This is a genomic window from Proteus hauseri ATCC 700826 (assembly GCF_001654965.1).
GTDB lineage: Bacteria > Pseudomonadota > Gammaproteobacteria > Enterobacterales > Enterobacteriaceae > Proteus > Proteus hauseri.
In genome coordinates this window covers 1-230,686 of record NZ_LXEV01000016.1, presented here as the reverse complement: position 1 = coordinate 230,686, position 230,686 = coordinate 1, and the positions used below count along the sequence as shown (strand labels likewise).

The 230,686-nt window shown below is 37.2% G+C and carries 190 protein-coding genes, 1 other RNA gene and 4 pseudogenes (1 of these 195 cut by a window edge); 88 read left to right on the top strand and 107 right to left on the bottom strand.

The features are described from left to right. The 3 genes from gluQRS to folK all read left to right on the top strand — a co-directional run. Positions 1 to 33 carry the end of a tRNA glutamyl-Q(34) synthetase GluQRS gene (gluQRS, locus tag M997_RS05610; protein WP_064719130.1) on the top strand. The gene continues 882 nt to the left of window position 1, outside the view, so only the last 33 of its 915 coding nucleotides appear in the window; its start codon lies off the left edge, out of view; its stop codon occupies positions 31 to 33. Positions 34 to 125: 92 nt separating this feature from the next. After that, the gene (gene pcnB / locus M997_RS05605) at positions 126 to 1,685 is read left to right on the top strand and encodes a polynucleotide adenylyltransferase PcnB (RefSeq protein WP_420874842.1); all 1,560 of its coding nucleotides are present in this window, start codon (positions 126 to 128) and stop codon (positions 1,683 to 1,685) included. After that, on the top strand, positions 1,678 to 2,172 hold the full coding sequence (folK, locus tag M997_RS05600) for a 2-amino-4-hydroxy-6-hydroxymethyldihydropteridine diphosphokinase (RefSeq protein ID WP_064719128.1): 495 nt from the start codon (positions 1,678 to 1,680) through the stop codon (positions 2,170 to 2,172). Before pcnB ends, folK begins: the two co-directional genes overlap by 8 nt. A 7-nt stretch (positions 2,173 to 2,179) precedes the next feature. Here folK and M997_RS05595 read toward each other — a convergent pair whose 3' ends face one another. Continuing rightward, entirely contained in the window at positions 2,180 to 2,401 is a 222-nt protein-coding gene (locus tag M997_RS05595) for a hypothetical protein (protein WP_064719127.1), read from the bottom strand. A gap of 153 nt (positions 2,402 to 2,554) precedes the next feature. Here M997_RS05595 and panB point away from each other — a divergent pair, with 153 nt between their 5' ends. From panB to fbpC, 9 genes are all read left to right on the top strand, one after another. After that, complete coding sequence (panB, locus tag M997_RS05590) at positions 2,555 to 3,346, top strand: 3-methyl-2-oxobutanoate hydroxymethyltransferase (RefSeq protein WP_064719126.1); 792 nt, start codon at positions 2,555 to 2,557, stop codon at positions 3,344 to 3,346. Positions 3,347 to 3,388: 42 nt separating this feature from the next. Beyond that, positions 3,389 to 4,240, top strand: coding sequence for a pantoate--beta-alanine ligase (panC, locus tag M997_RS05585; protein WP_064719125.1), 852 nt, complete (start codon positions 3,389 to 3,391; stop codon positions 4,238 to 4,240). Between the two features lie 43 nt (positions 4,241 to 4,283). Further along, a complete protein-coding gene (gene panD / locus M997_RS05580) occupies positions 4,284 to 4,664 on the top strand; it encodes an aspartate 1-decarboxylase (protein WP_064719124.1) in 381 nt (126 codons plus the stop codon). A gap of 238 nt (positions 4,665 to 4,902) precedes the next feature. Continuing rightward, on the top strand, positions 4,903 to 5,535 hold the full coding sequence (locus tag M997_RS05575; RefSeq protein WP_064719123.1) for a response regulator transcription factor: 633 nt from the start codon (positions 4,903 to 4,905) through the stop codon (positions 5,533 to 5,535). 1 nt (position 5,536) lies between these two features. After that, positions 5,537 to 7,081, top strand: a complete 1,545-nt coding sequence (locus M997_RS05570; protein WP_064719122.1) for an MASE1 domain-containing sensor histidine kinase — start codon at positions 5,537 to 5,539, stop codon at positions 7,079 to 7,081. A gap of 67 nt (positions 7,082 to 7,148) precedes the next feature. Continuing rightward, a complete protein-coding gene (gene uhpC, locus M997_RS05565) occupies positions 7,149 to 8,501 on the top strand; it encodes an MFS transporter family glucose-6-phosphate receptor UhpC (RefSeq protein WP_275658110.1) in 1,353 nt (450 codons plus the stop codon). A 2-nt stretch (positions 8,502 to 8,503) separates the two neighbouring features. Beyond that, positions 8,504 to 9,535: an ABC transporter substrate-binding protein gene (locus tag M997_RS05560; protein ID WP_064719120.1), complete on the top strand. Its 1,032-nt coding sequence runs from the start codon at positions 8,504 to 8,506 to the stop codon at positions 9,533 to 9,535. Positions 9,536 to 9,607: 72 nt separating this feature from the next. Next, entirely contained in the window at positions 9,608 to 11,686 is a 2,079-nt protein-coding gene (locus M997_RS05555; protein WP_064719119.1) for an ABC transporter permease, read from the top strand. A gap of 15 nt (positions 11,687 to 11,701) precedes the next feature. Next, complete coding sequence (fbpC, locus tag M997_RS05550; RefSeq protein ID WP_064719118.1) at positions 11,702 to 12,742, top strand: ferric ABC transporter ATP-binding protein; 1,041 nt, start codon at positions 11,702 to 11,704, stop codon at positions 12,740 to 12,742. Positions 12,743 to 13,017: 275 nt separating this feature from the next. On the opposite strand, the gene dsdA is transcribed toward fbpC, so the two are convergent. Together dsdA and dsdX are read right to left on the bottom strand one after the other, a co-directional pair. Continuing rightward, on the bottom strand, positions 13,018 to 14,346 hold the full coding sequence (dsdA, locus tag M997_RS05545) for a D-serine ammonia-lyase (protein WP_064719117.1): 1,329 nt from the start codon (positions 14,344 to 14,346) through the stop codon (positions 13,018 to 13,020). 12 nt (positions 14,347 to 14,358) lie between these two features. Continuing rightward, positions 14,359 to 15,696 carry a D-serine transporter DsdX gene (gene dsdX / locus M997_RS05540; RefSeq protein WP_064719116.1) on the bottom strand — a complete coding sequence of 446 codons (1,338 nt, stop codon included), beginning with the start codon at positions 15,694 to 15,696 and terminating at the stop codon, positions 14,359 to 14,361. Positions 15,697 to 15,918: 222 nt separating this feature from the next. On the opposite strand from dsdX, the gene dsdC reads away from it, so the two are divergent. Beyond that, positions 15,919 to 16,863: a DNA-binding transcriptional regulator DsdC gene (gene dsdC, locus M997_RS05535; protein ID WP_064719115.1), complete on the top strand. Its 945-nt coding sequence runs from the start codon at positions 15,919 to 15,921 to the stop codon at positions 16,861 to 16,863. Between the two features lie 86 nt (positions 16,864 to 16,949). Here dsdC and M997_RS05530 read toward each other — a convergent pair whose 3' ends face one another. Together M997_RS05530 and gss are read right to left on the bottom strand one after the other, a co-directional pair. Then, positions 16,950 to 17,381 (bottom strand): hypothetical protein, encoded by a 432-nt coding sequence (locus tag M997_RS05530; RefSeq protein WP_064719114.1) that lies wholly within the window; start codon positions 17,379 to 17,381, stop codon positions 16,950 to 16,952. Positions 17,382 to 17,402: 21 nt separating this feature from the next. Then, the gene (gene gss, locus M997_RS05525) at positions 17,403 to 19,280 is read right to left on the bottom strand and encodes a bifunctional glutathionylspermidine amidase/synthase (RefSeq protein ID WP_064719113.1); all 1,878 of its coding nucleotides are present in this window, start codon (positions 19,278 to 19,280) and stop codon (positions 17,403 to 17,405) included. 601 nt (positions 19,281 to 19,881) lie between these two features. Between gss and M997_RS05520 the strand changes: the two genes are divergently transcribed. From M997_RS05520 to htpX, 8 genes are all read left to right on the top strand, one after another. Beyond that, the gene (locus M997_RS05520; RefSeq protein WP_064719112.1) at positions 19,882 to 20,169 is read left to right on the top strand and encodes a helix-turn-helix domain-containing protein; all 288 of its coding nucleotides are present in this window, start codon (positions 19,882 to 19,884) and stop codon (positions 20,167 to 20,169) included. Positions 20,170 to 20,488: 319 nt separating this feature from the next. After that, the gene (locus M997_RS05515) at positions 20,489 to 21,046 is read left to right on the top strand and encodes an iron transporter (protein ID WP_064719111.1); all 558 of its coding nucleotides are present in this window, start codon (positions 20,489 to 20,491) and stop codon (positions 21,044 to 21,046) included. 68 nt (positions 21,047 to 21,114) lie between these two features. Then, complete coding sequence (locus tag M997_RS05510) at positions 21,115 to 21,462, top strand: cupredoxin domain-containing protein (RefSeq protein WP_064719110.1); 348 nt, start codon at positions 21,115 to 21,117, stop codon at positions 21,460 to 21,462. A 2-nt stretch (positions 21,463 to 21,464) separates the two neighbouring features. Continuing rightward, a complete protein-coding gene (locus M997_RS05505) occupies positions 21,465 to 22,301 on the top strand; it encodes an FTR1 family iron permease (protein ID WP_064719109.1) in 837 nt (278 codons plus the stop codon). Beyond that, positions 22,291 to 23,208 (top strand): EfeM/EfeO family lipoprotein, encoded by a 918-nt coding sequence (locus M997_RS05500; RefSeq protein ID WP_064719108.1) that lies wholly within the window; start codon positions 22,291 to 22,293, stop codon positions 23,206 to 23,208. The genes M997_RS05505 and M997_RS05500 overlap by 11 nt, the downstream gene beginning before the upstream one ends. Further along, positions 23,198 to 24,457 (top strand): iron uptake transporter deferrochelatase/peroxidase subunit, encoded by a 1,260-nt coding sequence (gene efeB / locus M997_RS05495; RefSeq protein ID WP_064719107.1) that lies wholly within the window; start codon positions 23,198 to 23,200, stop codon positions 24,455 to 24,457. Before M997_RS05500 ends, efeB begins: the two co-directional genes overlap by 11 nt. Positions 24,458 to 24,891: 434 nt before the next feature. Beyond that, entirely contained in the window at positions 24,892 to 25,452 is a 561-nt protein-coding gene (locus tag M997_RS05490; protein WP_064719106.1) for a LemA family protein, read from the top strand. A gap of 78 nt (positions 25,453 to 25,530) precedes the next feature. Beyond that, positions 25,531 to 26,493, top strand: coding sequence for a zinc metalloprotease HtpX (gene htpX / locus M997_RS05485; RefSeq protein WP_064719105.1), 963 nt, complete (start codon positions 25,531 to 25,533; stop codon positions 26,491 to 26,493). 90 nt (positions 26,494 to 26,583) lie between these two features. Here the strand turns inward: htpX and M997_RS05480 are convergent, their stop codons facing one another. The 4 genes from M997_RS05480 to M997_RS05465 all read right to left on the bottom strand — a co-directional run bounded on the left by M997_RS05480 (position 26,584) and on the right by M997_RS05465 (position 29,988). After that, on the bottom strand, positions 26,584 to 26,766 hold the full coding sequence (locus M997_RS05480) for a DUF2526 family protein (RefSeq protein ID WP_064719104.1): 183 nt from the start codon (positions 26,764 to 26,766) through the stop codon (positions 26,584 to 26,586). Between the two features lie 88 nt (positions 26,767 to 26,854). Beyond that, positions 26,855 to 28,087: an MFS transporter gene (locus M997_RS05475; protein WP_064719103.1), complete on the bottom strand. Its 1,233-nt coding sequence runs from the start codon at positions 28,085 to 28,087 to the stop codon at positions 26,855 to 26,857. 198 nt (positions 28,088 to 28,285) lie between these two features. Continuing rightward, positions 28,286 to 29,056 carry an ABC transporter permease gene (locus M997_RS05470; RefSeq protein WP_064719102.1) on the bottom strand — a complete coding sequence of 257 codons (771 nt, stop codon included), beginning with the start codon at positions 29,054 to 29,056 and terminating at the stop codon, positions 28,286 to 28,288. Next, on the bottom strand, positions 29,053 to 29,988 hold the full coding sequence (locus tag M997_RS05465) for an ABC transporter ATP-binding protein (protein WP_064719101.1): 936 nt from the start codon (positions 29,986 to 29,988) through the stop codon (positions 29,053 to 29,055). The genes M997_RS05470 and M997_RS05465 overlap by 4 nt, the downstream gene beginning before the upstream one ends. Before the next feature lie 836 nt (positions 29,989 to 30,824). Here M997_RS05465 and can point away from each other — a divergent pair. The 3 genes and pseudogenes from can (at position 30,825) to M997_RS05455 (ending at position 32,112) form a co-directional block, all read left to right on the top strand. Continuing rightward, complete coding sequence (gene can, locus M997_RS05460; RefSeq protein WP_064719100.1) at positions 30,825 to 31,478, top strand: carbonate dehydratase; 654 nt, start codon at positions 30,825 to 30,827, stop codon at positions 31,476 to 31,478. Positions 31,479 to 31,664: 186 nt separating this feature from the next. Beyond that, positions 31,665 to 31,793, top strand: a pseudogene (locus M997_RS17920) (type II toxin-antitoxin system HigB family toxin); the annotation flags it as partial. Next, positions 31,780 to 32,112: a transcriptional regulator gene (locus M997_RS05455; protein ID WP_338066115.1), complete on the top strand. Its 333-nt coding sequence runs from the start codon at positions 31,780 to 31,782 to the stop codon at positions 32,110 to 32,112. The pseudogene M997_RS17920 and the gene M997_RS05455, both read left to right, overlap by 14 nt. A gap of 172 nt (positions 32,113 to 32,284) precedes the next feature. On the opposite strand, the gene hpt is transcribed toward M997_RS05455, so the two are convergent. Next, positions 32,285 to 32,827, bottom strand: a complete 543-nt coding sequence (gene hpt / locus M997_RS05450; protein WP_064719099.1) for a hypoxanthine phosphoribosyltransferase — start codon at positions 32,825 to 32,827, stop codon at positions 32,285 to 32,287. Positions 32,828 to 32,986: 159 nt separating this feature from the next. After that, positions 32,987 to 34,573: a multicopper oxidase CueO gene (cueO, locus tag M997_RS05445; RefSeq protein ID WP_064719098.1), complete on the bottom strand. Its 1,587-nt coding sequence runs from the start codon at positions 34,571 to 34,573 to the stop codon at positions 32,987 to 32,989. A gap of 214 nt (positions 34,574 to 34,787) precedes the next feature. On the opposite strand from cueO, the gene M997_RS05440 reads away from it, so the two are divergent. After that, positions 34,788 to 35,138 carry a YacC family pilotin-like protein gene (locus tag M997_RS05440; RefSeq protein ID WP_064719097.1) on the top strand — a complete coding sequence of 117 codons (351 nt, stop codon included), beginning with the start codon at positions 34,788 to 34,790 and terminating at the stop codon, positions 35,136 to 35,138. 153 nt (positions 35,139 to 35,291) lie between these two features. On the opposite strand, the gene M997_RS05435 is transcribed toward M997_RS05440, so the two are convergent. Then, entirely contained in the window at positions 35,292 to 36,341 is a 1,050-nt protein-coding gene (locus M997_RS05435; RefSeq protein WP_064719096.1) for an AbrB family transcriptional regulator, read from the bottom strand. 116 nt (positions 36,342 to 36,457) lie between these two features. Between M997_RS05435 and M997_RS05430 the strand changes: the two genes are divergently transcribed. Next, positions 36,458 to 36,868, top strand: a complete 411-nt coding sequence (locus M997_RS05430; RefSeq protein ID WP_064719095.1) for a GNAT family N-acetyltransferase — start codon at positions 36,458 to 36,460, stop codon at positions 36,866 to 36,868. Positions 36,869 to 36,887: 19 nt separating this feature from the next. Here the strand turns inward: M997_RS05430 and M997_RS05425 are convergent, their stop codons facing one another. The 4 genes from M997_RS05425 to M997_RS05410 all read right to left on the bottom strand — a co-directional run bounded on the left by M997_RS05425 (position 36,888) and on the right by M997_RS05410 (position 40,719). Then, positions 36,888 to 37,412, bottom strand: a complete 525-nt coding sequence (locus M997_RS05425; RefSeq protein ID WP_064719094.1) for a hypothetical protein — start codon at positions 37,410 to 37,412, stop codon at positions 36,888 to 36,890. A 33-nt stretch (positions 37,413 to 37,445) separates the two neighbouring features. After that, positions 37,446 to 39,182 (bottom strand): hypothetical protein, encoded by a 1,737-nt coding sequence (locus tag M997_RS05420; RefSeq protein WP_064719093.1) that lies wholly within the window; start codon positions 39,180 to 39,182, stop codon positions 37,446 to 37,448. Between the two features lie 208 nt (positions 39,183 to 39,390). Further along, positions 39,391 to 40,023, bottom strand: a complete 633-nt coding sequence (locus M997_RS05415; RefSeq protein ID WP_064719092.1) for a helix-turn-helix transcriptional regulator — start codon at positions 40,021 to 40,023, stop codon at positions 39,391 to 39,393. 63 nt (positions 40,024 to 40,086) lie between these two features. Next, the gene (locus tag M997_RS05410) at positions 40,087 to 40,719 is read right to left on the bottom strand and encodes a TetR/AcrR family transcriptional regulator (protein WP_064719091.1); all 633 of its coding nucleotides are present in this window, start codon (positions 40,717 to 40,719) and stop codon (positions 40,087 to 40,089) included. Between the two features lie 232 nt (positions 40,720 to 40,951). On the opposite strand from M997_RS05410, the gene M997_RS05405 reads away from it, so the two are divergent. Then, a complete protein-coding gene (locus tag M997_RS05405) occupies positions 40,952 to 42,163 on the top strand; it encodes a Tm-1-like ATP-binding domain-containing protein (RefSeq protein WP_064719090.1) in 1,212 nt (403 codons plus the stop codon). A gap of 15 nt (positions 42,164 to 42,178) precedes the next feature. Beyond that, positions 42,179 to 43,006 carry a phosphoenolpyruvate hydrolase family protein gene (locus M997_RS05400; RefSeq protein WP_064719089.1) on the top strand — a complete coding sequence of 276 codons (828 nt, stop codon included), beginning with the start codon at positions 42,179 to 42,181 and terminating at the stop codon, positions 43,004 to 43,006. 86 nt (positions 43,007 to 43,092) lie between these two features. Here M997_RS05400 and M997_RS05395 read toward each other — a convergent pair whose 3' ends face one another. Further along, positions 43,093 to 43,992 carry a diaminopimelate dehydrogenase gene (locus tag M997_RS05395; RefSeq protein ID WP_064719088.1) on the bottom strand — a complete coding sequence of 300 codons (900 nt, stop codon included), beginning with the start codon at positions 43,990 to 43,992 and terminating at the stop codon, positions 43,093 to 43,095. 201 nt (positions 43,993 to 44,193) lie between these two features. Here M997_RS05395 and M997_RS05390 point away from each other — a divergent pair, with 201 nt between their 5' ends. Further along, on the top strand, positions 44,194 to 45,534 hold the full coding sequence (locus M997_RS05390) for an MATE family efflux transporter (protein WP_064719087.1): 1,341 nt from the start codon (positions 44,194 to 44,196) through the stop codon (positions 45,532 to 45,534). A gap of 58 nt (positions 45,535 to 45,592) precedes the next feature. Here M997_RS05390 and M997_RS05385 read toward each other — a convergent pair whose 3' ends face one another. From M997_RS05385 to M997_RS05375, 3 genes are all read right to left on the bottom strand, one after another. Next, the gene (locus M997_RS05385; RefSeq protein ID WP_064719086.1) at positions 45,593 to 46,444 is read right to left on the bottom strand and encodes a hypothetical protein; all 852 of its coding nucleotides are present in this window, start codon (positions 46,442 to 46,444) and stop codon (positions 45,593 to 45,595) included. A gap of 340 nt (positions 46,445 to 46,784) precedes the next feature. Beyond that, positions 46,785 to 47,153 carry a hypothetical protein gene (locus tag M997_RS05380; RefSeq protein WP_064719085.1) on the bottom strand — a complete coding sequence of 123 codons (369 nt, stop codon included), beginning with the start codon at positions 47,151 to 47,153 and terminating at the stop codon, positions 46,785 to 46,787. Between the two features lie 5 nt (positions 47,154 to 47,158). Further along, positions 47,159 to 48,268 (bottom strand): hypothetical protein, encoded by a 1,110-nt coding sequence (locus M997_RS05375; RefSeq protein WP_064719084.1) that lies wholly within the window; start codon positions 48,266 to 48,268, stop codon positions 47,159 to 47,161. A 455-nt stretch (positions 48,269 to 48,723) separates the two neighbouring features. On the opposite strand from M997_RS05375, the gene pepT reads away from it, so the two are divergent. From pepT to M997_RS05360, 3 genes are all read left to right on the top strand, one after another. Next, the gene (gene pepT, locus M997_RS05370; RefSeq protein ID WP_064719083.1) at positions 48,724 to 49,977 is read left to right on the top strand and encodes a peptidase T; all 1,254 of its coding nucleotides are present in this window, start codon (positions 48,724 to 48,726) and stop codon (positions 49,975 to 49,977) included. Continuing rightward, on the top strand, positions 49,974 to 51,341 hold the full coding sequence (gene dcuC / locus M997_RS05365) for a C4-dicarboxylate transporter DcuC (protein WP_064719082.1): 1,368 nt from the start codon (positions 49,974 to 49,976) through the stop codon (positions 51,339 to 51,341). Before pepT ends, dcuC begins: the two co-directional genes overlap by 4 nt. 708 nt (positions 51,342 to 52,049) lie before the next feature. Beyond that, positions 52,050 to 53,372 carry an L-cysteine desulfidase family protein gene (locus M997_RS05360; RefSeq protein ID WP_064719081.1) on the top strand — a complete coding sequence of 441 codons (1,323 nt, stop codon included), beginning with the start codon at positions 52,050 to 52,052 and terminating at the stop codon, positions 53,370 to 53,372. Between the two features lie 185 nt (positions 53,373 to 53,557). On the opposite strand, the gene yjiA is transcribed toward M997_RS05360, so the two are convergent. From yjiA to apt, 11 genes are all read right to left on the bottom strand, one after another. Beyond that, on the bottom strand, positions 53,558 to 54,532 hold the full coding sequence (yjiA, locus tag M997_RS05355; protein WP_064719080.1) for a GTPase: 975 nt from the start codon (positions 54,530 to 54,532) through the stop codon (positions 53,558 to 53,560). Positions 54,533 to 54,554: 22 nt separating this feature from the next. Then, positions 54,555 to 54,761, bottom strand: a complete 207-nt coding sequence (locus M997_RS05350; RefSeq protein ID WP_064719079.1) for a YbdD/YjiX family protein — start codon at positions 54,759 to 54,761, stop codon at positions 54,555 to 54,557. Positions 54,762 to 54,829: 68 nt separating this feature from the next. After that, complete coding sequence (locus M997_RS05345; RefSeq protein ID WP_064719078.1) at positions 54,830 to 56,980, bottom strand: carbon starvation CstA family protein; 2,151 nt, start codon at positions 56,978 to 56,980, stop codon at positions 54,830 to 54,832. Positions 56,981 to 57,331: 351 nt separating this feature from the next. Beyond that, a complete protein-coding gene (locus M997_RS05340) occupies positions 57,332 to 59,824 on the bottom strand; it encodes a TonB family protein (protein WP_064719077.1) in 2,493 nt (830 codons plus the stop codon). A 16-nt stretch (positions 59,825 to 59,840) separates the two neighbouring features. Further along, positions 59,841 to 61,355, bottom strand: a complete 1,515-nt coding sequence (locus tag M997_RS05335) for a protein kinase domain-containing protein (RefSeq protein WP_156510807.1) — start codon at positions 61,353 to 61,355, stop codon at positions 59,841 to 59,843. Positions 61,356 to 61,363: 8 nt separating this feature from the next. After that, complete coding sequence (locus tag M997_RS05330) at positions 61,364 to 62,113, bottom strand: PP2C family serine/threonine-protein phosphatase (protein ID WP_064719075.1); 750 nt, start codon at positions 62,111 to 62,113, stop codon at positions 61,364 to 61,366. After that, positions 62,113 to 62,796 (bottom strand): vWA domain-containing protein, encoded by a 684-nt coding sequence (locus tag M997_RS05325; RefSeq protein WP_082918390.1) that lies wholly within the window; start codon positions 62,794 to 62,796, stop codon positions 62,113 to 62,115. Before M997_RS05325 ends, M997_RS05330 begins: the two co-directional genes overlap by 1 nt. Before the next feature lie 254 nt (positions 62,797 to 63,050). Beyond that, positions 63,051 to 63,656, bottom strand: a complete 606-nt coding sequence (gene recR / locus M997_RS05320; protein ID WP_064719074.1) for a recombination mediator RecR — start codon at positions 63,654 to 63,656, stop codon at positions 63,051 to 63,053. Next, positions 63,656 to 63,985, bottom strand: coding sequence for a YbaB/EbfC family nucleoid-associated protein (locus tag M997_RS05315; protein WP_064719073.1), 330 nt, complete (start codon positions 63,983 to 63,985; stop codon positions 63,656 to 63,658). Before M997_RS05315 ends, recR begins: the two co-directional genes overlap by 1 nt. Before the next feature lie 54 nt (positions 63,986 to 64,039). After that, the gene (gene dnaX / locus M997_RS05310; protein ID WP_064719072.1) at positions 64,040 to 66,019 is read right to left on the bottom strand and encodes a DNA polymerase III subunit gamma/tau; all 1,980 of its coding nucleotides are present in this window, start codon (positions 66,017 to 66,019) and stop codon (positions 64,040 to 64,042) included. A 313-nt stretch (positions 66,020 to 66,332) separates the two neighbouring features. Next, positions 66,333 to 66,884: an adenine phosphoribosyltransferase gene (gene apt, locus M997_RS05305; RefSeq protein WP_064719071.1), complete on the bottom strand. Its 552-nt coding sequence runs from the start codon at positions 66,882 to 66,884 to the stop codon at positions 66,333 to 66,335. 136 nt (positions 66,885 to 67,020) lie between these two features. Between apt and priC the strand changes: the two genes are divergently transcribed. Then, on the top strand, positions 67,021 to 67,563 hold the full coding sequence (gene priC / locus M997_RS05300; RefSeq protein WP_064719070.1) for a primosomal replication protein PriC: 543 nt from the start codon (positions 67,021 to 67,023) through the stop codon (positions 67,561 to 67,563). Positions 67,564 to 67,574: 11 nt separating this feature from the next. Continuing rightward, complete coding sequence (gene rsmS, locus M997_RS05295) at positions 67,575 to 67,730, top strand: pleiotropic regulatory protein RsmS (protein ID WP_064719069.1); 156 nt, start codon at positions 67,575 to 67,577, stop codon at positions 67,728 to 67,730. Between the two features lie 11 nt (positions 67,731 to 67,741). Here rsmS and mscK read toward each other — a convergent pair whose 3' ends face one another. From mscK to acrR, 3 genes are all read right to left on the bottom strand, one after another. After that, positions 67,742 to 71,161: a mechanosensitive channel MscK gene (gene mscK / locus M997_RS05290; protein WP_064719068.1), complete on the bottom strand. Its 3,420-nt coding sequence runs from the start codon at positions 71,159 to 71,161 to the stop codon at positions 67,742 to 67,744. Positions 71,162 to 71,285: 124 nt separating this feature from the next. After that, positions 71,286 to 71,639, bottom strand: a complete 354-nt coding sequence (locus M997_RS05285; RefSeq protein ID WP_064719067.1) for a DsrE/DsrF/TusD sulfur relay family protein — start codon at positions 71,637 to 71,639, stop codon at positions 71,286 to 71,288. A 28-nt stretch (positions 71,640 to 71,667) separates the two neighbouring features. Next, entirely contained in the window at positions 71,668 to 72,312 is a 645-nt protein-coding gene (gene acrR, locus M997_RS05280) for a multidrug efflux transporter transcriptional repressor AcrR (protein WP_064719066.1), read from the bottom strand. Positions 72,313 to 72,436: 124 nt separating this feature from the next. Here acrR and M997_RS05275 point away from each other — a divergent pair, with 124 nt between their 5' ends. From M997_RS05275 to M997_RS17155, 4 genes and pseudogenes are all read left to right on the top strand, one after another. Beyond that, positions 72,437 to 73,630, top strand: a complete 1,194-nt coding sequence (locus M997_RS05275; protein ID WP_064719065.1) for an efflux RND transporter periplasmic adaptor subunit — start codon at positions 72,437 to 72,439, stop codon at positions 73,628 to 73,630. A 14-nt stretch (positions 73,631 to 73,644) separates the two neighbouring features. Continuing rightward, on the top strand, positions 73,645 to 76,794 hold the full coding sequence (locus M997_RS05270) for an efflux RND transporter permease subunit (protein WP_064719064.1): 3,150 nt from the start codon (positions 73,645 to 73,647) through the stop codon (positions 76,792 to 76,794). Positions 76,795 to 77,409: 615 nt separating this feature from the next. Then, entirely contained in the window at positions 77,410 to 77,772 is a 363-nt protein-coding gene (gene tomB, locus M997_RS05265) for an Hha toxicity modulator TomB (RefSeq protein ID WP_064719063.1), read from the top strand. 46 nt (positions 77,773 to 77,818) lie between these two features. Beyond that, a pseudogene (locus M997_RS17155) lies at positions 77,819 to 78,021 on the top strand (HHA domain-containing protein). A gap of 378 nt (positions 78,022 to 78,399) precedes the next feature. Here the strand turns inward: M997_RS17155 and ffs are convergent. Next, an RNA gene (gene ffs / locus M997_RS05260) (signal recognition particle sRNA small type) lies at positions 78,400 to 78,496 on the bottom strand. A gap of 317 nt (positions 78,497 to 78,813) precedes the next feature. On the opposite strand from ffs, the gene tesB reads away from it, so the two are divergent. Further along, on the top strand, positions 78,814 to 79,689 hold the full coding sequence (gene tesB / locus M997_RS05255) for an acyl-CoA thioesterase II (RefSeq protein WP_064719062.1): 876 nt from the start codon (positions 78,814 to 78,816) through the stop codon (positions 79,687 to 79,689). A gap of 47 nt (positions 79,690 to 79,736) precedes the next feature. On the opposite strand, the gene amtB is transcribed toward tesB, so the two are convergent. The 5 genes from amtB to M997_RS05230 all read right to left on the bottom strand — a co-directional run bounded on the left by amtB (position 79,737) and on the right by M997_RS05230 (position 85,668). Beyond that, positions 79,737 to 81,029, bottom strand: coding sequence for an ammonium transporter AmtB (amtB, locus tag M997_RS05250; protein ID WP_064719061.1), 1,293 nt, complete (start codon positions 81,027 to 81,029; stop codon positions 79,737 to 79,739). A 10-nt stretch (positions 81,030 to 81,039) separates the two neighbouring features. Next, the gene (locus M997_RS05245; protein ID WP_064719060.1) at positions 81,040 to 81,378 is read right to left on the bottom strand and encodes a P-II family nitrogen regulator; all 339 of its coding nucleotides are present in this window, start codon (positions 81,376 to 81,378) and stop codon (positions 81,040 to 81,042) included. Between the two features lie 247 nt (positions 81,379 to 81,625). After that, entirely contained in the window at positions 81,626 to 83,416 is a 1,791-nt protein-coding gene (locus M997_RS05240) for a SmdB family multidrug efflux ABC transporter permease/ATP-binding protein (RefSeq protein WP_064719059.1), read from the bottom strand. Then, positions 83,403 to 85,148 (bottom strand): SmdA family multidrug ABC transporter permease/ATP-binding protein, encoded by a 1,746-nt coding sequence (locus M997_RS05235; protein ID WP_064719058.1) that lies wholly within the window; start codon positions 85,146 to 85,148, stop codon positions 83,403 to 83,405. The genes M997_RS05240 and M997_RS05235 overlap by 14 nt, the downstream gene beginning before the upstream one ends. A gap of 58 nt (positions 85,149 to 85,206) precedes the next feature. Beyond that, on the bottom strand, positions 85,207 to 85,668 hold the full coding sequence (locus M997_RS05230; RefSeq protein WP_064719057.1) for an Lrp/AsnC family transcriptional regulator: 462 nt from the start codon (positions 85,666 to 85,668) through the stop codon (positions 85,207 to 85,209). 159 nt (positions 85,669 to 85,827) lie between these two features. Between M997_RS05230 and queC the strand changes: the two genes are divergently transcribed. Then, positions 85,828 to 86,526, top strand: coding sequence for a 7-cyano-7-deazaguanine synthase QueC (gene queC / locus M997_RS05225; RefSeq protein ID WP_064719056.1), 699 nt, complete (start codon positions 85,828 to 85,830; stop codon positions 86,524 to 86,526). A 133-nt stretch (positions 86,527 to 86,659) separates the two neighbouring features. Here the strand turns inward: queC and M997_RS05220 are convergent, their stop codons facing one another. The 9 genes from M997_RS05220 to bolA form a co-directional block, all read right to left on the bottom strand. Beyond that, positions 86,660 to 87,067 (bottom strand): acyl-CoA thioesterase, encoded by a 408-nt coding sequence (locus M997_RS05220; RefSeq protein WP_064719055.1) that lies wholly within the window; start codon positions 87,065 to 87,067, stop codon positions 86,660 to 86,662. Positions 87,068 to 87,334: 267 nt separating this feature from the next. Next, a complete protein-coding gene (locus M997_RS05215) occupies positions 87,335 to 87,703 on the bottom strand; it encodes a ComEA family DNA-binding protein (protein WP_239994676.1) in 369 nt (122 codons plus the stop codon). Positions 87,704 to 87,977: 274 nt separating this feature from the next. Beyond that, positions 87,978 to 89,855: a peptidylprolyl isomerase gene (ppiD, locus tag M997_RS05210; protein WP_064719053.1), complete on the bottom strand. Its 1,878-nt coding sequence runs from the start codon at positions 89,853 to 89,855 to the stop codon at positions 87,978 to 87,980. A gap of 479 nt (positions 89,856 to 90,334) precedes the next feature. Beyond that, a complete protein-coding gene (hupB, locus tag M997_RS05205; RefSeq protein ID WP_036911695.1) occupies positions 90,335 to 90,610 on the bottom strand; it encodes a nucleoid-associated protein HU-beta in 276 nt (91 codons plus the stop codon). A 214-nt stretch (positions 90,611 to 90,824) separates the two neighbouring features. Then, positions 90,825 to 93,185, bottom strand: a complete 2,361-nt coding sequence (lon, locus tag M997_RS05200) for an endopeptidase La (protein WP_064719052.1) — start codon at positions 93,183 to 93,185, stop codon at positions 90,825 to 90,827. A gap of 260 nt (positions 93,186 to 93,445) precedes the next feature. After that, complete coding sequence (gene clpX / locus M997_RS05195; RefSeq protein ID WP_064719051.1) at positions 93,446 to 94,717, bottom strand: ATP-dependent protease ATP-binding subunit ClpX; 1,272 nt, start codon at positions 94,715 to 94,717, stop codon at positions 93,446 to 93,448. 122 nt (positions 94,718 to 94,839) lie between these two features. Continuing rightward, entirely contained in the window at positions 94,840 to 95,463 is a 624-nt protein-coding gene (gene clpP / locus M997_RS05190; RefSeq protein WP_064719050.1) for an ATP-dependent Clp endopeptidase proteolytic subunit ClpP, read from the bottom strand. A gap of 257 nt (positions 95,464 to 95,720) precedes the next feature. Further along, the gene (tig, locus tag M997_RS05185) at positions 95,721 to 97,025 is read right to left on the bottom strand and encodes a trigger factor (protein ID WP_064719049.1); all 1,305 of its coding nucleotides are present in this window, start codon (positions 97,023 to 97,025) and stop codon (positions 95,721 to 95,723) included. Between the two features lie 321 nt (positions 97,026 to 97,346). Beyond that, on the bottom strand, positions 97,347 to 97,661 hold the full coding sequence (gene bolA, locus M997_RS05180) for a transcriptional regulator BolA (RefSeq protein WP_064719048.1): 315 nt from the start codon (positions 97,659 to 97,661) through the stop codon (positions 97,347 to 97,349). Positions 97,662 to 97,929: 268 nt separating this feature from the next. Here bolA and M997_RS05175 point away from each other — a divergent pair, with 268 nt between their 5' ends. Both M997_RS05175 and ampG read left to right on the top strand, forming a co-directional pair. Continuing rightward, the gene (locus tag M997_RS05175; RefSeq protein ID WP_064719047.1) at positions 97,930 to 98,508 is read left to right on the top strand and encodes a YajG family lipoprotein; all 579 of its coding nucleotides are present in this window, start codon (positions 97,930 to 97,932) and stop codon (positions 98,506 to 98,508) included. A 53-nt stretch (positions 98,509 to 98,561) separates the two neighbouring features. After that, positions 98,562 to 100,082, top strand: a complete 1,521-nt coding sequence (ampG, locus tag M997_RS05170) for a muropeptide MFS transporter AmpG (RefSeq protein WP_064719046.1) — start codon at positions 98,562 to 98,564, stop codon at positions 100,080 to 100,082. Between the two features lie 98 nt (positions 100,083 to 100,180). On the opposite strand, the gene dbpA is transcribed toward ampG, so the two are convergent. Further along, positions 100,181 to 101,554, bottom strand: a complete 1,374-nt coding sequence (gene dbpA / locus M997_RS05165; RefSeq protein WP_064719045.1) for an ATP-dependent RNA helicase DbpA — start codon at positions 101,552 to 101,554, stop codon at positions 100,181 to 100,183. Positions 101,555 to 101,933: 379 nt separating this feature from the next. Here dbpA and M997_RS05160 point away from each other — a divergent pair, with 379 nt between their 5' ends. From M997_RS05160 to M997_RS05130, 7 genes are all read left to right on the top strand, one after another. Next, positions 101,934 to 102,695: a nucleoside-specific channel-forming Tsx family protein gene (locus M997_RS05160; RefSeq protein WP_064719044.1), complete on the top strand. Its 762-nt coding sequence runs from the start codon at positions 101,934 to 101,936 to the stop codon at positions 102,693 to 102,695. Positions 102,696 to 103,190: 495 nt separating this feature from the next. Then, positions 103,191 to 104,147, top strand: a complete 957-nt coding sequence (gene cyoA / locus M997_RS05155) for a cytochrome o ubiquinol oxidase subunit II (protein WP_064719043.1) — start codon at positions 103,191 to 103,193, stop codon at positions 104,145 to 104,147. Positions 104,148 to 104,151: 4 nt separating this feature from the next. Then, on the top strand, positions 104,152 to 106,134 hold the full coding sequence (cyoB, locus tag M997_RS05150) for a cytochrome o ubiquinol oxidase subunit I (RefSeq protein ID WP_064719042.1): 1,983 nt from the start codon (positions 104,152 to 104,154) through the stop codon (positions 106,132 to 106,134). After that, positions 106,134 to 106,745 (top strand): cytochrome o ubiquinol oxidase subunit III, encoded by a 612-nt coding sequence (locus M997_RS05145; protein WP_064719041.1) that lies wholly within the window; start codon positions 106,134 to 106,136, stop codon positions 106,743 to 106,745. The genes cyoB and M997_RS05145 overlap by 1 nt, the downstream gene beginning before the upstream one ends. Continuing rightward, positions 106,745 to 107,077 (top strand): cytochrome o ubiquinol oxidase subunit IV, encoded by a 333-nt coding sequence (locus M997_RS05140; protein WP_064719040.1) that lies wholly within the window; start codon positions 106,745 to 106,747, stop codon positions 107,075 to 107,077. Before M997_RS05145 ends, M997_RS05140 begins: the two co-directional genes overlap by 1 nt. A gap of 11 nt (positions 107,078 to 107,088) precedes the next feature. After that, positions 107,089 to 107,973: a heme o synthase gene (gene cyoE, locus M997_RS05135; RefSeq protein WP_064719039.1), complete on the top strand. Its 885-nt coding sequence runs from the start codon at positions 107,089 to 107,091 to the stop codon at positions 107,971 to 107,973. A gap of 177 nt (positions 107,974 to 108,150) precedes the next feature. After that, on the top strand, positions 108,151 to 109,521 hold the full coding sequence (locus M997_RS05130; protein ID WP_064719038.1) for an MFS transporter: 1,371 nt from the start codon (positions 108,151 to 108,153) through the stop codon (positions 109,519 to 109,521). A gap of 75 nt (positions 109,522 to 109,596) precedes the next feature. On the opposite strand, the gene M997_RS05125 is transcribed toward M997_RS05130, so the two are convergent. After that, a complete protein-coding gene (locus M997_RS05125; protein WP_064719037.1) occupies positions 109,597 to 110,088 on the bottom strand; it encodes a YajQ family cyclic di-GMP-binding protein in 492 nt (163 codons plus the stop codon). A gap of 214 nt (positions 110,089 to 110,302) precedes the next feature. Between M997_RS05125 and panE the strand changes: the two genes are divergently transcribed. Continuing rightward, the gene (panE, locus tag M997_RS05120) at positions 110,303 to 111,223 is read left to right on the top strand and encodes a 2-dehydropantoate 2-reductase (protein ID WP_064719036.1); all 921 of its coding nucleotides are present in this window, start codon (positions 110,303 to 110,305) and stop codon (positions 111,221 to 111,223) included. Beyond that, positions 111,192 to 111,809: a protein deglycase YajL gene (yajL, locus tag M997_RS05115; RefSeq protein ID WP_064719035.1), complete on the top strand. Its 618-nt coding sequence runs from the start codon at positions 111,192 to 111,194 to the stop codon at positions 111,807 to 111,809. The genes panE and yajL overlap by 32 nt, the downstream gene beginning before the upstream one ends. 49 nt (positions 111,810 to 111,858) lie before the next feature. Here the strand turns inward: yajL and M997_RS05110 are convergent, their stop codons facing one another. From M997_RS05110 to thiI, 4 genes are all read right to left on the bottom strand, one after another. Continuing rightward, a complete protein-coding gene (locus M997_RS05110) occupies positions 111,859 to 112,218 on the bottom strand; it encodes a hypothetical protein (protein ID WP_082918389.1) in 360 nt (119 codons plus the stop codon). A 7-nt stretch (positions 112,219 to 112,225) separates the two neighbouring features. Further along, the gene (locus M997_RS05105; protein ID WP_064719034.1) at positions 112,226 to 112,579 is read right to left on the bottom strand and encodes a hypothetical protein; all 354 of its coding nucleotides are present in this window, start codon (positions 112,577 to 112,579) and stop codon (positions 112,226 to 112,228) included. Then, a complete protein-coding gene (locus tag M997_RS05100) occupies positions 112,576 to 113,622 on the bottom strand; it encodes a hypothetical protein (RefSeq protein ID WP_064719033.1) in 1,047 nt (348 codons plus the stop codon). Before M997_RS05100 ends, M997_RS05105 begins: the two co-directional genes overlap by 4 nt. A gap of 161 nt (positions 113,623 to 113,783) precedes the next feature. Next, positions 113,784 to 115,235 carry a tRNA uracil 4-sulfurtransferase ThiI gene (thiI, locus tag M997_RS05095; RefSeq protein ID WP_064719032.1) on the bottom strand — a complete coding sequence of 484 codons (1,452 nt, stop codon included), beginning with the start codon at positions 115,233 to 115,235 and terminating at the stop codon, positions 113,784 to 113,786. Between the two features lie 200 nt (positions 115,236 to 115,435). Here thiI and xseB point away from each other — a divergent pair, with 200 nt between their 5' ends. From xseB to M997_RS05045, 10 genes are all read left to right on the top strand, one after another. Then, positions 115,436 to 115,699 (top strand): exodeoxyribonuclease VII small subunit, encoded by a 264-nt coding sequence (gene xseB, locus M997_RS05090; RefSeq protein ID WP_064719171.1) that lies wholly within the window; start codon positions 115,436 to 115,438, stop codon positions 115,697 to 115,699. Next, entirely contained in the window at positions 115,700 to 116,623 is a 924-nt protein-coding gene (gene ispA, locus M997_RS05085; RefSeq protein ID WP_064719031.1) for a (2E,6E)-farnesyl diphosphate synthase, read from the top strand. A 65-nt stretch (positions 116,624 to 116,688) separates the two neighbouring features. Next, complete coding sequence (dxs, locus tag M997_RS05080) at positions 116,689 to 118,557, top strand: 1-deoxy-D-xylulose-5-phosphate synthase (RefSeq protein ID WP_064719030.1); 1,869 nt, start codon at positions 116,689 to 116,691, stop codon at positions 118,555 to 118,557. 347 nt (positions 118,558 to 118,904) lie between these two features. Beyond that, on the top strand, positions 118,905 to 119,324 hold the full coding sequence (gene rbsD, locus M997_RS05075) for a D-ribose pyranase (protein ID WP_064719029.1): 420 nt from the start codon (positions 118,905 to 118,907) through the stop codon (positions 119,322 to 119,324). 7 nt (positions 119,325 to 119,331) lie between these two features. Then, positions 119,332 to 120,840 (top strand): ribose ABC transporter ATP-binding protein RbsA, encoded by a 1,509-nt coding sequence (gene rbsA / locus M997_RS05070; protein WP_064719028.1) that lies wholly within the window; start codon positions 119,332 to 119,334, stop codon positions 120,838 to 120,840. A gap of 1 nt (position 120,841) precedes the next feature. Next, positions 120,842 to 121,807, top strand: coding sequence for a ribose ABC transporter permease (gene rbsC / locus M997_RS05065; protein ID WP_064719027.1), 966 nt, complete (start codon positions 120,842 to 120,844; stop codon positions 121,805 to 121,807). A 41-nt stretch (positions 121,808 to 121,848) separates the two neighbouring features. After that, the gene (gene rbsB / locus M997_RS05060; protein ID WP_064719026.1) at positions 121,849 to 122,739 is read left to right on the top strand and encodes a ribose ABC transporter substrate-binding protein RbsB; all 891 of its coding nucleotides are present in this window, start codon (positions 121,849 to 121,851) and stop codon (positions 122,737 to 122,739) included. 77 nt (positions 122,740 to 122,816) lie between these two features. Continuing rightward, the gene (gene rbsK, locus M997_RS05055; RefSeq protein ID WP_064719025.1) at positions 122,817 to 123,743 is read left to right on the top strand and encodes a ribokinase; all 927 of its coding nucleotides are present in this window, start codon (positions 122,817 to 122,819) and stop codon (positions 123,741 to 123,743) included. Between the two features lie 4 nt (positions 123,744 to 123,747). Next, complete coding sequence (gene rbsR, locus M997_RS05050; RefSeq protein WP_169816676.1) at positions 123,748 to 124,755, top strand: ribose operon transcriptional repressor RbsR; 1,008 nt, start codon at positions 123,748 to 123,750, stop codon at positions 124,753 to 124,755. 386 nt (positions 124,756 to 125,141) lie between these two features. Beyond that, positions 125,142 to 125,477, top strand: coding sequence for a zinc ribbon domain-containing protein YjdM (locus M997_RS05045; RefSeq protein ID WP_064719023.1), 336 nt, complete (start codon positions 125,142 to 125,144; stop codon positions 125,475 to 125,477). Between the two features lie 125 nt (positions 125,478 to 125,602). Here M997_RS05045 and thiL read toward each other — a convergent pair whose 3' ends face one another. The 10 genes from thiL to queA all read right to left on the bottom strand — a co-directional run bounded on the left by thiL (position 125,603) and on the right by queA (position 135,284). Then, positions 125,603 to 126,589: a thiamine-phosphate kinase gene (gene thiL / locus M997_RS05040; RefSeq protein ID WP_064719022.1), complete on the bottom strand. Its 987-nt coding sequence runs from the start codon at positions 126,587 to 126,589 to the stop codon at positions 125,603 to 125,605. A 93-nt stretch (positions 126,590 to 126,682) separates the two neighbouring features. Beyond that, the gene (gene nusB / locus M997_RS05035) at positions 126,683 to 127,096 is read right to left on the bottom strand and encodes a transcription antitermination factor NusB (RefSeq protein WP_064719021.1); all 414 of its coding nucleotides are present in this window, start codon (positions 127,094 to 127,096) and stop codon (positions 126,683 to 126,685) included. Between the two features lie 28 nt (positions 127,097 to 127,124). Further along, on the bottom strand, positions 127,125 to 127,595 hold the full coding sequence (gene ribH, locus M997_RS05030; RefSeq protein ID WP_064719020.1) for a 6,7-dimethyl-8-ribityllumazine synthase: 471 nt from the start codon (positions 127,593 to 127,595) through the stop codon (positions 127,125 to 127,127). A gap of 212 nt (positions 127,596 to 127,807) precedes the next feature. Next, complete coding sequence (ribD, locus tag M997_RS05025; protein ID WP_064719019.1) at positions 127,808 to 128,959, bottom strand: bifunctional diaminohydroxyphosphoribosylaminopyrimidine deaminase/5-amino-6-(5-phosphoribosylamino)uracil reductase RibD; 1,152 nt, start codon at positions 128,957 to 128,959, stop codon at positions 127,808 to 127,810. 64 nt (positions 128,960 to 129,023) lie between these two features. Further along, positions 129,024 to 129,473: a transcriptional regulator NrdR gene (gene nrdR, locus M997_RS05020; RefSeq protein ID WP_064719018.1), complete on the bottom strand. Its 450-nt coding sequence runs from the start codon at positions 129,471 to 129,473 to the stop codon at positions 129,024 to 129,026. Positions 129,474 to 129,591: 118 nt separating this feature from the next. Continuing rightward, complete coding sequence (secF, locus tag M997_RS05015) at positions 129,592 to 130,560, bottom strand: protein translocase subunit SecF (RefSeq protein ID WP_064719017.1); 969 nt, start codon at positions 130,558 to 130,560, stop codon at positions 129,592 to 129,594. 10 nt (positions 130,561 to 130,570) lie between these two features. Further along, positions 130,571 to 132,418: a protein translocase subunit SecD gene (gene secD, locus M997_RS05010; RefSeq protein ID WP_074379334.1), complete on the bottom strand. Its 1,848-nt coding sequence runs from the start codon at positions 132,416 to 132,418 to the stop codon at positions 130,571 to 130,573. A gap of 32 nt (positions 132,419 to 132,450) precedes the next feature. Continuing rightward, positions 132,451 to 132,786 carry a preprotein translocase subunit YajC gene (gene yajC / locus M997_RS05005; RefSeq protein ID WP_064719015.1) on the bottom strand — a complete coding sequence of 112 codons (336 nt, stop codon included), beginning with the start codon at positions 132,784 to 132,786 and terminating at the stop codon, positions 132,451 to 132,453. An 85-nt stretch (positions 132,787 to 132,871) separates the two neighbouring features. After that, entirely contained in the window at positions 132,872 to 134,014 is a 1,143-nt protein-coding gene (gene tgt, locus M997_RS05000; protein WP_064719014.1) for a tRNA guanosine(34) transglycosylase Tgt, read from the bottom strand. A gap of 199 nt (positions 134,015 to 134,213) precedes the next feature. Further along, a complete protein-coding gene (gene queA / locus M997_RS04995) occupies positions 134,214 to 135,284 on the bottom strand; it encodes a tRNA preQ1(34) S-adenosylmethionine ribosyltransferase-isomerase QueA (RefSeq protein ID WP_064719013.1) in 1,071 nt (356 codons plus the stop codon). A gap of 107 nt (positions 135,285 to 135,391) precedes the next feature. Here queA and M997_RS04990 point away from each other — a divergent pair, with 107 nt between their 5' ends. The 14 genes and pseudogenes from M997_RS04990 to ydhT all read left to right on the top strand — a co-directional run bounded on the left by M997_RS04990 (position 135,392) and on the right by ydhT (position 151,030). Then, positions 135,392 to 135,979 (top strand): acyl carrier protein phosphodiesterase, encoded by a 588-nt coding sequence (locus M997_RS04990; protein ID WP_064719170.1) that lies wholly within the window; start codon positions 135,392 to 135,394, stop codon positions 135,977 to 135,979. A 449-nt stretch (positions 135,980 to 136,428) separates the two neighbouring features. Beyond that, a complete protein-coding gene (locus M997_RS04985; RefSeq protein WP_064719012.1) occupies positions 136,429 to 137,031 on the top strand; it encodes a peroxiredoxin C in 603 nt (200 codons plus the stop codon). 769 nt (positions 137,032 to 137,800) lie between these two features. Beyond that, positions 137,801 to 137,968, top strand: a pseudogene (locus tag M997_RS17150) (helix-turn-helix domain-containing protein); the annotation flags it as partial. A 21-nt stretch (positions 137,969 to 137,989) separates the two neighbouring features. Further along, complete coding sequence (locus tag M997_RS04980) at positions 137,990 to 138,754, top strand: fimbrial biogenesis chaperone (RefSeq protein ID WP_064719011.1); 765 nt, start codon at positions 137,990 to 137,992, stop codon at positions 138,752 to 138,754. A 31-nt stretch (positions 138,755 to 138,785) separates the two neighbouring features. Beyond that, on the top strand, positions 138,786 to 141,224 hold the full coding sequence (locus tag M997_RS04975) for a fimbria/pilus outer membrane usher protein (RefSeq protein ID WP_064719010.1): 2,439 nt from the start codon (positions 138,786 to 138,788) through the stop codon (positions 141,222 to 141,224). Between the two features lie 14 nt (positions 141,225 to 141,238). Further along, the gene (afaD, locus tag M997_RS04970; RefSeq protein ID WP_064719009.1) at positions 141,239 to 141,694 is read left to right on the top strand and encodes an AfaD family invasin; all 456 of its coding nucleotides are present in this window, start codon (positions 141,239 to 141,241) and stop codon (positions 141,692 to 141,694) included. 165 nt (positions 141,695 to 141,859) lie between these two features. Further along, positions 141,860 to 142,375 carry a hypothetical protein gene (locus tag M997_RS04965; protein WP_064719008.1) on the top strand — a complete coding sequence of 172 codons (516 nt, stop codon included), beginning with the start codon at positions 141,860 to 141,862 and terminating at the stop codon, positions 142,373 to 142,375. Positions 142,376 to 142,613: 238 nt separating this feature from the next. After that, positions 142,614 to 144,374, top strand: coding sequence for a gamma-glutamyltransferase (gene ggt, locus M997_RS04960; protein WP_192876368.1), 1,761 nt, complete (start codon positions 142,614 to 142,616; stop codon positions 144,372 to 144,374). A gap of 618 nt (positions 144,375 to 144,992) precedes the next feature. After that, positions 144,993 to 145,622: a ferredoxin-like protein gene (locus M997_RS04955; protein ID WP_064719006.1), complete on the top strand. Its 630-nt coding sequence runs from the start codon at positions 144,993 to 144,995 to the stop codon at positions 145,620 to 145,622. Between the two features lie 55 nt (positions 145,623 to 145,677). Next, on the top strand, positions 145,678 to 147,780 hold the full coding sequence (locus M997_RS04950; RefSeq protein WP_064719005.1) for an aldehyde ferredoxin oxidoreductase: 2,103 nt from the start codon (positions 145,678 to 145,680) through the stop codon (positions 147,778 to 147,780). Between the two features lie 22 nt (positions 147,781 to 147,802). After that, on the top strand, positions 147,803 to 148,513 hold the full coding sequence (locus tag M997_RS04945) for a YdhW family putative oxidoreductase system protein (protein ID WP_239994677.1): 711 nt from the start codon (positions 147,803 to 147,805) through the stop codon (positions 148,511 to 148,513). A 69-nt stretch (positions 148,514 to 148,582) separates the two neighbouring features. Further along, on the top strand, positions 148,583 to 149,254 hold the full coding sequence (locus tag M997_RS04940) for a 4Fe-4S dicluster domain-containing protein (protein WP_064719002.1): 672 nt from the start codon (positions 148,583 to 148,585) through the stop codon (positions 149,252 to 149,254). Further along, positions 149,251 to 150,048 (top strand): thiosulfate reductase cytochrome B subunit, encoded by a 798-nt coding sequence (phsC, locus tag M997_RS04935; protein ID WP_064719000.1) that lies wholly within the window; start codon positions 149,251 to 149,253, stop codon positions 150,046 to 150,048. The genes M997_RS04940 and phsC overlap by 4 nt, the downstream gene beginning before the upstream one ends. Positions 150,049 to 150,061: 13 nt before the next feature. After that, positions 150,062 to 151,030, top strand: a complete 969-nt coding sequence (gene ydhT / locus M997_RS04930) for a protein YdhT (protein ID WP_064718998.1) — start codon at positions 150,062 to 150,064, stop codon at positions 151,028 to 151,030. Between the two features lie 87 nt (positions 151,031 to 151,117). On the opposite strand, the gene brnQ is transcribed toward ydhT, so the two are convergent. The 3 genes from brnQ to phoB all read right to left on the bottom strand — a co-directional run bounded on the left by brnQ (position 151,118) and on the right by phoB (position 154,978). Further along, complete coding sequence (brnQ, locus tag M997_RS04925; protein ID WP_064718996.1) at positions 151,118 to 152,455, bottom strand: branched-chain amino acid transport system II carrier protein; 1,338 nt, start codon at positions 152,453 to 152,455, stop codon at positions 151,118 to 151,120. Between the two features lie 502 nt (positions 152,456 to 152,957). Beyond that, a complete protein-coding gene (phoR, locus tag M997_RS04920) occupies positions 152,958 to 154,265 on the bottom strand; it encodes a phosphate regulon sensor histidine kinase PhoR (RefSeq protein WP_064718995.1) in 1,308 nt (435 codons plus the stop codon). A gap of 23 nt (positions 154,266 to 154,288) precedes the next feature. After that, positions 154,289 to 154,978, bottom strand: a complete 690-nt coding sequence (phoB, locus tag M997_RS04915; protein ID WP_064718994.1) for a phosphate regulon transcriptional regulator PhoB — start codon at positions 154,976 to 154,978, stop codon at positions 154,289 to 154,291. Between the two features lie 221 nt (positions 154,979 to 155,199). Between phoB and sbcD the strand changes: the two genes are divergently transcribed. From sbcD to M997_RS04900, 3 genes are all read left to right on the top strand, one after another. After that, positions 155,200 to 156,432: an exonuclease subunit SbcD gene (gene sbcD, locus M997_RS04910; protein ID WP_064718993.1), complete on the top strand. Its 1,233-nt coding sequence runs from the start codon at positions 155,200 to 155,202 to the stop codon at positions 156,430 to 156,432. Continuing rightward, positions 156,432 to 160,133 carry an AAA family ATPase gene (locus tag M997_RS04905; protein ID WP_064718992.1) on the top strand — a complete coding sequence of 1,234 codons (3,702 nt, stop codon included), beginning with the start codon at positions 156,432 to 156,434 and terminating at the stop codon, positions 160,131 to 160,133. The genes sbcD and M997_RS04905 overlap by 1 nt, the downstream gene beginning before the upstream one ends. A 158-nt stretch (positions 160,134 to 160,291) precedes the next feature. Further along, positions 160,292 to 160,891 carry a nitroreductase family protein gene (locus M997_RS04900; protein WP_064718991.1) on the top strand — a complete coding sequence of 200 codons (600 nt, stop codon included), beginning with the start codon at positions 160,292 to 160,294 and terminating at the stop codon, positions 160,889 to 160,891. A 124-nt stretch (positions 160,892 to 161,015) separates the two neighbouring features. Here the strand turns inward: M997_RS04900 and M997_RS04895 are convergent. From M997_RS04895 to M997_RS04870, 6 genes and pseudogenes are all read right to left on the bottom strand, one after another. After that, positions 161,016 to 161,286: pseudogene (locus M997_RS04895) on the bottom strand (type II toxin-antitoxin system RelE/ParE family toxin). A gap of 31 nt (positions 161,287 to 161,317) precedes the next feature. Next, a complete protein-coding gene (locus M997_RS04890; RefSeq protein ID WP_064718990.1) occupies positions 161,318 to 161,548 on the bottom strand; it encodes a ParD-like family protein in 231 nt (76 codons plus the stop codon). A gap of 376 nt (positions 161,549 to 161,924) precedes the next feature. Further along, positions 161,925 to 163,547 (bottom strand): bifunctional metallophosphatase/5'-nucleotidase, encoded by a 1,623-nt coding sequence (locus M997_RS04885; protein ID WP_064718989.1) that lies wholly within the window; start codon positions 163,545 to 163,547, stop codon positions 161,925 to 161,927. A gap of 18 nt (positions 163,548 to 163,565) precedes the next feature. Continuing rightward, positions 163,566 to 164,342, bottom strand: a complete 777-nt coding sequence (locus tag M997_RS04880) for a ribonuclease T2 family protein (RefSeq protein WP_064718988.1) — start codon at positions 164,340 to 164,342, stop codon at positions 163,566 to 163,568. Between the two features lie 84 nt (positions 164,343 to 164,426). Next, complete coding sequence (locus tag M997_RS04875) at positions 164,427 to 166,382, bottom strand: bifunctional 2',3'-cyclic-nucleotide 2'-phosphodiesterase/3'-nucleotidase (RefSeq protein ID WP_064718987.1); 1,956 nt, start codon at positions 166,380 to 166,382, stop codon at positions 164,427 to 164,429. Positions 166,383 to 166,466: 84 nt separating this feature from the next. Continuing rightward, positions 166,467 to 167,660, bottom strand: a complete 1,194-nt coding sequence (locus tag M997_RS04870) for a porin (protein WP_239994678.1) — start codon at positions 167,658 to 167,660, stop codon at positions 166,467 to 166,469. A gap of 1,354 nt (positions 167,661 to 169,014) precedes the next feature. On the opposite strand from M997_RS04870, the gene rdgC reads away from it, so the two are divergent. Continuing rightward, positions 169,015 to 169,923: a recombination-associated protein RdgC gene (gene rdgC / locus M997_RS04865; RefSeq protein ID WP_064718985.1), complete on the top strand. Its 909-nt coding sequence runs from the start codon at positions 169,015 to 169,017 to the stop codon at positions 169,921 to 169,923. Between the two features lie 253 nt (positions 169,924 to 170,176). On the opposite strand, the gene M997_RS04860 is transcribed toward rdgC, so the two are convergent. Further along, positions 170,177 to 170,878: a DAPG hydrolase family protein gene (locus M997_RS04860; RefSeq protein WP_064718984.1), complete on the bottom strand. Its 702-nt coding sequence runs from the start codon at positions 170,876 to 170,878 to the stop codon at positions 170,177 to 170,179. Between the two features lie 91 nt (positions 170,879 to 170,969). Between M997_RS04860 and M997_RS04855 the strand changes: the two genes are divergently transcribed. Then, the gene (locus M997_RS04855; RefSeq protein WP_064718983.1) at positions 170,970 to 171,608 is read left to right on the top strand and encodes a TetR/AcrR family transcriptional regulator; all 639 of its coding nucleotides are present in this window, start codon (positions 170,970 to 170,972) and stop codon (positions 171,606 to 171,608) included. A 67-nt stretch (positions 171,609 to 171,675) separates the two neighbouring features. Here the strand turns inward: M997_RS04855 and yedF are convergent, their stop codons facing one another. The 14 genes from yedF to exbB form a co-directional block, all read right to left on the bottom strand. After that, on the bottom strand, positions 171,676 to 171,918 hold the full coding sequence (gene yedF, locus M997_RS04850; RefSeq protein WP_064718982.1) for a sulfurtransferase-like selenium metabolism protein YedF: 243 nt from the start codon (positions 171,916 to 171,918) through the stop codon (positions 171,676 to 171,678). After that, a complete protein-coding gene (yedE, locus tag M997_RS04845; RefSeq protein ID WP_064718981.1) occupies positions 171,915 to 173,141 on the bottom strand; it encodes a selenium metabolism membrane protein YedE/FdhT in 1,227 nt (408 codons plus the stop codon). Before yedE ends, yedF begins: the two co-directional genes overlap by 4 nt. Positions 173,142 to 173,349: 208 nt before the next feature. Then, the gene (gene hypE, locus M997_RS04840; RefSeq protein WP_064718980.1) at positions 173,350 to 174,369 is read right to left on the bottom strand and encodes a hydrogenase expression/formation protein HypE; all 1,020 of its coding nucleotides are present in this window, start codon (positions 174,367 to 174,369) and stop codon (positions 173,350 to 173,352) included. Beyond that, positions 174,366 to 175,502 carry a hydrogenase formation protein HypD gene (hypD, locus tag M997_RS04835; RefSeq protein ID WP_064718979.1) on the bottom strand — a complete coding sequence of 379 codons (1,137 nt, stop codon included), beginning with the start codon at positions 175,500 to 175,502 and terminating at the stop codon, positions 174,366 to 174,368. Before hypD ends, hypE begins: the two co-directional genes overlap by 4 nt. Further along, positions 175,489 to 175,755 (bottom strand): hydrogenase maturation factor HybG, encoded by a 267-nt coding sequence (hybG, locus tag M997_RS04830; protein ID WP_064718978.1) that lies wholly within the window; start codon positions 175,753 to 175,755, stop codon positions 175,489 to 175,491. The genes hypD and hybG overlap by 14 nt, the downstream gene beginning before the upstream one ends. Further along, the gene (hypB, locus tag M997_RS04825) at positions 175,746 to 176,954 is read right to left on the bottom strand and encodes a hydrogenase nickel incorporation protein HypB (RefSeq protein WP_064718977.1); all 1,209 of its coding nucleotides are present in this window, start codon (positions 176,952 to 176,954) and stop codon (positions 175,746 to 175,748) included. The genes hybG and hypB overlap by 10 nt, the downstream gene beginning before the upstream one ends. 61 nt (positions 176,955 to 177,015) lie before the next feature. Beyond that, complete coding sequence (hybE, locus tag M997_RS04820) at positions 177,016 to 177,516, bottom strand: hydrogenase-2 assembly chaperone (protein ID WP_064718976.1); 501 nt, start codon at positions 177,514 to 177,516, stop codon at positions 177,016 to 177,018. Next, the gene (locus tag M997_RS04815) at positions 177,513 to 178,001 is read right to left on the bottom strand and encodes a HyaD/HybD family hydrogenase maturation endopeptidase (RefSeq protein WP_064718975.1); all 489 of its coding nucleotides are present in this window, start codon (positions 177,999 to 178,001) and stop codon (positions 177,513 to 177,515) included. The genes hybE and M997_RS04815 overlap by 4 nt, the downstream gene beginning before the upstream one ends. Then, on the bottom strand, positions 178,001 to 179,704 hold the full coding sequence (gene hybC, locus M997_RS04810) for a hydrogenase 2 large subunit (RefSeq protein WP_064718974.1): 1,704 nt from the start codon (positions 179,702 to 179,704) through the stop codon (positions 178,001 to 178,003). The genes M997_RS04815 and hybC overlap by 1 nt, the downstream gene beginning before the upstream one ends. Then, complete coding sequence (gene hybB, locus M997_RS04805; protein WP_064718973.1) at positions 179,701 to 180,882, bottom strand: Ni/Fe-hydrogenase cytochrome b subunit; 1,182 nt, start codon at positions 180,880 to 180,882, stop codon at positions 179,701 to 179,703. Before hybB ends, hybC begins: the two co-directional genes overlap by 4 nt. Continuing rightward, positions 180,869 to 181,882, bottom strand: a complete 1,014-nt coding sequence (gene hybA / locus M997_RS04800; protein WP_064718972.1) for a hydrogenase 2 operon protein HybA — start codon at positions 181,880 to 181,882, stop codon at positions 180,869 to 180,871. Before hybA ends, hybB begins: the two co-directional genes overlap by 14 nt. Next, complete coding sequence (gene hybO / locus M997_RS04795) at positions 181,879 to 183,006, bottom strand: hydrogenase 2 small subunit (protein WP_064718971.1); 1,128 nt, start codon at positions 183,004 to 183,006, stop codon at positions 181,879 to 181,881. The genes hybA and hybO overlap by 4 nt, the downstream gene beginning before the upstream one ends. A gap of 1,893 nt (positions 183,007 to 184,899) precedes the next feature. Further along, entirely contained in the window at positions 184,900 to 185,328 is a 429-nt protein-coding gene (gene exbD / locus M997_RS04790) for a TonB system transport protein ExbD (protein ID WP_064718970.1), read from the bottom strand. Between the two features lie 6 nt (positions 185,329 to 185,334). After that, entirely contained in the window at positions 185,335 to 186,336 is a 1,002-nt protein-coding gene (exbB, locus tag M997_RS04785; RefSeq protein WP_064718969.1) for a tonB-system energizer ExbB, read from the bottom strand. Between the two features lie 331 nt (positions 186,337 to 186,667). Between exbB and metC the strand changes: the two genes are divergently transcribed. Then, the gene (gene metC, locus M997_RS04780; RefSeq protein ID WP_064718968.1) at positions 186,668 to 187,861 is read left to right on the top strand and encodes a cystathionine beta-lyase; all 1,194 of its coding nucleotides are present in this window, start codon (positions 186,668 to 186,670) and stop codon (positions 187,859 to 187,861) included. A gap of 121 nt (positions 187,862 to 187,982) precedes the next feature. Continuing rightward, the gene (locus tag M997_RS04775) at positions 187,983 to 188,648 is read left to right on the top strand and encodes a DedA family protein (RefSeq protein WP_064718967.1); all 666 of its coding nucleotides are present in this window, start codon (positions 187,983 to 187,985) and stop codon (positions 188,646 to 188,648) included. Positions 188,649 to 188,782: 134 nt separating this feature from the next. Here M997_RS04775 and M997_RS04770 read toward each other — a convergent pair whose 3' ends face one another. Then, complete coding sequence (locus M997_RS04770) at positions 188,783 to 189,565, bottom strand: class I SAM-dependent methyltransferase (protein WP_064718966.1); 783 nt, start codon at positions 189,563 to 189,565, stop codon at positions 188,783 to 188,785. A gap of 181 nt (positions 189,566 to 189,746) precedes the next feature. Here M997_RS04770 and M997_RS04765 point away from each other — a divergent pair, with 181 nt between their 5' ends. The 3 genes from M997_RS04765 to M997_RS04755 all read left to right on the top strand — a co-directional run bounded on the left by M997_RS04765 (position 189,747) and on the right by M997_RS04755 (position 199,098). Beyond that, positions 189,747 to 190,904: an iron-containing alcohol dehydrogenase gene (locus M997_RS04765; RefSeq protein WP_064718965.1), complete on the top strand. Its 1,158-nt coding sequence runs from the start codon at positions 189,747 to 189,749 to the stop codon at positions 190,902 to 190,904. 26 nt (positions 190,905 to 190,930) lie between these two features. Continuing rightward, complete coding sequence (dkgA, locus tag M997_RS04760; RefSeq protein WP_064718964.1) at positions 190,931 to 191,761, top strand: 2,5-didehydrogluconate reductase DkgA; 831 nt, start codon at positions 190,931 to 190,933, stop codon at positions 191,759 to 191,761. A 233-nt stretch (positions 191,762 to 191,994) separates the two neighbouring features. Then, positions 191,995 to 199,098, top strand: a complete 7,104-nt coding sequence (locus tag M997_RS04755) for an Ig-like domain-containing protein (RefSeq protein WP_064718963.1) — start codon at positions 191,995 to 191,997, stop codon at positions 199,096 to 199,098. Positions 199,099 to 199,278: 180 nt separating this feature from the next. Here the strand turns inward: M997_RS04755 and M997_RS04750 are convergent, their stop codons facing one another. The 9 genes from M997_RS04750 to ribF all read right to left on the bottom strand — a co-directional run bounded on the left by M997_RS04750 (position 199,279) and on the right by ribF (position 211,548). Continuing rightward, positions 199,279 to 199,605, bottom strand: coding sequence for an ABC transporter ATP-binding protein/permease (locus M997_RS04750; RefSeq protein ID WP_064718962.1), 327 nt, complete (start codon positions 199,603 to 199,605; stop codon positions 199,279 to 199,281). Positions 199,606 to 199,865: 260 nt separating this feature from the next. Beyond that, positions 199,866 to 203,093 (bottom strand): carbamoyl-phosphate synthase large subunit, encoded by a 3,228-nt coding sequence (carB, locus tag M997_RS04745; RefSeq protein ID WP_064718961.1) that lies wholly within the window; start codon positions 203,091 to 203,093, stop codon positions 199,866 to 199,868. 17 nt (positions 203,094 to 203,110) lie between these two features. Then, complete coding sequence (gene carA, locus M997_RS04740) at positions 203,111 to 204,274, bottom strand: glutamine-hydrolyzing carbamoyl-phosphate synthase small subunit (protein WP_064718960.1); 1,164 nt, start codon at positions 204,272 to 204,274, stop codon at positions 203,111 to 203,113. Positions 204,275 to 204,707: 433 nt separating this feature from the next. Further along, the gene (gene dapB / locus M997_RS04730) at positions 204,708 to 205,529 is read right to left on the bottom strand and encodes a 4-hydroxy-tetrahydrodipicolinate reductase (protein ID WP_064718958.1); all 822 of its coding nucleotides are present in this window, start codon (positions 205,527 to 205,529) and stop codon (positions 204,708 to 204,710) included. 244 nt (positions 205,530 to 205,773) lie between these two features. Then, positions 205,774 to 206,727, bottom strand: coding sequence for a 4-hydroxy-3-methylbut-2-enyl diphosphate reductase (gene ispH, locus M997_RS04725; RefSeq protein WP_064718957.1), 954 nt, complete (start codon positions 206,725 to 206,727; stop codon positions 205,774 to 205,776). Beyond that, entirely contained in the window at positions 206,708 to 207,178 is a 471-nt protein-coding gene (gene fkpB / locus M997_RS04720; protein WP_064718956.1) for an FKBP-type peptidyl-prolyl cis-trans isomerase, read from the bottom strand. Before fkpB ends, ispH begins: the two co-directional genes overlap by 20 nt. A 72-nt stretch (positions 207,179 to 207,250) precedes the next feature. Next, positions 207,251 to 207,763, bottom strand: coding sequence for a signal peptidase II (gene lspA / locus M997_RS04715; RefSeq protein ID WP_064718955.1), 513 nt, complete (start codon positions 207,761 to 207,763; stop codon positions 207,251 to 207,253). Between the two features lie 3 nt (positions 207,764 to 207,766). Next, a complete protein-coding gene (gene ileS / locus M997_RS04710) occupies positions 207,767 to 210,577 on the bottom strand; it encodes an isoleucine--tRNA ligase (protein WP_064718954.1) in 2,811 nt (936 codons plus the stop codon). Between the two features lie 29 nt (positions 210,578 to 210,606). After that, a complete protein-coding gene (ribF, locus tag M997_RS04705; RefSeq protein ID WP_064718953.1) occupies positions 210,607 to 211,548 on the bottom strand; it encodes a bifunctional riboflavin kinase/FAD synthetase in 942 nt (313 codons plus the stop codon). A gap of 452 nt (positions 211,549 to 212,000) precedes the next feature. Between ribF and rpsT the strand changes: the two genes are divergently transcribed. Then, the gene (rpsT, locus tag M997_RS04700; RefSeq protein WP_004248964.1) at positions 212,001 to 212,261 is read left to right on the top strand and encodes a 30S ribosomal protein S20; all 261 of its coding nucleotides are present in this window, start codon (positions 212,001 to 212,003) and stop codon (positions 212,259 to 212,261) included. 79 nt (positions 212,262 to 212,340) lie between these two features. Here the strand turns inward: rpsT and nhaR are convergent, their stop codons facing one another. Together nhaR and nhaA are read right to left on the bottom strand one after the other, a co-directional pair. Beyond that, entirely contained in the window at positions 212,341 to 213,261 is a 921-nt protein-coding gene (gene nhaR / locus M997_RS04695) for a transcriptional activator NhaR (RefSeq protein WP_064718952.1), read from the bottom strand. A 198-nt stretch (positions 213,262 to 213,459) separates the two neighbouring features. Further along, positions 213,460 to 214,632, bottom strand: a complete 1,173-nt coding sequence (gene nhaA / locus M997_RS04690; protein WP_064718951.1) for a Na+/H+ antiporter NhaA — start codon at positions 214,630 to 214,632, stop codon at positions 213,460 to 213,462. A gap of 451 nt (positions 214,633 to 215,083) precedes the next feature. Between nhaA and M997_RS04685 the strand changes: the two genes are divergently transcribed. Beyond that, a complete protein-coding gene (locus M997_RS04685) occupies positions 215,084 to 215,929 on the top strand; it encodes a DMT family transporter (RefSeq protein ID WP_064718950.1) in 846 nt (281 codons plus the stop codon). Positions 215,930 to 215,994: 65 nt separating this feature from the next. Here the strand turns inward: M997_RS04685 and dnaJ are convergent, their stop codons facing one another. The 5 genes from dnaJ to tal form a co-directional block, all read right to left on the bottom strand. Further along, entirely contained in the window at positions 215,995 to 217,134 is a 1,140-nt protein-coding gene (gene dnaJ, locus M997_RS04680) for a molecular chaperone DnaJ (RefSeq protein WP_064718949.1), read from the bottom strand. Between the two features lie 105 nt (positions 217,135 to 217,239). Then, positions 217,240 to 219,162, bottom strand: coding sequence for a molecular chaperone DnaK (dnaK, locus tag M997_RS04675; RefSeq protein ID WP_064718948.1), 1,923 nt, complete (start codon positions 219,160 to 219,162; stop codon positions 217,240 to 217,242). A 494-nt stretch (positions 219,163 to 219,656) separates the two neighbouring features. Next, on the bottom strand, positions 219,657 to 220,238 hold the full coding sequence (mog, locus tag M997_RS04670; protein ID WP_064718947.1) for a molybdopterin adenylyltransferase: 582 nt from the start codon (positions 220,236 to 220,238) through the stop codon (positions 219,657 to 219,659). 150 nt (positions 220,239 to 220,388) lie between these two features. Beyond that, positions 220,389 to 221,372 carry a tetratricopeptide repeat protein gene (locus M997_RS04665; protein ID WP_064718946.1) on the bottom strand — a complete coding sequence of 328 codons (984 nt, stop codon included), beginning with the start codon at positions 221,370 to 221,372 and terminating at the stop codon, positions 220,389 to 220,391. 183 nt (positions 221,373 to 221,555) lie between these two features. Continuing rightward, positions 221,556 to 222,509, bottom strand: coding sequence for a transaldolase (tal, locus tag M997_RS04660; protein WP_064718945.1), 954 nt, complete (start codon positions 222,507 to 222,509; stop codon positions 221,556 to 221,558). 304 nt (positions 222,510 to 222,813) lie between these two features. On the opposite strand from tal, the gene yaaA reads away from it, so the two are divergent. After that, complete coding sequence (gene yaaA / locus M997_RS04655; RefSeq protein WP_064718944.1) at positions 222,814 to 223,596, top strand: peroxide stress protein YaaA; 783 nt, start codon at positions 222,814 to 222,816, stop codon at positions 223,594 to 223,596. 91 nt (positions 223,597 to 223,687) lie between these two features. Here yaaA and M997_RS17555 read toward each other — a convergent pair whose 3' ends face one another. Next, the gene (locus M997_RS17555) at positions 223,688 to 230,608 is read right to left on the bottom strand and encodes a calcium-binding protein (protein ID WP_211267748.1); all 6,921 of its coding nucleotides are present in this window, start codon (positions 230,606 to 230,608) and stop codon (positions 223,688 to 223,690) included. Positions 230,609 to 230,686: the final 78 nt, after the last annotated feature.

The window sequence follows — 230,686 nt, the reverse complement described above, 5'->3', positions numbered from 1 at the left end:
CAGCAAGGTAATCAACAACAAGGGTATGAATAAACTACACAAAGCATTCTCAAAAAATGTTCAGTAGGCTATGATTAGCCGCTTAATTTTTTTTAATTATCAGAATTTATTATTCGAGGTGTCATATTTTTAACCGAGTAGCGCATTTCTGCCGTAATCTGCTAGGGCGACAAACTAAGTCGTCAGACACACAACAACCGGTAGCAAGTGAAAGGCGAGTCACTACATCTGACCAACCTAAACAAGAAACACACAAACCTGTGCGTCGGCGTCCTGCCCCATCTGCAGACCGTCCCCGTAAAAAAAGTAGTAACAAAGAAAAGGCGAACGGGAGTGATTTGCCAATGACTGTGATCCCAAGAGATCAACACCCTATATCGCGTAAAGATATCAGTGATAATGCATTGAAAGTTCTTTATCGTCTAAATAACTCAGGCTTTCAAGCCTATTTAGTAGGCGGTGGTGTACGCGATTTATTACTGGGAAAAAAACCAAAAGATTTTGACATTGCCACTAATGCCACACCAGAAGAAGTTCGCCGACTATTTCGCAATAGCCGTTTAGTCGGTCGTCGCTTTCGTTTGGCGCATATTATGTTTGGCCCTGAAGTGATTGAAGTCGCAACATTCCGTGGCTCTCATGAAGACCATGTCATATCTGACAACAACCAATCTCAACAAGCACAAAGTGGTATGTTGCTGCGTGATAATATCTTCGGCTCTATTGAAGAAGATGCCATTCGCCGAGACTTTACTCTAAATAGTCTCTATTACGGTGTTGATGATTTTGCTGTACGCGATTATGTGGGTGGCTTAGCCGATCTTAAAGCAGGAATTATTCGTTTAATCGGCTCACCTGAAACACGTTACCGTGAAGATCCGGTAAGAATGCTTAGAGCCATTCGTTTTGCCAGTAAGCTTGATATGCGCATTGAGCCAGAAACGGCAGCGCCTATTAGCGAATTGGCCCCATTACTGCGAAATATTCCTTCTGCGCGCCTATTTGAAGAGTCGTTAAAACTACTGCAAACAGGGCAAGGTTATAAAACCTATAAATTGATGCGCCACTTTAAGTTACTTGAGCCACTGTTCCCACAAATTGCCTCAAGAATAACAGAGCAACAAGACACACCAATGGAGAGAATGTTAGAACAAGTTCTCAAAAACACCGACTACCGTTTAAGTAAAGATATGCGTGTTAACCCTGCATTCTTATTTGCGGCGATGTTGTGGTATCCATTAATAGAACATGCAGAAAAACTCACACAAGAAAGTGGGCTTTCTTACTACGATGCCTTTGCAATGGCAATGAATGATGTTTTAGATGAGCAGTGTCGTACTATTGCCCTTCCTAAACGTATCACCACTATGATGCGCGATATTTGGCAATTACAACAACGTTTACCTAAACGCCAAGGCCGTCGTGCCAATAAATTACTTGAGCACCCTAAATTCCGTGCAGCATTTGATTTACTTGAGTTACGTGCAAATGTGCAAAGAAACCCAGAACTTGAAGCGCTGGCGACATGGTGGGCTGATTTTCAGGCATCAAATAATACTCAGCAACGTTCAATGGTTTCTGAGCTTGGCCAAGCACCAATGCGTAGACGCCCACGCCAACATAAACGCCCACGTAATCCTAATGCAAAAAATAACTCAGTGAGACAAGAAAACAGCAATGAGTAAGCAAAAACAACGGGTTTATATTATTCTTGGTAGTAATTTAAACTCGCCAGATGAACAGGTTAAATCAGCGATTAAAGCGATTAGCGAAATACCACAAACGGAGCTTATCGCCCAATCGTCATGGTATCGTTCGCGCCCTATGGGTCCACAAGATCAACCTGATTACTTAAATGTTGCTGTTGCTGTTGATACTGAATTAGCCCCAGAAGTCTTACTTGATAATACCCAAGCCATTGAGCTCGCTCACGGCCGAGTAAGAAAAGAAGGTCATCGCTGGGGGCCGAGAACATTAGATCTCGATATTATGTTGTTTGGTAATGAGGTTATACAAACGCAACGCCTAACTGTTCCTCATTACGGGCTAAAAGTGCGTGAATTTATGCTCTATCCATTAGCAGAATTAGCACCAAACCTGCGTTTCCCTGATGGTGAATTATTAACAGACAGATTAGCGCTCGTACCTGAAAACGGTATGGAAAAGTGGTAGTTTTACTTTAAATGCCTAACTGATGTTTAAGGTTGGTACTGTTGAAAATCAACGCAGTATCAACCCACTTCACCACTAACTCTTTATTTTCATTATTTCTTCTCTCTTTATTACTCCCGTTATTTGTATTTTTCCCTTCTCTTTTTTTTATAATTAATTTAATACTTTCATTTTTAATTAATTGATAAACATAAAAATATTTTATTATTTTTAATTTTTTATTGTCCATCTAATTACTTTTTCTTCGTTTTTACGTCTTAAATGCTACAATCTGAGATTGTCATATATTATTTATGTCATATTTTCTTTAATAAACAAATAATTAAATGAAATAAATAATTTCATCCACACGCAAAAAACACACATCTCGGAGTTTGTTATAATGAAACCAACTACGCTTTCAACGCTCAATCGCTATAAGCAAGAAAAGAAAAAATTTGCCACTATCACAGCTTATGATGCGAGTTTTGCCCGTCTGTTTGCACAAGAAGGCATTCAAGCAATGCTAATTGGTGATTCATTAGGTATGACACTACAAGGTCATAACAGCACGCTGCCTGTGACCATAGAGCAAATTGCTTATCACACACGTTGCGTAAGAGCAGGCGCCCCAAATGCCTTCCTTATTGCGGATATGCCTTTTATGTCTTACGCAACGCCAAAACAAGCTTGCCTTAATGCCGCTATCTTGATGCAAGCAGGTGCCAATATGGTCAAAATTGAAGGTGGAAGCTGGTTAATTTCAACAGTAAAAATGCTCACCGAGCGTGCTGTTCCGGTCTGTATTCATTTAGGATTAACACCGCAATCCGTTAATGTTTTTGGTGGTTATAAAATACAAGGTAGAGAACTTGCAGCAGCAGAACAATTAAAACAAGATGCAATGTCACTTGAAAGTGCAGGTGCTCAACTGGCTGTTTTAGAGTGTGTTCCGGTTTCACTAGCAAAAGCAGTCACTGATGTGCTAACAATGCCTGTCATTGGTATTGGGGCTGGTAATGTAACTGATGGCCAAATTCTCGTTATGCATGATTTATTAGGATTAACACCTCAACCTCCAAAATTTTCTAAAAATTTTTTACAAGAAGCGGGTTCTTTGCAAGGTGCAGTCAGCCTTTATGTTCAACAAGTTGAACAGGGATTATTCCCACAAGAACAGCATACATTTAACTAATTACTCTCTGAATTAACTTATATTATTTAAAGGAGTCGCGCCGTGCTAATTATTGAAACTACGCTTATCTTACGCAGAGAAATCAAGCGATTGAAGCAAGAAGGTAAACGCATTGCACTGGTTCCAACAATGGGTAATCTTCACCAAGGTCACCTAAAACTAATTGAAGAAGCTCGCATTCATGCGGATGTCGTTATCGCCTCTATTTTTGTTAATCCACTCCAATTTGATAGAGAAGCCGATTTAGCTAACTACCCACGCACGCTACAAGAAGATTGCGAATTATTACGTGATAAAAATGTCGATATCATTTTTGCACCTTCTGCCAAAGAGATGTACCCAAATGGGATGGAAAATCAGACCACTGTTGATGTGCCTGTGCTTTCGACTATTTTAGAAGGAGCCAGTCGTCCGGGGCATTTCCGTGGTGTAACCACAGTGGTTAGCAAACTATTTAATTTAGTTCAGCCTGATGTTGCAATGTTTGGTGAAAAAGATTATCAGCAATTGCAAGTCATCAAAAAAATGGTGCATGATTTATGTATCGATATCAGCATCATTCCTGTTGCTATTGTGCGTGATAAAAATGGCCTTGCATTAAGCTCTCGTAATCGTTTGTTAACAGATAACGAGAAACAACAAGCGCCTGCACTTTATCAAGCAATGCAAGAAATTGCTGAGCAATTAAAATCGGGTAATCACGACGTCAATCAGATATTACAAACAGCAAAACACACTCTTGAACAGCAAGGTTTTCGTGCTGATGAGTGTTTTATTTGCGATGCTGATACCCTTACACCATTAAATGACGAGAGCCAACGCGCGGTAATTTTAATGGCGGCATGGTTAGGCAATACCCGCTTAATTGATAATCGACAAGTCAATCTTGTGTAATTAATCAGCTGTATTGGTCATTAGAAAATTAGGAAACACAACAATGCTACGCACAATGTTACAAGGCAAGTTACACCGCGTTAAAGTCACACAAGCTGATCTTCATTACGAGGGCTCTTGCGCTATTGATCAAGACTTTATGGATGCTGCGGGCATATTGGAAAACGAAGCTATCGATATTTATAACGTCGATAATGGCGAGCGTTTCTCAACCTATGCTATTTGCGCTGAAAGAGGATCTCGCATTATTTCTGTTAATGGCGCTGCTGCTCGTCGTGCAGCCGTAGGTGATCGCTTAATTATTTGCTCTTATGTGCAAATTCCTGATAGTGATGCGCGTAGCCATAAACCTAATATTGCTTATTTTGAAGACAATAATGAAATGAAGCGTATCGCAAAAGCAGTACCCGTTCAGGTTGCTTAATTCGTCTTTTTATTATTATCTTCCTTAATGACCCACAAGTGGATGTTCCCTACTTGTGGGTCATATCCTTTAGTAACAAATAACTCTAGGTTATTATTCTCTTGTCTCGATTCACCTAATTCAAAATGAGATATAACGTTCAAAACCGTGTTTCTTCTCCCTTTTTACTCGCATATCTCCTTATAGCTTGTTATAAATCGGATAAGTATTATCTGACGACTCTTTACTAATAAAAATTATGATAAAAGTTGCTTTAGTTGATGATCACATTGTTGTGCGATCAGGGTTTGCACAGCTGCTAATGTTAGAATCCGATATTCATATCGTTGGTGAATATGCTAATGGACAAGAAGCGTGGCCCGATTTATTGCATAACGACATCGATGTTGCCGTTATGGATCTCTCTATGCCAGGAGAAAGTGGGCTTCAACTACAGAGTCGTTTAAAACAAAAACGCCCTGATTTTCGTACTATTATTTTAAGCATTTACGATACCCCCGCTTTTGTTCAAAGTGCGCTAGATTCTGGTGCTCGCGGCTATTTAACCAAACGCTGTGGTCCTGAGGAGTTGGTGCAAGCTGTACGAGCAGTCTATCAAGGAGGATGCTATCTCTGCACTGATGCGATGAAGGCACTGCGTCATACACCAGAAAAAGAAGATGCCTTACAAGCTTTAACGCCACGAGAAAGAGAAGTGTTTAATCTTTTGGTACAAGGTGTCAATGTCAAAACTATTGCACTACAACTCAATCTGAGCCATAAAACAGTGCATGTCCACCGCGCTAATGTGTTAGGTAAACTGGCCTGTGAAACAACAATTGATTTAGTCCACTTCGCATTAAAACATCAATTAATTGCTGGAACACTTTAATATGAAAAGAGGAATGCGTTTTCTTTTGCAATCCATCTTTTTATTACTCACCTACTCTTTACTCTGGCTTTCGCTGTGGATTATTGGCTTTTATTTGAGTAAAAATGGCCAGCAGGCTGCGCTATTTTTACCTCAAGGTTTACGCCTTGCATTGGTTATTTTGCTCTGGCGACGATTTTGGTTACCCATGTTATTTGCCGAATGGGGGCTTTATTATTGGTTAGCACAAGAGCAATTAATTACTCACTCTATTATTTATCTCTCTCCCGTATTAAGCCTAATTATCGCATTAGAAGTTCAGCGCATTTGGTGGCGATATCCTCTTTATTGGCAACGTTTAACACTATTAATTGGCGCTGTAGGTTTTAATAGTTTATTACAAGCCTTTATGCTTGGTTTTTATCTGAATACCACTAGCGGTATTTTCCTCACTTCAGTCACCGGTGGAATATTACTCGCACCCTTTGTATTTTTACTTTATGAATATCTACGGGAATTACAAAACCGAATTTTAATTCCAGACGGTACACCTGATCCGCCATTAAGAACTTCATTATTAATGTGGGGATTTCTATTTTGCATTATTGGATTAAGCGCCCAGTTTTTTTTAACACCTGAAATAGAGCGCTTATTAGTTATTTTGGTCTTTATTCCTAATGTCTTTATGGCTTACCGCTATGGCTGGCAAGGCGGCGTATTATCCGCCCTTTTAGGAAGTTTAATTATTACTTTTGCTCGCCAATTTAATGGTGCATTTGATGATTTGCGTGAGTTAGAAATGTTTTTAACTACGCAAGCCATTATTGGCATCGGTTTAGGTATCGCCATTAGTCGGCAACAACAGTTAGCTCATAATTTACGCCATTATCGCCATCGATTAGAACAAGAACTGCAAGCAAGACGCGTATTAATGGAAAAATTAGTTCATACCGAAGAAGATGTAAAAAAAGCGATAGCGAGAGAGTTGCATGATGAAATTGGGCAGAATATTACAGCGATTCAAATTCAATCGATGCTAATGAAAAAAACCGCTACTAACGATAAAACACGCCAAACAGGCGAGCAAATTGAGCGATTAGCTCAGCAAATTCATCAATCAACGCGCCAACTTTTGCGCCAATTACGCCCCCCTGTTTTAGAAGAGATGTCGCTCGAAAAAGCACTACATCATTTAATTAATGAATTCTCATTTGCTGAAAATAATATCAGCTGTCATTTCAATTACTCTCTTGATAAAGAGCCTGAAAATGAAACCGTTATTTTCACACTTTACCGTTTAGTACAAGAGCTGCTTAATAATATTAGTAAACATGCTGATGCGACACATATTCAAATTTCATTGACCCAAACGCAAAACCAATTGCGGTTAGTGATTAGTGATAACGGTATCGGTATGTTACCAATACAACAAAATAGCGGATTTGGCTTGCGCGGTATTGAAGAACGTATTCGTGCTTTAGGGGGAGATTGGAGTGTGACAAGTCATAACGGTACGAAAATAATTGTTAACTTACCCACAAATTCAGAAGAAAACAGTGAAAACTAAGACTTTTTCTTAGTCATCTACAACCTTCTCTCATTCTTTTACTCGACATTTTTTTTACATTTGTAGCATCAGAGAGGATGTTATGGCAGGTAAAAACTCGGCATCAATTAATAAGACCTATGATTTTTGGCGCAAAAACTTAATGCTGTCGATGATCATTGGCTATGCCACCTTCTATCTCACACGTAAAAGCGTCAATTTTGTTATGCCTGTTATGCAGATTGAATTAAATCTGGATAAAGGAGATATCGGCTGGATAGCTAGCTTATTTTATCTGACTTATGGCTTATCAAAATTCTTTTCTGGTATTTTCCATGATCAGACGGGATACCGCTGGTTTATGGGCGCAGGATTAGTGATGACAGGAGTGATGAATATTATTTTCGCCTACTGTTTGTCTTTTCCTGCACTACTTTTGGTCTGGGCACTTAATGGTTTCTTTCAAGGATGGGGATGGCCCCCTTGTGCAAGGTTATTAACTCACTGGTATTCACGTAATGAACGTGGTTTTTGGTGGGGATTGTGGAATATATCAATCAACCTTGGTGGTATGAGCCTTCCCATTTTAGCGGCATGGTTAGCAACACATTATAGCTGGCAAATTGCACTGCTTATTCCCGGAATTATTGGCATTGTAATGGGCTTTTGGTTATGTGTACGATTAACAGGAACCCCCGCTGAAGAAGGGCTTCCAACCGTAGGTGTGTGGCGACGCGATATATTAGAATTACGCCAAGAACAAGCTTCGCCAGCTAAACCTATGCTAAATATCTTGAAAGAGAGCATTTTATTTAACCGAATGATTTGGTTGCTAGGTTTTTCTTATATTTTAGTTTATCTGATACGGATGGCGATAAATGATTGGGGAAATATCTGGTTATCAGAAACACATGGCGCAAACTTACTAAGTGCAAATGCTATTCTCTCTTTATTTGAAGTGGGGGGCTTATTAGGCGCGTTATGTTCAGGCTGGGGCTCGGATTTATTATTCCGAGGTCAACGAGCACCGATGATATTGCTGTTTTCACTGGGACTTTTTACCGCAGTAACAGCACTTTGGTTAATACCTATTCATCATTATGCCCTGCTCGCAGCCTGTTTTTTCAGTATCGGTTTTTTTGTGTTTGGACCTCAGATGTTAATCGGACTTGCTGCTACAGAATATTGTCATAAAAATGCAGCAGGAACGGTAACAGGCTACTTGGGATTGTACGCCTATTTAGGGGCGGCAATGGCAGGTTGGCCGTTAAGTCAGGTCATGGCGCATTATGGTTGGACTGGGATGTTTGCATTATTAACCAGTGCTGCGGCCTTAATGGGACTACTACTTATGCCTTTACTGATTGCTGATGTCAGTAAACGAGAACATTCGGTAGGCCCACTTTCATTTTCCGATGACGACACATTTAAAAGGTTCTGAACATGAAACTGAAAACCCTCTCTACGCTCGTTGCGGCAGGACTTGCCCTTTCTGCCGTTAGTTTGTCATCTCATGCTGCGGGTCGCTTAGTGGTCTATTGTAGTGCGACTAATGCTATGTGCGAGGCTGAAACTAAAGCCTTTGCTGATAAGTATGATGTTAAAACCACCTTCGTTCGTAATGGTTCTGGTAGTACGCTGGCTAAAATTGAAGCTGAAAAACGTAATCCTCAAGCTGACGTTTGGTATGGCGGTACAATGGATCCTCACTCACAAGCAGGTGAAATGGATCTATTAGAGCCTTATGTCTCGCCGAATCTTGATCAGATCATGCCGCAATTCCGTGATCCGGCTAAACGCAAAGGAAACTACTCTTCTGCGGTTTATGTCGGTATTTTAGGTTTTGGCGTCAATAAAGATCGCTTAAAAGAAAAAGGTATTGCTGTTCCAACCTGTTGGAAAGATTTGATCAAACCTGAATATAAAGGCGAAATTCAAATTGCCGATCCACAAAGCTCAGGTACTGCTTACACTGCCCTTGCCACTTTTGATCAACTATGGGGAAGAGAACAAGCCTTTGATTATCTAAAAAAATTAAACACTAACATCTCCCAATATACTAAATCGGGTATTGCCCCAGCACGAAATGCAGCCCGTGGCGAAGCTGCAATTGGTATTGGTTTCTTACACGATTACTCATTAGAAGTTGAAAATGGCGCACCACTTGAACTGATTTCACCTTGCGAAGGTACTGGTTATGAAATCGGTGGTGTGAGTATTATCAAAAATGCCCGTAATATGGATAACGCCAAATTATTCGTAGATTGGACACTCTCTAAAGAAGCTCAGGAAATTAGTTGGAAAGAGGGTAAATCTTACCAAATTCTCACTAATACCTCGGCTGAATCCTCACCAATGGCACTGAAATTAGCTGACCTAAAACTGATTAACTACGACATGGATAAATATGGCGATAGTGATGTACGTAAGGAGCTAATTAATAAGTGGGTTACCGAAGTAAAAATGGGTAAATAGCCATTATGAGGGCGAGAGATCTTCTCGCTCTCTTTTTTCATAATAATAAATAGATTTGCTATCGGGGGATTTATGTCTCACACACTCGCTATACCTGAAAAAAAGAGGCGGGATCCCATATTTTTATGGATCCTGATTGCATGGGCTGCATTTGCACTGCTGCCATCATGGAGCCTAGATTATGGTCTTTTTGATTCTACACCAGACGAACTGCTCACGGCTTATGGCTGGAGCAATCTAAATATCAGTTTACTTTGGTTTTTATTACCAAGCTTGCTGCTCTTTCGTCCATTTACGGCTGCAAAACGAGAAAACCGTTCTCGCCACTATTTTGATGCTGGTTTTGCTCTATTTTGCGCATTTATCACAATAGTCACTGCCACGCTAGAAGGCCGAGGGCTAGGTTATTCAGCCATTGTGCTATTTATCTCATTAGGCATGATAGCAAAACACGCTTTAACACGTTTAGAGTGGTTAGGGGGTGATAGCTTTGTTATCGGCTCACTCATCACCGTTGTTGCACTGATTGGCGCATTTATTATCTTCCCAAGTATCGCTATCTTTATTCCAATGTTTAAAGATAGCGCGGGTAATTTTGCACCTTTTGAGTTTATCGCTATTTTAAGCCAAGCACATATTGTGCAGGTGATGATTAACTCTATTTTTCTCTCAATGGCTGTCGGTGTTGGCTGTACTTTCTTTGGGCTTATTCTTGCCATTTATACCTCGCGCATTGCGGTACGCTCAGCGATTATTGGCCGTATTTTCTCTATTTTACCTATCGTTACACCACCTTTTGTTGTTGGTTTAGGTGTTACGCTGATGATGGGGCGTTCTGGCTATATCACCGAATTTCTCGCGACTTATGCTGGGCTTGAAAATACCAACTGGTTATATGGTTTTACGGGGATTTGGCTAGCTCAAGTCTTAGCGTTTACGCCAATGTCTTTTATGATTTTAGATGGTGCAATTAAAACCATTCATCCATCATTAGAAGAAGCTTCTTACACTCTAAGAGCAAATCGTTATCAGACCTTCTTTAACGTTTTTATGCCATTACTAAAACCGGCGCTTGCTAACGCATTTTTAATTGTCGTAGTGCAATCTCTTGCTGACTTTAGTAACCCATTAGTGTTAGGTGGCAACTTCGACGTTATCGCCACACAAATTTATTTTTACATCACCGGCTCTCAGCTTGATTATCAATCGGCCAGTACATTAGGCGCATCACTATTAGTGTTCTCATTATTGGTGTTCTGCATACAGTATATGTGGATTGGTAAACGCTCTTATGTCACCGTTTCAGGTAAATCCTATCGTGGTGATGTTCAACCATTACCTTCTTCACTGATTGCTTTTGTTACTTCTGTACTGGGTATTTGGGTTGTCTTTAACATCTTGCTTTATGGCAGTATTTTCTACGGTAGCTTTACAGTTAACTGGGGGGTGGATTACACCTTAACACTGGATAATTTTATTAAATTATTTGGTCAAGGAATGAGTGATGGTGCATGGCCTTCGTTACTTGATACCTTGTTATATGCAGGTATTGCTGCACCAATTACGGCAATTCTTGGACTGCTAATTGCTTATATTGTTGTTCGCCAAGATTTTAAAGGTAAAAAAAGCATCGAATTTACCACCATGCTCTGTTTTGCCGTACCAGGAACCGTAGCGGGGGTTTCTTATATTCTTGCCTTTAATGACTCACCGTTCTATTTAACGGGTACAGCAGCCATTGTGATTATTTCAATGACGATGCGTAACGTCCCCGTTGGTATTCGCGCGGGGATCGCGGGTCTTGGGCAAATTGATAAATCCCTTGATGAAGCCTCTTTAAGTTTAAGAGCCAACTCGATGCGAACCATCTTCTATGTGCTATTACCGTTATTGCGCCCAGCAATTTTATCGGCACTGATTTATAGCTTTGTTCGTGCCATTACAACGGTTAGTGCCATCGTCTTCCTTGTAACACCGGACACCCGAGTAGCGACAGCCTATATTTTAAACCGTGTTGAAGATGGTGAATACGGTGTTGCAATTGCCTACGGTTCTATCTTAATTGTAGTAATGCTGGCAATTATCTTCTTATTTGACTATTTGATTGGCGAAGCCCGTGTTTCACGCTCTAAAGCCAAAAATGCACAGTAATACGGAGTATAAATCATGACACAACAACATTTCGTTGAACTGAAACATATCGTTAAGCGTTTTGGCACTAATACAGTGATTGAAGATCTGAGCCTTTCCATTCCACAAGGTCAAATGGTCTCGCTATTAGGGCCATCTGGTTGCGGTAAAACCACCGTATTACGCCTTGTTGCTGGTTTAGAAAAACCGACTGAAGGTAAGATTTTTATCGATGGTGAAGATGTTACTGATAGATCAATCCAGCAACGCGATATTTGTATGGTATTTCAGTCCTATGCGCTATTTCCGCATATGTCTTTAGGAGAAAACATTGGTTATGGTTTAAAAATGCTGGGTCGCCCTAAAGCAGAAATTAAACAGCGTGTTTCTGAAGCCTTAGAGCTGGTGGATTTAGCCGGTTTTGAAGACCGTTTTGTTGACCAAATTTCAGGAGGTCAGCAACAACGAGTGGCATTAGCGCGAGCATTAATTTTAAAACCTAAAGTACTGTTATTTGATGAGCCACTCAGTAACCTTGATGCGAACTTGCGTCGTAGTATGAGAGAGAAAATTCGTGAGTTACAACAGCAGTTTAATATCACTTCTCTTTATGTTACCCATGACCAAAGTGAAGCCTTTGCGGTATCTGATAGGGTGTTGGTAATGAATAAAGGTAAGATCATGCAATTAGGATCACCACAAAACCTTTATCGCCAACCCGCCTCTGAATTTATGGCAAGTTTTATGGGAGATGCCAACTTATTCCCAGCAACATTGGGGGCGGATTATGTTGAAATTTTTCAATATCGCTTACCTCGCCCAGAGACCTTTACGACAAGTAAAACACAAGTAAGAGTAGGCGTTAGGCCTGAAGCCATTACCCTATCGACACAAGGTGAGCTTTGTCAGCAATGCCAAATTGTGCATGTTGCTTATATGGGGCCACAATACGAAGTTACAGTGCAATGGCAAGGACAAACACTTTTACTCCAAGTCAATGCAACCCAGCTACAACCAGATGTTGGTGACACTTATTACTTACAAATTCATCCTTATGGGATGTTTATTTTAGAATAACAACAATCTGCTGATCACAAAATAGTTGAGGCACCCAGTGGGTGCCTCTGTTTTAGTTATAATACACAACATTGTTTCCCTGGTGTGGGACATTCTGGTGTTAATACTGATGAGACACACAGTATTTTATTACTGTATTACTCTATTATTATTTTATAAAACTTATTTATTTAGATACTTAGCACTACTTTTTTATTGCTACTTTATCTTGTCGCTTTATCTTCTTTCTTTATTTTAGCGCTATACAAAAGAGCAATATAACGCCATCTCATGCTCTATTTTCCTTGAGCGAGATATTTTTGCATTTCATCTGCTGGCACCATACCACCGCCCGTTGCCCAGACTAAATGCGTCGCATTTTTCAATTTTTGGCTATCTAGAGAGAAACGTTGCAGATATTCTTTAGCTTGAGTGACATGAATCACGCCCGTCATTCCTGCTAATGCTGAAGGTTCTAACTTAATTCCCTCTTCTTTATTTAAGAGGCTTAATAAGTTATATAACTCTTGGTCATCAATGGTGTAATACCCATCAATTAAGCGTTCCATTGCTCGACCAACAAAACCAGAAGCACGACCTACAGCTAAACCATCAGCCGCAGTGATATTATCGATACCAATCTCTTGTACTGAAATACCATCATGTAATCCGGTATACACCCCTAATAACATACAAGGTGAATGCGTGGGTTCTGCAAACAAACAGTGAACTGCATCACCAAAGGCGAGTTTCAGCCCAAATGCAACACCACCGGGGCCACCACCAACACCACAAGGCAAATAAACAAAGAGTGGATGCTCACTATCAACACGAACACCTTGGGCATCAAATTGAGCTTTTAAACGTAGCCCTGCAACCGCATAGCCAAGGAATAAGGTTGTTGAGTTTTCATCATCAATGAAAAAGCAATTAGGATCTTTTTCTGCTTCTTTACGACCTTCTTCCACGGCAATACTGTAATCTTGCTCATATTCAACAACATTCACCCCATGAGCACGCAGTTTATCTTTCTTCCATTGGCGAGCATCAGCCGACATATGCACACTGACACTAAAACCTAGTTTTGCACTCATGATGCCAATAGACATACCTAAGTTGCCTGTTGAACCTACAGCAATACTGTATTGAGCAAAAAAGTCGCGAAATTTATCAGAATATAATTTTTCATAATTATCTTCAGTGGTCAGAAGTCCTGCTTCAATAGCTAATTTTTCAGCATGAGCGAGCACTTCATAAATACCACCTCGCGCTTTAATTGAACCCGAAATAGGCAGATGACTGTCTTTTTTCAAGCGCAATTGCCCTGCAATCGAGGTGTGATAACGCTGTTCAAGCGCTAATTTCATTTTAGGAATATCGATAACTTCTGATTCAATAATACCTTGAGTTACTGCTGTTTCTGGAAAGGCTTTGACTAAATAAGGTGCAAAACGCTGTAATCGAGCCTGAGCATCTATAACATCATCTTGCGTTAATCCTACGTGAGAAAGTCCCTGGGTTGTTGTTGTAACGGCGGAGTTAAACCACACCACCTTTTTTAAGTCCACTAAATCACGAACCAGTGGAAAGTTATTTGCTAATTTATTTATATCAATATTAGTCATAGTCGTTCTCTTCTACATGACAAAAGAAAGCATAAATGTGCTGCCTAAAGCCACAAATGAGGCAATAAAAGTCGCGATACTATAAAAACGGAAGGTTTCACTTAAAGTGGCATTACAATACTGTTTAACTAACCAGAACAATGAGTCAGTCACGATAGTACAACCAATAGCACCTGAACCAATTGCCAGCGTAATAATTTCAGGACTAATATCTGGATACATTGGCATTAATGGTGCAACAATCGCCGTAGCCCCCATCATGGCCACAGTGGCAGAACCTACCGCAGCATGAAGAATAATCGCGACTAACCAAGCCAATAAAATAGGATGCATATCCAAATTAGAAAGAATTAAAGCTAAAGCATCACTTAAACCACTGCCTTTTAAAATTCCATTAAATGCACCACCCGCACCAATAATCAGTAAAATATTAGCGATAGAACTAAAGCTGTCTTCTGTTTTAGTTAATAAAGTGCTCATACCCATATTGCGGCGAATACCTAAAATGTAATAAGCCACAAACGCTGCAATAAACATCGCTGTAATTGGGTTACCAATAAATTGCAGCGCAGTATAAAGAGATGTACCCTTTTCCATATTTAGCTCTGCTGCTGTTTTGATCAACATAAGAGCAATAGGTAATAATACAGTGAAGAGTGTCGCCCCTAATGAAGGCAAATCTTTTTCTTCACGCACTTCCATATCTGAAAATTCTTCAGGTACTGTTTTAAACGGTAAGCGGTCGCCTAATACTTTTAAAAATACAGGACCACCTACTAATGATGCCGCTAAGCCAACAGCAAGACCGGCAACAATAACAGTACCCATATCTGCACCTAATTCATTAGTAACAAACAAGGCTGCTGGGTGAGGAGGAACAATACAGTGCACCGCCATTAACGCAGTACATAAAGGAATAGCCAGTTTTAATAATGATGTATTAGTTTTTTTAGCAATCGAGAATGCTAAAGGAATAAGTAAGACCACACCGACTTCGACAAAAAGTGTAATACCACAAATTAAACCAACAAGAACCATAATAACATCTGGAGATAACCAACGGCATTTTTGTAATGTAATCCCAATGCGTTCAGCCGCACCAGAAATCTCCATCATCTTGCCAAGAATAGTCCCTAAACCAATAATTGCTGCTAAAAATCCGAGAGTGCCACCAATACCGCCTTCAATGGCGTTCACCATTTCTAGTGGATTCATCTGCATAGCAGTACCCACAAAGAAGCTAGCTAAAAGTAAAGCAAGAAAGGGGTGAAACTTAAGTTTTACTATAGTAAAGACAATGAGCAAAATACTAATAATGAGAGTACTTAGTACCCATAGAGTCGAAGCCATACATCCATCCCAAATATTTTATTTATTGTTAATCTTATTGAATATTAATCATTCCACACTTACAAATGATGAAAGTTTGCACTAAGATGAATTCAATTAATTCAAATACGTGATCAAACCGGCATAACATCACAATATAATGATCCGGATCACGGTATTTCATCTTAATATTAGCTTGATTATTAACTTGCGTTACTATTTAAATAATATAGGAAAAAAGGAATGTTTGAGTCATCTGGCGTTATTTTACGGAATAAACGATTATCGAGTTATCAATTAGCGCGACTTCACACTTTTGAAGCAACAGGCCGGCATTTATCCTTTGCTTTAGCGGCAGAAGAACTTTCATTAACGCCCAGTGCCATTAGCCATCGCATTAATACACTTGAAGAAGAGCTAGATATTAAACTCTTTACTCGCTATCACCGCCGTATTGAACTTACAGAAGAAGGTGAACGTATTTATTGGGCATTAAAAAAAACGCTTGAAGATATTAACCAAGAAATATTAGATATTCATAATCAAGAAGTCTCTGGCATATTAACCGTTTATTCGCGCCCTTCTATTGCACAATGTTGGTTAGTACCTCGTATTGCTGATTTCACTCAACGCTATCCTTCGATTGAATTAAATTTACTTACTGGCAATGATGATATTAATTTCCGAGGTTATGGTGTTGATCTTGCAATTTATTTTGATGATAAACATCTGCAAAATCTTTATTGTGAAGATTTGATTTCGGAATCTATTATTCCTGTTTGTAGCCCTGAATATGCCAAGCGTTTTGAATTAGTGGGTAATTTGCACCACCTTACTCATTGTACTCTCTTACATGATAGGCAAGCCTGGAGTAATAACTCGGACTTTGATGAGTGGCGGGCATGGAGCGAACATATGGGTATCGCTTTATTTCCTAACCGTAGTAATATCTGTTTTGATCGCTCAGATTTAGCGGTAATAGCGGCAGTTAATCACTCGGGTATCGCGATGGGAAGAAAACGCTTAATAAAAAATAGATTAGCGAATAAAGAGCTTATCGCACCTTTTACTAATAGCGAACTATTTTGTGAACAACGCTATTACCTAGTCACTCGTAATGAAAAAAATAATGTAAAAGTACAATTATTTATTCAGTGGTTAAAAAAACAGATTAAAGAAGGAATGTAGTTTATTAAGAAAAATAGATAAAAAAGATATAACTAAAAATAAACTATGACTGAATGAAGAGCTATAAATAATTTATAGCTTTAGATTTAATCTGAATTAAATAAACAACGATAGGCGTCGTATTCCCTATAATAGTTAATTTCATCAATCGTCCATGATAAATCTTTTCGTCGCTCTTGTTGCGTTTGATATAAAAAAGATAAATCACAAATAAGCATCCAGCCTCGTAAGTTCTTACCCTCGACAATTTTTGGCATTTCCATATCCTCATCATCAAGATAAATCTCATCATCAGGTAATTCTTGGATGTAATCCCAAGGAATATAATAAAAAATCGCCTGATCAGGATGACTATTCCAAGTTACTATTTCAGTATAAATCCATTCATTTGATTCTAGTGTTGAGCATGATGCTAACAAATCACTAAGAGTTTGAAATTTTTTTATGATTTTCTTTTCCCTCAAAATTATACTTATATTAAAAATAAACCCGCAAATTGCGACGGGTTTATTTTTCATTAATTCTAAAAAACGATTGTATTATTTTGCCAGAAAATATTTATCTTCCACTACAATTAACGGCTCAATATCACTTTCTTTTTTAATCACTAATGTTGGGTCTGAGCGTAAACAACAACCGCCATAATGCCCACCGACAGTAAATGTACAAACTTGTATATAGCGATTAGCAACTTTAGGTAAACACCACAACTCTTGATAAATATTTTCTTGATGAGAAAATTGACCATGAGTTTCATCTAATATTTTTTCTTTGTGATCCACTAATCCAATATTACTACCACAACGCCCTGCAATGGGTTTAATCGCATAACCATGCTGCGTTAAATGTGGTGTAATTTCAAAATCAGTATCCAGCAAATAAGGATGATTAGGAAATAGTTGCCATAAAATCGGCAAAATTGCCTTATTACTTGGAATTAATGTCCAAAGCGGTTCAAATACAGTTACTTCAGGACGCAATAATACATCAACTAAACGGACTTCATTTTCAAAATGGCCAGTACGAATTGGAATAAGTGCTTGCTGCTCACTCTCTTCTCTTAGTTGATCTAATGCCGTTTCCCATGCCCATGTTTTCCACACACAAACGACATTACGATTATCAGCATCAATAAGTTGTCCTTGGTTATTCCAATGAAGCTCATCTAATCCACGTAAAATTTTGCTTTCATAGCCCGCTGTTGTAAGGGCTTGCTGCATAAAGAGTGCATGATAATCTTCTTCGCAATCATCATCTTGAAGAATGTGTACAAAAGGTTTAACGTCGCTATGCTTCCAAGCATCGGCCAGCGCATCTAATAAACGTTCGCCGGGGTTAAAACCATGAGTAATCCCACCTTGTTTTGCCCATTTTTCAATAACTAATCCTGCCTCGGTGTGGCAAGATGCAGAGTCTGCATTATATTCATAAACTTTCAGACCACGCTCATCCATACAAAAATCTAATCTTCCCGTGATCATTTGATGTCGTCGATGTTGCCATGACAAACGAATTCGAGGCCAAAGCACCTCAGGGATATCAAAAAGTCGCAGTAAATTATCATCTTTTAGTACTTTTTCAGTCGCATGCAAATACATCAAATGCAATTCATTACTTGCACGGATTAGCTCTTGTTCTGCACTTTCTGAAATCGTGAAATATTCATAACTATTTTGGTTGATGATATGACCATGCTGCGCTAATACATACGCTTTTTCTAATTTATTACTTTCATCTAACCATTTACCCGCAAATTGGCCTTTATCTTCAATCTGTGCGGCATGAATAGCCAAGTATTCAGGGGAGACTTTGGGTTGAGGCAAACTATAAGCATTAGGTTCTGTTTGGATCATCCAACCTAAAAGAGTCGTGTCATCAAAAGTATCTTGGATAAAATACCCATTATCATTGATTTGAAGTGGCAACTCTCGAGTCCACTGCTGCCCTGTAGGTAAACGTGTGTGAATAACATTTTGCTCTGCAACACGAATTTTATCTACTAAAACTTCAGTAATAACAGACACATGTCCAGTAGTCTTAAACTCACCGCCCTCTTGCCAAATTAACAATGCACCCACTGTAGGCGCTTGCTTACTTCCATTTGCAAAAGCTTGTAATGGTAAAATATCATCATCGATGGTTTTACGTAAAAAACGTAATGAGAAAATCTCATAAGCCATGCCCACATCAGTAAAAACCATACCATAATGTAAATAGAGAAAACGCCTAGCAAATTCAACACATTGCCATTTGTGCCCCATATATTCATTGCCAATATAACTACGGAATGAATCATTGGCTGCGTAGTCTTCTTTATCAATACTGCTGTAATCTGAGGAATAAATCGCAACACCACCAGGAGCATAACCTAGTAATGTTCCAAATGGCTCATGACGAATAATCTCTTTTACATTCATAATCTCGACCTTGACGATAAATAAATTATTACCCTGCAATGCTTATAGCTAAGATAAGTATTGTCGATAATAATATTAACGCCATAAACAATAAGAAGTGAATGCTATTTTATCAATTTCAATAAAGTAAAAATTTTCTATTCCATTAAAGACAAAATAAGGAGGGTTTTGAAAAAAAATGAAAAAAAAGCTCAAAAATAGCCAGTTATAAAAAGAATATAAAAGGTATTTTTAAGCGCAATCAGTCAAAGAGGGTTTTCTTATTGTTGTTATACGGTAACTATTTACTCTTTATTAATCATAAATGCGAGCCCAAATAATCAAAAAATAGGATATTTGTCAATATATCGCACTGTTAATCAAAATTTTATCGATTATCATGCTGACAATTATCTCATTTAAAAAATAGTAAATAAGAAAAATAGTATTAAACCACAACCAAGTGACTATAAATAATTCAGTTAATTAACCGATAATACAAAGGTATGGATTTTACTCATTCAAGCAGGAAAGCTTGTCTACATTAAAATTCCATCTCTGAAGCATGGGTATTCAGCTAGCTGAATATTCTTGGAGGTTGATAGAAAGGATGAGGTCACTAATGTCAAAGGTTTATCCCATTTCTCAAATTATCGGGCAGAAAATTCGTAAACAACGCCAACAATTACGCTTATCAGCAAAAGCTGTCGCTGAACGTGTCGGTATCAGCCAACAACAATTTTCACGTTATGAGAATGGGCTTTGTAAAATTGACGTTGATATGCTGTTTCATATTGCTCAAGAGCTAAAAGTCACACCCGCATTCTTTCTTCCACCAAATGATGAACAAATTTCTGTTTCTGCACTGACACAATCGAAGCAATTTTGGAATGCTCAAAGCCAGATTTAGTGCGCCTTGATATGGAGATCCGCTTCTTTATAATCAACAAGTTGGATTTCCATGTTTATTTTTTTTCCTCCACATTAGCTTACCATCTCACTATAACGCCCTTGTTGTAATATGCGTATTCTCTCGCATCTTTTAATTTTTTTATTTTATATAAACAAAAAGTTTTTCATTAAAAAATAGTGACTTATGATTAATAATCATCATAACCCCTTATTCTTAAGCGATATTTTTCTTAAATATTACCTCTTCTTAGTAATAGAAAATGTGTTAATCTTATCGAGAATAATAACAATTATCATTCGAGTTATAAGGATTAATCATGAAATATCGCTATGCTCTTCCACTTACCGCATTAACTTTTTTATCAACATCTGCACTTGCTTTAGAGTACCCCGTTGGTCAGCCAATTCTTAAAAATGGTATGGAAATTCAAGGCGTTTATCTGCAACCTATTACGATGGACACAGAAGAAGGCCATCATGCAATGAACCATCTGCCTGCAGATAAAGCAGATATTCATCTAGAAGCCGATATTCATGCCACAGAAGATAATCCAAATGGATTTGCTGAAGGCGATTGGATCCCTTATCTCACCGTAGAATACACTGTCACCAAAACAGACTCGCCAGAGAAGAAACAACAAGGGACATTTATGGCAATGGTTGCCAACGATGGCGCGCATTATGGCGAGAATCTTAAATTAGATGGTAACGGAAAATATAACGTTACCTATAAAATTTATCCGCCGTCATACAATAAAGATATTGCTTTTGGTCGCCATATCGATAAAGAAACTGGGGTTGCTCCTTGGTTTGAACCCTTTGAAGTTTCGTGGGATTTCACTTATAGCGGAACAGGCCGTAAAGGTAGCTATTAATTAAATAATGACGGATAAGCTCACCTCCTGAGCTTATCCTATTTATCTCTCTTTCCAGTGAAACACTTATGATTAAACACCTCTCTAAGTACATATTATTGCTATTACTAATGGTCAGCAGCACTCTGTTTGCCGCAGAAAAATATACCGTTGAATTAGAAATGAGAGATGGCGAACTCATTCCTCAATTATTAGAAGTTCCCGCCAAAACTCCCATTAGAATAAAAATTCGCAATACCGGGACTAGCCCAGTTGAATTTGAAAGCACGCAATTACGCAAAGAGAAAGTTTTAGCACCAGGAGCAAGTTCTGTTGTGGTTATTGCACCACTAAAGCCGGGGCGTTATACCTTTTTTGATGATTTTCATCTCTCTCACCCTCAAGGTGAAATCATTGCTAAAGAGAAGGAAGAATAAAAATGGGACAAGTGCTATTTGTCGTTTGGCGAGAAAGCTTTGAAGCGCTATTAGTGATTGGCATCATTTATTCTTGGATAAAACGTTCTCCTGCGCCAAAACAAGGCATAAAATATCTTTGGGGAGGCGTCGGTTTTGGTGTTGTGTTGGCTTGCCTGCTCGCCTTAAGTATCTATGGCGTATTTAGTTCTTTAGAAGATATTTGGCAGTCGCTATTTATGATTGTAATGGAACTTCTTGCCTGTATATTAATTGTGCAAATGGTTTATTGGATGAGTGGCCAAGGTAAATCATTAAAAAGCAATATTGAAAGCGAATTGGCACAGAAAACACAACAACAAAGTGCATGGGGTATTTTGTTAATTATTGCTATTGCGATAGCTCGTGAAGGCAGTGAAGTTGTGGTATTTCTCTCTAGCCATATTATGGCACTTAATGCACAAACCGCCCTTCCATTCTTTACTGAAGTTGTTATTGGATTACTTATTGCAGCATTAACCCTTTGGCTATTTTTACTGACCTCAAAAGTCGTTTCATGGCGTTATTTTTTCACAATCACCGGCTTTTTATTATTATTCCTTGCTGTTTCATTGCTTTTAAAAGCGGTAGAAGAGACTGTTAATTTACTGGTTGAATTAGATATTGAATTACCTGATTTCTTTATTTACCCATTGTGGGATATTAGCCATATTCTTGATGATTCTAGTGTCTTTGGTAATTTCTTAGTTTCTTTCTTTGCTTACCGCTCTCAGCCAATTGGCTTAAGTATAATAACCTTTGTCATTTATTGGGTTATTGTTGCACTGCTATTTAAGCGAGGCCATCGCAATGAAAAGTAGTCATCATTATAAAAAATATACCCTTTTTTTATTGATATTCTTTTTTGCACTCCCTGTTTTAGCAAAGAAAATTATTCAAGGTAGTGTGCAAGAAGGCGATAATATTATTGCTTCGAAAGGGGATATTCCAACACCGGAAAAATTTAGCACCAATATTCTAAATTATCGCCAAGCAGCGGTTAATCAATTAGCAAAAACAGAAACAGCGCTTAATAAACTTATTATTAATAGTGAAAATAAGCAGCTAATTGATGCTCAAAATAACTATCAACAAGCACACTATCATTATGAAATAATCCGACCAATTATCGCTCTGTTTGGTAGTAGCGAACGCCAACTCAATAATCGCGCAAGTTTTTTTCTTGAAAAAGAAAATGATGCGCGTTTTTCTGGTTTTCATTTAGTCGAATATCAACTCTTTGTATTAAAAGATCTACAAAAGTCAGCGAATTCAGCAAAAACATTACTTAAAAATATTAGTGATCTTAAAAAACGTTTAGCAATAGAAGACATTCCTATTCCTAAATTAGTTCAAGCTGCGGGTGATGGATTAGAACTGATCTTAATGGATAAACTTGCTGGCATTGAAAATCAATACTCACAGGCTGATCTCACCGATAGCTATGCTAATTTACAAGGATCACGCTTAATTATAACGATCTTGTCTGAACATATTCCCGCTGATGAATATCATTCATTAATACAGCAATATGACAAAATTGGTTCTGTCTTATTAAAATACCAACTTGATGAAGGCGTCTTTCAACCATTAAATAAACTACCTGAAACTGAAAAAAGTTGGCTTTTTTCTCAAATAACACAATTAGCAGAGCAAGTTGCGACTTTACGCGCCACGCTCAATATTGATGTTTACTATCACTATAAAGAAGAAAGTGATGAAAAATAAACGACTATTAAAACCGCAATCGCCAATTAATCTAAATAAGCGTAATACCTTAAAATGGTTAGGTGGCAGTTTATTGCTTGCCAGTGTTGGTGTAAAAGCACAACAAAATAGTGATTGTGTATCTAATCTAAGCTATCGACGTGCTATTCCTTATTTAGGCAAGCATCAAGCTGGTGTTATTACCCCAGAGCAAAAACATGCCTCTTTTATTGCGTTAAATTTGACTGTTTCTAGTGCAACAGAAGTTAAACAACTGCTAACTACATTAACGCAGCGGATCTCGTTTCTCACCCAACCGAGGGAATTACCGCAAATAGAAAATCCGCATCTTCCCCCCGCTGAATCAGGTATTTTAGGCACCCAATTACAACCTGATGAATTAACAATTACCGTTTCTTTAGGCGATTCTTTCTTTGATAATCGCTTTGGTTTTGAGTCTCAAAAACCTAAACATTTAGTCCCCATGAAACCTTTTCCTAATGATCGATTAGACGATAATTGGTGTGGTGGCGATCTATTATTACAACTGTGCGCAAATAGCCAAGAAAGTGTTATTTACGCACTTCGTGATATCTTAAAATATCTTTCAGGTCAGCTTCATCCCGTATGGAAAATCGATGGATTTTTACCTGCTCGTGATATTGATAAAAAACAAACACCAATTAATTTATTTGGCTTTAAAGATGGTTCGGGTAATGCCCCTGCTACAGATAATACATTAATGGATAATATGGTTTGGATAACAGAGAAAGAAAAAGAGCCGCAATGGTGTATTGGCGGAAGTTATCAAGCCGTTCGTCTGATTCGTTTTGCTTTGGAGTTTTGGGATAGAACCCCTCTGGAAGATCAAGAAAACAATTTTGGGCGACATCGCTCAACAGGTGCGCCAATTGGTATGAAACGCGAAATGGATGATCCAGATTTCAAACACGACCCTCATGGTGACAGAGTTTTATTTGATTCGCATATGAGACGCGCAGAACCGAGAAATCCAGAACGTTATAGTGCCAAACTACGCCGCCGTAGTTACAGCTATTCACTAGGATTAACACCATCAGGGCAATTAGATATGGGACTTATTTTTATCTCTTATCAAAATAATCTGAAAAAAGGTTTTATTGATACACAAAAGCGCTTAAATGGTGAGCCATTAGAGCGCTATATAAAACCATTTGGTGGCGGTTACTATTTCACACTTGCGGGTATTCAAAAAGAAGGTGATATTCTTGCCCAAGCACTTTTTACCTAAGATTAAACATCGCCCTTTTAGGTACTTTGTTATTAATACCAAAGTACCTAAATATATCGATTCACTATCAGATAAACAGCACTTAACGCGTTAATTGAGCCAGCTTCTCTTTTAGCGCTATTCCAAGCGGAATTAGCTTTTCTTTACAATAAATCCCATCGTTAACGCAGCTGCAACCGGTTCCCCTTTTTGATTAAACACTGGGCGTGAAATAGATTATGCGCCAGAAATTATTTCAGGGCTTTTTTATTGGCGTAATATAAATAATAAAAAATAGAATAAAAGATAAAGTAAAAACGACAACTTCTCTTATTTTTATCTGTCACTTTTTATGGTGGAATAATCGTCTGGCTATATTGCTAAATAGTAGGCAAAATTAGCCCTTATGGATCAACGGATTTTCCTGTTTACTATTAAAAAGAGAGCGTTTCACCATGACTGGATTAATTATTACCATCGCTGTATTAGGTCTAATTTTTTATTACTACAACCGAATTATCACTATGCGTGAAGCGGTTATCTCTAGTGAAACAGAAATTTCGGTACAACTTGATCGTCGAGGAAAAGTTTTTGATAGCTTATTAGCCACCGTAAAAAAATACCTCAGCCATGAATCTGACGTTTTTACTCGAATTACTCAATTGCGGACACAGGCACAAAGTGCAAATAGCCAAGAAGCAAAAGCAGCAGAAGATGAATTATCAAAAATCGTTTCTAGCGGCGCTATTAATGTCGCAGTGGAAAATTATCCTGAATTAAAATCAGATACCATTATGGCAAATCTACAAGAAGAGATTGTTTCAACTGAAAATAAACTCTCTTTTGCTAAGCGTGGTTATAATCGTACCTTAGAACAATATCGTGCATTTATTGCCTCTATTCCGGCAGTATTTATCGTCAAAATATTCCCAAGCTTAGTCATTAACAAAGAATACTGGCGCCTTGATGAAGCAACTATTAAATCTGAAGAGAACCGCCGTATTAATTTTGATTAATTCTGTTATTAAGGTAAGCCACTTTTTACAAATAGATTGATAAAAACAGCACTTAACAGTGCTGTTTGGAGTCACTAAATGGATTTCAGAAATGTTCTACGTAAAAACACAATCCGCACTCGTTTTGTTATTGCCACTTATTTATTACTGATGTTAATTATTGGCCTATTAGTCGATACCGCGATAGGCGCAGATCCTCGATTAGATTTAGTCGATAATATGCTGGCATTTCTGACATTCCAATCACTCCCTATTGCCTCATTTATTATTTTAGCTATCTCTATTATTTTATTGATTATCATCCATTTTAAAGGGCATAAGATCATGTTAACGGGAATGAATGCCCGTTTAATTAGCCCTGATGAAACCCATAATGCACAAGAGCGACAGCTACTTAATATTGTTGAAGAACTCAGTTTAAGCGCAACATTAGGTTATATTCCTAAGCTTTATATTATTGATACATCAGAAGCTAATGCATTTGCTGCTGGTTGGTCTGCTAAAAATGCCATTATTGGCGTTACAACAGGTTTATTAAATCGCCTTAACCGCCAAGAAATACAAGCGGTATTAGCTCATGAAACTGGACATATTATTCATGGTGACTCACGCTTAACCCTCTATGTGGGCATATTAGCTAACGTTATTCTTACTGTAACCAATATCTTTGGTAGCCGTTTTTATATTGCGTCTAATAGCCGTGGTAAAAGTAACGATGCCGCAAGTAAAGCACGATTAATACTGATTATTCTAAATCTGGTATTACCGATTATTACTCAAGTGCTCTATTTTTATTTATCTCGTACACGTGAATATATGGCAGATGCTGCCGCAGTCGATTTAACTCAAGATAACCAAGCAATGATTAATGCGCTAAAGAAAATTTCAGCACAACATGAAACTGAAAATTTTGAAGATGGCTCAACAGGTCGTGCTTATCGTAAAGCAGCCTTTATTTTTAATAAAGGAGATTCAATATTTTCGACTCACCCATCAATTGAAAATAGAATTGCAGCACTTGAAGGTAGAAAAACCTTTTAAATATATTTGCGTTAACTCGACAGAATACAAATAAAAAAGCGTTTACCCTCTATAAGCAAACGCTTTTTTTATCAATTTAATTAATGCCAATTAACGTTGTTTTTCACCATGATGAAAAATAGCATTGCGTAAACGTTCTTGCTGTTCATAGCGTTGTGGAAATTCAATTGTCTTGTCTTTACCCAACTCAACTAAAAGCTCGTTCATGGTTTGAATACTAGTTGTGGCAATAGCTTCATCAACTTGTTTAACCACATCATCGTAATGAGACATTTTAATCCTCTTTTCTCATAAAATTCTTAAGCACTATGATATTACAACAACGGTGGTTATGTATTTTTTAGTATCAAAAAAAACGTGATTAAATGGTATTTAGTGGCTGATCCTTTGTCTCTTTACCTAATAGCATCACGGCTAATATTCCTATCACTATCGAAATACTAAAAATAAGGAAAATAGAACTTATTTCAAATTGATATTGCACTAAATATCCCACCAGCAATGGTCCTAAAATACCACCAATTCGCCCTATTGCGGTTGCGGTTCCTGTGCCTGTTGCTCGTATTCCATCAGGATATTGCTCTGGAGTATAAGCATATAAAGCGCCCCAAGCCCCTAAATTAAAAAACGAAAGCAACATACCAAAAACAAGCAATGTCGTCGTTGAATCTGCACAACTAAAGTAATAAGCACTCACCGCAGTACCTGCAAGGTAACTCACTAAAACGAACTTTCGGCCATAACGCTCAATTAACCACGCCGCGGTAAAATAGCCCGGTAATTGCGCCAGTGTCATGATCAATACATATTGAAAACTTTTAATTAAACTAAAACCTTTAAGCATCGCCACACTTGGTAACCAAAGGAAAATACCGTAATAAGAAAATACTACGCAAAACCATAAAATCCACAGCATTAAGGTTGAGCGACGATATTGAGGCGACCAGATCAGCGCCATTGATTGGCGAATAGATAAACGTGTTTTCTTTTGTGATACATAAGTAGAGGTAGGCTCAGGCAATTTTGCGCGTAAATAAATAGCATAAACAGCAGGTAATGCACTGAGTAGCATCGCTATACGCCAGCCATAATCAGGAATAATAAAATATGCAATTAACGCCGCTATTAGCCATCCAACAGCCCAAAAGCTTTCGAGTAGTACCACAATTCGTCCACGCTCATGGGTTTCAACACTTTCACTGACTAAGGTTGAAGCAACGGGCAATTCTCCACCTAGCCCCATTCCAATAAAAAAGCGCAAAATCAACACGATCATAAGTGAACTTGCCATTGCGGTTAAGCCACATCCCAAACTAAACAGTAGTAGCGTAAAGATAAAAACGGGTTTTCTACCTTTTCTGTCAGCCATGATGCCAAAAACAAAAGCGCCGACAGCCATCCCTATTGAGTTTACACTGCCAATCCACCCTAATTGAGATGCTGTTAGCCCCCAATCTTCTTTTAACGCTGTTAATAAAAAAGCTAATAACCCCACATCCATTGCATCAAAAGTCCAGCCCATACCTGCAATACACAAAAGTTTATTACGAGAAAGTGGTGCTGATACCTTTTCTGTTTGACTTGCCGTTGTCATTTCAGTTTCCTACTTTACCCTGTCAAAGTGTTTAGTATACTAAACAACAAAAGTGATTTTGTTAATAGCAAAAATGAAATTTAAAGAAAAATTAACATTAACAACAGAAAAAGGGTAAAAAAAAATCGATATCTGAATAAAAGATATCGATTTTATATTTTTTAGCTTTTTTATAAGTTATTTAATTAAACCGTTTGATTAGCTTCTTAAACCACGGCCTTTTTCAATTAAATACCAAGCAAGAGCGTAAAATATGGCAATAAATAAACACAATACACTAATGGTGATCGTTAAAGAGACATCTGTAATACCGAGGAAACCATAACGGAACCCACTGATCATATAAACTATTGGGTTTAATTTAGAAACGCCCTGCCAAAATTCAGGAAGCAGTGTTAATGAATAAAATACCCCACCTAAATAGGTTAACGGCGTTAATACAAAAGTAGGAATGATGCTAATATCATCAAAAGTTTTAGCAAAAATCGCATTTAATAGCCCCGCAAGAGAAAACACTATCGAGGTCATTAATAATGTCACTACCACCATTGTCCATGAATGAATTTCTAATGGGACAAAAAAGAGTGAAATTAAAGTAACTAATATTCCGACACAAACACCACGAGCAACACCGCCACCAACAAATCCAGCAATAACAACATGAGTAGGGACTGGTGATACTAATAATTCCTCAATACTACGCTGGAATTTAGCGCCAAAAAATGAAGAAGAGACATTAGCATATGAGTTTGTTATTACTGCCATCATAATCAGGCCAGGAACAATAAACTGCATATAATCCACTCCCCCCATATCGCCAATTCGTTTACCAATTAAATTGCCGAAAATAACGAAATAAAGTGACATCGTAATAACAGGTGGAATTAATGTTTGCACCCAAATACGACCAAAACGAGTCACTTCTTTTATCCAAATAGTTTTGAGGGCTACCCAATAAAGCTGAATCATTCCCTCTCTCCTTCTTGTGTATGATCTTCATTCACTAAATGCACAAATAACTCTTCAAGACGATTAGCTTTATTTCGCATACTTAATACTTGAATACCTTGCGCATTTAATTGAGCAAAAACACTGCTTAATCCCTGTTCTCTTTTTACATCAACTTCTAAAGTTGAAGTATCCATTAAACGATATTGATAGTTCTGTAATTCAGGTAGTGGGCTTTTAGGTGCCAAGTCTAAAATAAAGGTTTCAGACTCTAATTTACCTAATAAATTTTTCATGCTGGTATTTTCAACCAGCTCACCACGTTGAATAATACCAATATTCCGACAGAGCATTTCTGCTTCTTCAAGATAGTGAGTGGTTAAAATAATCGTAGTACCTTCAGCATTAAGCTGTTTTAAAAACGTCCACATAGAACGACGCAATTCAATATCAACACCAGCTGTTGGTTCATCGAGAATAAGCAATTTAGGTTGATGCATAAGCGCACGAGCAATCATTAAGCGGCGCTTCATCCCCCCAGATAAAAAACGTGCTCGGTCGTCTTTTTTCTCCCATAAATCAAGTTGGGTTAAATAAATTTCGGCACGTTCTAAAGCAAGCTTACGCGGCACACCGTAATAACCCGCTTGGTTTATTACAATTTGCAAAACGGTTTCAAAAGGATTGAAATTGAATTCTTGTGGCACTAATCCGAGTTGGCGTTTAGCATTTACCATATCGGTATCCGTATCGTAACCAAATACTTTTACCTTACCGCTACTTTTATTAACGAGTGAGCTGATGATACCAATTGTGGTTGATTTACCCGCACCATTAGGGCCCAACAGTGCGTAAAAATCACCCGCTTCAACAGTAAGATTAATACCTTTTAACGCTTTTACACCATTGTGGTAAGTTTTCGTTAATTCGGCTAACTCCAATGCATAAGTCATAAGTGGAAATTACCTTTTATCAACTGCATTATTCAGCATTTACTGAGCTGAAATCAGAAAATAGCTATTCAACTAAGCACGACAAAAATCGATTAACTTAGAAAAGTTGCTTAGTTCAATAGGATCAAAATGGAATAAGTTATTCTAGAGAAAAATCAGTACCAAATAAACTGTTTTACGACTTATGACACAAATGAATAAATAAACAAATATTAACAATTCACTTGTAAAACAAGGTCGTTAAACCCAAAGAAGATAGACCTAATCGTGCTATTTTACATCTATTTCTTGCTATTATTCCTAACATAAGAACAAATAGTTTCACTTTGTTACCATTTAATTTATTTGATATCAATAAATTTGTTGCCTTTATTGCTCAATCTTACTGAAAGATATTATTTTAATCTTTATTATCGTCACCTACTCTTTGATTAAATTATTTTAAAACAGACTTTATTGATTAATAATCAAAAAGATAATTAAACACATAAGATTTTTTTATAAAAAAACACATAAAATACTTATGAAAAACATAGAATAACAATATTAACAAACAGTTATCTTTTAGCGCATTTGATTTACATCAAATAATGTATTGATAAATTCATTAAACAAATGCTATAAAAAGATCTATCTTATTTTAAAGGAATAAAACATAGGTAGTTATCTGTCATTAGGCGCTAAAAAAGCCCTCTGATTAATTCACAAGTAATGGTATAAAAATACCCTTTCTTAACGGATCTTTCGCATCCAATAATAATACCAAAGCTATTTCGTGTTGGCGTACTGTGTCAGCGCAAATGGTTGGAAACCGAATTTACAGGCAGTCATACGACATGATGAGAAAAATTGAAGAGCTGTTATCTAATAACAAGCAATGGTCAGAATCTGTTACTGAAGAAAATCCTCAGTTTTTTAAAGATCTCTGTAAAGGCCAAAAACCACACTTTTTATGGATAGGTTGCTCTGACAGCCGAGTTCCCGCTGAAAAATTAATTAACGCAGCCCCTGGTGATTTATTTGTTCACCGTAATGTTGCCAACCTCGTTATTCATACAGATTTAAACTGTCTTTCTGTGATCCAATATGCAGTTGATGTGCTGCAAGTTGAACACATTATTGTTTGTGGTCACTATGGCTGCGGCGGTATTGAGGCAGCAATTGAAGGCACTGAACTTGGTCTAATCAATAACTGGTTACTTCATATTCGTGATATTTGGTATAAGCATAGCTCAATGTTAGGCGAACTAGCACCGCAAGATAGACTCAATCTACTCTGTGAGCTAAATGTAATTGAACAAGTTTATAATCTTGGTCACTCAACTATCATGCAAGCAGCATGGAAGCGTGGGCAAAAAGTGATGATCCACGGTTGGGTTTATGGTTTAAATAATGGTGAATTACACGATTTAGATGTGACTTCAGACAGCCGCGAAAAACTAGAGCTCTCTTATCGCCAATCAATGGCTAAGTTAAGCCATCCACGTTAATCTTAAAATATCAAAATTATAATTAAGGCCCTAAAAGCTGATATTTAGCTTTGGGTCTTCTCACTTAATTTTCATCCTCCTTCTTTCTTTTACATAAAATAATCCCACCATTGTTGCCAAAATTATGCGCAAGCACTTGCTGATACTTATAGAACATTAAAATGCGATACCTATCCAACGCCAACAGAGTTAAAAAAAGTATTCCCAAGCTTAGATAGGATGAAATCTAGAGAAAAATGGTGGGTCATTGATATTGGTGGGAATACAATAAACTTACGGACTACTATCGAAGAACAAAAGAATGATAATTATTGATGCTATTAAGGCTGCAAATAGCCTAGTGAATATAGTTCCTATTCTTGGTGGTAGCCATTTTCGTAAAGACTATGAAGATAGTATCAAACTGGTTGAATATTTGGTTGAACACGACCCTGATAATCCTTTAATTGATATGCTTTGTACTAAAATTGATGAATATAAAAACAACGCACCCAAATTCAACATTTTCAACGAAAAAATCAATAAATGTGATGATGCTATTGCCGTTTTGCGTACGTTAATAGATCAATACAATCTTAATACAACAGATTTTCAAAATGAGTTAGACTCCCGTTCTTATATTAGTCGTATTTAAAATGGTGAGCGTAATTAACACCAGAGCACATCCAAAAGCTGGCATCTCGCTTTAATTTATCTGTATCTCTATTTATCAAATAATATAATTTTCAAATCGATATCAAACAAAAATCCGCTTATGCGGATCCTTGTTTAGTCTAATAAGTCGGTACTTATGGCGCTAAATAAAATTATTCATCTAGTAAAGTTACATGGCCAATATAAGGCAGATGACGATAACGTTGCGCATAATCGATGCCATAACCGATAACAAACTTATCTTCTATAGAATAGCCAATCCACTCAACTGGCACATCAACTTCACGACGAGAAGGTTTATCCAGTAAAGTGCAAATAGAAATAGAAGCCGGCTCACGTAGGCTTAAGATCTCACTAACACGATTTAAGGTATTACCTGAGTCAATAATATCTTCAACAATCAGAACATCTTTACCACGAATATCTTCATCAAGATCTTTAATGATTTTAACGTCACGCGTTGACGTCATACCATTACCGTAACTTGAAACTGTCATAAAATCGACTTCATGAGGTGTTTCAATTTCACGGCATAAATCGGCCATAAAAATAAAAGAACCTTTAAGTAAACCGATTAAGACCAGATCATGTTTCTCTTGACGAGGAGTGTAATGTTCGGTGATTTCACGACCTAATTCAGCAATACGCTGTTTGATCTCTTCTTCAGAGATCATGACATCAACAATATGTTTCATGATTTATTTCGATTGGGTTAACGTGGAAAGCAACCGATTGTACCAGAACTTCCTTCATCATGCGACGATCTGATTTGATGAAAATAAGGGCATAAAATATCAATCTTATGCCCTTATTTAATTTATCTTGCTGATATTGCAGGCTATTACAGTGAAATACTACTTACTTACAGTAAAACCTAACATCATGCCAGTATCTTCATGTTCTAATAAATGACAGTGCGCCATAAATGGATGTGCTTGTGTCGCTAAATGGTCAAACTTCACTAATATTTCGCTAATTTGCCCCTCTACTTTCACAATATCTTTCCAACCTTGTCGATGTTTTTCTGGGGCTCTACCATTTTCAGTTAAAATACGAAATTGCGTACCATGAACATGGAAAGGATGTAACATCATATCACCACGCCCTGAAACAACCCAACGCTCGTAAACACCTTGTTTTACATCAAAAGCAGGTTCTGTCATGGAAAAAGGAATGCCATTAATACTGTTTGCATTGTGAAGATCAAAATCACCATTAGAATGACCACAACCCTTCATCATGCCGCCGCCCATCATGCCATTTCCATTACCTTGACGCATATGACTCATTCCATGATGCAGCCCAGCTAATGCCTTATCACCGTAACGCTCTGTTAATGCCATCATTCCTTGCATATCTAATCGCATATCCATACGTAAATGTAATGGACGAGTTGCTAGGTTACTTAATGAAGGCAATGCGGGTATAAGCGCGAGCTTATCAGGCAATACACCTTGTGCTTTTTCTGCTGAAGGCAATAAACGTAACACCGGCAATACGTTATCAAATGGCGCTAATACCATTCCCATTTGACGCACGGGTAAAGTGACAATATCAAAATCACGTCCATCCGAAGTATCCACTAATACTTCAAAGCGCTCGCCCATCAAAATAGGTAATTCAGTCACTTTTACTGGTTCTGCCAATAATCCACCATCACTGGCGATAACATACATCGGTCGGCCATCACTGGTGGCTAAATTTAGGCTACGCGCATTACAACCATTTAAGAAACGTAATCTTACCCAACCTTTTGGTACAATATGTTGTGGCTGAATAGCGCCATTAGTTAGCATCATATCGCCAAACCAACCAATGGCAGCACTCATTACATCAAGCTGATAATCAATTTGCCCTTCGCTGTTTAAACGTTTGTCTTGCAAAATTACGGGTAAATCATCAACTCCCCAGCGTTTAGGTAATTTATGCTTTGGTGTTTCATCATCTTCAATGATCACCAAACCACCTAATCCCATGGCGACTTGTTGGCCTGTAATTCCATGAGTATGAGGGTGGAACCAACATGTCGATTCTGCTTGGTTTGGTGTAAAAGTGACAGTACGAGACTGCCCTGGTGCGATGGTCGCTTGCGGGCCACCATCTTGCTCACCGCTGATTTCTAAGCCATGCCAGTGAACCGTTGTGGTTTCAGGTAATTGGTTATGAATGTCAATTGTGACAGGCTGGCCGCGCTTAAGTTTTAATGCAGGACCAAGTAAATTACCGTTATATCCCCACGTTGTGGTGCTTGCTGAGGGAATAAACTGTGAAATACCTTGTTGAATATTCAGAACAATCTTTTGTTGTGCATCGGGACTAATTTGAGGTGGAATAGCCAATGAAGGCGTGTTACTTTGGGCGAATGCAAGACGACTCCAGCTTGGTAATAGTGTTACTGCACTTAATGTGGCGCCTAATTTTAAAAATTCGCGACGTTGCATGATGTATTCCTTTGAATTAAAACAAGCTACTCTGTTTTTGTCGTAATAAAATCAATAAAGCAGTTCTGTAAACTAATTACAGATGCTAAAGTTTCCCCTTACTGGAAGGTCAATTTAAAACCAGACAAAACAGAAGGTCTTTGCAAAACTTTTAACTTAATTAAGTCAAATAACAAAACTTACGAAATCATCACACTGAGGAATGTCGTAACCAATGAAGAAAATGTTCGCCTTGCTCTGCAGCGTTACACTCTCTTTCGCCACACTTTTTTCTTCGAGTGCAACCGCGTTAACTTATACACAAGCAGAAGACTTGGCTGATTTAACAGCGATCTACCTCTTTTTAAACAAAGATTGTGGTTATGAGCAGGTATCAAAGCAAAAAATAGAAAGAGCCATTTTTATCTTCTCTCGCTCTCAGCAATGGGATGTCACCAACTATTCTTCTTTACCAATGAGCCAATTAAATGAAGATAGTTATCGTGATTTGAAAGGAATAGAAGTGCCACATAATAAGAAATGCCAATTACTCGCCAATAAGTCACTGAGTTTATTAGACTATTAATCGGTAATTTTAAAATAAAATTGCTTAAAGATAACCTCTTATAACTTAATATGTTAATAGAGGTTATCATAAATTTTGTCACTGCACTTTGCGATAATCTTACGTAATTACGTATAAATCCCCAACATTTAAATATCCTAATTGCGACCAGTTTTACTCTTTATTAATATTCGACTTCTTTTGCTTACGCTCATTCCAAAAAAGTGCAACTGAAGGAATACTTTGAATAATCAACATTCTAAAAATATGATTAGACATAACAAAGGCCGCATCGACATTCATCGTAATTGCAGCGAATGTCATCGCTTCCATACTACCTGGCGCCCATGCTAAAACTAAAGTTTCCCAAGGAACACCTGTCAGATAAGCTGCAGAAAATGCGACAATCACTGTTAAAATCACATTAATAATCACGACTTGAACAGAAGAAAAAGCATTTTTAATTAATGATGAAAGAGGAAAAACTACAAAATGAGCACCGATATTCATACCAATTAATACCATGCTCAATTCATTAAGTAGCATAGGAAACGCAATAGGCTCACTGACAAAAGATTGAATTAAAACCGCACTGCCTAAAGAAGTCAGCATAAATGGAGCTGGAAATCGGATTTTCTGTAGCAATAATCCAGAAAACAAACCAACTGCAACAATCAATAAAAGCCAAGTAAAAGAAAGCATCGTCATTTGAGGAAGAGCAAATTCCGGCATATTAGCTTTGTCACCCCCCACTATTATCCCGGCCATAATAATTAGCACCATTAAACGGATAGTGTGAGAAATAACAATTTTTTGTGGTGGTGTTTTAGTGTGATCGGTTAATGCAAGAATAGCTGCCATTGCCCCTGGCACAGCACCAAGCATTGCTTCTTCTTTTGTCCAACCAATATGGCGATAAAACCAAAAATAACTAACAAAAAATTGAATCGCTAAACAAATAACTAAAGTCAGCAGTAAAATAATTAAATTATCTGCGCTGCCTAAATGCACTTGATTAAACATTAAGCCAACAGAAGTTCCTAACGTAAGCTGAATAAAGGTTAGTGTATGTTTAGGAACTGACAATTCAATACCAAACCGAAAAGCAATAATAACCACAATAATAGGCCCAAACATCAGCGCCATAGGTAAGCCTAAAAACGTGAGCCCAGCGCCAATTAATGAGCAAAAAAGAATACCCGGTATAGTTTTTAAGAACGACATTGTTGTGTTATCCAATTTTTTTATTTATTGTTTCTCATCCTAGCATTAGTAAGTTCAATTAATAACTAAATAGTTATAATGAAAGTATCGCTTTTTCTTAATATTAAGAGCCAATTATGCCTCTAAAAATAACTACTAGCCCAACAGCGAATGAAATAAATGAAATTTATGAAGGATTACTTACCCATAATCTTCAATTTATTAGTTTTGATCAATATACTCCTCTAGCTGTATTTAAAGAGGAAAACGGTAAAAAGATCGGTGGAATTAGTGGTGATATATTAGGCAATTGGTTGCGTATTCGTTATTTGTGGGTTGATAGTGCTTATCGTGGACAAAAAATCGGCACAGAATTACTGCAAACAATAGAAAAAGTTGCTAAAGAAAAAGGAGCCAAATATGCAGAAGTGGATACCTTTAGCTTTCAAGCCCTGCCTTTTTATCAAAAGCAGGGATTTGAAATATTTGGCACGTTAGAGAATTATCCGATTAGTGATAAAAAATATTACCTAAGGAAGATATTATGATGTTTTCTGCTTAAAATATTTATTCATTTTTTTCTAAAGTTGTTAATTTATAATAATCGTTATTCATTTTTAAATTATCTTCATTTAATGTACTACCTTCCAAATCATTACCTAAGTCTTTCATGTTAAGTTCCGTTCTTTTTAATTCCATCTCAATTTTATTTTTTTCTAAAGATTGATCAAGTTTCATTATCGATTTTATTAAAGGTGATAATATCTCTTTATCAAGATTATCCGGATAAAAATACAAACTAATATCTTCCCATTCTAAATTATTATTAGAATAATCAAATTTAATCACATCACTATCTGTTATATTATTATTTTTTGTTTTATCAACTATTTTTTTATTATTCTCTCCTATGCTTTTATTAGAATCACCAATAAAACGAGTCATTAATTCCATAATATTATCTAGTAGTTCTTTTTTTCCAACAAGCATAGAGTAATTAATCTCACCAAAAATATTTTTTAATGTATTTTCTATTTTCCCTCTTATAAAAGAAAGGTTAGTATTATTAGAATTCTCAATTAAATCGGCCATTGAACTAAATGTGATAGCAATATTCTCCGTAGATCATTTTATTTTAGAATAAAAATTATTACTCTCACCTAATTCTACTGAATAATCTGATTCAATATTCTTTAATTGTTCTTGAATATTATGAGTTATATTAGATATGGCTGTTATTTTCTCTAATGAAATCATTAACTCATTTTTTTCAGATTGTGGCGAAGACAAGCTTTCGGTCACTATACTGCTTAAATCATAAAGCTTAGACAGTATATTTCTAATTGCCGTTTGAATAATTGGAGTATCTTTTCTTAGGAGATTAGAATACTCGGCTTTTAAAATTTCATCTAATTCATCTGTATTGCTAATGTATTCTTTTTTTCTCAATTCAGAATCATTGTGACTAATATCTGCATTGTAATCACTACTATAAATACTGGAATAACTACTATGAATACTGGAATAACTACTATGAATACTGGAATAATCTTCACTAAGTGTACTAACAGACGTTATATCACTTATTGAATCAGAGACATTATCATCCACATCGCCTCTGTAACCGCTGCTATTAACACTTATAGTATCATCATCTCTATTTTGAACTTCTATATTACTATCTGTATTTATCCCTATGCTTTGGGTTGTTATTTTTTTCTCGCCCTCATAGTACTCATTCATGTACTCTTTAATCCACCTGTTCTTAGTATCACGATAAGAAATACTTTTTCCAGAGTCATGATATTCTTCATTAAGTATTGTGTGCATTATCTCATGCAATTTATCAGGTATGTTTTTATCAAAAATATTATTCAATGCATCGAGAGGGCTCTCTGAGATGGAAACTAAGAAATTAACTTTAGAAAGGAATTTTTCTTTCTCATTATTGGAAGAAAAATTAGCTAAAGTACTCTTATTTTCTTTTAATAAAAAAGTTTCATAATGATAGGTGTATATTACTTCACTATATATTTTTTTAATATCACTTTCTTTTACTCTTGAAATTCTTTCTTCAAAGATATTTTTAAATACGTAGGAAAGTTGCTCATCACTAATATCACTCGATTGTCGACAAAAATATTCAGCTCTTTTTAACTCATTTAAATAGTTAAAGAAACTATATCTATCTTTGAAACTTACATTCTCATTTTCTATTAGAGATAGAAAGTGGTCTATTTTTTTTCCTTCTACTATTAATTTATTTTTTAATTCAATGCCTCTTTGTAGACATACTTCTATTTCTGTTCTGTTGCTATTAAAAAATTTATTTATTACCACTTTTAGGATTTCATTCTTATCTATTGAATTTTTCAATTTTTCATTATTATTTATTAATTCTTTCAACTTATCAGGATTATTTACCATTAATTCAGCATCTTGCCTATCATGTATAAAGTCTTTAAAAACATTATTTTTAAGCAATATTATTTTCAACTTATCTCTATTCTCAATCAATGATTTTAATGCATTATCTTTACTTCTTAATTCTTCTTTGTTTTTATTTTCATTTTCAAAACATTCATTATATCTGCCATTTAATATATTCACTTCATCTTTATACCTAACAATATTTCCTTTTCTATTTTCTATTCCCATCCTCTCACTTTGACTCATCATTAATAATGTTGATAATTTTTTCATTGCATTAAATGCTTTTTTCACAAAACTAAACTTTGTCGTTGTATTTGATATATTTTTTATATTTTCTGCAATAACCAATTTATCGTTATCCAAAACAACACGTCTAGTTGAAAACGAAATTTTTTTATCAAAAACACTCAATCCATTTATATTCAACATTTCTCACCTCGATATCTAATTAAATTATTCATCACTTATTTTACTCTTTCCAATATTTTTTATTTATAGAAATCGCACAAGAATAATCGGTTTATTACTTTAAATAAAAATACGGTATATTATTGAAAATAAAAAATATAAATAAAAAAAGATATCAACTAGTGATATCTTTTTTTTAGTTTAGCGCTATTTAAATGACGTCTATCTTTTATTCTTTTAAATCGTTATAAACAGTTGCCCTTGAAACCCCTAGGTATTGTGCAGTTATCTCCATTGCTTTACGTAATGAAAGGTAACCTTCATCTTGTAAGCAAAGCAGTAATTCACGGCGTTGATGTGGTTTAAGTGCTCTTGGTGTGACTGAATAAGTTGCAGAAAATTCATCAATACGTTTTTTCAGCGAATCTTCCGTCACTGAGCTAAAGGTTTCAATAATGTCATTACCTTCTTCAAGGGTTGCAAATTGATTAAGTACCATTTGCAAACCTTTGATCATTGAAATATCAATATTTAAACATAAAGCTGCAACATAATTGCCCTGTTTGTCTTTAATACCGATAGAGGTACTTTTCGCGGTTCTTCCATCAGGGAATTGATTCGGATAATTTGCAACAATTTGTGGAAAGTCGGAAGACTCAATACGCGCCATTCCTAATTCTGTTGCTCTATCTCCTACTTTTCGCCCTGATAGATTATTTTCAATAACCATAATGGTATTTTCACTATCGGTTAGATCATGAAGTACAACTTCACAAAAAGGCGATAATGTTTTACCAATGCCCTGTGCAATGTATTCTAGTTGTTCTACCAGCCACTCTTGGTCTACTGTTTTGTGTGACATAACGATCCTGCAATAGCTAAAACGTAAATGATTGATACAATTTTAACTGATTTATTCAAATAATTAATCGTTATCTGTAGGAAAATCTGACTTTGCCTGATTTAGAATAGCTTTTGCCATCCATTGAGTCATGTCAATGACCTGTTGATCGTCCATTTTCCAGATATCTTTCATTACTAAGAACACTTCTGAGCCATAAATCAGCGAAAATGCTTTAATGACTTTATCCCACATTTCTTCTGGATATTGAGCTTTTAATGGTTCAATAACCTTAAGAAGTATCTCTTTACGGTGGCCGCGAATAAACCGTTTTTCTGTGTATTCACTTGATTGTCTCTCTTTTGCCCACTGCTGTAATGATACTTGCAGCGCTCCGCGTAATGCTCCTTCGTGTTTGAACATTTGTGGATAAGCAAGATTAAGTAATTTTTGTATACGCTGTTGCGTATTATCTTCAGCGACGGGTTTCCAAGCAATGATAGGCGCTAAACTGGCATCAACCGTAGCACTAATCAAATCGCTTTGGGTTGGAAAATAGCGATATGCAGTTGCTCTAGAAACACCCGCATGTGCCGCTAATTCTGATACTGTCGGTAACATTCCCTGCTCAAAAAGCCCCAACGCTGTAGTAACTAATAAATGGTAGGTTCTTTTTCGTGTACCGGACATTGCATCCGTTTCATCACTGTAACTCATAGTAAATCCTTCGCCATTACCATATTTTTGTATGGTTTACTGATTTTATGATAAATCCATAACACTATTAAAGTTTACTTTAGGTGATTAACGCTACCTAATCGATATCTAAAATAGAAAAAATAAAAATAATGAGACACTAGTCTCAAAACGGTGCTATTATAAATGAAACTCAAGTCTCATTATGATTATAATCTATTCGTCAATAATCATAAAAGGTAAGGGAAGGCTAATGAAACAGTATTCTGGCTCTATTTATATTGCGACGACGCTTGATACTAAAAGCGCTGAAATTTTTTATGTCAGTGAATTAATTAGAAAAGCAGGCCTTCCTGTAAAAACCGTCGATTTGACAACTAAGCCCACAGCATTAGAAAGAGAAGCCGATATCACCGCAGCGCAAGTTGCAAGCTTCCACCCTGAGGGCAAAGACGCTGTATTTTGTGGTGATCGAGGAAAAGCTATTGCCGCTATGTCGGTCGCCTTTGAACACTATTTAGCCCACTGCGATGATGTCTTAGCCATTCTTGGGCTAGGCGGCTCAGGGGGAACGGCTCTGATTACACCAGCAATGCAATCTTTGCCAATTGGAATACCTAAATTGATGGTCTCTACGATGGCTTCGGGTGATATTTCCGGATATATCGGTGCCAGTGATATCTCAATGATGTACTCCGTAACTGATGTATCCGGCTTAAACCGCATTTCTCGTAAAGTTTTAAGAAATGCGGCTAATCAAATAGCTGGCGCTGTTTATTTTTACCAAGAAGAACAAGTTGTTGATAGACCAGCGGTAGCGTTAACCATGTTTGGGGTAACAACACCTTGCGTGCAACAACTGACTAAAAAACTTGAAAATAATTATGACTGCCTTGTTTTTCACGCAACAGGAAGTGGCGGAAAAGCGATGGAAAAACTGGCAGACAGTCACTTACTTCATAGTGTGCTCGACCTTACAACAACAGAAGTCTGTGATTATTTGTTTGACGGTGTACTTGCTTGTGATGAAGACCGTTTTGGCGCTATCGCCCGCGCTAAAACCCCTTATATAGGTTCTTGTGGTGCTTTAGATATGGTGAATTTTGGTCGCCCATCTAGCGTACCTGAGAAATATAAAGGGCGTCAGTTTTATCATCATAATGCGCAAGTCACTTTAATGCGTACAACACCAGAGGAAAACCACCAGTTGGGTATTTGGATCGCTGAAAAATTAAATCAGTGTGAAGGACCATTGCGGTTTGTATTACCACAGGGCGGTTTTTCAGCTCTGGATATTGAAGGGGGACCTTTCTGGAACCCTGCTGCTAATCAAGCATTTTTTGATGCATTTATAACAACATTTAAAGAGACAGAGACCCGTAAATTGGTCATCAGTCCTTATCACATAAACTCAGCTGAATTTAGTCAGCAAATTTATGATTTACACCAGGAACTTATTTGTTAACCACGGAGAAGAAGAATGACTCATTCACGTGAAGCGTTACTAAAAAAATTCAATGAAATGATTGCTCGCCATGAACCTATAATTGGTGGTGGCGCAGGTACCGGGCTTTCAGCTAAATGCGAAGAAGCCGGTGGCATTGATCTTATTGTGATTTACAACTCAGGTCGTTATCGCATGGCTGGCCGTGGCTCTTTAGCCGGTTTACTTGCCTATGGTAATGCCAATGAAATCGTTATGGATATGGCAAAAGAGGTCTTGCCTGTCGTGAAACACACCCCTGTACTTGCGGGTGTTAATGGCACAGATCCATTCTGTAATTTTGATAAATTTTTAGATGATGTTAAAGCAACAGGCTTTGCGGGTGTGCAAAACTTTCCAACGGTGGGATTAATCGACGGTAATTTTCGCGCTAACTTAGAAGAAACTGGCATGGGTTACGGACTTGAAGTAGAGATGATCCGTAAAGCTCACGAAAAAGACTTACTAACAACACCTTATGTGTTTAGTCGTGAAGATGCCATTGCTATGGCACAAGCTGGTGCTGATATTATCGTTCCGCATATGGGATTAACCACGGGTGGTAATATTGGGGCTGAAACGGCATTAACCTTAGCCGATTGCGTACCCTTAATTAATGATTGGGCAAAAGCCGCGAAAGCAGTACGTGCTGATGTGATTGTGCTTTGTCATGGCGGCCCTATTGCAACGCCAGAAGATGCTCAATATATTCTTGATAACTGCCCAGATTGCCATGGTTTCTATGGTGCAAGTTCAATGGAACGTTTACCAACCGAAGTGGCATTAACCGCAACAACGAAAGAATTTAAAAGTATTAAACGCTAATCCTAAATCATCAAGTTTGCCTAAGCGTTAATCTATATTGCCCACTGTAATGTGGGCAATATTTTATGCAGAGATCCTTAATTAAATTACACTAATTTAGCTATTAATGTATTTAAATCACCCGCTAAAAAGTTTACTGGTGGAATTTCAATAACGGTATAAGCACCTGCTTGCTGCTTCATACTCGCTCTTGCTGCTGAAACCATAAATTGAGATGTTAATGCCGGATTGTTAATTCTCATTGAATATTCAAATAACTGATTATGTGTCTTGCCTGAAACACCTTTATGCGTCATTTGTACACCATGACCAATATCTTTTAAGCTATCAACACTATCGACTTGTTTAATATGTGTTTCATCTGAAGAGAAATAACTATCTGCCTTAATAGCCTTTTCTACAGCATTAAAATCAGCACCTGCTTTTAATTCAACATAAACCATACGGCGGTGAACACCCGTACCTAATGGAATTGTCATAGAAAGCGCATCTTTTACACCTTCAATTGTTTTAGCTGCAACACTATGACCCATACTCATTCCTGGGCCAAAGTTAGTATAAGTAATTCCTTTTGGTGCCATAGCTAACATTAATGTGCGAATAATAGAATCAGAACCCGGATCCCACCCTGCTGAAATAACAGCAACACGGTCGTGTTTTTTAGCTACGCTATCAAGCTCTGTTTTTAATGCAACGATTTCGCTATGAACATCAAAACTATCTACCGTATTAATACCTAATGCTAAAATAGATTTTGCTAATTCTTTAATTGCCCGTGTTGGTGAACAAAGCAGTGCAACATCAACCTGTCCTAACGTTTTTATATCATTGGTAACAGTAATATTTTGCAGTTCTTCTGGAATATTTGTGCAATCACGACGAACCACACCTACTAATTCAAAATCTTGTGCCGCTTTTACTGCTTCTAAAGCAAATTGGCCAATATTGCCATAACCAACAATAGCAACTTTTATTTTCGTATTCATTTCTTCCCCTGTGCTAGATATTAATCATCTCTTAATAAGAATAGTGATTAAGATCCAACGAATAAACCATATAATAATTTTTTTTGCCAGATATTAATTAATTACGCTATTCCCCTATAAATAAACCATGTAGAATCCCCACTCTTCCCGCTGATTATATTTACAACACTTTTTCACTCTGTTTTTTTAAGAAGGTTTTCAATGCATCAGTCTGATGTAGCGGATCGTTCGCTTTATTCTCTTAGCTGGCCGATATTTATTGATATTTTTCTTCATCTCGCCACGCTATTAATCAATACTTACATGATAAGCCATGTTTCTACAGCTTATTTAGCTGCAATGGGCGTGGGTAACCAAGTTTTTGACCTTTTTATCACTATATTTAACTTTATTAGTGTCGGGTGTAGCGTCGTTATTGCCCAATACCTAGGCGCTGGAAAGCGAGAAAAAGCCAGCCAAGCAATTCATATTTCTATCGCATTTAACTTCTTACTTGGTTTTATTAGTGCTGCTGTGATCCTGTTTTTTGGCTACCGTATTCTTAATGTTATGAATACGCCAGAGCATTTAGTGCAAGATGGTTACAATTACCTGCATATTCTTGGTATTTGCCTTATTCCAGAGGCTATTTCAATCATTTTAGCGGCATGTTTACGTGTTTACGGTAAATCAAAAGCAGCTATGTATGTCACGTTGATTGCCAATATTGTTACCGTAATCGGTAATATGATTGTGCTATACGGCTTCTTTGGATTACCGCAATATGGCTTAGTGGGTGTTGCTTGGTCAACGGTTGTTGGTCGTATTATCGCCGTTATCTTACTTTGTGGATTACTGTTCTATGGCTTGCGTATTAAATTTGAAATTAGGCTATTAGTTATTTGGTCTAAAAATATGTTAGCAAAAATCCTACATATCGGTTTACCTGCTGCGGGTGAAAATCTGGTGTGGATTTTACACTATATGACAGCATCAGCATTTATCGGGTTAATGGGGGAAGTTCCGTTAGCGGCCCAAACGCTCTATTTCCAGTTGTCACTCTTTTTAATGCTATTCGGCATCGCTATTAGTATTGGTAACGAAATACTTGTAGGGCATTTAGTCGGTGCTAAACGCTTTGATGATGCTTATATTCGCGGTGTTAAAAGTCTTAAAATGGGGGTTATTTTCACGATAGTCGTCGTGATTATCTATTGGTTTATGCGTGACCCGATCCTTTATTCAATTACTGACGATCAGCGTATTATCGACCAACTATTACCGCTATTTATTTTGTCGGTATTTTTAGAGCCAGGTCGTACATTTAATATTGTAATGGTTAATGCCCTACGTGCCGCTGGCGATGCAAAATTTCCGCTAATTACCGCGGTTTGCTTTATGTGGGGTGTGGCAATTCCAGTCGGCTATTTCCTTGGTATTAAAATGGAGATGGGCTTAATTGGTATTTGGATTGGTTTTCTGTGTGATGAGTGGCTACGCGGCTTAACTAATGCATGGCGTTGGTATTCACGTAAATGGCAAACTAAGCGTTTGGATATTTAATCTTAAAAAGTCTGATAAATCATTATCAGGCTTTAACAAGAGATCTCTACTTGAAAATTTAAATAACACCTTCTTTATCATATTTAGCTAAAACCAAACTAATTATCGAATTTGAAGCATCCTTATTTCTTTTTATATCATAAAGTTTGGAACGATTTATATATTTATAGTACTTCTTTAATGTTTCAGAAAAAATATTAGTCAAATAATAGTTTTCTTTATCTTTTCTAAAAAGAAGATCTTTTAATGTCATTCCTTTTGTTTTCTGAAGTAACTCTTCTTTAAAATTACAATTTTCAACTAGCTCTGATAATTTTTCCACCATTTTCATTTTTATATTTAAAATTTCAATTTCAATAAAACCTTCTAAAAAAACAATTTCTTTTTGAAGCAGAAACTGTATTTTTGATGATATAATTCTTTCATCTTCGTTGGTTAACTGAATGAAAGAAAAATATTTATCAATCTGACTTGTATATATTTCCTTTAATCTTTCTTTATTATCAGAATTCATTTTACCTTCATCATCAATTATTGATTTATTATCATAATTCATGGCATCTTCATCATCAATTAATTCATTCATTATTGATTTATTAACCATAACCTCATCCGTTATCATTTCATTTTCAGAAAAATTAATCTTTTCATTAGTATCAATGAAATATGAATCAGAAGTATATTTTTCTTTTTTCAAGTAAGCTATTTTATCTCTCTCATCCATATAAATGGATCCTTCTACCTCACTTATATATTCCCCTGTAGAACATTTGACATCAAGGAATTTATTTGATGAATTTACTATTGATAATACTGAGTCTCGATTAATAAAGAGAACAATCTCTGATATCTTCTTTTGTAAAACTGAAGACATTCCTTGTGGCATTATCTTCATATTGTCAACATTCATAATTATCATCCTATTAATTTAATAGAGACAATATTCTATATTTTCTTTTCTCCCCATCTATCATTTATCCACCATCTATACAACCAATTATTTTCATAAATAAAAACATAAAATTAATTTTTATAGAGAATAATATTAACAGTATTATTGACACTCTCTTATAGAAAGTATTTATAACCATCAATATTTTATTTTATCATCTGAGTTTAACAGGGTATTTATTATTGATGCTAAAAAACCATTTTGTGTATTTTTACTTTTAAACATTATCAATTTCATCATTAAAATTGAAATTGAAAATATAGCCAAAATAAAAATCATGGGCACCACCATCATAATTTTAGTTTTTTTTAACTTTTTCCAGTAATTCTTTTAATGTAAGATGCTTATTTTCATTCGATATTTTAAGCTGTTCGTCTATTTCACCGAAAAGATCACTCATTAAATCATTCTCTTTTATTAAATTAAGTGCATCTTTATGCTGCTCCTCTATCAATGAGAGATTTCTTTCATTTGTCTTATCCATTCTAGCTAGAATTTCTTTTTGTTCCTCTTTTTCTTTTAACTTCTCCTCTTCACTAGGCTGCTTAAGAATAATTTCTTCTACAACACCATTTTCATGCTTGCTTTGCTCATTTTTTAAATATTGCAAAGAAATAACATCATTAACTTTTTTATTTAATTTGAAAAAATAATCTGATTTAACCAATTTATTTAAATACTTTTTTTATTAAAATAATTTGAGTTTTCTTTACTTTTAATCCCATTGTAATCTTCTAAAAAATTAGAGACTTTAGCAAGAAAAGTATAGCCATAACTATTCTTACCATTTGATAATCTATCTAATAATGATATGTCTTTTGTTGTTTCAATCAAGAAAGATTTAAATTTATCCCTTTCAATAGCTAATTCTTTTTCATTAGAATGAAATTGAACTTTATTATCATTAGATTCTATCGGTGTATCATCATTATTTAAATTAGATAGCGTTGATGCTCCTTTTTCATCATATCCACTTATTTCATAAGGATGAAAAATTACAGATTCATATCTTGTATCATCAAATTCAATTTCTTTTAAATAATTAGAATTGGATTTCTCTAGTAATTCAACATTATTATTCATTAGAGGTTTAAACTGCATATCTGTAATATAATCAATTAATAACATCTTACTCTTCAACAAACTATCTTGTTTACATGAATGAAGAGCGTTAATAGCTTCATCAATTGGTATCAAATCTTTATTTGGAAGTTCGATAAATTCCAAAACGCTCTGCCCTTTATTTAAAACTATTTTCTTTTCATCTGTAAGGTTATATTCTGGCATTTCTTTTTTTATCTCAAGTTTTAAAAACTCACTTTCAAATTTAATAATTTTAGATCCATTCATCTCATTATCTATATTATTTCTTTCTTCATCACTAATAATTAATTTATTAATTTTTAAAGATTCACTCTTTGAATTAATAATATTAGATTCCATCATTTCATTATCCACATTATTCTTCTCCTCATCACTAATAATTAATTTATTAATTTTTAAAGATTCACTCTTTGAATTAACAATATTAGATTCCTTCATCTCATTATCTATATTACTTTTTTCTTTATTACTGACAATTAATTTCCCAGCCTTTGAAAAAGTAGCTTTTGAATCAAAATTCACTTTACTATCATAGCGATTATGATGAATAAATTCATTTATTGTGTTTCTTACTTTAATAGATAGACTAGAAATAGATAATTTTATTCTTTTACCTATAGAGACTATTTTATTATTAATAGATAGTGGTTTTTTGCTAACTTCATTGATGCTACTCATTATTGTAAATACTCATATTATTTATATATAAATAATATTTTAAGCTCATTTTTTTCTTCATCTATCACTTCTCTTTTCTCTTTTTTAAAAAATAGCATTAATTTTCAGAAAAAATATTAATCATTTTTAAAAAACACACATTAATTATAATAAAGAGAAAAACTAAAAGTTACTAAAAACCACTAAAAATCTATGATTAATTTCACAAAAACAGGACCAATAAAGTAAATAAAAATAACCACACATACAAAAAACACCATTTTATTTAATAAAGAAAAAACCAAAAATTAAATTTTATTTAACCTTAAAAAAATCCTGCAAAAAAAATTATTTCTCACTAATTCCTAATTGTTTTTTTTATGATACAAGTAGGTGTTGGCTTTTTCTTATCAAAGAAGACGACTTAGATTAAATAAAGAGAGAATACAAAAAATCAAATATAATGGAGTCTTATAATGAATCTCGTTGATCGGTTTATTTCTTATACAAAAGTTAACACCACTACAAATAGGGAAAATGGCGCCGCAGGTATTATGCCTTCATCAGAAGGTCAGCGAGTGCTTGCTTTACAACTGGTTGAAGAATTAAAAGCATTAGGTGTTGAAGATATCAAAATTCGCGATACTGCAATTGTAACAGCGACTCTGCCTTCAAATCTTGATTACGATGTCCCAACCGTTGCCTTCTTTGGTCATTTAGATACCAGTGCAGAGCAAACTAATGATACTAAAGCGCAAATTCTTCCTTATAAAGGTGGTGACCTCTGCTTAAATAAAGAGTTAGATATTTATTTGCGCCAAAGCGAGTTTCCTGAATTAGAAAACTATATTGGTGATGACATTATTGTCACCGATGGTACTAGCCTATTAGGCGCTGATGATAAAGCCGCTATCGCCTCCATTATGGATATGTTGCAATACTTTAAACAAAATCCAGATATAAAGCATGGTACGGTAAAAATTGGTTTTGTACCGGATGAAGAACAAGGTTTACGCGGTGCTAAAGCCTTTGATGTTAAAGAATTTGGTGCTGATTTTGCTTATACCCTCGATTGCTGTGGTATTGGTGAATTAGTGTATGAAAACTGGAATGCGGGTGATGTAGAAATTACCTTTACGGGTGCTTCAGCGCACCCAATGTCTGCAAAAGGTAAACTGAAAAACTCACTCTTAATGGCACATAAATTTGTGGCTATGTTGCCAGGTGGAGAAGCACCTGAATATACCGAAGGCCGTGAAGGTTATTATTGGGTAAAACAATTAGCCGGTAATAGTGCGCGTACTGTATTAAAAATGGATGTACGCGATTTCACCGAAAAAGGCTACGCACATCGTATGGCATTTTTAAAACAGCTTTCAGAATATTGTGAAGGTTTATGGGGTGAGGGATCTGTGACTTGTAAATTAGCAGACCGTTACGCTAACGTCTTTAATAGCCTACAAGGTGATAATCGTTATCCAATTGATATTGCTGTTGCCGCTTATAAAACCAATGGCATTACACCTCGCCCAATTCCAATGCGTGGCGGTTATGATGGTGCAGCACTTTCTCAAAATGGCTTACCTTGCCCTAATATCTTTACTGGTGCTCATAACTTCCACTCAATTTATGAATATCTACCAGTTAAATCGCTTTACGCCGCAAGTGATGTTTTAAAATCAGTAGTTAAAATTACTGCTGAGCGCTTTGCACCTGGAGTTAAAGCATGATCCAAATTCTTGCGGTCTTAGTTGTCGTTATTATTGTCGCTAGGATGATCTTGAAAGGATATAAAGCCGAACCGGTTTTATTAGTTGCAGGTTTAGTGCTTATGGCACTGACAATGACATTTGGCTGGGGGGATATTTTACCCAAAAATGTCAAAACTACAGGTATTAGCTGGTTAGATCCTTTTGAAGTAATACGTGATCTATTCAGTAGCAGAGCCGCAGATTTAGGTCTGATGATTATGGCACTGATGGGATTTGCGCATTATATGGATCATATTGGTGCAAATGAGGCCGTTGTCCGCGTTGCAACTCGCCCATTAAAAAATATGCGCTCACCTTATGTGTTGCTATTTTTCTCTTTTTTACTCGCGAGTATTTTACAACTAGCAATACCTTCAGCAACGGGATTAGCGGTTCTATTAATGGGAACAATGTTCCCGATAATGATTGGACTTGGTTTATCCCCTGCTTCCGCGGCAGGCGTGATTGCAACATCATTGGGCGTTGCTTATACTCCAACAGCCATTGATGCTATTCGTGGTGCAAAAGCGGTTGATTTAGGTGTAGTAGAATATGTGCTTTACTATCAAGGCCCGGCGGCAATTGCAACCGTATTGGCGGTAGGTATTACCCATATATTTTGGCAACGTCACTGCGACCGTAAATCAGGATTTATTCCTCAGTTAGGAAAAATCTCAGAAGAAGTTAAAAGCGATAAGAACGTACCCGGGTTTTATGCCCTACTGCCAATGTTACCTATTATTATGGCAGTCAGTTCATCAAGCCTGTTTGTTGTTGGCATCCACCTAGATGTTGTTACTATTGTATTAATTTCAATGGCAGTTTGTATGTTAATTGAGACTTTACGTTTACGTGACTTCAAATTAGTTTGTGCTGGCTTTCAACATTTTCTAAAAGGTATGGGCTCAGCGTTTAGTAATGTGGTGGGATTATTAGTTGCTGCGGGTGTTTTTGCCCATGGTATTAAAGTGAGTGGTGCAATAGATAGCTTAATTATAATGGCTGAATCGGTTGGATTACCGCCTTTTGCGATGGCATTAGTGTTTGCTATTGTTACCTTAGCAGCAGCAATTATTATGGGTTCTGGTAATGCACCTTTCCTCGCATTCGTTGAACTTATTCCACAAATTGCCCACAGTATGGGTGTTAACCCAATTGCAATGATTTTACCAATGCAACAAGCGTCACATATGGGACGCGGTATGTCTCCTGTTGCTGGTGTTATTATTGCTGTATCAAGTGGAGCCAAGTTACAGCCTTTTGATGTAGTGAAAAGAACCGCAGTGCCGTTAATGGTGGGATTTGTTTTCCACTGTGCTGTTATTGCTATTTTCTATTATTAATTAAATCAGTCTGGGGCAATATGGTTGCCTCAGACTATTTTCAAATAATAGACATATTAAAAATAAATAAACATAATTTATTGCAAATTCTATAAATACAAATAGTAGAAAGTAATTTAAATATTAAGCAGTTACTACATTTGTAATCTTTATTCTTAATAACATAAATATAATAATATTAACAAAATAATAAGAATTTATTCTTATACTCACTAAAAAAAACAGCATAGTATTCATTGTGTTAAAAGATGACATTTAGTAAAATTTTACCCACTCATTGCCATTTATTTTAACTATTCTGAGTTAGCCCACATTAAGTATGATAATTATACTAACAATAGAATGATCTATTCATTCTATTGTTTTTTTATTTTAATTATTATTAAAATATTATTTATAATAAATATTGTTATAAATATATTTATTATTTAAGATAATCATCAATTATTACTAATCGCTATTGATAGCTATCCATTGGCGTTACTGGTCATTTTCTGTATTGTTCTGACAGCTCAAGTTCAAATCTCTCCTCAACCTTATAAATAAAAAATTCTCCTAATTTCTCTAATCAAAATAGTATTATTTTCTCAAAATTTACAAGAAAGTAGGAAATTCAGAAAAAACTTTCTCTGATAAATTCAGTATGATGAGAACATTAAAAAAAGAATAACCCTTTGAATTTTCATATAGTTTATTGGATGCAATGCAATGAAAGAACAATTATCCTCTCGTTGGAACACATTAATAGCTGCGGTTAAACAACAAGTAAAACCTGCTTTAGGTTGTACTGAACCTATTTCTCTTGCATTAGCAGCAGCCAAAGCCGCTAGCTATTTGCAGCACAATATCACACGTATTACAGCAGAAGTTTCTCCTAATCTCATGAAAAACGGTATGGGTGTCACTGTGCCAGGTACCGGAATGGTAGGATTAGCTATTGCTGCAAGTTTAGGTGCTATTGGCGGAGATAGTGAAGCAGATTTAGAAGTACTAAAAAATGCTACACTTGAAGATGTAAAGGCCAGTAAAGCGTTATTGGCATCCGGTATTGTTAGTGTATCTATTAAAAAAGAATGCCAAGAAGTTCTTTACTCTGAAGTCACTATTGAAGATGGCGAAAATAAAGCGACGGTTATTATTGCAGGTAATCACACTAACATCGTTAAAATTATCCATAATGATAAAGTGCTTCTTGATAAAACTAACAACGATTCACAACAAACCGCATCTCCGTGCCAAATAAAAGAAGCGTTAACAAACACCAATACTCAAGAAATTTATGAGTTCATTACCCAAGTACCTGCTGAAGAGATCCTGTTTATTCTTGACTCAGCACATTTAAATGATGCCTTATCAAAAGAAGGTTTGAACAATACTTACGGCTTACATATTGGTCAAACATTACAACGCCAGCAGCAACGCGGATTGCTCGCTAAAGATTTGTTATCAGAGATAATGATCCGTACTTCAGCAGCTTCTGATGCTCGTATGGGGGGAGCTGTTTTACCTGCAATGAGTAACTCTGGTTCCGGTAACCAAGGGATTGCAGCAACAATGCCTGTTGTGGTCGTTGCTGAATATCTGAAGGCAGATGCCGCCAAAACAGCTAGAGCATTAATACTTTCTCATCTGCTAGCTATTTATATTCATCATAAATTCCCTGCTTTATCTGCATTATGTGCAGCAACTACAGCATCTATGGGTGCTGCTGGTGCCATAGCATGGTTGATGGAAGAACGCTATGAACCTATGGCAATGGCAATTAGTAGTATGATTGGGGATATTAGTGGTGTGATTTGCGATGGCGCATCTAATAGCTGTGCGATGAAAGTCTCAACGGGGGCAAGCGCTGCTTATAAAGCTGTACTTATGGCATTGGATAATACTTATGTCACTGGTAACGATGGTATTGTTGCTCACGATGTTGATACCACCATTGAAAATCTTTGTGCATTAGCCAGCCGAGCAATGCAGCATACTGATGTTCAAATTATTGAGATTATGGAATATAAAGCTGTTGCTAACGGTTAATTAAAATATCATAAAAAAGCACCCCATAATGTTGGTTATTATGGGGTGAAATATAAGATCCTAGGAACAGGATCCTCCTCAAGTCAGGAGCTTCTTCAATATTCGTTTACTGCTATTACTACTTACTACTGCATTACTACGGTTACTACTACTTCTCTTTCTAACACTCACTACAGGGTATTTAATTAGCAGTTTTCAGCACTGTGCATAAGCGCATCAAAACTTGCTCTGATTTCATCTTCTGGCAGTTGAATACCAATAAAAACGAGGATACTTTCACGATGCTCATCGTCACGCCAAGGGCGATCCCAATCTGCACTATAAAGTCTTTGTACGCCTTGGAATAACAAGCGATTAGGTTGCTCTTTAATATTTAATATACCTTTGTAGCGCAACAAGTTATCCGCAAAGCTAAGTAATAGTTTTTCCATCACATCAGAGACTTGATGTAGTTCAACAGGATAATCAAATTTCAGTACAATAGAACTGATATCATCTTGTTTTTCCGCCTGAAAACGAAATAAAGGCTGTTTTACTTCTAAGGTATCGCTCAACATAAAACCTTTTACGTTAAACAATAATCCTAAATCTATTTGCCCATTAATCACGGTATAAACAGGTGCTCTAGCATTAATGCGTCTTAACCGCGAAAGAAGTTCTTGAGATGCAGGCTGAACATCCGTTTTCGTTAGTAAAATACGATCCGCATAACCAATTTGTGATTGCGCAATAGTAAATTGATCAAGCTGTTGCTGGGCATGAACATTATCCACCAAAGTAATAATGCCATCTAATAAATAGCGCTGGCAGATTATGTCGTGAGAGAAAAAAGTCTGCGTTATTGGCCCCGGATCTGCCATTCCTGTACATTCGATAACGAGTCTGTCGAACTCAATTTCACCACGATCAAGACTGTCACAAAGATCAAGTAGAGTGTCTTCCAATTCATTGGATTTACTACAACAGATGCAACCATTGGTCAGTGTTTTGATTTGAGTCGCTCTATCACCAATTATCTCATCATCAATAGGCACTTCACCAAACTCATTTTCAATCACTGCAATTTTGTAACCATGCTCTTCGTTAAGCATATGGCGCAAAAGCGTTGTTTTACCTGATCCTAGAAAACCCGTCAGTATTGTGACTGCAATTGGTTCCATCATTCGTCTCCTTTACAGATTATTAGCAACAACGAAAACCACCTTTACCATCGCCACCACCATAACGCGCTTCTTGGCGCTCACGGAAAAACTCGTTATAAGTCATAAAGGGTTTATCCGGGTGATTATCTTTCATGTGCTGAACATAGTTATCGTAGTCAGGAATTCCCACCAGCATACGCGCAGCTTGTCCGAGATATTTTCCAGCTTGTCCTAAATTACCAAACATACGTTTCTCCTGAGATAAGACCCCGTACCAGCTAGCCAGTACGGGGTGAAATAACCTTTTACCTTAGATTAGTGACCTGAGGACACTTTAACGTCTTTTGGCATAGGTACATATGGTGTTTCTTCATCTGATTTCTCTGGGTTTTTACGTGCATTCATCGCAGTACGGAAACCGTAGAAGATAATGCTATAAACAACCACTAAGAACAGAATACTTAAGCCAGCATTGGTGTAGTTATTAATTACAATATGATTCATGTTTGTAATTTCTGTTGCTGTTAAATCAGCACCACCAGCTAAAATCTTCGCTTTGTATTCATTTGCTAGATAGAAGAAGCCTTCCATTTGTGGATCATTACTAAAGAGTTTCAGTCCTAATGCCCATGTAGTACAGATTAATAACCATACTGCTGGAACAACGGTAACCCAGATGTATTTAGTACGTTTCATCTTAATTAAGATAACTGTACCTAATACCAGCGCCACTGCGGCTAACATTTGATTAGAGATACCGAACAGTGGCCACAAGCTCTTAACACCACCTAATGGATCCACAACGCCTTGATACAGTAAATAACCCCATAAGCCTACGCAACCTGCAGTACCGATGATCCCTGCAATTAAAGAATCGGTTTTTTTCAGGAATGGAACAAAGTTACCTAACAAGTCTTGTAGCATAAAGCGACCAGAACGTGTTCCTGCATCAAGAGCGGTTAGGATAAAGAGCGCTTCAAACAAGATACCAAAGTGATACCAGAAGCCCATATCAGCGGCAGGAATAATTTTGTGGAATACCATCGCGATACCAACAGCTAAGGTAGGCGCACCGCCCGCACGGTTTAGTACAGAAGGCTCTCCGATATCTTTAGCTGTTTGTAAAATCTCGTCTGGTGATATCACAAAACCCCATGAACTTACTGTAGCAGCAGCATGTACAGTTGCTTCTCTTAGCTGCTCCATAATAACGGCTGTATTTTCGCCACCTAATTCATGCAGATTTGGCATTGTAATACCTAATCCTGCAGGTGGTGTATTCATTGCGAAATATAAACCTGGTTCAATGATAGATGCAGCAACTAATGCCATGATTGCAACGAATGATTCCATTAACATTGCACCATAACCGATAAAGCGAGCATCCATTTCGTTTGCGATAAGTTTAGGCGTTGTACCTGAGGCAATCAGGGCATGGAAGCCAGAAACCGCACCACAAGCGATGGTGATAAATAAGAATGGGAATAACGCACCTTTCCATAATGGGCCAGTACCATCGATATACTGAGTAACAGCAGGCATTTTCAATTCAGGATTCAGAATAACAATACCAACAGCTAAACCAACGATAACCCCAATTTTTAGGAAAGTCGCTAAGTAGTCACGAGGGGCTAGGATCAGCCACACCGGTAATAATGCAGAAACAAATGCATAACCAATCAGACCAAAGGTAATAGTGGTATCTTTAAAGGTTAACGCTGGACCCCAGTATGGGTCGTGAGCAATAACACCACCGAACCAAATCGCTGCAATCAACAATACAATACCAATAACTGACACTTCACCGACACGACCAGGACGGATATAGCGCATATAGATACCCATAAATAGGGCAATAGGTACTGTTGAACAAACGGTAAATACACCCCAAGGGCTTTCTGCTAATGCTTTAACAACGATAAGCGCAAGTACTGCAAGGATGATTATCATGATAAGGAAACAACCAAACAAAGCGATAGTACCCGGAATAGGCCCCATCTCTTTCTTTATCATCTCACCTAAAGAGTTACCATTACGGCGCGTTGAAATAAACAACACCATAAAGTCTTGTACAGCACCAGCAAGCACAACCCCAGCCAATAACCAGAGCGTACCAGGCAAATAACCCATTTGTGCAGCAAGAACAGGCCCCACTAACGGCCCTGCGCCTGCAATAGCCGCAAAGTGGTGACCGAATAAAACATAGCGGTTGGTTGGAACATAGTTCAAACCATCATTATTGATAACTGAAGGTGTTGCTCTTGTTGGATCCAACTTCATCACTTTTTGAGCGATATAAAGACTGTAGTAGCGATAAGCCACTAGATAAACAGCAACAGAAGCAACAACTATCCATAATGCACTGACGTGTTCACCACGACGTAGTGCAACAACGGAGAGACAAAAAGCACCAATAATCCCTAGGATCACCCAAGGTACGTGCTTTAGAAATGCATTTTTGTTCATGAGACATCTTTTTTTCAGGCAAGACCGAACAGCCAAAGAGTAATGCGGAACAGCCGAGAATATTTGAACGAATGTGAAAGTCGACTGTCCACGGCTACATAATAAGAAGAATGGCCTATGAATAGAGCGATTAAATCCCTTAGCGGTTGTATAACGAATTAAGCGGTCTATTTTCTTCTTTGAGTGGTTATCGCGTTTTGGAAAGTGTATTTTTTTGTGATCTACATAACAATATTATGGCTTTCAATAAGTTAGTAAATGATTAATTACAAAAAAATCTACCATTCCGTGACACAGAAAGGTATGTCACAGAAAAGGTAGATTCTATAAAAAAACAAAGATTAATTGAGATTACAGACTAAATTGGACAGAAATAAGTGTAGTACTTCCCTTTTTAGTGTTACTAAATCGCCATTGATAAGCCGCATCAATCACCGCATTATCGATTTGCAAATTACCACTACCTGATTTAATCATAACCACCGTTGGTATTCCCTCAGCATCAAGATCAAGTTGTAATATTATATCGCCCATTTTAGGCGCATTTTCAGGAACAGTGACTTGAGGAAGTTTTTGTGAGTTTTCTTTGATGTTAGCGCCAGAAAAATCGATGCTAAATAGGCGATTAGATTGTTCAATATTGTTTTTATTTAACGGCTTACGTACAACTTTGCTATTAGGATCTGTTTTAGGAATAGGTCTTTGAGCTAATTGAATCTGTGTTAAATCATCGCTGAGATAATCGTGTATCAGATTAGTTTCAATTCCTTCTGGCAAATAGCGCATATCCATACGTGCACGTAATGTTTGATAACGTTCTAGTCTTACCCCTTCTAGGGTATTCATCGCCATTCTCATTTCTAACATTTGTAAAGTAGAGGCTAGACTGTCTTCCGTTTTTAGCTGAGCAGCTTTAGCAAAAGCACCTGCGGCTATTTCAGGATCTTCATCTAACCATGTAATTCCCCATCCTAACCAAACATCACTTTTAGTTGGGTCTAAACCTATTGCTAATTCAAAGTGATTACGGGCCTTTAATAGCAGATCTTGCCAATAGGTTTCATCTTGAGGATAAATATCTGGCGATTGAGCAAGATTATTTACGCCTACGTTGTAATATTGCAGTTCAAAGCGAGCAATCATTCTTACAACATCGTCATTACTTTGGTTAAGCGATAATTGCTCATTTAAAAAATGCAAACTATTGTCCCAATCTTCGTGGTTATTTTTCCCTTTTGGTAAGGTTTGCAGCTCTTTTAAGATACTTTGCAACTTCGTTTTATTCTGTTGCTGCAACTTGTATTCTCTTTGATAAGAAGAGTAAGGGTCATAACCTGTAGAAACCACTGCGGATTCTTTTTCTGGCGCTCTGGTTAAAATTTCTTCTAATTTATTTTCACCTAAAATAATACTTTTAGGATCTTGCCTTGCATAACCTTTGGCTAGCGCCACGAGCAAAGGCTGCTGCTCAATCATGTATTGATTCCAACCCAGTCGAGTACTGTCAAAATTGACTATTACACGCTGCCTATATCCTTCAGAAGTTGGCATAAATCGCCAAGGAAGCGCAATTTTCAATGCTTCATGATCAAAACTTTCAATTCCGCTACTTTTTTGGATCCATAACCCAGAAACCCGACCTTGAGCATCAACATCAACAGATAAAACCACATCAGCATGAGGAATATATTGCTTAATTATTGGATAATTTACATCTGTAAAATTTTGTATTTCATTAGGTGAGTCAATAGTAACAATACCGGGATACTCTTTTCTCGTCGCTGAATGCATTGTTACATACGTGGTATATCCACGATTAACGATATAATTCAACATTAGTCGTTGATTAGCTAAATCTGTGATTTCTGCTGGTGGAGTTGTATTTTGCCGATAATAACGTTCTTCAACTGCTCTAGCTTGTAATACTTGATAAGCTTGACGCTGCTCTTTAGGCAACTCAGAAACCGTTTTTTCAAGTAACGTTTGCAATGATTGATTATGATAACCAAGATTATCAGTCTCTAGCATGTCTGCCACCATTAACGCCGCGGCTGCTTTTTCTAAATCAATATTAGCTTGGCTTTTTACGATATGAGTTAATGCTCTCGTTTGCCAAGCCTCTATCATTAATGGCGCAGATAACAGGGTATTAACACCCACAAATTCTAACTGGGTATCATTTGGTTTAAATAGTGCTGATAATGCTTGAGTTATGACTATTTCTGGTTGATTTAGCAGCCAATCTCCATAATAAGCGAGCGTTTTAATTGCCTCATTTTGTATTAAAGAACCTTTTGAACTGGTTAAATAATGCTCTTTTGCTACCATTGCAACCGATAAATCTTCATCTAAATAATCTAGTGTAGGTAAGTTTTTTCGTTGTGCATTGAGCTGATTAAGATATTCCATTGCTTTTTGCGGTTGATAAAATACCGCTTTGTTAATATTTTCTTGTTTTTCCAATGCACTACTATGATAAGCACGCCATTGATAACCACTTATATCCTGTAAAACAGTACGCCGACGGTTTTCGAGTTCTGAGTGAGGAATAATGGTTAGCGATACTGCAATCGCCATAAATACCACTAATATGCCTCCTAAAAGATAAAATCCGTTTTTACTTCGCCACGACTGCAATAACATCACCGTCGTCATAATTAACGAACCTAACCATAATCCCATAAGGAAATTACGTTCATCAAAAACGATTGATGACGGCAACATTTTTATATTAATGGCATCAAGGCTACTTAGGATAAGCATTAATAATGCAGGAAACCAAAAAGGCATAAATACAGTTGGGAGGATAAGTAACAGAAGCGTATATTTGAGATATTTATTCATATTATTCCCCCACTAATTAAGGTTTTCTTTTTAGAATCGAAATGGAAGGAACAACAAAAATAAGCAACAAAACGATGGCTGCAATCATTAACATCATGACGCTTAAAAAAGCCACCATCCACTGTTGAATATAATCAGATTGTAAAAGTTGGTTTACCCACTTAAATGCATTTTGGCTATTTGCACTATTAGGAATAAAAAACTTTAGTAACAAACCAAAAATAACAGGGATAGTCATCGCTAAGAAAGTATGAAAAACCACCCTAGGAATTGTATTAAAAATCTGTTTTGCTGCGATAATAAATGCAGGTGGCTGTATAGGCCGTGCTGGCCGAGTCTGAGTAACAACATTAGGTGATGCATGCTTTACATTTGCATTTGCCTTAATTGCACGTTTTTGTCGAGCTTGTTCTAATTGTGCTTTGTTTTTCTTTTGAGTAACTGCAACTTGCTGTAATTGAGCTTCTCTCGCACAAGCAGCGCAGGCTTTTCCTGCAAAATGCTGGTGGTTTTTATTTTTTTGACAAACCAACATTTTCTGCTTTTCAGGTTGAGCATAATCATAGAGCGTATTTGCCCATGTTTTAGCACTTGGTCGCTGAGAAGGTGCGCCAGAAAACGCTTTGTCAAAAAGTTGGCGCAGTGTATCAGGAAGATGCTTATGACCGCTTACCATACTTGGCGAAATAAGATTATGCGCTTTTATGCCATATGCATAAAACTGCCCCGCAATACGCCTTGGAATATCGGTAGGCACACTATCATTTTTAGGGCTACCACTAAAAGGATGAATACCAAAATTAAGTAACTGAAAAATAATCACAGCTAAAGAAAATCTGTCTTGCCACTCTTCTTGAACCTCAGGAATAACCTGTTTACTTTGAAATTCAGGTGCTAAATATTCAACTGTAAATTGCCCCGCTGGATAACGTGTATTTTCACCTTGAATACTAAACCCATCACAATCGAGTAAAGACATATACAAGCTAGTTTTATAAAACCTTAAGTTAAGTGGTTTCATATCAACAACACGATGCCCTTGCTGGTGTAAGGCATCAATTAAAGAACATAAGTTATATGCTAAACTCAGTTTAGCGCCCATTCCTGTGGGTAACCCATGAGCTTTTGCCTGTCTTTCTTGCAGGATATATTCTAATTCAATCGTGTTTTTAACATCCAACTCAGGCATAACAAAGCCAACAAACTGCTTTTGATTATTGTATAAGCGAGCTTCAGGCCACGCGAGCTGAATGATTGGAATACTATTTACAGTGACAGGTTGCAATGTAGGTTTTAATGCCTGCATTGCAGTGATTTTTTTCAGGTAATAAGCCTTATCAATTTTATCATGATAAATCTTAGAGACCTGTTTAGATGCATTTATAATATGACTAACACTTCCAGCACCACCACTTTTTATCAGATTACCTATCTGATAAGTCACGCCATTTTCATCTTGTAACTGAGTTAATGGCACTTGAGAGGTGACTTTTGCTCCCGCGTTCTGGGTACTGGATTTTTTTTTACTCACTCTCGCCACTACTCTTCATTCCTAAAGCAAATTACTAGTGTTTTATCATCACCCGTAATTGAGTGAGTACGCGAGTCTGCTAATGTCCCGGCTAAAGCTTCACTTCCAGCATCTTCAGAGACTGTTTTTAAATAGCGTATAACCGGTTGAATAAAGGGCTCATAAAGGGCATCAGCATTTTTATTCATAGCAAAAGGTTGTACGCCATCAGACATTAAAACAACTTGTGTAACCGGTTTAGTTAACGGAATAACACGTAAGTGTTCTTGCCAACTTTCTGATGTTACAAACCATGTTTGATTAGCATATTCGCCATTTTCAGGTTGAGAGACATAACTTGTTCCGTCACTAAATTCAACCACAGCAATACCATCACCTAAGTGGAATAAATAACCGCCATCATCACCGATCCAACAAGCAACCAACGTTGACGCATATTCATTAAGTTCACACTGATTTATTTCTGCATATTCAGCAAGTTGTAAACGAATATCTTCAAGAAGTTGATAAACACCTTGTTTGACCTGTTTTTCAGTTAACAGATAGATATCTGGCCATTCTGTAATTCGTAACGTAAATAACCGAGCTGCAAGCTTTGCACCTTGTTCGCTATAACGGGAAGAACCCGCACCATCACAGACAGCGGCAATTAAATATTCGCCTTTACGTCGAACAAAATAGGCGTCTTGGCACGGAATTTGATGCTCTTGATGAGCAGCACCAATAACTGATGCTCCATAAATTAACCAATCATTCATCAAACAGGTACACTCGCCCAAGAATCAGTAGAAGGTAGTTGTGCAGTACCACCAGGTGTAGATTGTGAAACAACTTGCATACTGGCACTTAACCACAAGAAAAGTTCTTTAAATTGCAGACCTTTCAGCATTTTCACGCCATTCATACCATTTATTGTAAAACTCCCCATGATCTCGGCACTTGCTCCCTCAACCATAATAGGAAACACAGCAACTTTTTGGCTTTCTTCCGCTTGGCGACAAGAATGTGCTGCCTGTTCCCACATATCAGTTGGAGCACCATCTGACATTAAAAATAACCAAGGGCGAGTATAAGCAACACCAGCTTGTTTAAAACGTTGCTTTTCAGCTTCAATTTCTTCTAATGCTAAAGAAATAGCTTGCCCCATTGGGGTTGTACCATTCGCTTCTAAAACAGGCGCAGTGAAGTCCATTGCATCTTGCCAATCACCATGAACGGTACATTGATCAAATCCACCATATTCAATGACTAAGATACGAACACGCTTAGCGGCAATAACATCATTTTTTAGTTCTTGTTCTAATAATTTAAGGCCTTCATTTAGTTGGTTGATTGGCTCTCCATACATACTACCTGAGCTATCTAGCACTAAAATAAGCGGGGTTCTTTGTTCACTGTTATCAACTAAAGCTACGTCAGGGATCATAGGATGCTCCATCATTAAGTTATTCCCTTTTAAGATGATTAACAATGTAACATAAAGATATTGAATTCATCAGAATGAAAAAGGTTATCAAGTGAAGATAAAGATATTTCTGATAAACAAAAAGATTTTTTGCTCAGAAAAAAGAAAGATAATCCAAAATGCGAGATATCACACATAATAAAGTTGCACATATGAAAAAGAAAAAACACCTTTAAGCATTAACCCAAAGGTGTTCTAAAATAAATCATTTTGCTAGTTAACTAACAAATTTAATAACGGATTTTTTGGCGTCCAGCAATAGAGTGCGAGAGTGTTGTGCCATCAACCATTTCAAGTTCACCACCAACAGGAACACCATGAGCAATTCTGCTCGCAGTAATATCATATTGTGCGCAAATTTCAGCAATATAATTGGCTGTTGCTTCGCCTTCAACTGTCGGATTAGTCGCTAAAATGACTTCTGAAATAATCTCTTGGCTTAAACGTTCTTCTAATCTATCTAAACCAATATCCATCGGACCAATACCATCTAAAGGCGACAAATGCCCCATTAGCACAAAGTATCGGCCAGCAAACTGCCCTGTCTGCTCGATAGCATGAATATCAGCGGGGCTTTCCACTACGCATATCTGACCATTTTGCTGACGTCGAACATTACTACAAATAGTACAACGCTCTTCTTCAGTAAATGTGCGGCAATCACAACAGTGGCCGATTTCAGACATTGCTCGCGTTAACGCTTGAGCTAATCGCATACCACCGCTTCTATCACGCTGAAGCAGTTGAAAAGCCATTCGTTGCGCTGATTTTGGCCCAACACCGGGCAAACAACGCAATGCTTCCATTAATGATTCAAGAAGTGGGCTCGTTTGCATTAGAATGGCATCTTAAAGCCTGGTGGTAATTGCATTCCGTTAGAAACAGATGCCATTTTTTCTTTTTGCGTTTCGTCAATACGACGAGCTGCATCATTAAAAGCAGCAGCAATCAGATCTTCTAGCATCTCTTTGTCATCTTCTAGCAGGCTAGGATCGATTTCAACACGACGGCAATTATGAGCACCATTGATAGTGATCTTCACTAAGCCAGCACCGGATTCACCCGTTACTTCTAAGCTTGCGATCTCTTCTTGCATTTGCTGCATTTTATCTTGCATTTGTTGGGCCTGTTTCATCAGATTGCCCAAACCACCTTTTCCGAACATAATTGTCTCTCTTTGTAAAAGCCACACTGTATGTATTTATACAAAATGTTGCGATTAAACAGGTCGGATACTCTCTTCATCCAGTTCAGCATCAAAATATTGCTGTAATGTTTGAATTGTTTTATCCGTAATAATCGATTGACGCGATAACGCCAACTTTTCATCATAAATGGCTTGCCGCCATTCCAGTGGTGTTTTAACCGCTGGTGAGTCATCTTCTATAATTGTGAGTGAAATTGCTTTTCCATGCAATTCACTTAACGCTTTTGTGAGTGTACGCAGCGCATTTGCAGAATTTAAATGTTTCTGTTTAGTTCGTAAATGCAAAATGACTTCATTTTCACTTACTGTTTCTTTATACGCATTTAATGCCAATTGCTGAATTAGCTTTGGTAGTGGCATTTTTTCTATTTCAGCCGCCCATGCATCACGTTCCCATGATTCTTTAGCAATTTTTGCAGCAAGTTCAGGTGTTTTTTCATATTCGAGAACTTCTTTGATCTCTTTAGGTGAAGAAACAACCTCTTGAGTAGATTCTACTTCTGGGTTCTGTGGTCGCCATTGATAGGCTTCTTTTTTCTTTTTTTCAGATGTAGACGTTGACTGACGGCTTTGTGTTGCAACTTGTTGGCGTCTTTCGCTTACGGCTGCTAGCCGCTCTAACGCACTAGCAGCCGGCTTCGCCTGTTGAGACGTCGCCGGTTTAGGCTTTTTTGGCGGGGTTTGCTGTTCAGTTCCCCTTATCGCCTGCCGTGCTCTTAACAATTGAGCTGTTGGGCTATCGCCTAAAGCTGCACTATTTTCTGTTGGTGAAACATGTTGAGGTGTCGATTGCTGAGTATGAACCGGTTCGGTTTGCGGTACATGTTGGGTAGATACTCGCCCTGTTGGTGCCGCTGAAGGTAATGTTTGCACTAAAGGTGTTGAACGCACTTCATCAATCACGGTTTTAGGATGAAATGCCAGCGCTCTTAGCAATGTCATTTCAACGCCCATACGACGATCAGGCGCATAAGATAATTCTTTTCGCCCCACAAGTAGTGTTTGATAGTAAAGTTGCAAATCTTGAGGCGAGATAGATTTGGCTAACAGCCTTAATCGTTCTTGAGTAAATTGCTCTTGTGGATTTTCTTCACTCGGTAATAACTGCAACATCGCGATTTGATGCAGTAATGAGAGCGTTTCAACTAAGAAATTCTCCCAATCAGTTCCTCGTGAAGCAACTTCATTTACCAACGCCATCACTTGTTGGCCATCGGCTTTAACAAGCGCTTCAATTAACGCAAGGGGTTGCGCATCGTCAATAGTCCCCAACATTTGGCTGACAATATCGGCATTTACAACACCTTCACCACTAGCAATAGCTTGGTCTGTTAAACTTAATGCATCACGCATACTACCATCAGCAGCGCGAGCAATCAGTTGGCGCGCTCTTGCATCATTTTCAATATGTTCAGCTGACAACACCTTTTCTAATTGAGTTGCAATTTGGTCAATATCTAAAGCACGTAGATGGAATTGCAAGCAACGCGATAAAATCGTTACTGGTAATTTTTGTGGATCAGTAGTGGCGAGCAAAAACTTAACATGTTCTGGTGGCTCTTCTAGCGTTTTTAATAGGGCATTAAAGCTATGGCGCGATAACATATGGACTTCATCGATAAGATAAACCTTAAAACGTCCACGTGCTGGTGCGTATTGAACGTTATCAAGAAGTTCTCGCGTATCTTCTACTTTCGTTCTTGATGCCGCATCTATTTCAATTAAATCAACAAAACGGCCTTGTTCGATTTCAAGGCAATTAGCACACTGACCACAAGGTTTACTTGTAATACCTGTTTCACAATTGAGCCCTTTGGCAAATAACCGGGCGATAGTGGTCTTTCCGACACCGCGAGTACCAGAAAAAAGATAGGCATGATGAAGTCGCTGATGATCAAGACCATTAGCTAACGCAGTCAATACATGACGTTGACCGACAACATCGTTAAAAGTTTGTGGGCGCCACTTACGGGCAAGTACCTGATAGCTCATTGATTCCGCTAAATTTGAACGAGATTTATCTCTATGCTAACACAGGGAAGACCTCTTGAGCGAGATTTGTAAGAGACAAATGAGAGATTGATAAAGTTAACATCAGTGATTAGCGTAAAGCACAACATTACAAAGCAACAATTGTGCGGGCTTTATGCATTGATAAAATGCACAAAAAAACCCGCACTATTACTATGATAATCCACTTTAATTAGCCATTACCATATTCAGCTTTCGTATTAACTAATTTTAGTCAATATTCTGTTGAGTAAAAACGTTTTAATTAATTGTTTTTATTAAACAGTTTAAAAAATTAATGTCCAGGGAAATTGACCAGTGTAAAGCTGTGAACACCTTGTTTCTCTAAGCGTTCAATGCCGCCTAAATCTGGTAGGCAAATAATAAATGCGGCTTCAGTAACAGTTCCACCTAAACGGCGAATAAGGCGAGCAGTTGCTTCAATAGTGCCCCCTGTTGCCAGCAAATCATCAACCATTAATACTTTATCTTTATCCGTAATACTGTCTTTGTGGATTTCTAAAGTATCTGTGCCATATTCCAGGGAGTAAGTTTCACTGAGCGTTTCACGAGGCAATTTACCTTTTTTACGAACAGGTACAAAACCAACACCAAGACGTAAAGCGACTGGAGCTCCAAACAGGAATCCGCGAGCTTCGGTACCTACGACTTTAGTGATACCCTGACCCTGATAGTGTTCTACCAGTAAATCGATAGTTGCCTGATATGCAGCAGGGTTATCCAAAAGTGTGGTGATATCACGAAATAATATCCCTTCTTTTGGATAATCAGGAATGGTTTCAATGCTGTCTTTAATAAATTGCAGTTGTTGCGCGTTAGCAGTCATAATCAGTGCCATAAATAAAAAACGAAACGATAGAATCTATGCAATATGCCGTTAAAATGCAACAGAAAGCCAGTTAACAACTCTTTTTTGTTGCTTTAAGTCAATTCAGTTTTCATAAAAATAGAGACAAAAACAAATGAAAAAAGCAGATTCATTGAGTTTGTTTGAAAAGCAAATCGACAATCTTGCCGAAGCACTAGCGCCTATCGCAAACAAAAAAATTGCGGCACCTTGCTTCGACACAGCACTGTTTCACCGCCGAAGTGATTCACTTGGCGGTTATATGCAACAGATCCGCGATAATTTTACCCAGTTAATCACTTGTGTTGAGGCACAACGAAGCCAGCAAGTTAAATTTCTGGCTACACAAATCCTACAACAAGTTGAAGCATTAACTCGTGAATTATCGACACAAACACTAAGAAAGCAAGAAAACCTGCTTAGCCAACGAAAAAAAAGCACCGATTTATACCAAAAACTTGCACAACATCAGGATTACGAACGTCGATTACACTCAATGATCCAAGATAGAGAGCTTGAATTAACGCAAACCCAAGGATTTACGCGTCAGCAAGAACTACAAAAAGAGATTGCCGCACTTGAAAACCGTTTAGCTCGCTGTAAAAACGCGCTGTATTCCATTGAAAAAAGCATTGAAAAGCAAGAAGATAAATATTAAAGAGAATAGATATGAATTTAAAAGATGCGCCAGAATCAGTCCAGTTAGCGGTAGATCTCATTTATTTGTTAGAGAGCAATCAAGTCGATCCAAAAACAGTACTTGAAGCTCTCGATATTATTCGTCAAGATTATGAGAAAAAATTGGCAAACCAAACAGCAAACTGAGTTTGCTAATCTTAATCAAACGGTGTATTTGCTTGTGGTGTTGAGCCATCGAGGGGACGTTTAACCGCTTGTACTTCATCACCTTGTTTATTATGTAAATACACATCTAATTGATTAAACGCGATATTAATACCATTTTCATTACATAACTCATCAATAGCGCGATTAACTTCATCTGTCGTAATATTTCTATCGCCTAATGTTCTGACATAAAAACGAAGTTCGTGATTGAGTGTGCTTGCACCAAATTCAGTAAATAACACAACAGGCTCTGGCTCTGTCATCACCTTTGAATTATCTTTTGCTGCTTTCATTAAGATCTCTTTTACTTTATTAAGATCAGAACCATAAGCGACACCAACTTGAATAATAATACGAGTCACCGTATCAGATAATGTCCAGTTAATAAGACGCTCTGTCACAAACGCCTTATTAGGAATAATAACTTCTTTACGATCAAAGTCTGTAATTGTGGTCGCCCTAATACGGATACGACTTACTGTTCCTGAATAAGTACCAATAGTAATGGTATCGCCAATTCTTACTGGCCGTTCAAATAGTATAATTAAACCAGAAACAAAGTTAGCAAAAATTTCTTGTAAACCAAACCCTAACCCCACCGTTAATGCGGCGGCTAACCATTGTAGTTTTTCCCATGCAACGCCTAATATTCCTAACGAAACTATCGTCCCTATCGCAATAATAATATAGGTCATAATAGTGGTGATCGCGTAAGAAGCACCTTGCTGTAATTTTATACGAGATAAAATCAGGACTTCTAATAGTCCTGGTAAGTTTCGGATCATAAACCAGGAAATCGCCATAATAGCAACTGATAACAATATATCAGCCACAGTGACGGCCTTAATTACATTACCTAATTCCGTTGGTAAGTTATAATGCCAAAGAGTAATACCATCGAGGTAAATAAATACCGTAATAAAATCAGACCAAATACCATAAAAACTGGATGCAAAGATAATAAACAAAATCATTGTCGTTAATCGCAATGATTGTTGATTAATTTGTTCCATGTCCATTGGTGGTTCTTGAATGGGTTCAAGGCTATTATCTTCGTTTTCTTTTTTCTCTTTAAGCATGGCTTGTCTGCGCTCAAGAGCACGACGATAAGCAAGTCGCCTTGCAGCAACGGTTAATCCTCTTAAACTTGCGTGATAGGCGATAAACCACAGCATTAGCAGATATAAACTATCAACCCAGCGATTAGCTAAACGCAGTGCTGTATAGTAGTAACCAAAAATCACCAACCCCATTAATATTAAAGGAGAAAAAGTTAAAAGTGTGATGACAACGGTTCTAACAACGTGGTTACCTTTCTCTTGCCACATTTCACGGCAAAATGGCAAAGCACATAAGCTAATAAAAAAGAGGGAGATAATGGCGACAAGTTGACCAATAACATCACCCACCAGCAATAATGGATTATTAATGCCATAAGCTGAAAGTAAAATAATTGGCAACATAGGAATAGATAAACGTAATAAGCGTTTGCGGTTCTGTTGAACGCGATCTACAGGAATTTTAAAGTGCTTAACCGCAACCCCAGTATCAGACATTAATCGATAAGACCATTCAAACATCAACCAAAATACGGCAAATTGCCATGCAAATGACCAAATAAACTCTTGTTGTACATTAAAGCTATTTATTAGCCAATATCCGATAGCCAATACAATACATGAAAGAGGCAGAGTTTTAATAAATACAATACCTAATGCCAGCGGTGTATGTAATTGAGAGTCTTTGTTCAACTTATTAATATCTGCACTTAATTTATCAAACTCAACATTCAATTTTTTACGTTGCCAAATGATAAGCAAACTAAAGGTAATAAGTGTGATTAGCACAGGAAGGGATTTCTTAGCCCCGGTCAACAGATTTTCATTTGACCAACTAAGTTTGAAACCTTGAAATTCAGCAACAGCTTGAGCTGGAAACGCAGAAAACCAACTTAAGTTAATCGGTTTGTTACTACTTACCCAGAAAATTTGCTGTGCCAGTGTGTTTTCTAGTGAACTCACCACACTTTTTAATTGCTGTTGATCCATTTGTAAATTAATGGATTCGGAAATTTGGTTACCTAATTGGTTATTGAGCTTATCTAATAGTTCTCGACGAGCATCAACCAACTGCTCTAATGCACTGCGTAATTCTTTCAGCTCTGTTTCACTTAATTCATTAGGATGCGCTAGTTGGTACTCTGTCATTAATTGATCAATATAAATATTAGGCTGAAAAATTTGATCGCGCTGTTTATTAATCTCAAATTGTTCTAAACGCAAGTCGGCAATTTTATCAGGAAGATTATTAATAAAGATGCCATCAGGTAAATCGACTTGTTCTTCAAATAGAATTCGAGATAACAGTAAACTGCCCTTTAAAACATCTATTTGCTCTTTTAAGTTACGCTCAGATTGAATCGCTCTGTCTAAACGGTTTTTCACCATTAAACTATGGCGATTTAATTCATTATTATTTTGAGTCGTCACGATCAACTTATCGCTAAGTTGCTTATTGAGTTCAGCTTGTGCTAGATAAAAAACATTATTTTGAATTGTTTGATTTTCTACCCCCGCAGTTTGAGCTTCTTTCGCTGTTTCTTCTGAACTATCGAGGCGTTTATCGCTTAATGCTTCTTGAATAAGTTGTGCATGTTCTTGAGAAAGGTCGATATAGGCTGAACTATAGTCACGCTGCAGTTGTAATAAACTTTGCAACTGTACATTAGATTGTAAAGTTCGTTTTTGATAGTTATTTTGCTGCTGAAGATAATATTGTTCTAATTGTAATAATTGAACAGCTGAAGGCCGCATTTGTGCTTTATCAGAGCTGCTTTTGTTTAACGCGCTTCTTATTTGTTGTAGTCTTTCTGAATTGCTAAATAAAACAGATTGCGCCCTTTCAGGTTGTGTTTGTAACACAATCAATTCATTACTGTAATTAGCTAAATCATCTTGCGATTTTTGTAACGATTGCAATACATTTTCTAATTGAGATTCTAATGTTTCTAAAGGTAATGTATCTAATGAATGTCGATAATCTTCTACTTCATTATTTGCTATTTTTTGTTTTAATTGATTAAGTTGATATTGCGTTGTACGCAGTTTTTCGGGTAGTTGTTCAATTGTTTTATTATAACTAGCGGCTTTTTTTTCTAATTGTTGAATATTATCAATCATTAAAAGTGATTGTTCTAAATCACTTATCGTCAGCTTATCTTCCGCGCTTAAATCGCTACGTTTATTTAATAAATTAAGCTGATTTTGAATATTTTCTTGGGAAGGTAAATTACTAGGGATCGCCGCCCATGCACAACTAAATATTATGCTCCATAACATAAGCATAATTGTTGTTACAGTAACTAAAATAGGTCGATGATTTAATCTAAAAAAGATTATTGATACACGCATATTAAGCAACTTGTTCAATTAACATTGAAAAACTGTTCTATTAGTATAATCCAATTATCACGAATTGGCAGTGAAAACAGAACAAGTTGCGAGGTTTATTTATCTTAAAACGATCAGGTGAAAATCAAAAAGTAAGAATTTTATCTGCGGCTAATGTCCACTGAGCTAAATCTACCAAAGTACCTAATTCAGCGCCATCAACTAAGGGTAAATCACTTATTCCACGGGTATCTGTACATGTTTTACATAATTTGACGGGTACATTTTGGGCAGTCAGTATTTCAAGCATTTGTTGAAGGTTATAGCCTTCTTTTGGTTGCTGGCGAGCTAAGGCCCCCGTTACTGCATCAGACATTAAAAAGATATTTAACTCAGTTTCTGGATGCTGTTCTTTTAATGTAATAGATAAACGTAGTGCATTAAATAATGACTCATTGCCATAAGCGGCACCATTAGCAATAACTAACACTCTACTCATTTATTTATTCCTTATGTTTAGCATTAAATTAAGATGGTGCAGATATTCTCATACTTGCACTACTCTTTATCATATCAATAAAGCTATCCACTAAATATTGACTTTCATCTTTGAGAGAAAAACTTTCTGGCGAAAATAACCAGTTTTCAGCTAATCCTGTCATCATTGCTTTTAGCATGATTGCCGCACGCTTTAAATTTAAATCTTTTGGTAGCTGATTTTGTTCAATGCAACTTTGTAGCGAAATCGCTATTTTACAGTAATCGTCTGCACATAATTCTTTGCGAATTTCAACAATTGACTTCATTTCACCGACAAATTCGCATTTATGGAAATATATTTCTAAAAGTGCATTATGTTTGGGATCTTCTACAATTGATGTCAAGATATAAATAAGTAATTCTCTTAGTACAAATAGTGGATCATCTGGATATTTTGTTTGATACTCTAGTTCTAAAGATTCTATTTTTAAGTCGGTGAGTTCGCACGCTTCAGTAAATAAATCCACTTTATTCTTAAAGTGCCAATATATAGCGCCTCTGGTAACACCAGCGTCGGTTGCTATATCTGAAAGTGATGTGGCAGAAACGCCTTGCACAGTAAACAGTCTAATTGCAGCATCTATGATCTGCTGACGCGTCTCTTGTGCCTGTCGTTTAGTTTTTCGTGCCATTATTCCTCGATTTTGACTGAAGTTAATTTACATACATTCATGTATGTTTGTACTATACATCGCAATCAATCATCAACTTAATTATTTTTATCCCAGGAAACAACGTTTGAATAGAGGTTTTCTTATGCGAAAAAACAGAGGGGTTTTGCCTCTGGCTCTGTTAGTGCTATCAGGCAGTTTGGTTCTTGCTGGATGTGACGACAAAGCTAATCAGTCTGCAGGTGGTCCTCCTCCTGCACCTGCTGTAGGTGTTGTGACGTTAGAAGCTCAAGCTCTGACTATCACTACTGACTTACCCGGTCGTACATCCGCTTACCGTATTGCTGAGGTTCGTCCTCAGGTTGGCGGCATTATCTTAAAGCGCAACTATACGGAAGGTAGCTATGTTGAAGCGGGTACATCACTGTACCAAATCGACCCTGCTATTTTTCAAGCAACATTAAACAGTGCTCAGGCAGAATTAGCTAAAGCCAAAGCGAATGCTGAAATCGCTCGTCTAACTGTAGAGCGCTATAAACCTCTACTTGGCACGAATTATATCAGTAAACAAGACTTTGATACTGCAACATCTCAGTATGCGCAAGCTGTGGCTGCCGTTAAAGCAGCACAAGCAGCGGTAACAAGTGCAACAATCAATCTGAATTATACCAAAGTGACATCGCCTATTTCGGGTCGTTCTGGTAAATCAACGGTTACTGAAGGTGCTTTAGTCTCACAAGGTCAGCAAGTTGCACTCACCACAGTTCAGCAAATCGATCCGATTTATGTCGATGTGACACAATCAAGTGAAGATTATCTGAAACTGAAAAATGAAATTGAAGATGGTGCAATTGAGCAAGAAAAAGGTAAACCTGTTGTTCATTTATTATTGAACAATGGTAAAACCTATGCAGAGAAAGGTCATCTAGAGTTTTCTGATGTGACTGTTGATGAATCAACAGGTTCAATCACAATGCGTGCTATCGTTCCTAACCCGAAAGGTGAGTTACTGCCGGGTATGTTTGTTCGCGCTAAATTAGAAAATGGTATTCGCCAAAATGCTATCTTGATACCTCAACAAGCGGTTATTCGTACACCTCGTGGTGATGCAACAACAATGGTGGTTAATAAAGACAACGTTGTTGAAGTACGATCAATTAAGGTGTCACAAGCAGTAGGTAACCAATGGCTTGTCAATGATGGAATTCAGGCTGGTGATCGCGTTATCGTTTCTGGATTGCAGAAAGTTAAACCGAAAATGACAGTAACGGCTCAAGAAGAAGATTTAAATGCAACAACATCAACCCAACAAACTGAGCCAGCTAAGAATCCTCAATAAGGAGTCGGTGATCCATGCCTAAGTTTTTTATAGATAGACCGATATTTGCATGGGTAATTGCGATAATTGCCATGCTTGCAGGTCTTCTGGCACTCATCAAATTACCCGTTGCGCAATATCCAACGATAGCACCGCCTGCGATTTCGATCTCAGCGGTCTATCCTGGTGCTGATGCGACCACTGTACAGAATACAGTAACCCAAGTTATCGAACAGAATATGAACGGTATCGATAACATGGTGTATATGTCTTCTACCAGTGACTCAGCCGGTATGATGAACATCACCCTGACCTTTGATGCGGGTACTGACCCTGATATTGCGCAAGTACAGGTGCAGAATAAACTGCAACTGGCAATGCCTCTTTTACCTCAGGAAGTGCAACAGCAAGGGGTTAGTGTTGATAAATCCTCAAGTTCATTCTTAATGGTGGCAGGTTTCATCTCAAATGACGGTTCAATGTCACAAGATGATATCGCCGACTATGTAGGTGCAACAATTAAAGACCCAATAAGCCGTGTTACTGGCGTGGGTGAAACCCAGTTGTTTGGTACGCAATATGCTATGCGTATTTGGTTAGATCCAGACTTACTGGTTAAATACAATATGACGACACTTGATGTTATTAGTGCAATTAAAGCACAAAATAACCAAGTGGCCGCTGGCCAGTTAGGGGGAACACCTCCGGTACCGGGTCAACGTTTAAATGTTTCAATTATTGCTCAAACCCGACTCAACAATGCTGAAGAGTTTTCTAATATCCTGATGAAAGTCAACCAAGACGGTTCACAGGTTAAATTGAAAGATCTTGGTGTCGTTGAAATGGGCGCTGAAAGCTACAGTACTGTTGCTCGCTTTAATGGCTTACCTGCTTCAGGTATTGGTATTAAATTAGCAACAGGCGCGAATGCGTTAGATACAGCAACTGCTGTTCGTGCTGCTTTAGCTGATATGGAACCCTTTTTCCCAGCAGGGCTAGAGGTTGTTTATCCTTATGATACAACACCTTTCGTTAAAATCTCGATTTTCGAAGTAGTAAAAACACTTGTTGAAGCAATCATGTTGGTGTTCGTGGTTATGTATTTGTTCTTACAGAACTTCCGTGCAACATTGATCCCAACCATTGCTGTACCAGTCGTACTGTTAGGTACTTTTGCTATCTTGTCCGCGTTTGGTTATTCGATAAATACCTTGACGATGTTTGCGATGGTACTTGCCATCGGACTTCTGGTGGATGACGCCATCGTTGTGGTAGAAAACGTCGAACGTGTTATGCAAGAAGAAGGCCTGCCACCTAAAGAAGCAACCCGCAAGTCGATGGGACAAATCCAGAGTGCATTAGTTGGTATTGCACTAGTGCTTTCTGCCGTATTTATTCCAATGGCATTCTTTGGTGGCTCTACTGGTGCTATTTATCGCCAGTTCTCAATTACTATCGTTTCCGCGATGGTACTGTCTGTTTTCGTTGCATTGATCTTAACACCAGCACTGTGTGCGACGATGTTAAAACCAATACCAAAAGGCAGTCATGGTGTTCAAACTGGATTCTTTGGTTGGTTTAACCGTACCTTTGAAAAAAGTAGTCATCATTATACAGACAGCGTTTCTCGTACCTTACGTGGTACAGGTCGTTACTTATTACTGTATGTCTTATTAGTCGTTGGTATGGCACTGATGTTTATCCGCTTACCAAGTTCGTTCTTACCAGAAGAAGACCAAGGGGTATTACTGACAATGGTTCAGTTACCAGCAGGTTCGACTCAAGAACAGACACAAGATATTTTAGAAAAAGTTAACGACTATTTTAATACAGATGAAAAAGAACTCGTTAAATCTGTCTTTACCGTAAACGGCTTCGGCTTTGGTGGTCAAGGACAGAATATGGGTCTGGTATTCGTTGTATTAAACGATTGGGATGAGCGTAAAGCTAACGAAGATAAAGTGCCTGCGATAGTTGCTCGGGCAAATATGAAGCTCTCGGAAATCAAAGAGGCCTTTATTTACTCCTTTAATATTCCAGCAATTGTTGAGTTAGGTTCTGCCGGTGGTTTCGAATTTGAATTAGTCGATAAAGCTAACTTAGGTCACGAAAAACTAATGGCAGCTCGTAACCAATTACTGGGATTAGCAGCTCAACATCCTGAAATGCTCACCGGTGTGCGTCCTAATGGTCAGGAAGATACTTCACAATATCGTCTCTATATCGACCTAGAAAAAGCACAGTCTCAAGGTGTTGCAATTAGCGATATCTATTCAACACTCGGTACTATGTTTGGTGGAACTTACGTCAACGACTTTATCGACCGCGGTCGTGTGAAGAAAGTGTATGTTCAAGCTGAATCTCAGTTCCGTATGTTGCCGCAGGATATTGCTAACTTATATGTCCGCAATAATGTGGGACAAATGGTGCCATTCTCTTCATTTATCGATACAAGTAAAGATCCTTGGTTATATGGTTCTCCGCGCTTAGAGCGTTATAACGGATTACCTGCAGTGCAAATTCAAGGTAGTGCAACACCAGGTCAAAGTAGTGGTGATGCGATGTTAATGATGGAGAGTTTAGCAAACCAATTACCGAGTGGTATCGGCTATGAATGGACGGGTATGTCTTATCAGGAACGCTTATCGGGTAACCAAGCTCCTGCACTATATACCATCTCCTTAATCGTCGTTTTCTTGTGTCTTGCTGCACTGTATGAGAGTTGGTCTATTCCATTCTCAGTCATGTTAGTAGTACCTCTTGGGGTGATTGGTGCATTATTATTCACCAGCGTCAGAGGCCTTGAAAACGACGTTTACTTTAAAGTTGGGCTCTTAACAACCATTGGGCTATCGGCGAAGAACGCAATATTGATTGTTGAATTCGCCAAAGACTTAATGGAGAAAGAAGGTAAAGGATTGATAGAAGCAACGTTAGACTCAGTAAGAATGCGTTTACGTCCAATTCTAATGACATCTTTAGCCTTTATGTTAGGGGTTATTCCTCTAGTATTGAGTAATGGTGCAGGTTCTGGTGCACAGAACTCGGTAGGTACAGGTGTATTTGGCGGTATGATTGCTGCAACATCTCTTGCTATTTACTTTGTTCCTGTGTTCTTCGTTGTCATTCGTAGAAGATTTTCTAAGAAAAACGAAGATTTAGAGCATCCTAGTAATCCACATTAATACTTTTACTCTTGTTAATAAAAGGCCGCCTTGAGCGGTCTTTTTCTTTTCCTAACGACCTAACTAATAGAAGGCATTTAAACTAGGATCTATATTCTCGTTTCTTTTTTAAATACCTTCTTAATCAATAAAAACATTTTATCCTTTTTCTTATATATGACTTTTTGTCAATATTAAACTTATCCCTGTTATTTATAAATAACAGCAAAGAATATACCTTATTTTGACTCTTAAATAAGATTAATTAATAAAATCAAAGTTAATCATGGTGTTAGGTAAGTATAATCTTCGTTTACCTCATTTAACTTTTACGAAAATAGACAAAATTCTACCGTTAAGATAGTGACTTATGCCATAATAGTGCTATATTAAGCAAAGAAGCATTTTTATCGCATAATTTTTCGACTTGTATACAATGTATATCAGTATTTAAATAATGCCTTTAATTATGCTATTACTTTGTTAGAAATAATAAATATAAATATTAAAGTTCCCCTCTTATTTGAGATTTTTTATTAATTAATTAATGAATTATGTGATAAGTATCATTAATATTTTACACTATAAGTATTTACCTTTAATAAGAGTGCAGCTATTAATTCAGTTAACAATATTATGGACGAATATTCACCAGAAAAAGTAGATTTAGCTGAATTGTCGTTTTTATGTGAAGAGCTCCAGCAGCAAGCTTTAAGCTCATTAGATAAAGGTACAACAGTTTGGAACAATGATCTGAGTAGCACAAAAAGCGTAGACCTAAACGTTCTAATTGAACACATTATGGCCTTTAGCTGGAAATTTAAGATAAAACACCCAGATAAACTCGCAATCAATACTCTAATTGAAGAGTACCTTGAAGAGACATATAGTTTATTTGGTAATCCATCTATTTCTTACTCAGAACTCAATAATTGGAAAGAGTTAAATCACTCACTTTTAACTCTAATTGCTAAAAATCCTAAAAGTTATATTAAGTAAATTTAATTACCTTTAGTTTTAATTGAAATAATAGAGAAAAGACAACATGACTAAAACTGACTATCTAATGCGCTTACGAAAATGCACTTCCATTGAAACATTAGAGCGCGTGATTGAAAAAAAAAATATGAATTATCTGATGATGAACTAGAACTGTTCTATTCAGCCGCCGATCATCGTTTAGCTGAACTTACCATGAATAAACTTTATGACAAGATCCCAGCTTCTGTTTGGAAGTTTGTAAGATAGTATCTAGTTATATAATTTGCTCTATTTTTAATTTTGCTATCTTTTATTTATAGCAATAGGGTTAATAGTTCTTATTTTAGGTATCGTTTTATTCATCTTTTCTTATAAATAGAATGATTACGCACCATCATGCCGTGTACTTATTGCGGCATGACTGAATAATATTGTTACTAAATAACGATGTTATTAAATAATCATCACTCATATCACCACATAAGATAAAATCTCAAAATAATTTGAGCTAATCTTTATCGTCTCTACTTTATTCTGCTTCGGTGTAAAAATACAATAAATTGACTAATAAAGTAATTAAACTTAAACATTAAAAATAAGTGATTAAGGTGAGGAAAAAACAGGAAGGCTATAAATTGGGTGGGGCCTTGCCAGCGACATCCCGGCACACACGATACCTGTCATGGCTGCTTCCTTCCGGACCTGACCGAGTTAACAAGTTAGTGTTGCGGGAGAACCAACAAGACCCCATAGATTGTCTTATTGCTAAGACGTCACGCATTATCTTTTAAACTCAGCCAAATAGCAAGGGAAGTGCGCCTGAGTGATGATTAATTATCCAATTTAGGCATATCTATTGTTTATTCGTTGCTGTTAATCTTAGCCATCATAAATTTCTATCTATCTTTATATGATTAAATGAAAGTTGATAACTAGAACTTATTTGAACGGGGATGCATAACAGCACTAAATCAAATCGTAGATTATTTTTTTATCCTACCTTGAATTGTATATAATCCCTCTTATAAAAAATAATCTCTCTGATGGTATAGGTAAACTATGAGCCAAGCATTAAAAGATCTTATCAAATTGATGGAGCTTGAAAAAATAGAAGAAGGCCTATTTCGAGGCCAAAGTGAAGATTTAGGATTACCTCAAGTATTTGGTGGGCAAGTTGTCGGCCAAGCACTTTATGCAGCAAAACAAACCATTGCTAATAATCGCTATATTAATTCTTTTCACAGCTATTTTTTACGCCCTGGTGATAGCCATAAACCCATCGTTTATGATGTTGAATATATTCGCGATGGTGGCTCATTTAGCACACGTAGAGTAAGTGCGATCCAGCATGGTAAACCTATTTTTTATATGACGGTTTCATTTCAAGAATTTGAAGAGGGTTTTGAGCACCAAGATGCTATGCCTGATGTCCCTTTACCTAATGAGCTTATGCCACAAGATGAAATTCTCAGAAAGTTAGCACCTAAATTACCAGAACCCATAAGAACCTTAGCATTAAGAGAAACCCCATTTGAAGCGCGCCCTGTACAATACTTCAGCCCATTTGGTTACTCTAAAGCCCCTGCAGAACGTTACGTTTGGTATCGTAGCAGAGGAAAAATGCCATCAGATCCTTTTTTACACCAGTATTTATTAGGCTATGTTTCTGATTTTGATTTTTTACCAACAGCACTTCAACCCTATGGTTTAGGGTTTATGGATCAAAATCTGCAAGTGGCAACGATTGACCATTCGATGTGGTTTCATCGCCCATTCCGTGTTGATGACTGGCTACTTTATGTTGTTGAAAGCCCATCGGCATCTGGTGGCCGAGGGTTTGTCAGAGGAAAAATATTTAATACTAATGGTCAGTTGGTTGCATCTTCAGTACAAGAAGGGGTCATTCGCCAAAAACGGACTAAAAATACCAAGTAATTATGCCATATTAAATATTCCCCCCTCTATTGAGGGGGAATAGACGATTAATCCTGGTATGCTCTTTCACCATGTGTGGTTAAATCTAATCCATCACACTCTTCTTCTTGTGAAACTCGCAAACCAACCAGTTTATCTGCAATTTTAAAGCTAATATAAGCGACCACACCAGACCAAAAAATAGTAATCACGACACTAACTAATTGTACTAAAAGTTGTTTACTTAGTGTCATCTCATCACTATACCCAACACCGCCTAAATATGATGATGTAAAGATACCCGTTAATAAACATCCAACAACACCACATGTTCCATGAATACCAAAAACATCACAAACATCATCAGCTTTTAGCCATTGCTTTAATACTACAACGCCCCAAAGCCCAATGATTCCACCTATAATACCGATAACTAATGCCCCCATTGGGCCAACCGTACCTGCTGCTGGAGTAATTGCGACTAGCCCCGCAATACAACCAGAACAGCTTCCTAACATCGACGGTTTTCCTCGTACTAACCACTCTGATAGCGTCCAAGAAAGTACAGCGCCCGCAGTAGCAACAACAGTATTAAGAAAAGCAAGTGCTGCGATAGCATTGGCACTGCCCGCAGAGCCCGCATTAAAACCAAACCAACCAATATAAAGCACCGCTGTTCCTGTAAATACCATAGGTAAATTATGTGGTTTTAAAGCCATTTTCTTGTAATCGCTTCTATTTCCAAGTAAGTAAGCACCAACAAGTGCTGCAACGGCTGCATTAATATGGACAACAGTGCCACCAGCAAAATCTAATGCCCCATCATCAATTAGCCATCCACCGTCTCCCCACACCATATGAGCAATAGGAATATAAGAAAACGTAAACCAAATAATGGTAAAAATAAGTAACGCCGAAAAACGGATCCGCTCTCCCAAAGCCCCCACAATCAGTGAAAGAGTAATCACTGCGAAAGAGCCTTGAAAAACAACGTGAACATATTGATTAATAGAGCCAGACAAGTCATTAAGAGAAAGAGAACTTAAAAAAGTTAGTGACCACCCACCCCAAATTTTATTTCCTGCTGTAAAGGCGAGGCTGTAACCAAAAATAACCCATAAAATAATAACTACACTAAAAATCAGCATCACTTGCGTCATTAATGACAATACATTTTTACTGCGTAATAATCCGCCATAAAACAATGCAATGCCAGGGATCGTCATAAAAAAGACTAATGCTGCACAAATTAACATAAACCCATTATCTGCTTTATCAACAACAATGGTGTCTGCTGCAAAAGCTGGCGCAGAAAAGTATGTAAGCACTAACATTAATGAATAAATGAATTGGCGTTTCATTGTTATCTCCTTAAAGAGCTTCATCACCAGACTCTCCGGTACGAATGCGGATAGCTTGAGCAAGTTCAAAGATAAATACTTTGCCATCCCCTACTTTTCCAGTATCAGCGGTATGGGTTAGTGCTTGTGTAACGGGCTCTAATAATTCATCACTAATTGCGAGCTCAATTTTTACTTTAGGTAGAAAATTGACCTCATATTCAGCACCTCTATATAGCTCTGAATGTCCTTTTTGCCGCCCATATCCTTTAACTTCACTTATTGTCATTCCTTGAACTCCTAATGCACAAAGAGATTCTCTAACATCTTCTAATTTAAATGGTTTAATAATTGCGATGATATATTTCATATAGCCCTCGATAACTTAAGAAAGAACAAAAGTTATAGAGCAAGAGATATGCCACAATTTAACCTAATGATATTTAAAGAAAAAAACATATCATTTAAATAAACAGTTAATATATTTCACCAATTTAGTGCAATAATTACCTTTGTTTTTAATGGTTAGCTAAAAATAAGGGCAACAAAAAAGGACATATCTAGATATGTCCTTTTAAATTCGTATTTTTGATTATAAGTTTAATAAAAAATCGTTATTAAAACTCCGTTTTTACTGGTGATTTAGCTTGAAGTGATTCACCAACCTGTTGAAGTTGATACATATTATAGTAACGACCTTTTTGTGAAAGTAATTGGTTGTGTTTGCCTTTTTCTACTACCACACCACGATGAAGCACCACTATTTCGTCAGCTTCAGTAATAGTGGAAAGTCGATGAGCAATGACAATTAACGTTGTTTTTTCTCTAATTACTTTGAGTGCTTTTTGGATCGATAGCTCTGTACCTGAGTCTATATTTGCGGTTGCTTCATCCAAAATAAGAATACGTGGTGGTATTAATAACACTCTTGCTAATGCAAGCAGCTGCTTTTGACCCGCAGATAAACGGCTACCTTGCTCACCCAATGGAGTTTGTAATTCTTCAGGTAACTGTTTAGCCCATTGTGCAAGCTGTACAGTTTCTAAAACCTGCCACACATGAGTTTCATTGGTTTCTCGCCCTAAAGTGATATTTTCATAGAGTGAACCTGACAATAAAACTGGGTCTTGTTGCACCATAGCAATACCATCGCGTAATGAATGGTGAGAATAGCTTTCTAAAGGTTGTTCATCTAAATAGATATTTCCTTTTTGCCAAGGATAATTTCCCATAAGTAAGCTTGCTAATGTACTTTTGCCGCTACCAGTGTGGCCAACAAAAGCAACAAAATGGCGAGCAGGAATATCAATATTAATCGCTTTTAATACCCATTGTTCATCACGATAAGCAAACCAAAGATTATCAACAGTGATATGCCCTTGGCGTATTAATTTTTGTGATGAACCATATTGTTGCAAAGGTGCATCCATCAACTCAAAAACGCGCTCCCCCGAAACAACCGCTTGCTGCAAAATAGATTGCTGCGAGGTTAAAGTAATTAATGGCTCATTTAATCTGCCAAGATAGCTAATAAAAGCATAAATTACCCCTACACCAATAACAGCACTACCTTGGTAACCAAACAGCATCAATAAACCACACAGAACCAATGCTGATAACATACTAAGCAGTGGGCGTAATAAGAGTCCATCGAGTTTTAACGCTTTCATCCGTGATTGATAATGCTGCCAGCTATCATTTGACATTCTTTCGCCAAAGCGTGCTTGTTGCCTAAATTGTTGAATAACAGACATGCCATTAATGACTTCATGGAAGCCATCATTAATATTTGCAAGAAAATGACGCACATTACGTACAATAGGTGTACTTAAGCGCTGATAGAGCATCATGACAGCAATTACCGCAGGGAATATTGCCATTGCAATTAATGCCATACGCCACTCTAATAGAAACATAGCAATGAGCATAACAACAACTAAAGCAATGGCTCTAAATAGTGTGGGTAATACGTTGACGAAGAGATCTTTTATGGTTTCTGTATCATTTGTTACTCGAGAAATTAGCTGACCAACGGGTTGGTTATCAAACGCACTTAATGGCTGCTTTAATGCTGCACTCATTACATCGGTTCGCAATTGTTGCACCACACCAACAGCGGCTTTGTTAAATGCTATTGCTTGATAATAATGCAGTAATGCCGCTGTAATTTGTAATAAAATAAAGGCTAACCCAAGCCCTAATGCTGGCATCAACTCAACATTATTCTTAGCAACTTTTGCATCAATAAAATAACCAACAATTAATGGTCCACCTACTTCAGCAATAGCCGCTATCCATAACATAACGACACCTAATGTCATCGGCTTGCGATAAGCTTTGCCATAAACAAGCAGACGTTTTAATGCAGGTAGTAGCGCCTTAACAGACTTATTTTTATTCATCGTCATCTAGCGCTGCCTCTAACTGCTGATAATGATACATATCTTGATACCAACCTGGCACAGAAATAAGCTTCTGGTGTGTTCCTTGTTCTATTACTTCACCTTGTTTTAATACCAAGATATTTGTTGCCCCAACTAAGGCAGATAAGCGATGCGCACTGATAATTAATGTCCTGTCTTTGCGCCATTGAGATAAATTTTGTAGGATTTGGTGTTCAGTTTGTCCATCAACCGCAGATAATGCATCATCCAGCAATAAAATTTCCGCATCCAGCAACAAGGCTCTTGCAATAGAAATACGCTGTTTTTGCCCTCCTGATAACATAACCCCTTTTTCACCAACTTGAGTTTGATAGCCTTCTGGCAAACGTAAAATATCATCATGAATATTAGCGAGTTTAGCAACTGCTTCTATTTCATCTTTAGAAGCATTTGGGCGACCAAGAGCGATGTTTCCGGCGATAGTATCAGAGAATAAAAATGGCGTTTGATTAACAACGGCTAAACGTGCACGCCACTCATCAAGTTTTAATTGATAAATCGGCACTGATTGAAAACAAATTTCACCTTCGTTGATATCATAAAGGCGCTGTATCAAAGTAAATAATGTACTTTTCCCCGAACCTGTCATACCACAAACACCCAACATTTCGCCAGGCGATAGAGTGAAATGAATATTTTTCAATACATCAGTATGTTGTTCTGGATAATGAAAATGCTTTATATCAACACTTAGTACACCACGCCCTGGTAGAGGTGACTGCTCGCCATCAAGCATATCGTTTTTTTCATTTAATAATGCATTAATTCGGCTATAAGCAGCACTACCACGCTCAACAATATTAAACATCCAAGCTAGAGCAAGCATTGGCCAAATCATTTGTCCTAAATACATAACAAAGCTGGTTAATTCACCCAATGTCATGTTGCCATTGAGAACTAAATAACTACCACCTGCGACTGCCAATAAATTAGCAAAACCTATCGCCATAAAAATAGTCGGATCAAATAGCGCATCGACCCTTGCAACACGCATATTTTGCTGTCCGGTTTCTTTTGCTATCTCATCAAATCGACAGGCATGTTGTTGCTCTAGACCAAATGATTTGATCATCCGAATACTACTCAAACTTTCTTGTGCTTGATTATTTAATGAAGAAAACAAGGCTTGTGCCGTTTTAAAGCGGCTATGTAATTTATCCCCATAACGTTTAATTAAAATAGCCATTAAAGGCATAGGTAATAATGAAATTAAAGTCAGTTCCCAGCTGAGTTGAACACTCATCATAACTAAAACCGCTAATCCCATCACCATAGAATCGACGAGTGTTAATACCCCTTCACCGGCGGCAAAAACCACTTTATCAACATCATTCGTTGTACGTGCGATTAAATCACCCGTGCGATAGCGCTGATAAAAAGAGGAAGATTGCTGACTAAGTTGGCGATAAATTTGCATACGCAATTTCACCGCTAATTGGTAGGATGCGCCAAAAAGCCACAAACGCCAAAAATAGCGTAATAGATAGACGCCAATGGCAATAAGCACCATTACACCAATCCAATAAATGACTTGTTGAAGGGATAAAGTATGATTATCGACACCATCTACAATTATTCCCACAATTTTCGGTGGAATGACTTGTAAGACCGCGATAACCATCAATAGGAAAATAGCACCGACATAGCGACGCCATTCACTAAGAAAATACCAACTGAGCTGTGAAAATAGAGCCACGCCTTAAGATCCTAAGGTTATATCAAAAATAAAATTGCCAGTTGGTAGAAGATGAACCTTAATCAGGTATCGGCATTGCCGTTGTGTATTTAATTTTTTCCATTGCAAAGTTAGAAGTTACATCAATAAGACCCGGCACACCATTAACCATACGTTTATAAAATAGGTCGTAACTTTTCATGTCTACAACTTCAACATGCATTAGATAATCACACTCACCCGCCATTCGATAGAATGTCAGTACTTCTGGCATCTGCTTAACAAATGAAACAAATTGTTCGTACCATTCGCTATTATGTTGCTGCGTTCTTATCATAACAATAACTGTCAGACCTAGCCCAATTTTTTCACTATCGAGCAATGCAACACGCTTACGGATATAACCTTCGTCCTCAAGTCTTTTCAATCTTTTCCAGCAAGGTGTTGAGGTTAGATTAACCGCCTCTGCCAGTGTATTAAGTGAGAGGCTAGAATCTTCCTGTAATAGCGCCAATAATTTCCGGTCAATCTTATCTAACATAGATACTCCTTCACAATATGCCCCTACAAAAACTAATGATAACCTACCCCTTTACTATAAGAATAATCATCTGCTGAAAAATCGGTAATAAATTGCCATAATATTGGCTACTTTGTGCGTATTAATCCTTATAAAAACTCAATATTCAGGAGTATTCTGATGAAAAAAACCGTCGTTGTCTTTAGTGGTGGACAAGATTCAACAACTTGTCTTATTCAAGCAATAGAACAATACGATGAAGTTTATTGCATCACTTTCAATTATGGGCAACGTCATAAAGAAGAAATTGAGGTAGCACAAAAAGTAAGTCAATTGCTTGGTGTTGTAGCTCATAAAGTATTAGATGTTAGTTTATTAAACGAGCTTGCCATTAGTAGCTTAACGCGTGACAACATTCCGGTACCTGATTTTAAAGAAAGTGAAGAAAGTAGTATTCCAAGTACTTTCGTACCTGGAAGAAACATTCTTTTTCTTACTTTAGCCGCTATTTATGCTTACCAAATTGGTGCTGAAAGTGTAATTACTGGTGTTTGTGAAACAGATTTCTCTGGCTATCCCGACTGTCGAGATGAGTTTGTTAAAGCATTAAATCATGCCGTTTCTTTAGGTATTGCTCGTGATATTAAATTTATCACTCCTTTAATGTGGTTAGATAAGGCACAAACTTGGGCATTAGCAGATTACTTCCACAGGTTGGATTTTATTCGCCATAATACTTTAACTTGTTATAACGGTATTCAAGGTGATGGATGTGGCGAATGTGCGGCTTGCCATTTAAGACAGCGCGGTTTGATGACTTATTTACAAAATAAAGACAGCATATTAAAAAGTATGAAAGAAAAAGTAGGTTTAAAATAAAAGATAAGTAATCAATATAAAGTTATTGTGCTTAATTTTATTAATAGTTAATAACTTTTTAATACAGTGATAATGTTTTTTTCACCATCACTGTATTAAATTACTAATTCTGCTAAAGACGGTTATATTTTATTTATTCTGATGATTGTCGTACATACTCTAGTTTTTCTCTTAATTGATCTGTTAGCATTAAAGCTTTTTTCGTATTAATATCAATTAAAACAAAGGTGACTAAAGCATCTGAAATGAGAACACCATCTTTTTTTCGTACTATTTTTTGAGAAAGTACACCGCTTTTGACACCAATTTCGGCCACATTGCAATCAACAATTAATTCATCGCCTAGATTTGCTGGTGTTCGATAATTAATATTGATGTTAGCGACTACAAGTGCTACGCCATTGCGCTTAAACCAAGAAAAATCTAAATGTTGCTCTATCCAATCCCATCGAGCTTGCTCTAAAAACTCAAGATAACGAGCATTATTAACGTGTTCAAAAATATCAAGATGAAATCCATAAACTTTAATTAATGTACTCATAATACTTTATTACCTCTTGATTATAATCATATACTTTATTGTGATAAAGCTATGTGCAATAAAATAAATACAGTCAAAATTTAGGGTAAGTCACAACCAATAGCAATTATTTTATTCTTCCATAAGATATAAACATATTATACTCAAAAATTGTGTTCCTTATATCAAAGTCAAATAAAGGAACACGTAAATTAGATCAATATATTATGCAAAAATAATTAATATCAGATGAATAATTACCAATTAGTAGATCAGTAAATACGGATACTATTCGCTAATCATTAAAAAATCTCGGTTTTGCTCAATCAACTTTGAGCTGATACCAAAGACTTTTTCTAATTGATCTACTGAAGTAAAATTTCCTAACTTTTCGCGATAATCAATAATTGCTTGAGCTTTTGCTTTGCCTATCCCTCGTAAAGTTATTAACTCATCAATTGACGCTTTATTTAAATCAATTTTATCCTCAGAGGCCGTTCGTATTTTTTGTTCTGAGTTTGACGTTACACGTTCAATGGGGATCGTTGTTGCAGTGTTTATCGATATATTCTCGTTTGCACAAGCAATAGATGACATACCAAGTCCCAAAGCAAAAAAAATTGATGTTATAAATGTTGATACTATTTTCTTATCCATATAAATAATCTCCTTTTTATAAAAAACACTTTGCTAATCAATGGTAAACAATCGTCATTGAGTGCAAAAAAATAGTGCCAATATTTCAATAAATAGACAATAACTGGAAATAAAAAACTCGAAGATGCTAGAAAAAATAAAAAATAACCTGCAAAGATTGCAAATGAGTGTCGGGATTTCTCTCAAATATTATTTTTTATTTTAGCGAATACTTTTTAAGTATAAAAAAACCCAGCTTCACGCTGGGTTTTAAAATTAATACATAGAGTAATATTTATTGATAATCTTTATCAAAGATTTCAATTTTTGCTTTTTCTCTTAAATCACTCAGCATTAACTGTAGCGCATCCTCACCCATTTGAGCACGATACAGGTTAGTCATAAATTCTAACTGTTCAGGTGTGGGTTTACCCTCTGTAACGCTGTCTAATTGAATAAGAACCACTTTGGTTCCTGGTACATTCGACATACCATATTCTTTTTTGCCTTCAATCGGCTTTGGCATAGCAAAAATAGCGCTTTGTACTGCATCCGTTGCTGATGAGTGAACAATACTTTCAACTTCACCAAAAGAGATATTGGCCGCTTTCATTGCTTCTTCGCCTTTACCTTCTTTTAACGCAGCCAATAATTTCTGAGCTTCTGCATTCATCACTTGAGAGGCTTTTTGCTGTTTTACTAAAAGAGCCACTTTGTCGTGAACTTTATCTAGTGGCTCAGTTGCTGAAGGTTTGTAACCTTCAACACGCACAATAAATGCGCTGTCATTGCCTAGTGTGATCATGTCTGAGTTCATTCCTGTTGGACCATTTTCATCAACTAATGAGCCACCAAAAATTAACTGAGTCAGTTTTTCATTGCTCAGTGCTGCAGGAACAGTATTTTCATCAAACCAATCAGTCTCAACAACAGTTACATTTCCAGCTGTAGCCGCTGGCGCTAACGTATCGTTGTCATTAGATGCAGCTTGACTTACTTTTTGTTGCAGCGCAAAAAAATCATCAATAGCTTTGTTTTCACGCATTTTCGCAATTAAGTCATCTTTAACGTCAGCAAAAGGCTTAACTACAGAGGCTTTCATGTCATCTAGGCGGAAAATAGCATAACCATTGCTAATTTTAACAGGTGTAGAGACTTGTCCTACTTCAGTTAAACTTGCGTTAGCGAGTTCGGGTAATTCTTGCCCAATAGTGATCCATCCTAAAGAACCATTTTGTTTAGCTGAAAAGGTATCTATTGATTTTTCTTTCACTAATGTAATGAAATCAGCGCCTTTTTTCAGTTCCTCTTCAGCAGCTTTTGCGGCAGCTTCATCAGCTAAAACAAGAATGCTATATTTTTTCTGACCCGGCGCTGTAAATTCACTGATATTACTGTCGTAATAAACTTTAGCTTCATCATCAGAAATATTGATATTGCTAAGGTCTTTTTGTGCATTCAGTTGAATATAGCTAACTTTAACTTGTTCTGGTGCAACGAACATCTGAGCATTTTGTTCATAAAACGCTTTAATTTCTTCGTCTGTTACTGTTTGTTTTTCAAGGAATGATTGAATATCTAATGTTGCTAAGCGCACATTGCGGCTTTGTAACATTAAGCCTGCAAATGAATTGACTTCACTTGCTAACGCAAAATCAGTACCTTGAATTGAATATTTAAGTTGCTGATTAATTAAGTTTTGGCGAATACCTTCAGCAAAAGCATCTGCATCAATATGGTTACTTTTCAATAAATCGACATATTTTTTGTTATCAAATTTGCCATCAGTTTGAAAGTAAGGCAGTGCAAAGATTGCATCTCTAATTTGCTGATCGCCCGCTGAAATACCAAGCTCTTGCGCAAATTGGTCAAGTAATGCTTGGTTAATTAGCAAGTCTAAAGATTGTTGACGAATTAATTTTTGCCCTTCTTCTGATGAAGCAAGTGCGGCAAAATTCTCACCCATATCTTGTTGTAATTGAGCACGACGTTGCTGGTAAGTCTGTTCTAACTGAGAACGGCTAATTTTTTGCCCATTAACTTCTGCAGCATCATTAACGCCGGAACTAAATAAATATCCGCCCACACCAGTTAGGACGAAAGAGAGGATGATCACAGCCAGTAATACCTTGATAAATGGATTATTAGCAGTTGAACGAATGTTGTCCATCATAACGAGACTAGGCTCCGTTTGGTGAAATAAAAAATTATTTTTATCAGTGTTGCACGACTATTTTGAGCACAGCGAAAAATAATATGCTCATTGCTGGCCTAATATCAAAATGTCACACCACGCGACAATCCATAGAAATAGCCAGTCCCGTATTAAACGTACAGCCTTAACATGCACAGTCTATAACCAGGAACAAAATAAACAGCATTATTTGATTCATTGATTAACACAATCATTTAACTAACCACTGAATCATTCATTGCTGCCTATTTCGGTTATAGAACAACGCGCTATTCTATCAAATGACTACTCTAGTTTCACGCGTTATCGCCAGAGAATACAAGGTTTAATCGCTATTTAGAACCTAAAAAAAGAAAAGCGCATCTATTTAAGATGCGCTTAATTTCTTAATTGATACGCTTTCTGTCTACTGATAACAATATTGTTATTACAAGTGTATAGAGATAACGCTCAAAATATTACTGATTTACTGCGTCTTTTAAACCTTTACCAGCACGGAATGCAGGTACTTTTGCAGCTTCAATCTGAATTTCTTTACCCGTTTGTGGGTTACGGCCAGTACGCGCTGCGCGATCACGCACAGTGAAAGTACCGAAACCTACTAATGCTACATCATCACCTTTTTGTAAAGATTCAGTGATTGAAGCAACCAGTGCATCTACAACACGACCTGCAGCTGCTTTTGAGATATCTGCATTTGCAGCGATTTTGTCGATCAGTTGAGTTTTGTTCACGCTTTCATCCCCATAATTTTATGCGTTATTTTTCACCAATAATGGTAAATTTTGCAAACGTCGTTATATCAAGCCTTTTTAGATATAGCAAGACCGATAAAACAGCATTATTAATTAAAATCCTCATTAAATTAGCGACACAAAAAAAGGCTGGCAAGCTTTTATTGCTTATCCAGCCTTACTTTTAGCTATAATTTATGACTAACATCACTATTTAGTGAGATTTGTTAGTCTCTACTTCCATGCCAAAAGGCGAATTTTGCAGAGCTAACGATAAAACTTCCTCAATTGTTTTCACTGGGTGAATATCCAGATCCGCAACAATATTTTCAGGAATTTCTTCTAAATCACGTTTGTTTTCATCAGGGATAAGAACTGTCTTAATTCCACCACGATGTGCTGCAAGTAGCTTTTCTTTTAATCCACCGATAGGCAATACCTGTCCACGTAACGTAATTTCACCCGTCATTGCAACATCCGAACGAACTGGATTTCCGGTTAAACTGGAAACCAGCGCTGTACACATGGCAATACCTGCACTTGGGCCGTCTTTTGGTGTCGCACCTTCAGGCACGTGTACGTGCATATCGCGTTTTTCATAGAAGTCGCCATTGATGCCAAGTTTATCAGCTCGAGCACGAACAACGGTCATCGCTGCTTGAATTGACTCTTGCATTACTTCACCTAATGAACCTGTAAAGGTTAGTTTACCTTTACCCGGAACACTCGCAGTTTCAATGGTCAGTAAATCACCACCAACTTCAGTCCACGCTAAGCCTGTTACCATACCAACCCGGTTTTCCGTATCAGCACGACCGTAGTCAACTTTACGTACACCTAAGTAGTCTTTGAGATTATCTTCGTCAATCTCAATATGTTTTATGGTGCTATCCATAAGCAATTGTTTAACTGCTTTACGGCACAGTTTAGAAATTTCACGTTCTAAGCTACGTACGCCCGCTTCACGTGTGTAATAACGGATAATACCCATAATTGCACTGTCATGGATCTTCAGCTCGCTCTCTTTCAGCGCATTACGCTCAATCTGTTTTGGCAGCAAATGCTGTTTAGCAATATTAAGCTTTTCGTCTTCGGTATAACCTGATAAGCGGATAACTTCCATACGGTCTAGCAGCGGTGCTGGAATGTTCATCGAGTTAGACGTTGCCACAAACATCACATCAGAAAGATCGTAATCCACTTCCAGATAATGGTCATTAAATGCGATATTTTGTTCTGGATCTAACACTTCTAACAGTGCAGATGCAGGATCACCACGCATATCCGATGACATTTTATCAATCTCATCTAACAAGAAAAGTGGGTTTTTAACGCCAACTTTCGCCATTTTCTGGATAAGTTTACCCGGCATTGAACCAATATAGGTACGACGATGACCGCGGATTTCCGCTTCATCACGTACACCACCCAATGCCATACGAACATATTTACGACCTGTCGCACGAGCAATAGATTGACCCAGCGAGGTTTTACCCACCCCAGGAGGTCCTACCAAGCACAGGATTGGGCCTTTAATTTTGCTGACACGTGACTGTACCGCGAGATACTCAAGAATACGTTCTTTAACACGCTCTAAGCCATAATGATCCGTATCAAGTACTTCTTGCGCCTTCACTAAGTCTTTTTTCACTTTGCTACGGCTATTCCACGGAACTTGAACCATCCAATCGATATAACTACGTACCACTGTTGCTTCTGCAGACATTGGCGACATCATCTTCAATTTTTGAAGTTCTGCTTCTGTCTTTTCTTTTGCCTCTTTTGGCATTTTTGCAGCATCAATTTTACGTTTCAGCGATTCCATTTCATCAGGCGCATCATCCATCTCGCCTAATTCTTTTTGAATTGCTTTCATCTGCTCATTGAGATAGTACTCGCGTTGGCTTTTTTCCATCTGTTTTTTAACGCGGTTACGAATGCGTTTTTCAACTTGTAACAGATCGATTTCTGACTCCATCATCGCCATTAAATATTCAAGGCGTTCCGTAACATCAGACATTTCAAGCACAGCTTGCTTATCTTTTAGTTTCAGCGGCATATGAGAAGCAATGGTGTCTGCTAATTTCGCCGATTCTTCAATAGCATGTAAAGAGGCTAATACCTCTGGCGGAATTTTTTTATTCAGTTTGATATAACCTTCAAACTGATTAATCGCAGTACGATTTAGTACTTCTTGTTCGCGCTCATCAACATCGGGAGTTTCAAGGTACTCTGCTTTCGCTTGAAAATATTCACCGTTATCCGATAGCGTCGTAATTTTGGCACGACGAATACCTTCGACAAGCACTTTAACTGTTCCATCTGGCAATTTTAGCATCTGTAAAACCGATGCTACTGTACCGACAGAAAAAAGATCATTAACACCTGGTTCATCAGTAGATGCATCTTTCTGCGCAACCAGCATGATTTGTTTGTTGTCGTTCATCGCAGCTTCTAAGCAATGAATTGATTTTTCACGACCAACAAACAACGGGATCACCATATGCGGATATACAACGACATCACGTAATGGCAATACAGGTATTTCAATACGTTCTGGACGCTCAGGATTCATAGAGCTCTCTCTTCGTTTTTAGCTTAACGCTTTTACAGGTAATTTTATTCGCATGTCACCAAATAAAATTAATTCCACGGATTGTCAAAATATATAAGGGCACTTTTCTGACATTCAATAGCCTTACCCATTAAAAAAACAAAATGAGGGAAAAATCCCTCATTTTTATCACGTTGGCGCGCTTTATCTTACTTTTCTCACCCTTTTAGTGAGAGAAAAAAGATAATGTCAGACAAGAGACATTGCCAATGTACGGTGAATTATTCACCTGATGCCTGATTTTCTGGTTGACTATAAATAATCAACGGCTCAGATTTTCCATTGATAACACCTTCATCAATGACAACTTTCTGCGCATTTTCAAATGAAGGCAGATCATACATCGTATCAAGTAATGCCGCTTCAACAATAGAACGTAAACCACGAGCACCCGTTTTGCGTACCATCGCTTTTTTCGCTATCGCTGTTAGTGCTTCTTTACGGAACTCTAAATCTACACCCTCTAAATTAAACAGTGCCTGATACTGTTTTGTCAGTGCATTTTTAGGTTCTTGTAGAATTTGAATCAGTGCATCTTCGCTTAATTCACCTAACGTTGCTACTACAGGTAAACGTCCAATAAACTCAGGGATCAAACCAAATTTAATCAGATCTTCTGGTTCAACTTGAGCAAGCAATTCACCTTCACTGGCTTTTTCATTCTGGCTTTTTACTTCTGCGCCAAAACCAATGCCAGAATGGGTATTTAAACGTTGTGCAACAACTTTATCTAGCCCAGCAAAAGCACCACCACAAATAAAGAGAATTTTAGAAGTATCAACCTGTAAAAACTCTTGTTGTGGGTGTTTACGTCCACCTTGAGGCGGAACAGATGCCACCGTACCTTCAACTAATTTCAGCAATGCTTGCTGTACACCTTCACCAGAAACATCGCGTGTTATTGATGGGTTTTCAGACTTACGGGTGATTTTGTCAATTTCATCAATATAGACAATACCACGTTGTGCTTTTTGTACGTCGTAATCACATTTTTGTAGGAGTTTTTGAATAATGTTTTCAACATCTTCACCTACATAACCAGCTTCAGTCAGTGTTGTGGCATCTGCCATTGTAAAAGGTACGTCAAGGTAACGAGCCAGTGTTTCTGCTAATAATGTTTTACCACTACCGGTTGGCCCAATTAGCAGAATATTACTTTTTCCAAGCTCAACACCATTGGCTTTATCACCATTACGCAGACGCTTATAGTGATTATAAACGGCAACCGCCAACACTTTTTTCGCGAGTTCCTGACCGATAACATAGTCATCAAGGTGTTTACGGATTTCATGTGGCGTTGGTAATTCACTGCGTTCATGATGAGGTGCCAGTTCTTTTATTTCTTCACGAATGATGTCAACACAAAGATCAACACATTCATCACAGATATAAACCGACGGACCAGCGATCAGTTTCTTCACTTCATGCTGGCTTTTCCCGCAGAAAGAGCAATACAGAAGCTTCCCTGAGCTATCTTTGCGCTTATCTGTCATCAGTCAACCTCACTTAGTTATTCTTCCTGTGATTTCACAAGAAGAAGAAAGACTTTTTCAATAAATGGAGATATTCATTTCCTTTATGTCGTTATAAACACAAAGGAAACATTTTAAATTTATTAGCTACGTTGCGTATAAACTTTATCCACTAAACCGTATTCTAACGCTTCATTCGCAGATAAGAAACGATCACGCTCAGTGTCTCTCTCTATTTCTTCAATAGATTTACCTGTATGTTGAGCCATTAACTCATTCATACGAGATTTCACTTTTAAAATTTCTTGTGCGTGGATTTGAATATCTGTTGCCTGACCTTGGTAACCACCTAAAGGCTGATGAATCATAACGCGTGAATTTGGTAAACAGATACGTTTACCTTTTGCGCCAGCAGATAATAAAAACGCCCCCATTGAACAAGCTTGGCCCATACAAATAGTACTTACATCTGCTTTAATATATTGCATAGTATCGTAAATCGACATACCCGCAGTAATAACACCACCTGGTGAGTTAATATACAAGTTGATGTCTTTTTCTGGATTTTCTGCTTCTAAAAACAGCATTTGGGCAACAATTAGATTTGCCATATGGTCTTCGACTTGACCTGTCAGAAAAATAATACGTTCTTTTAGTAAACGAGAATAAATATCGTAAGAACGTTCTCCACGCGAAGTTTGCTCGATAACCATCGGCACCAGAGCCATATTAGGTGCGAATTGTTCCTGTGAGTCGTTAAATGACATGTCTGTCTCCTATTGCATTCTTATTGGTGCCAATGACAACAATTTTACTTGAGATAATTGATCATGACCATTTCTAATGATCTAATCTCTCACAAGACATTCAAGGCGCCTCGCGAGGAGTGATAAAGAGAATATAGAATTATCTGGAGATAATCGCTCAAATTTCAAGACAAAATTTGATAAAAATACATAAACTGAAAAAAACCCGTGGTAAAAACCACGGGTTTTTGCTTCAAACCGTTAATCGCGGTTAAAAATTAGCCCATTTGAACTTGATTCATCAGTTCAGTGAAGCCAGTTTCTTTTTCAGATACTTTAGCATTTGCTAAGATTTTTTCTACCGCTTGCTCTTCTAACGCAAGATTACGAATATTATTCATCAGTTGTTCGTTCTTGTTGTAGAACTCAACAACTTCTGATGGATCTTCGTAAGCTGAAGCCATTTCGTTGATCAGTGCATTAACGCGCTCATCTTCGGCTTTCAGTTCGTTAGTATTGATCACTTCGCCTAACAGTAATCCTACGATCACGCGACGTTTAGCTTGTTCTTCAAACAATTCACGAGGTAATTGCAGAGCTTGTTGCTCATCACCACCAAAACGTTGTGCTGCTTGACGTTGCAGAACTTCGATTTCGCTGTCAACTGCGGCTGCAGGAACATCGATTTCATTTGCATTAACTAAACCATCAATCACTTGTGATTTAACACGAGTACGGATTGCATTTTTCAGTTCACGTTCCATATTTTTACGTACTTCTGCACGTAAACCTTCAATAGAACCATCAGCAATACCGAAACGTTTGATAAACTCTTCAGTTAATTCTGGCAGTTCACGCTCTTCAACTTTTTTCAGGTTGATAGCGAACTGTGCTTTTTTACCTTTCAGGTTTTCAGCATGGTAATCTTCAGGGAAAGTCACATCAACAGTGAACTCTTCACCAGCTTTATGACCGATAACGCCATCTTCAAAACCTGGGATCATACGGCCTTGGCCCATTGCCAATACGAAATCTTCAGCTTTTCCGCCTTCGAATTCTTCACCGTCGATAGAACCATTGAAATCTACAGTTACACGATCTTCAGCTGCAACTTCACCGTCTTTATCTTTCCACTCAGCTTGCTGTTTACGCAGAGTTTCCAACATGTTGTCGACATCTTCGTCTTTTACTGTAACAACAGGTTTTTCAACTTCAATGCTTTCCAGACCTTTCAGTTCGATTTCTGGGAAAACTTCGAATTCTACGGCGTAAACAAAATCTTCGCCTTCTTTGTACTGCTCTGGTTTGTAATCAGGCGCGCCAACTGGGTTTACTTTATGTTCGATGATAGCGTTAATGAAATTACGCTGCATCAAATCACCCAGAACATCATTCAGTACAGACATACCGTAACGCTGTTTAACCATAGACATTGGAACGTGACCTTTACGGAAACCATCAATGCGAACAGTTTTAGCAGCTTTTTTCAGTTCACTGTCTACAGCAGTTTGGATATCAGCGGCTGGTACGGTGATTGTGACACGACGCCCTAGGCCTTGAGTCGTTTCAACAGAAACTTGCATCTTGTTACCTCAAAATAAGTTTTAGTGCTCGGTCTACTTTAAAGAAGTGCGTATGACATTGCATATTCGCGCTTATCTTTTTGTTTCAGAACCGGGGCCGCCACATTTAAAAAAACGAGGATCCCTGATATCAGAAGCATCCCGAAACCTTACTGAAAATTAGACGCGACATTATAACGATCTAGAGGGGGTGAGTCGAGAAAGAGCCGTTTTATTCCGCAATTTTTTCGCGAAAACGGGCTTACCGTTCCTTTTTCATCCCATAAAGAACAAAAAACACGCATCCTAGAATTAATTTGAATGCAGTTAACTACAACTTAGTTAATCTTCTTGGCTGCCGCCACGACATCCTGGAGAGCGTAATGCTTTATCTTGCTGCTCATTCCATTCACTAAGTGTAAATGTATGCAATGCGAGTGCATGAACACCATTATCAAGCTCATGTGTTAGTGTTTGGTATACATCACGATGGCGAGAAACACTGCGCTTATCATTAAAAGTATCACTGACAATGATCACTTTAAAGTGGCTTTCAGAACCATCTGGCACATTATGACGATGGCTTTCGTTTATTACTTGTAAAAAATGCGGTGAAAAGCGTGAAATCAGCTTATTCTCAATATCATCATGGATCATTTCTGCCTCGATAAAATAACACTCTTAACTTCTTTCAACTTTGCTGATGATAATCGCCTATTTTTCATCTTGAGTAAAATACTTGGCTTAAAAATGTTAAAAGACATGATATAAAAGACGTTAATTTGAAATAAAATCAATTGATAAAATCAGATAATTTCATCTTTTGAGGGGATATTAGCGGCTCATTAGCAGTGGTATGATAGACTCAATTTAATCATCCTTTCTGCTGCTAAAATCAGCAGATATATTTAACTGAGATTATCCCATGATAAAAAATTTACTCTGTGCTTTTTTTGCATTAACAATGCTTGCGGGTTGTGCTGCACCGACCAATAAACTGACGATAGAGCCTAAGTTATCAGTACCAGCAGCCGATCCTACTATGCGACCAATTTCACTGAATATCTCAAGCCAAGATAAACGTCCATCTCAAACCTTAGCGGAAATTAACCGCAATGGTAAGTTAGATTCGCTTGTGCCGACTCGTGACGTGGCTTTTTTAATGCAAGAAATTCTACAAAAGCAAATGACTGCTCGTGGTTTTATGATTGGCTCTCCGGCTGCCGCAGATGTCATTATTACTATCAATAAACTAAAAGCAGATGTAGGTGAAGGCAGCGTGCGCCATAACATTAGTACAATGGCTGATGTATCCATTATTGTTACTTTGCCAAGTGGAAACTCAACCACCAAAACATTCCGCACTAGCTATAACGTTCAAGGCCCATTTGGTGCAACCAACGAAAAAATCGCAGCTGCAATTAATAATGTTTTAACTGAACTTGTCAGTGATATGGCAAAGGACTCTTCAGTGAGCCAATTTATCAAATCTAATGCTCGCTAATTAAATTACAACACTGCCTGTCACTTTTTACAGGCAGCCAAAAGGAATTTTGCATGGTTCAGCCCGCCTTTAAACAAACCACATGGTATAAATCATTTATTTTACTTCTATTAGGTTTCACTTCTGGCTTGCCCTTAGCGTTAACCGCAGGAACATTACAAGCATGGATGACAATAGAAAACATTGATTTAAAAACTATTGGTTTTTTCTCATTGGTGGGACAGGCTTATGTATTTAAATTTCTTTGGTCCCCGTTTATGGATCGTTATACTCCGCCTTTTCTCGGTAGACGCCGAGGCTGGATGTTATTAACACAAATAGGTCTTGTAGCGGGTATCGCAGGAATGGGTTTTTTAAATCCAACAAGCCATTTATGGTGGCTCGCTTCTTTAGCGGTGGTTGTTGCTTTTTGTTCCGCTTCTCAAGATATTGTTTTCGATGCTTATAAAACCGATATTCTAAAAGCTGATGAGCGTGGTACAGGGGCTGCGGTATCTGTTCTTGGCTATCGTATTGCAATGTTAGTTTCTGGTGGTATGGCTTTATGGTTAGCTGATAAATATATTGGCTGGCAAAATATGTATTGGTTAATGGCAGCATTAATGGGTATCGGTATTTTAGCTACTTTGTTAGCACAAGAACCCCAAATGGCAGCAAAACCACCACGAACACTGTCTGAAGCCGTTGTTAAACCGTTATATGAATTCTTTTCACGCAATAATGCATGGCTAATTTTATTACTCATTGTGCTATATAAAATGGGCGATGCTTTCGCTCTTAGCCTTAGTACAACCTTTTTAATTAGAGGTGTTGGCTTTGATGCCGGTGAAGTTGGGTTAATTAATAAAACTTTCGGATTAGCAGCCACTATTGTAGGAGCTTTATTGGGTGGTTTATTAATGCGTAACTGGAGTTTATTCAAAGCGTTAATGTTTTTTGGTATTTTACAAGGTGGTTCAAATATTGGTTATTGGTATTTAGCTATTTCAGAACAAAATATCTATACCATGGGCGCAGTGGTTGCATTAGAAAATATTTGTGGTGGTATGGGTACAGCGGCTTTTGTTGCACTATTAATGACACTTTGCCATCAATCATTCTCAGCGACTCAATTTGCCTTACTTTCAGCACTCTCTGCAATTGGCCGTGTTTATGTTGGTCCTGTAGCTGGTTGGTATGTAGAAAGTCATGGTTGGGAAGCCTTTTACCTTTTTTCTATTATTGCTTCTGTACCTGGGCTTTTCTTATTGTTAATTGCAAAAGATACCCTTATTTATACACAAAAAACAGGCGAGTTTCTTCGAAGAACGCTATTTATTAAACAATACCATTTTGCTATTTATGGCTTGATATTTACTGTGTTTTTATTCTTATGCAGCTTAACGTTAGTGATTATTAATTCATTAACAGGTCTTACTATGCTGCAATCTGTTGCATTCATTCAAAAAATAGACACTGAAATGCTAAGTAATTGGGCAACAAATCTCTTTTTATATGGTGTGATTATCGGTGCTATTAGCCTTATTGTCGGCACAGTATTAGATTATTTAGCATTAAGAAAAACAGTACATTAATTAATAAGTAACTAAATAATTTATTACCCACAATGCAAAAGGACAGCTAATGCTGTCCTTTTATTATTCTATTTTGATAAATCGCCGTTAAAACTTATTTATCTAAACAATCTCACTTTAACTGATTTACCTTTAATTTTACCTTGTTGCAGCTGTTTCCATACTTGTTTAGCAATGGATTGTTTTACCGCAACATAGGCATGAGTTGGGTTAATCATAATTTTGCCAATATCGGCGCCATTAAAACCCATATCACCTGTTAATGCCCCTAAAATATCACCTGGGCGCATTTTTGCTTTTTTACCACCATCAATACAAATTGTTGCCATCGTCGCTTCAAGAGGTGTGATTGGTAAAGCATTTGGTACTGTTAACCAATTAAGTTTCATATGAAGCATTTCTTCTAATGCATTTGCACGTTGAATTTCTTCTGGTGCACAAAAACTAATAGCTAATCCACTTTCGCCAGCGCGAGCAGTACGGCCAATACGATGTACATGAACTTCAGGATCCCATGATAATTCGTAATTAATTACCATTTCTAACGCTTTAATATCAAGTCCACGCGCTGCAACATCGGTTGCAACCAACACTCGACAACTACCATTAGCAAAGCGGATTAGCGTCTGATCTCGCTCTCTTTGTTCCATATCACCATGTAAAGCAAGCACACTTTGGTTGCTTTCTGTTAGCGTTTCATAAACCTCTTGGCAATCTTTTTTGGTATTACAAAATACAACACAAGAAGCCGGTTGCTCACGACTTAATAATTTTTGTAATAATCCAACTTTTCCATAGCGAGACACTTCATAAAACTGTTGTTCAACAGCGGGTAATTCATCAACTGAGTTAATTTCAATTGTTAATGGATTTTGTTGAATTCGACGACTAATTGCTGCAATTTCATCAGGCCATGTTGCTGAGAATAGTAATGTTTGACGCTGTGTTGGCATCTGATTGATGATACTATTGATATCATCAAAAAAACCCATATCCAACATGCGATCTGCTTCATCAAGCACGAGAGTTTTAACATCGCTTAAAGTTACAGTCTCTTTTCTCAGGTGATCAAGCAATCTACCAGGTGTCGCTACAATAATATGAGCGGCATGAATAAGCGAATCACGCTGGATGCTAAAAGGCACACCGCCACATAGTGTTAGTACCTTAATATTAGGAAGATAACGAGCAAGACGGCGTAATTCATTAGCGACTTGATCTGCCAGCTCGCGTGTAGGACACAGCACTAATGACTGAGTGTTAAATTGTTTAGCATCGATGTGTTGTAATAATCCCAAACCAAAAGCAGCAGTTTTGCCACTTCCTGTTTTTGCCTGAGCACGGACGTCTTTCCCTGCCAGAATTGCTGGTAAAGCAGCTTCCTGAACAGGTGTCATAGTTAAGTAACCAAGTTCATTTAGGTTATCAAGTTGTTCGGTAGGAAGTGCGTTAAGTTCAGCAAATGAGGTCACAATGAAAATTCCGAATAATAAGTAAATAAAGTAAAAAAACAGATATCGCGCAATGATACTATCCCTTCACTGCTGTGTCGTGAGGTATTTTTATTCAGTTATCGCTATATTTTGACCAAAAAAAGCTTTTAAATACCTTATTAATTACATCTTTCTTCACTTAAAATAAATTAGCAAAACTGCACCCACCGTGAAATAATAAAAATAAATTAAATAATATAAATATTGCGACAAAAAAATTCAAATTAACATTCTAAAAAACAACCCAGCAAGCAGCATAATAATTTACAAAAGATAATTTAATAAATTATAATTCCAAAATAAATAAAAAAACAAATTCACCTTAATTATAATCCATCAATAAATCTAAAGTTAATTTATGATAAAAGAAACGTCTCTATTTGTTATCGCAACTATATTTTCATTATCAGCTCAAGCCAATTATTTAGGGGGATTCGCTAGTAGCAGTATTAACTACCTTGATTGGACACAACACACAACACACAAAACAGGCAATACTACGCATAAAGATGATTTTGCTTACTTAGAACTAGAAGGAGGCGTTAATTTTTCATGGGGTGAGTTTTATGGATTTTTTGATTTAGAGAATCCATTTAATCGCCGAATCACTCAACCAGGACATAATCAACGCTATGCAACGAAAACGACTGGGCGTATTTATCTAGGAAAGAGTAATTTTAATCTTTATGGCCATGTCTATGGTGTCTGGTCACTACCAAGTCAAAAATATGGAGGGAATTTTCATGAAATAAATACACTTTATGGGATTGGTTATAATACCCAATTTGCTAATTTATGGTTTAAACCTTTTATTGCCTTTCATTATGTTGACCAAACTTTTTATTCCGGTAACAACGGCTATGTGGCAGGTTGGGTTGCTGGATATGATTTTTCTTTATATCAGCAAAAATTTAGCCTGACTAATTGGCATGAAATGGAGTTTAACCGTAATAAAAATTATGGCAATGGAGGGAAAAATGGATTTAATGGCGCTTTAGCATTTTGGTGGCACGTAACTCCTTCTATTACGACTGGTGTTCAATATCGTTATGCGTATAAAAAGTTAGGAGAAAACTTCTTACAAGACGGTATTGTTTATAGCTTAAAATATAACTTTTAATAACTAATTGTTAATTTTTATTACGGTGGATGTCTATTTATCCGCTGTAATGTCTTTTTCACTATTAATAGCCATTATTCTTGTTAGATATTTAAACTCGATAAAAAGATATATTTCAATACTAAACTTCAAGTTATAACCAAAGAGTGACATTAAACATCAGTATAACGAAAATTCACTTCATCAACTCTCCTCTGACCTCCAATTGAATATTTTTCAAACAAAACATCATTTCTTACATTTTTTTCTACGATTTTATTTGTAAAAATATGTATTTATTTTAGAAACATGTTATTTTATGAAAATCTCGTTAATATCCAATAATTAAATTAACATTTACGTAATAGTTTGATTACTTGTGATCACATTAACACAAAAGACCAACCATTCACCCACTTACCATTACAATTGTTTACACTGCCGCAACCTTACCGTAAAATGTCCTTACTGATACTGATGAAACAACAATAGAACCTTTGTCATTTGGGTCGTTGGATGAGACTTATGAAATACATAAAAAGTATTGGGACACTCTCGCTATTAGCAGCTGCACTTTTACTCAGTGGCTGTGACATGGCGTTAATGAATCCCAAAGGCGCTATCGGCGCTGAACAAAAAACATTAATCCTTATCGCTCTTGGTTTAATGTTAATTGTTGTGATACCGGTAATTGTGATGGTGATCGTTTTTGCTTATCGCTACCGTGAATCCAATACTAAAGCCACTTATAGCCCAAACTGGGCTCACTCAAATAAAATTGAACTCGTCGTTTGGACTGTGCCAATTATCATTATCGTGATTTTGGCGAGCATTACATGGAAAACAACCCATGAGCTTGATCCTTATAAACCACTAGATTCAACAGTAAAACCAATTACTATTGAAGTTATTTCAATGGATTGGAAATGGTTATTTGTCTACCCAGAACAAGGTATCGCTACAGTTAATGAACTGGCTTTCCCTACTAATGTTCCTATTAATTTCAAAATCACATCTGACTCTGTAATGAACTCATTCTTTATTCCTCGCTTAGGTGGCCAAATCTATGCGATGGCAGGAATGCAGACCAAACTCCATCTTATTGCAAATGAGCCTGGTGAATATCAAGGTATGTCAGCAAGCTATAGCGGACATGGCTTCTCTGATATGAAATTTACTGCAATAGCAACGCCTGATCAGGCGGGTTTTGATGCATGGGTTGAGAAAGTAAAACAATCATCAGATACATTAAATACGACCGCTGCATTTGATGAACTTGCTAAACCAAGCCAGAAAAATCCAGTGACCTACTATTCAAGCGTGAAGCCAATGTTATTCCAAGAGACCATATCTAAATTTGGACACACTGGACATGGTGCTCACGGTGGCAACGATCAGACAGCACAACAGCACTCTGATGCGGCGATGAATATGAACATGAGCCATGCGGCACATGCAGGAGCAGAGGAATAAAAGCATGTTCGGAAAATTAACTCTCGATGCAATACCGCTACACGAACCAATCATTATTATTACATTAATTGGTATCGTTCTGGGTGGGCTTGCTGTTGTTGGCGCTTTAACTTACTTCCGTAAATGGAAATGGTTATGGAGCGAGTGGTTAACCAGCGTTGACCACAAAAAAATTGGTATTATGTATATCATCGTAGCGATGGTCATGATGTTCCGTGGCTTTGCCGATGCGATAATGATGAGAAGCCAACAGGCGCTCGCCTCTGCGGGTGAAGCAGGCTTCTTACCGCCACATCATTATGATCAAATCTTTACAGCTCACGGCGTTATCATGATTTTCTTCATGGCAACCCCTTTTGTTGTTGGTTTGATGAACCTTGTCGTTCCACTACAAATTGGTGCGCGTGACGTTGCATTCCCATTCTTAAACTCATTGAGCTTCTGGTTCTTTGTTGTCGGCGTGCTGCTTATCAACATCTCTTTGGGTATTGGTGAATTTGCACAGACAGGTTGGTTAGCATATCCGCCACTTTCTGGTTTGGAATACAATCCGGGGGTCGGGGTCGATTATTGGATATGGAGTTTACAGATATCCGGTATTGGTACGCTACTAACAGGTGTTAACTTCTTCGCGACTATCTTGCGTATGCGTGCACCTGGTATGAGCATGATGAAAATGCCAGTATTCTCATGGGCAGCGTTATGTACTAACGTCCTGATTATTGCTGCATTCCCAATTTTGACCGTCACTATCACCCTACTCACTTTAGACCGCTATCTTGGTACGCATTTCTTTACCAATGATATGGGCGGTAACATGATGATGTACATCAACCTAGTTTGGGCTTGGGGTCATCCAGAAGTTTATATTCTTGTTCTTCCTGTCTTCGGTGTTTTCTCTGAAGTTACAGCAACATTCTCGAAAAAACGGCTATTTGGTTATACCTCATTAGTAGGTGCGACCGTGGTTATTACCGTATTGTCATTTATTGTTTGGTTACACCACTTCTTTACTATGGGGTCGGGTGCAAACGTCAATGCCTTCTTTGGTATAGCCACTATGATTATCGCCATACCTACCGGGGTTAAAATCTTCAACTGGTTGTTTACGATGTACCAAGGTCGCATTGAGTATAAAAGCCCAATGTTATGGACTATCGGCTTCCTGATCACTTTTTCTGTCGGCGGGATGACAGGTGTTCTATTAGCCGTTCCTGGCGCAAACTTCGTTTTACATAACAGCCTATTTTTAATTGCGCACTTCCATAACGTTATTATTGGTGGTGTTGTCTTTGGTTGTTTCGCGGGTATGACTTATTGGTTCCCTAAAGCATTTGGCTTCACACTAAATGAAAAATGGGGTATCCGTGCATTCTGGTTCTGGTTTATCGGCTTCTTTATGGCATTTATGCCGCTGTATATCCTTGGTTTTATGGGTATGACTCGTCGTTTAAGCCAAAACATCAACCCAGAATTTAACCCAATGCTACTCGTTGCTGCTGGTGGTGCGGTGCTGATTGCTATCGGTATTGCATGTCAAGTAGTACAAATTTACGTTAGTATCCGTGACCGTCATGAAAACCGCGATTTAACCGGTGACCCGTGGGGTGGGCGTACTCTGGAATGGTCAATCTCTTCTCCAGCACCTTTCTATAACTTCGCTACAGAACCACAAGTTAAAACTCGTGATGATTGGTGGGATCAAAAAGAAAAGGGTACTGCTTATCAACGCCCTGCTAAATATGAGCCAATCCACATGCCTAAAAACACAAGTGCAGGTGTGATTATTTCGGCATTTAGCTTAATACTTGGTTTTGCCATGATCTGGCATATCTGGTGGTTAGCTATCGTTGGCTTCGCTGGCATGATCGTGACTTGGATCGTTAAGAGCTTTGATACTGATGTTGATTACTACGTTCAAGTCCCAGAGATTGAAGCTATCGAGAATAAGCATTATGAAGAACTGAAAGAAGCAGGTGTGAAATAATGTCTACTCAAACTGTAAATAACGCAAACGCCCATGAGCATCATGGGCATCACGATGCAGGAGCAACGAAAGTATTTGGCTTCTGGATCTACTTAATGAGCGACCTTATTCTGTTTGCTAGCTTATTCGCAACTTATGCGGTGCTTGTTAACGGAATTGCAGATGGCCCATCAGGTAAAGAAATTTTTAGCTTACCTTTTGTTTTGGTAGAAACCTTCTTACTGTTGTTTAGTAGTATTACTTTTGGTTTTGCCATGCTGAGCATGAATAAAGGTAGTGTCAGCCGAGTTAATCTTTGGTTATTTGTCACTTTCTTATTCGGTTTAGGTTTTGTCATCATGGAAGTCTATGAATTCCATGAATTAATCGCAGAAGGTTATGGTCCTGACCGTAGCGCATTCTTATCAGCTTTCTTTGCTTTAGTTTCAACGCATGGTCTTCACGTTACTGCGGGCTTAATTTGGATTGTAATCATGATGATCCAGGTTTCACGTCGTGGTCTAACAGAAGTAAACCGTACTCGTTTAAGCTGTTTAAGCCTGTTCTGGCACTTCCTTGACGTTGTCTGGATCTGTGTCTTCACTGTAGTTTATCTGATGGGGGCTATGTAATGAGTCATTCTAATACCTCTCCTTCAGGCGCAAGCCACGGCAGTATGAAGTCTTATCTGATTGGCTTTATTCTGTCAGTTATCCTTACCGTTATTCCTTTTTGGATGGTAATGGAAGGAACAGCAACACCAGCAACTATTCTGTGGACTGTCGTCGGCATGGCCGTCGTGCAAATTGTGGTTCATTTAGTTTGTTTCTTACATATGAACACTTCTTCAGAAGAGCGTTGGAACGTTACTGCATTCTTGTTCACACTGCTTATTATCGGTATTGTCGTAGTAGGCTCACTGTGGATTATGTACAACCTGAACATCAATATGATGATGGATTAAGGGTTGTTATTATGATTAAGCAATACCTACAAGTCACCAAACCAGGAATTATCTTCGGTAATTTAATTTCTGTTATCGGTGGTTTCCTTCTCGCCTCTAAAGGCGAGATTGATTACCCCCTCTTTTTCGCGACTTTACTTGGGGTATCTCTGGTCGTTGCTTCTGGTTGTGTTTTTAACAACTATATTGACCGTGATATTGACCGTATCATGGAAAGAACGAAGAACCGCCCATTAGTTAAAGGATTGATCGATCCACAAGTTAGTCTTATTTATGCTGCCGTATTAGGTATTGCAGGTGTTGTACTGCTCTATGTAGCCGCAAATCCACTTGCTATGTATATCGCTGTATTTGGCTTTATTATTTATGTAGGGGTATATAGCCTTTATATGAAGCGTAAATCTGTTTATGGCACCCTAATCGGAAGCTTATCTGGCTCTGCTCCACCAGTTATCGGCTATTGTGCTGTCAGTGGTGAGTTTGATGCTGGTGCGATGATCTTGCTATTAATCTTTAGCTTGTGGCAAATGCCTCATTCTTATGCTATCGCTATATTTCGTTTTAAAGACTACCAAGCTGCGAACATTCCTGTATTACCTGTTATAAAAGGTATTTCAGTCGCGAAACGCCATATCATTCTTTATATTTTAGCGTTTATGATTGCAACATTAATGCTAACGCTGGTGGGTTACGCCGGTTATAAATACCTGATTGTGGCTTCAGCTGTCAGTATTTGGTGGTTAGGCATGGCGTTATCCGGCTATAAAGCGACTAATGATAAAGTATGGGCACGAAAATTATTTATTTTCTCTATCGTTGCCATTACTTCGCTTAGCGTGATGATGTCTGTTGATCCAACAAGTTCAACCGAAACTGTATTTGCATATCTAAGATAATGCATTTTCAATAGATAGCTTAAATAATGCCAGTCAGAGTCTGACTGGCATTTTCTTTATTATTTATTACTGTTTAAAGTCGTATCAGTACAGTTTTACCTTTTTTGAATACCATTTATTGATTAACCTCACCAAGAAATGTCATTACAATGGGGTATCAGTAATATGAGGTAATCCATGAATGATAATAAAATGACCCCACTAGAGCGCAAAGCAACTTGGGGGCTAGGGACTGTTTTCTCTCTTCGCATGCTTGGCATGTTTATGGTACTTCCAGTTTTAACCACTTATGGGCTCCAGCTACAACACGCAACAGAATCACTTATCGGATTAGCCATTGGTATTTATGGTTTAACACAAGCTATTTTTCAAATTCCATTTGGTTTCTTCTCTGATAAATTTGGCCGAAAACCAATGATTATTTTCGGCCTGATTATCTTTATTTTAGGTAGCCTAATTGCTGCGTTAAGTGACAATATTTACGGCATTATTATTGGTCGAGCATTACAAGGTGCGGGTGCAATTTCTTCTGCCGTAATGGCCTTATTGTCAGACTTAACCAGAGAGCAAAATCGGACTAAAGCCATGGCATTTATTGGTATTAGTTTTGGTATTACCTTTGCTTTAGCGCTGGTTTTAGGCCCTATTTTGGCCAACATTATTGGCTTAAATGGTCTATTTTGGGGAATCGCACTACTCGCTTTCTGCGGTATCATTATTACTTTATTCACAGTACCTAATAGTGAAAATCATATTCTTAACCGTGAGTCGAGTTTTGTTCGTGGTAGTGTAAAAAAAGTCTTATTTGATGCACAACTTCTTAAGCTCAATGCGGGTATTTTCTCTCTGCATACTTTGTTAATGGCAGCATTTGTCGCACTTCCTTTAGTAATGAGCAAAGCGGGTTTAGCACCAGAAAAACATTGGATTGTTTATCTAGTAACAATGCTAATTGCATTTATTACCGTTTTACCTTTTATTATTTATGCAGAGAAAAAACGTAAAATGAAACAGATCTTTTTGTTCTGTATTTTTTTACTCATGATTGCTCAAGTAATTTTAATTAGCTCTGGTTCAACACTATGGTTAATTATTGCAGGGATCCAAATCTTCTTTATTGGCTTTAATATTATGGAAGCTTTATTGCCTTCACTTATTAGCAAAGAAGCCCCTGCCGGTTATAAAGGTACAGCAATGGGAGTTTATTCCACCAGCCAATTTCTAGGCGTTGCACTAGGCGGTATTTTAGGTGGATGGTTATATCAACATTATGATGCACAGATTGTTTTTGGCGGTTGTTTGCTTATTGCCGTTATGTGGTTTGCTATTAGCTTAACATTACGCCAACCACCTTATGTCAGTAGCTTGCGAGTCGAACTACCAACAGGCTTATCGCCAATACAACAGCAACAACTTCAACAATTATTTAGTCAACAACCCGGTGTCAATGAAGTTGTTATTATTGCAAATGAGCAAAGCGCTTATATTAAAGTTGATACCAAACAGACCCCAAGAGCCACATTAGAATCTTTAGTGCTTTCTGTGTAATAAATAGCTGTAGAGTGTAAATAAACAATAGAAATGAAAACGCGCTGGTAAACAGCGCATTTCTTAATGAAAAAATTAATCGCGGAAATTATTAAATTGAAAAGGTTGCCCTAATTCACCCTCTCGCACTAATTTCATCACACCTTGTAAATCATCGCGAGATTTACCAGTAACACGAACTTGTTCACCTTGGATTTGAGCCTGAACTTTCAATTTACTGTCTTTAATGAGTTTAACAATCTTCTTTGCCAGCGCTGCATCAATGCCCTGCTTTAATGTCGCTTCTACGCTATACATTTTTCCGCTGTGAGTCATCTCTTCAGGGATATTCAACACGGCACCATCGATCCCTCTTTTTGCCATTTTCTCACGCAGAATATCTAATAACTGCTGAACCTGAAACTCAGATACACTGGTTGTTTTAACGGATTCTGTTTTTTCGTTTAGCTCAAAGCTAGCCTCAACATTACGAAAATCCCAACGAGTCGTCAGTTCACGTTGTGCGTTTTCAACCGCATTACGCACTTCATGTAAGTCAACTTCAGATACAATATCAAAAGATGGCATTCTTTCTTCCTCAATAAATAAATACAACCCGAATAATAGCTGTTTTTAAGGCAGCAAAAAAGTATTGAGCACCGAATAGCACTCTTTATTGATCATTTGAAAGCAAACATACTTTAAACAGCCAAGCTTAATCAATGATATAATTTTCATGACAACGCGGTTGGACAAATAATGCATAGCCACCTGTTTGCCATTTAACAGGAGAAAAGACTCAATGAAAATTACCGTATTAGGATGTGGTTCAATAGGTAAACTTTGGATTGCCGCACTCACACTTCAATCGCATGAAGTACAAGGATGGCTTAGAGTTCCTCAATCTTTTTTAGAGGTAAATGTAGACTCCATTAAAGGTCATGCATTTAATCAACGTATTTTTGCTAATCAAAAAGAAGTATTAAAAGAGTGTGAATTACTTATTGTTTGCCTAAAATCTTGGCAAGTTTCAGATGCTGTTAATAACCTTTTACCTCATCTTTCTGCACAATGTCCTATTCTATTAATTCACAATGGAATGGGAACTATCGATGAACTTCCTGTCTCTGAACCCCCGACAGCTAGAGCTATTTTACAAGGTGTCATTACACATGGTGCTTACCAGCAAGGACAAGATGTTATTCATTCAGCAGAAGGTATCACCCATATAGGACCTCTTAATTTTGCTGCTCGCCAATATAGTTTTTTAGCAGAAATCTTACACCACGCACTCCCTGATGTAGCTTGGCACAATGATATCCATACTATTAGCTGGCTCAAGCTAGCTGTAAATTGTGTTATTAATCCTTTAACCGTTTTTTATCAATGTCGAAATGGTGATTTGCTCCGTTACCCCGAACATATTCAAACAGTGTGTGATGAGGTTTACCAAGTAATGGAAAGAGAAGGTGTTATTCCAACTTCAAAGATGCATTTACATGGCTATATTATTGATACAATAGAACAAACTGCTAATAATTATTCATCCATGTATCAAGATATAAAATATCAGCGTCACACAGAAATCGATTACATTACAGGTTATCTATTACGTCGCGCATCAGAGCAAGGGCTCGTATTGCCAGAAAATAACCGTCTTTTTCAATTTATAAAACAAAAGGAAGGCAATTATGACCATATCAGCACTCATCTGCCTAGCTAATGGCAGTGAAGAAACTGAAGTTGTTACGACAGCAGATTTATTGATTAGAGCGGGAATCAAAGTTGTATTAGCCAGCGCTGAAGATGACGTTGATGAATTAATTATTACTTGTTCACGAGGTATCAAACTTGTCGCGGATGCACCACTTGTTCGAGTAGTTGATCATCACTATGATGCGATAATCTTACCCGGTGGATTACAAGGCTCTGAAACATTAAAAGACAGCCCATTAGTGGTTGAAAAAGTGCGCCGTATGCACAGCGAAAATAAACTTGTTGCGGCTATCTGCGCAGCTCCTGCTATTATTCTTGAACATCATAATATTTTTCCTATTGGAAATATGACGGGATTTCCTGCATTAAAGAATAAAATATCGCCAAAGAAATGGGTTGATTACCGTGTCTATTTTGATGAAAGAGTTAACTTAATTACTAGCCAAGCACCGGCAACGTCTATTGATTTTGCGCTAAAAATTATTGAGCGTTTAAAAAGTAAAGAAGCTGCTGCCGAAGTCGCCAAACAACTTGTATTACCACCAGGTATTTATAATTATCAAGATGAATTTACTGGTTTTGGAGATAAGTAATTTATTATAACCGCTAATATCTATTCTTACTTTAGTGGTTATAAATTTATTAATTGATTAATCTTAAATATTGTTCTTTTTTTATGATAATCTGTAAGTGCCCTTTATATTCCTCTATCTTACCAAATCCACATATTTTTTTATTTTCTAATAAAAACAATGAACCAAATTTTTTATTAAACATACCCAAATCACTCTTCCAAATTAAAAAAGTAATATTTTTATTTGGATATTTATTGTCTAAGTTTATTAATATTCGTTTATTTAGATCTCTTACTTCAAAAACAACGCCACAAACTAACAGTGATTCATTTACATGAAATGGCGCTTTATTAGCATTAATTGATGAGCTAGCAAAAGCTGTTGGTATTGATAGCAAAATAACTAATATTATTTTAAAGAAATTCATGATTATCTTATCCCTTTAACTGTGATTTTTCTTTCAAAGTAATTCTTGGAATTCCATTATACTCACTAATAATACCGTTAATGCATATTGGCTTCCCCAACTTTAAATTAATTCCGGTAAACTCTCTTGCATTATCATCCCATATAATTGCATTAAACAATATATTAGAGTAATGGCTATCAATATTTAATAAGGTCATTTTATTAAATGATTTTATTTGTTCTAATTTTCCACAAACTATTTTTTCTTCACCTATATAATTATAGGCTTCACTTGCTGATATTGTTTCTTCTATTATCGGTGAAATATATTGTTTTTCATCTTTTATATCAATCAGCTGACTCTCTTTACTCCCTGTCAAAAAACAGAATTATTATCATGATTAATTTTATTTTCTATCGTTTTATTATCATAAAGATATATAGCAGAAATAATAACAATAAATAATGCGGAGAAAGAAAAAAGAAGTGAAATTTTATTTTGCTTTTGTGATTTCTCTTTATTTTCATCTAATAGCTTTATTATATTATTTTTAAATTCATTGTTTTTTTCTTCACTTAGCGTACCCAGCGCTTCGTTGGGTTTTATTCCTATTAATTCACCAAGAGCGACACTCGTTATTTTATCTTTTTCTGTTTCAGATAACTTTTTGCTTCCTTCCACCAATGTTATTACTTTGCGATTTGATGAAAATTGTTTTCTCTCTGCATCATTTAGACCTTTTCTAAATAAATCTAATTCATGTAATGTTTTTTCTCTTAACGACTGTGTTATTAAAGTAATTTTTTGTTGTTCTTCTAGTTTTGTTTTTAATTTAAGATTAAAATTAATAATTTTGTTTTTTTCTTTTAAAATATCGTCTACTTTTTCTTTATGTTCTTTTAATTGTGATATTTCCAGTATTTTTTCATTAAGCCTTAATTCTAAATCTGTTCTATAGTTTATTTCTTTAATTTTATCTTCCATTGCTTTTGAATAATCAATTTCTTGTTTTAATAATTCATTTCTAATTTCATTAATAACAAAGTTAGGTTGATAACGCCATTGTTGATTAGAGTACCTCAATAACATACAACCTACATTTTTAAGCAATGCATTTTGTCTTTTTAATAAGTCTCCAAAACTATAATAATCAATTGCATTATTATGTGATTGTATTTTGGATAACCCATCAACTTCTATTGCTAAACGAATTCCTTTGCTTTCATCTAACACCATAAAATCTATACGACGAGATCGATTATCTTGGTCTTTAAATGGAAATTGAGCTTGTAAATGACAAGCTTTTAATTCTGGTATCTGACTCAGAATTTTCTCTACAAATAAAACTTCATAGTTAGCAGGATGAATCATTAACTGACTGTTTTTATTAATCCATTCTTGCCATTCGCTCGATATAGACATATTTATGCAATTACTCATAAACACAAATTAATCTATAAATTTTACTTATATTAAAATTAAAGTCTATATTAATTAAGTATTCTCTATCATCACCGTTATAAAACCAAAAAAGCCACTCTATCAGTGGCTTTTAAATTTGGCAGATTAAAAGGTTTATTATGCTACTTTTTACGATAAACTTTTACGTTATCAAAACCTTGCTCTCGTAAAAAAAGTGCCTGTAAACGACTCATCATACCGCGGTCGCAGTAGAGTAAATATGTTTTTTCTTTATTTAAATCACCAAATTGAGTACCTAATTTATAGAAAGGTAACTCTTGAACTTCAACGCCGTCGAGTTTCAATGGTGAGCTCTCTTGTTCTTCTGGAGAACGAATATCCAAAACAACATCATTAGCTGTAAATTCAGAAACTGTTTCAACTTCAACCACTTGCTGTACAGTTTCTTCAGCAATACGACGGATATCCATATTTTTAGCGTTTTCAACAACAGTATCTAAAATAGCAAAATCGAATTTCTCTTCTTCCGCTTCTATTTTCTCTTTAACGGCTTTTACGGTTGGACTTTTTGAAATAACACCACAGAATTCTGGCATGGTACGTGCAAAATCTTCAGTACCTATTTGGCGCGCAATATTAATAATGTTTTCTTTATCATGTGTAATCAGTGGACGCAAAATTAAAGTGTCTGTCGCATTATCAATCAAACGTAGATTTGTTAATGTTTGACTAGAAACTTGACCTAATGCTTCACCTGTTACTATCGCCTGCACACCATAACGCTCTGCAACACGTGATGCCGCACGTACCATCATACGCTTAAGCACAACACCCATTTGGCCATCATCAACTTTTTCTAAAATTTCTGCGACAACGGGCTCAAAATCAACGGCAACAAAATGTACTTTATGAGAACGGCCAAAGCGGTTCCATAAATAGTGAGCAACTTGTTTAACACCGATTTCGTGAGCAGAACCACCCAAATTAAAGAAACAATAGTGAACCCTGCTACCACGACGCATTAGCATATAACTTGATACACCTGAGTCATAACCACCGGAAATCAGCGATAAAACATCTTCTTGGGTACCAATAGGGAAACCACCAATACCTTCGTATCGTGCATTAACTAAAATAAGTTTATCGTCTTCAATTTCTAAATTAATAGTGACATCAGGACGCGTTAATTTAACTTTTGCACTTTCAACATGCTGATTAAAACCACCACCGACATAACGCTCAACTTCATTTGAAGTAAAGCTATGTTTGCCACGACGCTTAGCACGAACACAGAACGTTTTATTTTCAACTAAATGCCCAAATGCAGCAAATGTTTGCTCAAAAATATGGTGTAAATCGGTATAGCTGTGCTCTTCAACTTGTAAAAAATGATGGATACCCGGAATTCGAGTTAATGCATCACAAACATCAGCACTTTTACTTTCATCTTTACTTACTACGATAATATTGTCCCAATTACGAACAACTGTAGTATCCTCACCTAACGTGCTTAATACATTACGAATATTACTAGTAAGAATTTTGATAAAACGTAAACGTACAGAAGGGCTTTTGATTGTGATTTCTGGAAATAATTTAATAATAAACTTCATAGTCAATTAGTCATAGGTTATTAAGTAGATACATAAACTACAGTGATGTTGATTGACTGGAGTTTATAAAAGTCACAAAGTATATCACCAATATTTAGGGCTCACCCGCAAAAATCACTGACTGAATAAGAAATTTTCTGCTTAAGTGTAGTAAGATGATCGCTATTATTCAGCTAACATGCTTTATTATCAGAAATATTATGGCTAAAAAAACGACATCTATTAACGAAGACATCGCTCAAGTACCAAGCTTTGAAGCATCAATGCAAGAACTTGAGCAAATAGTTAACCGCTTAGAATCAGGTGAATTGCCTTTAGAAGAGGCGCTCAATGAGTTTGAACACGGCGTTCATCTAGCCCGTGTTGGACAGAAAACCTTACAAGATGCCGAGCAACGCGTTCGTATCCTTCTAAAAGAGGACGACAATTCTGCTCCTGATGAATTTATCCAAGAGGCTGAATAATTGAGTAACGCTATTTCAAATTCGGATACATTCCGTCAAAAATTACATTTAGCGCATCAACGTGTCGATGATGCATTAAATCAAGCATTATCAGCACTTCCTTTCACCGATATGCCATTAGGCAAAGCCATGCACTATGGTGCTCTTTTAGGTGGCAAACGCTTACGCCCTTTTCTTGTTTATACTGTCGGTGAAATGTTTAAAGTTCCTACTATTAATCTTGATGCTCCCGCGGCGGCTGTTGAGTGTATTCATGCTTATTCACTTATTCATGATGACCTGCCAGCAATGGATAACGATGACCTGCGCCGCGGTAAACCTACTTGTCATATTGAGTTTGGTGAAGCCAATGCCATTTTAGCCGGGGATGCTTTACAAACTTTAGCTTTTGAGATTTTAGCCAAGAATTCAATGCCAGATGTTACTATGTCAGATCGCATTGCTATGATTTCAGAATTAGCAACAGCCAGTGGCCTTGCGGGGATGTGTGGTGGTCAAGCACTTGATCTTGATGCTGAAGATAAATCAGTCGATTTAGTCTCTCTTGAAAAAATCCATTTGCATAAAACGGGTGCATTAATTCGTGCCGCAGTTCGCCTTGGCGCATTTACTGCGGGTCAAAAAGGTCATGATGTTTTACCCGCTTTAGATAAATATGCACACTCCATTGGACTAGCCTTTCAAGTGCAAGATGACATTTTAGATGTTATTGGTAGCACAGAAGAGACCGGAAAACGCCAAGGAAGTGATCAAGAATCAGGTAAAAGTACTTATCCTGCATTACTTGGTTTAGAGCAAGCTCAAAAGAAAGCACAAGAATTGTATAACGAAGCATTGGATGCTTTAGCGTTTCTAGAGCAATACGAGTACGATACAACCACGCTTAAACAATTAGCGAGTTTTATCGTTGAACGGAAAAACTAATAAAAAATAAAGAGAGCAGCTTACCTGTTCTTTCCCTATTTAAGTGATTAATTAATAGGCATCACATGAGCATTGATATCGAAAAATATCCCACACTGGCGTTAGTTGATACTCCTGAAGATTTGCGCCTTTTACCAAAAGAGAGTTTACCCAAACTCTGTGATGAGCTAAGGCTATTTCTTCTTAACAGTGTCAGCCGCTCAAGTGGTCACTTCGCCTCAGGTTTAGGTGCTATTGAGTTAACCGTTGCCCTTCATTATGTCTATAAAACACCTTTTGATAACCTTATCTGGGATGTGGGACACCAAGCCTACCCGCATAAGATCTTAACAGGTCGCCGTGATCGTATTGATACTATTCGCCAAAAAAATGGTTTACATCCATTCCCTTGGCGCGAAGAGAGTGAATATGACAAACTTTGTGTCGGTCACTCATCTACCTCTATTAGTGCGGGTCTTGGAATGGCTGTTGCAGCCGAACAAGAAAATCTAGGCAGAAAAACAGTCTGTGTTATTGGTGATGGTGCAATCACCGCAGGTATGGCTTTTGAAGCAATGAATCATGCGGGTGATATTGAACCAGATATGTTGGTTGTGCTTAACGATAATGAGATGTCAATTTCAGAAAACGTAGGTGCGCTAAATAATCACCTAGCACAACTACTTTCAGGCAAACTGTACACCACCTTACGCGAAGGTGGGAAAAAAGTTTTTTCTGGTATTCCGCCAATTAAAGAATTACTGAAAAAAACTGAAGAACACATTAAAGGCATGGTGGTTCCCGGCACCATGTTTGAAGAATTGGGCTTTAATTATATTGGGCCTGTTGATGGTCATGATGTCATCGCATTGGTACAAACATTAACCAATATGCGTGATTTAAAAGGCCCTCAATTACTGCATATTATGACCAAGAAAGGTCGTGGTTATGCGCCAGCAGAACGAGACCCAATTAGCTGGCACGCAGTACCTAAATTTGATCCACAAACAGGGACACTACCTAAAACCCCTAATGCACGTCCAACATTCTCCAAAATTTTTGGTGAATGGTTATGTGAAGAAGCAGCCACTGATCCTAAATTAATGGCAATTACCCCTGCAATGCGCGAAGGCTCAGGCATGGTACGCTTCTCTAAAGAGTACCCTGAGCAATATTTTGATGTAGCGATAGCAGAGCAACATGCAGTGACTTTTGCCGCAGGTTTAGCTATAGGTGGTTATAAACCTGTAGTGGCTATTTACTCAACCTTTTTACAGCGTGCTTACGACCAAGTTATCCATGACATTGCCATCCAAAAATTACCCGTTCTTTTTGCTATTGATCGGGGTGGAATTGTCGGTGCTGATGGTCAAACTCACCAAGGTGCTTTTGATCTCTCATTCTTACGTTGTATACCTAATATGGTCATAATGGCACCAAGTGATGAAAACGAATGTCGCCAAATGCTTCATACTGGGTATCAGTATCAAGAAGGCCCTGTCGCTGTTCGATATCCAAGAGGCTCAAGTATTGGCGCTGAGTTACAGCCTCTTTCAACATTACCAATTGGTAAAGGCATTATTCGTCGCCAAGGTAAAGGTATTGCTATTCTTAACTTCGGTACACTACTTCCAGAAGCCTTAAAAGCAGCAGAAAAACTTGATGCAACAGTTGTGGATATGCGCTTTATTAAACCACTCGATAAATCACTTATTCGGTCATTAGCACAACAACACGATACACTTGTTACGCTAGAAGAAAACGCAATTATGGGTGGAGCTGGTAGCGGTGTTAATGAACTACTAATGCAAGAACGTTGCTTAGTACCGGTCTTAAACTTAGGTATTCCTGATCTTTTTGTACCACAAGGTGGACAAGAAGAGATCAGAGCAGATTTAAAACTTGATGCTAAAGGCATTGAAGAATCCATTATCACTTATAATCTAATAAATTGATTCATAAGCTTTAAAAGTCGTTCCTATTTCATAAATAGGAGCGACTAATTAAAATCTTAGCCACTTCTCCTTTAACTTTCTTTTAAAAAATTACCCTCTAGTATTGTAATAATTAATTCTTAATAACCGACATAAAATATAATACCACTAGCAATAATCACAATAGAAAATCATATTTAAAGTTGAATCCATTCAGCGTTAATTTTTTCAATTAGTTAGATTTTCCTTTCTTTTTGCTTGCTAACGAAACGTTTCGATCTCGCTCACAATTCAAATAACTCCTGCTTGTTTTCTACCTTTTATTTTCTAGTATATGCATAGCGAAACGTTTCGCTGAGGAGGAAGAAATGAAGAAAGGGGTATTACTAAATAGCCATATTTCTACGGTTATTTCATGTCTTGGCCATACAGATAGAATAACTATTGCGGATGCTGGATTACCTATTCCCTCCTGCGTTGAGCGTATTGACCTTGCATTAACTCAAGGGATCCCTGATTTTATATCCGTCTTACAAACCATAACCCATGAAATGCAAATTGAAGCGGTTATGTTGGCTGAAGAAATCAAAAGCATAAATCCCATTTTATTAAGTGAAATCACAACTTATCTGCATTTATTAGAACAACAACAAAAAAACTCCATTGCGATTTTTTATGTCACCCATGAAGAATTTAAAAAGCAACTACCTAAAAATAAAGCAGTAATCAGAACGGGTGAATGCTCACCTTATGCCAATATCGTACTGTTTTCCGGCGTGACCTTCTGAGGGAAATATGGAACCTTTACTTGAACTCAAAGATATTGATAAGTCATTTCCTGGCGTAAAAGCCTTATCAGGAGCAACATTGCGCATTTACCCAGGGCGAGTCATGGCTCTTGTCGGGGAAAATGGTGCAGGTAAATCTACATTAATGAAAGTACTAACCGGTATTTATAAAAAAGATGCGGGTGAAGTCATTTATCAAGGAAATAATTGTTCATTCAATGGTCCAAAATCATCTCAAGAAGCGGGTATTGGTATTATTCATCAAGAGCTTAATCTAATTCCTGAACTCACCATTGCTGAAAATATCTTTTTAGGTCGTGAGTTTACTCGCGCTTTTGGCGCTATTGATTGGAAAAAAATGTACGCAGAAGCTGATAAGCTTTTAGCCCGATTAAACCTCTCATATAGCAGCCACCGTTTAGTATCTGAATTATCAATTGGTGATCAACAAATGGTTGAAATTGCCAAAGTACTTAGTTTTGAGTCTAACGTTATCATCATGGATGAACCAACCGATGCGCTTACTGATACAGAAACTGAATCTCTTTTTAGCGTAATTAGAGAGCTAAGAAATCAAGGTTGCGGCATTGTTTACATCTCTCACCGTTTAAAAGAAATTTTTGAAATTTGCGACGATGTTACGGTGCTACGTGATGGGCAATTTATCGGCGAAAAAACCGTTGCTTCATTACAAGAAGATACCTTAATTGAAATGATGGTAGGCCGAAAATTAGAAGAGCAATACCCCCGCATTAATATCCCTTTAGGAAAAACTAAACTTAATGTCATTAATTTAAGTGGCAAAGATGTGCATGACGTCAGTTTTTCATTACATGAAAATGAAATTTTAGGTATTTCAGGATTAATGGGTGCTGGTCGTACTGAATTAATGAAAATCATCTACGGCGCATTAACAAAAACTAACGGCACTGTTGAATTAGATGGCAAACCTTGCCAAATAACCAAACCTGCTGAAGGTCTTGAACAAGGTATCGTTTATATTTCTGAAGATAGAAAACGCGATGGCTTAGTACTTGGTATGTCAGTTAAAGAAAATATGTCATTAACCGCCCTGCGCTATTTTAGTAATTCAATGAGTGTGCTTAACCATAAAGAAGAGCAACTTACTGTGGGTGATTTTATTAAATTGTTCAATATAAAAACACCGTCGATGGATCAAACCATTGGTTTTCTCTCAGGAGGAAACCAGCAAAAAGTTGCTATTGCCAGAGGCTTAATGACTCGTCCTAAAGTACTCATTCTTGATGAACCAACTCGTGGTGTCGATGTTGGTGCGAAAAAAGAGATTTATCAGCTAATAAATAAATTCAAACAAGAAGGATTAAGTATCATCTTAATTTCTTCAGAAATGCCTGAGGTAATGGGGATGAGTGACCGCATTTTAGTCATGCATGAGGGGCGTATTAGTGGCGAATTTTCAGCTCACAATGTCACACAAGAGATGCTAATGGCGGCTGCGGTTGGCAAACAATATGGCGCAGAGGTAGGAGTTTGATATGAGTACTAATTCAATGCCAGCGTCAAAACGCTGGTTTTCTAAAGCTTGGTTGCTAGAGCAAAAATCACTAATTGCATTACTGATTTTGATTGTTGTGGTTTCTACACTCAGCCCAAATTTTTTCACTTTAAACAATATTTTCAACATTCTACAACAAACCTCGGTTAACGCCATTATGGCTGTAGGCATGACATTAGTCATTTTAACCTCCGGTATTGATTTATCTGTTGGCTCATTATTGGCATTAACCGGTGCTGTTGCTGCTTCTATGGTCAGTGCGGATGTCAATGCGATGGTCGCAGTTGTTGGTGCATTAGCACTTGGTGCAGCAATAGGTGGTGTTACAGGCATTATCGTTGCTAAAGGTAAGGTACAAGCTTTTATTGCTACCTTAGTGATGATGTTATTGCTACGTGGTGTTACGCGTGTTTATACCGATGGTAGTCCAATAAATACCGGCTTTAGCGATAATGCGGATCTTTTTAGCTGGTTTGGTATTGGACGTCCTTTTGGTATTCCAACCCCTATCTGGTTAATGATGATAGTCTTTTTAGCTGCTTGGTATTTATTACATCACACCCGTTTAGGTCGCTATATCTATGCTCTTGGGGGCAATGAATCTGCAACACGTTTATCGGGAATTAGCGTCGATAAAATTAAAATTGCCGTTTATGCCTTATGTGGTTTATTAGCCGCTCTTGCGAGTGTTATCGAAGTTGCACGCCTCTCATCAGCGCAGCCAATGGCCGGTAATGGTTATGAACTTGATGCTATTGCCGCCGTTGTGCTTGGTGGCACGAGTTTGGCTGGTGGTAAAGGTCGCATTATCGGTACGTTGATTGGGGCTTTAATTTTAGGATTTCTAAATAACGCACTGAATTTATTAGGTATATCATCAAATTATCAAATGATAGTAAAAGCAGTCGTCATATTACTTGCTGTTTTGGTAGATAACAAAAAATAACGCTCTTTTCTCTTAATCCGAACCCGACAGGAATTTATATTATGAAACTAAAAAAGATGGCAACACTTCTTTCTGTTGTTGCACTTAGCGCCACAATCAGCGCCAATGCTTTTGCAAAAGAATCTATCGCGCTTGTTATTTCCACACTAAATAATCCTTTCTTTGTCACCATGAAAGACAGTGCTCAGAAAGAGGCTAACCGTTTAGGTTACGATTTAGTGGTGCTCGATTCGATGGATAATCCAGCCAAAGAGCTTGCTAACGTGCAAGATTTAACAGTAAAAGGCACTCGTTTAATGCTGATTAACCCAACAGATTCTGATGCGGTGGGTAACGCGGTAATTATGGCGAACAAAGCCAATATTCCTGTTATCACGTTAGACCGTGTTGCAAACAAAGGCGATGTGGTAAGTCATGTGGCTTCTGATAACCGCCTCGGCGGTAAAATGGCGGGCGATTATATTGCTGATAAAATAGGAAATGATGCCAAAGTGATCCAACTAGAAGGGATCACAGGAACTTCAGCTTCACGTGAACGTGGTGACGGCTTTAAGCAAGCGGTTGATGCACATAAAATCAATGTATTAGCAAGCCAACCTGCTGATTTCGACCGCACTAAAGGTCTTAATGTGATGCAAAACTTACTGACAGCCTACCCTGCTGTTCAAGCCGTATTTGCTCAAAATGATGAAATGGCATTAGGTGCATTGCGAGCACTACAAACTGCGGGCCGCACTGATGTGTTAGTCATTGGATTTGATGGTACTAATGATGGCATTAAAGCCGTTAATCGTGGCGTTTTAGGTGCAACGATAGCACAACGCCCTGATCAAATTGGTATTATCGGGATCCAAACCGCAGATAAAATTCTAAAAGGCGAAAAGGTGGATGCAACAATCCCTGTTGAGCTTGAATTAGTTATCAAAAAATAACAAAAATTATGCCACGAAGTTTTTTCGCTTCGTGGCAGCTTTAATCATTAAAAACGTTTTCCACAAGGATAATGGCTATGACAACACCTCGCCTTGCTGTACTTGGTAGCATTAATGTTGATCACATTATGAATATTTCACAATTTCCTAAGCCTGGTGAAACAATTATTGGTCATCACTACAAAATTGCCTTTGGCGGTAAAGGTGCTAATCAAGCTGTTGCTTGTGGCCGCAGTGGTGCTGATACCTTATTTATCGCCTGTGTGGGTGATGATTCTATTGGTAGCGATATCATTGCTCAATTAAAAACGGATAATATTCAAACCTATGCCATCAGTATTATCCCAGAAACACCAACAGGTGTTGCAATGATATTGGTTAATGAACAAGGCGAAAACGTTATTAGTATTAGTGCTGGTGCAAATGCAGCGTTAACCCCGGCTCATTTCACACAGTATCACCATGCCATTGAGCATGCTGATGCGCTATTAATGCAGCTAGAATCTCCATTAGATACCGTATTTGCCGCGGCAAAATTAGCTAAATCACATCAAACAAAAGTAATTTTAAACCCAGCCCCCGCACTGCCTTTGTCGGATGAATTTCTGAGTTTTATTGATGTTATTACGCCAAATGAGACAGAGGCAGAAATATTAACAGGTATTTCTGTGCATGATGAATCAGGCGCCGCAAAAGCAGCAGAAGTATTACATAGCAAAGGAATTAAACAGGTTCTTATAACCTTAGGTAGCCGTGGAGTTTGGTTTAGTGAACAAGGGAAAGGAACGATTATTCCTGGTTTTAGTGTAGAAGCTGTTGATACCATCGCCGCAGGTGATACATTTAATGGCGCATTTGTGGCTGCAATACTAGAAGGTAAATCTTCCATTGAAGCTATCCGTTTCGCACATGCTGCTGCCGCAATTGCCGTAACACGCCACGGAGCCCAATCATCAGTACCTTGGCGAGATGAAATTGAATCTTTTTTAGCAGAGCGAGCATAAAACCTTGGCAACAATGAAAGATGTCGCCCGTTTAGCGGGCGTTTCGACATCAACCGTTTCACATGTTATCAATAACAACCGTTATGTCAGTGAAGGCATTCGTAAAAAGGTCAATGATGCAATTGAATCTTTAAATTACGCCCCTTCCGCACTCGCACGCAGTTTAAAAATGAACTGCACACATACAATCGGTATGTTGGTAACAACAAGTAATAATCCATTCTACGCTGAAGTAGTGCGTGGGGTTGAGCGTAGTTGCTATGAACGTGGTTACAGCTTAATTTTATGCAACACAGAAGGCGACTATGAACGTATGGATAGCAGCCTTGAAACATTGTTACAAAAACGCGTTGATGGTTTATTGTTGATGTGTACTGAATCACGCACACCTTCTAGCGAAGTTCTTAGCCGTTATCCTCGTTTGCCTATGGTAATGATGGATTGGTCACCATTTGAATATGGCGGAGATATTATTCAAGATAATTCACTATTAGGTGGCGAAATGGCAACACAATACCTTATTGATAAAGGTTTTACTGAAATAGCTTGTATTGCAGGCCCTCAAGATAAATTACCAGCAAAATATCGCCTACAAGGCTATTACAATGCAATGCAAAAAGCAGGACTCCCTATCCGTGAAGAATTTGTCTTAACCAGTGATTTCGAATTTGCGGGGGGATTAACAGCCATGCAGAAATTACTTTCACTAGCTAAATTACCACAAGCAGTTTTTACCTGTAATGATGCAATGGCTGTTGGCGCTTATCAGGCAATTTATCAAAAAGGACTACGTGTACCTGAAGATATTTCGGTGATGGGTTACGACGATATTGATCTTGCTTCTTATATGATCCCACCACTTTCAACGATTCATCAGCCAAAAGATGAATTAGGTAAACTTGCCGTTAATCAATTACTCCATCGTATGGAAAATATCGATGCTAAAGCCAATGTGTTGGTACTTACACCGAAGCTTATTGAGCGTGGTTCAGTGATCAATTTCACAAAATAAGAACAAGAAGATCAACACTATTATTGATGATGCTCTCTTTTAATCTGGGGGCGTTTATTTTTAATTAAATTTATTTAAATAACCATTAAATATCAACTTGTTAGTTAATTTTTAAAACTATAAATCTTCGCCTTTATTTCTTCTTTAACGCCCTATATTAATCCTTTTTTATTCACTCGCGCCATCATAATTGGTGAAGGATGAAATTTTTCATCAAATCTATTATACTGTTGCCCTTTCGCATTATCTGATGCAGACCCATTTTGGGCATTGCTTTGGGATTTTCACTCTTAAACGATAATGTGTTCTTTAATTTATTGGGCTAGTGTTATTCGTATTTAAATGATTTATCACTCCCCATTTTGATAAAATTTGAGAGTATTATTATGTCATTACCTTCTTGTCCTAAGTGCAATTCAGAATACACCTATGAAGATGGTGCAATGTATGTGTGCCCTGAATGTGCGCATGAGTGGAATGATTCTGAGCCTGTCGTTGAAAGCGATGAATTAGTGGTTAAAGATGCTAACGGCAATCTATTAGCCGATGGCGATGCAGTGACTGTGATTAAAGATTTAAAAGTAAAAGGTAGTTCGACCATGTTGAAAATTGGTACCAAAGTAAAAGGTATCCGTTTAGTGGAAGGCGACCATAACATTGATTGTAAAATTGATGGTTTTGGGCAAATGAAGTTAAAATCTGAATTTGTTAAGAAAAACTAAGATAGCAGGTTACTGATAATATCTGGCTTAATTAATCTGGATGTTATCACGATCCTGAAAAAGGCGCTTATTAGCGCCTTTTACTTAATAATTATTTAGTTATTAACCAACAGTTATTGATTAGTTCAATCAATGCTCTCTGCGCTAAAATGATCAAATCCTTTCAGTGAAGGATGTACTTCTTTACCATCACGCAAATAACGAATACCTTCCGCAATTGGCATTATTTGTCCTACACAGTGAAAATCAGCACCAGTATGAGCAAGTGCAATATCTAATGCACCCCGGTTAATTTCTGGCACGGTAAAACATAATTCATAATCTTCACCACCGCTTAGCGCCCATATTTCAGCTTGCTCAGAGCTAACTTCTTCTTTCATTGCCGCAGAATAAGGTAAAGCATCTAAGTTAAGGCGAGCACCGCAACCACTTGCCGATAAAATATGGTTTAAATCAGAAATTAAGCCATCTGAAATATCTATCGCTGATGTGGCTAAATGACGTAATGCCTGTCCTTGCAATAGCCTAGGCTGTGGCCGTAAATGTCTCGCAACAAAGTAATCACGATTTGCTGGCGCGGTTGGATGTAATCTATTTTGTAATATGGCAAGCCCAGCGGCACTATCACCTAATGTTCCAGTGACATAAATCCAATCACCAATCTTGGCACCTGATCGTAATAATGCAGTTCCTTGTGGAACAAGCCCTTGTATGGTTATTGTTAAACTTAATGGGCCTCGCGTTGTATCACCACCAATTAATTGGATGGCGTAATAATCAGCTAAAGCAAAGAAAGAACGGCTAAATGCCTCAAGCCAATCACTATTAGTATCAGGGAGCGTTAATGCCAGTGAGGCCCACGAAGGATCGGCGCCAACAGCAGCAATATCACTAATATTTACAGCAAGGGCTTTATAAGCGAGATCTTCAGGGGAGATAGTCGGAAGAAAATGGATCCCACTCACAAGAGTGTCAGTACTAATCGCAATTTGTTGTTTTTCTGGTACCGTCAGGATTGCGCAATCATCGCCAATTCCCGTACTGACATCCTTTCGCTTTACAGGCTGTGAAGTGAAATATTGCTTGATAAGATCAAATTCACCACAAGGCATTATCTATTCCCTATTAAGCAGAGCATATTAAACAAAAGGCCGGAAATACCGGCCTTGGATTATTGATTTACCATAGAGGAAACGTGAATAACGTTATTTTTTACGAACAACAGGTGCCGCTTTATCAAGAACGCCATTAACAAACTTATGGCTATCGTCCGCACCAAATACCTTAGCCAGCTCAATCGCTTCGTTAATCGCAACTTTGTAAGGAACATCTTCACGGAAGCTAAGTTCAAACATTGCTAAACGTAAAATCGCTTTTTCAACTTGGCCTAACTCTTCCAATTGGCGGGATAAATAAGGTTCCATTGCCTTATCTAAACGAGCTGCATTAATAGCAACACCCACTAAAAGCTGACGAAAGTAAGCAATATCTACACCTTGGGTATCCTGCTCGGATAAAAACTCCAATTCCACATCCGCGATGTCATTTCCGGATAATTGCCATGAGTAGATAGCCTGAACAGCACACTCACGAGCACGACGACGAGCAGCAGGTTTCACAAAATTCCCCTTTAGTTAAAACAGATGATTAGCCCTTTATGGCTTTAAGTACATTGATCATTTCAAGTGCTGTCATTGCTGCTTCAGCACCTTTGTTGCCCGCTTTAGTACCAGCGCGTTCAATAGCCTGTTCAATACTTTCAGTTGTTAAAACACCAAAAGTCACAGGGATCTCACTTTGCATTGCAACTTGAGATAAGCCTGAACTACATTCGCCAGCAACGTATTCAAAATGTGCGGTTCCACCACGGATAACAGTACCTAATGCGATAACTGCATCATATTTGTCGGTTTCTGCTAACGCTTTAACCGTTAACGGTAGCTCATAAGCACCTGGAACCCAAACGACGGTAATATTTTCAGAGGAAACTTGTCCAATGCGTTCTAATGCATCAATCGCACCTTCTAATAGGCTGTCGTTGATGAAATTATTAAAACGGGCAATTGCAATTGCTACGCGTGCGTTTTGCGCCGCGACAACACCTTTGATTACGTTCATAGGTTACCTTTTTCTCCTATCCGCGGGGCGCGGATTTTATCATATTCTTTCCTTTACTGCGCTCTGTTTTATTATTACACAGCAAAGGAGCCAAAAACCCTTGATAAATCAAGGCATTTAGTTGGCTGATAACAATGTCGTAACGACAGGAAATAACACACACGGCGCCATTTTACTACAAATAGCGCCGTAGACACACTTATTTGCGTCTATTAATAACGAGGTTTTAAGCAGACTCTAATATCAGAGCCAATTTGTTGAAGTGAATCTATTGTAAATTCAGGAGCTTCGGATAACGATGATAGCGGTGAAAGTGCAAATAATCCCCTAGCATCGTTACCTAAAATTTTAGGTGCAATATAAATAATTAGCTCGTCTACTAACCCAGCTTCTAATAATGCGCCAGCAAAATGAGCACCACTTTCTACCCACAGGGTATTAATATTACGTCGACCTAATTGCATCATTAGTAAAACAAGATCAACGCCATTATTCTTACCATTCGTAGGTAATAAAATTTCACAGACATTTCCTTGCCACTCATTTTTTTGAGAGTGAGTACGCGCTAACCAACACTCTCCTTCAATTTGCGTGATTTTGTGTTTTGGCGTTACTCTGTTTTGACTATCGGTAATAATTCTAATGGGCTGGCGTAGTTCTTCTTGTGGATAAATGGCTTTAATTTCGTTAGAAAGTTCATCCCAGCGTACATTCATTGAGGGATTATCTGCCAATACAGTGGCACTTGTCGTCAAAATTGCACTGGCTTGTGCTCTGAAATTTTGCACATCTTGACGAGCAGCTTTAGATGTTATCCATTGGCTTTCGCCATTAGCCAGTGCCGTTTTACCATCTAAAGATGCACCTAATTTGAGTTGGATATAAGGGAATCCTGTTCTCATACGCTTAAAAAAGCCAACATTAAGTTTTTCAGCTTCTTGCATCAATACACCATGAGAAACATCAATGCCCGCAGTCAGTAATTTATGTAAGCCACGCCCTGCAACTTGAGGGTTAGGATCTTGCATGGCTGCAACAACTCGCACTATGCCAGCATTAACCAAAGCATCTGCACAAGGTGGCGTTTTACCAAAATGACTACAAGGTTCTAAAGTGACATAAGCTGTTGCCCCTTTAGCATTATTACCTGCCATTTTTAATGCATTAACTTCTGCATGAGGGCCGCCAGCATGATGATGGTAACCTTCACCAATAATTTCACCCTCTTTAACAATCACACATCCAACATTAGGGTTGGGTGATGTAGTAAAACGACCAAGTGCTGCAAGCTCAATAGCACGACGCATGAATTTCTCATCATCGTGGTGGTCAGTAAAATCGATGTTATTGTTGTTATTTATCATAATAATTACATTTAAATTTATTATTTATCGTTATTTTTCAAATTATTAAATTAAAGTTTATTTCTTAATCCTGTAATTTGGCAATTTCTTCGCCAAAATCACGAATATCTTCAAAGCTACGATAAACAGAAGCAAAACGAATATAGGCAACTTTATCGAGCTTTTTCAATTGCTCCATAACAAAATTACCAATCTCTTTTGATGGAATTTCTCGCTCACCCGTGGCTCTTAGTTGTGATTTAATTTGGCTAATTGCCGCCTCAACATCATCAGAACTTACAGGGCGTTTTTCTAATGCTTTTAACATGCCTCTACGTAATTTTTCTTCATCAAAGGGTTCACGTATTTCATCACTTTTTACTACCCTAGGCATCACCAGTTCTGCGACTTCAAAGGTAGTAAATCTCTCATGGCATACAAGACATTGACGACGACGGCGCACTTGTGAACCATCACCAACAAGTCTGGAATCAATTACTTTGGTATCTACGGCTCCACAAAATGGGCAATGCATAGTTATTCCTACTTTTTGACAATACTCATAAACAGTGTACCTGTTCAGTGAACAAAAAACACCCTGTCAGTCATTAACTGGCAGGGTGTCCGCGATGTTTTATCAGAGAAACACTCAATTAAGGTAAGAGAGTTGTCTGATCCGCACCCTCTTTTTCCACTTTTTGTACAATCAAGTGTTCACGTTTCATGCCCATTTTCAGTGCTAACGCAGAAGCCACATAAATGGAAGAAATTGTACCTATCGTAACACCGATCAACATAACTAAAGAGAAGCCTTTGAGCATTGAACCACCAAAGATATACAGCATTAATACAACTAACAATGTTGTTGCTGATGTCATGATGGTACGGCTTAATGTCTGCGTCAAAGAAACGTTCATAATTTCATATGATGTTCCACGACGAATTTTACGGAAGTTCTCACGAATACGGTCTGATACAACAATACTATCGTTTAGTGAGTAACCGATAACAGACATCAATGATGCCACAATGGTTAAGTCGACTTCTATTTGAAATAGTGAAAGTAAACCGAGCGTAATCACTACGTCATGCGCAAGGGAAATAACAGCACCCAGCGCCAAACGCCATTCAAAACGGAATCCAACATAAATAAGAATACAGATAAGTGCAGATAATAACGCCATTGCCCCCGTTTGAGCCAATTCACTACCTACACTTGGCCCAACAAATTCAATCCGTTTAACTGTCGCATCGTTATCAATTTCAACATTGATAATATCGATGATTTTCTTACCTAATTCTTGTCCTGCCTGTCCTTCAACAGGAGGCATACGCACCATAATATCGCGGCTGCTACCGAAGTTCTGTAACAGAGGATCTTTATAACCAGCAGCTGCTAGGCTATCACGCATTTTATCAAGGTCTGCCGGCTGACTGAGATTGATCTCAATTACCGTACCCCCAGTAAAATCCAATCCCCAGTTAAATCCTTTCACGGAAATGATAGCAATTGACGCTACCAAAAGCAGAAACGAAATACTAAAGGCGACGTTGTCCCAACGCATAAAGTCAATGACTCTACGACCGTGGTTTAATTGTTCAACAGTATAATCCTGTGCCACAACGTGCTCCTTAAATAGACAGTTTCTTAATGCGTTTACCACCATACAGCAGGTTGACTATCGCACGAGTACCGACAATAGCGGTAAACATGGAGGTCGCAACCCCGATAGCAGTTGTGATTGCAAAGCCTTTAATAGAGCCAGTACCGACCGCATAAAGGATCACCGCTGTAATCAGTGTGGTTAAGTTCGCATCAATAATACTGGAGAAGGCTCCTTTATAACCTTCATGGATTGCTTGCTGTACTGAGCGTCCGTTACGTAACTCTTCTTTAATACGTTCGTTTATCAGTACGTTAGCATCGACCGCTACCGCAAGTGTTAACACAATACCTGCAATACCTGGCATTGTTAGCGTTGCACCGGGTAATAATGACATTACCCCGACAATCAACACCAAGTTCGCCATTAATGCGGTACTCGCAATCACACCAAATTTACGATAATAAAGAATCATAAAGGCTACAGAAGCAATCAGACCCCATAAACACGCTTCTAAACCTTGTGTAATGTTCTGAAGACCTAAAGTTGGCCCAATGGTTCTTTCTTCAACAATTTGGATTGGTGCAATCAAAGCACCTGCACGAAGTAACAGCGATAATTGGCGTGCTTCATTTGCGTTAGAAATTCCCGTAATACGGAAGCTATTTCCTAAACGTGTTTGAATATTGGCAACGTTAATGACTTCTTCATTTTTTACCAATATTGCACGATCATTTTCATCGCGTTTTCCACTGTCTTTATATTCTACAAAAAGCGTTGCCATCGGTTTACCGACGTTATCTTTTGTAAAATTAGACATAATGGAACCACCCGCACTATCAAGTGAAATACTCACTTGTGGCTGACCATATTCATCAGACTGAGACGTTGAGTCTGTAATATGATCACCCGTTAAAATAACGCGTTTATAGAGAATGGCAGGAGCACCATCACGGGTATATTTCACTTCTGAGTCACCCGGGATACGGCCTGTTTCTAGCGCTGATGGGTCAACAGCAGTATTTACTAAACGGAATTCTAATGTTGCAGTTGCACCTAAAATTTCTTTTGCACGAGCAGTATCTTGGATACCTGGTAATTCAACAACAATACGGTCAGCGCCTTGACGTTGAACTAATGGCTCAGCAACACCGAGTTGGTTTACACGGTTACGTAAAATGGTGATGTTTTGTTGTACTGCATAAGTACGTGCATCACGTAAACGTTCATCAGTAAAAATTGCTCTTAAAGAGTTATTAGCACCATCTCTAAAAATTAAATCTGGGTTACGACGAGAGAGGTAATCTGAAGCTTTAGAGCGATCATCTGAGTTACGAAAACGAACTTCAACACCATAATTATCCGTTTTACGGATAGAAGAATACGCAATGCCTTCGTCACGTAATAAAGTACGTAGACTCTCAACATTTTGTTCCTGAAGTTTGCCTAGCGCAGTGTCCATATCAACTTCCATCAGGAAGTGAACACCACCACGTAAGTCTAACCCCAGTTTCATTGGCTCACCACCAATGGCTTCTAACCATTTTGGTGTTGCAGGAGCAAGGTTAAGTGCAACAACGAACTGGTCACCTAAAGCAGGTAACAACACTTCACGGGCACGTAACTGAATATCAGGGTTATTGAAACGAGCCAATATCGCACCATTTTCCAGTGCAATTGATTTCGCTTCTATTTTTTCTTTATCTAATAAAGATCGAACTTGATCCAGTGTTTGCTCATTGGCGGCGGTTCCCCGCGCGCCAGTGATTTGAACAGCCGGATCCTCACCATATAGGTTAGGAAGTGCGTAAAGCAGACCGATGAGGATAGCGAATATCAGCATCAGATACTTCCACAAAGGATAACGGTTTAGCACGGCAGTTCCCTTTTCCCTTTGGGGAAATTAAATTAAATTGCTTTCATTGTGCCTTTAGGTAACACAGCAGCAACAAAGTCACGTTTGATGGTTACTTCAGTTGTTTCATTCAGAGCAACAACAACATAGCCGTTATCTGAAACTTTAACAACGCGTCCGATTAAACCGCCAGTGGTTAAAACTTCGTCACCTTTACCAATAGAGTCCATCAATTTACGATGTTCTTTAGTACGTTTTTGCTGTGGACGTAGGATCATAAAGTAGAAAATCAAAATAAAGATCACTAACATCGGTAAAATAGACATAAAGCTTGCTTCAGGCGCTGCTTGTCCAGCAGAAGCAACAGCATCAGAAATGAAAAAACTCATTCACTTTTCCTCATTGTTGTCGATATCGACGATATTCAAATTATAAGCCCAATATCATACACAGAATTGGGCTTTGTCGTATACATTAATCACACTTACTTGTACTGCTATTTAACGGTGGCACGGGTTTTCCGATACGCTCGTAGAATTCGTGGACAAACTCTTCAAAACGACCATCTTCAATAGACTGACGAATTTCGGCCATGAGACGCTGATAATAACGTAAATTGTGAATTGTATTCAGCCTTGCACCTAAAATTTCGTTACAACGATCAAGGTGATGCAAGTAAGCGCGGCTATAGTTTTTGCATGTATAGCAATCACAATGCTCATCTAACGTTGATGTATCTGAACGATGTTTTGCATTACGAATTTTAACTACACCATCAGTCACAAAAAGATGACCATTTCGCGCATTTCGTGTTGGCATCACACAGTCAAACATATCAATACCACGACGGACACCTTCAACTAAATCTTCTGGCTTACCAACCCCCATTAAATAACGGGGTTTATCCGCTGGGATTTGTGGACAAACATGTTCTAAAATACGATGCATGTCTTCTTTCGGCTCACCGACTGCAAGGCCGCCGACAGCGTAACCATCAAAACCGATTTCGACTAGTCCTTTTACGGAAATATCACGTAAATCTTCGTAAACACCGCCTTGAATAATGCCGAATAATGAATTTTTGTTATTTAACTCATCAAAGCGTTGACGACTACGTTTTGCCCAGCGTAAAGACATTTCCATTGAATTTTTTGCATAATCCCAATCTGAAGGATATGGCGTACATTCATCGAAAATCATCACAATATCGGAGCCAAGGTCGTATTGAATTTCCATCGATTTTTCGGGGCTTAAAAAAATCTTTTCCCCATTAATGGGATTACGGAAATGGACTCCCTCTTCTTTAATTTTACGCATTGCGCCTAAACTAAAGACTTGGAACCCCCCTGAATCCGTTAAAATTGGTCCTTTCCATTGCATAAAATCATGTAGATCACCGTGTAATTTCATGATTTCTTGGCCAGGGCGCAGCCACAAATGGAAAGTATTACCTAATAGGATTTGTGCACCTGTTGCTTGCACTTCTTCAGGAGTCATTCCTTTAACTGTGCCGTAAGTACCCACGGGCATAAATGCAGGTGTTTCAACAACACCACGATCAAAAATAAGGCGACCACGACGTGCATTACCATTAGTCGTTTGTAATTCGTATTTCACACATCCTCCGGGCACCAGAAAAACAGTCTGATGCGTAATAAAAAAACAGCACATTCTAAACATTTGTTAGACGACTGTATATGTTACATCAATAAAAACCCGTGTTGAGTCAAGGTCATCGGGGGGTTAATAGTGAAATAACAACACACTTGACCTAAAAGACAGACTTAAAACGATAAATTCTGATGATATATCTAAGTTATATTCCAACTTTTTCATCTATAGCTAATGGATTACGCGTAATAAACATCGCATCTCCATAACTAAAAAAGCGATATTGTTGTTCAACTGCTTCTTTATAGGCATTCATGGTATTTTTATACCCTGCAAATGCAGATACCAACATAATCAACGTAGATTCGGGTAAATGGAAGTTGGTAATTAATGCGTCGATAACTTGGTAGTTATAGCCTGGGTAAATAAAAATCTGAGTATCATCAAAGAAAGGAGCAATCAATGCATCTTTTGCCGCATTAGCAGCACTTTCTAAAGAGCGTACAGAAGTTGTTCCTACCGCAACGACTTTATTACCACGTGCTTTGCACGCTAATACGGCATCCACTACATCTTGAGGCACTTCTGCATATTCAGAATGCATGGTGTGCTCTTCAATATTATCAACACGAACAGGTTGAAAAGTACCCGCTCCTACATGCAGGGTAACAAATGCCATCTCGACACCTTTATTTCTTAAAGCTTCAAGTAAAGGTTCGTCAAAATGCAGACCCGCCGTTGGCGCAGCAACCGCACCTGGGCGCTCGTTATAAACCGTTTGATAAAGCTCTTTATCAGATTCTTCATCAGGGCGATCAATATAAGGAGGTAGTGGCATATGCCCAATACTATTGAGAATAGTCAATACATCTCGCTCATCATCAAAACGGATTTCAAAAAGTGTATCGTGACGCGCTACCATAGTAGCTTGAACACTTTCATCCTCACCAAGAATAAGCGCAGCGCCCTCTTTGGGTGATTTAGATGCTCTTACATGGGCCAACACGCGATGCTCATCAAGCATACGTTCAACCAATACCTCAATTTTACCGCCAGAAGCTTTACGTCCATATAAACGAGCAGGAATAACTCGCGTATTATTAAAAACCAGCAAGTCTCCAGCATTTAATTTATCTAAAACATCCGTAAATACATCGTGCGATAATTCCCCCGTTGTGCCATCAAGAGATAGCAAGCGACAACCACTGCGTTGTGGCTGAGGATAATGAGCAATCAAGGCTTCAGGTAGTTCAAAACGAAAATCTGATACACGCATAATTAAACAGCTATATTGATAAAAAACAGGCGGACTAGTCTAGTGCTGAGAGCTAATCAGTGCAACAAAGAAGCTCTTTTTTATTTAAAAAGCGCTATGATATTGAAATGAACTATCTCGCACACTTACATCTCGCCTTTAGAGCAAAAAGCTCTCTATTAGGCAATATGATGGCTGATTACGTAAAAGGCACGCCTAGCTCTGATTACAGCCCCGCTGTCGTCGAAGGCATTCGTATGCACCGACGCATTGATGTGCTAACAGACACACATCCTTTAGTAAAAGAAGCGCGTTTACTTTTCCCTACTGAATATCGCCGTGTTGCTCCAATTACCTTAGATGTTTTTTGGGATCATTTTTTGTCGTTGAATTGGTCTCAATTTGAGCCACAAATACCACTCACCGAATTTGTAACACAGACCCGAAAAATAATTGAACCTGATTTATGGAAAACACCAGAAAAATTCCAAGAACTCAACGAATACTTATGGTCACAATCTTGGCTTATCCGTTATGCAGATCCCGCTTATATTGAACAAACATTAAAAGGAATGGCACGCCGCCGGCCTAAACTCAGTGCACTTGCAGGTTCTTATATTACTCTTGAAACGCATTACAGCGAACTCAGTGAGATTTTTTGGCAGTTTTATCCACAATTGCTAGAAAGAGCACAACAACATCAGTTGAATGACTGATACATTTACACTTATTTTTTAATTCATCTTTTTGTTATATATTGATATTACGTTGTAATATCAATAAGATGCTTGAATTAGCCACCACTTTATTGGTAACGATTTGTTAACAAGCGTGGTATTCGTTTTCAAAGTTGATTAGAATACCGAGTCATACAAGGAGTCATAAATAATCCTACTTTATCGTATTCAGTTAATAGTTAGAGTCTATTAAATAGATTGTTCTGTTCGACTTTATCGATAGCGATTGATTATTTATGCTGTATCCATCATTTAAAAACAGGGTACATACTCTAAATAATTCGAGGTGTAGCTAGGCGACAAGTGAATGAGTCACTAGCAGCATACAAAAGTATGTGACTAGCGCGAATGAACACAGTCAACAACGCTACAACTTGAAGTATGACGAGTATAAATATCCTTAATATTTCAATCTACAGGAGTACATTATGGTTCTGGTTACTCGTAAAGCCCCTGATTTCACTGCTTCAGCTGTTCTTGGTAACGGTGAAATTGTTAATGATTTCAACCTGCATTCATTTATCAAAGGCAAACCTGCCGTTATTTTCTTCTGGCCAATGGATTTCACCTTTGTTTGCCCTTCAGAACTGATTGCATTTGATCACCGTTTTGAAGAATTCCAAAAACGCGGTGTGGAAATCATCGGTGTTTCTATGGACTCTGAGTTCGTTCATAACGCATGGCGTAAAACCCCTATCGATGATGGTGGTATTGGTGAAGTAAAATACCCAATGGTTGCTGATATCAAACATGACATCATCAAAGCCTATGGTATCGAACACCCAGAAGCCGGCGTAGCGCTGCGTGGTTCATTCCTGATTGATAAAGAAGGTGTTGTTCGTCACCAAGTGGTTAACGACCTGCCATTAGGTCGTAACATTGACGAAATGATCCGTATGGTTGACGCTCTGCAATTCCACGAAGATCACGGCGAAGTTTGTCCAGCTCAGTGGGAAAAAGGTCAAGAAGGTATGGGCGCATCTCCAGATGGCGTTGCTAAATACCTGAAAGCGAACTCTGGTAAGCTGTAATACCGTCATTAAGTTAGTAATATAAGTTACTTTCTATAAAAAGAAATATACTTAAAAAAGATAAAGCCTCTTTTGGGGCTTTATCTGTCTATATCTGTTTATAAACGGATAGTAAAAAATATCCCTCTTCTTATTCTCCTCTCGTTTTAAAAAATCTGTTAATTCATCTGACTTTTTTAAGTTTTAAATAAAAATCCAAACTAAATAGTCATCATATAACGATATAAAAAGATGCTAATCATAAAATGATATTAAATAAATAATCATCATAATATGATTTAATTTTTATTTTTAATGAATAGCCATATTATTAGAAACAAATTATTACAGTTATTATTATATTCTTACTCATTTTTTAGGCTCACTTTGAATTATATTTTCTCGTGAGCATTAATATCAAAAACAATCACTCTATTTCTCATCAATATATTTTTCTAATATAAAACAATGCATTAAGCATAAAAAATAAAAACATCAGAAAAATATCGGAAAAATAAAACCACTTGAAGTGGTAAAACCGATCAATAAATCAATTACAATAGACAAAACCTATCAAAACTATACTGATTGATCGTTTAAAACGCTTTTACAACAGATTTGAATAAATATAACCTTGGCTTCAGATAAAAGAATATTTAACTTAAGGTAATTAAAAAATGAGTACTTTAAATACTGGAAACAATTTAAATTTGTTTATTGGCCATTTTATAAAAAAAAAAGAAAATTAAAAAACCTATCAGGCAAAGAACTAGGTAAATTATTAAAACCAAGTCAACAACAAATATCTAGATATGAAAATGGTAAAACATCTTTTACTTTAGAATATATATTGAGCTTTTCTTCCATATTAGAAATGGATACTTTTGAACTATTCGAAGAAATAGAACTATGGCTAAAAAAAAATAATATTGTAGAAACAAAAATAATTTACTACTAGAAATATTAAGAAGACTTTAAAATGAATATAAAAACAAAATTTTTGTTATCTCTTTTGCTATCAATTTTTTCTATTAATGCTGTATCAGAAGAAATAAATAATGATATAAATCTTAATAAAAAAGAGTTTCGCTTAAAATTAGGTGCTTCTCGCGTTATCTATAACAGTGAAGATAAAAAAGGAACTTCTCTTACAATTTATAATGAGCAAGATTATCCAATCCTCGCTCAAGTTTATGTCTTAGATGAAAATAGAAATAAAAAAGACAATAATTTTATCCTAACACCACCATTAGTAAAATTAGAGGCTAATCAACAAAGTAGAATACGTATTATTGATACCGATTACAATAAATCTGAAAAAATTGAAACATTAAATTGGTTATGTGCACTTGGTGTTCCTCCTAAAGAAGCCGATAATTGGGTTGATAATAAAACTAAAGAAACGCTAGATAAAGCCAATATTAACTTTCAAGTTAGTGTAACGAGCTGTATTAAATTATTAACACGTCCCCCCTCTTTAAAAGGGGCATCTGAAAACTTTGCCAATCATCTACAATGGAAAGTAGAAAATGATAAGATTGAAGTAAGAAATCCTTCACCTTATTATATTAATTTTGACTCTATCTATATTAATGATAGACAAGTTAATTATGCTGGATATATTCCTCCATTAGGTTCTAAAGAATATCCAATTATAAATAAGAGTAATATTTATAATATAAAATGGAGTGTCATCACTGATTTTGGTGGCATAACAGAAAAGTATACTCAATCTATTAGATAGTCTATAAACTAACAGATAATAGAGGTTTTCTGTGCGAATAAACAAATCAACATTAATAATAATATCATTAAGCTATGCAGTTACCTCTTATGCGGACAGCTATACTTTTGATAAAAATTTTTTCAACAGTTCTATCAATGACATTGATTTAGCTAATATTGAAAATGATAAAAAACAACCAGGGAATTATTTATTTGATATCTATCTAAATAATCAAATTGTTGATATAAAAGAAGTTGAACTAAGGGAAATAAATAATAAATTAACACCTTGTTTATCATCACAACAGCTAGAAAATTACGGTGTTAATATAAAAAAACTAGGTATATCAAAAACAAATTGTGCAGATTTATCTAAAATACCTTATATTATAACTAATGTTATTTTTAGTGAGCAAAAATTAAATATTTCCATACCGCAAATATATCTAGATAACAAAGAAAAAGGATATATTGCAGCAAGAAATTTATGGAACAATGGCATTAATGCGTTTATTTTAAATTATAACGCAATGGTAAATAATATATCAGGAGATAATTATAGTAATAACTTTTCTTATTTTCAGCTTTCTCCAAGAATTAATTTAGGTGCTTGGCGTTTTTATAATCAAACAAACTGGAATAAAAACAAGAATAATAATGGTAAATGGGAAAATGTATATAACTATGCTGAAAGAGCAATTAATAGCATAAATAGCCGGGTTACATTAGGTGATAGTAGTACACCAAGCGAAATATTTAATAGTGTTCCTTTTCGTGGTGTCATGTTGGCAAAAGATGACAGTATGATCGCTAGTATACAAAGCCAGTTCTCACCAACAATACGAGGAATAGCCCGTACACAAGCTATTGTTGAAGTAAAACAAAATAATTTTACTGTTTATAAAACCTCTGTTGCTGCTGGTCCCTTTGAATTAAGTGATTTTTTACCAACAAGTTCTAACGGAATTTTAGAAGTCACTGTTTATGAGTCCGATGGGAGTGAACAATATTTTACAGTACCATTTAATAAGCCAGCTATTGCTGTCAGAGAAGGATATCTAAATTACCATACGATGCTAGGAGAATATCGTCCAACAAATAGCCGTATTGATAAAGCTGCGATAGTACAAGGAAGTGCAATTTACGGATTGCCTTGGAATATGACCATATTAGGTGGTTTTCAAGGTGCTAAAAATTATCAATCTATTGCTTTAGGTGTTGGGAGTGATCTTGGAAATATCGGTGCTATCTCTATTGATGCTATAGCAAGTCATTCGCAGAAAAAAAATCAAGACACGCAGTCTGGTGCCGCTTGGCGATTACAATATAGTAAGGCGCTATTAGCAACGAATACCATGATAGCTTTATCAAGTTACCAATATGCATCACCAGGATTTAACGATATTAATAATGTACTTGATACCTATCAGGATGATGATTATACGACGCTTCAAACAAAAAATTATACAACGCTTTCTTTAATACAAAGTTTTAAGAGTTTAGGTAATTTTACTTTATCAGGTAGCAAACGAAAATTTTATAATAATAGTAATGAAACCAGTTATTCTGCTAGCTATTGGTATGGATGGAAATATGCTTCTCTTTCACTGAGTTTAGCGAAAACGAATACAATACGTAATAATAAAAAAGAGTCAGATAATATTTTTAATTTACAACTAAGTATCCCGCTAGAAAGATTAACGAATACAGATACAACTTTAAGATATCAAACAATATCAAATAAAAATGGCTCAGATAGTAATCTTATTGATTTAGCAGGCTCAGCATATGATCACCAATTAAATTGGAATATTAGCCAAAATCTCTATTCTGATAGTGATTCAAATACCAGTTCACTGGGATTAGGTTGGACAGGTACTTATGGAAAAGTAACTAGTAACTATAGCTATAATAAAAATGTAACACAAAAAGGCGCAGCAATTTCTGGTGGCTTTATTGCTTCTGAAAATAATGTAACTTTTAGCCAAACAATTGGTAATACGGCAGCATTAATAGAGGCTCCACATGTTACAGGTAGTCAGGTTAATAGTTATCCTGGTTTACATACCGACTTTAAAGGAAATGCTGTTTTATCTAATTTAACACCTTATCAAGTGAATGTTGTCTCCATTGATCCTACAACATTGCCTGATAATGTAGAATTACCACAAACAGATATGAAAGTTATTCCGACAAAAGGGGCAATTATTAATACTCAATTTACTACAAGAGTAGGTGAACGAGTCTTAATAAATATAAACACACACAATAATAAAAAGATTAGTTTTGGTTCAATTGTTAAGCTTGAAAATAACACCAATATTATGGGTATTGTAAACGATAACTCTCAAGTATATTTATCAGGATTACCTGAAAAAGGAACATTAGTTTTATACTCTGGTAAAGAACAATGTAATTTATATTATAATTTAAAAGATAAAGAAAATAACAATGGTATTTATCATTTAACATTAACATGTCAGTCATAATAATGAGATTAAAAATGTCTTTATTTAAAAAACATATAATATCAAATTTAAAGAAAACTATATTTATTTCACTAGGATTATATTTACCTTTCTCTTATAGTTACGCACAGCAATTAATTTTTGATATTAGTATAAATAATAAAAATTTATCAGGATATTACTCAGATGGAACTGTTATTGGTTATGGCATGATATCTCACCTAGATGAACATAAAGGATTTTTGATTAGTACTAATCAAAGAAAATTGTCTATAACAGAAAACAACATCATTATTACAGGAAAAACAAACATCAATAATACAATCAATATAAAAATAGCAGGTAATAATTGGAGAACAGACGAGGACAATAATTTTATTTTAATTACTAAAGAGAAAGAGGCTTACTTCCAATTAATTTTAAATGGAGAACAATATATAAAACCAGATAAATATAATATTTCATTAAATGGAGCATATATTATAAAATAATATTAATTAAAAAAATCAACATTATCTTTAAGTCAATAATTAATCTTATTATTTATTTAAATAACAAGCTATATATTGTTTTTAAAATAATAATTAACTATGTAAATAGTAAATAATAAGGTTGGTTATTTATACCACCTATCATTAAATATTGGAGAATATAAATTGAAAACATTAACATTAAAAAATATCGTATTAGCATCAACTTTAGCAGTTATTTGTGGCTCAGCTAGCGCAGCTCAAACCGCTGTTTCTGATATCAAAACTGCAACTGCTGATATCATTTTTAGCTCAACAAGTACCATCACCCACACATTAACACCAGTGAAAGATCTTGTTGCAGGTAAAGTCGCAGATAAAACAACTGTTGCTAATGGTTCTGTTACTGGTGCAGATGCAAACAATTATGTTGCACTTCGTTTTACAGCAAATACCGCTGAGGATATCGACCCAATGCTAGGTAACTTTGCTACTCTTGTTGGCAAAAATAAAGATAACAAACTGCAATTAGCTCTTACCCCCGCAGTTGGTTCAAACTACAAAGCAGTACAAGTTGATAATGTTGCTTGGATGGCATTAGAAAAAGGTCAAAATGCTTATAAATTAGTTGTAAACAAAGAGCAAACAATAGCTGCTGATACTTATACAGCTTCTATTGATGCATTAGAAGTCGCAGAATAATTAAACAAATAAAAAATGGGGCTTTAAGCCCCTTTTTTTTATTCAATATGCCAACCAATCCTTATCTCCCCTCTTATTGCTTATTTTTAATTATCACATTAAAAAAAATTCACTTCATTTATCATCTCTTCCTATACTTATTGTTATCTAATTGTTAATTTTAATTAATTGCAGTGTGTTACTTCTTTTTTATTTTAAAAAAAACAAGCATAACTCACTGTTATTTATGGAGATAATGATGATTACAATAAAAAGAACACACCTGCTGTTACTCACCACCCTTTTTTCTCACTCACTCTATGCCGCTTATGAGCCTGCCGTTGAAGCACAGCATGGCATGGTTGTCTCTTCTCAACATTTAGCCTCTCAAGTAGGGAACGATATTTTACAAAAAGGGGGGAATGCGATAGATGCTGCCGTTGCCGTGGGTTATGCACAAGCGGTGGTCAATGCTTGTTGTGGCAATATTGGTGGTGGTGGCTTTATGACTATACACCTTGCTGATGGCACAAATACCTTTATAAATTTTAGAGAAACCGCCCCTGCTGCGGCTTCAAAAAATATGTATCTAGATAAAGAAGGTAATTTGATTAAAAATGCCAGTTTATATGGTTATCTTGCCTCTGGTGTGCCTGGTACAGTGAAAGGTCTTGATGCCGCATTGGAAAAATATGGCACCCTATCACGCCAAGAAGTGATGGCTCCTGCAATTAAGCTCGCTAGAGAAGGTTATATTTTAACCCGTGCTGATACTGACGTGTTGGAAACCACTACAGAACGATTTAGACAAGATCCTGGATCCGCAAAAATATTCTTAAGACCTGATGGCTCACCTTGGCAACCAGGTGATCGCCTTATTCAAACTGATTTAGCTAACACATTAGAATTAATCGCCAATCAAGGATCGGATCAGTTTTATCAAGGAGAGATCCCTCAAAAAGTAGAACAAGCCTCAAAGCAACACAATGGGATGCTCACTAAAGAAGATTTTGCTAATTTTACTATTACTGAAACCAAACCTATCACTTGTACCTATCGAGGCTATGAATTTATTTCAGCGCCGCCACCAAGTTCAGGGGGGATCACAATTTGTCAAACTCTCAATATCCTAGAAGGATACGATCTTAAATCGATGGGCTTTAACTCTGCTCAATATGTTCATACATTAACAGAAGCAATGCGTCACGCTTATATGGATAGAAATACCTTTCTTGGCGATCCACAATTTATTAAAAATCCAACAGAGAAACTACTCAGTAAAACCTATGCCACAGAAATCCGCCAACAAATCACGCCAAATAAAGCAACGCCTTCAGAAAATGTACAACCCGGGATCGCTCCTCACGAAAGTCCAGAAACGACTCACTATTCTGTTATAGATAAAGACGGAAATGCCGTTTCAACCACTTACACTATTAATGGACGTTTTGGTGCTGTCGTTATTGCTCCGGGAACAGGATTTTTCCTTAATAATGAAATGGATGATTTCACCACCAAAGTGGGTGAAAAAAATCTCTATGGATTAGTACAAGGTGAGCGTAACAGTATTGCACCATTAAAGCGTCCCCTATCATCAATGAGCCCAACTATTGTCACTAAAGAAGGCAAACCTTTCTTAGTATTAGGATCACCAGGTGGGTCACGTATTATTTCAATCACCTTACAAACCGCACTCAATATCATCGAATTTGGTATGCCACCACAAGAGGCCGTTAATAGCCCTCGGATCCATCATCAATGGCTACCCGATGAGGTTTACTACGAGCAACGTGGACTATCAAAAGATACATTAGAGCAGCTATCATCTATGGGATATAAAATGGTAGAACAAACGCCATGGGGTGCAGCTGAATTAATTATGGTTGGTATTCCTGGTGAAGAAGGTGTTATTCCAGCCTCGTCTGGTAATGATTCTGCCGTTTCTGGTGCTGTGCGTGAGGGTTACCTGTATGGCTCAAATGATGTGCGTCGCCCTGCGGGTAAAGCAGTCGGTTACTAATCACTAATCACTAATCACTAAATAACACTGACACAAGAAACCTTATTTGATTAGATAAGGTTTCTTTTTTTATAAAAATGATCTAGTCACGGTTTTACAATTAATTAATACATTATTTAATTAATAATTATCAATATTCGAATTAGGTAATATTTTTTATTTTAATCAAATGTCAATTTAGTATTTAAATAATAATATTTAATAAAAAATAAGAGCAAACTGCCTTTAATTTAATTTCAATAATAGAATATATATAAATAGTAGTTATTCTCTTTCGTAATTACAGATAAAAACAATAATCATTTAATTAAAATAATTTAATAACATTAATTATTTTTATTTCTATGATAACAATCACAGAATAAATTTTTTAATAACCACACTATCAGAAAGGATAATAAAAAATACGTAAAAAGTGGATATAACACATTGTAAATACAAATATTTAACATTTCATCACGGCGTATTTTTAATTATAAAAAAGTTGAAATCTATAATATATCTTCTATCTACATCGTTATTATGTTTTTTATATAACGGTAAGGCAAGCGGATAAAAAAAGAATTTATCATCACAACTTATTTCTTAATAAAATTAGTTAAGCGGAGATAAATATTAATGTCTGATAAACATCATCGTCCGATATTAGATCTCGGACTATCAAGACTAGAGTTTCTGCGAATATCCGGTAAAGGGCTGGCAGGGATAACAATAGCACCCGCATTGCTTTCTCTTTTAGGCTGTAAGCAAGAAGAAATAGACAGCGGCATTATTCAACTCACTACAACGCCTAAAGGCGTATTAGTGACTAATAGAGCCCGTTGTACAGGTTGTCACCGTTGTGAAACTGCTTGTACAACATGGAATGATGGTAGTGTTGGTTCATTTTTTTCTCGAACAAAAATACATCGTCATTTCTATTTTGGTGATAAAGGCATCGGTTCAGGCGGTGGTCTTTATGGCGATTTAAACTTTACCACGGATACTTGTCGCCAATGTAAAGATCCTGAATGTATGAAAGTCTGCCCTGTAAAAGCTATCCGTTATCAAGAAGAGTTCGGTTGTATTGTCGTTGATACGCGCCGCTGCATTGGCTGTGCTGCATGTACCACCGCTTGTCCGTGGATGATGGCAACCGTTAATCCACAAACTAAAAAATCCGGCAAATGCAATTTATGTGGTGAATGTGCATCAGCGTGCCCAACAGGTGCACTGCATATTATTGAATGGAAAGAAATTACCGTTTGATAACAACAAAATGCAATCACTTCACTGAACCACATTTAGATTAGGAAGCAATATTATGATTAACGGCTGGACTGGAAATATTCTAAGAATTAACTTAACTACCGGTGCCATATCCCGCGAAAGCTCAAGCAAATATAAATCACTGATAGGTGGTATGGGATTTGGCTATAAAATCATGTACGAAGAAGTCGCTCCCGGTGTTAAACCTTTTGACGAAGAGAACAAAGTTGTCTTTGCAGTAGGTCCTTTAACTGGCTCTGGTGCGCCTTGTAGTTCTCGCGTTAATATCACCTCACTTTCTACCTTTACGCGTGGCAACCTTGTTGTTGATGCCCATATGGGTGGTTTTTTTGCCGCATGGATGAAGTTTGCGGGCTACGACGCGCTGATCATTGAAGGTAAATCTGATAAACCCGTTTGGATCCATATCGACGATGATGAAGTTTCTATCGAAGATGCATCGTTCTTATGGGGCAAAGGTGTTCGTCAAACCACAGAAGAACTTTGTGCACAAACAAATCCAGAGGCTTGTGTTGCAGCAATAGGCCCTGCGGGTGAAAACTTAGTTCCGCTTTCAGGTATTATTAACAGCCGTAACCACAGTGGTGGCGCAGGTGTTGGCGCAATATTAGGTTCTAAACAATTAAAAGCGATAGTCGTTGAAGGAAGCCGTGGCGTTAACGTTGCAGATCGTAAAGCGTTAAAAGAGCTTAACGATTATATGATGACACAACTTATTGGCTCAAATAACAACCACGTTGTACCAAGCACACCACAATCATGGGCTGAATATTCTCATCCAGGTTCTCGCTGGACTGCACGCAAAGGGCTTTTCTGGGGTGCGGCTGAAGGCGGACCTATCGAAACGGGTGAAATTCCTCCTGGTGATATCAATACCGTTGGTTTTAGAACCATGAAATCCACCTTTGACCTGGGTCCTGAAGCTGAAGAATACACGGTCAAAATGGGAGGTTGCCACTCTTGTCCTATTCGTTGTATGGCGCAGCTTAATGTTCCACAAGCGAAAAAATTTGGTGTACCGCAAACTGGGGGTAATACCTGCGTTGCAAACTTTGTTCACACGACTATTTTCCCTAATGGCCCCGCAGATGTAGAAAAAAAAGGGGATGGCAACGTTGTGGGTAATCTGGTTGGGCTTAATATTTTTGATGATATGGGCTTATGGTGTAACTACGGCCAGCTTCATCGTGACTTCACTTATTGCTATACCCACGGTGTATTTAAACGCGTCCTTTCTGAAGAAGAATACAACGATATACCTTGGGATAAGCTCGAAGCAGGTAACCCTGAATTTATTAAAGATTTTTACTATCGCTTAGCACATCGCAAAGGGGAATTTAGCCACTTAGCCGATGGTTCATATCTTATCGCACAGCGCTGGAATTTAGGTGATGAGTACTGGAGCAACAAGAAAAACAAACTTTGGTCACCAATGGGATTCCCAATTCACCACGCTAACGAAGCCTCTGCGCAAGTAGGTTCTATCGTTAACTGCATGTTTAATCGCGATGCGATGACACATACCCATATCAACTACATTGGTAGTGGATTACCACTGAAATTACAAAAAGAGATCGCCGCAGAACTATTCGGTTCTGGTGATGCCTTTGACGAAACCAAAAACTACACCCCAATTAATAAAGCGAAAATTGCTTATACCAAATGGACACTATTACGTAGTTGCTTACACGATGCAGTCACACTATGTAACTGGGTATGGCCAATGACCGTATCACCACATAAAAGCCGTAACTATCGTGGTGATTTAGAAATGGAAGCAAAATTCTTTACTGCAATTACTGGCGAACCAACCACATCAAAAGATTTGGATTTAGCATCAGAACGTATTTTCACCTTACACCGTGCTTATACCGTTAAGCTGATGAATACCATGGATATGCGTAATGAGCATGACCAAATCTGTTCCTGGGTATTTGATAAAGATCCTGATATTCCTGTCTTTAATGAAGGCACAGACAAAATGGACAGAGAGGATATGCAACTCTCTCTCACCATGTTCTATGAAGAAATGGGCTGGGATCCACAATTAGGTTGTCCAACAAAAGCAACATTAGTTCGCCTTGGACTACAAGATGTTGCTGACGATTTAGCGTCTCGTGGTTTATTACCAAGTTAATAGGTAAAAGAAGGAGATCATGATGAGTAAACAAAGTGTATCGGCTTCTATACCACCAGATATCGCTGATGGTGATGTTTTAGTAGAACAACCAGATATTTCTCGTCGTCGTTGGCTACTGCCATTATCAGAACAAGGTGTTGGTTTATCACCCAATACCTGTACTGAGATAAATGAAGAAACACCGACAGAAGTATCTGAATTATCTGCTGAACAACATTTAGCGAATGCTATACGTCAATGTTCAAAGGAAGGTGAACTTTTAGCCATTTCAACGCTTTTTGAAGCGCCCTATTCGCTATCTGTTGAAGATATAGCGCAATTAAAAATAGCGTTAAATGGAGATGAGTTTATCGATATCGCCCATTTAAGTCTCAATGAACAAGATTATTTCTACTCAACTGAGTTTATGTCAGATAACTACGCACAGCTGCAATTGCTTAATCGCCACGCAGATATTTGCACCGCAATTGCAGGTGTTGTGCGCTTTGAGTGTGAAACTTACCCTCGTCCATTGAAACAGAGCATGTTGATGTCTGAGCCTTTTAAATATGCGGCTTCAGAGATTGAAGATGCACTGCTACTGATGAAAACCCATCCTGACTTTCAGGATATTCAGCAAATTTATGCCTCAAACGATGCACCCTATCTCTTTAGTAACAAGCTAATGAGTTATGGCAAAGCACGGGGCTTAACTGAATGGCTAGAGGTAGAACAATATGAAAATCCTTAATGTTGTTCCTACTTATAGCGCCAAAGTCCTGTGGGTATCACAACATCATCAGACAGAGGAGCAAAAATAATGCGTGTTTCTCGCCGTAAATTTGTAACAGGCATGGGATCGGTCATTTTTTTCAGTGCGCCACTAGGAAGTGCGCTAGCCGCAGCAGCAGAAAAAAAACCAATTCGCTATGCCATGATCCATGATGAAACGCTATGTAATGGCTGTAATATTTGCGCCACTGCATGTCGTCGACTAAATAAAGTCCCAACGGGAATGGCGCGTATGGATATCGCTCATATCCCATTGAGCCTAAAAGAAGATAACGACCAATATCACTTTTTTCGCCACTCTTGCCAACAATGTGAAGATGCACCTTGTATCACTGTTTGTCCTACTGGTGCATCTTGGCGTGATGAAACAAATGGCATTGTGCGCGTAGAAAAAGAAAAATGTATTGGTTGTAGCTACTGCATACCAGCATGTCCATATCAGGTTCGTTATCTTAATCCTGTCACTCATATCGCAGATAAATGTGATTTTTGCCTTGAATCGCGCTTACAAAAGGGATTTCCACCGATTTGTGTCAGTGCTTGTCCACAAAATGCGCTGTTATTTGGTAAAGAAGATAGCCCTCAAATTCAAGAGTGGCTCAAAACACATGATTACTATATCTATCAGTTAGATGGTGCAGGTAAACCACATCTCTATCGCCGTGTAGGGCCTCATGCACAAGAGGGGGGTAAAGTATGAGTGTCGTTAATATCATGCCAAATGCTGAGCAATTCCAAGCTAGCTTAAAAGAGTATGTCTTAATTTATACCCCTGACTATTTGCCGCTTTGGCTAATTGTTGCAGGCGTACTCTTTATCGGTATGCTTTTTGTGCTCGCGCTCCATGGTTTTTTACGCTATCGCTTTGCAACACCACAGGGTGAAGCCCATAAAGAAGAGCGGCTTTATCTTTATTCAAAAGCAGTTCGTTTATGGCACTGGAGTAATGCATCCTTATTTATTTTATTGCTCGTAAGCGGTGGCATTAATCACTTTGCCCTACTTTCGGCTCACGATACGGCATTACTCGTTAATGTACATGCTATTTGTGGTTATCTACTGTTAGTTTGTTGGTTAGCTTTTGTATTGATTAACCTTGTGGGCGGAAATGGTAAATTTTACCGTATTGACGGAAAAAACTGGATCCAACGTGCTTTAATGCAAACTCGTTTTTACCTCTATGGCATCATCAAAGGTGAAGACCACCCTTTCCCTGCAACAACTTGTGTAAAATTTAATCCATTACAACAAATGGCTTATTTAGGTGTGATGTACGGCTTAGTGCCGCTGTTATTGATTACAGGAGTTTTATTACAGCAACCTGAATTAATCCCAGCTGATGCCATCATGTTTAAAGCGTGGTTATTAATAGCGCATCAAATCTTAGCGGTTTGTAGTGTCTTTTTTATCTGTGGTCATCTTTATTTATGTACAACAGGTAGAACACCATTTCAAACATTCCGCAGCATGGTTGACGGCTATCATCGACACTAATTAAGGAGCTTATATGTCTGTACCTTCAGAGGAAAATATTACATTAACTAAACAAAACTTGCGCCAATTACGGGTTTCTACATCGCTATATCGCTGGTTTCTAAAATATTTTCCTGATGGAGGGACTTACAGTGCTATCCACACTGAATTGATAAAACAACGTCGTACAGAATGGATAGAAAGCCTGATCCAATATATTTATCTACGCCATTTTAGCAGTAGTTCCTTTGCCCAGCAGGAACAAGAAGTGATGGAAAACATCTTGTCCCTGTTAGGCAACGAACAGCAACAAGGTATTACACTACAACGATTACCTTATCATGCGAATCTTCCATCTTCGGAGAATATTCAATTTTCTACTGAATGGCATCAATTGGTGTTAAAAAGTCAGCAAATCAGTACTAGCTTAGCGCTATGTGGCAGCAATAATATCGTGGCTTTTTCTGGCGATGAAAACAGTATTGCTAATACAGGCTATGGTAATCAGCTAATGAATACCGGCTTTGCTGGCAAAATAAGTAATACCGGAAATCAGTGCCGAATTGGTAGTTTAGGTGGCCGCTCTCGTCTTTGTAATAGTGGAAATGATGTCAAAATTTACGCTTCAGGTAACGGTGTTCATATCGCTAATAGCGGTATGCGCAATTTTATCACCGCGTCTCAATCTCGAGCCAAAGTCACTAATACGGGTGATTTAGCACAAATTAAACTGCTGGGTGAAAATGCTATTGCAATCAATACCGGTGATAACTGCAAAATTACTGTTTCGGGTAACAATAGCATTTGTATTTCAACGGGAAGTATTCATCAATTTTGTCTAGGAAAAGGCGGCAGTGCAGTTATTGCTTATCACGATGGACAACGAACTCGCTTTAAAATTTTTTATGAAGGTGAAGATGGCATTATCGCGGGTATTCATTATTATTTAGATGAAAATCAACAAGCTATTTCAGATATAAAACAGGCCGCTACTTCGTTTTAAATCAGACTTCAAGCAAATATCATTAAGACAAATAAAAAAGGGAAACTCACGTTTCCCTTTTAGCTATTCAATTAAATAAATTATCGCTTACTTAGTCACTTCAGTATGAATAACTTTTTTTCTATTAGGGCCTGCAACTCGGTCGTAAATACCACACACAACGATAGTGACGAGCACTGGGATTAACCACGCTAAACCTTGCTCACTTAATGGTAATTTTGCCGCCCATTCTGGTAATAAATGCTTTAAGTGATCGGATGCTTTCATTGCATCAAAGATACCAAAAAACAGACTTACAGCCATTGCGGGTGCAATAATACGGCTTGAGTTATTCCATAAACGTAATGTGAAACTCATCAAGATAATCACAATACAAGGTGGATAAATCATGATCAGCACTGGAATTGAAAACTCAATTAACTTACTTAAACCTAAGTTTGAGACCACCGCAGAGAACACCGCTAGCACTAATACCAATGTACGGTAAGAAATGGGTAAGTAACGGCTAAAAAATTCGGCACAAGCACAGGTTAAACCAACCGCAGTAACCATACAGGCTAAGAAAATCAGCAACGCTAAGAAAAAGCTACCGAAGTTACCAAAAGTATACTGGACATAGGCATGAAGAATATCAGCACCATCTTGCGCGCCTGGGATAATGCTGCCACTTGCAGAGCCGAGTTTAAATAAACTCAAATAAATCCCTGTTAATAGCACACCAGCAATAATACCAGCCCACATTGTATAACGCGTCAGTAGCGATGAATTATCTATGCCACGAGAACGCGCAGCATTAACAATAACAATACCAAATACCATAGCACCCAGCGTATCCATAGTGAGATAGCCATTAATAAAACCTTGGGTAAATGCCATTTCTTGATAGGCTTGTGTGGCAGGAATTGGCGCACCCGCGGGCCAAAATATGGCAGCTAAACCTAATGCTGCGAGCGCTAAAATTTTAATCGGTGCGAGAATATGCCCAACACTATCAAGCAATTTTCCCGGATAAAGCGAAATACCGATAACAATTAGAAAGTAGACAACGCTATAAATCAGCAATGCTATTTCAGTATCACCGACTAAAGGGGCAATACCAACTTTAAAGGAAACTGTTGCGGTACGAGGTGTTGCAAAAAGGGGGCCTACTGCTAAGTAAGCAACTATCGCCAATAAAAGCCCCATTGGCTTACCGATAGGCGTGCTAAGTGCTTCAATTCCGCCGCCCACTTTTGCGAGTGCAACAACGGTTAATACAGGAAGGCCTACTCCTGTTATCAGAAAACCAAGTGCAGCAGTCCAAACAAATTCACCTGACTGCAAACCTACCATAGGAGGAAAAATGATATTTCCAGCACCAACAAACAGTGCAAATGTCATAAATCCTAATGCCAGAATATCTCTGGAAGTTAATCGATGTGCCATAAGTTTTGTTAATATATCGTTACAAGATTAGTCAAAATACATTAACAGCCAATTAGTTAATGCAACATAAAATCAACAATATCTATTTGAGCAAATACCATTGCTATTCAGGATAATATCCATAAATAATCATTTGATGCAGAGTAATTACGCTTTAAATAGAAAAAATCGCCGATAACAGGGTACAAGTAAAACTTTTATAATGAAAAAAGGCAATAGCCAATCAAAAAACCAGAATAATCATCCAAACTCTATTTCATAGATAGTTATTACTATCATATATCATCGAATATCCCCGATATGATTTGCGTATTTTTTCATCATTTATGCAAAATAAAATTTTCAATTAAAGTTCTTATTAATTAAAAATATTAAAATTTAACGCTACTATATTAAAATTTATTGATATTAAAACCCGCTATTATGAGCAGAAAAAAGCCTTTAAAACTTACGATATAAAGTAAGTGATAAAGGCTTTTTAGATACAAATTTGTATTCAGTGCTATTTGAGTTCAATGCTATTTTTAGCAGACAACAATGTTTGAGGTAAAATAAATGAGAAGGTACTTCCTCGGCCTACTTTACTCTCAATATTAAGTTGTGAATGATGATGCTGGAGCGATTTTTTAACTATTGCCAAACCTAATCCTGTTCCACCTGTATGACGAGAACGCGCTTTATCAACACGATAAAAACGTTCTGTTAAGCGCGTTAAATGCTCCGCACTAATCCCTTGTCCATTATCTGACACACTAAATAACATACCCTGTGGAATTTTCTTCCACTCGACATTAATTGTTGTGCCCTCGGGGGTATGATTGATAGCGTTATAAACTAAGTTAGAAACCGCGCTGCGTAATTGTTCCTCATTTCCTCGAACTGCCCAATGATTATCAATATTAAAGATAATATTATGCTGCCCTTGGCTTAATGAGTTTGCTTCTTGCTGTACTACAGACAAAATCGCCGGAATATCAACAACGGTATTTAAATCAATATGCGGGGCTGACTCAATGCGTGAAAGCTGTAAAAGCTGCTGAACCAAAAGATCCATACGCTTAGCTTGCTCTTGCATCGTCGAAATAGCTTTATGCTCTCTGGGATTTTCTACCGCCCCCTCTTCCATTACTTCAAGATAACCTTGAATAACGGTTAAAGGTGTTCGTAATTCATGACTCACATTAGCGAAAAAATCACGACGAGCATTTTCTAACTTGTTCTTTTCAGTAACGTCTCGAGCAACCATTAAGCGTTGATCTTCACTGTATGGCATGATCCTAAATTCAACAATAGAGCCATTATTAAGCGAGAGGGCTAAGGGACGGCTAAAATCAGCGACCGTAAAATAGTGCAAGAAATCAGGATAACGCAGTAAGTTAAAAATATTTTGCCCATTATCTTCAGGCCAACGAAACCCTAAAAGATGTTGTGCTAAGCTATTACACCAGAAAATATTACCTTCATTCGTCATCATCACAACCGCATCAGGCAAGCTTTCTGCGCCACTACGAAAACGCTTAATTAACTCACCTAACTCGCGACGACGCTTACGGTTACGCTGTTGTGTTTGCCGAATACCATAAAAAATAGGTTCCCAACCCCCTTTACCTTCTGGAGGTAATACTGACCTATCTAGCCATAGCCATTTAGATAATTTCAACAAATTATAAGCATGCCACACAAGTGCGCCAAGTAGCGATGCCACCAGCAACCAAGGAAGATGACCAATAAAAAGTGACAATATAAAGGCAGGTAAACAAAATAGACACAGCCCCCATACGAGGGCTTTCCACGATAATCGTTCTAACACCTGACAGTTACTCCCTTATTGACTCAGAAACGGGCAGAGAAGCGATATCCCGTTCCACGTACCGTTTGTATCATTCTGTCATGCCCATCTTGTTCTATCGCTTTACGTAATCGACGGATATGAACATCAACGGTTCGGTCTTCCACATAAACATTCGTTCCCCAAACATAGTTTAGTAGTTGTTCTCTACTGTACACACGTTCAGGATGCGTCATAAAAAAGTGCAGGAGTTTAAATTCAGTTGGCCCCATATCTATCGGCTTATCTTGGCTTGTAACTCGGTGTGACACTGGGTCAAGGTTTAATCCATTAAATTCAATAAGATCTTCAGCTGACATTGGTGATAAGCGTCGTAAAATAGCTTTGACTCGTGCGACTAACTCTTTAGGTGAAAAAGGTTTAATAACATAATCATCAGCACCCGTTTCGAGTCCTTTGACTTTGTCTTCTTCTTCGCCTTTTGCCGTTAACATAATTATAGGGATATCACGGGTGGTACTTTCCCGCTTCATTTGCTTTATTATCTGTAATCCTGATCCACCCGGGATCATCCAATCTAATAAAACCAGATCAGGGTAAGGATCGATAAGAAAACTCAATGCAGAATCATAATCTTCTGCTTCAATGGGTTGAAATCCATTTTGCTCAAGCACAAAACAGATCATCTCTCGAATTGCGGTTTCATCTTCAACAACAAGAATACGCCTTGCCATACTCTATCCTGTGTTATGTATATAGAGGGTCGTAATGATTATGAGGCACTTTTATGACAGATTTATGACTAACCATGACATTACTGGAATACGAGGGTGTTGTTAAGGTAAATAATACAAAATAAGGTGAAAAATCACGCAAAAAAAAGCATCTACAACGTATTTTCACTAAAAAAGCGAGGTGCGCTATACTCCTTGCTAGATTAAAAAGAGGAATAGCAATGCGGATTATTCACACATCAGACTGGCATTTAGGGCAATATTTTTTTACCAAAAGCCGAGCGCAAGAACATCAACAATTTCTTGATTGGTTACTAAAACAAATACGTGATTACCATGTTGATGCACTTATTGTTGCTGGTGATATTTTTGATACTGGCTCGCCCCCCAGTTATGCCAGAGAACTTTATAACCGCTTTGTTGTTGCTATGAAAGACACCCAGTGTCAGCTTATTATTCTAGCTGGAAATCATGATTCTGTTGCAACATTAAATGAATCGAAATCATTGTTAGCCTGTTTAAATACTACCGTAATTGCCAATGTGCATTACGATGAACCTCAACCCCCTGTTATTCTTAATCAAAAAAATAACACGCCGGGAGCGCTGCTTTGTGCCATTCCTTACCTGCGTCCTAGAGATATGATAACCAGCCAAAGTGGACAATCAGGCGCACAAAAACAAAATGCATTAAAAGATGCTATAGCGGCTTATTACCACAACCAATATCAAGATGCACTAGCCTTGCGTAATCAATTAGATGTAGCTATTCCAATTATCGCAACAGGTCATCTTACAACGGTTGGTGCCAGTGTTAGTGATTCGACCCGTGAGATTTACATTGGCACTTTAGATGCATTTTCAGCCACGTTATTCCCTAAATTTGATTACATTGCACTCGGACATATCCATCGCCCACAAATAGTGAACAAATCAGAACATATTCGTTATAGTGGTGCTCCTATTCCACTGAGTTTTGATGAAAGTGGGCAACAAAAAAGCATCTGTCTTATCGATTTTGAGCAAGACCAACTATCTCAACTTACGCTATTACCTATTCCTGAATTTCAACTTTTACGTACCATAAAGGGCTCACTAAAAGAGATTGAAACGCAGTTAGAAAAACTCAGTGACCAGCATCAAGGGCAAGACATCACTATTTGGCTTGATATTGAAGTGGCAACACAAGATTACCTCAGTGATATACAAAGCCGAATTCAAGCGCTGACTGATAATCCACTTTTTGATGTAATTCGATTAAGAAGAGCGAAGCAACAACGAAATGCACTGACTCAAGATGAAAAAGAGACACTATCAGAGCTCTCGGTGTATGACGTTTTTGACCGACGTTTAGCGCAATATGAAATTGATGACCCACAAAAAAAACAACAACTAAAAACGCTATTTAAGCAAGCTGTTGAGATGGCAGAACAAGAGGATAATAAAGAAGCATAATGAAAATCTTAAGTCTGCGTTTTAAAAATATTAACTCCCTAAAAGGCGAGTGGAAAATTGATTTTTGCCAAGAACCTTTTGTCAGTAATGGATTATTTGCAATAACTGGCCCTACTGGTGCTGGTAAAACAACGCTGTTAGATGCGATTAGTTTAGCGCTTTATCACCGAACACCTCGTTTAGATAAAGTCACACAATCACAAAATGAATTAATGACACGCCATACCGCGCAATGTTTAGCAGAAGTTGAGTTTGAAGTAAAAGGTGTGCCATATCGTGCATTTTGGGAACAACGCCGCGCGAATTATAAAGAAGATGGCAACCTTCAAGCCCCCCAAGCAGAGTTGGTAAAAATCAATACAACAGGTGGTGACGATAAAATATTGGCAACAAAAATTAGCCAAGTAAAAGAGATGATCATTAGTATCACAGGGCTTGATTTTGAACGTTTTACTAAATCGATGTTACTTTCACAAGGGCAATTTGCTGCTTTTCTCAATGCAGATGATAAATCTCGAGCTGAATTATTAGAAGAACTCACCGGAACCGATATTTATCGTCATATTTCACGCACTATTTTTGATAATTGGCGAGAAGAAGAAAAAATATTAAACGCCTTAAAACAACAAGCTCAAATGATGGCGTTATTAGATGAAACTGCTCGTCAAGCGCTATTAACTCAACAAACAGAGATCCATACTCAAGAGACTCAATTACAAAAAGAGCAATTGGAATATCAAACCACTAAACAATGGCAAGAAAAAGAAGCCGATTTAAAACAACAACAAAATGCAGCGCTCATTGGTGTAAATGCAGCACAAGAAGCTCTAGTCGCAGCACAGCCCGATATTCAACGCCTTGAAAATAGCGAACCTGCCGAAAAAATTCGACCACTTTTTGATGAGAAAAACCGACTTTTACAAGAGCAAAGCTATATTGAAAAACAACTATTAACGATCAATAGTGAAAAACAGCTACTTGAACAACAAAGTCAGCCTATTAATGAAAAACTGGCTATATCTCGCGATAAACAGAAAAAGCACCAAGAGCAAAAACAACAAACACTGCAATTAATTCGAGAGAAAATCACGCCGCTAGATAGTCAGTTAGCTCTATTACATCAAGAAATTACTGCCAAAACGCATCAAAAAAATAGCGTCGAAAAAATATGTTCAGATTCGCAAGAACAGATTACTCAAATACAACGACAGTGGACATCATCACAAGCAAATCTAGACCAATTAAATGACTATTTAATTAAACATGCATCCCATGCTCAATTAACAGAAAGCCTACCTTTATGGCAACGTTATTTTGAGCAATATGATGAAGTTACAGCGCAATATCAAACAAGCCTGTTAAATGAAAAAAAAGAGCAAGAAAAAGAACAAGTACTGGCTATATCACTAAAAAAAGCCATTAACGAATTAGATGAGCAACAAATACGCCTTCATTTACAACAGCAACAATGGCAAACACATCAAACTCAGCTTGAAGAACAATTTAAAACGGATGCAATTTCGGATATTCCACCCCGCATACAACAAATAAATCAGCAACGAAATGCGCTGGCCAAATTGACCGGGCTACAAACCCAACTACAACGTAATACAAAAATAGCGCAGCAATATCATCAAACATTTGCAGACAATCAGCAGAAAATAACTACGCTAGCAGAAACAATCCGCACTAATGAAACGGTTTTAAAAGAAAAAGAACAGCACTTTAATGATTTAAGTGATAAATATCGTCTTGAACAAAAAATCGCTGAATATGAAAAAGATAGAAAACATTTAATCAAAGATAAACCATGCCCGCTTTGCGGTTCACTACAACATCCTTATATTGAGCAATATACAGAAATTAAGCCCGATGAAACGCAACAACGGCTAGAGCAATTAAAGCAATTTATACATAATTTGACCGTAGAGCTTGTTGAGCAAAAAACGCAATCGACCGGCTATCAAACACAAAATAAAAAACTAACAGAAGAGATAAACCAACTCACTCAAGAAACTGAAGTATTAGAAAAACAATGGCATAAATTAGTAAAAATATATTCATTATCTGTTGCTGATTATGCTGAAAACACCTTGCTTGAATTAGACCAAAAACTAGATCAAGAAGAAAAAGAACTCGAAGAAAAACAAAAAAACTATAAAGCATTAGAAATACAAACAACCCAAGAAATGACTTTATTATCAAATGCAAAAGAACTGTTCAATCAGCAACAGCAATCCGTTATTCGTCAACAAAGTGACTTAGAACATCTGCAAAAAAACATGGCTTATCAACATCAGCAAACGACTCAATTACTGCAACAACAAGAACAATTAGCCAAAGATATTCATAACCGAGTTAAACAACAAGGCTATGATTTGTGTCAGTTTGCAGAAAAAACACAGTGGTTAGCTGAACGTAAAGCAGAAAATCAGCAATATCAATCTACGTTAAAAACGCAGCAAGAATTACAGCAAACACTACGCGAGTTGCAACTCTCACTGAAAGAAAAACAACGTTATCGGGTTGAAGCTCAAAAAGAGCGTGACACTCTTTTAGCTGATTTACAGCAACAGATTAATCAGCAAAAGAAAATTCAAACCCAACGCCAAACTTTATTTGGTACTCAAGTCACCGAAGATGTTAGAAATGAGCTAGATAAGCAGAGTTATTTATTACAACAAGAGATTGAACAATATAGTAATGAAAAAAATCAGCTAGAAATTCGCCTCAGCCAACTGAATGGGCAATATCAAGAAAATAATAAATCGCTTCAACGTGTTAAAAAACAGCTGCAACAAGCAACAGAACAATATCAACAAGCTTTGGCTGATAGCCTGTTTGCAAATGAAAGCGAGTTTCTTAGTGCGCTGTTATCACCCGAAGAAAGAATGCAATTACAGCAACAGCAAAAACAGCGTTTAGATAAGCTATTACAAGAAAAAACACGTTTAGAAACACAAGAAAAAGCATATCAACATCATTTATTGCAACAGCCATTATTATCAACTCAGTTAAGTCTTGAGCAGATAACCGCACATTTAGTATCACTAGACACCCAAGGAAAGGTGTTACAAGAGACAAAATTTCGTATTCAAGAACAACTTCGTCATGATGAAGAAAAACGCCAAGAACAACAAAGCTTGCTAACAAAAATAGCACAACAACAGTCTCATTTTGATGATTGGAGCTACCTTAACGATTTAGTCGGTTCTGCAAATGGAGATAAATTCAGTCGTTTTGCACAAGGTTTAACCTTAGATCACCTCATTTATTTGGCTAATCGCCGCTTAGAAAAGCTTCATGGACGCTATTTTTTACAACGTAAAACTCCAGCGAGCCTCGAATTACAAATTGCCGATACTTGGCAGGCAGATGCATTACGCGATACTCGTACCCTTTCTGGCGGTGAAAGCTTTTTGGTGAGTTTATCTCTTGCATTAGCGCTTTCTGATTTAGTCAGCAATAAAACACAAATTGAATCACTCTTCTTAGATGAAGGTTTTGGCACATTGGATCCAGATACTCTGGATATCGCATTAGATGCACTCGATAGTCTTAATGCGTCAGGTAAGATTATTGGCGTGATTAGCCATGTTGAAGCAATGAAAGAACGTATTCCAGTACAAATAAAAGTGAAGAAAGCGGGCGGTTTAGGGATAAGCCAGCTCTCGCCTGAATTTAAGTATGCAGGTAAATAATAGATAAATCATAAGGTTAAAAACTAGGTCGAATATTTTGACCTAACTGATTAAATTTTTTATCTATCAATAAATCACAGATAGCACCTATAGTAGGTTTATAGATTAGCTCAACGGGCTATACGCATTAAGCGCTTAATATTATCAAGGAGACAACGATGTCTAACAAATTTACTGATTTAATGAAACAACGTAGAACAATTTATCATTTAGGTAATCAGCTTCCTATCGACGAAGAAAAAGTTATTGCAACTATCAAAGAAGCCGTTAAAGAAAGCCCTTCTGCATTTAACTCACAAACTTCTCGCGTTGTTGTTCTGTTTGGTGAACAGCATCACGCACTGTGGAACATTGTTAAAAACACCTTGAAAAAGTTAATCCCAGCAGACGCTTTTAGCGCTACAGAAGCTAAAATTGACAGCTTTGCAGCAGGGGCTGGTTCGATTCTTTATTTTGAAGATACTGATATTGTTAAAGGTCTTCAAGAGCAGTTCCCACTGTATGCAGAAAACTTCCCTGTATGGTCAGAACAAGCAAGTGGTATGGCTCAGCTTTCTGTTTGGACTGCATTAGCAGCAGAAAAAATTGGCGCGTCATTACAACACTACAACCCAATTATTGATGATGAAGTTCATGCAACTTGGGATCTGCCAAAAACGTGGAAACTAAGAGCTCAAATGGTTTTCGGTTCTATTGAACAAGAAGCTGGCGAGAAAAACTACATCGAAGATGATGCTCGTTTTAAAGTATTTAAATAAAACATCTTACTAAATTACCCTACAGCATTACCCTCTTTACTTTCATTCCTTTGCCCACAGCCACTGTGGGTTTTTTTATTACATACCCACAAAAAAAGCGTGGTGGCATAAGGTCACCACGCTTTTATGATTTAATCAGTTTCAGATTAGTCTTTCGCTGTTTTTTCTGAGGCGTCATAGAAATTTTCATGAGCCTCTATATGTAGTAGATACAGTTCAACTTTGTTGGCTACCCATGAATAACCTAGTAGTACAGTCAACTCATTAAGCCTAAATTTGTGCACTCTGAGATAAGCAAGATTGTCTTTTTTCCTCTCACCAATCAATGGATTATCGATTATTTGATCAATTTCATCTTCAATGATTTTCACATCTTACCCAGGCAAATTTTTCATTACCTTTTCAAATCGAGCAGACTGATAAACATCAATCTCTTTTGGTGGTTCGGACGTATCGAGAAACCTTTTTGTTTTCGACTTCCACCTGTGCCAGTAACAATTCTTCGATAAAGCTATATGGCAGATCAGGGTTATCTTCAGCTATACGCCCGATTTTAGCCCAGTGTTCAATTTGTTTAGGAGCACTTCTGCTTTTCGCTTCCGCATGCATTTTAGCATCAGACACAAAGTCTTTATCTAATCTTACGGAAATAGCTATTGTTTACACTCCTAATACCTATCGGGTGCTTTAACTGGATAGAATTAATTCTATCCTTGTTTATGTTAATAATTTATAAGAACTTAATTCTATAAATTTTTATATTAATAACTCACGATAAAAATAAAACTTTTGTCGCTAAATGCAGCAATACATTACACACTATTTATTGTAAAGACTGAAAATTTAGTTCTCATATCTTAATACTCGCTAAGATACACATGTTCCATAATAGAAACATAAAAAAAGAGCAAAGTGCGCAATGAATACAAAGGTAGGGATGGACCCTTTGTGTTCAACACTTTGCTCTCTTTATTTAGTTACGCACCTCTTACAAAAACAGAGGTGCGATTTTCACAAGGCGTATGAAAATACCTTATTTGCGTGTGATGTTATTTGCTTTTGGTTGAGCAATTGGAGACTGTTCTGCAAAGTATTTCACTACTGCATCAACGTCTGGCACGCTATAAACTGGATCTTTACCTTCTTTTAATACTGAGAAGTTACTACCACCTGTTGCTAAGTATTCATTAGCAACCACACGGTAGTTCGCTTTCATATCAACAGGTTTGCCATCAATACGCATTGATTCAGCAATAACACGATTGCCTACTGGTGCTTTGCTGTCCCATGTATATTGGAAGTTGCCTGAAATAGCTAACACTTGCGGGCGCGAACGATCCCACTGTTGCTCTAGCAGACGTTTAATTTGTTCACCGGTTAAGGTTTGAGTTAACAGTACGTTAGAGAATGGCTGTACAGTGTAGATTGCGTTATAAGAAACGTCACCACCCGTCATGTCGGCACGAATACCACCGCCATTCATCAGACCAATTTGTGCACCACCCATCTCTTTTGGTTTTGCTGTATACAGATGTGCATCAGCGATAACTTGACCTAAACCTGACTCACCTGCATCGTTAGTTTGCTTAGTTAAGTTACCTTCTAACTTACCAATAATGCGGTTCGCTAATGGAGTAGCGATTTTTTCGTAAGCTTCTAACAGTTTGGTAATTGCCGGATCTTTTTCATATTTGCGGTTATCAACCCAAATATTACGTGCTTCAACATCAACAACGTCTTTTGTTGTTTTGTCTAATTTCAGGTCTATACGCGTTAACATTGCACCGTTTGATTGTGCCGATGTTACTGATCTACCATTGATAGTACAGTTGTAAGCTTGGTGAGTATGACCCGTTACAACAAAATCAATTGCTGGATCTAATTGTTCAACAACACCTAATACTTTACCGGTAATACCATTACATGCGTTGATATTAACTGGGCCACCATCTCGACGCTGTGCAGCACCTTCGTGGATTAACACACCTATCGCTTGAACACCTTGTGCTTTTAGCTGGGGAACTAAGGCGTTAATTGTTTTTGCTTCGTTGTGGAAGCTTAAACCTTCAGTACCTTTTGGTGTTACGATAGCCGCAGTACCTTCTAAAGTGACACCAATGAACGCAACAGGGATACCGTTAAATTCTTTGATAACATATTCAGGAAGTAGCGTTTTGCCTGTTTCATTAACAGTAACGTTAGCCGCTAAATATTGGAAATCAGCACCTTTAAATTCTGTTGGCCCTTGGCAACCTGTTACTGGGTGGCAACCACCGTTTTGCTTACGCAGTAATTCGCCCATGCCTTTATCAAATTCGTGGTTACCAACCGAAGTGGCTTCCAGTCCTGCTAATGATAATGCTTCAATTGAAGGCTCATCATGGAACATAGAAGATAACAGTGGGCTTGCACCAACCATATCACCCGCTGCAACAACGATGTTGTTAGGGTTATCTTTCTTCATTTCTTTGATTAATGTTGCCATGTGCTCAATGCCACCAGGTTTGTTTGGACCTGGCGCTTTAAGCGCACCGTGGAAGTCATTCATTGCAATAACACGAACGTCAACAACATTAGCTTCGTCGTAATTCTTTGCGCAACCCGCTAATAAGACTGAGCTTACAGCAAGTGCAACGAGTTTATATTTATGGTTCATTTAAGTTTATCCCTAAGATCAAAATTCACGTTTCGGACAATCAATTACTTCGAAATCTTTGCTATAACAGATATAGAATTCATCTCGATTAATTTGGATTTCCTTATCCTTCAATGATGGGTTGTGTTCTTTTAAGAACTTAATCAACTCACTATTCGAAGGACGGCCTTCTGGTAGTACTAACGCATCAAATAACGCTTGTTGCTGACCAAAGAATGCATCAGGAGTATCAAATGCACAGACACCGTGTTTTTCCCACTCGCCTTGTAACAGATCAATACCCGGAGATGAGCACAGGTAAGGTTTGATCGCTGAATACTCTAATGGTGCTAAATCGCCTTTACATAAACGAGGATGCTTGCGTATATCTTTCCAATCGCGACATTCATCCCATGATTTACCATCACAGGTTTCAGCCCACAGCCCATGAACAATCCAGCCAAATTTGTTATCAGAGAAACACTGGATTTCAAATTTATCAAACTCACGTTTTGCACGATCTTTTTCATTGTCGTTATTTAAACGTTTAATATTATTACTTTTATAGTCACAAAAAGCAGGTGAGTAGTTAATCGCCAGCTTGAAATAATCTGTTGATGCAGTGCTGTTTTGACCATAACGATCATTCGCAGCAATGTAGTCATAAGGTGCAGTAGGTGCATCAGGTAAAACGCAAGAAACACCTTCAACTAACTTAGCTTGGGGTTTTAGTGGTTCTGTTATTTCAGGTGTTTGCGTTACACAACCAGCAAGAATTAAAGCAAATACCGCGGGTAGTAACTTCATAAAGCGCATAAGATCCCCTTAAAGAGTATTTAAGCCACTCTTTTGGTTCAAAATGTTAGGAAAACCTGCCCGAATGGGCAGGTATTTATCGGCTTATTTTTTTTCAGTCAAATCGATTTTGTAAATTGCAAAACCAATTTCGTCATTTCCAACGAAAGTCATTGGATACTGAGCAAAATCTTTAATAAATGCAGCCGCTTTTTCACTTGGAGAAGTTTCAAAACGAATATCTAGCGCTTTATCAGTCTTAATAGGTAAGAAAGACCAGTTGTTAGCCGCTTTAGTGACAACTTCGCCTTTCTCTTTAGTTTCTTTCGCAATATAAGAAGCTAAAATAGCGCGGTTTTCATCCGGAGATGCAAATGCGATGTTGCTTTCACCTGTTCCCGCAAATTTACCGCCGTATCCACGGTAGTTATTTGTCGCAACTAAGAATGTTGCTTTAGGATCAATCGGCTTGCCTTCATAAGTGACGTCTTTAATACGATTTGCATCTTTATTAATGACTTGGCAATCAACGTCGTATTTAGCTGGTTGAGTTACGTCAACTTTATAATTCACACCACTGATGGTATCGAAGTTATAAGTACGGAAACCATCCCAGTTAATCAGTTCTTGTGGTTTAGTTGAATTTACATCAACTTGGTTCCACATACCCGCTGAACATTCTAACCACTCAATAACATCAGCACCGGTCGCTTTAACAACAACTAATGTATTTGGATACAGATACAGGTCGGCAGCATTACGGAATGTCAGGTCACCTTTTTCAACTTCGACGAAGTCTGCTGGTGCGTTTTTACGACCACCTGCTTTAAATGGTGCCGCTGCGCCTAATACTGGCAGTCCGTCTAAGTTAGGATCGCCTTGAATAAAGTGTTTGGTGTAATCAACTTGAGCGTCGTTAACGATTTGTACTGTAGGATCGCTTTGCACTAATGCAAGGAAGCTATACATGTTAGCAGATGCTTTACCAATGTGTTTACCGACGAAATCGCGAGTACCTTGGTGTGCTTTTTCAATGATTTGAGCCAATTGTGCATCACGTTCAACTAATGCTTTTTTGTTCGCTTTATCAAAGATTGGACGAGCTTCACCTGTTGCTTGTGTCATCACCCATTTACCGCTGTCGTTATTGATAACCATATCAACGACACCTAAGTGATCACCCCATTGACCAGGCATAACAGCTGGAATGCCGTTTACAGTACCTTTAGCAATATCAACGCCTTTAATACCTTCAAACTCTTTGCTTGGGAATACGCCATGCGCATGACCAAACATAATTGCGTTAATACCTTCAACTTCACTCAGATAATACACTGAGTTTTCAGCCATTGCTTTGTACGGTTCAGAAGCAAAACCAGAATGAGGAATAGCCACAATCAGGTCCGCACCCTCTTTTTTCATTTGAGGAACGAATTTTCTCGCTGTTTCTGTAATGTCATTAACAACGACCTTACCATCCAGATTGGCTTTATCCCAGATTAAGATCTGTGGTGGTACAAAGCCGATATAACCAATCTTGATAGTGTGTTCTTTGCCATCACGATCTTTTACTGGTGTATCTACAATGATATAAGGTGTGAAATAGTTTTCGCCTGTTTTTGCATCAAGAATGTTGGCATTGATGTAAGGGAACTTCGCACCAGCGATAGCTTTTTTCAGATAATCAAGACCATAGTTAAATTCATGATTACCAAAGTTACCTACTGTATAACCCATTGTGTTCATCAGCTGATGCGCAGGATGGGATTCCCCTTTTTCGATACCTTTAGCTGCTTGATAGTCAGCCAGCGGGCTGCCTTGGATCAAGTCACCGTTATCAACTAAAACCGCATTGGTTACTTCAGCTTTTGCTGCTTTGATTAAATTAGCAGTACGGACATAACCAAACTGTTCAGTTGGTTTATCTTTGAAGTAGTCAAAATCGATTAAGTTACTATGAACATCAGAGGTCTCCATAATACGGAGATCAACTGTTGCAGCATTCACATTGAATGCAACAAACATTGCTAATGTTGAAATCTTCAACACATTCTTAACCATTACACACCCCTTATATATTGGTTAACAGGAGAGCGATATCGCTCTCCTTTCATTACTTCTGTCAAACCTTAATTCTTGGCAGGACTAGAAGTACAGACGCATACCGGTTTCGAAGATATATTGTTTTTTATCTTCATATTTCGGGTTTTCGCTACGAGCATCGTCGTATGCCATTTCAGCAAATAAACGTAAGTTGTTGTATTTAGATACCGCAAAACGTTTATCTACACCCACAGTATAGGTTTCTTTTTTGTAGTTGAAAGTGTTCGCATCACCATCACGCAGGTAGTAACCCGCATACATGCCACTTTCGATACGATCCCAGTGCCATTTCACACCAACACCATACAGATCAGCTTTCCAATCGCCTTTAACTGAGTTCCAACCACGTGGAGCTTGGTTTGAATACAGTGCTAAACCTGGATTTTTACCACGAGATTGACCATAGTCTAAACCGATAGAAAATTCACGACCTGGGAAGAAGTATTCCGCACCAAATGCTAAAATACTGTTCTCTGGAACTTTGTCTTTATTTGGACCAGTAACGTTTGCTTCACCTTTAGCTGCTGAGTAACCCGCATCAAACTCTAAACCGAAGGTTGATTTATAGAAACCAACTAATGAATATGCACGAGTGATATCACCGGCTACACGACGTCCATCTTCACCCGTTTTACCCGTCACAGTACCCGCTAATTTAAAGCCTTCATAACGGTTAGTTTCGATGAAAATAGTTTGTGGTAAACGAGTCATGAAGTTGTTTTTACCAACACCATTAGTATTTACATATTTACCATTAACCGTAGTTTCGCCACCAGAATAACCCACTGAACGGCCTAGAACATCACTAAAGTAGAATACACCCGTGTTACCATAGCCGTAGCTTGATTTTTTAACCCAGTCGATAGGAATATAAGTACGACCAAATTGGATTTGACCATAATCACGGTGAGAGAAACCGACATAACCAACACGGTTGTACATTTCAAAGTTTGATTTAGGGTTATCACTATTTGTTTTTTGAGTGTCTGAACCCCACTCTAATTTACCAAATACTTTGATATCGTTAGTCAGTTCATGTGAACCGAAGAAACCGATACGGCTACCATCATCAGTCATTTTCATTTCATGATTTTGGCTAGTTACTTGTGTTTTTAAACGAAACTGACCATTTACATCGAAACGTGTCCCTTTATCGTTATACACGTTTACTGCGTTTGCTGATCCAGAAAGGATCAGTAAACCAACCAATGCTGCTAAAGGCTTCAAGCTTTTCATGATTAAAATACCCATCTATTTTCTATAGTTTTATGATTTTCTTTAAGGTTAAAAAGAATACCGCCGTAATTTAATTAACCTGTAATTCAGACAAAAAGATCCCTGCCACGAATTTCGAAAAAGAAAATCGCTCTCACAATCGATAATTTTTATGACTACTAATTATTACTCTACTTTTACTCTACTTATTACTCTATAAAACTTCTTAAGGGTTTTAATTTCTGGACACAGACGTAATCACCATTAAGACGTAAAAATAACGTCCTCATCTATATTTAAATAAAGGCATTACTTTTATTTCTATCTGGAAATGAATTACATCATTGATGTTTTCGCTGGCATGTTACTCAAAAAAAAGCCTAACTTTCGTGATGCAGCCCACAATTACACCAACATACATTTTCATGGTTACATACCTAAGTGATAGGTATCACATTAAAGAGTAAAGATACGTGTTTTTTGAACTTAATCAACTTTTTCAAAATTATTATTTTTACTTTTTCTTTTATATTTCATTCCGTTATAGCATTATTTTTTTTGACAATAAAAAATTTATCTCCTCCTTTAATATATTTAAAAGGAAGTATTAATTTTAACCACTAAATAAATAACACTAAAGGTTTAAATATTATTATTCTGAATTAATAATTTTATATTTTTATATTTATTTCTTATTTAAATAAAAACAAAGTCGAATTTAAATACAATTTCACTGGTGGTAACGAATAACAACTGCTCATTAAAAGAATAAACAACCAAAAATATTAATAAAGAAAGCACAATAGCGAGATTCAATTACAATATCTAATCAATACGTAGAGGTATTAAAAAAAACCAAAGAAACATTACAAAATCTAAACAATAACCATATGTAATATAAAAAGGCCATTTGTGCGATTTTCACTATATTTAGAAAATAAATATTCAAGTTTGTGATCGCCATCACTATAAATCCAATGAAAAATCACCTGTTATATTTTCCTAATTTTGTGATATCAATCACACACAATCGTCAAGAAGATTTTTGTTTTGTAAATTACTACAGGGATAATTCAGAAAATCATTTCATATTATGAATAAAAAATAGCTATAAAAAGAAAGAACGTGATCATGGTCACATAACAAGTTGTACTAAAAATTCAGTAATTTCATTATTAATATTCTTAAGTAAATTAAAACAATTGAGAATGCCTATCATTTTCATGAATTGGTTTCACTAATTATTCGTTTCAGCTTTTCTTGGCGTTTTTATTAAATAACCCACTGAGTATTTTCTTTTCAGGGATATTACCTTTTAGATACTCCAAACATTCAGTATCATATCGGAGTTAATTATGATTAAGGGGAATATCAGATGCTGTGGTTTAAAAATATTTTGGTCTATCGCTTAAATAAAGAGATAGCACTGTCAATGGATGAGTTAGAACAACAGCTTGCTTCATTGGCATTCACTCCTTGCAGTAGCCAAGATATGACAAGGACAGGCTGGGTTTCACCTATGGGTGACCGAGGTGATGCTTTTATTCATGTTGCAGGCAAACAAGTGATGCTGTGCGCTCGAAAAGAAGACAAAATTTTACCCGCAACCGTCATAAAACAAGCGGTACAAGAAAAAGTAGAAAAACTTGAGGGTGAGCAAGGTCGTAAACTGAAAAAAATGGAAAAAGCCACATTAAAAGATGAAGTGGTTCATACCCTACTTCCTCGTGCTTTTAGTAAGTTTAGTCAAACCTTTTTATGGCTAGATTTAGAAAAACAACTCATCATCATCGATTCAGGTAGTTCAAAACGCGCCGAAGACAATTTAGCGCTGTTACGTAAAACCCTTGGTTCTTTGCCTGTTGTTCCACTTAATTTTAACGAATCTGTTGAGCTGAAAATGACAGAATGGGTACGCTCTGGTGAACTACCAGCAGGGTTCTCATTAATGGATGAAGCGGAATTAAAAGCGGTATTAGAAGAAGGCGGCGTTATTCGCTGTAAAAAACAAGAACTGGTTTCTGATGAAATTGCGACACATATTGAAGCGGGCAAATTTGTCACTAAGCTTTCTATCGATTGGGAAGAGCGCCTGCAATTTATGCTTTGTGATGATGGCTCAATAAAACGGATCAAGTTTAGTGAAACTTTACGTGAACAAAATGATGATATTGATAAAGCAGATTTTGCCCAACGTTTTGATGCCGATTTCGTTTTAATGACTGGTGAACTCAGTGCTTTAATTGAACGAGTCACCGAAGTCCTAGGTGGCGAAGCCGAGTAATCCAGATAAAATCACGGGTAGAACAGCCAATTCACCGATCTACCCGCCGTTAATTTTTACCCCCTCACCCCTTCACTCCCTTCACTCTTTTATCTTTTTATTCTTTTAGCTCTTTCTATCCTCATAAATACTCTAAATAATTCGAGGTGTAGCTAGGCGACAAGTGAATGAGTCGCTAGGAGCATACAATAGTATGTGACTAGTGCGAATGAACGTAATCACAACAACGCTACACCTTGAAGTATGACGAGTATTACCAAGGCAAGGATCCTTTCTCCCCATTAGCATGCTCCCCATAATAAAGTGAAGGTAGGAAACGAGAAAGATAAGTAAATTCATTATAACAGTGCTGTAATAAACCAAATCCAATCTCATCAGATAACTCTGTTAGCGGATCAGCCAGTGAATTTCCTAAGTAAAAACGACTTCTTAATACACATCCCCATTGCGTATCTCGGGTTAAATGCACCATTTTTCCGTCAGTTGGATCACCGTTATCATCTATTTTTATATGCTCACCAAATCCAATCGTGGCGCAAATTGCAGCAGAAAGCGCGCCTGAATTATAGGCTTGAGTAAGTTTAGAATGATCAAAAAAATCGTTGGCATCATGAAATTTAAGTTGCGCATTGACTGGAGGAATATCCCCTAAAGACTCAACAGCACTAATCGATGCACCAATATAGTTTTTTCCTTTGATCCATTTATCATCCCAACCATGATGAGCGACATGGTCATGAGGATGCCACCAGCGAATATGCTGTGAGGTTTCAAAAAAAGTAAACCACCACGCTAACATTTTTCCTTTACAACCATGCAAATCCGTTCGAACTGCTACTGTTAAACACCCTTTTTCATCTCGCTCAAGCCCCATTTCTAAGCGCAATGGCGCTGGCAACAGTAGTTCATTAATTTCATTAACAGCCCAAGGCAAATCACGTGTTTGTTTTTTCATTGTCATACTCCAATTAATTAAGAAACAAATTATGTTTCTTAATTGTTTTATCGCTAAAGAATGATAAAATCAATAAAAAAGAGGGATTCGAATGACCGATAGCAAGATTAATCAAAAACGGGGACGCCCTGCTCGCCCTGAGCAAGAAATACGTCAAGAAATTTATCAAGCAACATTAACATTGCTGTTTCAACGCGGTTATAACGCGACAACTGTGGATGATATTGCTAAACAAGCTGGAATGGCGAAAAAAACGCTCTATCGATTTATTACAGATAAAGAAAATTTAGTAGAGCAAATTGTATTATCGTGGACAGACCGTTTTATTGATGTTTTTCATGATGATGCAAATAATTTTGATGAATTTAAAGTACTATTATCACAGCATTTACATCACATGACACAAACCGTACTTAATCATGATGCCGTGGGATTATTTAAATTGTTGCAGCAAAATTTCCCAAGCCGAGATATTTTGATGGAGAAATATCAGCGTAGCGGAATTTTACGTGGGCGTGAGTTACTCGCTCAATGGCTAAAACGCCAAGAAAAAAATAAAATTATCAACCAATACGATTACGCTACGTTAAGTGACCTGTTACTGGCAATGGTTATCGCTGAGCCTTTACGTCAAATTACGTTAGGCGTTATTCCCCCAGCGCCTCAATCTGATTTTACTGCGCGCATTCAACATGCTATCGCATTAATTTTGCCTGCATTAAAACCTTAAAATAATTCACAAAAAAACAGCAAATAAGCCTAACTAACTCATTTGCTGCCTAATACTATGTACAAAGTTATTTTTGAATTAAATAACGAATTGTTGGACCATCTTGTTGAATATCCAATACGGTATAACCGTAGTTTTTCGCATCAAGAGGTATGTTATTAATCGATTGAGGGCAATCACTCACCACTTCTAATATTTCGCCTTTTTTCAGTGATGGCATAGCTTCAAGCGTTGCCACCGCAGGGTAAGGGCAAGGTTCACCCACCATATCAAGACGATAATCAGGGATTATTGTGCTTTTCTCACTCATGCTATTTCCTTATTAATCTGGTTAGAAATTGATTGTGCCTGCTGTGCTTTTTTGCGGAAAAAGTGTTTTTCCCACCACAGTAACAACACAAATGACAGACCCAGCATAAGATAAGTCACCACTAATCCACCTACTGGCCCAAAAGTATCAAGAAGATTTATTTTGTCGTAATCAGTGGCTAATACTGCTGAGAAATCATCCCAATAATAAGCCAACAAAGTAGAACCAATAACGTTGCCTAACCCCACCCACCAAAAGTGGATTTGTCCTTCAACGGCACGATACATCCAACCTGTTTCACAACCACCCGCAAGTACGATACCAAAACCAAACAGTAACCCGCCCACAACAGCATTTGGCCCAGCCCACATAATTTTTGGTGCAGCACCTAATTGGACATAACTAAAAATACCCACAGCACTCACGGCCATACCAATAATTATCGCTTTGGCCATATGCGTTCTGCCAGTTATCCATAAATCACGGAAAGCAGAGGTAAAACAAATTTGCGCACGTTCAATTAAAATACCAAAACCAATTCCACCCAACATAGCAAAGCCGAGTTTAGGCGAATCAAAGAGAATAATTAATGACCATGCAATCATGGCAAAAAAGATAACCATACCCAATCTAAAGCGACGTTTTGCGCGCTGTTTATCTTGAGTTAATGGCGAGGCTTGACTTACTTTTTGTAATTTAACCGGAATACGGAAAATTGGCATAAGTGAAAGTTTAGCGCCAAAATAGGAGCCAATAGCCGTTGCAACCGCGAAAAACCACGCATGAAGCGAGAATTGAGGGATCCCCGTAAAGAAAGCTGCAAGGTTACACCCCATTGCTAAACGAGCACCAAATCCGGCAATAATGCCGCCTAAAACGGCCTGAATAATGCGGATTTTATGTTGAGGATGACGAAGTTTGACGTTGTTAGCCCAAAGTGCGGCCATAATGCATCCAGCGAACATACCAATAATCATCACACCATCAATGCGTGTTAATGGCGTTCCTTCAAGGCCGATGATTTTAAAATAACCCCATTCCTCAGGGTGAGCACCAAACCATTGCATAATGTGACCACCCCAGCGAGTAAACTCACCAGTAACAGCCCAGAATGTGCCGGTTAAACCAAAGTAGTAAGTTGAAATGATACCCGCCGCAATGACTGCTGGAAGAGGCTTCCAAAAACGGATCAGGTATTGAGCTTTAAATTCTGACCAAGACATGTTTTTTCCTAGAACTTACCTCTACGAGAGACCCTCTCCACGCAGTAGGATGAGCCGAACATGTTACTACTAAAAATTTTTTAGCAAAGAGCCAGAATTAAGATAAATGACGGAAGTTTGCGTTATAGCAAACTTCCGTAACAACTAAGCAACTTATTTTATTTACAAATCAATAATACTTTTCGATTTATAAATAAGAAGAGAAAACTTAACAAATACGAGGAAGTGGTTCGTTATAAGGTAGGTCAAGAATACGGCTAGTACCAAAAATACCTGTTAAACGAATATAATTATCCGTTGTAACTTCACCAATAGCACAAGCATCTTTGCCTAATGGATGTTGATGTAACGCCTCTAATACTTTGGCCTCAGCTTCAGGTGAAACCACTAATACAATTTTACCTTCATTGGCAAAATTAAGTGCTTCTAACCCTAAGAGCTCACACACACCACGAACTGATTGTTTCATTGGTAGTTTGTTTTCATGCACATTCATACCACAACCACTTGCTTGCGAGAATTCATGCAAAATAGCCGTTACCCCACCACGCGTTGCATCACGCAGTGCTTTAATACCATCAATATTACGTAAAGGTGCTATCATCGGCTCAAGTACCGCGCAATCACTTTGCAGATCAGCTTCAAGACCTAAATTTTCACGTAGATTAAGAATAGTTGCACCGTGATCACCAATAGTACCGCTGACTAAAATCTTATCACCCACTTTAATATTCGATGCAGCCCAATTAATCTTAGTTGGGATCACACCAATACCCGCAGTATTAATAAAAATTTTATCCGCAGCACCTCGAGGCACCACTTTAGTATCGCCTGTAACAATTTGAATGCCTGCTTGCTTTGCGGCATTTGCCATCGCTGTTACTAATATTTCTAACGTCTCAAAAGGTAAACCTTCTTCAAGGATAAACCCACAAGAGAGATAGCGAGGAACTGCCCCACCAACAGAAAGATCATTTGCTGTACCACATACTGATAATTTACCGATATTTCCACCAGGGAAAATAATCGGATCAATAACATAGCTATCAGTACTAAACGCTAAACGATCACCTAATGCAGTGAGATCATTTAACGATATGCGTGCCTGATCTTCTTTTTCATTAAGTAACGGATTATCGAAAGCCTTTAAAAAAAGACCTTCGATAAGTTGTTGCATCCCTTGCCCACCATTTCCTTGAGCTAAGGTTATTTCATCAGGTTGTTTCATATATTACCTTCGCGGCGATACTGATAATAAGCCGCACACGCACCTTCTGAAGAAACCATCAATGCACCCAATGCAGTTTCTGGTGTACAACTTTTGCCAAACAGAGGGCAATCAGACGGTTTACAGCGCCCTGTTAATACATCACCACAACGAGATTGCGGATTATCAGCAACTTTTTGTGGTGCTGGCATAAAGCGTAATTCAGCATCAAACTGTGCATAATCTGGCGTAAGTTGAATGCCTGACATAGGAATTTCACCTAATCCACGCCATTCGCTGGTTTCTTTTAGCATAAAGACTTCTTGCAGTGCTTTTTGAGCAAGCTTGTTGCCTTCATTAGGTACAATGCGACTATATTGATTTTCAATACTTAAAACATAATTTGCATTTTCTGCTTTTGCTTTAAGTTGCTTTATGACCATCAGTATAGCTTGTAATAAGTCTAAGGGTTCAAATCCTGTTACAACAAAAGGCTTTTCAAATTCGTCACATAGCGGTTGATACGGTGTACAGCCAATCACCATGCTCACATGTCCTGGAGCAATAAAACCGTCGATACGAACATCATCTTGTTCAAGTAAACAACGTAATGTAGGCACGATAGTAATATGCTGACAAAACAGTGAAAAGTTTTTCAGCCCACGTAATTTTGCTTGTTGTAGCGTCATTGCTGTACTTGGCATGGTGGTTTCAAAACCAAGACCAAAAAAGACCACTTGTTTATCTGGATTTTCTTGTGCGATTTTTAATGAATCGAGTGGTGAGTAAACAATACGAATATCAGAACCACGACGACGTGCATCAAGCATAGAGCCGTTACGACCCGGCACTCGCATGGCATCACCAAAGGTACAAAAAATAACCTCAGGACGAGCCGCTATTTCTAAACAAGCATCAATCCGCCCCATTGGTAATACACAAACAGGACAGCCTGGGCCATGAACAAATTCAATTTCTTCAGGTAATAAACGGTCTAATCCAAATTTGAAAATGGCATGGGTATGCCCACCACACACTTCCATAATTTGTAATGGACGTGTAATGGGATGAGGCCATTGTGAGATTGTTTCACGAATTTGAACTAATAATGCTTTAGCAAGTTCGGGATCACGAAATTCATCAACGTATTGCATCATCAGCCTCTTCAAGGGTGACACCATAAACATGCTGTAATGCATCAAGGGTATCTTGTGCTTCTTGTTCGTCAAGAATACTCATGGCAAATCCAACATGAATAAGTACCCATTTACCTAATAATTCTTCCGGTTCGCCTTCGCATACCATTGAAATATTAACCGCACGTTTAACGCCACTCACTTCAGCCCAAGCGAGTTGGTGGACATCTTCGCCCACCTCAACAATCTTAGCTGGAACACCTAAGCACATAAACGACTCTCCAACCAAGCCAGCCATTCTTCCATGCCTTCACCGGTTGTGGCAGATAACGCAATGATTTGAATATTTGGGTTAACTCGACGAGCAGATTCAATGCACGCATCAATATCGATGTTTAAGTAAGGTACTAAATCGATTTTATTAATGATCATTAAATCAGCAGCTGCAAACATATGTGGGTACTTCAGCGGTTTATCTTCACCTTCAGTTACTGAAAGGATAGCCACTTTATGTCTTTCACCAAGATCAAAACTGGCAGGGCAAACTAAGTTACCTACGTTTTCAATAAACAGTACGCTGTTATCTTGTAAGCCTAATTGGTGTGTCGCATCATGCACCATTTGCGCATCAAGGTGGCAACCTTTACCTGTATTCACCTGGATAGCAGGAACACCTGTTTCACGAATACGATCTGCGTCATTTGTGGTTTGTTGGTCACCCTCAATAACCGCACAGGCCACTCTTTGCGCTAACTGTTTTAACGTTTGTGTAAGTAATGTGGTTTTGCCTGAGCCTGGGCTTGAGACTAAATTTAGAGCCAACACATTTTGCTTTTCAAAATGTTCACGGTTATGTACAGCGATACGATTATTTTTATCCAGCACATCCATTTCAATTTTCAGCATACGTTTTTGGCTAATACCAGGAGCATGAGTTCCTGCTTCACCTTGGCCATAATGCATATTTTGATTTTCGATAACTGGATTAAATTTTTCTTCATGCTCATGTGCATGGTCATGGTCATGATTATGCGCATGATCGTGGGTATGACTGTGTTCATGGACGTGATCATGACTATGATGATCGTGCTCATGGTGATGATCGTCATCTCCATGATGATGCTCATGAACAACTTGCGATTCATTAAGCTGTGTGTCGCTATGAAAATGAAGATGTACATCACCACTGTTATGATAATAGTGATGATGAACAATGATAGGCTGACCATTGGTTTCGTAGTTATGTTTATGCTTTTGTTCAGACTTATCAATATATTTATGAACGGTATTTGCTGGAGCAGCGTCGTGTTCATGATGATGATCGTGACCATGATGATGATCGTGATCGTGGTGATGACCGTGGTCGTGATGATCATGGTCATGAGAATGATGATGGTGGTGCTCGTGCGAATGAGGCTCTTGACCTTCAATTCTCACATTGCCTTCGCCACAACCGCAAGTGCTACACATATTCTGACTCCTGACTATTCAATAAGAAGAATTTGACTCTGTGTCGCGTAAAATTTCTACCCTATGATCTTAACTGACCACGGAAGAGAGAACGACGACTTAAATCAACTTCTGCTACGGATTGAGTCTGAACAGGAAGAGAAAGTGCCATTTTTACACTATTTTCTGCCAACTCAACCGCCTGATCACCTTTTAAATGACGATCAAGAGGCGACATTAATGAACAAGCAAGATATTGAATACCATCAGCAAGCTCACCAACGACAAATTTAACCTGACCACAAGGCAATTCTAATGCGATGCGTTCGCCAATTTTACGTCGTGGCCACTCTTGTGAAGGCCCAGGAAATACAACTAACTCTAACATCCAAGGTGTTAGTACTGTACCTATCCATTGCTTTTCAAATAAAGTGAAACCGCCCGCTTTTACCGGAATGCCCTCTCTAAAGAAGGGCAGGCCTTTCATCTCTTTTTCTGCAATTTCACTAAAACAGACTTCTAGTTGTTCGATAGGCGGTGCATCATACCCCATGATATCCCAGCTTAATTCTAGTTCACTCATGCGGTTACCTCTTTTGGTGTTACTACAACACCATATTCACGTAAAATATTCACAACGTGTTCTAACGCGATTTCCATAGACTGATTACCAATGTCAGACAGCGACATGCTTGGCTCTAAAGAGGCTGGCTCAATCCCAACTAAAATCAGTTTACGCGGAAACTCATCCGTCATACGTAATGCCATCAAGACATCAGATAAGCCTAGTTGATGAGGCGATATTTTCTGGGTGAATAATGCAGGTACATCATCATCATGCAAAATAAAAATACTACCCGGTTTATGATTACTTCTTACCGCATCAGCAACAATCAGTAAGTCTCTTGCTGCGATATCTTGCAAGATTTCCATACCTGATGTGCCACCATCAATAACATCGACGTTCTCTGGTAAAGAGAAGCGCTCTTCGAGCGCTTCTACTATACGAACACCAATGCCTTCATCGCTTAGTAATAAATTACCAATACCTAAGACAAGAATTCGCATTACAATACCTTCACCTTACTCAGTTCTTTACCAGTCAAATCAACCATATGCACGGCGCATGCCATACATGGGTCAAATGAGTGGATAGTTCTGACAACTTCCAATGGTTTTTTCGGATCAGCAACAGGTGTGCCAACCAGAGATAACTCATATGGACCCGGTTCATCATTAAAGTTACGAGGACCTGCATTCCATGTAGAAGGAACAACAGCCTGATAATTAGTGATTTTACCGTCTTTGAAAACAATCCAGTGAGAGAGCATACCGCGTGAGGCTTCTTCAAAACCCACACCTCGATATTCTTTACCCGGTTCAAACTCTGGTTTAATAAAGGCAGCAGTATCGCCACGGCCAATATTATCTACCAGTGATTGCCACAAGAAGTTTAGAGAATCTTGTAACACACACGCATGAACAGTACGTCCAATAATGCGTCCCCAAGTTGACTCTAACTGCTCATTAACCAGTGTTTCACCTGTTAATTTAGTATAGATCCCATTGATTTCGTTGTAGTGTTTAACAGTCCCTTCATGCTTACCTGCTAAACCACATACTAACCATGCTAACGTACCCACTTCGACAGGTTTGCCGTAGAATGTAGGTGATTTAACCCATGAGTATTTTTCGTTCTCATCCCAACCTGTATATTTAGGACGAGTCAAACCTTCCCACGGTTTTAATGGTTCATCATCTTCATACCAAGCATGCTTACCACTTTCTTCGATACCGTCTTTTAGGTTTTCATCTTTCCAGTCTTTGATTGGACGATACGTTGAGAAATCAACGCCTTCCATATAACCACCAGAAAGTAAGAACTCTGTATTGTTACCATTAATAGGTAACTCTGGCACAGATAAATAGTAGTTAGCACCTTTACCAATTTTTAGCCACTCTGGATAGTAAGCAGCAAAAATCGCGGTATCGACTTTATAAACTTGTTCAATAAAATCGCCAAGATTATCGATAAAGTGCTTCACATACATTAAGCGTTCTAAGTTAAGAACACTTGGCGCATCAAGATTAATTGGGTTAGCAACACCACCCACTGCTAAGTTTTGAATGTGTGGTGTTTTACCACCCAGAACCGCTACGATACGGTTTGCATCACGCTGGCATTCAAGCGCTTGCAGATAGTGAGCTACCGCAATCAGGTTAACTTCTGGCGGTAATTTCATTGCTGAGTGACCCCAGTAGCCGTTAGCGAAAATACCTAACTGACCGCTGTCCACCAGACCTTGAATTTTCTTCTGAACTTTTCTGAACTCTTCAGCAGAGTTTAGTTGCCACTGAGAAACGCCTTTCAGCATTGCTGACGCTTTTTCAGGATCAGCTTGTAATGCTGAAGTAATATCAACCCAGTCCATCGCAGAAAGCTGATAGAAGTGAACGATATGGTCATGAAGAATATGAGAAGCCAGAATGATGTTACGGATATACTGCGCATTGACAGGAATATCCATCCCTAAGGCATCTTCAACTGCACGTACTGAGGCAATGGCGTGAACTGTCGTACAAACACCACAAATACGTTGTACGATAATCCATGCATCACGAGGATCGCTTCCTTTTAGGATCTCCTCCATTCCGCGCCACATGGTACCGGAAGACCAAGCCTTAACAACTTTTCCGTTATCAATTTCACAATCGACGCGTAAATGCCCTTCAATACGGGTAATAGGATCAATAGTAATGCGTTGGCTCATGATTTAACCTCAGCCTTTTTTAATTGTATATTTGAGTCTGTTTGTGCTGGTAAAACCGGCAGTAAACGGATAATAAGAATGTAAGCTGTCACTTCAAATGCAACGAAACCAATAGAAATCAGCAATTCACTTGCTGTTGGGAAATAGTGGTAACCATTGCCTGGATTGTAAGCAACTAAAGAATAGTTCATACGCCACATTGCTGCGCCAATTAAGATAAATACAGCACAGACAAACAACATTCTTGGACTACGGCGATTGTTATTTAAATGCATCAGAATAAGAGGAAGTAATAATAATGCACTCTCAGCGATGAATAACCACGAGAACATATCCCCATTGGCGATATAACTCAGTTTACCGTTCCAAATTACCTCGCCCCAGCGACATACCAAGAAAGCAATCAATAACACTTCGATCACTCTAGTTAACTTGGTAAATAGCGGTGTTTCATCATCATTCATGGTGCGACTTGCTTTTAACAAAGAGCCTTCAAAGATAACGATAGTGAAACCAAGGAGAAAAGCGGTCAGTAAAGAAAACAGAGGTAACATCTCATACGATTGCCACAATGGATGTACTTTCCAACCTGCTGAAATCATTAATGATCCCATTGAAGATTGGTGCATAGTTGGCAGCAACGCACCAAGACCAATGATAAAGAACATCGCTTTGTTGAGACGTTTCAACGACACTTTCCAACCTAAACGTTCTAATAACGCAGGTAAGAATTCTAATGCCATCACCATAATATAGATGGTCATACAGGTCGCTGTTTCAAACAACACAGAGTTGACGTTAAAGTACTGAGGCATAAAGAAGTGAGGCATGTTCCAGTAACGACCGATATCAATGGCGATAGACAAACCACCTAATGAATAGCCGAACAAGCTCGCTAATAATGCAGGACGCACTAATGGATGAAATTCCCCTTTATTAAAGACATAAACCGCCCATGCAAGTGCCCAACCGCCACATGCAAAGCCTGTTCCTATCAATAAGTCAAAGGCAATCCAGATACCCCAAGGGTATCCCCCATTCAGATCGGAGACATCACCCAGACCTAAGACTAAACGCTTACCAATAAGAATAAAACCGAGCACAGCAAGCGGAAGGAAAACTCTCACCGCGAGAGTAAATAGCTTACCGCCAAGTGGACGAGGATCATGACTCGACATCGTTATCCTCCTTGTGGTGTTCCTGCTCTTGTTTTTTACTATTACGGTTAACCAAATAGGTGATCCCTGCAAGGGCTGCTATTGGTAATACCATGCCTTTATAAAGCGTATGTTGAATATGTTCAGAACGCGCACCTGTTGATAATGGATCAACTTCTGGCATTCCTAATTTGTCAAAAGGAACCGCAGAAAGCACCATTACCTGAGTACCACCACCTTCAAACTCACCATAGATATGATCCTGATATTCTGGGATCTTATGCAGATAAGTATCGCCACCACTAATGGTTTGACGAGGATAATGATATTCATCACCTGCTTTTTTCGCTAAACGACGTTTAGCTTCTTCAAGCAGCTCTTCACGAGTACCGAAAATAACCGCACCTGTAGGACAAACTTCAACACAACCCGGTAATAAGCCTTTATCTAAACGCTCTACACCTTTTTGGTTACAGAGTTCACATTTATAAAGCTTACCGAATGGATCATCGTAGTCATATTTAGGAATATTATAAGGACACCCCACCATACAATAACGACAACCTGTACAAATATCCGCGTGATAATGGACGATACCGGTTTTTGGATCTTTGGTTAATGCAGAAACAGGACAAACAGAAACACAGTTTGCATCAACACAATGCATACATTGTTTCTTAATAAAGGCATAACCGTTTTCAAGTTGGTCTTTATTATCACCTGTGCCATCACGCCAAATTTGGATAATGTTATTTGTGTAAGGACTTAGCTTGTCATTGTTTGACCAAATCGGATCACCATTAGCGTAAGTATCACCACGCTCCATAGGTTCCGGATGATTGATTTCCTGACATTTTGTGACACATGCTTGACAGCCTACGCAAAGTGTAGAGTCATAGAGCATACCGAGAGACCCAGGGATTGGGGGACGGTTCTGCGCCGCAGCATGACTCACAGTGGGTGCCATTCCCGCAAGAAGAACCCCACCTGATGCCAGCTTAAAGAAATGACGCCTATTCACCGTTTATCCTCCTGTGAGGCTGCTCCTGTGGCATTCTTGTCACGGCCTAATTGACGCACAGCCATCACACTCACACCCGCTACTGCCCCTACAACTGCACCAAGTAAACCAGCCGCACCGTAGGATACGCCGCCACCTTCTTTCGCATTCACATCAGGAACTTGTGCTTTTGGTGTTGGTTGATAAACATTCGCTAATTGGAAAATACCTTTAGTAAAGCCGATACCTTCTTCGTTACAGCCATAGCAAGGGTGACCAATACCGACAGGCCAAATACCCCCACCAATATCACAGAATTCTAGTGTTGGGCAGTTACCGTAAGTCTCAGGCCCTTTACAGCCTAAGTGATATAAACACCAACCTTGGCGGTGACCTTCATCACCAAATTCTTTAGCAAAACGACCCGCATCAAAATGAGGACGACGTTCACAGTTTTCGTGGATCAGTCGCTCATAAGCAAAAAGCGGTCTGTTTTTGCTATCTAACTTAGGCAGTGAATTGAAAGTAATAATATGAGCCACAGTCGCTAAGAAGTTATGTGGGTTTGGTGGACATCCTGGAATATTAATAACCGTTTTACCCGGTAAGATTGCTTCCAGTGATTTCGCGCCAGTTGGGTTACCTCCCGTTGCAGGTACACCCCCCCAAGCAGAACATGAACCAATAGCAATAATCGCAGCAGCCCCTTCAGCGGCTTCTTTAATATGCTCAATAATTGGTTTTCCAGCGACCATACAGTAAATGCCACCATCTTTGTCTGGGATTGACCCATCAACAACGAGAACGTATTTACCTTTATATTTCTCCATCGCATTATGCTTGTTCTCTTCGGCTTGCTCGCCAAAAGCAGAAGAAAGCACTTCGTGATATTCAAGTGCGATAACATCAAGAACGAGGTTTTCTAAAGTTGGGTGAGTCGCTCGTAATAAAGACTCAGTACAACCAGTACACTCTTGCGCACCAATCCAGATAACCGGTGGTCGCTCTGATGATGCCATTGCTTCAGACATTTCTGCGGCAGCTTTGCCGCTTAATCCCATGGTAGCTGACAACGCAGCACACAATTTCATAAAATCGCGTCGGTTAATACCATGATGGGAAAAAACATTATTCCCCAAGGCCATATATCTCTCCTGATATGATGATTTTTAATTGGAATAATTTTAAAACACCGCCTTTTTAACACTCCGTCATAATAATGACTTGATCATTATCAATCGATAATTCATTAAAAAATAAATTACTCCTTTATGTGAGTAAAAACGTTTCAGCTATATAAAGTTTAATCTATGTTTTTTATATATTACGTCATTTTAAATTTATTTATTCTCTATTTAATAATGATAAAAGAAATGTGAATAATTCTCATTATCCAAATAATGATTAGCTAGTAAGATTTTAAATCATTAATAATCAATGAGATAAAAATAAATCAAAAAATAAACAAAATTTAAGACAATATATTTAAAATAATACAAAATTAATAATTCATTATTTCTATTTTTTAATAATTTTTATTAAAAATAAATTTTAATATATTTTTTAATTATAATAGTGACTCTTATTTTCATATTATCAACTTTTACATTACATTATAAAAAATGTTAAAAATTGCATTTCATAAACAATAAATCATTACATTAATATATTTAATTTCAGCTTATACCCATTGCTAATTTAACAAACCTTTTATAGTTATTAATTTTTAAGCACTATTTAAATGATTATATCTTAGTCACTTATTAACCTACTTTTTTTATCATTTTTCATGTAGTTATAAGTATATTCACTTTTGGAATAAGCATGGTTCTCTGCACAAAATCGCTATAAAATTAAATACATATTGATGAGTGATAGTGATATTCATTTCTGATTATTCATAATTGCTAATTAGTATTTATTGGTAATTATTTCAATACGTTACTTTATAACGTATCGTATCTATAATAAAATTAACCTGAATAAATTTTCATGTTAAATCCTTGTTGTTACTGTGGATAAAAATTATTCAATTTATCGTCTAATAATGACTAATTAGTGCACATATTTATTTTTTGTAAGAATAGATAAAAAAAATGCCCATAAATCTAAAAAGTCAGAGGATCATTTTGTTAAGTATTTGTAGTCATCTACCGACGATGAGCAGTTAAAAGACGATAAATAAGCACTTAGATAAGCGAAAGAAAGGGATTTAAAGATAATCGAGGTAAAAGCTATTTGTTTTTGCCCTATCGCAAACAAACGCGTTTTAAACGCTGAAAAGAGTAATAAAGAATATCGATGAAATAAAAAATAAAAAAATGCTATGTGTAGTTCTCTGCCTTTCACGCTTTATTTTACTTATCTCTTATAATAAATAAGAGACAATTTGATAAGTGGAAATTTTCACTTATCGGAAATTAGAATGACTGAAAACAACGGTCTACCTGGTGTAATAAAAAAATAAGTTACCAAAGGTGGATAACTTAGATAATAAAAAATTGGGCGTATTAATATATTACAAGATGTTTCATTCTGTAACATGGAGGCATTATATCCAATAAGAATTTTTGCGCAAGTTTTTTTACACCTAAATCAAATAGACATAAAAACATTATTTTTCATGTGGTTATAGTAAACCCCGCCTTCAAACAAAGAATATTAATGAAATAAAAAGTGAAAAAAAATGAATAGTTAATGAATATTAATGTACTTTTAATCGAAATAATCGCAACTACTTAGTATTAATTGATTCAGCTTATAATTCCACGATTAACTTAATTAATGAACAACCATTAAATTTAATCTATATGTTATTAGCATCGCTTAACACTAAAGCTAAATTTTATTCTATCTCAAATTTCAATTTAAATTAATAACAGCCTAAATAGATAAATCATCCTATTTATTTAATCAGATAAATAAAAAAATATCGGAAAAAAGATAATAAAAAAGCATCTTATCCAATATGATTTAATGAATAAGATGCTTTTTTTATCAATTCTATCAGCTTAATTAGTGTAGATACCTCTTACTAATTAACCTCCCGCAGAGACAGTTTCCATGCCAACAAGCCCCACTTTGAGATAACCCGCTTTTCTTAGCGAATCCATTGCACTCATTAGTGTCTCATAATCGACTGTTTTATCGGCTTGGAAAAAGATAGTGGTGTCTTTATTTGCCTGCGTTAATGTGTCTAGCACATTTGCAATAGTCTCATGCGTAACCATTTCTTCACCGATAAATATTTGTTTGTCTGATTTAATGGTCAGATAAACAGGTTTTTCAGGACGAGGTTGTGGTTTTGCACTTGAAGCCGGCAAGTTCACTTTAATATCAACGGTCGCTAACGGTGCAGCAACCATAAAGATAATGAGCAGAACCAGCATGACATCAATAAAAGGCGTCACATTGATATCATGCAATTCATTATCATCACCTGAATCATCACCAAGACGCATTGCCATAATTCATTACCTTGCTTTGCTGTTTTCAATATCTAAGTCACGGCTAACTAATGTGACAACCCCAGTTGCAATATCACCAATTTCACCACGGTAACCAGCAATCATACGAGCGAAGATATTGTAAATAATAACGGCAGGAATAGCCGCGATCAGACCAATAGCGGTTGCTAATAAAGCTTCTGCAATACCCGGTGCAACAACCGCTAAGTTTGTGGTTTGAGAGTGAGCAATACCAATAAAGCTATTCATAATGCCCCAAACGGTACCAAACAGACCGATAAAAGGAGAAATTGCACCAATTGTTGCAAGATATCCATTACCACGACCTAATTCACGAATGATTGCAGCAACACGACGTTCCATACGCATTTCAACACGTTCTTTAATGCCTGCGGCCACTTTACTCTCTTTAGAATACTCACGTTCTAGATCTGCATCGGTAAAGAAATCAGCACTTGCACTTTTATTACCAAATTTTTTACTAATAGCTAACGCATCATCTAATGATTTTGCATCTAATAATTGTGCTGTTTCATTTCTTAAACGACGACGAAGTGCTAATAAATAGCTGCCTTTCGCGAAAAAGAGAGCCCAAGTCACAATAGAAGCCAGCAATAAACCAATCATGACACTTTTAACGACTAAGTCAGCATTACGATACATACCCATAACAGAAAGATCTTCAGCAAAGCCACCACCAGCAACTATTTCAGGTTGTACTTCTGGCGTTGCATTTTCTACGACAGGAGTTACTGCCGTCGTATTTACACCTTCGGTTACTGGTGTTTCAGACCCAGTTGCTTTTATTTCACTACCTGTTGTCGCAGTATTAGCCGTATTTTCTGTTGTAGTTGCTACAGTATTAGTAGTAGCTGTTCCCTGTGTAGAAGCTGTTGAAGAAACGGCAGCAGTTGTTGGCTGTTCAGTTGGTGTGGCAGGTGTTGTATCCGCAAAAGCAGAGCCTGTCAGACCGATTGCCAATAGAATAGAAGCTGTCAAATTACGCATCAGTTGGCCTTTTACTCTCTTTTTTATCTATTTATATATTCAGTAATGAAGAAAAATGCGTCATTACTTACCCAAAATCGTTCGCTTGCTATGATCCTGTTTGCCATCAGGAAAGAGAAAACGCTCAAATGATATCAAACATGAAGCATTTTGATAGTAATTATCATTACTATTTGGCTATTTTTTTCTCATTTGTTTGTTTTTAAGACAATCTATCGTCATTTTACGTAACATGAAATTTTATCAATTGCCTTGATTCCCTTTTGTACTTGTACAAAAAATGCATTAACGTGAGATAAACACATCATCAAATTAAAAGAAGGTATTAAGGATGACGCTAAAAAAATCAGAAACCTCACTTATTCTTTCTGGGCGAGCTAAAAAATATTCACAATCCGCCGTAAATCCGATTATACAACGAACTTCATCGGTTATTTTTGATTCTGTTGCGCAAAAGCGTGAAGCAACCAAAAAACGTGCCGCAGGCACGCTTTTTTACGGCCGCAGAGGTACTACGACTCATTTTGCATTACAAGAAGCCTTAACTGAGCTAGAACAAGGTGCAGGTTGTGCGCTCTTCCCTTCTGGTGCTGCTGCGATCACACAATCTATACTCGCTTTTATTGAACAAGGGGATCACATTCTGGTAACAGGTTCAGCTTATGATCCAACACAAAATTTCTGTGATCAGATCTTAGGTAAGTTATCAGTCACTACTACCTATTTTGATCCCTTAATAGGTAAAGAGATCAGCCAATTACTACGCCCTGAAACTAAAATTGTATTTCTTGAATCGCCTGGTTCTATCACAATGGAAATACAAGATTTACAAACCATAGTAACTGCTGTTAGACAATATAATCCCGATATTATTATCATGTTCGATAATACATGGGCGGCTGGTTTATTGCTCAAACCAATCACTTTTGGCGTTGATATTTCTATACAATCGGCAACCAAATATATTATTGGTCACTCTGACGGAATGCTGGGATTTGCAGTAGCAAACGAACGTTGCTGGACTCAATTACGCGAAAATGCCTATTTACTTGGTCAATGTTGTGACCCTGATACCGCTTATATTGCAGCTCGTGGCTTAAGAACCTTATCCGTAAGAATGAAGCAACATGAACAAAGTGGTTTAGAAGTTGCTCGCTGGTTAAAACAACATCCATTAGTCGATAATGTCTATCATCCTGCACTTTCATCTTGCGCTGGCCATGAATACTTTCTACGGGATTTTACTGGCAGCAATGGGCTATTTTCCTTTAGTTTAAAGAAAATCTTAAATACGGAAGATTTTGCCCTCTTCTTAGATAATTTATCATTATTTAAAATGGCGTTTTCCTGGGGTGGATTTGAATCGTTAATTTTAGGCTACCATCCAAATGATATTAAAGCGGTACGCCAATATCACTCACAACCTGAATTCAATGGCACTCTTTTCCGGGTGCATATTGGATTAGAAAATGTCGATGATTTAATTGAGGATTTAGCGCAAGCATTTATACGTATCTCTGATTAAATAATGAATTTTTTATTAAAAAAAAGCTATCCCTGTGGTTTCACAGGGATTAAATCAAACGATCATTTTTTTTTTGCGTTAGAATAGCTGCTATAAAGTCCTTTTTTATGCGAGTTCGCGAATGGATACATTAAAAGAGATAATCCACGCACTATTGCAACATGATTATATGGTGCTTGCTGATCCAAATATAATGTGGGTTATCTATGTTGTACTTTTTATTATTATTATGCTGGAAAACGGTATTTTACCCGCCGCTTTTTTACCAGGAGATACACTGCTTGTTCTTTGTGGTGCGTTAATAGCCAAAGATGTTTTACATTTTATTCCAACCATAGCCATATTAGGCACCGCCGCAAGCGTCGGAAGTTGGCTTGGCTTTTTACAAGGGCGTTGGCTAAGTGATACAAAGATCGTTAAACGTTGGATGTCACAGCTACCAGATCAATATCACCAGCGAGCCAACGAGCTATTTCATCGCCAAGGTTTATACGCGCTATTAATTGGTCGTTTTATTGCCTTTGTGCGAACTTTATTACCAACACTCGCGGGTTTATCAGAATTAGAACAGCGGCGTTTTCACTTATTTAATTGGATAAGTGGATTTTTATGGGTAGGTATCATTGTTTCGTTAGGCTATATCTTAAATCAGATCCCTTTTGTTCAAAAACATGAACAATTGGTCATGAATATTCTAATGATAATACCGGTCGTATTACTTACTGCGGGGCTAATTGGCTCTATTGCAATGTATATTAAGCATCGCCGTAGTAGCGCAAACAAATAAAAAATACGCCATTATGTTAGTCAGTCATAATGGCGTATTTTTATTTAACCCATCATCAAAAGTTCAGTTTTTCTCCTATCAAATTAATATCTAATCAAAAATCCGTTTATATTAATAACTATCATACTCTCACCTTAAAGCTTAATTGCCTTTGAAGCCAAGAATGTCGGAATATAACTATCAACTAAAAAACGCGCATGAGGAGCAAAGTCTTCAATAAACTCTTGTAATAAGAAACCAGCGGTTAATTGCCCACCAATTAAATCAGTTAAAGAGTGACCAAATACCAGACCGTCACCTCTTGCTACTTTTTCTTGCAGAATATCTGATGGTAATGAATCTTGATCACTATAAGGCAAGCGATAAGCAAGTCGCATTAATCCTTGAGCTCGCAATTTAGGATCCCTGTCATCGACAAATACAACAGAATTATAAAAGCTGGCCATCAATACACCACCTTTTTTCAATACACGGTAACACTCTTGCCAAACAGGATTTACATCAGGCACATACAAATTAGAAATGGGATGAAACACAATATCAAAGCTTTCATCAGTAAAATCGCTTAAATTTGCCATATCACCTTGTACAGTAACCAAATTTAATTGATGTTTTTCTGCTAATTGTCTGTCTTTACTTAATTGCCCTTCTGATAAATCAAAAACCGTCACTTGTGCACCTGCAGCGGCTAAAATAGGCCCTTGTTGCCCACCAGCAGAGGCTAAACAAAGTATTTTTTTACCTTCAATATCGGTTAACCACGATGCTTTTACCGGGGTTGGTGTGAGATGTACTTTCCAATTCCCTTGTTTAGCAGCCATAATTTCTTCATCGCTGACAGGTTTAGACCACTGATTTTCCATTGCAGCTTGATTATCCCAGTGAGCTTGGTTTAATTTTAAATAATGATTTGTCATATATCTCCGATAAATTAAAAGTAACTTATAATTAGTATTGTGTTTATCATTGAGAGAAAAACCCAATACTCTCATTTTCACAATCTTATAGTTTTGTCACTATTATCCGTCTATATACAGAGAAAAATTTTTTACTTATTTATTGTCATATCACACACCAAAAAACAAGGTGAAAACTATAATGCAAAACTTTACTTATTACTCACCAACACGTATTCATTTTGGTCGAGGACAAATAGACAAACTTCGTACTGAAATTGCAAAAAGTGAAAGAATTTTACTCACTTATGGTGGAGGTAGTATTAAACGAAATGGCGTACTAGACCAAATTTATACAGCGCTACCAGGTTATCAAATTCATGAGTTTGGCGGTATTGAGCCAAATCCCTCATATGAGACCTTAATGAAAGCAGTCTCATATGCTCGCTATTATGGCATTACACACTTATTAGCCGTTGGTGGTGGTTCTGTTGTTGATGGCACTAAATTTATTGCCGCGGCAGTACCTTATCAAGGCGAGCCTTGGGAAATTGTCACTAGCCGCGGGAACGTGGTGCAAAAGGCCTTACCATTAAGTTGTGTGCTAACACTTCCGGCCACTGGCTCAGAAACCAATAGCTTCTCTGTTATTAGTAAAAAACAGACAATGGATAAACAGAGCTTTGCTAGCCCTTATGTTTATCCTCATTGCGCAATTTTAGATCCTACAACCACATATTCATTACCACCAAGGCAAACAGCTAATGGTGTTGTTGATGCTTTTATTCATATATTAGAGCAATATCTCACTTATCCAGTGAATGCTCGTGTACAAGATGAATATGCAGAAGGTCTTTTGCGTATTTTAATTGAAGAAGGCCCTAAAGCGTTGGTATCACCAACAGACTATGATATTCGTGCTAATATAATGTGGACAGCATCACAAGCGCTTAATGGCATCCTTGGTGTAGGAGTCCCTCAAGATTGGGCTACCCATGCATTAGGACATGAACTTACCGCTTTACATGGTCTTGATCATGCCCAGACTCTCGCCATTGTTTTACCTGCCTTACTCAATGAAAAACGCCAGGAGAAATACCAAAAGCTTATCCAATATGCACAGAAAGTCTGGGGAATTCACCAAGGTTCTGACGCTTTTAAAATTGAAACTGCAATTAACGAAACTCGAAAATTTTTTGAAATTATGGGACTTAGAACTCGACTGTCTGATTTTAAAATCGGCGAAGCGGATATCCCAGCCTTAGTGCGAAAACTGCAAGAACATGGTCAAACCGCGCTAGGTGAACATCAAGATATCACGCTTGAAGTTAGCCAACGGATCTATACAGCAGCGCTCTAAGTACTTTAATGGGACTGGAGGCATTAATGGATAAACCTAAATTGATTCAACTATCTGATGGAAAAACCATACCACAACTTGGGTTAGGTGTTTGGAAAGCAGATAATAATCAGGTCATTAAAGCGATTCACCATGCATTAGATACAGGTTATCGTTTATTTGATACAGCAGCGATTTATCACAATGAAGAAGGTGTGGGAAAAGCGCTAAAACAAACAACTGTTCCTCGTGATGAGCTTTATATCACCACAAAACTGTGGAATAACGATCAAAGTCATGCTCGTGGCGCTGTATTAGAAAGCCTCCAGCGTTTGCAACTGGATTATATCGACCTTTATTTAATGCATTGGCCAGCACCTTCGCGTGATCTCTATGTTGAAGCATGGAAACAGATGATCATCTTACAAAAAGAAGGGCTAGTTAAAAGCATTGGTGTTTGTAATTTCCAACCAGAACACCTTGAACGTCTTATTACTGAAACGGGTGTTACACCCGTTATTAACCAAATCGAAATTCACCCATTAATGCAACAAGCCCCACTACGCGCTTGGAATACAACTCATAAGATTGTAACTGAATCGTGGAGTCCACTCGCTCAAGGTGGTGAAGGTGTATTTGATAGTCCGATCATTCAAAAGCTAGCTGAAAAATACAACAAATCACCGGCACAGATAGTGTTACGTTGGCATATAGATAGTGGATTAGTGGTTATTCCAAAATCTGTGACTCCATCAAGAATTGAGGAAAACTTTCATATTTTTGACTTTAAACTTGAAAGAGAAGAAGTCACAGCAATAACTACGTTAGACCAGAAAAAACGTTTAGGTCCAGATCCAGATTACTTTATTGATATGTAGTTGTAGTTATTAAATACGAAAAGCCAATGTAAATATTTACATTGGCTTTTTTATTCAAAAATCTTATCACACTATTTTTTTATTTTTCTAATTATCTTTTTATTTTATTTTTATATTTTTGATCTTGATTTTTTAGATATTTAAAAACTAATGAATTCAAGTTCAGTTTCTGATATCGAAAACATCTATAAGTAAGAGAATCTCATCATTATTTATTACGATGAGTTTTTAAAATGACAATATCGAAATATGGGCTAACACCACAGCTATCATCTATAGCTAAAAAAGTTGCATGGACAAATATCTTTATTCAATTTGTTTTCCCCATCGCAGCAAGCATTCCTGCCAATGTTTTCGCTAGCGAAAATATTAATGAAAATCAGTTTATTAACAAACCATTACTGCGAAACCTTTATCAAGTAAAAGATGGCGACACACCTGAATCAATTGCTAAAAACTTCAATATAAAACTCTCAAAATTAATTGAAGCCAATCCTGATAATGTCTCTTTGGTAGGGAAATTAAAAATTAAAACTGGTATTACACTTAATATTCCTAATAATGAGCAACGAAAAGGAAAATGGTTAAATAATATCAGTCAAGATTTACCTGAAATATCTTCTGATGGTAAAGAATTAGCACAATTAATTGTTAATAACTCAGCTTTATTAAATAAAGAAACTAACGCAAGTCAGTATGCAATAAGTCAAGTGACTAACAAAGCCAATGAAAAAATAGAACAATGGTTAAATCAATTTGGTCATGCTCGTGTATCACTTTCTACTGATAAAAATTTCACATTAGAGAGTAGCTCTGCTGATCTTTTAATTCCTTTATATGATCAAGAAAAAAACTTAGTTTTTTCTCAAACAAGCTATCATCGAAAAGATTCTCGTAGCCAAATCAACCAAGGCATCGGTTATCGCCATTTTACTGAACGCTTTATGCTTGGTATTAATGCCTTTTATGATTACGATTTAAGTCGTTACCACAGTCGATTGGGTATTGGCGCTGAAGTATGGCGAAATTATTTTAAACTCAGTGCAAATCATTATCACCGAATATCTAATTGGCGGACTTCTGATGATGTAATGGATTATAACGAAAGACCCGCCAATGGTTGGGATATACGCACTGAAGGTTATTTACCTGCTTATCCTCAATTAGGTGCAAAATTAATTTTCGAACAATATTATGGTAAGGAAGTTGGTTTATTTGGCAAAGATAATCGCCAAGAAAACCCTCACGCATATACAGCGGGATTAACTTACACTCCAGTACCTTTAATTACCTTTGGTGCAGAGCGCCGTTTTGGATTACATGAGCAATCAGATAATAAGTTTGATGTGAATGTACAATATCGCCTAGGTGAATCGCTCTCTTCGCAACTTAATTCAGATAATGTACGTGCTATGCGGCTAATGTCTGGTAGCCGTTATGATTTTGTTGATAGAAATAATGACATCGTACTTGAATATAAAAAGAAAACCTTAGTTTTCCTTTCTGTTACCCCTTCTATTGCTGGATATGCAAAAGAAGAAAAAGACTTAGCTGTACAAATTCGTTCTAAATATCCAGTGAAACAAATTGAATGGTCAGCAAGTGGGTTAATCGCTAATGGTGGGAAAATTAAAAACAATAATAATTTTAATTACTCAGTGATCCTTCCTAACCATATATCTGGCTCTAACAACAAAAATAGCTATACCATTAGTGCAGTAGCCATTGATGAAAAAGGTAATCGTTCTGATCCTGTACAAAGTAAAATAACTGTCGTTCAGTCTGCGATTAATACTCAAAATAGTCAATTTGAACCCGGTTTTAGCCAATTACCTGCTGATGGTCATACACAACAGCAGTTAGTACTTTCTATATTTGATAATGATAATCTGCCAGTTGATATCAATATTAATGAACTATCGGTAAAAAAACAGACCGACAACTCAACTAGTGGAAGCACTATATCTCAATTTAGTCGCATAGATTCTGGTAAATATCAGATTACTGTAACGGCAGGTAGCTCACCTGAAAAGCTAATTTTAACGCCTTATTTTAGAGATAATATATTTGATTCAGCTGAAATTAATTTTCATGCAGATACTAAAACAATTCATATAGGAAAAGGTAATCTTACTGTTATTAAAGATAATTCACCTGCTGATGGAATAAGTGAAAATAAAATAAAAGTCATTGTTACTGATATTAATAACAATCATATTATTAATTACCCTATTCGTTTTTCTGCTGACAATGGTGCAAAAATTATTCCAATAGGTTACAGCGGATTTTACGGTGAAGCACAAATTCCTATTACTAATACCACTGCGGGCATAACGAATATTAAAGTCGGTGTTGCTGATATTGATTATCCTATTTCAGTCAATTTTGTTGCAGACCAAAATACAGCGTATATTCCTCGCTCTTTATTAACAATTAAACCTGAAATTTCACCGGCTGATAATGCCACAGAAAAAGAGATATCATTAGCCGTCATTGATAAAAATGACAATCCTGTTCCTAATATTAAGGTTATATTACGCGCTAATAATCAAGCTCAGGTTAAAGATAAAATCGTTACCACCGATAAAGATGGTAAAGCCAGTACCACTATGGTGAGCCAATTTGCAGATGATGTTTTATTAAAAGCAGAAGTAACCCATAGCCATAAAGTCACCGAAGCGACAACCACATTTATTGGTAATCTTTCTAATGGGCAAATCGTTTCTATTACACCATCAGCACCACCTTATATCGCTGATGGTAAAACAAAAGTCACATTTACAGCAAAAGTGACTGATAATTTTAATAACCCATTACCTAATGCATTAATTTTATGGTCAACAGATAGAGATAAAAATGTCGTTAATATTCAAAACACTTCATCGACAGATATAAATGGTATTACAAAAACCACATTAACCAGTACTCAAGCTTTAGATGTTGTTGTCACTGCAACAACAAATAATCACTCATTATCCGCAGCCCCGATTACTTTTATTGCAGATAATCAGCAAGGTTTAATTACACTATCTTCCGATAAAACTCAATTAATTGCAGATGATCAAGAACACGCGATATTAACAGCAACAGTAAAAGATAAGTTTGGTAATAAATTGCCGAATGTTATTGTTGAATGGCAATCTAATTCTGCTACTACGCTTAATAAACAAAAAACAACCACTGATAATCAAGGGCAAACCTCTAATCAAGTTAGCACTAAAGTTGCAGGCGATTTTGATGTTACTGCCAAACTGACCAATAACGAAAAAACACAGATTACACTGAATGCGATAGCTAATCCTAACAGTGCAAAAATAACATTAACTACGGTTAATAATAAGACACAGGCAATTGCAGATAATAACGACAGTATTACCTTACTTGCTCATGTTTCTGATAAACAAAATAATCCTTTAATTAAACATGCTGTTTTCTGGCGTTCAAATCATAATAATCTTAGCGAAAATATGGTTAAAACAGATAACAATGGCGATGTAAAAATAACAATTAAAGGAACTCAAGCACTTCTAACAACTATTACGGCAACTTTAGCGAATAAACAAACTGCGGCTCAAGATGTTTATTTTATTTCAGGTGTAGCAGATCCTGCTCATAGTATATTCACTCTTGATCCAGAATCTATTATCGCCAATGGACAATCACTTGCGACAGGAACCCTTATTTTAAAAGATAAGTTTGATAACCCTATCTCTAAACAACAAAAATTTATTTCACTTACTGGCGACAATAGCACCATTCAATTTAGTGGAATAAAAGAAACAGCTAATGGTCTTTATCAAACAACTATTCGTGGTAAGAAAGAGGGCGTTAGTATTATTAACGCTAAATACACGAATACAAATAATACCTTTACCTTAACTCAACCACTTGGTTTTATTGCCGACAAACAAAATGCCACAATTCAAGCAGTTAATGTTGTAGCCCCTTTCGATGTTACAGCGAACGGTGCTGATAAAGTGACTATTCGCGCTAAAATTGTTGATAAACAAGGCAATCCAAGCATGGAAGGCGTTGCCGTAGGTTGGCTCACCTCATTAGGTAAACTCTCTTCACCTATCAGTAAAACAGATAAAAATGGTATTGCCGAGATTGCATTAACCAGTAGACAAATAGGTTCAGCGCAAGTAACTGCCATGTTAGATAGCCAACAATCTCTTGATGCTGACCATATTATTATTTTTAATGCTGATGTGATATCTGCGGATAAATCACAATTATTTGTCTCGCCAAATACCATTATTTCAGGAACAGATAAAGCACTTATTACCGTAAAACTAGAAGATAAAAACAGTAATTTATTAACGGGGTTGGCAAATAAAATTACCCTAAATCACACTACTGATTTAACTTTTACTACCAGCTCATTTACTGAAAAAGAAAAAGGTGTTTATCAAGCACAAATTAGTGCGTTAAAAGCCGGTAATACAATATTAAGTGCAACTGTAAATTCAACGTTAATTAAACAAACCGCGCCGCTAACGGTATTACCTGATGCTCAAAGCGCAAAAATCAGTAAGTTTGATATAAGCAATACAAAACCACATGCTGGCGATACCATTATTTATAAAGCTTATCTTGTTGATAATAACAATAATCCGTTAAATAGTGGTGTTGCCGTTACATGGACAACAGACAGAGACAGTTTATTATCTCAACCATTAACATTTACGGATAATCAAGGGATTGCTCAAGTTAAATTAACGCGTAATCCAGCAGGTTTATCAAAAATAAATGCAGTATTAAACACCGGTACCTTTGCCGCACCTGATGTAAATTTTGTTGCTGACAATGTGGATGAAAACAGTTCGGAAATCACTTTATTACCAGCGACTATTATTGCTAATGGTAAAGATAAAGCGCTATTAAGTTTAATTATTAAAGATAAGGGCGGAAATATTCTACCGGATCAGCAAGTAAAAGGTATTTCAAATAATCCGACCATTGTTTTTAGTGCAGCAAAACAAGTTTCACCGGGTCATTATGAAATTGAAGCAACGGGAACAAAATCAGGTACAGCTAATTTAAGTGTCAATATCAACGGTACTGACTTTAAAAAACAAAAAGCCTTACAACTGAATGCCGATCCAACAACATGGAAAATAAAATCAACAGATGTTGATCGCACAAGCATAATTGCAGGCGATAAAGGCGTTAATTATCAAGCAACTATTATTGACGCTAATGACAATATTTTACCTAATGTAATTGTTTCATGGAAATTATTAGGCTTAGCTGATGACTACGATTTCAGCACTTATACAGATGCTAAAGGTATAGCAAGAACCAATATTACCAGCAAAGTTGCAGGTATATTAAAAGTCAGCGCATATCTTGATTTGAGCAACCATCAAGCTATTTCTGATGTCACGGTATTGCCTGCTGATATTGATGCCAATAAGTCAACACTGACAACAAACCGCCAGTCTATTGGCGGTGATGATAAAGACGAAGCCATTTTAACAGTAAAATTAGTTGATAAATATGACAACACGATTGATGGTAAAACGGTTAACTTAACAGCCACAACGGGCACTGCGCATTTTAGTGATAATCCATTAAAACCATTAGGAAATGGTCAATATCAAACCAAACTAACTTCTAATGTTAAAGCAGATATTACATTAGCCGCAGAAGCTGAAGGGATCGCTGTTGCTAAACCCGTTATGATTAAAGTCACCATTCCTAAACCTGAAATTATTTTTGATAAAAAAATTCAGCAAGAGATTTATGCTTCTTTGCCAATAAATGCACTGACATTTAAAGGGCTACCAAATAATGTTGATAAAATGTGGTCAAGTTCCGATCCGAGCATTGCTTCTATTGATAGCCGCAAGGGCACAATTTCGATGAAAAAAGCAGGAACGGTATCCATCACATTACAGACAGCAGGTGATGATCACTATCTTCCTGCTGAAAGTAGTTATCCGCTTGTTATTGAAAAAGCAGATATAGGATTATCGACTAAAAACACACAAATAAATTCAACTTGGGATGATGGTATTACACAAAATATTAGTACTAGTTATAGCAATTCAGACGGTGCTATTAACCCGCCGCCATTACAATTTATAAGTTTAGATGACAAAATATTATCTATAGATAATAAAGGGGAAATCACTGCAATTAAACCAGGTGATACGAAAATTAATGTTATTTCTGAAGCTACTGATCAATTTAAATCATCGACAATAATAGTAAATTATCATCAAGAAAAAGGGACTCTTAATTATACCTTTAAAGAGCAGGTAATAGCTTTATCAGATGATTATACTAATAATGGTCCTATAGAAGCTCAAAAGACAATAAATCCGATCCCGAGCAAAGCACAAGCGGTATGGCGTAGTGATGATCCAAATGTTGTTAACATTACACCTGATGGAATGATTACTAAGCTAAATGTAGGTAGCACTAAACTCATTCTTGAGGTACTAAATAATAGTTACTACCAAGATTATAATAATAGCTATAGCGTAAATGTTGCTAAAACACCAAAGATTAATATTGATCACATTGAATTTATTTCAATGGATACTAAAAGCCGTGAAACTAACACGACTAATATAAACTGGCATCCTTTATATAAAACTGATAATAGTTTTACCGTAAAATGGAGTCCAGTAGGAGAAGATCCACATGCCGTTGATTTTGTCTTACGCGATAAAAACAATACGGAAATAAAGAGAATAAGCAGATTAAATTACCAACCAAAGTTTAATCTAAAAGATCCAGTAGTATTTGATGCGATACCTGAAAATTATTTAAATAATAACAATACACTAATATTAGATGTTGAGGTTTTTGATTTAAATGATAAACCTTATAAAAAGTCCTATAATATTAATATTTCAGGAATAGATGCTCAGAGCGCAACAACACTGATGAATATTAATAAAAATTCAATATTCATCCATACATCAAATGGCTCAAGTACAACAACTCATTGCCAATATCCTAGTGAAACAGAAACAACACATTTATTTATAAAGGTTGAAGCTTCTCTTCATCGACAAGATAAAGAGCTACTCTATCCAATAACATTAAGTGCAAAAATTAGAGATGTTACTCTTGAAAGTAGTGGCCAATATGTGGGTACTATAATTGATAGTGTAGACTATCCAAGCAAATTTACTTTCTATAAAAATTTAAATGAAACAATGACGTTTTATTATACTTCATCTAGTTATGCTATTGATAAAGAATGTAAAAATACTGATACCGGTAGAGGTAACTTAATTATTAGTCTGACTGTGAATGGAAATACAAGTCAGGTTACACAAGGTTTTAAATGGAGTGGAGATAGCAATATAACAAAATAAATTTTATTATTAATTAAATACCCCCCACTCATAATTAATATTGAGTGGGGGGTAAACTAATAAAATCTAGACTATTTTATAACGTATTGTCGTGATGATATTTTCAAATACTTATTTAAAATAAGTAGAAAATTTTCATGCTTCGTCGAGGACGAAAAATAAAAAAAACACCATATCAATTTAACGGCAATTTTCGTTACAAAAACGAGAAAACCATATTGATGATGATAATAATTCTGTTGGTGTTCCTTGTTCAATCACCTTTCCATTATCTAAAAAAACAACATAATCAGCACGTTTAGCAAGTTCAGGATTATGAGTAATAACAACCCGAGTACAATCTAATTGCTGTAGATAATCTGCTGTTTTTTCAACGCTTACGGCATCAATTACTGGCGCTAATAAATGAGTCAGAATACTCATAGTGTTATAAAAATAGAATTCAGGGCTTTTCTCTTTCTGGCTCTTGCAAAATGCTTGAACTAAAATGATCCAAGCGCCCAGCACTATAGTAACAGAACTCCCCCTACCCCCTAGATTGCCTCGATAGAAAATAAAAAATATAACAAGTTAAAACAACATATTATAAGATGTTTAAAAATAGTTTCTTCTTGACTTAGGCTCAAAAAAAAGACGAAAATCAATTCGTCAAACAAAGAAATTAACATGCTCTATTTTTAGAGACGTCTTCTGTGAAAAAAGAAGACAAAAAATCCTGAATACGAATCCTTCCGTATTCAGGATTAATATAATGACAAGAATTAAGCTTAAATTTTATTTATCTTTTCGTGCATTTCTTGGACTGAAATCACATCAGCAGTAGGATCGGCACTTAAAGATAGCGTCGTGGCAAATCCACCATTTAATGTGGTGTCATAATGGACTTTATATCTTAGTGCACTACGGCGAATAATTTTAGAATCTTCAATGGCTTGACGACCAGAAGTGGTATTAACAATATAGTCATACTCACCATTTTTAATTCTATCTTCAATATGCGGTCGCCCTTCATGAACTTTGTTGACTAGGCGTGGATTTATACCCGCTTCACCTAATACAATGGCCGTACCATGTGTCGCATCTAATTCAAATCCACTTTTTAGTAATTTCGTCGCTAAATCAACAACACGCTTTTTATCACCTTCACGTACTGAAAGCAGAGCTCTGCCTTGTTTCTTCATTGTAGAACTACTACCTAACATGGCTTTAGCAAAGGCTTGAGCAAAAGTTGTTCCAACCCCCATAACTTCGCCTGTTGAACGCATTTCAGGTCCTAAAATTGGATCAACACCTGAGAACTTATTAAACGGTAAAACCACTTCTTTTACAGAATAATAAGGCGGGATCACTTCTTTCGTTACACCTTGCTGTGCAAGGGTTTGCCCTATCATTACCCGTGCTGCAACTTTAGCGAGAGGGACTCCCGTAGCTTTTGAAACGAAAGGTACTGTACGTGCTGCTCTGGGATTGACCTCGATAAGATAAACATCGTTGTCTTTTACCGCAAACTGTACGTTCATCAACCCTTTTACACCTAATTCAAAAGCAAGCTCTCGCACTTGCTGACGCATTACATCTTGAATTTCTTGACTTAAAGTATAAGCAGGTAATGAGCACGCAGAGTCACCAGAGTGAACGCCTGCTTGCTCGATATGCTCCATAATGCCGCCTATAACGACTTGCTCACCATCACAAATGGCATCGACATCAACTTCTGTCGCATCATCAAGAAAGCGATCTAACAGTACTGGAGCATCGTTTGAAACACTGACCGCTGTTTGGAAATATCGACGCAAATCGATTTCGTCATAAACAATTTCCATTGCGCGTCCACCAAGTACATAAGAAGGACGTACCACCAGCGGATAACCAATTACCTGCGCTTTTTCTACCGCTTGTTCTAGCGCAGTCACTGTTGCATTTTCTGGCTGTTTTAAGCCTAATTTATCGACAGCTTTTTGAAAACGTTCACGATCTTCGGCTTTGTCTATTGCATCAGGACTTGTACCAATAACAGGCACACCTTCAGCTTCTAATGCTCTGGCTAATTTCAGAGGAGTTTGTCCACCATATTGAACTATCACCCCTTTTGGCTTTTCTATACGGACAATTTCCAGCACATCTTCAAGCGTTACGGGTTCGAAATAAAGTCTGTCTGAGGTATCGTAATCGGTTGATACCGTTTCAGGGTTACAGTTCACCATAATGGTTTCGTAGCCGTCTTCACGCAGCGCTAATGCCGCATGTACACAACAATAATCGAACTCAATACCTTGTCCTATCCGATTTGGCCCGCCACCTAATACCATAACTTTAGGCTTATCTTGATGCGGATTGGATTCGCATTCATCTTCATACGTTGAATACATATAAGCGGTATCAGTAGCAAATTCAGCCGCACAGGTATCCACGCGTTTATAAACCGGATGTAATTGATATTGATGACGTAACTCGCGGATAACCTGTTCTTTAACACCTAAAACTTGAGCTAAGCGTGCATCAGCAAAACCTTTACGTTTTAATTGACGTAAAAAATCAGCCGTTAAGCCATTTATTCCCACTTCAGCAACTTTTTCTTCAAGGCGAACGATTTCTTCAATTTGTACTAAAAACCATCGGTCGATATTCGTAAGGTTAAACACGCCATCGACCGATAAACCGGCACGAAAAGCATCGGCGATATACCAAATTCGATCAGAGCCCGCTTCTTTTAACTCTCGACGAATTTTAGTTAACGCTTCTGGGTCATCTAAATTCACTTTAGGATCAAAACCCGTTGCGCCAACTTCAAGGCCACGCAGCGCTTTTTGCATAGATTCTTGCTGAGTTCGGCCAATGGCCATTACTTCACCAACAGATTTCATTTGTGTGGTTAATCTGTCATTAGTACCTGCGAATTTTTCAAAATTAAATCGAGGAATTTTTGTTACCACATAATCGATAGAAGGCTCAAAAGAGGCAGGCGTTCTACCGCCAGTGATATCATTCATTAACTCATCAAGGGTATAACCCACAGCCAGTTTTGCCGCTATTTTAGCGATAGGAAATCCTGTCGCTTTTGACGCTAGCGCTGATGAACGTGAAACACGTGGATTCATCTCAATAACAATTAAGCGTCCTGTTTTTGGGTCAACAGCAAACTGAACGTTAGAGCCACCTGTTTCAACACCAATTTCGCGTAAGACTGCCATCGAGGCATTACGCATAATTTGGTACTCTTTATCCGTTAACGTTTGAGCTGGTGCAACCGTAATCGAATCTCCAGTATGGATACCCATCGCATCAAAGTTTTCGATAGAGCAGACAATAATGCAGTTGTCGTTTTTATCGCGCACCACCTCCATTTCATACTCTTTCCAACCAATAAGTGATTCATCAATCAATAACTCGTTAGTCGGTGATAAATCTAATCCACGAGTACAAATTTCTTCAAATTCTTCACGGTTATAAGCGATACCGCCCCCCGTGCCGCCCATAGTAAATGAAGGACGAATGATGCAAGGGAATCCGACATCTTCAGCGACGGCAAAAGCTTCTTCTAGATTATGAGCAATACCTGAGCGAGCTGTGCCTAAGCCGATTTTTTTCATTGCTTTATCAAAGCGTTGTCTATCTTCTGCTTTATCGATAGCATCAGCCGTAGCACCAATCATGGTCACACCGAATTCAGCTAACACACCTTGACGTTCTAATTCTAATGCGCAATTTAATGCCGTTTGCCCCCCCATTGTTGGCAAAATCGCATCAGGGCGCTCTTTTTCAATAATTTTTCTGACGACTTGCCAATGAATAGGCTCGATGTAGGTGGCATCCGCCATTTCAGGATCAGTCATAATAGTTGCTGGATTGGAATTAACCAGCACCACTCGATAACCCTCTTCACGTAATGCTTTACAAGCTTGAGCTCCTGAGTAGTCGAACTCGCACGCTTGACCAATAACTATTGGGCCGGCACCTAAAATCAGGATTGTTTTGATATCTGTTCTTTTCGCCATTTTCTTCCGCTCCTGATTTATTTGGTTGTCACTGATTGCAGGTTTTTACGATAGTGTGTGATGAGCTCGATAAAGTGGTCAAAAAGAGGGGCCGCATCATGAGGGCCAGGGCTTGCTTCGGGATGCCCTTGAAAACTAAAGGCTGGTTTATCGGTGCGATGAATTCCTTGTAAAGAACCATCAAAAAGTGATTTATGCGTGACTCGTAAATTAGTGGGAAGTGTCGATTCATCAACCGCAAAACCGTGATTTTGCGCAGTGATCATAACGGTATTGTTATCTAAATCTTTTACAGGATGGTTACCACCGTGGTGACCGAATTTCATTTTTATGGTTTTTGCACCACTGGCAAGGGCTAATAATTGGTGACCTAAGCAAATACCGAAAACCGGAATATCCGTCGTTAAAAAGGTTTTAATCGCACTGATGGCATAGTCACAAGGCTGCGGATCACCTGGACCATTAGAAAGAAAAATACCATCAGGTGAAAGCGCAAGCACCTCTTGTGCCGGAGTTTGCGCGGGTACGACTGTAACGCGGCATCCTCTATCCACCAGCATACGTAAAATATTACGCTTCACACCAAAATCATAAGCCACAATATGCAGTGGTAATTCATCCGCTAGTTTAGCGTTAGGGTGTTCATTTTCTAATCTCCAGCTCCCTTGTGTCCATTGGTAAGGCTGTTTCACCGTTACCGTTTTTGCCAAGTCCATCCCTTTTAAACCGGGAAATGCTGCTGCTTTTTCTAATGCAAGTTCATCATCAAGTTTATCACTCGCAATAATACAACCGCTTTGCGCGCCTTTTTCTCGTAATAAACGCGTGAGTTTACGGGTATCTATATCAGCTATTGCGACGATATTATGGCGTTTTAGATAATCAGATAGGCTCTCTTGAGCACGATAACTACTCATCACCAATGGCAAATCGCGAATAATTAATCCTTGAGCATGAATAGCATCTGATTCTTCATCTGAATGGTTAACGCCAGTATTGCCAATGTGGGGATAAGTGAGAGTGACAATTTGTTGAGAGTAGGAAGGGTCGGTTAGAATTTCTTGATAACCGGTCATTGAAGTATTAAAAACGACTTCACCAATAGCGGCGCCTTGTGCGCCTATCGACTTGCCGTGGAATTTGGTCCCATCTTCGAGAACCAGTATAGCTGATTTGTTCAAAACGCCCTCCTGAGAATAATAAATCACATTTCATGCATATTAATTCAGATTTAACGCACTAAATCAATGCCAAAAAGATAAAATAGGGCAAATTTTTGGCAAATTGGGCGCATTCTAAAGATCGAACTGCTCGATGTCTAGAAAAAACACATTTTTAATTGAAAAAATATCAATCATTAGCATTTTAACCACCCAAGCGATCATTAAAGCAAGACTTCTTACAAAATTAACCGTTTGCTTACCGAGATAATTTAAAATTGTAATTATTTTGAGAGGAAATAAGAAAAAAAGGAAAAATACGATAAAAAAAGAGAATAAATGTAGGATTAGACAAATAAATAACATCAATTAATAAAAATTAAATAAAAACCAATAAAAAACCCAAAGTTATTTATTTAACCATGGGTTTTCAATTAATTAAAAATTAAAAATATTATAAATCCTCTAAAGATAACACATCTTTCATATTATGAAGACCTGACTTTTGACCGCTTATCCAAATAGAAGCCTTTACAGCACCATTTGCAAACGTCATACGGCTAGAAGCCTTGTGGCTTATCTCTACTCGCTCACCAATATCTGCAAAAATAGCGGTATGCTCACCAACAATATCGCCAGCACGAATAGTCGCAAAGCCAATACTTTGAGGATCACGCTCGCCGGTATGCCCAACGCGCTCATAAACAGCGCAAGTTTTTAAATCACGCCCAAGAGCATCAGCAATAGATTCACCCATTGCTAAAGCGGTACCTGATGGTGCATCTACTTTGTGGCGATGGTGCGCTTCTACAATTTCAATATCACTGTAAGAACCCATCACTTTAGCTGCTTTTTCAAGTAATTTAAGTACCAAGTTAACACCGACGCTAAAGTTAGCGGCGAAGACAATAGGTATAGATTTTGCAGCATCGCTAATGGCTTTTTTACCTTCGTCATCAAAACCTGTTGTACCAATAATCATACCTTTATGATGTTTAGCACAAAAATCGAGATGCAAAAGTGTTCCCTCTGGGCGCGTAAAATCAATTAATACATCAAAATTACCCACTTGCTCTAATAAGTTGTCCGTTACCGTAACACCAATATGACCAATACCGGCCAGTTCCCCTGCATCAGCACCAATTAAAGACGAATTTGTACGTTCAAAAGCAGCACCTAATACCGTGCCTTGCTGTTGAGAGATTGCCTGAATTAATTGACGCCCCATACGTCCACCAGCACCGACAACCGCAAGACGAAGTTCTTTTACAGACATAATCTAGTTTCTCCTAAGCAACGCTTAAAAAGCTTATTTGTTATTTACAGATTAGCGATGTCGCCTCTCTGACGCCAGCATTTAACGTTGGTGATAAGAAAAACACACAAAAGTATACTAATTATCAGTAAAACCAATAATCAGCATGTTTATTCATTTTGTTATTGTGTGGGATTATTGCAGGCAAAATAAAAAAGCAGAGGGATAGGCTCTGCTTTTAAAATTTATGATTGAACGCAAAAGGTTATTCGATAACTTTATAGTCAAGGCGCAGTTCTTTAGGAACTTCAAAAACAATATTCTCTTCTCGTCCTGAAAGCTCAATTACTTCATCAGCACCAAAAGATTTAAGCTGTTCTAATACTTGTTGCACTAAAATATCCGGAGCGGAAGCCCCCGCAGTAACACCAACAATATTGACGTTAGCCACCCAAGCTTCATTGATATCCTCAAAACTATCAATTAAATAAGAGGGTTTTCCTGCACGTTGCGCAAGTTCAGCCAATCGATTTGAATTAGATGAGTTTTTTGAACCCACGACAAATACAACATCAGCTTTCTGCGCTAACTCTCTTGCTGCCTCTTGACGATTTGTCGTTGCATAACAAATATCATCTTTACGAGGGCCAACAATTTTAGGAAATCGTGCATTTAATGCATCAATAACCTCAGACGTATCATCCACTGATAGCGTGGTTTGGGTCATAAAACAAAGATTATCTTCATCTTTTACTTTCAGTTTCCACACATCGTCGGGTGACTCAACTAAATACATTCCCCCTTCAGGGTTGTTGTATTGCCCCATAGTGCCTTCAACTTCAGGATGCCCTGCATGACCTATTAAAATGGCTTCTTTGCCTTTACGGCTTGCTCTAGCAACTTCCATATGTACTTTAGTGACTAATGGACAAGTGGCATCATAAAGCATAGTTAAATTACGAGAACGCGCTTCTTGGCGAATAGCTTGAGAAACACCATGAGCAGAAAAAATTAAAATCGCGTTATCTGGTACTTCAGAAATTTCCTCAATAAAGATAGCGCCACGTTCACGTAAATCATTGACAACATAACGGTTATGTACAACTTCATGGCGAACATAAATTGGAGCACCATAAATTTCTAAAGCACGGTCAACAATGCTGATAGCTCGGTCAACACCCGCACAAAAGCCTCGTGGGTTAGCCAGCAATATTTGCATCGGTTGCATCCTCCTGCACATCAACATTAACGACTTCAATATCAAAAGTAACCTCTTGAGAAGCTAAAGGATGATTGAAATCGACGGTTACAGAGTCTTCTGTGATTGCTTGCACAATACCTGGCATTTCATTGCCGTTCATCGCTGTAAATAGCATAATAGTGCCAATTTCTGGCACACCCGATTCTGCAAAGTCAGAGGGCATAAAATACTGGAGAAGATCAGGATTATATTTACCAAAAATATGCTCGCCAGCCAGCGTAAAGGTTTTCTTATCACCCTCAGCTAATCCAATCAATTGCGCTTCTAATGCTGGAGATAAACTTTCATCGCCAAGACGAAAAAGTGCCGGTTTACCATGAGTTTGTGTAGATTCAGCGACTGAGCCATCTGCTAACTTTAAGGTGAAATTCAACAACACTGCGCTGTTTTTGTGCACCTGCATAACCATGCTATTACCTTTTATTAAGCGTAACCCCCGCCATAAGGCAGGGGTTATCTAAGTTGACTAATTGTCTGATTATTATTGCTTTTTAGCTTTTTGTGAGCTGGCATTTTTATCAGGAAAAAAGCTTTCAATGATAATTAAAGCAGCACCAATACAAATTGCCATATCTGCGATATTAAAGGTAGGCCAATGCCAATCTCCAACATAAACATCCAGAAAATCAATAACGAATCCATGGATCAGACGATCAGAAAGATTACCCAATGCTCCACCAATAATTAATGCGTAAGCAATATTACTTAGTTTGGCGCTCGCTTGATTTTTATAGAGCATGACCAATAAAGTAATACAGATAGCTAATGCAATTAGAGCAAAAAACCAGCGCTGCCATCCGCCTTTATCAGCTAAAAAGCTAAAGGCTGCACCATAATTATGAGCATAAGTGAAATTGAAAAAAGGCATAACAGCGACAGACTCATACAGACGAAATGTCTGCATGAAATACTGTTTGGTTCCTAAATCCAAAACCACCACAGCAATTGCAAGCCAAAGCCAGCGTAAACCTGTAGAGCAAAGCGTTTTCTTCATTGATTAAGCAAACTTACGTTCTTCACCGTTACCGGCTACGTTAGTGACACAGCGTCCACATAACTCAGCGTGTTCCGCTACCTGACCAATATCTGTTGCATAGTGCCAGCAACGTGGGCATTTTTCACCTTCAGCTTTATTGAAGGCAATCTTAAGACCCGCCATATCAGATGCAATAGCTGATTCTGGTGCTTCGTTAATATCTGCAACTTTTACTTGTGATGTTAATAAAACAAAACGCAATTCGTTACCCAATGCATTAAGTTTTTCAGCTAACGCTTTATCTGCATATAAAGTTACCGCAGCTTCTAATGAACCACGCAGTTGTTTATCTGCACGAGCTTGCTCTAATACTTTATTGACTTCACCACGAACAGCTAATAATTCAGCCCAGTAGTCATCATTGAGCGGTTGCGCTGAGTCTAAACCAAATAAGTTTGTATACCACTCTTCAGTTAATACAAATTTTGCCCGTTCACCAGGTAGTTCATTCCAAATTTCATCGGCAGTAAATGACATTACAGGTGCCATCCAACGAACTAATGCTTCACTGATATGGTAGAGTGCTGTTTGGCAACTACGGCGCGCTACGCTATCGCTTTTCGCCGTGTATTGTCGGTCTTTAATGATATCTAAGTAAAATGAACCCATTTCTACTGAACAGAACTGCATTAAGCGCTGAATAACATTATGGAAATCATAATTTTCATAGTGTTTTAAGATCTCAGCTTGAGCCGCTTGTGCACGACCTACAGCCCAGCGATCAAGTATTACCATATCTTCTGGTTTTACTTGGTGTTTAGCCGGATCAAAACCATTTAAGTTAGCTAAGAAGAAACGCGCAGTATTACGAATACGGCGATAGGTGTCTGCTGCACGTTTTAAGATTTCATCAGATACTGCGATTTCGCCAGTATAATCTGTAGATGCAACCCATAAACGCAAGATATCAGCACCCAGTTTATCCATCACTTCTTGTGGGCTAACTGTGTTACCGATAGATTTAGACATTTTACGGCCTTGCCCATCAACGGTAAAACCATGTGTTAATACTTCACGGTATGGCGCTTTGCCTTTAATGGCAGTCGAAATCATTAGTGAAGACATAAACCAACCACGATGTTGGTCAGAGCCTTCTAGATACATATCTGCTGAATTACCATGAAATTCAGGACGAGCATCAACCACCGTCGAGTGCGTTGATCCTGAATCGAACCATACATCAAGTGTATCTGGTGTTTTCATGTAATCATCAGCTTCATCGCCTAGCACTTCACGGATATCTAAATCCCACCATGCTTGAATGCCGCTAACTTCAACACGTTTGGCAACCTCTTCCATTAATTTTAATGTGCGAGGATGTGGCTCTTGCGTCTCTTTATGAACAAACAGAGACATTGGTGTGCCCCAAGTGCGTTGGCGTGAAATGCACCAGTCAGGGCGATTTTCAACCATTGATTCGATACGAGCTTGGCCCCAATCAGGGATCCACTTAACACCTTTAATTTCTTTTAACGACTGCTCACGTAAACCATTTTTATCCATACCCACAAACCATTGTGGTGTTGCACGGAAAATAACCGGTGTTTTGTGTCTCCAACAGCATGGATAGCTATGTTGTAACACTTCATGATGTAGCAGTGCGCCTTTTTCTTTTAATAATTCAACGATGACATCATTGGCTTTAAACACAAATACGCCATCGAGTGTTGGATAAGTATCTGGCAAATAACAGCCATTTGGTCCAACTGGGTTTGCAGTCTCTAAACCGTATTTTTGACCTATTACGAAGTCATCAGGACCGTGGCCTGGTGCAGTATGAACAGCACCAGTACCCGCTTCTAATGTAACGTGATCACCCAAAATTGCAGGAACATCAAAGCCCATAAATGGATGATTAAAGCGTAAAAGTTCTAAATCAGCCCCTTTACATTCGCCTAAAACTGTCCATTGCGCGATACCAAGACGTTTCATCACACTTTCAACTAAATCTGCCGCTAAAATTACACACTCATCATTAAATGAAACCAGTGCATAATTAAATTCAGCATTCAGTGCAATAGCGCGGTTAGCCGGTAAAGTCCACGGAGTCGTTGTCCAGATGACTAACGAAATTGTTTTATCCGTAGTGGCTCCAAATTTAGTGGCAACCGCTACTGAGTCAACCGCAGTAAAACGAACATCAATAGAAGGTGATGATTTATCGTAGTACTCAACTTCAGCCTCTGCCAACGACGAACCACAAGCAGTACACCAATGCACAGGTTTGGCACCTTTGATCAAGTGACCATTGGCAATGATGCGAGCCAAAGCACGAATAGTGTTCGCTTCGGTTTTATAGTCCATAGTGAGATAAGGCTTATCCCAATCTCCCAGCACACCTAAACGGATAAAATCTTTTTTCTGGGCTTCAATTTGCTCGTGAGCATATTTACGGCATTCCGCGCGGAATTGCGCTGCTGATATTTTCTCTCCTGGCTTACCTACGATTTGTTCAACTTTTAATTCGATAGGTAATCCATGACAGTCCCATCCTGGAATGTACGGAGAATCAAAACCTGACAGCCCTTTGGACTTAATAATAATATCTTTGAGAATTTTGTTAACTGAGTGACCAATATGAATATTGCCGTTGGCGTATGGAGGGCCATCGTGCAAAATAAATGTTTTCTTACCGCTTTTAGCCTGACGAATTGCTTGATACAAACCTTCTTTGTACCAGCGTGATAACATATCTGGCTCGCGCTTTGCTAAATCCCCGCGCATTGGGAACCCTGTTTCTGGTAAGTTCAGGGTATTTTTATAGTCACTCATTCGATTCTCAGTTCCAAGTTTCCGCTAGTTTATGACTCCGACCGCTGCAATAAAAAATCCCTAGCAGTAGCCACATCATCTGCGATTTGCTGCTTCAATGCATCCAATGATGCAAATCGCTGTTCATTACGTAATTTCTTTCGTAACACAACATCAATGCGACGTCCATATAAATCCATATTAACGTCGATTAAATGAACTTCTAATTGTACGCCTTTACCTTTCACAGTAGGGCGAGATCCGATATTTGCAACACCCGCTAAAGGTGATTGATGACCGGATAAATAAACATCAACCGCATACACGCCTTTAACAGGGGCTACTAAGCGTTTCATTGGGATATTCGCTGTAGGAAATCCAATTGTTCTACCCAATTCATTACCATGGACAACACGCCCACAAACACTGTAAGGGTGCCCAAGTAAAGATTCAGCAAGAGCTAAATCATCATTGAGTAATGCTTCTCGCACTGCGGTACTACTAATACGTAGGCCTTGGTCACAATAACTTTCTGTATTTGCGACTTCAAATCCGTATTTATCACCGGCTTGTTGTAAAAAGTGGAAATCACCTTCTCTATTTTTACCAAAACGAAAATCATCGCCAATGGCAAGAAATTGCACACCTAATTTTTTCACTAAAAGTGATGAAACAAACTCTTCAGGTGTTTGTGCCGCAAATTGTTTATCAAATTTAATGCACAGAAGATAATCAATACCACATTCCGCTAGATACTTTATCTTGTCGCGTAAACGCGTAAGACGCGCTGGTGCCTTTTCAGGCAAGAAAAACTCCAGTGGTTGAGGTTCAAATGTCATAACCACTGTGGGTAAACCACGTTGTGATGCTTCTTGCTTCAAGTGCTTCAATAATGCCTGATGGCCTCGATGGACTCCATCAAAATTACCAATTGTCAGGACACAACCATTATGCTGTGACCGGATATTTTGTATACCGCGAATTAGCTCCATAACTGGCTCAATACCGTGGAAATTATTAGATTATACCTTGTCAAAGGCTTGAGAGTAACCCAATATATCAATGTTTATCTACGAGTAATATCTTGATGGCGCAATTCCCATTGATTGCTAAAAATTCACATTGGTTGCTAAATTAAAATGCGGGCATCAAATAGTAAAATAAACGATCACTCAGTTGTTGGCGATAAAATCGCATAAAATCAAGCGTAGATCCTCTATGAATCTACTATTTATTACTCATATACACGATTTTGATGATTTTTTCACTCAAAAGACTGTATTCTACCCGCCTTAACTGATAAAATCTTGCGCCATCACAACGAAACAAGTGTCGCGTACAACGACGCTAATTTTGTATAAATCCATTGACAAACTTAGGTTGAAAAGGCATATTCCTTCACCTTTGTATTTGTCCTCGCTAGAATATATTTGGGAGTTGGAACTTGGCTAATATCAAATCAGCTAAGAAACGTGCGGTTCAGTCTGAAAAGCGTCGTCAGCACAACGCAAGCCGTCGTTCTATGATGCGTACTTACATCAAAAAAGTATACGCAGCAGTTGCTTCAGGTGATAAAGAAGCAGCACAAAAAGCATTTAATGACATGCAACCGATTGTTGACCGTCAGGCAACTAAAGGCTTAATTCATAAGAATAAAGCAGCACGTCATAAAGCTAATCTTCAAGCACAAATCAAAGCAATGTAATAATTGTTTTCTTGTGTTATAAAAAACCGGCTTAGGCCGGTTTTTTGCTTTCTATTGATTTTTCACGCTAAATAACACGTTATGAAACGGCAACACTCTTTTTATTGCCATTAAATAGCTCTGAAAAATCGGTATTACACACTCGCTGAACCGCGGGGTGTTGGATCATTCTTTCTGCAAAGATAACGTAATACTCTTCTTTTACTGAATCTAATACACCAATTTCTTCAATATTACTCTGTGCAAAAATTTCATTGGTATAAAGTGAAGGCGCAACAAAAATGGCATTATGATTTAAACCAAATGCTTTCATTAATGCAGCATCATCAAATTCCCCTAAAATTTCGACTTGCAGATTTTTATTACGTATCCATGTTAATAAATGGCGACCTAACATAGAACGGCGGCCAGGAATTAACAATTTTCGCGTTTCTAAACACTCAGGAAATGGCGTTTCAGGAACAGGTTGGCTACAAAAAAAGCTTACATTACATTCGCCCAGTTTTACTGAAAATAATCCTTCTTGCTGGGAAGAATCCACAGGGCAGTCAGATAAAATCATATCTAATTTATGTTGGCTTAGCTGCTCTAATAATAATTCATGAGTAGATTCAAAACAGCGCAAATGAATTTGCTCATGATCAGCAACTGCCGTTTCTAATACCCGACTTACTAATTGTTTTGATAAGGCGTCAGCGACACCGACATCAAATAATAAATTAGATTCGCGACTATAATTAACGATATCGAGCATTTCCTGGCTCAGCATAAACATCTTATCAGCATAACGGAAAATAAGTTGTCCTAGCTCAGAAGGGACTAATCCTCTTCCTTGGCGTTTAAATAACTTTCCACCCAATCGTTCTTCTAATGCTTTAATTTGTCCTGTTATTGTCTGTGGTGTCAGATACAGCGCTTCAGCTGCTCCTACAACCGAGCCTTCTTTACATACATGCCAAAAATAATAAAGATGGTTAAAATTGAGATGTGACACCCGCATAGTTATATTCCTTTCAACTTCTGTGCTCTCGCAACACAGACTATTCAACAACGCATTAGTTTGCGATAGGCCTTCCTTGCACCCAATCCCCATAAAAACACCTACGGCACAATAATCAATATTGCACCGTAGGTTTAAGTATATAGCTCGGTATTTGTTATGTTGACAATACCAAGTCTATGTCAGTTTTTGCTGTTTTTATTTCTGTTTTAACTTCGGTAAAACAGAGTGAAGCAATAAATATCCTACAATTGCAGCTATTGTTGAGCCCACTAAAATCCCTAGTTTAGCGTAGGTATTATAAGCATCATCAGCCCCTTCAAACGCAAGCCCTGCGATAAAGATAGACATAGTAAAACCGATACCACACAACACTGACACAGCAAATATCTGCTTAAGATTAATCGCATCTGGTAATTTTGCAATGCCTAGTTTTACCGAAACCCAGCTAAAGAGAAAAATTCCTATTGGCTTACCTAAAAATAGACCTAATGCAATACCTAAAGGTAAGGTAGATAACATTCCATCTAACGTAACACCCGTTAAAGAAACACCCGCATTACTAAAGGCGAACAGCGGCAGAATTAAATAAGCAACCCAAGGGTGTAACACATGTTCTAAGTCTTCAGAAGGAGAGGCTCCCTCTTTGTCTCTTAATGGGATAAGAAATCCAACAATCACCCCAGCAATAGTAGCGTGAATACCTGATTTTAAAATACAAACCCATAAGACAAACCCAAGTATTAAATAAGCAGGTGTATTACCAACTTTGCGCCAATTCATAATGAAAAGGATGACCACAATAGCACTCGCTATTGCCAGTGGTAATAACGCCACACTCTTTGAATAAAAGAGCGCAATAATGACGATAACACCCAAGTCATCGATAATAGCCAAAGCTAATAAAAATACTTTTAATTCAACAGGAACGCGTTTACCTAATAGCGCCATAACGCCAAGAGCAAAAGCAATATCAGTTGCAGCTGGGATTGCCCACCCTTGCTGACTAATTGCATCACCATTATTAAAAAATAGATAAATCAACGCAGGTGCTAACATGCCACCTACAGCGGCAATAGCCGGAAAAATAGCTCTATCTCGTTGAGCGAGAGAGCCCTCTTTAAGCTCACGTTTTACTTCAAGTCCAACGACAAGAAAAAAGATCGCCATTAGAGCGTCATTAACCCAAAGAATAAGCGGTTTATCGAGTTCAAACATTCCAAACTTAATCATAATTGGAATAGATAAAAACTCATTATATAATGCGCTCAAAGGGGTGTTCGCCATGATTAATGCAATAATTGCAGCAATAATCAGAAGAATACCACCAGAAGCCTCTAATCTTAAAAATTGTCTAATAATTGCTGTCATAGTATTAACCTCAAATCCGTATTCATGTTAATAATATGCTAATTATAAATTCGTAAAAAACAGATTATTTAGCGTAAACAGCTCGGCTTTTACGATTTATAATGCCAATATCAAGGAATATAAGAAAAAAAATCATCATTACCAATGATTAATAATAATAATTTAAAATTTCCATATAATTATTTTATATAAAAACAACTATTTGATATTGTTAAAAAAATAACTAAATTTAATAAAAATAAACTATTTCAATGATAATTAAAACCAATCATCAAAATAACCAAGAAACAATAATATTTCTTATGAAAATAAGATACGTTATTTGAGATCTTACCTTATGCAAATAGCTGTCATAATAATAAAATAATCAGCGGAACTATTTCACTATTTAATCATTATGTTATTGTCTTATAGATAGTTGCCATGTTTTTTCTATGAGAGCTTCATTACAATGTCGATTACCGTTTTTATTGCTGTTTTATTTGCTGCAATATTTCATGCTTGCTGGAATGCCCTCGTAAAAATAGGCTCTGATCGATTTCTTGGTATTTCACTCCTCACCTTCTTTTCCGGTATTGTCACATTACCCGCACTATTTTGGATTGGATTACCTGATATTGCAGCATGGAAATGGATTGGCCTCTCTGTTCTATTTCATATTGGTTATACACTTTCCTTAAGCCGTTGTTACACTCTTGCCGATTTTAACCAGATTTACCCTATATCGCGTGGAAGTGCGCCATTAATGACCGCGTTCTTAGGTTTTTTGCTATTTCATGAACAACTTCCAACAATGGGTTTAGTCGGTATTTTGCTTATCATTGCGGGTATTATCCTTATCTCTCGTAGTAGACAAAGCACAGAGTTTAATTTACGCAAAGATGCACTCTTTTTTGCGCTACTCACCGCATTATTTACCGCAAGCTATACCCTAGCTGATGGTAATGGCTCTCGTGTTGGCTCATCACCATTAGCTTATATTTTATGGCTGTTTTTTCTTAATGGTATGGTGATGTATTTGCTAGCTTGGCTTCGTTATCGTAAAAATTTAAACGGTAAAATAAAAAGTTACTGGAAACCTGCTTTTTTTGGCGGTGTCATGCAGTTAGTCAGTTATGGCATTGTAATATGGGCGATGAGCCATGCTTCAATCGTGCTGGTTGCCGCACTAAGAGAAACTAGCGTATTATTTGCCATGCTGTTATCCATTTATATTTTAAAAGAACAATTTAATCGTAAGCAATTACTGGCTTGCTTAGTCATTTTAGTGGGAATTGTTGCTATTAAAATGGGATAAAAAAGCATAAAAAAAGCCTAATGACCGTTTTTATCATTAGGCTTTTTTAACGTAAGTATGAAAAGTTACTTAGTTAAATCATCAAAGAATTTTTTCACACCATCTAAAAAGCTTTTAGAACGCGGTGTGTTTTTTTCACCACTCTTACCGCCAAATGATTCACCAAGTTGTTGTATCAACTCTTTTTGTTTCTCATTGAGTTTAACTGGTGTTTCAACCACGACACGACACATAAGATCGCCAATGGCATTACTACGAACTGACTTCACGCCTTTGCCTTTCATGCGGAACATTTTTCCAGTTTGAGTTTCTGCTGGAATTTTTAATTTCACGCGGCCATCTAGCGTTGGAACTTCAATTTCGCCACCAAGAGCTGCTATTGCGAAGTTAATAGGTACTTCACAGTAAAGGTCGTTGCCATCACGTTCAAAAATATTATGCTGACGAACATGAACCTGTACATATAAATCGCCAGAAGGAGCACCGTGCTCACCCGCCTCACCTTCGCCACTTAAACGAATGCGGTCACCAGTATCAACGCCTGCTGGTATTTTAACTGATAAGGTTTTATAACGCTCAACACGACCATCACCATGACATTTAGAGCAAGGCTCTTTGATAATTTTTCCGCGACCATGACAAGTCGGACACGCTTGTTGTACGGTGAAGAAACCTTGACGTAAATGAACCTGACCTGCACCATGACATGTCGAACATGTTTCTGCTGATGTACCTTCTTTCGCGCCACTACCATGACATTTATCACATATCTCCAGTGTTGGAATACGAATTTCTTTACTTACACCACGAACGGCTTCTTCAAGCGTTAACTCCATGTTGTATTGTAAATCAGAACCCCGTGCTGCGCGTTGCTGGCGGCGACCACCACCAAAAATATCACCAAAAACATCACCGAAAATATCACCGAAATCAGCGCCGCCGCCAAAACCGCCGCCACCTTGACCACCAAAACCACCTTGCTCAAAAGCAGCGTGTCCATATTGGTCATAAGCAGCACGTTTTTGTGCATCACTTAAAATTTCGTAAGCTTCTTTAATTTCTTTAAATTTAGTTTCAGATTCTTTATCACCTTGGTTTCTATCTGGGTGATATTTCATCGCTAAGCGCTTATATGCGCGTTTAATTTCTTTCTCATCTGCGGACTTTGCCACACCAAGAACTTCGTAAAAATCTCTCTTCGCCATACTCGTTTACCCTTGACATAAGCACACGGGCGTTGAGTTTCCTCGACGCCCGTGCTCGGTATCAGTAACTGTTCACTTATGAGTTACCGCGGCCCGTGAAGGGCATTATTTCTTATCTTTGCCGTCAACTTCTTCAAATTCAGCATCGACAACATCATCATCTTTCTTCGCACTTGCATCAGCACCCGCTGCATTACCTGCGCCTGCTTGAGCTTGTTGTTGTGCGATTTCTAGCAGTTTTTCAGAAGCTTCAACTAATGCTTTAATTTTCGCTTCGATAGCATCTTTATCTTCGCCTTTAGATGCGATATCTAATTCGCTAACTGCTTTCTCGATAGCTTCTTTATCTGTTGCTGGTAATTTATCGCCAGCTTCTTCAATTTGCTTACGAGTACCATGAATTAATTGGTCTGCTTGATTACGAGTTTGAACTAATTCTTCAAACTTACGGTCTGCTTCAGCATTTGCTTCTGCATCGCGTACCATTTTTTGAATTTCTTCTTCATTCAAACCAGAAGATGCTTTAATGGTGATATTTTGTTCACGACCGCTATTTTTATCTTTAGCAGATACATGCAAGATACCATCAGCATCAATATCAAAAGTAACTTCAATTTGTGGCATACCACGTGGTGCAGACTGAATACCATCTAGGTTAAATTGACCCAGTGATTTATTATCATTTGCACGTTTACGCTCACCTTGTAACACATGAATAGTTACAGCAGATTGATTATCTTCTGCAGTTGAGAACACTTGGCTGTGTTTAGTTGGGATTGTGGTATTTTTCGCAATCAGGGAAGTCATTACACCACCCATTGTTTCGATACCTAAAGACAGTGGAGTTACGTCAAGTAACAGAACGTCTTTTACATCACCCGCTAAAACACCACCTTGAACTGCCGCACCCATTGCAACCGCTTCATCAGGGTTAACGTCTTTACGTGGTTCTTTACCAAAGAACTCAGCAACAGTTTTCTGAACCATAGGCATACGAGTTTGCCCACCGACCAGAATTACGTCGTTAATTTCGCCAACTTTCAGGCCAGCATCTTCTAATGCAACACGTACTGGCTCCATTGAGCGTTTAACTAAATCTTCCACTAAAGATTCTAATTTTGCACGAGTTACTCTGATGTTTAAGTGTTTAGGACCTGTTGCATCCGCAGTAACATAAGGCAAGTTCACATCTGTTTGTTGTGCAGAAGACAATTCGATTTTTGCTTTTTCTGCAGCTTCTTTCAGACGTTGCATTGCTAATGGATCATTACGCAGATCAATGCCTTGCTCTTTCTTAAACTCATCAACTAAATAGTTAATTAAACGGCTATCGAAGTCTTCACCACCTAAGTGAGTATCACCGTTGGTAGACAGAACTTCATAGGTTTTTTCGCCATCAACTTCATCGATTTCGATGATAGAGATATCGAAAGTACCACCACCTAAGTCATAGACAGCGATAGTACGGTTACCGACTTCACGGTCTAAACCATAAGCTAATGCCGCAGCTGTTGGTTCGTTAATAATACGTTTAACTTCAAGACCTGCGATACGACCCGCATCTTTAGTTGCTTGACGTTGAGCATCATTAAAGTAAGCAGGAACGGTAATAACCGCTTCTGTAATAGTTTCACCCAAATAATCTTCTGCTGTTTTCTTCATTTTTTTCAATACTTCAGCAGAAACTTGTGGTGGAGCCATTTTATCGTTACGAGCTTCAATCCATGCGTCACCGTTATCAGCTTTAACAATTTTGTAAGGCATGATAGCAACGTCACGTTGAACTTCTTCGTCTTCAAAACGACGACCAATTAAACGTTTGATAGCAAATAATGTATTTTGTGGGTTAGTCACCGCCTGACGTTTTGCAGGTTGACCAACTAAAATTTCACCATCTTGCGCATAAGCAACGATTGAAGGAGTAGTACGATCACCCTCACTGTTTTCAATAACCCGGGCATTTTTGCCATCCATTACAGCAACACAAGAGTTAGTTGTACCCAGGTCAATACCAATAATTTTACCCATTTAAACGCCTCCAAAGAGAATTCTTTATCAATTTGACTACCAATCTATATGAGGATGAATATTCCTATTTCAAGTCATGAATAAAAGACTTAGGCCCATCATCTCAAAGCGGATATAAATCAACGCAACTCAATAGTGGTAATTGCAGTTGAAAAAGTAGATGGGGTCATAAATACATTCATCAAGGGGAAATATGAAAAAAAAGACAAAAATACGAAAAAAAAATTAAGGATAAAAAGCAGAAAGAAAAAAATTACATATATATCAATGAATTAAATAATAATTCGATATTTATAAATCTAAGCCAATTAAATCGCACTAAAGAAAACAGAAAAAATAAATATAACACATTGATAATATTGAGTTTATTTATTATGAAATGAATAAGCTTAATCATTCAAAGTAAAACAAGAAGAAGAAACAAGCAAAAAAAGAAGTGATAAGAATAAGGTTTAAGGTACTGATAACCCAATCAGCACCTTAAAATTCAATATTTACTCAGGACGGCGGGCTGATTTAGGTCTAAATGCCACAACTTTATTTTTGTTAGTTTCAACGTAAGGGCCATCTAAAAGCTGAATACAATAAGGTACGCTGGCGAAAATACCGCTTACAATTACATTGCCTTCTTTATCTTTTAATCCTTCCAAGGTTTCTGCTATTGCTTTTGGTTGTCCTGGCAGATTTAAGATTAACGCTTGATTACGAATAACGCCCACTTGACGAGATAAAATTGCAGTTGGTACAAACTGTAAACTTATTTGACGCATTTGCTCACCAAAACCAGGCATTTCTCGATCTGCGATAGCTAATGTTGCATCAGGAGTCACATCTCGGCGAGCAGGCCCTGTTCCACCCGTTGTTAATACCAAATGACATCCTGTTTCATCAACAAGTTCACAAAGTGTTTGCTCAATCATTAGCTGCTCATCGGGGATTAAACGCGATTCGATATGAAAAGGTGTGGTTAATGCTTCTTTAAGCCAAGCTTCTAATGCAGGTAGCCCTTTATCTTCATAAACTCCACTGGATGCTCGATCAGAAACAGAAACAAGCCCTATACGTAATTCATTCATATCAACCTCAATTTAATCAATAACCGCCAAATAGCTCGCAGATATTAACATGGGAACACAATACATTCATTGTTCTATATGATGATTAATATAAACAAAAATGGGAGCTAATTAGCTCCCATCCCCCTTAATCAACAATATAATTAAATATTATTCATCAAGATATTTAGCAATATAAGAAGCCGCTAACGCTTTGGCTTCAGCTAATTGTGCAGCATTTAGTGCACGAGCAGTACGTTTTAGCATTGCTTCATCACCATCGCCATTTTCAACTGCAACAGAGAACCATGCATAAGCTTCTTTTAGATCGCGTTTAACGCCTTTACCATAATAGTAATTTAAAGCGAGGTTATTTTGCGCTAAACCATTACCTTGGAATGCTGCTTTTTTATACCATTCAACAGCTTTACGAGTGTCTTTAGCAACACCGTCGCCTTCGTCATACATTACACCAAGGTTATTTTGTGCATCGCGATTACCTTGGTTTGCTGCTTTGGTGTACCAAAATACAGCTTTGCTGCCGTCACGTTCAACACCTTCACCATCATCATAAGAAACCGCAAGATTATACTGAGCATCAGCATGACCTTGTTCTGCTGCTTTGGTGTACCAGACTACTGCTTTAGCGTGATCTTGGCCTACACCAATACCTTCATCATAAGAGATAGCAAGGTTGTATTGAGCGTCGCTATCACCTTGTTCACCCGCTTTGGTATACCAATAAACGGCTTTTTCGTGATCTTGTTCAACACCATCACCATCATCAAAAGAGACAGCTAAGTTATACTGTGCTAAAGAAACACCTTGGACAGCTGCTTTGTTATACCAATAAACAGCTTTTTCCGCATCACGGTCTATATCGTCACTCATGTCATACATTAATGCTAAGTTTAACTGAGCTTCAGCATGACCTTGTTCTGCTGCTTTGGTATACCATTCCAGTGCTTTTTGAGCATTTTGCTCAACCCCTTCACCACTTTCGTATTTGATACCCAGTTGATATTGAGAGGCTGCATTTCCACCTTCAGCACTTTTCTCAATAGCAGGTAAAGAGAAAGCGGTTTTGCTTTCTGCCATAGCCATGCCACTAAAAAATAGCGATGCAAGCATGGTTGCCAAGACAATTTTTTTCATAATTCACCAATAATAAATAGAGTGTTTTAATAATTAATTTTTATAATTATTACTGGATAAATAATTTATTCCAATCAATTTAATCTTAAAACTTGCTTAAATGTTATTTTGACTCGCGAAAAATAAAAATACCCACCTATAAAAGGTGGGTACGGAAGTTTTTTATAAGAACTTAACGATAGATTATAATAAATCCGCAATCATTTTCTCTAATTTTTCCTGATCAACAGCAAATTTGCGAATACCATCAGACAGTTTATCTACTGCCATTGGGTCTGCATTGTGATCCCAGTAGAATTGAGCTTCTGTAATCGCTGCTGGACGCGCCTTTGTTTCACCTTTGAACACTAATTTATGTTCAACTTCACCTTCTGCTTCTGACAGTTCTTTTAGCAGTGATGGAGAGATGGTTAAACGGTCACAACCAGCAAGTTCTAAAATTTCACCGATATTACGGAAGCTTGCGCCCATAACAACCGTGTTATAACCATGTTCTTTATAATAGTTATAAATTTCAGTAACAGAAATAACACCTGGATCTTCTGCTGGTGCAAATTCTTTTTTATCTGTATTGGCTTTATACCAATCCATAATACGGCCAACAAATGGAGAAATCAGGTAAACACCCGCTTCCGCACATGCGCGTGCTTGAGCAAAAGAGAACAGTAAAGTCAGGTTACAGTTGATACCTTCTTTTTCTAATTGTTCTGCAGCACGAATACCCTGCCAAGTCGAAGCTAATTTGATCAGAATACGGTCGTTACTAATACCCGCATCGTTGTATAATTTCATCAGGTGGCGAGCTTTTGCGATACAAGCATCGGTGTCATAAGACAGACGAGCGTCAACTTCTGTTGAAATACGACCCGGAATAAGTTTTAAGATTTCCAGACCGATATTTACTGCCAGTTTGTCGCAAGCATCTACAATTTGTTGCTCACGAGAAGAACTTTGTGAACGAGCCCATGTAATCGCTTCATCAATTAATTTACGATATTCAGGAATTTGTGCAGCATTAAGAATTAAAGATGGGTTGGTAGTTGCGTCTTGTGGCTGATACAGTTTCATTGCAGCGATATCGCCAGTGTCAGCAACAACGGTTGTCAGCTTACGCAAAGAAGTCAATTTGTTGGTCATTTTATTTATCTCATCTACTAGGTAAATCTGTTTGCAGTCACCTGCGGATATCTTTGATAATAACATGGACTGCTCACACTACAAGATGGTTAAATCCATACAGAGCAATTATTTGAATGCCAAACGTTTTCGCGAAATGAAAGCGGAAAAAAACAGAAGGAAATCACAAGCTGAATCGATTAATAACTCAACTTTACCCTCTTAAAGTAGATATCATTGTTTTTTCCTATCACTACAATTTAGCTTATTAACAGTAAAAATTTGCTATATTGCAGACTCATTAAAGTAACAAATTGAGGGAATTATGCTAATTACTATTTCACCAGCAAAAACGTTGGATTACGAATCGCCTTTAGCAACAACACACTTCACCCAACCTGAATTGCTGAAATATTCCCAACAACTTATTGATGAATGCCGAAAATTATCTTCAAGTGATATCGCAAGTTTAATGAAAATAAGCGATAAATTAGCGGGTCTTAATGCAGCACGATTTGGTGAATGGCACCCAGAATTTACACCAAATAATGCACGCCAAGCTATTCTCGCTTTTAAAGGCGATGTTTATACCGGTATGCAAGCTGAACACTTTTCTGAAGATGATTTTCTGTTTGCTCAACAACATTTACGCATGTTGTCTGGTTTATATGGCGTATTGCGTCCATTAGATCTTATGCAACCTTATCGCCTTGAAATGGGTATCAAATTAGAAAATAAGAAAGGCAAAGATCTCTATCAATTCTGGGGTAATATTATTACTGATACACTAAATAAAGCGCTTGACGAACAAGGCGATGATATTCTAGTAAATTTAGCTTCCGACGAATACTTTAAATCTGTTAATACTAAAAAACTAAATGCAGAAATTATTAAGCCAGTATTTCTTGATGAAAAAAATGGTAAGTATAAAGTCATCAGTTTTTATGCCAAAAAAGCACGTGGTTTAATGAGTCGTTTTATTATTCAAGAGAAATTAACCAATAAAACACAACTCAAAGAATTTGAACTTGAAGGCTATCAGTTTAATTCAGCAGAATCAGAAGGTAACACCTTGGTCTTTAAACGCTCTGAGTCTATGGCTAAATAAATATAACTTCTTTAATTTTTAATGTATAAATCAATAATAAAACACCGCTCTAATAAGAGCCGTGTTTTATTTATTATTTCATACACAAAAGTTACAAATGTTTTGTCACTAATGTTAAAGGTGACCATGTCGATGATGGAATAAATTCGCTGCCTTGCATTGTAGTGAGTTGTTGCTCATTAAACTGAGCCATATCCTGAATAATAGAAGCAAGTGATTGCATTGAAAATGTATTTTGTTTCTCAATTAAAATAACCGATGAATTATTATTCTCTTTTGTTTTAACTGTTAAAGTAAATTGGTTATCTTGGCTTCTATACTGCATATCATCACCGATTTCAGAATAAGTAAAAGTGTCTTGTTCAGATAGCCCAGTAATAAAAAGATGACTATTTTCACCTTCATCATATACCGTCACATTACCTTGTCTTTTTTGCACAATATAAATATTATTTCCAGCACCGCCATTCAGATAATCATGACCGGATTGTGAAATAAGCAGATCATTCCCACTTCCTGCATTAATATTATCGTTACCTTCTCCTGCTATCAAAATATGATGTCCACCATTTACCACAATATGATCATCGCCGTTTCCACCATCAATAACTGAGCTGCTTTTATTATGATTAACCACAATATCATCACCATCCATTAATTCTAAAATAGGTAATAAATCAACCGATTTATTCTTATTGTCTTTTAAGATTAATGAGATAGGCATAAAATGAGACTCGGGAGTATAAATAGAATAGGCAGATAATACTGCTTTATTTAAAATAAGAGATTCAGGGATCATAAGCACATCATCTTCATTACTCATTGTTAAATTTAAATTAGTAACAGGCATTAACAAACCTTGCTGACTCTCTTTTATTGGAAGCGTGAAAATAGTATTATCTTTATCAATAAATCTAATATTTGCATTTGAATCAAGAAAGTATTTTAAATTCAGCTTATCAAAAATTATTTTTAAATATGCATCAGGATGATAACGATGTGATAATATACCATTATTAAAGATCAAATCGAATCCGCTCACATCTGATAAAAAGAAATTACTCACGCAACTTTTATTTAAATCATCTGAAGAGTTAGAAAGAGAAACTTTAATTTCATCACTCTTATTTTTAGCTAAAAATGTTTTAATTTGATAATTATCATGGCCTGAGCTTAATTTTATAAATGAATCTGCTGTAATAGAAAAGTAGTTATTATCTTCTTTATTACTGTCGATGCCAAATCGCAAACCTTCACCAGAGGAAAAGCCACTATATTTAATTTTAGAAAGTAATTTTATTGTTTTATTTTTATTAGCATAAGATAAAAATAAAGATTCATTATTTTCATCAATATGAATACTCTGTATTTTATCTGTATCATTAGCATAGGTATCTAAATAGCTAAAATTATATAATACATTATCCGTAATATTTTTACTTTCATTTATGGTTAGCATAAAACCATCCATTGTCGTTAACATATATTGGTGTGATAATATATTACCTTGATTACTATCATAAACATTTCTTAATGTCACTGAGTGATAAATTAATTTATTTTCTTTATTTCCATCGTTAACTTTAATATTAAAAACAATATCTTTTCCATAACGATTAATTGATGTAATTTCATCAAAATTATAATTTAATTTTACAACACTAGACTCTGACTTACTCACTTCATTAATGATAGTTTCAAATAAAATATTATAACTTTTTTCCAAGGAAGCTCTTAAAATAATATATTTATCATTACCATCACCACCCTCCGCATAACCATCTTGTAAAGCAAGGGTATCATTTCCCTTTAGTCCATATAATAAATCCGTACCATCAACGCCATCCAAATAATTATCATTTTGATTACCATAAATAATGTCATTGCTATTTTTGCTACCAATTACATTTTCAATACTATCTAAATAAGCAATTACTTTGTGAGCTTGCAATACAATACTTGGCATTGTATCGAGTAATTTTCTTGAATAAACACGGCCATTATCTTGATATAAAAAAAGTTTTGAATTAAAATTCTGACTATTATTAACATTTTCTGATTTTTTAAACTTAACATAATTCTTTGACAAATCAATTTCGTATCCTGCATATTTATTTGTTGTTTTTATAATATGCAACGTATCATTACCCCCTCTACCATAAAAACGACTTGCATAATTAGGTGACTCTGAAGCCAATAAATTAAACATATCATCGTTATTCCCACCACTTAATCTTTTAGTTCCATTATAAATATCAAAATTATTTTTTGTTATTGCGGGAGCTGCGATAATGTCATCTCCATTGTAACTATTAAAATAAAGTGTTTCATTATTTTTAAAATTAGATAGATAATATCCATTATAGTTATTTACTTTTATTAAATCACCTAACAACTCACTTTGACTTAATGTTTTAACTGTTTTTTCTTTTGATGTGATAATTTCATTAAGAAAATCATTACTAACTATATTATCAAAAACATGAGATTCGTCATCCGAAACAATATCTATAGAATAGCGTTTCAATTCATTAATATAAAAATTCATATCAAAAATCAAAACTTCATCGGTTGATATTGCTTTTTCGGGAATATAATATTTATATTCTGTTTTTTCAGCTCGAAGATAATAAGAGAGAGCCGCTATTTCCTCTGCTTCTTTTTGGGGGATATTTTGTGATATTCGTTCAGAAATATATTCCCCTAAAGGATTTAATATAGAGTCTAAACTCCGCCCAATCAAATTTGGTATTATTTTATAGTAATAATACTCTTGATAAATATGTTTCTCATTAGTATAAAAATAGAGACTCAAATCATTTTCTTTTTTAATTTTATCGAAATATTTTTTTGCATTTTCGTCGATCATATTTTCTAATTGTGTTTCTGTTTCTAAATAAATAATCTCATTTTTTTTACTTGGTAATAAATCTCCCATTAAGAATGCATAAAAACCATTATCTAGCTCTTCTAATGGCGTAAAATGCACTTTCGTCTTTGCTTCTTCAATAAGTCTTGCTGCATTGTAAATAGATGTTGCTAACGCAATTACTGCGCCGGCAACAACACCAATAGGTCCCGCAATTACTGAACCTGCTAACATTGCAATAGATACACCTAAGGTAACAAGACCTGAAACAATAGCAAAAGAGCCATTAACAATATAATCAACTTTTCGCTTTTCATTACTTTCGCCAGCAATTCTACTAAAGTTATCGTAAGCATTATAAATATCAAAGCCAACAGAAAGAATATTTAATCCAATACCTACCCTTGTACTTATTTTGCTAACGTAATCTAATGGATTATGACGATACTTTAATAATCCTTTTGCCAATGCAATTTCAATAACTTCAGAAAGTCCATTAGAAGCTATTTCAGACCACATAATAGCTAGATTATTTATTATATCTTTTCGTTCTTTGGTCGTTAACTTTGGATTATTAAGTTGTTCAGCAAATATAAATGTGGTATTAATTGATTGCCACATTCCATAAGTGATATTAGCATAGCCAATTTTACTAATTATCTTCATATGTCGTGGTATTTTCAATGATACCTGCCTTAATGCATTCCAATCCTTATCGTTATAATGTTTATTACCTAAATCAATGATTTTTTTAAATCGTTCAGAAGCAGCCAAATAATCCATTCTATTACTATCGTTAGAAATTAAATGTTTTATTTTATCTTTCTTTCCATTTAATAAATAATTAAATAATGCAATAACTTTTTTATCATTTTCATTATCAGATGCTGATAAAAAATAATCATTAAGATGATGAGGATCAAATTTTAATTTTAATTCCCATTGCTCCATATTATTTAGATCAACATTATCAATATTTACCCCATCTATTTTTGCACCTAAACTAATTAATAATCCTTTATTTATATAAGTTTTATTTATTTCTACAACTTCATCATAAATCAGTTTTTTATTAATATCTAAAGTAGTGGAATTCTCTAATGTACTGACTTTATCTAATGCTTTCACTGGTGATAGAGTATCAAGTATAAGATTATTTTTATTCATAAAGATAATCTTACCAAGTTTATTTATTATATTTTTATAATTTTCAAAAGTTGAAATGAAATTTAATAATACATGATATAAAACACCTTTATTGTTTATGTCAAAAAATGATGAAAGTAAATTATTAGATAATAAACTTAGTTTTCCAATTATTTTTGGATTATCATATATTGAATGAACAAGCTTTATCGTTTGATTTGTCTTTTCTACTAACGTTAGTTTTTCTTCTGTTAATTGATTATATGACTTCCATTCTTCAATGGTTATTTCATTCATTAAATATTGATTAAATTTTTCACTTATTAATGGATCATAGATTACTTGATATAATTTATTGGTAATGTTTTTTTTATCCGATGTCATAAAGAAAGCCGACAGTTCATAAAAATACTTATTACATAAAACTTTTATAGATACATTATTATTGATAATAATATCACTGATATTTTTTAAGACTTTTTTATGCCTTTCAATATTAAGCTGATCCACTTTATTAATAATAGTACCTATTTGATAATCATTAAGGCTATATCTATTCAATTTAATATAATTAAAAATATCAGCCATTGTCATTTTTTCTGAATAGCTAGAAATAGCTGTAGTAATATTTTCTTTATAACCTAGAATAAATTTATCATCATCTCTAAAATTAGAAAAAATATCAGATGCAAGTTTATATATTTTATTAGTATAATTATCTTCCTCAATATTTATTTTATTATTTTTTAATCTATCTGAAGCATTATCGGCTTCTGGAATAATAATATCCATTTCAGTACTATTTTCTAATAGTGGTTTATTTATATAATGTTGAACAGTTAATGGTTTAATAACGAAATTTTCATTTAAAAGTGAAAGTTTATTATCAACAACTTGATAAATAGGCATATTTAATCGTTGCGCCAATCCTTCAATGAAAAGATGACCATATCGATGACTTAATAATTTTTCTTTTTTAGCGAAAACAATTGTTTTTTCATTGCTATATTGATTTTCCAATATAATATTATGTAGATAATCAATTTTATTTTTATGTTTAATAAAATCTTGGTGTAAAAATTCGTTATCTTCATTTCCTGTTGCAACAAGTCTTATTTTATTTTTTAAACAATAGTCAAGAAAATTACTAACCTCTGGTTTATTTTTTAAATAGCTACTTAACTTTTCACTTTTAATACCATTATAAAAATAAATCAAAATATCATCTTGATAATAAGAATTTATATTATCTACAATTATTTTAGATATATTTCTTGCTGTAAAAAATTTATTATCATTAAATAAGAATTTAAAGTTACTTTCATTTTCATCAAATAATATATAACTACAATCTATTTCATTTTTATTTTTATTAAATGATTTTTCTAGCAAAGCACCAGGATTAGCTTCATCAATATAAAAATTATAATAATGATAACCATAATTACGCTCACGTAAATTATTATTAAAGTAATACTCTAATTGTTCTATATCATGAACAATCATTCTATTTTTAAATCTATTATTTATAAATAGATCAAAATATAAATCTCGATAAGAATCTGATGATTCACCTCTTTTTAAATCAATTTCATTTTCAATAACACTGACTAATTTATCTACGCTTTCATTGTTTTTATATTCAGATAATCGTTGATAATTATATTTTAAATGTAATGTATTTAAACTTTCAATTAATATTGTATTTTTAAGTTCTGGTATATCAATACTCTCTACAATATTATGTAGTTCTTGGTTATTTTGTTTAAATGTAATGGTATAATCATATCCTTCAATACCGGCACTTTTATTTTTATCTAATAATAAATAAGGACTTTCAATAACTTGACTATAAATAAAGTTACTAATACCATAATTATTATCGCTAATTTCACTAACCATTAGCTGATAAAGTTTTGCTGCAACTAAATTGTTTGATTCAGACAAAGAAAGTATTTTTTCTTTTCCATAAATTAATTTATCATAAAATAGCTTTCCCTCTAATTTATCTTTTACTTTATTAAGAATTTCAAAAAGAGATCCGTGACTGTTATGATTGAAATATTTTATTTTATTAATTAGAGAAAAAGAAGCCATTATTTTATCAAAATATATATTTCCTTTTAATATATCTATTAAAGAAGCTATCTCATTTAATTCATTTGCTTTTTTACCTTTTAATAAAAAACGGTTGATATCAATTAACTCTCGATAATAAATATCATCAAACTCTATATAACCTGCTGCATTTTTTATTTTTTGATGTGTATTAAATTCAATTATATTTATTGATACATCATTATCTTCTGTTTTTTTTACAATTATTTTACTCGCATTATTATTTTCAATAATTTTATTAATATTATTTTTTAATAAATAAAGCCCATCATCAATATATATATCTTTTACAATAACTTCTGTTATTTTATTATCCTGTTTTAACTCAACAATAAGATCACCTTTTTCACTATAATGAACAACTCGCCCTATGATATTTTCATTGAAGTGTAGCGAAAACCCTGCTTTCTTTATATTTTCCGCAATGTTTTTATTAGTATCAATAGGATTACTGTTCCAAAGACTCTTATGTGTTTTTATTTCACTTTCTTTAAATTCATTAAAAATAAAATAATTACCATTATCTATTTCATGCCCACCATAAAAATCCAAATGATAATATAGAATATCCATCAATATTTTTACATCATTATATTCTGTTACACCATAATTAGGATTAAAAATTGAAAAACGATAATTATCATTAGAGTATTTAGTATATGTTATAGAAATAGCATGATCTTTTAAAAGAATAACAGCGTAATATTTATTATTTTCTTTCATAATGGAATTTATTTTATTAAATATATTTTCTTTTTCTAATCCCACATAACTAAAATCTAATTTATCCAATCCTAAATCATATAGCCACTCACTATATTTAGTCACGCCTAATGAATCAGAAATAAAATAATCATCTTGAGTTTTTTTTCCTACCATTTGAAAGTATTGAGAAAAAATAATACTTTTAACTTCTTTTATATAATTAATAGTTTCATTTTTTCTTACGTTATTAAA

What these genes read in the sequence shown, in the direction of transcription:
- folK (WP_064719128.1), top strand. Translation starts at nt 1,678, where the DNA reads ATGAGTAAGCAAAAACAACGGGTTTATATTATTCTTGGTAGTAATTTA.
- M997_RS05595 (WP_064719127.1), bottom strand. Translation starts at nt 2,401, where the DNA reads ATGGACAATAAAAAATTAAAAATAATAAAATATTTTTATGTTTATCAA.
- panB (WP_064719126.1), top strand. Translation starts at nt 2,555, where the DNA reads ATGAAACCAACTACGCTTTCAACGCTCAATCGCTATAAGCAAGAAAAG.
- panD (WP_064719124.1), top strand. Translation starts at nt 4,284, where the DNA reads ATGCTACGCACAATGTTACAAGGCAAGTTACACCGCGTTAAAGTCACA.
- M997_RS05575 (WP_064719123.1), top strand. Translation starts at nt 4,903, where the DNA reads ATGATAAAAGTTGCTTTAGTTGATGATCACATTGTTGTGCGATCAGGG.
- M997_RS05570 (WP_064719122.1), top strand. Translation starts at nt 5,537, where the DNA reads ATGAAAAGAGGAATGCGTTTTCTTTTGCAATCCATCTTTTTATTACTC.
- M997_RS05560 (WP_064719120.1), top strand. Translation starts at nt 8,504, where the DNA reads ATGAAACTGAAAACCCTCTCTACGCTCGTTGCGGCAGGACTTGCCCTT.
- M997_RS05555 (WP_064719119.1), top strand. Translation starts at nt 9,608, where the DNA reads ATGTCTCACACACTCGCTATACCTGAAAAAAAGAGGCGGGATCCCATA.
- fbpC (WP_064719118.1), top strand. Translation starts at nt 11,702, where the DNA reads ATGACACAACAACATTTCGTTGAACTGAAACATATCGTTAAGCGTTTT.
- dsdA (WP_064719117.1), bottom strand. Translation starts at nt 14,346, where the DNA reads ATGACTAATATTGATATAAATAAATTAGCAAATAACTTTCCACTGGTT.
- dsdX (WP_064719116.1), bottom strand. Translation starts at nt 15,696, where the DNA reads ATGGCTTCGACTCTATGGGTACTAAGTACTCTCATTATTAGTATTTTG.
- dsdC (WP_064719115.1), top strand. Translation starts at nt 15,919, where the DNA reads ATGTTTGAGTCATCTGGCGTTATTTTACGGAATAAACGATTATCGAGT.
- M997_RS05530 (WP_064719114.1), bottom strand. Translation starts at nt 17,381, where the DNA reads ATGAAAAATAAACCCGTCGCAATTTGCGGGTTTATTTTTAATATAAGT.
- gss (WP_064719113.1), bottom strand. Translation starts at nt 19,280, where the DNA reads ATGAATGTAAAAGAGATTATTCGTCATGAGCCATTTGGAACATTACTA.
- M997_RS05520 (WP_064719112.1), top strand. Translation starts at nt 19,882, where the DNA reads ATGTCAAAGGTTTATCCCATTTCTCAAATTATCGGGCAGAAAATTCGT.
- M997_RS05515 (WP_064719111.1), top strand. Translation starts at nt 20,489, where the DNA reads ATGAAATATCGCTATGCTCTTCCACTTACCGCATTAACTTTTTTATCA.
- M997_RS05510 (WP_064719110.1), top strand. Translation starts at nt 21,115, where the DNA reads ATGATTAAACACCTCTCTAAGTACATATTATTGCTATTACTAATGGTC.
- M997_RS05505 (WP_064719109.1), top strand. Translation starts at nt 21,465, where the DNA reads ATGGGACAAGTGCTATTTGTCGTTTGGCGAGAAAGCTTTGAAGCGCTA.
- M997_RS05500 (WP_064719108.1), top strand. Translation starts at nt 22,291, where the DNA reads ATGAAAAGTAGTCATCATTATAAAAAATATACCCTTTTTTTATTGATA.
- efeB (WP_064719107.1), top strand. Translation starts at nt 23,198, where the DNA reads ATGAAAAATAAACGACTATTAAAACCGCAATCGCCAATTAATCTAAAT.
- M997_RS05490 (WP_064719106.1), top strand. Translation starts at nt 24,892, where the DNA reads ATGACTGGATTAATTATTACCATCGCTGTATTAGGTCTAATTTTTTAT.
- htpX (WP_064719105.1), top strand. Translation starts at nt 25,531, where the DNA reads ATGGATTTCAGAAATGTTCTACGTAAAAACACAATCCGCACTCGTTTT.
- M997_RS05480 (WP_064719104.1), bottom strand. Translation starts at nt 26,766, where the DNA reads ATGTCTCATTACGATGATGTGGTTAAACAAGTTGATGAAGCTATTGCC.
- M997_RS05475 (WP_064719103.1), bottom strand. Translation starts at nt 28,087, where the DNA reads ATGACAACGGCAAGTCAAACAGAAAAGGTATCAGCACCACTTTCTCGT.
- M997_RS05470 (WP_064719102.1), bottom strand. Translation starts at nt 29,056, where the DNA reads ATGATTCAGCTTTATTGGGTAGCCCTCAAAACTATTTGGATAAAAGAA.
- M997_RS05465 (WP_064719101.1), bottom strand. Translation starts at nt 29,988, where the DNA reads ATGACTTATGCATTGGAGTTAGCCGAATTAACGAAAACTTACCACAAT.
- can (WP_064719100.1), top strand. Translation starts at nt 30,825, where the DNA reads ATGATGAGAAAAATTGAAGAGCTGTTATCTAATAACAAGCAATGGTCA.
- M997_RS05455 (WP_338066115.1), top strand. Translation starts at nt 31,780, where the DNA reads ATGATAATTATTGATGCTATTAAGGCTGCAAATAGCCTAGTGAATATA.
- hpt (WP_064719099.1), bottom strand. Translation starts at nt 32,827, where the DNA reads ATGAAACATATTGTTGATGTCATGATCTCTGAAGAAGAGATCAAACAG.
- cueO (WP_064719098.1), bottom strand. Translation starts at nt 34,573, where the DNA reads ATGCAACGTCGCGAATTTTTAAAATTAGGCGCCACATTAAGTGCAGTA.
- M997_RS05440 (WP_064719097.1), top strand. Translation starts at nt 34,788, where the DNA reads ATGAAGAAAATGTTCGCCTTGCTCTGCAGCGTTACACTCTCTTTCGCC.
- M997_RS05435 (WP_064719096.1), bottom strand. Translation starts at nt 36,341, where the DNA reads ATGTCGTTCTTAAAAACTATACCGGGTATTCTTTTTTGCTCATTAATT.
- M997_RS05430 (WP_064719095.1), top strand. Translation starts at nt 36,458, where the DNA reads ATGCCTCTAAAAATAACTACTAGCCCAACAGCGAATGAAATAAATGAA.
- M997_RS05425 (WP_064719094.1), bottom strand. Translation starts at nt 37,412, where the DNA reads ATGGCCGATTTAATTGAGAATTCTAATAATACTAACCTTTCTTTTATA.
- M997_RS05420 (WP_064719093.1), bottom strand. Translation starts at nt 39,182, where the DNA reads ATGTTGAATATAAATGGATTGAGTGTTTTTGATAAAAAAATTTCGTTT.
- M997_RS05415 (WP_064719092.1), bottom strand. Translation starts at nt 40,023, where the DNA reads ATGTCACACAAAACAGTAGACCAAGAGTGGCTGGTAGAACAACTAGAA.
- M997_RS05410 (WP_064719091.1), bottom strand. Translation starts at nt 40,719, where the DNA reads ATGAGTTACAGTGATGAAACGGATGCAATGTCCGGTACACGAAAAAGA.
- M997_RS05405 (WP_064719090.1), top strand. Translation starts at nt 40,952, where the DNA reads ATGAAACAGTATTCTGGCTCTATTTATATTGCGACGACGCTTGATACT.
- M997_RS05400 (WP_064719089.1), top strand. Translation starts at nt 42,179, where the DNA reads ATGACTCATTCACGTGAAGCGTTACTAAAAAAATTCAATGAAATGATT.
- M997_RS05395 (WP_064719088.1), bottom strand. Translation starts at nt 43,992, where the DNA reads ATGAATACGAAAATAAAAGTTGCTATTGTTGGTTATGGCAATATTGGC.
- M997_RS05390 (WP_064719087.1), top strand. Translation starts at nt 44,194, where the DNA reads ATGCATCAGTCTGATGTAGCGGATCGTTCGCTTTATTCTCTTAGCTGG.
- M997_RS05385 (WP_064719086.1), bottom strand. Translation starts at nt 46,444, where the DNA reads ATGAATGTTGACAATATGAAGATAATGCCACAAGGAATGTCTTCAGTT.
- M997_RS05375 (WP_064719084.1), bottom strand. Translation starts at nt 48,268, where the DNA reads ATGAGTAGCATCAATGAAGTTAGCAAAAAACCACTATCTATTAATAAT.
- pepT (WP_064719083.1), top strand. Translation starts at nt 48,724, where the DNA reads ATGAATCTCGTTGATCGGTTTATTTCTTATACAAAAGTTAACACCACT.
- dcuC (WP_064719082.1), top strand. Translation starts at nt 49,974, where the DNA reads ATGATCCAAATTCTTGCGGTCTTAGTTGTCGTTATTATTGTCGCTAGG.
- M997_RS05360 (WP_064719081.1), top strand. Translation starts at nt 52,050, where the DNA reads ATGAAAGAACAATTATCCTCTCGTTGGAACACATTAATAGCTGCGGTT.
- yjiA (WP_064719080.1), bottom strand. Translation starts at nt 54,532, where the DNA reads ATGGAACCAATTGCAGTCACAATACTGACGGGTTTTCTAGGATCAGGT.
- M997_RS05350 (WP_064719079.1), bottom strand. Translation starts at nt 54,761, where the DNA reads ATGTTTGGTAATTTAGGACAAGCTGGAAAATATCTCGGACAAGCTGCG.
- M997_RS05345 (WP_064719078.1), bottom strand. Translation starts at nt 56,980, where the DNA reads ATGAACAAAAATGCATTTCTAAAGCACGTACCTTGGGTGATCCTAGGG.
- M997_RS05340 (WP_064719077.1), bottom strand. Translation starts at nt 59,824, where the DNA reads ATGAATAAATATCTCAAATATACGCTTCTGTTACTTATCCTCCCAACT.
- M997_RS05330 (WP_064719075.1), bottom strand. Translation starts at nt 62,113, where the DNA reads ATGAATGATTGGTTAATTTATGGAGCATCAGTTATTGGTGCTGCTCAT.
- M997_RS05325 (WP_082918390.1), bottom strand. Translation starts at nt 62,796, where the DNA reads ATGATGGAGCATCCTATGATCCCTGACGTAGCTTTAGTTGATAACAGT.
- recR (WP_064719074.1), bottom strand. Translation starts at nt 63,656, where the DNA reads ATGCAAACGAGCCCACTTCTTGAATCATTAATGGAAGCATTGCGTTGT.
- M997_RS05315 (WP_064719073.1), bottom strand. Translation starts at nt 63,985, where the DNA reads ATGTTCGGAAAAGGTGGTTTGGGCAATCTGATGAAACAGGCCCAACAA.
- dnaX (WP_064719072.1), bottom strand. Translation starts at nt 66,019, where the DNA reads ATGAGCTATCAGGTACTTGCCCGTAAGTGGCGCCCACAAACTTTTAAC.
- apt (WP_064719071.1), bottom strand. Translation starts at nt 66,884, where the DNA reads ATGACTGCTAACGCGCAACAACTGCAATTTATTAAAGACAGCATTGAA.
- priC (WP_064719070.1), top strand. Translation starts at nt 67,021, where the DNA reads ATGAAAAAAGCAGATTCATTGAGTTTGTTTGAAAAGCAAATCGACAAT.
- rsmS (WP_064719069.1), top strand. Translation starts at nt 67,575, where the DNA reads ATGAATTTAAAAGATGCGCCAGAATCAGTCCAGTTAGCGGTAGATCTC.
- mscK (WP_064719068.1), bottom strand. Translation starts at nt 71,161, where the DNA reads ATGCGTGTATCAATAATCTTTTTTAGATTAAATCATCGACCTATTTTA.
- M997_RS05285 (WP_064719067.1), bottom strand. Translation starts at nt 71,639, where the DNA reads ATGAGTAGAGTGTTAGTTATTGCTAATGGTGCCGCTTATGGCAATGAG.
- acrR (WP_064719066.1), bottom strand. Translation starts at nt 72,312, where the DNA reads ATGGCACGAAAAACTAAACGACAGGCACAAGAGACGCGTCAGCAGATC.
- M997_RS05275 (WP_064719065.1), top strand. Translation starts at nt 72,437, where the DNA reads ATGCGAAAAAACAGAGGGGTTTTGCCTCTGGCTCTGTTAGTGCTATCA.
- M997_RS05270 (WP_064719064.1), top strand. Translation starts at nt 73,645, where the DNA reads ATGCCTAAGTTTTTTATAGATAGACCGATATTTGCATGGGTAATTGCG.
- tomB (WP_064719063.1), top strand. Translation starts at nt 77,410, where the DNA reads ATGGACGAATATTCACCAGAAAAAGTAGATTTAGCTGAATTGTCGTTT.
- tesB (WP_064719062.1), top strand. Translation starts at nt 78,814, where the DNA reads ATGAGCCAAGCATTAAAAGATCTTATCAAATTGATGGAGCTTGAAAAA.
- amtB (WP_064719061.1), bottom strand. Translation starts at nt 81,029, where the DNA reads ATGAAACGCCAATTCATTTATTCATTAATGTTAGTGCTTACATACTTT.
- M997_RS05245 (WP_064719060.1), bottom strand. Translation starts at nt 81,378, where the DNA reads ATGAAATATATCATCGCAATTATTAAACCATTTAAATTAGAAGATGTT.
- M997_RS05240 (WP_064719059.1), bottom strand. Translation starts at nt 83,416, where the DNA reads ATGACGATGAATAAAAATAAGTCTGTTAAGGCGCTACTACCTGCATTA.
- M997_RS05230 (WP_064719057.1), bottom strand. Translation starts at nt 85,668, where the DNA reads ATGTTAGATAAGATTGACCGGAAATTATTGGCGCTATTACAGGAAGAT.
- queC (WP_064719056.1), top strand. Translation starts at nt 85,828, where the DNA reads ATGAAAAAAACCGTCGTTGTCTTTAGTGGTGGACAAGATTCAACAACT.
- M997_RS05220 (WP_064719055.1), bottom strand. Translation starts at nt 87,067, where the DNA reads ATGAGTACATTAATTAAAGTTTATGGATTTCATCTTGATATTTTTGAA.
- M997_RS05215 (WP_239994676.1), bottom strand. Translation starts at nt 87,703, where the DNA reads ATGGATAAGAAAATAGTATCAACATTTATAACATCAATTTTTTTTGCT.
- ppiD (WP_064719053.1), bottom strand. Translation starts at nt 89,855, where the DNA reads ATGATGGACAACATTCGTTCAACTGCTAATAATCCATTTATCAAGGTA.
- lon (WP_064719052.1), bottom strand. Translation starts at nt 93,185, where the DNA reads ATGAATCCTGAGCGTCCAGAACGTATTGAAATACCTGTATTGCCATTA.
- clpX (WP_064719051.1), bottom strand. Translation starts at nt 94,717, where the DNA reads ATGACAGATAAGCGCAAAGATAGCTCAGGGAAGCTTCTGTATTGCTCT.
- clpP (WP_064719050.1), bottom strand. Translation starts at nt 95,463, where the DNA reads ATGTCATTTAACGACTCACAGGAACAATTCGCACCTAATATGGCTCTG.
- tig (WP_064719049.1), bottom strand. Translation starts at nt 97,025, where the DNA reads ATGCAAGTTTCTGTTGAAACGACTCAAGGCCTAGGGCGTCGTGTCACA.
- bolA (WP_064719048.1), bottom strand. Translation starts at nt 97,661, where the DNA reads ATGATCCATGATGATATTGAGAATAAGCTGATTTCACGCTTTTCACCG.
- M997_RS05175 (WP_064719047.1), top strand. Translation starts at nt 97,930, where the DNA reads ATGATAAAAAATTTACTCTGTGCTTTTTTTGCATTAACAATGCTTGCG.
- ampG (WP_064719046.1), top strand. Translation starts at nt 98,562, where the DNA reads ATGGTTCAGCCCGCCTTTAAACAAACCACATGGTATAAATCATTTATT.
- M997_RS05160 (WP_064719044.1), top strand. Translation starts at nt 101,934, where the DNA reads ATGATAAAAGAAACGTCTCTATTTGTTATCGCAACTATATTTTCATTA.
- cyoA (WP_064719043.1), top strand. Translation starts at nt 103,191, where the DNA reads ATGAGACTTATGAAATACATAAAAAGTATTGGGACACTCTCGCTATTA.
- cyoB (WP_064719042.1), top strand. Translation starts at nt 104,152, where the DNA reads ATGTTCGGAAAATTAACTCTCGATGCAATACCGCTACACGAACCAATC.
- M997_RS05145 (WP_064719041.1), top strand. Translation starts at nt 106,134, where the DNA reads ATGTCTACTCAAACTGTAAATAACGCAAACGCCCATGAGCATCATGGG.
- M997_RS05140 (WP_064719040.1), top strand. Translation starts at nt 106,745, where the DNA reads ATGAGTCATTCTAATACCTCTCCTTCAGGCGCAAGCCACGGCAGTATG.
- cyoE (WP_064719039.1), top strand. Translation starts at nt 107,089, where the DNA reads ATGATTAAGCAATACCTACAAGTCACCAAACCAGGAATTATCTTCGGT.
- M997_RS05130 (WP_064719038.1), top strand. Translation starts at nt 108,151, where the DNA reads ATGAATGATAATAAAATGACCCCACTAGAGCGCAAAGCAACTTGGGGG.
- M997_RS05125 (WP_064719037.1), bottom strand. Translation starts at nt 110,088, where the DNA reads ATGCCATCTTTTGATATTGTATCTGAAGTTGACTTACATGAAGTGCGT.
- panE (WP_064719036.1), top strand. Translation starts at nt 110,303, where the DNA reads ATGAAAATTACCGTATTAGGATGTGGTTCAATAGGTAAACTTTGGATT.
- yajL (WP_064719035.1), top strand. Translation starts at nt 111,192, where the DNA reads ATGACCATATCAGCACTCATCTGCCTAGCTAATGGCAGTGAAGAAACT.
- M997_RS05110 (WP_082918389.1), bottom strand. Translation starts at nt 112,218, where the DNA reads ATGAATTTCTTTAAAATAATATTAGTTATTTTGCTATCAATACCAACA.
- M997_RS05100 (WP_064719033.1), bottom strand. Translation starts at nt 113,622, where the DNA reads ATGTCTATATCGAGCGAATGGCAAGAATGGATTAATAAAAACAGTCAG.
- thiI (WP_064719032.1), bottom strand. Translation starts at nt 115,235, where the DNA reads ATGAAGTTTATTATTAAATTATTTCCAGAAATCACAATCAAAAGCCCT.
- xseB (WP_064719171.1), top strand. Translation starts at nt 115,436, where the DNA reads ATGGCTAAAAAAACGACATCTATTAACGAAGACATCGCTCAAGTACCA.
- dxs (WP_064719030.1), top strand. Translation starts at nt 116,689, where the DNA reads ATGAGCATTGATATCGAAAAATATCCCACACTGGCGTTAGTTGATACT.
- rbsD (WP_064719029.1), top strand. Translation starts at nt 118,905, where the DNA reads ATGAAGAAAGGGGTATTACTAAATAGCCATATTTCTACGGTTATTTCA.
- rbsA (WP_064719028.1), top strand. Translation starts at nt 119,332, where the DNA reads ATGGAACCTTTACTTGAACTCAAAGATATTGATAAGTCATTTCCTGGC.
- rbsC (WP_064719027.1), top strand. Translation starts at nt 120,842, where the DNA reads ATGAGTACTAATTCAATGCCAGCGTCAAAACGCTGGTTTTCTAAAGCT.
- rbsB (WP_064719026.1), top strand. Translation starts at nt 121,849, where the DNA reads ATGAAACTAAAAAAGATGGCAACACTTCTTTCTGTTGTTGCACTTAGC.
- rbsK (WP_064719025.1), top strand. Translation starts at nt 122,817, where the DNA reads ATGACAACACCTCGCCTTGCTGTACTTGGTAGCATTAATGTTGATCAC.
- M997_RS05045 (WP_064719023.1), top strand. Translation starts at nt 125,142, where the DNA reads ATGTCATTACCTTCTTGTCCTAAGTGCAATTCAGAATACACCTATGAA.
- thiL (WP_064719022.1), bottom strand. Translation starts at nt 126,589, where the DNA reads ATGCCTTGTGGTGAATTTGATCTTATCAAGCAATATTTCACTTCACAG.
- ribH (WP_064719020.1), bottom strand. Translation starts at nt 127,595, where the DNA reads ATGAACGTAATCAAAGGTGTTGTCGCGGCGCAAAACGCACGCGTAGCA.
- ribD (WP_064719019.1), bottom strand. Translation starts at nt 128,959, where the DNA reads ATGATAAATAACAACAATAACATCGATTTTACTGACCACCACGATGAT.
- nrdR (WP_064719018.1), bottom strand. Translation starts at nt 129,473, where the DNA reads ATGCATTGCCCATTTTGTGGAGCCGTAGATACCAAAGTAATTGATTCC.
- yajC (WP_064719015.1), bottom strand. Translation starts at nt 132,786, where the DNA reads ATGAGTTTTTTCATTTCTGATGCTGTTGCTTCTGCTGGACAAGCAGCG.
- queA (WP_064719013.1), bottom strand. Translation starts at nt 135,284, where the DNA reads ATGCGTGTATCAGATTTTCGTTTTGAACTACCTGAAGCCTTGATTGCT.
- M997_RS04990 (WP_064719170.1), top strand. Translation starts at nt 135,392, where the DNA reads ATGAACTATCTCGCACACTTACATCTCGCCTTTAGAGCAAAAAGCTCT.
- M997_RS04985 (WP_064719012.1), top strand. Translation starts at nt 136,429, where the DNA reads ATGGTTCTGGTTACTCGTAAAGCCCCTGATTTCACTGCTTCAGCTGTT.
- M997_RS04980 (WP_064719011.1), top strand. Translation starts at nt 137,990, where the DNA reads ATGAATATAAAAACAAAATTTTTGTTATCTCTTTTGCTATCAATTTTT.
- afaD (WP_064719009.1), top strand. Translation starts at nt 141,239, where the DNA reads ATGTCTTTATTTAAAAAACATATAATATCAAATTTAAAGAAAACTATA.
- ggt (WP_192876368.1), top strand. Translation starts at nt 142,614, where the DNA reads ATGATTACAATAAAAAGAACACACCTGCTGTTACTCACCACCCTTTTT.
- M997_RS04955 (WP_064719006.1), top strand. Translation starts at nt 144,993, where the DNA reads ATGTCTGATAAACATCATCGTCCGATATTAGATCTCGGACTATCAAGA.
- M997_RS04950 (WP_064719005.1), top strand. Translation starts at nt 145,678, where the DNA reads ATGATTAACGGCTGGACTGGAAATATTCTAAGAATTAACTTAACTACC.
- M997_RS04945 (WP_239994677.1), top strand. Translation starts at nt 147,803, where the DNA reads ATGAGTAAACAAAGTGTATCGGCTTCTATACCACCAGATATCGCTGAT.
- M997_RS04940 (WP_064719002.1), top strand. Translation starts at nt 148,583, where the DNA reads ATGCGTGTTTCTCGCCGTAAATTTGTAACAGGCATGGGATCGGTCATT.
- phsC (WP_064719000.1), top strand. Translation starts at nt 149,251, where the DNA reads ATGAGTGTCGTTAATATCATGCCAAATGCTGAGCAATTCCAAGCTAGC.
- ydhT (WP_064718998.1), top strand. Translation starts at nt 150,062, where the DNA reads ATGTCTGTACCTTCAGAGGAAAATATTACATTAACTAAACAAAACTTG.
- brnQ (WP_064718996.1), bottom strand. Translation starts at nt 152,455, where the DNA reads ATGGCACATCGATTAACTTCCAGAGATATTCTGGCATTAGGATTTATG.
- phoB (WP_064718994.1), bottom strand. Translation starts at nt 154,978, where the DNA reads ATGGCAAGGCGTATTCTTGTTGTTGAAGATGAAACCGCAATTCGAGAG.
- sbcD (WP_064718993.1), top strand. Translation starts at nt 155,200, where the DNA reads ATGCGGATTATTCACACATCAGACTGGCATTTAGGGCAATATTTTTTT.
- M997_RS04905 (WP_064718992.1), top strand. Translation starts at nt 156,432, where the DNA reads ATGAAAATCTTAAGTCTGCGTTTTAAAAATATTAACTCCCTAAAAGGC.
- M997_RS04900 (WP_064718991.1), top strand. Translation starts at nt 160,292, where the DNA reads ATGTCTAACAAATTTACTGATTTAATGAAACAACGTAGAACAATTTAT.
- M997_RS04885 (WP_064718989.1), bottom strand. Translation starts at nt 163,547, where the DNA reads ATGAACCATAAATATAAACTCGTTGCACTTGCTGTAAGCTCAGTCTTA.
- M997_RS04880 (WP_064718988.1), bottom strand. Translation starts at nt 164,342, where the DNA reads ATGCGCTTTATGAAGTTACTACCCGCGGTATTTGCTTTAATTCTTGCT.
- M997_RS04875 (WP_064718987.1), bottom strand. Translation starts at nt 166,382, where the DNA reads ATGGTTAAGAATGTGTTGAAGATTTCAACATTAGCAATGTTTGTTGCA.
- M997_RS04870 (WP_239994678.1), bottom strand. Translation starts at nt 167,660, where the DNA reads ATGAAAAGCTTGAAGCCTTTAGCAGCATTGGTTGGTTTACTGATCCTT.
- rdgC (WP_064718985.1), top strand. Translation starts at nt 169,015, where the DNA reads ATGCTGTGGTTTAAAAATATTTTGGTCTATCGCTTAAATAAAGAGATA.
- M997_RS04860 (WP_064718984.1), bottom strand. Translation starts at nt 170,878, where the DNA reads ATGAAAAAACAAACACGTGATTTGCCTTGGGCTGTTAATGAAATTAAT.
- M997_RS04855 (WP_064718983.1), top strand. Translation starts at nt 170,970, where the DNA reads ATGACCGATAGCAAGATTAATCAAAAACGGGGACGCCCTGCTCGCCCT.
- yedF (WP_064718982.1), bottom strand. Translation starts at nt 171,918, where the DNA reads ATGAGTGAGAAAAGCACAATAATCCCTGATTATCGTCTTGATATGGTG.
- yedE (WP_064718981.1), bottom strand. Translation starts at nt 173,141, where the DNA reads ATGTCTTGGTCAGAATTTAAAGCTCAATACCTGATCCGTTTTTGGAAG.
- hypE (WP_064718980.1), bottom strand. Translation starts at nt 174,369, where the DNA reads ATGAAACAACCTGATGAAATAACCTTAGCTCAAGGAAATGGTGGGCAA.
- hypD (WP_064718979.1), bottom strand. Translation starts at nt 175,502, where the DNA reads ATGCAATACGTTGATGAATTTCGTGATCCCGAACTTGCTAAAGCATTA.
- hybG (WP_064718978.1), bottom strand. Translation starts at nt 175,755, where the DNA reads ATGTGCTTAGGTGTTCCAGCTAAGATTGTTGAGGTGGGCGAAGATGTC.
- hypB (WP_064718977.1), bottom strand. Translation starts at nt 176,954, where the DNA reads ATGTGTAGCACTTGCGGTTGTGGCGAAGGCAATGTGAGAATTGAAGGT.
- hybE (WP_064718976.1), bottom strand. Translation starts at nt 177,516, where the DNA reads ATGAGTGAACTAGAATTAAGCTGGGATATCATGGGGTATGATGCACCG.
- M997_RS04815 (WP_064718975.1), bottom strand. Translation starts at nt 178,001, where the DNA reads ATGCGAATTCTTGTCTTAGGTATTGGTAATTTATTACTAAGCGATGAA.
- hybC (WP_064718974.1), bottom strand. Translation starts at nt 179,704, where the DNA reads ATGAGCCAACGCATTACTATTGATCCTATTACCCGTATTGAAGGGCAT.
- hybB (WP_064718973.1), bottom strand. Translation starts at nt 180,882, where the DNA reads ATGTCGAGTCATGATCCTCGTCCACTTGGCGGTAAGCTATTTACTCTC.
- hybO (WP_064718971.1), bottom strand. Translation starts at nt 183,006, where the DNA reads ATGGCCTTGGGGAATAATGTTTTTTCCCATCATGGTATTAACCGACGC.
- exbD (WP_064718970.1), bottom strand. Translation starts at nt 185,328, where the DNA reads ATGGCAATGCGTCTTGGTGATGATTCAGGTGATGATAATGAATTGCAT.
- exbB (WP_064718969.1), bottom strand. Translation starts at nt 186,336, where the DNA reads ATGCGTAATTTGACAGCTTCTATTCTATTGGCAATCGGTCTGACAGGC.
- metC (WP_064718968.1), top strand. Translation starts at nt 186,668, where the DNA reads ATGACGCTAAAAAAATCAGAAACCTCACTTATTCTTTCTGGGCGAGCT.
- M997_RS04775 (WP_064718967.1), top strand. Translation starts at nt 187,983, where the DNA reads ATGGATACATTAAAAGAGATAATCCACGCACTATTGCAACATGATTAT.
- M997_RS04770 (WP_064718966.1), bottom strand. Translation starts at nt 189,565, where the DNA reads ATGACAAATCATTATTTAAAATTAAACCAAGCTCACTGGGATAATCAA.
- M997_RS04765 (WP_064718965.1), top strand. Translation starts at nt 189,747, where the DNA reads ATGCAAAACTTTACTTATTACTCACCAACACGTATTCATTTTGGTCGA.
- dkgA (WP_064718964.1), top strand. Translation starts at nt 190,931, where the DNA reads ATGGATAAACCTAAATTGATTCAACTATCTGATGGAAAAACCATACCA.
- M997_RS04755 (WP_064718963.1), top strand. Translation starts at nt 191,995, where the DNA reads ATGACAATATCGAAATATGGGCTAACACCACAGCTATCATCTATAGCT.
- carB (WP_064718961.1), bottom strand. Translation starts at nt 203,093, where the DNA reads ATGGCGAAAAGAACAGATATCAAAACAATCCTGATTTTAGGTGCCGGC.
- dapB (WP_064718958.1), bottom strand. Translation starts at nt 205,529, where the DNA reads ATGTCTGTAAAAGAACTTCGTCTTGCGGTTGTCGGTGCTGGTGGACGT.
- ispH (WP_064718957.1), bottom strand. Translation starts at nt 206,727, where the DNA reads ATGCAAATATTGCTGGCTAACCCACGAGGCTTTTGTGCGGGTGTTGAC.
- fkpB (WP_064718956.1), bottom strand. Translation starts at nt 207,178, where the DNA reads ATGGTTATGCAGGTGCACAAAAACAGCGCAGTGTTGTTGAATTTCACC.
- lspA (WP_064718955.1), bottom strand. Translation starts at nt 207,763, where the DNA reads ATGAAGAAAACGCTTTGCTCTACAGGTTTACGCTGGCTTTGGCTTGCA.
- ileS (WP_064718954.1), bottom strand. Translation starts at nt 210,577, where the DNA reads ATGAGTGACTATAAAAATACCCTGAACTTACCAGAAACAGGGTTCCCA.
- ribF (WP_064718953.1), bottom strand. Translation starts at nt 211,548, where the DNA reads ATGGAGCTAATTCGCGGTATACAAAATATCCGGTCACAGCATAATGGT.
- nhaR (WP_064718952.1), bottom strand. Translation starts at nt 213,261, where the DNA reads ATGCGGGTGTCACATCTCAATTTTAACCATCTTTATTATTTTTGGCAT.
- nhaA (WP_064718951.1), bottom strand. Translation starts at nt 214,632, where the DNA reads ATGACAGCAATTATTAGACAATTTTTAAGATTAGAGGCTTCTGGTGGT.
- M997_RS04685 (WP_064718950.1), top strand. Translation starts at nt 215,084, where the DNA reads ATGTCGATTACCGTTTTTATTGCTGTTTTATTTGCTGCAATATTTCAT.
- dnaJ (WP_064718949.1), bottom strand. Translation starts at nt 217,134, where the DNA reads ATGGCGAAGAGAGATTTTTACGAAGTTCTTGGTGTGGCAAAGTCCGCA.
- dnaK (WP_064718948.1), bottom strand. Translation starts at nt 219,162, where the DNA reads ATGGGTAAAATTATTGGTATTGACCTGGGTACAACTAACTCTTGTGTT.
- mog (WP_064718947.1), bottom strand. Translation starts at nt 220,238, where the DNA reads ATGAATGAATTACGTATAGGGCTTGTTTCTGTTTCTGATCGAGCATCC.
- M997_RS04665 (WP_064718946.1), bottom strand. Translation starts at nt 221,372, where the DNA reads ATGAAAAAAATTGTCTTGGCAACCATGCTTGCATCGCTATTTTTTAGT.
- tal (WP_064718945.1), bottom strand. Translation starts at nt 222,509, where the DNA reads ATGACCAACAAATTGACTTCTTTGCGTAAGCTGACAACCGTTGTTGCT.
- yaaA (WP_064718944.1), top strand. Translation starts at nt 222,814, where the DNA reads ATGCTAATTACTATTTCACCAGCAAAAACGTTGGATTACGAATCGCCT.
- M997_RS17555 (WP_211267748.1), bottom strand. Translation starts at nt 230,608, where the DNA reads ATGGTAGGAAAAAAAACTCAAGATGATTATTTTATTTCTGATTCATTA.